Annotated in this window: 157 protein-coding genes, 1 rRNA gene and 5 pseudogenes; 102 read left to right on the top strand and 61 right to left on the bottom strand. The window is 69.1% G+C overall.

Going from position 1 to position 173497, the window contains the following annotated elements; all coding sequences use genetic code 11:
• Both BLQ75_RS23270 and BLQ75_RS24045 read left to right on the top strand, forming a co-directional pair.
• Positions 1 to 333 (top strand): hypothetical protein (locus BLQ75_RS23270; protein WP_170837257.1); only part of this gene is annotated, 333 nt, incomplete at its 5' end.
• Positions 334 to 644: 311 nt separating this feature from the next.
• The gene (locus BLQ75_RS24045) at positions 645 to 842 is read left to right on the top strand and encodes a hypothetical protein (RefSeq protein WP_244515134.1); all 198 of its coding nucleotides are present in this window, start codon (positions 645 to 647) and stop codon (positions 840 to 842) included.
• A 279-nt stretch (positions 843 to 1121) separates the two neighbouring features.
• Here BLQ75_RS24045 and BLQ75_RS00775 read toward each other — a convergent pair whose 3' ends face one another.
• Positions 1122 to 3155, bottom strand: coding sequence for a neutral/alkaline ceramidase (locus BLQ75_RS00775; protein ID WP_092596203.1), 2034 nt, complete (start codon positions 3153 to 3155; stop codon positions 1122 to 1124).
• A gap of 210 nt (positions 3156 to 3365) precedes the next feature.
• Between BLQ75_RS00775 and lat the strand changes: the two genes are divergently transcribed.
• Positions 3366 to 4736, top strand: a complete 1371-nt coding sequence (lat, locus tag BLQ75_RS00770; RefSeq protein WP_092596196.1) for an L-lysine 6-transaminase — start codon at positions 3366 to 3368, stop codon at positions 4734 to 4736.
• A 119-nt stretch (positions 4737 to 4855) separates the two neighbouring features.
• Here the strand turns inward: lat and BLQ75_RS00765 are convergent, their stop codons facing one another.
• A complete protein-coding gene (locus BLQ75_RS00765; protein WP_092596194.1) occupies positions 4856 to 6433 on the bottom strand; it encodes a dolichyl-phosphate-mannose--protein mannosyltransferase in 1578 nt (525 codons plus the stop codon).
• An 11-nt stretch (positions 6434 to 6444) separates the two neighbouring features.
• Between BLQ75_RS00765 and rsmI the strand changes: the two genes are divergently transcribed.
• Entirely contained in the window at positions 6445 to 7305 is an 861-nt protein-coding gene (gene rsmI / locus BLQ75_RS00760) for a 16S rRNA (cytidine(1402)-2'-O)-methyltransferase (RefSeq protein ID WP_170837256.1), read from the top strand.
• A 190-nt stretch (positions 7306 to 7495) separates the two neighbouring features.
• Here the strand turns inward: rsmI and upp are convergent, their stop codons facing one another.
• Positions 7496 to 8119, bottom strand: coding sequence for a uracil phosphoribosyltransferase (gene upp, locus BLQ75_RS00750; RefSeq protein WP_092596191.1), 624 nt, complete (start codon positions 8117 to 8119; stop codon positions 7496 to 7498).
• A 326-nt stretch (positions 8120 to 8445) separates the two neighbouring features.
• Here upp and BLQ75_RS00745 point away from each other — a divergent pair, with 326 nt between their 5' ends.
• Entirely contained in the window at positions 8446 to 9828 is a 1383-nt protein-coding gene (locus BLQ75_RS00745; RefSeq protein ID WP_139182870.1) for a glycoside hydrolase family 18 protein, read from the top strand.
• Positions 9829 to 9850: 22 nt separating this feature from the next.
• Here BLQ75_RS00745 and BLQ75_RS23265 read toward each other — a convergent pair whose 3' ends face one another.
• Positions 9851 to 10015, bottom strand: a complete 165-nt coding sequence (locus BLQ75_RS23265) for a hypothetical protein (protein WP_170837255.1) — start codon at positions 10013 to 10015, stop codon at positions 9851 to 9853.
• Positions 10016 to 10358: 343 nt separating this feature from the next.
• Here BLQ75_RS23265 and BLQ75_RS00740 point away from each other — a divergent pair, with 343 nt between their 5' ends.
• The 4 genes from BLQ75_RS00740 to BLQ75_RS00725 all read left to right on the top strand — a co-directional run bounded on the left by BLQ75_RS00740 (position 10359) and on the right by BLQ75_RS00725 (position 15891).
• Positions 10359 to 11540, top strand: a complete 1182-nt coding sequence (locus BLQ75_RS00740; RefSeq protein WP_244515132.1) for a glycosyltransferase family 2 protein — start codon at positions 10359 to 10361, stop codon at positions 11538 to 11540.
• Positions 11541 to 12147: 607 nt separating this feature from the next.
• Positions 12148 to 13983, top strand: coding sequence for a RiPP maturation radical SAM C-methyltransferase (locus BLQ75_RS00735; protein WP_092597155.1), 1836 nt, complete (start codon positions 12148 to 12150; stop codon positions 13981 to 13983).
• A gap of 24 nt (positions 13984 to 14007) precedes the next feature.
• Positions 14008 to 14610 carry a DUF5825 family protein gene (locus BLQ75_RS00730; RefSeq protein ID WP_092596189.1) on the top strand — a complete coding sequence of 201 codons (603 nt, stop codon included), beginning with the start codon at positions 14008 to 14010 and terminating at the stop codon, positions 14608 to 14610.
• Positions 14611 to 14694: 84 nt separating this feature from the next.
• A complete protein-coding gene (locus tag BLQ75_RS00725; RefSeq protein ID WP_170837254.1) occupies positions 14695 to 15891 on the top strand; it encodes an MFS transporter in 1197 nt (398 codons plus the stop codon).
• An 11-nt stretch (positions 15892 to 15902) separates the two neighbouring features.
• On the opposite strand, the gene BLQ75_RS00720 is transcribed toward BLQ75_RS00725, so the two are convergent.
• Positions 15903 to 16355: a flavodoxin family protein gene (locus BLQ75_RS00720; protein WP_092596186.1), complete on the bottom strand. Its 453-nt coding sequence runs from the start codon at positions 16353 to 16355 to the stop codon at positions 15903 to 15905.
• A 651-nt stretch (positions 16356 to 17006) separates the two neighbouring features.
• On the opposite strand from BLQ75_RS00720, the gene BLQ75_RS00715 reads away from it, so the two are divergent.
• A complete protein-coding gene (locus BLQ75_RS00715; RefSeq protein ID WP_170837253.1) occupies positions 17007 to 17681 on the top strand; it encodes an FkbM family methyltransferase in 675 nt (224 codons plus the stop codon).
• Between the two features lie 159 nt (positions 17682 to 17840).
• On the opposite strand, the gene BLQ75_RS00710 is transcribed toward BLQ75_RS00715, so the two are convergent.
• Complete coding sequence (locus tag BLQ75_RS00710; protein WP_092596184.1) at positions 17841 to 18158, bottom strand: hypothetical protein; 318 nt, start codon at positions 18156 to 18158, stop codon at positions 17841 to 17843.
• Between the two features lie 256 nt (positions 18159 to 18414).
• On the opposite strand from BLQ75_RS00710, the gene BLQ75_RS00705 reads away from it, so the two are divergent.
• Positions 18415 to 19341 (top strand): pentapeptide repeat-containing protein, encoded by a 927-nt coding sequence (locus tag BLQ75_RS00705; RefSeq protein WP_092596183.1) that lies wholly within the window; start codon positions 18415 to 18417, stop codon positions 19339 to 19341.
• Positions 19342 to 19927: 586 nt separating this feature from the next.
• Here BLQ75_RS00705 and BLQ75_RS00700 read toward each other — a convergent pair.
• From BLQ75_RS00700 to BLQ75_RS00690, 3 genes are all read right to left on the bottom strand, one after another.
• Complete coding sequence (locus BLQ75_RS00700; protein WP_092596182.1) at positions 19928 to 21610, bottom strand: phospho-sugar mutase; 1683 nt, start codon at positions 21608 to 21610, stop codon at positions 19928 to 19930.
• A 46-nt stretch (positions 21611 to 21656) separates the two neighbouring features.
• Positions 21657 to 22475: a purine-nucleoside phosphorylase gene (locus tag BLQ75_RS00695; protein ID WP_244515128.1), complete on the bottom strand. Its 819-nt coding sequence runs from the start codon at positions 22473 to 22475 to the stop codon at positions 21657 to 21659.
• Between the two features lie 103 nt (positions 22476 to 22578).
• Positions 22579 to 24444 carry a serine/threonine-protein kinase gene (locus BLQ75_RS00690; protein WP_244515127.1) on the bottom strand — a complete coding sequence of 622 codons (1866 nt, stop codon included), beginning with the start codon at positions 24442 to 24444 and terminating at the stop codon, positions 22579 to 22581.
• A gap of 483 nt (positions 24445 to 24927) precedes the next feature.
• On the opposite strand from BLQ75_RS00690, the gene mbhE reads away from it, so the two are divergent.
• From mbhE to BLQ75_RS00635, 11 genes are all read left to right on the top strand, one after another.
• The gene (gene mbhE / locus BLQ75_RS00685) at positions 24928 to 27297 is read left to right on the top strand and encodes a hydrogen gas-evolving membrane-bound hydrogenase subunit E (RefSeq protein WP_092596179.1); all 2370 of its coding nucleotides are present in this window, start codon (positions 24928 to 24930) and stop codon (positions 27295 to 27297) included.
• Positions 27294 to 27860, top strand: coding sequence for an MnhB domain-containing protein (locus BLQ75_RS00680; protein ID WP_092596178.1), 567 nt, complete (start codon positions 27294 to 27296; stop codon positions 27858 to 27860). The genes mbhE and BLQ75_RS00680 overlap by 4 nt, the downstream gene beginning before the upstream one ends.
• Positions 27857 to 28279, top strand: a complete 423-nt coding sequence (locus BLQ75_RS00675) for a Na(+)/H(+) antiporter subunit C (RefSeq protein WP_092596177.1) — start codon at positions 27857 to 27859, stop codon at positions 28277 to 28279. The genes BLQ75_RS00680 and BLQ75_RS00675 overlap by 4 nt, the downstream gene beginning before the upstream one ends.
• Positions 28276 to 29811, top strand: coding sequence for a Na+/H+ antiporter subunit D (locus BLQ75_RS00670; protein WP_092596176.1), 1536 nt, complete (start codon positions 28276 to 28278; stop codon positions 29809 to 29811). The genes BLQ75_RS00675 and BLQ75_RS00670 overlap by 4 nt, the downstream gene beginning before the upstream one ends.
• A complete protein-coding gene (locus tag BLQ75_RS00665; protein ID WP_170837252.1) occupies positions 29804 to 30421 on the top strand; it encodes a Na+/H+ antiporter subunit E in 618 nt (205 codons plus the stop codon). Before BLQ75_RS00670 ends, BLQ75_RS00665 begins: the two co-directional genes overlap by 8 nt.
• Complete coding sequence (locus tag BLQ75_RS00660; protein WP_092597145.1) at positions 30421 to 30687, top strand: monovalent cation/H+ antiporter complex subunit F; 267 nt, start codon at positions 30421 to 30423, stop codon at positions 30685 to 30687. Before BLQ75_RS00665 ends, BLQ75_RS00660 begins: the two co-directional genes overlap by 1 nt.
• On the top strand, positions 30684 to 31034 hold the full coding sequence (mnhG, locus tag BLQ75_RS00655) for a monovalent cation/H(+) antiporter subunit G (RefSeq protein ID WP_092596175.1): 351 nt from the start codon (positions 30684 to 30686) through the stop codon (positions 31032 to 31034). The genes BLQ75_RS00660 and mnhG overlap by 4 nt, the downstream gene beginning before the upstream one ends.
• 207 nt (positions 31035 to 31241) lie before the next feature.
• Positions 31242 to 32897, top strand: coding sequence for a BCCT family transporter (locus BLQ75_RS00650; RefSeq protein ID WP_092596174.1), 1656 nt, complete (start codon positions 31242 to 31244; stop codon positions 32895 to 32897).
• Positions 32898 to 33209: 312 nt separating this feature from the next.
• Positions 33210 to 33617 (top strand): hypothetical protein, encoded by a 408-nt coding sequence (locus BLQ75_RS00645; protein WP_139182868.1) that lies wholly within the window; start codon positions 33210 to 33212, stop codon positions 33615 to 33617.
• Between the two features lie 403 nt (positions 33618 to 34020).
• Positions 34021 to 35340 carry a M20 family metallopeptidase gene (locus BLQ75_RS00640; RefSeq protein ID WP_092596172.1) on the top strand — a complete coding sequence of 440 codons (1320 nt, stop codon included), beginning with the start codon at positions 34021 to 34023 and terminating at the stop codon, positions 35338 to 35340.
• Positions 35337 to 36749 (top strand): M20 family metallopeptidase, encoded by a 1413-nt coding sequence (locus BLQ75_RS00635; protein ID WP_211481085.1) that lies wholly within the window; start codon positions 35337 to 35339, stop codon positions 36747 to 36749. Before BLQ75_RS00640 ends, BLQ75_RS00635 begins: the two co-directional genes overlap by 4 nt.
• 219 nt (positions 36750 to 36968) lie before the next feature.
• Here BLQ75_RS00635 and BLQ75_RS24610 read toward each other — a convergent pair.
• From BLQ75_RS24610 to BLQ75_RS24605, 3 genes and pseudogenes are all read right to left on the bottom strand, one after another.
• Positions 36969 to 37160 (bottom strand): annotated as a pseudogene (locus tag BLQ75_RS24610) (DUF397 domain-containing protein); the annotation flags it as partial.
• A 232-nt stretch (positions 37161 to 37392) separates the two neighbouring features.
• On the bottom strand, positions 37393 to 37728 hold the full coding sequence (locus BLQ75_RS24040; protein ID WP_244515126.1) for a DUF5753 domain-containing protein: 336 nt from the start codon (positions 37726 to 37728) through the stop codon (positions 37393 to 37395).
• A 164-nt stretch (positions 37729 to 37892) separates the two neighbouring features.
• Positions 37893 to 38024, bottom strand: a pseudogene (locus BLQ75_RS24605) (helix-turn-helix domain-containing protein); the annotation flags it as partial.
• A 793-nt stretch (positions 38025 to 38817) separates the two neighbouring features.
• Between BLQ75_RS24605 and hisS the strand changes: the two are divergent.
• The 3 genes from hisS to BLQ75_RS00610 all read left to right on the top strand — a co-directional run bounded on the left by hisS (position 38818) and on the right by BLQ75_RS00610 (position 41810).
• The gene (hisS, locus tag BLQ75_RS00620) at positions 38818 to 40113 is read left to right on the top strand and encodes a histidine--tRNA ligase (RefSeq protein ID WP_092596170.1); all 1296 of its coding nucleotides are present in this window, start codon (positions 38818 to 38820) and stop codon (positions 40111 to 40113) included.
• A gap of 426 nt (positions 40114 to 40539) precedes the next feature.
• Positions 40540 to 40770, top strand: coding sequence for a hypothetical protein (locus tag BLQ75_RS00615; protein ID WP_170837251.1), 231 nt, complete (start codon positions 40540 to 40542; stop codon positions 40768 to 40770).
• 335 nt (positions 40771 to 41105) lie between these two features.
• A complete protein-coding gene (locus tag BLQ75_RS00610; protein WP_092596168.1) occupies positions 41106 to 41810 on the top strand; it encodes a hypothetical protein in 705 nt (234 codons plus the stop codon).
• Here the strand turns inward: BLQ75_RS00610 and BLQ75_RS00605 are convergent.
• Positions 41756 to 42214 carry a gamma-glutamylcyclotransferase family protein gene (locus BLQ75_RS00605; protein WP_092596158.1) on the bottom strand — a complete coding sequence of 153 codons (459 nt, stop codon included), beginning with the start codon at positions 42212 to 42214 and terminating at the stop codon, positions 41756 to 41758. The two genes, BLQ75_RS00610 and BLQ75_RS00605, sit on opposite strands and share 55 nt — an antisense overlap.
• 491 nt (positions 42215 to 42705) lie before the next feature.
• On the opposite strand from BLQ75_RS00605, the gene BLQ75_RS00600 reads away from it, so the two are divergent.
• From BLQ75_RS00600 to BLQ75_RS00585, 4 genes are all read left to right on the top strand, one after another.
• The gene (locus tag BLQ75_RS00600) at positions 42706 to 44109 is read left to right on the top strand and encodes an NAD(P)H-quinone dehydrogenase (RefSeq protein WP_092596157.1); all 1404 of its coding nucleotides are present in this window, start codon (positions 42706 to 42708) and stop codon (positions 44107 to 44109) included.
• A 318-nt stretch (positions 44110 to 44427) separates the two neighbouring features.
• Positions 44428 to 44814 (top strand): thiol-disulfide oxidoreductase DCC family protein, encoded by a 387-nt coding sequence (locus tag BLQ75_RS00595; protein ID WP_092597140.1) that lies wholly within the window; start codon positions 44428 to 44430, stop codon positions 44812 to 44814.
• A 337-nt stretch (positions 44815 to 45151) separates the two neighbouring features.
• Positions 45152 to 46063, top strand: a complete 912-nt coding sequence (locus tag BLQ75_RS00590) for a neutral zinc metallopeptidase (RefSeq protein WP_092596156.1) — start codon at positions 45152 to 45154, stop codon at positions 46061 to 46063.
• Positions 46064 to 46286: 223 nt separating this feature from the next.
• On the top strand, positions 46287 to 47174 hold the full coding sequence (locus BLQ75_RS00585; RefSeq protein WP_092596155.1) for an MIP/aquaporin family protein: 888 nt from the start codon (positions 46287 to 46289) through the stop codon (positions 47172 to 47174).
• Between the two features lie 98 nt (positions 47175 to 47272).
• Here BLQ75_RS00585 and BLQ75_RS00580 read toward each other — a convergent pair whose 3' ends face one another.
• Positions 47273 to 48580, bottom strand: coding sequence for an aminodeoxychorismate synthase component I (locus BLQ75_RS00580; protein ID WP_092596152.1), 1308 nt, complete (start codon positions 48578 to 48580; stop codon positions 47273 to 47275).
• 82 nt (positions 48581 to 48662) lie between these two features.
• Here BLQ75_RS00580 and BLQ75_RS00575 point away from each other — a divergent pair, with 82 nt between their 5' ends.
• The 9 genes from BLQ75_RS00575 to BLQ75_RS00540 all read left to right on the top strand — a co-directional run bounded on the left by BLQ75_RS00575 (position 48663) and on the right by BLQ75_RS00540 (position 56569).
• Positions 48663 to 49334, top strand: coding sequence for a Maf family protein (locus BLQ75_RS00575; RefSeq protein WP_092596149.1), 672 nt, complete (start codon positions 48663 to 48665; stop codon positions 49332 to 49334).
• 156 nt (positions 49335 to 49490) lie between these two features.
• The gene (locus BLQ75_RS24600) at positions 49491 to 49586 is read left to right on the top strand and encodes a putative leader peptide (RefSeq protein WP_425286429.1); all 96 of its coding nucleotides are present in this window, start codon (positions 49491 to 49493) and stop codon (positions 49584 to 49586) included.
• 156 nt (positions 49587 to 49742) lie between these two features.
• A complete protein-coding gene (locus BLQ75_RS00570; protein WP_092596145.1) occupies positions 49743 to 51140 on the top strand; it encodes a dicarboxylate/amino acid:cation symporter in 1398 nt (465 codons plus the stop codon).
• A gap of 166 nt (positions 51141 to 51306) precedes the next feature.
• Positions 51307 to 53097 (top strand): acetyl/propionyl/methylcrotonyl-CoA carboxylase subunit alpha, encoded by a 1791-nt coding sequence (locus tag BLQ75_RS00565; RefSeq protein ID WP_092596144.1) that lies wholly within the window; start codon positions 51307 to 51309, stop codon positions 53095 to 53097.
• 6 nt (positions 53098 to 53103) lie between these two features.
• Positions 53104 to 53499: a DUF1707 SHOCT-like domain-containing protein gene (locus BLQ75_RS00560; protein WP_092596143.1), complete on the top strand. Its 396-nt coding sequence runs from the start codon at positions 53104 to 53106 to the stop codon at positions 53497 to 53499.
• Complete coding sequence (locus BLQ75_RS00555) at positions 53496 to 54185, top strand: DUF3558 domain-containing protein (RefSeq protein WP_244515123.1); 690 nt, start codon at positions 53496 to 53498, stop codon at positions 54183 to 54185. The genes BLQ75_RS00560 and BLQ75_RS00555 overlap by 4 nt, the downstream gene beginning before the upstream one ends.
• 301 nt (positions 54186 to 54486) lie before the next feature.
• A complete protein-coding gene (locus BLQ75_RS00550) occupies positions 54487 to 54861 on the top strand; it encodes a hypothetical protein (RefSeq protein ID WP_170837250.1) in 375 nt (124 codons plus the stop codon).
• Positions 54862 to 54890: 29 nt separating this feature from the next.
• On the top strand, positions 54891 to 55769 hold the full coding sequence (locus BLQ75_RS00545) for a PPE domain-containing protein (RefSeq protein ID WP_092596139.1): 879 nt from the start codon (positions 54891 to 54893) through the stop codon (positions 55767 to 55769).
• A complete protein-coding gene (locus tag BLQ75_RS00540) occupies positions 55766 to 56569 on the top strand; it encodes an ESX secretion-associated protein EspG (RefSeq protein WP_092596137.1) in 804 nt (267 codons plus the stop codon). The genes BLQ75_RS00545 and BLQ75_RS00540 overlap by 4 nt, the downstream gene beginning before the upstream one ends.
• Before the next feature lie 107 nt (positions 56570 to 56676).
• Here the strand turns inward: BLQ75_RS00540 and glpD are convergent, their stop codons facing one another.
• Positions 56677 to 58419: a glycerol-3-phosphate dehydrogenase gene (glpD, locus tag BLQ75_RS00535; RefSeq protein ID WP_092596134.1), complete on the bottom strand. Its 1743-nt coding sequence runs from the start codon at positions 58417 to 58419 to the stop codon at positions 56677 to 56679.
• Positions 58420 to 58571: 152 nt separating this feature from the next.
• Positions 58572 to 59366, bottom strand: a complete 795-nt coding sequence (locus tag BLQ75_RS00530) for a DeoR/GlpR family DNA-binding transcription regulator (protein ID WP_092596132.1) — start codon at positions 59364 to 59366, stop codon at positions 58572 to 58574.
• Positions 59367 to 59696: 330 nt separating this feature from the next.
• Here BLQ75_RS00530 and BLQ75_RS00525 point away from each other — a divergent pair, with 330 nt between their 5' ends.
• The 4 genes from BLQ75_RS00525 (at position 59697) to BLQ75_RS00510 (ending at position 63602) form a co-directional block, all read left to right on the top strand.
• Positions 59697 to 60440 (top strand): MIP/aquaporin family protein, encoded by a 744-nt coding sequence (locus BLQ75_RS00525; protein WP_092596129.1) that lies wholly within the window; start codon positions 59697 to 59699, stop codon positions 60438 to 60440.
• Between the two features lie 102 nt (positions 60441 to 60542).
• Positions 60543 to 62051, top strand: a complete 1509-nt coding sequence (gene glpK / locus BLQ75_RS00520) for a glycerol kinase GlpK (protein ID WP_092596124.1) — start codon at positions 60543 to 60545, stop codon at positions 62049 to 62051.
• A gap of 346 nt (positions 62052 to 62397) precedes the next feature.
• On the top strand, positions 62398 to 63192 hold the full coding sequence (locus BLQ75_RS00515; protein ID WP_092596123.1) for a putative protein N(5)-glutamine methyltransferase: 795 nt from the start codon (positions 62398 to 62400) through the stop codon (positions 63190 to 63192).
• A gap of 203 nt (positions 63193 to 63395) precedes the next feature.
• On the top strand, positions 63396 to 63602 hold the full coding sequence (locus BLQ75_RS00510; protein WP_043576372.1) for a hypothetical protein: 207 nt from the start codon (positions 63396 to 63398) through the stop codon (positions 63600 to 63602).
• 556 nt (positions 63603 to 64158) lie between these two features.
• On the opposite strand, the gene BLQ75_RS00505 is transcribed toward BLQ75_RS00510, so the two are convergent.
• Both BLQ75_RS00505 and BLQ75_RS00500 read right to left on the bottom strand, forming a co-directional pair.
• On the bottom strand, positions 64159 to 64449 hold the full coding sequence (locus BLQ75_RS00505; protein ID WP_092596122.1) for an acyl-CoA carboxylase epsilon subunit: 291 nt from the start codon (positions 64447 to 64449) through the stop codon (positions 64159 to 64161).
• A 124-nt stretch (positions 64450 to 64573) separates the two neighbouring features.
• Entirely contained in the window at positions 64574 to 66211 is a 1638-nt protein-coding gene (locus BLQ75_RS00500; RefSeq protein WP_092596121.1) for an acyl-CoA carboxylase subunit beta, read from the bottom strand.
• Positions 66212 to 66402: 191 nt separating this feature from the next.
• Between BLQ75_RS00500 and BLQ75_RS00495 the strand changes: the two genes are divergently transcribed.
• The 8 genes and pseudogenes from BLQ75_RS00495 to BLQ75_RS24595 form a co-directional block, all read left to right on the top strand.
• Positions 66403 to 67236, top strand: a complete 834-nt coding sequence (locus BLQ75_RS00495; RefSeq protein WP_092596120.1) for a biotin--[acetyl-CoA-carboxylase] ligase — start codon at positions 66403 to 66405, stop codon at positions 67234 to 67236.
• Positions 67237 to 67349: 113 nt separating this feature from the next.
• The gene (locus BLQ75_RS00490) at positions 67350 to 67859 is read left to right on the top strand and encodes a PH domain-containing protein (RefSeq protein WP_092596119.1); all 510 of its coding nucleotides are present in this window, start codon (positions 67350 to 67352) and stop codon (positions 67857 to 67859) included.
• A gap of 100 nt (positions 67860 to 67959) precedes the next feature.
• Entirely contained in the window at positions 67960 to 68910 is a 951-nt protein-coding gene (locus BLQ75_RS00485; protein ID WP_092596116.1) for a hydroxymethylglutaryl-CoA lyase, read from the top strand.
• Positions 68907 to 69575 (top strand): adenosylcobinamide amidohydrolase, encoded by a 669-nt coding sequence (locus BLQ75_RS00480; protein ID WP_092596109.1) that lies wholly within the window; start codon positions 68907 to 68909, stop codon positions 69573 to 69575. Before BLQ75_RS00485 ends, BLQ75_RS00480 begins: the two co-directional genes overlap by 4 nt.
• 179 nt (positions 69576 to 69754) lie before the next feature.
• The gene (locus BLQ75_RS00475; RefSeq protein ID WP_092596107.1) at positions 69755 to 70246 is read left to right on the top strand and encodes a YbaB/EbfC family nucleoid-associated protein; all 492 of its coding nucleotides are present in this window, start codon (positions 69755 to 69757) and stop codon (positions 70244 to 70246) included.
• Positions 70246 to 70575: a WXG100 family type VII secretion target gene (locus tag BLQ75_RS00470; RefSeq protein ID WP_092596105.1), complete on the top strand. Its 330-nt coding sequence runs from the start codon at positions 70246 to 70248 to the stop codon at positions 70573 to 70575. The genes BLQ75_RS00475 and BLQ75_RS00470 overlap by 1 nt, the downstream gene beginning before the upstream one ends.
• Before the next feature lie 5 nt (positions 70576 to 70580).
• Positions 70581 to 73034 (top strand): glycohydrolase toxin TNT-related protein, encoded by a 2454-nt coding sequence (locus BLQ75_RS00465; RefSeq protein WP_139182866.1) that lies wholly within the window; start codon positions 70581 to 70583, stop codon positions 73032 to 73034.
• A gap of 260 nt (positions 73035 to 73294) precedes the next feature.
• Positions 73295 to 73552: pseudogene (locus BLQ75_RS24595) on the top strand (hypothetical protein); the annotation flags it as partial.
• A gap of 422 nt (positions 73553 to 73974) precedes the next feature.
• Here the strand turns inward: BLQ75_RS24595 and BLQ75_RS00455 are convergent.
• The 7 genes from BLQ75_RS00455 to BLQ75_RS00425 form a co-directional block, all read right to left on the bottom strand.
• Positions 73975 to 74328: a hypothetical protein gene (locus BLQ75_RS00455; RefSeq protein WP_244515119.1), complete on the bottom strand. Its 354-nt coding sequence runs from the start codon at positions 74326 to 74328 to the stop codon at positions 73975 to 73977.
• Between the two features lie 112 nt (positions 74329 to 74440).
• Complete coding sequence (locus BLQ75_RS00450) at positions 74441 to 74926, bottom strand: hypothetical protein (protein WP_092596099.1); 486 nt, start codon at positions 74924 to 74926, stop codon at positions 74441 to 74443.
• Positions 74923 to 76272, bottom strand: coding sequence for an RAMP superfamily CRISPR-associated protein (locus BLQ75_RS00445; RefSeq protein WP_092596098.1), 1350 nt, complete (start codon positions 76270 to 76272; stop codon positions 74923 to 74925). The genes BLQ75_RS00450 and BLQ75_RS00445 overlap by 4 nt, the downstream gene beginning before the upstream one ends.
• Positions 76269 to 77492 carry a type III-B CRISPR module-associated Cmr3 family protein gene (locus tag BLQ75_RS00440; protein WP_092596097.1) on the bottom strand — a complete coding sequence of 408 codons (1224 nt, stop codon included), beginning with the start codon at positions 77490 to 77492 and terminating at the stop codon, positions 76269 to 76271. Before BLQ75_RS00440 ends, BLQ75_RS00445 begins: the two co-directional genes overlap by 4 nt.
• Positions 77489 to 78046 carry an RAMP superfamily CRISPR-associated protein gene (locus BLQ75_RS00435; protein WP_092596096.1) on the bottom strand — a complete coding sequence of 186 codons (558 nt, stop codon included), beginning with the start codon at positions 78044 to 78046 and terminating at the stop codon, positions 77489 to 77491. The genes BLQ75_RS00440 and BLQ75_RS00435 overlap by 4 nt, the downstream gene beginning before the upstream one ends.
• Entirely contained in the window at positions 78043 to 79437 is a 1395-nt protein-coding gene (locus BLQ75_RS00430) for a Cas10/Cmr2 second palm domain-containing protein (RefSeq protein WP_092596095.1), read from the bottom strand. Before BLQ75_RS00430 ends, BLQ75_RS00435 begins: the two co-directional genes overlap by 4 nt.
• Positions 79434 to 81506 (bottom strand): TIGR03986 family type III CRISPR-associated RAMP protein, encoded by a 2073-nt coding sequence (locus BLQ75_RS00425; RefSeq protein ID WP_170837249.1) that lies wholly within the window; start codon positions 81504 to 81506, stop codon positions 79434 to 79436. Before BLQ75_RS00425 ends, BLQ75_RS00430 begins: the two co-directional genes overlap by 4 nt.
• Positions 81507 to 81610: 104 nt before the next feature.
• On the opposite strand from BLQ75_RS00425, the gene BLQ75_RS00420 reads away from it, so the two are divergent.
• The gene (locus BLQ75_RS00420; protein ID WP_092596079.1) at positions 81611 to 82783 is read left to right on the top strand and encodes a hypothetical protein; all 1173 of its coding nucleotides are present in this window, start codon (positions 81611 to 81613) and stop codon (positions 82781 to 82783) included.
• Between the two features lie 795 nt (positions 82784 to 83578).
• Here the strand turns inward: BLQ75_RS00420 and BLQ75_RS23260 are convergent.
• From BLQ75_RS23260 to BLQ75_RS22875, 3 genes are all read right to left on the bottom strand, one after another.
• On the bottom strand, positions 83579 to 83836 hold the full coding sequence (locus tag BLQ75_RS23260) for a hypothetical protein (RefSeq protein WP_170837248.1): 258 nt from the start codon (positions 83834 to 83836) through the stop codon (positions 83579 to 83581).
• 587 nt (positions 83837 to 84423) lie between these two features.
• The gene (locus BLQ75_RS22880) at positions 84424 to 84861 is read right to left on the bottom strand and encodes a hypothetical protein (protein WP_139182865.1); all 438 of its coding nucleotides are present in this window, start codon (positions 84859 to 84861) and stop codon (positions 84424 to 84426) included.
• 76 nt (positions 84862 to 84937) lie between these two features.
• On the bottom strand, positions 84938 to 85633 hold the full coding sequence (locus BLQ75_RS22875; protein WP_139182864.1) for a hypothetical protein: 696 nt from the start codon (positions 85631 to 85633) through the stop codon (positions 84938 to 84940).
• 1579 nt (positions 85634 to 87212) lie between these two features.
• Between BLQ75_RS22875 and BLQ75_RS00415 the strand changes: the two genes are divergently transcribed.
• Positions 87213 to 87488, top strand: coding sequence for an Imm1 family immunity protein (locus BLQ75_RS00415; protein ID WP_092596077.1), 276 nt, complete (start codon positions 87213 to 87215; stop codon positions 87486 to 87488).
• Between the two features lie 132 nt (positions 87489 to 87620).
• Here BLQ75_RS00415 and BLQ75_RS00410 read toward each other — a convergent pair whose 3' ends face one another.
• The 3 genes and pseudogenes from BLQ75_RS00410 to hisN all read right to left on the bottom strand — a co-directional run bounded on the left by BLQ75_RS00410 (position 87621) and on the right by hisN (position 89075).
• Positions 87621 to 87812 carry a DUF397 domain-containing protein gene (locus BLQ75_RS00410; protein ID WP_092596075.1) on the bottom strand — a complete coding sequence of 64 codons (192 nt, stop codon included), beginning with the start codon at positions 87810 to 87812 and terminating at the stop codon, positions 87621 to 87623.
• Positions 87809 to 88051: pseudogene (locus BLQ75_RS24025) on the bottom strand (Scr1 family TA system antitoxin-like transcriptional regulator); the annotation flags it as partial. The gene BLQ75_RS00410 and the pseudogene BLQ75_RS24025, both read right to left, overlap by 4 nt.
• A gap of 241 nt (positions 88052 to 88292) precedes the next feature.
• Positions 88293 to 89075: a histidinol-phosphatase gene (gene hisN, locus BLQ75_RS00400; protein ID WP_092596073.1), complete on the bottom strand. Its 783-nt coding sequence runs from the start codon at positions 89073 to 89075 to the stop codon at positions 88293 to 88295.
• A gap of 287 nt (positions 89076 to 89362) precedes the next feature.
• On the opposite strand from hisN, the gene BLQ75_RS00395 reads away from it, so the two are divergent.
• From BLQ75_RS00395 to BLQ75_RS00365, 7 genes are all read left to right on the top strand, one after another.
• Positions 89363 to 90037 (top strand): response regulator transcription factor, encoded by a 675-nt coding sequence (locus BLQ75_RS00395; protein WP_092596070.1) that lies wholly within the window; start codon positions 89363 to 89365, stop codon positions 90035 to 90037.
• Between the two features lie 117 nt (positions 90038 to 90154).
• The gene (locus tag BLQ75_RS00390; RefSeq protein ID WP_092596069.1) at positions 90155 to 91423 is read left to right on the top strand and encodes an ATP-binding protein; all 1269 of its coding nucleotides are present in this window, start codon (positions 90155 to 90157) and stop codon (positions 91421 to 91423) included.
• A 223-nt stretch (positions 91424 to 91646) separates the two neighbouring features.
• Positions 91647 to 92648 (top strand): ABC transporter permease family protein, encoded by a 1002-nt coding sequence (locus tag BLQ75_RS00385; protein WP_092596068.1) that lies wholly within the window; start codon positions 91647 to 91649, stop codon positions 92646 to 92648.
• Positions 92638 to 93717, top strand: a complete 1080-nt coding sequence (locus BLQ75_RS00380) for a hypothetical protein (protein ID WP_170837247.1) — start codon at positions 92638 to 92640, stop codon at positions 93715 to 93717. The genes BLQ75_RS00385 and BLQ75_RS00380 overlap by 11 nt, the downstream gene beginning before the upstream one ends.
• A gap of 7 nt (positions 93718 to 93724) precedes the next feature.
• The gene (locus BLQ75_RS00375) at positions 93725 to 94486 is read left to right on the top strand and encodes an ABC transporter ATP-binding protein (RefSeq protein WP_092596066.1); all 762 of its coding nucleotides are present in this window, start codon (positions 93725 to 93727) and stop codon (positions 94484 to 94486) included.
• Positions 94487 to 94826: 340 nt separating this feature from the next.
• Positions 94827 to 97370 (top strand): alpha-L-arabinofuranosidase C-terminal domain-containing protein, encoded by a 2544-nt coding sequence (locus tag BLQ75_RS00370; protein WP_092596063.1) that lies wholly within the window; start codon positions 94827 to 94829, stop codon positions 97368 to 97370.
• A 296-nt stretch (positions 97371 to 97666) separates the two neighbouring features.
• Positions 97667 to 99169: a family 43 glycosylhydrolase gene (locus BLQ75_RS00365; RefSeq protein ID WP_092596061.1), complete on the top strand. Its 1503-nt coding sequence runs from the start codon at positions 97667 to 97669 to the stop codon at positions 99167 to 99169.
• 137 nt (positions 99170 to 99306) lie between these two features.
• Here BLQ75_RS00365 and BLQ75_RS00360 read toward each other — a convergent pair whose 3' ends face one another.
• Both BLQ75_RS00360 and BLQ75_RS00355 read right to left on the bottom strand, forming a co-directional pair.
• The gene (locus tag BLQ75_RS00360; RefSeq protein WP_092596059.1) at positions 99307 to 99954 is read right to left on the bottom strand and encodes a GtrA family protein; all 648 of its coding nucleotides are present in this window, start codon (positions 99952 to 99954) and stop codon (positions 99307 to 99309) included.
• Positions 99955 to 100138: 184 nt separating this feature from the next.
• Complete coding sequence (locus BLQ75_RS00355) at positions 100139 to 102661, bottom strand: sigma-70 family RNA polymerase sigma factor (RefSeq protein ID WP_092596056.1); 2523 nt, start codon at positions 102659 to 102661, stop codon at positions 100139 to 100141.
• Between the two features lie 199 nt (positions 102662 to 102860).
• Between BLQ75_RS00355 and BLQ75_RS00350 the strand changes: the two genes are divergently transcribed.
• The 3 genes from BLQ75_RS00350 (at position 102861) to BLQ75_RS00340 (ending at position 105579) form a co-directional block, all read left to right on the top strand.
• Complete coding sequence (locus BLQ75_RS00350) at positions 102861 to 103820, top strand: hypothetical protein (RefSeq protein ID WP_211481084.1); 960 nt, start codon at positions 102861 to 102863, stop codon at positions 103818 to 103820.
• A 173-nt stretch (positions 103821 to 103993) separates the two neighbouring features.
• Complete coding sequence (locus tag BLQ75_RS00345) at positions 103994 to 105178, top strand: 5-(carboxyamino)imidazole ribonucleotide synthase (RefSeq protein ID WP_092596048.1); 1185 nt, start codon at positions 103994 to 103996, stop codon at positions 105176 to 105178.
• Between the two features lie 203 nt (positions 105179 to 105381).
• Positions 105382 to 105579 (top strand): DUF397 domain-containing protein, encoded by a 198-nt coding sequence (locus tag BLQ75_RS00340; RefSeq protein ID WP_092596047.1) that lies wholly within the window; start codon positions 105382 to 105384, stop codon positions 105577 to 105579.
• Positions 105580 to 105803: 224 nt separating this feature from the next.
• On the opposite strand, the gene BLQ75_RS00335 is transcribed toward BLQ75_RS00340, so the two are convergent.
• Positions 105804 to 106004: a hypothetical protein gene (locus tag BLQ75_RS00335; protein WP_092596046.1), complete on the bottom strand. Its 201-nt coding sequence runs from the start codon at positions 106002 to 106004 to the stop codon at positions 105804 to 105806.
• Positions 106005 to 106177: 173 nt separating this feature from the next.
• Between BLQ75_RS00335 and BLQ75_RS00330 the strand changes: the two genes are divergently transcribed.
• From BLQ75_RS00330 to BLQ75_RS00320, 3 genes are all read left to right on the top strand, one after another.
• Entirely contained in the window at positions 106178 to 107065 is an 888-nt protein-coding gene (locus BLQ75_RS00330; RefSeq protein WP_092596045.1) for a helix-turn-helix domain-containing protein, read from the top strand.
• Positions 107052 to 107252 (top strand): DUF397 domain-containing protein, encoded by a 201-nt coding sequence (locus BLQ75_RS00325; protein ID WP_092596044.1) that lies wholly within the window; start codon positions 107052 to 107054, stop codon positions 107250 to 107252. Before BLQ75_RS00330 ends, BLQ75_RS00325 begins: the two co-directional genes overlap by 14 nt.
• Positions 107253 to 107563: 311 nt before the next feature.
• Positions 107564 to 108025 (top strand): DUF2599 domain-containing protein, encoded by a 462-nt coding sequence (locus tag BLQ75_RS00320; protein ID WP_092596041.1) that lies wholly within the window; start codon positions 107564 to 107566, stop codon positions 108023 to 108025.
• Positions 108026 to 108209: 184 nt separating this feature from the next.
• On the opposite strand, the gene BLQ75_RS00315 is transcribed toward BLQ75_RS00320, so the two are convergent.
• Entirely contained in the window at positions 108210 to 109124 is a 915-nt protein-coding gene (locus tag BLQ75_RS00315) for a DMT family transporter (protein ID WP_211481083.1), read from the bottom strand.
• Positions 109125 to 109198: 74 nt separating this feature from the next.
• Between BLQ75_RS00315 and BLQ75_RS00310 the strand changes: the two genes are divergently transcribed.
• Both BLQ75_RS00310 and purE read left to right on the top strand, forming a co-directional pair.
• Positions 109199 to 110122, top strand: a complete 924-nt coding sequence (locus BLQ75_RS00310) for a LysR family transcriptional regulator (RefSeq protein ID WP_092596039.1) — start codon at positions 109199 to 109201, stop codon at positions 110120 to 110122.
• Positions 110123 to 110347: 225 nt separating this feature from the next.
• Positions 110348 to 110839, top strand: a complete 492-nt coding sequence (gene purE, locus BLQ75_RS00305; protein WP_092597123.1) for a 5-(carboxyamino)imidazole ribonucleotide mutase — start codon at positions 110348 to 110350, stop codon at positions 110837 to 110839.
• 43 nt (positions 110840 to 110882) lie between these two features.
• Here the strand turns inward: purE and BLQ75_RS00300 are convergent, their stop codons facing one another.
• Together BLQ75_RS00300 and BLQ75_RS00295 are read right to left on the bottom strand one after the other, a co-directional pair.
• Entirely contained in the window at positions 110883 to 111668 is a 786-nt protein-coding gene (locus tag BLQ75_RS00300) for a thioesterase family protein (protein WP_092596038.1), read from the bottom strand.
• 144 nt (positions 111669 to 111812) lie between these two features.
• A complete protein-coding gene (locus BLQ75_RS00295) occupies positions 111813 to 112544 on the bottom strand; it encodes a TIGR03089 family protein (RefSeq protein ID WP_092596037.1) in 732 nt (243 codons plus the stop codon).
• A gap of 254 nt (positions 112545 to 112798) precedes the next feature.
• On the opposite strand from BLQ75_RS00295, the gene BLQ75_RS00290 reads away from it, so the two are divergent.
• Complete coding sequence (locus BLQ75_RS00290) at positions 112799 to 113533, top strand: hypothetical protein (RefSeq protein ID WP_092596036.1); 735 nt, start codon at positions 112799 to 112801, stop codon at positions 113531 to 113533.
• A gap of 102 nt (positions 113534 to 113635) precedes the next feature.
• Here the strand turns inward: BLQ75_RS00290 and BLQ75_RS00285 are convergent, their stop codons facing one another.
• A complete protein-coding gene (locus tag BLQ75_RS00285; protein WP_092596034.1) occupies positions 113636 to 115069 on the bottom strand; it encodes an LCP family protein in 1434 nt (477 codons plus the stop codon).
• Between the two features lie 245 nt (positions 115070 to 115314).
• Positions 115315 to 116808 carry an LCP family protein gene (locus BLQ75_RS00280; RefSeq protein ID WP_211481082.1) on the bottom strand — a complete coding sequence of 498 codons (1494 nt, stop codon included), beginning with the start codon at positions 116806 to 116808 and terminating at the stop codon, positions 115315 to 115317.
• 505 nt (positions 116809 to 117313) lie between these two features.
• On the opposite strand from BLQ75_RS00280, the gene rfbB reads away from it, so the two are divergent.
• Both rfbB and rfbD read left to right on the top strand, forming a co-directional pair.
• A complete protein-coding gene (gene rfbB, locus BLQ75_RS00275; RefSeq protein WP_092596032.1) occupies positions 117314 to 118288 on the top strand; it encodes a dTDP-glucose 4,6-dehydratase in 975 nt (324 codons plus the stop codon).
• A 92-nt stretch (positions 118289 to 118380) separates the two neighbouring features.
• Entirely contained in the window at positions 118381 to 119292 is a 912-nt protein-coding gene (gene rfbD / locus BLQ75_RS00270) for a dTDP-4-dehydrorhamnose reductase (protein ID WP_092596029.1), read from the top strand.
• Between the two features lie 110 nt (positions 119293 to 119402).
• On the opposite strand, the gene BLQ75_RS00265 is transcribed toward rfbD, so the two are convergent.
• The 3 genes from BLQ75_RS00265 to BLQ75_RS00255 all read right to left on the bottom strand — a co-directional run bounded on the left by BLQ75_RS00265 (position 119403) and on the right by BLQ75_RS00255 (position 123896).
• On the bottom strand, positions 119403 to 119891 hold the full coding sequence (locus BLQ75_RS00265) for a VTT domain-containing protein (protein ID WP_092596026.1): 489 nt from the start codon (positions 119889 to 119891) through the stop codon (positions 119403 to 119405).
• A gap of 395 nt (positions 119892 to 120286) precedes the next feature.
• Positions 120287 to 121360 carry a glycosyltransferase family 4 protein gene (locus BLQ75_RS00260; protein WP_425286428.1) on the bottom strand — a complete coding sequence of 358 codons (1074 nt, stop codon included), beginning with the start codon at positions 121358 to 121360 and terminating at the stop codon, positions 120287 to 120289.
• A 1-nt stretch (position 121361) separates the two neighbouring features.
• Positions 121362 to 123896 carry a glycosyltransferase gene (locus tag BLQ75_RS00255; RefSeq protein ID WP_092597118.1) on the bottom strand — a complete coding sequence of 845 codons (2535 nt, stop codon included), beginning with the start codon at positions 123894 to 123896 and terminating at the stop codon, positions 121362 to 121364.
• A 189-nt stretch (positions 123897 to 124085) separates the two neighbouring features.
• On the opposite strand from BLQ75_RS00255, the gene BLQ75_RS00250 reads away from it, so the two are divergent.
• From BLQ75_RS00250 to BLQ75_RS00230, 5 genes are all read left to right on the top strand, one after another.
• Entirely contained in the window at positions 124086 to 124544 is a 459-nt protein-coding gene (locus BLQ75_RS00250; protein WP_092596020.1) for a YbaB/EbfC family nucleoid-associated protein, read from the top strand.
• Positions 124545 to 124547: 3 nt separating this feature from the next.
• Positions 124548 to 124880: a type VII secretion target gene (locus tag BLQ75_RS00245; protein WP_092596011.1), complete on the top strand. Its 333-nt coding sequence runs from the start codon at positions 124548 to 124550 to the stop codon at positions 124878 to 124880.
• Position 124881: 1 nt separating this feature from the next.
• On the top strand, positions 124882 to 125823 hold the full coding sequence (locus BLQ75_RS00240) for a WXG100 family type VII secretion target (protein ID WP_092596009.1): 942 nt from the start codon (positions 124882 to 124884) through the stop codon (positions 125821 to 125823).
• 86 nt (positions 125824 to 125909) lie between these two features.
• Positions 125910 to 126404, top strand: coding sequence for a DUF6346 domain-containing protein (locus tag BLQ75_RS00235; RefSeq protein WP_244515192.1), 495 nt, complete (start codon positions 125910 to 125912; stop codon positions 126402 to 126404).
• Positions 126405 to 126450: 46 nt separating this feature from the next.
• Positions 126451 to 126969 carry a DUF6346 domain-containing protein gene (locus tag BLQ75_RS00230; RefSeq protein ID WP_092595981.1) on the top strand — a complete coding sequence of 173 codons (519 nt, stop codon included), beginning with the start codon at positions 126451 to 126453 and terminating at the stop codon, positions 126967 to 126969.
• 32 nt (positions 126970 to 127001) lie between these two features.
• On the opposite strand, the gene BLQ75_RS00225 is transcribed toward BLQ75_RS00230, so the two are convergent.
• Positions 127002 to 127931 (bottom strand): glycosyltransferase family 2 protein, encoded by a 930-nt coding sequence (locus BLQ75_RS00225; protein ID WP_092595978.1) that lies wholly within the window; start codon positions 127929 to 127931, stop codon positions 127002 to 127004.
• Positions 127932 to 128021: 90 nt separating this feature from the next.
• Here BLQ75_RS00225 and BLQ75_RS00220 point away from each other — a divergent pair, with 90 nt between their 5' ends.
• The 3 genes from BLQ75_RS00220 to BLQ75_RS00210 all read left to right on the top strand — a co-directional run bounded on the left by BLQ75_RS00220 (position 128022) and on the right by BLQ75_RS00210 (position 131417).
• Positions 128022 to 129194 (top strand): glycosyltransferase family 4 protein, encoded by a 1173-nt coding sequence (locus tag BLQ75_RS00220; RefSeq protein WP_092597115.1) that lies wholly within the window; start codon positions 128022 to 128024, stop codon positions 129192 to 129194.
• A 65-nt stretch (positions 129195 to 129259) separates the two neighbouring features.
• Positions 129260 to 130411: a glycosyltransferase family 4 protein gene (locus BLQ75_RS00215; protein WP_092595976.1), complete on the top strand. Its 1152-nt coding sequence runs from the start codon at positions 129260 to 129262 to the stop codon at positions 130409 to 130411.
• Positions 130412 to 130535: 124 nt separating this feature from the next.
• Positions 130536 to 131417: a glycosyltransferase family 2 protein gene (locus tag BLQ75_RS00210; RefSeq protein WP_092595974.1), complete on the top strand. Its 882-nt coding sequence runs from the start codon at positions 130536 to 130538 to the stop codon at positions 131415 to 131417.
• 39 nt (positions 131418 to 131456) lie between these two features.
• Here the strand turns inward: BLQ75_RS00210 and BLQ75_RS00205 are convergent, their stop codons facing one another.
• The gene (locus tag BLQ75_RS00205) at positions 131457 to 131828 is read right to left on the bottom strand and encodes a hypothetical protein (protein ID WP_092595972.1); all 372 of its coding nucleotides are present in this window, start codon (positions 131826 to 131828) and stop codon (positions 131457 to 131459) included.
• A gap of 345 nt (positions 131829 to 132173) precedes the next feature.
• Here BLQ75_RS00205 and manB point away from each other — a divergent pair, with 345 nt between their 5' ends.
• The 4 genes from manB (at position 132174) to BLQ75_RS00185 (ending at position 134826) form a co-directional block, all read left to right on the top strand.
• Positions 132174 to 133271: a mannose-1-phosphate guanylyltransferase gene (gene manB, locus BLQ75_RS24375; protein ID WP_092595970.1), complete on the top strand. Its 1098-nt coding sequence runs from the start codon at positions 132174 to 132176 to the stop codon at positions 133269 to 133271.
• A 143-nt stretch (positions 133272 to 133414) separates the two neighbouring features.
• Complete coding sequence (locus tag BLQ75_RS00195; RefSeq protein WP_092595968.1) at positions 133415 to 133651, top strand: hypothetical protein; 237 nt, start codon at positions 133415 to 133417, stop codon at positions 133649 to 133651.
• 79 nt (positions 133652 to 133730) lie between these two features.
• Positions 133731 to 134066 carry a type II toxin-antitoxin system VapC family toxin gene (locus BLQ75_RS24015; protein ID WP_244515114.1) on the top strand — a complete coding sequence of 112 codons (336 nt, stop codon included), beginning with the start codon at positions 133731 to 133733 and terminating at the stop codon, positions 134064 to 134066.
• A gap of 241 nt (positions 134067 to 134307) precedes the next feature.
• A complete protein-coding gene (locus tag BLQ75_RS00185; protein ID WP_092595967.1) occupies positions 134308 to 134826 on the top strand; it encodes a hypothetical protein in 519 nt (172 codons plus the stop codon).
• 37 nt (positions 134827 to 134863) lie between these two features.
• Here BLQ75_RS00185 and BLQ75_RS00180 read toward each other — a convergent pair whose 3' ends face one another.
• From BLQ75_RS00180 to BLQ75_RS00155, 7 genes are all read right to left on the bottom strand, one after another.
• Positions 134864 to 135049, bottom strand: a complete 186-nt coding sequence (locus BLQ75_RS00180) for a DUF397 domain-containing protein (RefSeq protein WP_092595966.1) — start codon at positions 135047 to 135049, stop codon at positions 134864 to 134866.
• A gap of 63 nt (positions 135050 to 135112) precedes the next feature.
• Positions 135113 to 135478 carry a hypothetical protein gene (locus BLQ75_RS00175; protein ID WP_244515113.1) on the bottom strand — a complete coding sequence of 122 codons (366 nt, stop codon included), beginning with the start codon at positions 135476 to 135478 and terminating at the stop codon, positions 135113 to 135115.
• A 275-nt stretch (positions 135479 to 135753) separates the two neighbouring features.
• Positions 135754 to 137103, bottom strand: coding sequence for a putative T7SS-secreted protein (locus BLQ75_RS00170; protein ID WP_425286427.1), 1350 nt, complete (start codon positions 137101 to 137103; stop codon positions 135754 to 135756).
• The gene (locus tag BLQ75_RS00165; protein ID WP_092595964.1) at positions 137021 to 137299 is read right to left on the bottom strand and encodes a hypothetical protein; all 279 of its coding nucleotides are present in this window, start codon (positions 137297 to 137299) and stop codon (positions 137021 to 137023) included. The genes BLQ75_RS00170 and BLQ75_RS00165 overlap by 83 nt, the downstream gene beginning before the upstream one ends.
• Positions 137296 to 137667, bottom strand: a complete 372-nt coding sequence (locus BLQ75_RS00160) for an SAV_915 family protein (RefSeq protein ID WP_092595963.1) — start codon at positions 137665 to 137667, stop codon at positions 137296 to 137298. Before BLQ75_RS00160 ends, BLQ75_RS00165 begins: the two co-directional genes overlap by 4 nt.
• Positions 137668 to 137833: 166 nt before the next feature.
• The gene (locus BLQ75_RS23255; protein ID WP_170837246.1) at positions 137834 to 137986 is read right to left on the bottom strand and encodes a hypothetical protein; all 153 of its coding nucleotides are present in this window, start codon (positions 137984 to 137986) and stop codon (positions 137834 to 137836) included.
• Positions 137983 to 138276 carry an HC3 family zinc finger protein gene (locus BLQ75_RS00155; RefSeq protein ID WP_092595961.1) on the bottom strand — a complete coding sequence of 98 codons (294 nt, stop codon included), beginning with the start codon at positions 138274 to 138276 and terminating at the stop codon, positions 137983 to 137985. Before BLQ75_RS00155 ends, BLQ75_RS23255 begins: the two co-directional genes overlap by 4 nt.
• A gap of 206 nt (positions 138277 to 138482) precedes the next feature.
• Between BLQ75_RS00155 and BLQ75_RS00150 the strand changes: the two genes are divergently transcribed.
• Complete coding sequence (locus BLQ75_RS00150) at positions 138483 to 139334, top strand: helix-turn-helix domain-containing protein (RefSeq protein ID WP_092597106.1); 852 nt, start codon at positions 138483 to 138485, stop codon at positions 139332 to 139334.
• Positions 139335 to 139352: 18 nt separating this feature from the next.
• The gene (locus tag BLQ75_RS00145; protein ID WP_092595958.1) at positions 139353 to 139541 is read left to right on the top strand and encodes a DUF397 domain-containing protein; all 189 of its coding nucleotides are present in this window, start codon (positions 139353 to 139355) and stop codon (positions 139539 to 139541) included.
• Between the two features lie 120 nt (positions 139542 to 139661).
• Here BLQ75_RS00145 and BLQ75_RS00140 read toward each other — a convergent pair whose 3' ends face one another.
• Together BLQ75_RS00140 and BLQ75_RS00135 are read right to left on the bottom strand one after the other, a co-directional pair.
• Positions 139662 to 139847: a DUF397 domain-containing protein gene (locus BLQ75_RS00140; protein ID WP_092595955.1), complete on the bottom strand. Its 186-nt coding sequence runs from the start codon at positions 139845 to 139847 to the stop codon at positions 139662 to 139664.
• 12 nt (positions 139848 to 139859) lie between these two features.
• A complete protein-coding gene (locus BLQ75_RS00135; protein ID WP_211481081.1) occupies positions 139860 to 140696 on the bottom strand; it encodes a helix-turn-helix domain-containing protein in 837 nt (278 codons plus the stop codon).
• Between the two features lie 155 nt (positions 140697 to 140851).
• Here BLQ75_RS00135 and BLQ75_RS00130 point away from each other — a divergent pair, with 155 nt between their 5' ends.
• Entirely contained in the window at positions 140852 to 141181 is a 330-nt protein-coding gene (locus tag BLQ75_RS00130; RefSeq protein ID WP_211481080.1) for a hypothetical protein, read from the top strand.
• Positions 141182 to 141293: 112 nt separating this feature from the next.
• Here the strand turns inward: BLQ75_RS00130 and BLQ75_RS00125 are convergent, their stop codons facing one another.
• The 5 genes from BLQ75_RS00125 to BLQ75_RS00105 form a co-directional block, all read right to left on the bottom strand.
• Complete coding sequence (locus BLQ75_RS00125) at positions 141294 to 141872, bottom strand: NUDIX hydrolase (protein WP_043575509.1); 579 nt, start codon at positions 141870 to 141872, stop codon at positions 141294 to 141296.
• Positions 141869 to 143212 (bottom strand): coenzyme F420-0:L-glutamate ligase, encoded by a 1344-nt coding sequence (locus BLQ75_RS00120; RefSeq protein WP_092595949.1) that lies wholly within the window; start codon positions 143210 to 143212, stop codon positions 141869 to 141871. Before BLQ75_RS00120 ends, BLQ75_RS00125 begins: the two co-directional genes overlap by 4 nt.
• Positions 143209 to 144219, bottom strand: a complete 1011-nt coding sequence (cofD, locus tag BLQ75_RS00115; protein ID WP_092595946.1) for a 2-phospho-L-lactate transferase — start codon at positions 144217 to 144219, stop codon at positions 143209 to 143211. The genes BLQ75_RS00120 and cofD overlap by 4 nt, the downstream gene beginning before the upstream one ends.
• Positions 144220 to 144409: 190 nt before the next feature.
• On the bottom strand, positions 144410 to 145117 hold the full coding sequence (locus BLQ75_RS00110) for an SDR family NAD(P)-dependent oxidoreductase (protein WP_092597100.1): 708 nt from the start codon (positions 145115 to 145117) through the stop codon (positions 144410 to 144412).
• 140 nt (positions 145118 to 145257) lie between these two features.
• The gene (locus BLQ75_RS00105) at positions 145258 to 146007 is read right to left on the bottom strand and encodes a site-2 protease family protein (protein WP_092595943.1); all 750 of its coding nucleotides are present in this window, start codon (positions 146005 to 146007) and stop codon (positions 145258 to 145260) included.
• A 448-nt stretch (positions 146008 to 146455) separates the two neighbouring features.
• On the opposite strand from BLQ75_RS00105, the gene BLQ75_RS00100 reads away from it, so the two are divergent.
• Entirely contained in the window at positions 146456 to 146767 is a 312-nt protein-coding gene (locus tag BLQ75_RS00100) for a WhiB family transcriptional regulator (RefSeq protein ID WP_092595940.1), read from the top strand.
• A gap of 351 nt (positions 146768 to 147118) precedes the next feature.
• A complete protein-coding gene (locus tag BLQ75_RS00095; RefSeq protein WP_092595937.1) occupies positions 147119 to 150538 on the top strand; it encodes a glycosyltransferase family 2 protein in 3420 nt (1139 codons plus the stop codon).
• A 242-nt stretch (positions 150539 to 150780) separates the two neighbouring features.
• On the opposite strand, the gene BLQ75_RS00090 is transcribed toward BLQ75_RS00095, so the two are convergent.
• On the bottom strand, positions 150781 to 151254 hold the full coding sequence (locus tag BLQ75_RS00090) for a metallopeptidase family protein (protein WP_244515112.1): 474 nt from the start codon (positions 151252 to 151254) through the stop codon (positions 150781 to 150783).
• 264 nt (positions 151255 to 151518) lie between these two features.
• Here BLQ75_RS00090 and BLQ75_RS00085 point away from each other — a divergent pair, with 264 nt between their 5' ends.
• The 6 genes from BLQ75_RS00085 to BLQ75_RS00060 all read left to right on the top strand — a co-directional run bounded on the left by BLQ75_RS00085 (position 151519) and on the right by BLQ75_RS00060 (position 158157).
• The gene (locus BLQ75_RS00085) at positions 151519 to 151875 is read left to right on the top strand and encodes a DUF3499 domain-containing protein (protein WP_092597097.1); all 357 of its coding nucleotides are present in this window, start codon (positions 151519 to 151521) and stop codon (positions 151873 to 151875) included.
• A 360-nt stretch (positions 151876 to 152235) separates the two neighbouring features.
• Positions 152236 to 153585 (top strand): phosphomannomutase/phosphoglucomutase, encoded by a 1350-nt coding sequence (locus tag BLQ75_RS00080; RefSeq protein WP_092595931.1) that lies wholly within the window; start codon positions 152236 to 152238, stop codon positions 153583 to 153585.
• Between the two features lie 107 nt (positions 153586 to 153692).
• The gene (locus BLQ75_RS00075) at positions 153693 to 153920 is read left to right on the top strand and encodes a Trm112 family protein (RefSeq protein WP_092595928.1); all 228 of its coding nucleotides are present in this window, start codon (positions 153693 to 153695) and stop codon (positions 153918 to 153920) included.
• 5 nt (positions 153921 to 153925) lie between these two features.
• Positions 153926 to 154999, top strand: coding sequence for an SIS domain-containing protein (locus BLQ75_RS00070; protein WP_170837281.1), 1074 nt, complete (start codon positions 153926 to 153928; stop codon positions 154997 to 154999).
• 163 nt (positions 155000 to 155162) lie between these two features.
• The gene (gene manA, locus BLQ75_RS00065; protein WP_092595923.1) at positions 155163 to 156446 is read left to right on the top strand and encodes a mannose-6-phosphate isomerase, class I; all 1284 of its coding nucleotides are present in this window, start codon (positions 155163 to 155165) and stop codon (positions 156444 to 156446) included.
• Positions 156447 to 156651: 205 nt separating this feature from the next.
• A complete protein-coding gene (locus BLQ75_RS00060) occupies positions 156652 to 158157 on the top strand; it encodes an amino acid permease (protein ID WP_092595920.1) in 1506 nt (501 codons plus the stop codon).
• 300 nt (positions 158158 to 158457) lie between these two features.
• Here the strand turns inward: BLQ75_RS00060 and BLQ75_RS00055 are convergent, their stop codons facing one another.
• Positions 158458 to 161124 carry a hypothetical protein gene (locus BLQ75_RS00055; RefSeq protein ID WP_092595917.1) on the bottom strand — a complete coding sequence of 889 codons (2667 nt, stop codon included), beginning with the start codon at positions 161122 to 161124 and terminating at the stop codon, positions 158458 to 158460.
• A gap of 336 nt (positions 161125 to 161460) precedes the next feature.
• Here BLQ75_RS00055 and BLQ75_RS00050 point away from each other — a divergent pair, with 336 nt between their 5' ends.
• The 7 genes and pseudogenes from BLQ75_RS00050 to secA all read left to right on the top strand — a co-directional run.
• Positions 161461 to 162102, top strand: a complete 642-nt coding sequence (locus tag BLQ75_RS00050; RefSeq protein ID WP_092595914.1) for a dTMP kinase — start codon at positions 161461 to 161463, stop codon at positions 162100 to 162102.
• 127 nt (positions 162103 to 162229) lie between these two features.
• Complete coding sequence (mtrA, locus tag BLQ75_RS00045) at positions 162230 to 162907, top strand: MtrAB system response regulator MtrA (protein ID WP_043576314.1); 678 nt, start codon at positions 162230 to 162232, stop codon at positions 162905 to 162907.
• A 151-nt stretch (positions 162908 to 163058) separates the two neighbouring features.
• A complete protein-coding gene (mtrB, locus tag BLQ75_RS00040; protein WP_092597094.1) occupies positions 163059 to 164705 on the top strand; it encodes an MtrAB system histidine kinase MtrB in 1647 nt (548 codons plus the stop codon).
• Positions 164702 to 166441 carry an LpqB family beta-propeller domain-containing protein gene (locus tag BLQ75_RS00035; protein WP_092595911.1) on the top strand — a complete coding sequence of 580 codons (1740 nt, stop codon included), beginning with the start codon at positions 164702 to 164704 and terminating at the stop codon, positions 166439 to 166441. The genes mtrB and BLQ75_RS00035 overlap by 4 nt, the downstream gene beginning before the upstream one ends.
• 126 nt (positions 166442 to 166567) lie before the next feature.
• Positions 166568 to 167263 carry a ComF family protein gene (locus BLQ75_RS00030; RefSeq protein ID WP_092595908.1) on the top strand — a complete coding sequence of 232 codons (696 nt, stop codon included), beginning with the start codon at positions 166568 to 166570 and terminating at the stop codon, positions 167261 to 167263.
• 478 nt (positions 167264 to 167741) lie between these two features.
• Entirely contained in the window at positions 167742 to 168497 is a 756-nt protein-coding gene (hpf, locus tag BLQ75_RS00025) for a ribosome hibernation-promoting factor, HPF/YfiA family (protein WP_092595905.1), read from the top strand.
• A 340-nt stretch (positions 168498 to 168837) separates the two neighbouring features.
• Positions 168838 to 171382 (top strand): annotated as a pseudogene (gene secA, locus BLQ75_RS00020) (preprotein translocase subunit SecA); the annotation flags it as partial.
• A 457-nt stretch (positions 171383 to 171839) separates the two neighbouring features.
• On the opposite strand, the gene BLQ75_RS00015 reads toward secA, so the two are convergent.
• A complete protein-coding gene (locus BLQ75_RS00015) occupies positions 171840 to 172205 on the bottom strand; it encodes an Rv3235 family protein (RefSeq protein WP_211481077.1) in 366 nt (121 codons plus the stop codon).
• Positions 172206 to 172357: 152 nt separating this feature from the next.
• On the opposite strand from BLQ75_RS00015, the gene BLQ75_RS00010 reads away from it, so the two are divergent.
• The gene (locus BLQ75_RS00010) at positions 172358 to 172792 is read left to right on the top strand and encodes an HAD-IA family hydrolase (protein WP_092595899.1); all 435 of its coding nucleotides are present in this window, start codon (positions 172358 to 172360) and stop codon (positions 172790 to 172792) included.
• Positions 172793 to 173338: 546 nt separating this feature from the next.
• Positions 173339 to 173497: ribosomal RNA gene (locus BLQ75_RS00005) — 16S ribosomal RNA — on the top strand; the annotation flags it as partial.

Here is a 173497-nt window from a genome sequence, read left to right as displayed (position 1 = left end):
CCCACCAACACCGAAGCCCGACACTCCGGACTGCGGGCACTGTGCGGACACCTGTCCCGACACGGCCCCTACCAAGGCCGAGCCAACCCCACACCACCCGAACACGACGGAGACGGCCGGTCGGTCTGCGCCCCCTGCCTGCACACCATCGGACACCTCCCACCCAGCCCACCACGACTGTCCCAGCGGCCTCCCGCGTGGATCACCAACGGCAACACCGGACAAGACCGGCCCACCCGCGACCCCGACGAGCCCGAGACACCCGCCGGGAAACTCCCCCGTAGTCCTCACCCAACCGAGACCGGTCACCACGACCTGCCCACCGTGGCCTGACCCTCCACTCCAGACCCGGGCGCGTGCCGTGAAAACCCCCGACACCTCCGGCACGCGCCCGCCCGGCCCCGCACACCGCCGTGCGGGGCCACCCACACCGTCACCGCCCCACGACATCACCACCCCAGCCACACCCATCTCCCGCGAAAACAGCACCACCCCCAGAACCACCCCCGAACCCGGTGCCGCGCCGGAAATCCTCCCCTCCCCACCCCGGCGCGACACCCCACCCCGGCCGGGGCGACACCGGTTCTCCACCGCCCCGGCCGGGGGCAAACACCGCACCATCGAACCGAGCAGGACCCGTCGTCATGCCCAGAATCTCCCCGGCCACCACCATCCTGCTGCGCGAATGCGCCGGAACCGGACTGGCCACAGCCACCTTCACCTACAGCGGATGGATCACCCTCGTCCTGAACCTGTCCCTGGTCACCACGATCACCCACCCCAGCGATCCAGGCATCGAACTCCACGCGTTCTTCGACGCACTGGCCTGCCTGCTGTGGTGAACAGGCGTGGGCGGACTACGCCTCGCCGGATGGCCATCGACCTGCCCCCAACCACCGGCCTGACACTCACCGCCATCCACACGACCGAACTCGCCGTGGGGGTGGTAGGTCACTACGCATGAGCCGTCAAATCCGGTAGGGCGTCACTGGCCGATCCGATGGGTCCGTATCGCTGGTACAGGGCACGTTGGACACAGTCTGTATTCACATCACGCAGTCCTGTCCAGCCGGAATACAACGGCTGGGCTGAACGAGCGGTCAGTCAGCTCCCGGACCGACTCACCCCACCCGGAACGTCCGCGAGGTCCCGGAGAAGGGGGTGATCTCCCCGCCCACAGCCTTGGCGTCGCCGTGGTGCACGATGCGGTACTCGCCCTCGGTCGCGTCCGCCGGGATCGTCCACGTGACGGTCGCGGTCGAGGCCGCGACTCCCCGGCGGTCCCAGTGGTAGGCGGTGGACCAGTCACCGTCGTCGGCCACGGTCACCCAGCCGTGCGCCGAACGGCGTTGCACCAGCAGGTAGCTGCCGTCCCGGTGCGGGTCGTTGTTGGGGTGCGCCGAGGCGAACACCACGCGCGCCGTCCCGCCGCGCGGGTAGTGCCCCTCGGGCTGTTCCAGCACCTCGCCGAACTCCCGTCCCAGTGGTGGGGAGTCGAACACCACGCCGGGTTGCAGCCGGACCCGACCGCCGCGCGGGTTCCCGGCGGGGGAAGGTCCCCGTGCGGTCTCCCCGCCGGAGGCCATGTCGGCCGCGATCCTGGCCGACTCCTGCTGGTAGGCGGGCAGCGACCACCTCCCGAACATGGTGTGCCCGCCCTCGTAGGCCTGCTGGTCGTACTCCTCCGGGGTGGTCAGGTAACCGGCGTAGTCGTTCGCGTAGCCCGCCACCACGACGTCGGTGGGAGCCGCCCCGAGCTCGGCGGCGACGGTGCGGCGCAGCCGCAGTCCGCCGACGATGCTTACCTCCTGCGGAATGCCGAGCAGGTACAGTGAGCCCAGGCGGACCAGCTGGATCGGCAGGATCCTGGGCACCCAGCCCATCGCGCCCACCGGCAACAGGATCTCTTTCGGTGCCTGGCGCTCCCGCAGTCGTGGGGATGCCTGGTACAGCGCCCCACTGATCGTGCCGAAGAACGGGTTGTTGCCCGCACCCTCCTCGAAGATCGAGGGACCTGGGCCGTCCTCGGCCCCGGCCGCGAACGAGGCGCCCAGGGCCGCCGCGCAGGTCCGGTGTGGACTCCCGTCGCCGGTGAGCTCCGGGGTCACGGTCGTGCTCGACATGTCCACGTAGGAGATCCGGCAGTCGATGCCTCCGCGCACCGCCGTGGTGTTTCCCGCCAGCAGCCGGGCGGCGGCGGTGTACTGGCGGTCGCCGATGATCCGTGTGTTGGCGAACTCGTCCTCGGTGGGCCCGGTGCCGGGGCGCAGTTCGAGGTTCGGCGACATGTCGGCGGCGTTGGACTGCGCGAACGCGGCCACGAAGCCGGGATCGCCCGCGCGGTAGTCGACTCCCGCGACCTCGCGTTCCCACCGGTAGGCGGCGTAGCCCTTGTTGTCGCCGCTGATGAGCGTGTTGTCCGGGCTGAGGCTGGTGCCGTGGGTGGCGAACCAGTTGATCACACCCACCGGGTGCCCGCCGCGTTCGAAGCTCAGCAGCACCGTGGTGGGGTCCACGGCGCTGGGGAAGTGCCGCTTGTCTGCTGCCGGGTTGCGCTCGAAGGCGGCGCGGGAGCGGTTCACGCTGGCGTCGGTGAGCTCGCCGCGCCCGACGCGGAGGTGGCCGGGGGCGAGGTCGGCCTCGGCGCGTTCGATCGATTCGGTGATGCCCGCGACCAGCGCCTCGAAGGTCGCGGGCTGGAACCCCAGCGTGGTGACGTTGTAGAGGGTGTGGCAGGAGAAGCCGCCCGGGACCGCGTGGGTGTGCGTGGCGGTCAGCAGCACGTTGTGCTCGCCGTAGCGGTTCCCGTGGCGTCGTGCGAGCCGTTCCAGCACGGCGCGCCGCACGGCTCCGAAGATCATTCCGGTGTCCACCGTCACCACGGCCACCCTTCGCTCGGGCGCGTCGTGCTCGGCCACGAGGAAGGCGCGTGCGCGCTGCCGCTGGTGGATTCCCGTGGTGCGCTGCGCCAGGCGGGCGTAGCCCATCATGCCGTTCTCGGCGGGTTGTCCCGTCACGTCGCCGATGCCGCGTCCCAGCAGGTAGTGCTCCCGTTCGGACTCGGCCCGGGCGGCAGTCCGGGACGACGCCGCCAGCAGCGCGGCGAGGCCGCCCCGGAGCACGGGGCGTCTGCCGACTGCGCTTCCGCTGCCCATTCGTCTACCTCCGCACCTGGGGTGGTGCGCGTCACGGTAGCTCAGCGATCACCAAAAATGAATCGTTCTCAGCTAACGTCCCCCATTGGAAGGACTATTAGAAAATCTTTCTCTTAGTTGGCGTGTATAGAGGAAAATATTGCTTTATATGAGGATTTGGAGGTATTAATTCCTTTAGGCGAGGTAGTCGCGGCCCACAGGAGGCTGAACATGACCGCACAGCGACTGGCACCGGTCGAACACGGCGCCGCCCCCGGCGCGGAACCCCCCGGTCAGGACGTCGTCGATGAACTCCGCTCCCGGGTGACCGGTGATCTGCTCGACGTGGTCGTCGATCTCGACTCCGGCGAGGGGTGCCGCTTGAGCGACCTGCGGGACGGCACCCGCTATCTCGACATGACGATGTACTTCAGCTCCGCGCCCCTCGGGCACGGTCACCCCGGCCTGCGCACCCCCGAGTTCGAGGCCGCGCTGGTGCGGGCGGGCAGGACCAAACCGGCCAACCCCGACTTCGCGACCGTGGAGCAGGCCCGGTTCGCCGAGACACTGCGGCGCGTGTTCGGCGACCCCGAACTGCCGTGGCTGTTCTTCATCGAGGGCGGCGGCCCCGCCGTGGAGAACGCGCTCAAGGTGGCCTTCGACTGGAAGACCAAGCACAACGCGCGGCGCGGCGTGCCCATGCGCGGCTGCCGCGCGATGCACCTGCGGTGGGCGTTCCACGGGCGGACCGGTTACACGATGTCGTTGACCAACACCGATCCCCGGAAGGTGCGTGACTACCCGGCCTTCGACTGGCCGAGGATTCCGAGCCCGGCGGTGGACCCCGGTCCGGACTGGGACGAGCCCGAGCTGCTGCCGGTCGAGCGGGACGCGCTCGACGCCGCCGAGGCGGCGTTGACCCGCTACGGCGACGAGATCGCCTGTTTCGTCTACGAACCGATCCAGGGTGAGGGCGGAGACCGGCACCTGCGCCCGGCCTTCCTGCGCGAGATGCAGCGGTTGTGTGGGCGGCACCACGTGCTCACCGTCGCCGACGAGGTCCAGAGCGGTGGGGGCATCACCGGTTTCCCCTGGGCTTACCAGGCTCTGGGGCTCGAACCGGACCTCGTGGCCTTCGGCAAGCGGCTGCAGGTGTGCGGGGTCATGGGCGGCAGGCGCGTCAACGACATCGAGGACAATGCCTTCCGCGAACCCAGCAGGATCAGCTCCACCTGGGGCGGTTCCCTCGTCGACATGGTGCGCGCCACCAGGATCCTCGAAGTGATCGAGTCGGAGGGGCTTCTGGACCACGCGGCGCGGATGGGGGAGCTGCTGCTGTCCGAGCTTCGCGGGCTGGCCGCGGAGTACCCGGAACTGGTGCGCGCCCCGCGCGGACGTGGCCTGATGGCGGCGTTGGACTTCCCCGACGGCACGCTGCGGGACAGGGCGACGGCGCTGGCCAGGCAACACCACCACACCGTCTTCCTGCCCTCCGGGCCGCGTTCGCTGCGGTGGCGCCCCGCGCTGTCGGTGCGCCCCGACGAGATCACCGACGCGGTGGTCGCGCTGCGCGCGACACTGCGGGAACTGTCCTCGGTGTAGTCCATGACGGAACCCGCGCGGGATCGGCTGTCCGGCCGTGTCCCGCGTGGTTGGTCGACCGGTTCCCGGTGGTCATCCAACTACCGGGAACCGGGCTCCCTCCCGGGGCGGCCGGGCCCTCACCGCCACGACGGGAGCCAGAGTTCGGCCGCCCAGCGCGCCTCGGTGATCGGAAAACCGTTCAGTATCGGCCACAGCCACACGAAGTTGGCCACCACCAGCCCGACGTAGAGCGCGAGCACCAGCAGGCCCGTCTTGCGCCGTTCGGCACTCGCGGCCGCCCTGCCCAGTACCTCGCCGAGCACCAGCACGATCCCCAGTACCAGGAACGGGGCCAGCGGCGTGGCGTAGAAGTAGTACATCTGCCTGTCGAGGTTGACGAACCAGGGCAGGTAGCCCGCGCAGTAGCCGACCAGCACCGCGGCGTAGCGCCAGTCCATTCGCGCGGCGGCGCGCCACACCGCCCACCCGGCGACGGGTAGGGCCAGCCACCACAGCGCCGGGGTCCCCAGCAGCATCGTGGCCTGCACACAGTCCCCCTGCCCGCAACCGGGCATGCCCGACTCGTAGTAGTACAGCATCGGCCGCATGCCCATCGGCCACGCCCAGGGTTTCGACTCCCAGGGGTGGGGATCGTCGCCCGTGACCAGGTGGGTGTGGAACTCCAGCACGTTGAAGTGGTAGTACAGCAGCGACCGCACCATGTCGGGCAGGAAACCGAAACCGACGTCCTCGGCGACGGCCGCCGCGTGCCGGTCGGTGGCGGTCTCACTGGCGTACCAGGCCGCCCAGCTCGCGAAGTAGACTGCCAGCGGCAGCACGAACAGCGAGGCGAACGTGGGCAGGGCGTCCCGCACCAGCGCACCGCGCCACGGCCGAGCGACTCCGGCGGTTCGGCGGGCCAGCGCGTCCCAGACCACGCTGAGCAGGGCGAACGCCAGCACGTAGTAGATGCCGCTCCACTTCACCCCGCAGGCCAGCCCCAGCAGCACTCCGGCTCCGAAGCGCCACCAGCGGAATCCCATCCTGGGGCCGAGCGCCGAGTCGCCAGTTCGGTGCTCGGTGACCACCAGGGCCAACCTGGCTCGCATCCGGTCGCGGTCCACCAGCAGGCAGGCGAAGGCGGCGAGCACGAACATCGCGTGGAAGATGTCCAGCATCCCCACCCGGGACTGCACGTGGCTGAGCCCGTCGCAGATCAGCAGTACCCCCGCCAGCGCGCCCAGCAGCGTGGAGCGCGTCATGCGGCGCGCGATGCGGATGAGCAGCAGCACCATCAGCGTGCCCGCCAGCGCGGCGCTGAACCGCCACCCCAACGGGGTGTAGCCGAACAGCCATTCGCCGACGGCTATCAGGTGCTTGCCCACCGGGGGGTGGGCCACCAGCTCGTAGCCGGGGTTGTCCTCGAAGCCGCCGTTGCGCAGCATCTGCCACGCCTGCGGGACGTAGTGCTTCTCGTCGAAGACGGGGGTGCCCTGGTCGGTGGCCTGGCCGAGCCGCCAGAAGCGGACCACCCCGGCGATCAGCGTGAGCACCAGGGTCACGACCCAGCCGCGCAGGCGGTCCGTCGGTTCTCGCGGTAACAGCGATTTCGCCCGGTCGTGTTCGCCGGGATACCGAACCGGAGGTATCTCGCCGTCGCGAACGGCTTCGTCGCGGGCGTTGCTGCCACCGGAGCTCGGCACGAGGACGTTCACGCCTAAATCGTATGGTGGTTGCTGTGACTGACGAATCCGGACCGGGCACGTTGCTGCTGGCCGCCACCCCGCTCGGTGACGCGCGGGACGCTTCCCCCAGGCTGAGCGAGGCGTTGGCCACGGCCGACGTCGTCGCGGCCGAGGACACCAGGAGGGTCCGCGCCCTGGCGGGTTCGTTGGGGGTGGCCCCCGCCGGTCGGGTGCTCAGCTACTACGACGCGGTGGAGGAGAACAGGCAACCCGTGCTGCTGGAGGCGCTGCACGGTGGGGCCACGGTGCTGTTGGTCACCGACGCGGGAATGCCCAGTGTCTCCGATCCGGGCTACCGGTTGGTCTCGGCGTGCGCGGAGGCCGGGGTGCCCGTGACCTGCCTGCCCGGCCCCAGCGCGGTGACCACGGCGTTGGCGCTGTCGGGGCTGCCCAGCGACCGGTTCTGCTTCGAGGGCTTCCCGCCCCGCAAGTCGGGCCCGCGGCGGCGGTGGCTGGCCGGACTGGTGTCCGAGCGGCGCACCTCGGTGTTCTTCGAGGCACCGCACCGCATAGCCGACACGCTCCACGACGCGGTGCGCGTGCTCGGGCCGGAGCGGCGGGCGGCGGTCTGCCGCGAGCTGACCAAGACCTACGAGCAGGTCCGCCGCGGCGGGCTGGGCGAACTCGCGGAATGGGCCGAGGCGGGGGTGCGCGGTGAGATCACGGTGGTGCTCGCCGGGGCCGAGCCCGAGGCTCCCGAGGACCCCGCCGAGCTCGTGGCCCAGGTCGAACGGCGCGCGGCGACCGGCATGCGACTCAAGGACGCGGTCGCCGAGATCGCCGAGATGGGCGGGGTGCGCAAGAAGGACCTCTACGACGCGGTGCTCGCCGCGCGTGACTGATCGCGGGTTCCCGGTGCGTTCCGCGACCCGGTGGGAGCCGACCCGGCCACGGGTTCGGTGACCTCCGGCTGGAGACGCGAGCGGTGCTCGTCGGGGGAGGGGAGTCCGCGTCGCCCTTCGGTGTCGGCCCGGCTCCCGGCGCGGGACGGTGAGCGGTTCCGCCGCGCGACCGGTGGAGTGAACGACGTCACTAGCGGGGGCCGTACTCCCTGTCCCCGGCGTCCCCGAGCCCGGGGACGATGAACCCCGACTCGTTGAGGCGCTCGTCCACGCTCGCCGTGACCACTCGGACCGGTAGCTCCGATTCGGACAGTCGTTCGATCCCCTCCGGCGCGGCCAGCGTGCAGATCGCGGTGACGTCGCGGGCACCGCGCTCGTGCAGCAGCCCGATCGTGTGGACCATCGAGCCGCCGGTGGCCAGCATCGGGTCGAGCACGATCACCGGACGTTCCGAGAGGTCGTCCGGCAGCGACTCCATGTAGGGCGTCGGCCGCAGTGTCTCCTCGTCCCTGGCGAGACCGACGAACCCCATCTGTGCCTCCGGGATCAGGCGGTGGGCCTGGTCGGCCATTCCCAGCCCGGCGCGCAGCACCGGAACCAGCAGTGGCGGGTTGGCGAGCCGGTACCCCTTGGTGCGCGCCACCGGAGTGTGGATGGACTCTTCGGTCAACTCGGCGTCCCTGATGGCCTCGTAGAGCAGCATCAGGGTGAGCTCCTGCAGCGCGGCCCGGAACGCGGCGTTGTCGGTCCGCGCGTCGCGCATGGTGGAAAGTCTCGCCTGCGTAAGGGGGTGGTCGATGACCCGCACATCCATGGGCACCACGGTATCGGCAAGTTCTCCGGAGTCCCGCGTTCGCCCTCGGCGGGGTCGCCGGTGGACGCCGGTTCGTGCCTCCGGTGCGAAGCCCCGCCGCCACCCTCGTTAGGGCGATCTGACCGCTTAGGGCGCAGAACCGCGAGTTTCGCTTCCGGTGTGGATCGATTTCGCTCGTTCTCCCTGGTGAGTGCGGCTGAACCCTCGGAGGTTCCACTCGGGCCGTATGCCTCCGAACGGGTGAAAGATTGGTTCATACCTTGACCAGTCGTGGTCTAGACCACACGGTGTTGGGCATCCCGTACCGACCCCCTCGGGAGTGATCGATGTCTCTGAGCAAACGTTCGGCGTGGCGATTATCAGCACTGGCCACCGGGGCCGCGCTGTTCACCGGCCTGCTGGCCACCCCGGCCACCGCCACCGGCGGTGACAGCTCCGGGCAGGACAGTGCCGCCCCCGCCCAGGCCGAGGCCACCGCCCAAAGTGGATCGCGAAAGGTCGGCTACTTCACGCAGTGGTCGATCTACGACCGGCAGTTCTACGTCAAGGACCTGGTCACCTCGGGAACCGCCTCGAAACTGACCCACATCAACTACGCGTTCGGCAACCTCGACGCCTCCGGGCAGTGCTTCACCGGCAACCAGGCCGGGGAGGCCGACGCGTGGGCCGACTACCAGAAGCGGTTCTCCGCGGCCAACTCCGTCGACGGGGTGGCCGACACCTGGGACCAGCCGCTGGCGGGCAACCTCCACCAGCTGGCCGAACTCAAGGAGATGTACCCCCACCTCAAGGTCTACATCTCGCTGGGCGGCTGGTCGTGGTCGGAGAACTTCCACACGGCCGCCGCGACCCAGCGGTCCCGCGCGCAGCACGTGAAGTCCTGCATCGACATGTGGTTGCGGGGCAACCTGCCCAAGCTCGGCGGCTCGCCCCAGGGCGGCGAAGGTGTGGCCGCCGGCATCTTCGACGGTGTCGACATCGACTGGGAGTGGCCCGCCTCCGAGGGCGGACCCGGCAACGTCGTGGACCCCGCCGACAAGCAGAACTACACCGCACTGCTGCGGGAGTGGCGCTCCCAGCTCGACGATCTGGAAGCCGAGACCGGCGAGACCTACGACCTGACCGCCTTCCTGCCCGCCTCTCCCGAGAAGATCGACGCGGGCTTCGAGGTGAACAAGATCTTCGACTCGCTGGACTTCGCCACCGTGCAGGGCTACGACCTGCACGGCGCCTACGAGGAGACCACCAACCACCAGTCCGCGCTGTACAGCCCGGCCGGTGATCCCTCGCCCGAGCGGTTCAGCGTCGATAAGGCGATCGACACCTACCTGGCCCGAGGAGCTCCGGCGGATGAGCTGGTGCTCGGCGTCCCGTTCTACGGACGAGGATGGACCGGTGTGCCGAACCGCGACAACGGTCTGTTCCAGACCTCCACGGGCCCTGCCCCCGCCACCTACGAAGCGGGGTACGAGGACTACAAGGTGCTCAAGGACAAGGTCGGACAGTACACGGTGCACCGCGACGAACAGGCGGGATTCGCCTGGCTGTTCGACGGCAACACCTTCTGGACGTTCGACGACCCCACGGAGATCGCCAGGAAGATGGACTACGTCAACAGCAATTCCCTGGGCGGCGCCATGATCTGGTCGCTGGACGGCGACACCGCCGACGGTGAGCTGATGACGGCCATCGACGAGAACCTGAACTGATCCCGCGAGCCACAGGCACGGGCTACGTGGCGGGCCCGTGGTTCGCCCCGGCGACGACTCCGGTCTCGCCGGGGCGGACTTCTGCCGCCGGAACCGTGCTGGCCAGGTTTTCGTAGCCGCTCTCGTCGCGGAACCTCTCGCGGGCTCTCGCCGCGGCGAGGCTCGACATCGGGTAGTCACTGCACAACGTCGGGCCTTCCTCGCGAGAGCACCACGAGAGAACCCGCGGCGGTGCCGACCGCGAGGGTGATCGGAGTTCGGCCCGTGTCGAAGCTGGGCGGCGATTTCGTGGGTGTGTTCCAAGGCCGTGTGCATGGGATCCGGAGCTGGTGCGCCGAGAAACACCCGCGTACCGTTCGGCCGACTCCCGGACGCCGCCCCGCAGCGGACAGCGATGGTTCCCGAGAGTGACGAATCCCGCCGCCCCGAGGCTCCCACCACTGCCGCTAACCCCGCGTACGCACGTTGTTGACGTGCGGTTCTCGTTGCCGGTGGGGCTCGCTCCCTGGCAGGCATGGCAAGCTGTGCGTGTGGTATCACGACATAACGTTGTCCGAGGTGCTCTGCTGGCCGCCGCGGTGGGCGGAACCGTGTATCGCAGCCTGCGCACCCTTCGGAAAGCGCGCGCCATTCTGCCGTTGGAACAGGAACCGGCGAGCAGCGTCCTCCCTCCCACCGTGACCGTGGTGGTGCCCGCCCGCAACGAGGAGGGCGTGCTGGACAACTGCCTGCGTGGCATCCGTGCCCAGACCTACGGTTCCGCACGCGGCCCGGACGAAGCCGATCCCGCCCTCCGCGTGGTCGTCGTCGACGACGGATCCACCGACGGCACCGGTGAGATCGCGGGCAGGCACGCCGCCGAGGACCCGAGGGTGCGGGTGGTGCGCAGTGAGGGACCGCCACCCGGGTGGAGCGGCAAGGTGCACGCGATGCACGTCGGCGTCGAGGCCGCGGGCGAACCCGAAGCGGGCGAGTGGCTGATGTTCGTCGACGCCGACACCGTGCTGGAGCCGGAGCTGCTGGCCAAACTGCTGGGTACCGCCGAACGCGCGGACGCCGACCTGGTCTCCACCCCCGGCGGGCCGCCCTCCCGGCACTCCGCCAGCTGGCCGGTGCTGATGCCCGCGGGGTTGCAGATGATCGGGGAGAACGCCGATCCCCGAGGCAAGGGCAGCAAGGCGTTCGCCATCGGCCACTGCATCCTGATGCGCCGTTCGCACTACGAGAAGATCGGCGGCTGGGCCGCCCTCTCGGGGCGCCGCAACGAGGACATCGCCATCGCCACCACCGTGCGCGACCACGGTGGGGTCACCAGGGTCGTCGAGGGGCTGTCCTACGCGACCACCAGCGGCATGGACCCCTTTCGTCAGGGCTGGGACTCCTTCCGCAAGAGCTTCGTCGCGGGCACGAACGGTTCGCTGCCCCTGCTGCTCGGCATCGGCCTCGGTCAGGTCTCGCTGTCGCTGGCCTCGCCCGCGGTGCTCGCCGCGGGCATACGCGGCCGCAGTCCCACGATGATCGCGCTCGGCTCGGTAGGTTGGGTCGCCCAGAGCGTGACGCACGCCCGCACCGCGCGGGTGATGCACGCGGGGGCCTGGCTGGCCCCGGTCGCGCCGTTCACCAACGCGGTGTTCGGCGGTGTCATGCTGCACGGCGCCGTCGAGGTGGCCCGTGGCGCGACGAGCTGGAAGGGGCGCGCCGCTCGGTTCTGAAACCGTGGTGTCCTCGGTGGCCCGGCCCCGCTACCGGGCGCGATCGTCGAGTCGGTCACGCCAGGGGCGCACGGCGGAGCACATCGAGATCACGGTCTCTTCGGCGAGCGCGTGTGGCCGACGCGAACCGCGGTGAGCACGATATGAATTTTTGATACCACGATTCGTGTTCATCGTGTGTTTCCTCCTCGCCGGGTCGTTCCCGTGCGGTCGAGGAACGACCCGGCGAGTCTCGTCGTTCTCTGCCGCCACGTCCGTGTGCGGTCCTCCGGAATACCTCGAACGGGCCAGTGAAGTCCGCCGAAATTTCCTGCTATCGGATCAGAACCCGCCCCGCCCCCCTTGGTTAGTGTCCGGTGTGGAACGTTGTTCCTTCCCAAGGAGAGCCAGAAATTTTCCGGCCGGGTGGCCCCGACCGGGAGTTCTGGTTCTCGTGGTTCTCGCGAGTGCTCGGGAGGGAGGTGTATCCCGTGGAACAGAAAACCGTGCACAACAATCCGAACGCCTCCGGAGTGAGCGGTCCCGTAGGTGTGCGGATCTCGCTGAAATGACCGGCTCGGGTGGGGCGAACTTCGCCCCATCCGTCCACCTCCTCGAGGAGGCGACAGTGGAAATCACGTTGGTCAACATGCCGTGGGCTTCCGTGGACTACCCCTCGCTGGCCTGTGGAATTCTCAAATCGGCCGTGGAGTCCGCCTCGGGGGGAAACAACTCGGTGGGAGTGCTGAACGCGAATCTGGACTTCTTCGACTGGTTGAACGGCCGAATGGGAACGGAAACGGAGGACTACGACTTCTTCTCGATGGAGTCCTATTTCCAGGGGTGCGGCGACTGGGTTTTCGCCGCGGCGCTGTACGGGCGGACGCGGTGGCGCGTGGCCGAGTTCCGCGAGCGTCGTGCCCGAGAGCTGTCGGCCGAACGGCTGGAGCTCTGCGAACTCCTCCAGCCCCGTGCGGCCGAGTGGATCGGGGAGTACGCCGCCGAGCTGGCCGGCTCCTGCGGGGAGGTCGTCGGATTCACCACCACCTTCCAGCAGAACACGGCCTCGCTGGCGCTCGCGGCGGAGCTGAGGCGGCTCAGGCCGGACGTGCGGATCGTGCTGGGCGGGGCGAACTGCGACGGCGCCCAGGGAGCCGCCTGGCACCGGAACTTCCCGTGCGTCGACTACGTGGTGCGCGGTGAGGGAGAGGTGGTCTTCCCCCGCCTGCTCGAGCGGCTCGACGACGGAGGGGAGGTCTCCGACCTGCCCGGCCTGTGCTGGCGGGACAGCTCGGGAGAGCCGGTGGTCAACCCCATGACCGCCACCCCGCTGGACGCCACCGGCATCGTCGCCCCCGACTTCGACGGCTACCCGGAACGGTTCGACCGCAGCCCAGCCTCGAACCGGGTGGAACCGAAACTCGTGTTGGAGGGGTCGCGGGGTTGCTGGTGGGGCGAGAAGCACCACTGCACCTTCTGCGGCCTGAACGGTTCGTTCCTGAAGTTCCGCGGCAAGACACCGGAACGCTTCTACGAGGAGCTGGTCGAGCTGACCGGGCGGCACCGCCTGCTGGACGTGTACCTGGTGGACAACATCCTGGACATGGACTACCTGCGTACGCTGTTGCCCTGGATAGCCGAGGCGGGCTACGACCTCAGGATCCAGTGCGAGATCAAGTCGAACCTGCGCTACGACCAGCTCCGGGAGCTCGTGCGCGCCGGTGTGGTGCAGGTCCAGCCCGGCATCGAGAACCTGAGCTCGCGGGTGCTGGACATCATGAAGAAGGGCGTGAGCGGTTGCCAGAACGTGCGGATGCTGCGCGACGCCCGGTCGCTGGGGATGACGGTGATGTGGAACCTGCTGTACGGCTTCCCCGGCGAGTCGGAGGAGGACTACCTCCCGCTGCTCGACCAGTTCCCCGCACTGACCCACCTCCCGCCCATGGACGGCGCGAGCCGGATAGCCCTGGAGAGGTTCAGCCCGTACTTCGACTTCCCGGAACTGGGGTTCCCGGAACGCAGGCCCGACGACCAGTACTTCGTGACCTACGACCTCCCAGAGGAGGAACTGGCGGAACTCGCCTACCTGTTCGAGGCCCCGCCCGCCGGGATAGGCGAAAAGCCGGAACGGCGGTTGCTGGACGCCGTGGCGGAGTGGTCGGCGGCCCACTCCCGCAGCTGGCTCAAGCACGTGGACGCGGGCAGCGAGATCGTGGTCCTCGGTGACAGGCCCGCCTTTCCCCGGACCGAGCTGGTGCTCACCGGCACCTTCGAAACGGAGCTCTTCCGCGCCCTCGACCGCCCGCGTTCGACGCGGTACCTGAAACGCCGTTTCGGCGACGACGCGAAACTGGCCACCAAGCTCGACGAGTGGATCGCGTCCGGACTCGTCTTCACCGAGGGCGACGAGTACGTGCACGTGGTCACCGAGGACAACAACCAGGAGCTGCTCCAGCTGCGCTGATCCCGTCCACCCCGGAGGGTTTACGTGAGAGTTCTGCTGCACGAGTCCGCCGTCCCCTCGGTGGCCGAGCGTTCCACCACCGCCGTGCTGGGAACGGATCCGGTCACCGAGGCCGCGGAGCTGTTCGGGAAGGGAGTGCGCGCCGTGGTGCTGCGGGAACCCGTTCGTCTCGGTGGGAGAGCGGAGACCGCGGTGGCCCTGACGCTGCTCCGCGAGCTCGGGGCGTGGGGAGTGTCCTGTCGCTGGGAGCTGCGCATCGACGATCCTGGTCTCGACTGGACGGCGCTGTCCCACCTCCCACCCCCGCGACGGGTGTTCGGTAGGTCCGCTGTGGACACTTCCGCTTGGTCCGCGGCCTGGTTCCCGTGCAAGTGCGTCCAACGGGAGGGGCCCGGATTCCTCCAGATACGAGACAGGCGGGCAGGGGCCATGGAATGCTACACGGTCAGTGATCCGGAGCTCGTCCACGCGGCGCGGCGACTGGCGAACGGGGCGGCACCCGCGGGGATCCCGGACGAGGCGCGGGAACGCTTCGCGAACACCGGCCTCCTCGTGCGGGTGGGCTCCCTGGAGTGGTGGGCCCCCGCCAGGGTCCGCCGCTGGCCGGTTCCGGCCATGGCGGTGTGAGCCGCTGCCGGACGCGAGCGGTGAGAAAGGCGTGGAACGGTGAGTGGAGCCTCGGAGAAGCTCGCGAAGCGATCCGTTCGCGGTGTGGGGGGTGAACCGTTCCGGCGGCTGCTGACGACCTGGACCGCCACCTCGGTGGCCGACGGCGTACGTGCCACCGCGCTGCCGCTGTACACGGCTGTCAGCACCCGCGATCCGATTTCCGTCTCGGCGGTGGCGGTGGCCGAGGTGTTGCCCTGGCTGCTGATCGCGCTGCCCGCCGGAGCGTTGGTGGACCGGCTTCCCTGCCGCCCCACCCTGGTCGTCGCCCACTCCTTCCGCGCCCTGCTGACCCTGCTGCTGGTGTGGTTCGTCCACACCGGTCAAGCGGGGATGTTCGTGCTGCTCGGCTGCGCTTTCCTGCTCAGTGGTGCTGAGACGTTCGCCGATTCGGCTACGCAGTCGTTGCTGGTCTCGGCCGCCGGTGAGGAGGACCTGGAGCGGGCCAACGGGCGCTTCGTCGGCGCGGAGACCGTCGGGGTGGAGATCGCGGGGCCGTTGGCGGCGGCCGGACTGTTCGCCTGGCGTCCCTCGCTGTGTTTCGCGTTGACGGCGCTGGCCTTCGGGTTCGCCGCGCTGTGGATACCCCGGGTCTCCGCCGAGGTCGAACCGGTACGTGCCGGAGGAGAGCGTTCGATGCTCGGGGAGATCCGGCAGGGAACCGCTTTCGTGCTGCGCAGTCCGGGACTGCGTGTCGTGGTCGGGACGGTGGGCGCGGTGACACTGCTGACCGGTGCCGTGAACACGATCGCGGTGCTCTTCGCACTGGAGTCGCTCGGGCTCGCTCCGTCGACGGTGCCCGTCCTGTTCGTCTGCGCCGCGGCCGGGACGTTGGTGGCTTCGCGGGTGACCTCGTGGCTGTCGGCGCGTTTCGGCGGGGCGAACGTGATGATCGCGGCGCTGTTCGTACTGGCCGGGGGGATGGCCATCCTGGAGCTGGTGCGTGTTCCCGTCGCGGCGTGGTCCTCCTACTTCGTCATGGGATTCGGGGCCGGGGCGTGGAACGTGCTGTCCTCGGCCAACCGACAGCGGCTGACGCCGGAGTCCATGATGGGACGGGTCACCAGCGCCTATCGCGTGTTCGCCTGGGGGCTGATGCCGCTGGGAGCCGGGTTGGCCGGGCCGCTGGCCGAGGTCACCTCACCGGCCGCGGTGATCTCGGTGTCCGCGTCGCTGGTCGCGGTGGTCGCCGTGCTCTGCGCCCCGCTGTTGCGGAGACTGGACACCGCCGCGCGCGAGTGAGGTGGTCAGACTCACTCCATGAGGTTCGCCGCCACGGTCGCGCCGAGTTCCCAGCAGGCGTCCAGTCCCGTGGCGTCCGGTTGGCCGGTGAGGTCCACCGGTTCGGCGACCTGCTGCCATCCCAGGCCGGTGGTGATCGAACGGATAGCGCGGAGTGCCCCCTCGGTCCCCTCGTTGCCGTGGACGTAGGTTCCGAACGGCCTGCCGCCGGTGGAGTCCAGGCAGGGATAGTAGATCTGGTCGAGGAAGTGCTTGAGCGCGCCGGACATGTAACCGAGGTTGGCGGGCGTGCCGAGCAGGTAGCCGTCGGCCTCCAGCACGTCGGCGGCCGTGGCGGACAGTGCGGCCCTGCGCACCACCTCGACGCCCTCGATCTCGTCGGTGCTCGCCCCTTCCACGACCTTCTCGAACATCGCCTGCATCCCCGGCGAAGGGGTGTGGTGCACGATCAGCAGTCGGGCCATGGCCGCCAGTCTAGGAGCCGCGCGTCCCCCGTCGTACCACGGCGGGCACGCGGTGGTGTCCACCGCCGCGATGACACGCCTTCGAAGAAGAGTCCGATTCGTTCCGAAGGAACTTTTCGACCGTTATCCGCCCCTTTTTCGGGGAAGTGCGATATCTCTCCGCTCGCTTCGTGGTGATCGCGGCACGAGTGGTGCGGGTCTCCGGCCGGTGCCGCTGATCCCCGCATCGGTTACCGGCTGAATGTCCCATCGCGTACTGCTCCCATTCCCGCAGTCGATCGGTCCTGTCCGGATGGTCGGACTCCCGGTCTCGTGGGGGACGCGTCGCGGGGTTTTCCGGTTGTCCGTTCCGTGGTGGTGTGATCGCCTGCTTTTCTGGTACACGTGTGATGATCAAGATCATTCCGTCGGAGAGGTTGTGTTTCGCACTGATACGGGTTCGTCCTCGTAGTGGCGACGGCGGACGCGTTCGTCGGTTTGTGCTTTTCAGGGGCGGATTGTGCGGTAAACGCGCCGGGCGCGGCTGATTTTGTGATTCTTTTTCGGGGGTGAACTGGTGAATTGGGGGTTGTCGTGCCGAGTGCTGATTTGTCCGACATGTTTTTGAAGGCCGTGTCCTTCGGGCTCCACCGGTCCGCTGGGCTGCGTCTGGTGGAGCCGGAGATCCAGGGTCTGAAACAGGTGGTCGGCCCGGGTGACGTTTGTTTCGACATCGGTGCCGCCTACGGGATGTACAGTTTTCCCCTGGCGGAACTGGTCGGGAAGTGGGGGGCTGTTTACTCCTTCGAGCCCCAGAAGAAACCGCACTGGATCTTTTCCTCGCTGGCCCGTGCGATGCGGAATCGGAACTTGAGTATAACCCGAGGCGCGGTAGGGGAGAATTCGATCAGGAAGACGGTGGCCGTTCCCGTGCGATTCGGTTTCCCGATCCACGGGCATGCCCATGTGGTCGATTCCGAACACCCCGGTTCGGGGAGCACCGCGGCGGGGCGTGTTCGCACGGTCGGTGTGGACACGTTCTCCGTGGACGAGATGCGCGAGAGGATGGGGATACGGCGGGTGGACTTCATGAAGATCGACGTCGAGGGGTACGAGCCGTCGGTACTCGCAGGAGCGGAAGAAACCTTGAATCGGTTCATGCCGTCACTTCTCATGGAAATAGAGAAGAGGCATCTCGACAGGTACGGGGTGGAGCCCGAGAAATTCGTTCGCAGGCTCCTGGATCGGGGATACGGGATGTACTTCTGGGGCGGCGGGAGTTGGCGGGAGACCGCGTTCATGGTCGACGGCGTGCGGAACTACCTCTTCGTGCACAGGAGGAGATGAGGACGTCGGGATCTCCGGCTGAACGGGAGCTCCGCGGGACGTGATGCGGCCGTGTCCCACCGACGTCTCCGTGGGCACGCTGCGCGAACGGGTCCGTGCGCTCGACGTCGGAGCGGGTCACGCGCCGTTCACCGCCCGGTTCGGTGCGCACGATCCACCTCAGCGGCGCTCGTCCCACCAGTTCCCCGTCCTCCGTGCGGGTTCCGGCAGGGTTTTGGCCGAATACAGCTCGTCCAACGGCGTCACGCGGGAGCGCAGTTCCCTGGCCAGGTGCCTCGGCAGGACTCGGAGCGCACGTTCCAACTCCCGCCTGGCGAACGGACCGACGAACTCGTTGAGGTCGTTGTTCTCGCCCCGAAGCCTCGCGGGAGGGGCGTGACACACCGAGGTCCATTCCGTCAGCGCCGTCGCCACGCTCGCCGCGTCCAGGTCCTTCCCACCCAGTCGGTCCAGGGCGTACGCCACGCGGCGGGACACGCCGGGAATCTCGCTCGTCGGGCTCGTCCGTGGTGCGCGTCGGAGGCGCGCGGGCCGGTTACGCGGCATCTCCTGTTCGGAGGGAGCTCATCGCGGTGGTCATGTCCCGATCGTAGCGCGGTTCCCGGCACCACCGGTGAGTTCGCCCCACGGATGCCTTCCACCGTGCTTCGCCGGTTTCGCACCCACGGCACCGCTGGATTTGCCATGATCGACGACCGTGGGTGACTCCGCACGACCCCCGGAAGTTCCCCGGGTGCTCAGCAACAGGGCGATCACGATCGGTGCGATCGCCGTGGTAGGGATCACGCTGCTGTCGACGGCGGTGCTGGTCGTCGTACTCCGGGACGCGCCGCCCAAGGTTGTCCTCGAAGCCGTGCGCACCTCCGCCAGCATCGGTGTGGGGACGGGAGGTGCCGCCGCCCTCTGGTTGGCCGCACGCCGCCAGCGCAGCACCGAGGTCAGCATTCTGCGGCGGGACCACGACGCCACCGAGACCCGGGTCACCGAACTCTACGGCAGGGCGGCCGAGCAGCTCAGCGCCGACAAGGCGCCCGTGCGACTGGCCGGGATATTCGCGCTCGAACGGCTGGGACAGACGTATCCGACGCACCGGCAGACGATAGTCGACCTCATCTGCGCCTACCTGCGGATGCCGCCGGAGGCCACGGAGGAGCGGGAGCGCTCCGAACACGGTGGTCCCCAGGAGTTCGAGGTGCGGCAGGCGGCACAGCAGGTGCTGGTGACCCACCTGCGCCTGGCGGAGGAACCGGACGACGACTCGCGGTTCTGGCCGGACATCGCGCTGAACCTCTCCGGTGCCGTGCTGCACACCTTCACGTTCTCCCGCTGTCGCGTGCGTTCGGCCAACTTCGCCGACGCCAGTTTCCACGGTCCCGCCGTGTTCCGGGGAACGCTGTTCGAGCAACACGCCGACTTCCGGGGGGTGCGCTTCAGGGGGCTCGGAGACTTCCGCCGCGTCGGTTTCGAGGGCGAGGGGGTGACCTTCCGCGGTGCCTCCTTCGAGGGCGAAGTGGACTTCGGTACGAACACCACGGCCGTGCTCAACGGCGCGATGACCCGGATCGACAACGACGTGCGGCGGAAGTGGCCCGAGGACTGGACCGAACGCCCCTCGGCCGAGTACGCGGGCTGGGCCGAACTCGTGGCCAGGCGGGGCTGACGATACCCAACCGGGAGGTCCCGCCGTTCTCGCGAACCGGTCCCGCCGAGAACCACCATTCCGGACGAAAGGCCGATTCGTCCGTGCGTGGAACCGAACAGCTCTCCGGTGCGTCCCATCGGTGATGCCCCGCGGGGTGGGGCATCGGTTCGACACCGCTCGAACCGAAGAGAGTGAATCGACAGGAGAGTGAACGGACATGTCCTGTCCGGAACGAAACGAAGGGCGACCGGGCTCCACGGCATGTGCCCCGGGGAGAGCGACGTGCCGATGTCCCGACGTCGTCGCGGTCGAACGGTCGGAACACGTGGCTTGGTGGTCACGTCGCGCGGCTTGGTGGTCGCGTGGTGCCGTCGCGGCGGCTCGGGGCGAGCACGTCGAGCACGGCAGTCGCACGGAACCGCTCGTTCGTGTGCGTCGCGACCGGTACGTGAGCCTTCCGGCGAAGACCACCGCACGGCTTGGGGGTCGCGCGGCACCGCCGTAGGTGATCCGCTTCCGGTCCGCGCACACGAGCCGACGGGTTCCCGGCGCCTCCCGCCGAGGAGAACGGCCCAGGACCCGGCACAGGCTCGTCCTCCGCCCGTCATGATTCGAGCAGTGAACTAACTTCCGAGGTGAGCGTGGCCAGCAGTTCCCGCGCTTGGCTCCGCGCGGCTGTCAGCCCGTCCCTCTCGTCCGCCCCCACCACCGGGGCGATGGTCTGCAAGTAGCACTTGAGCTTGGGTTCCGTCCCGGAAGGACGGATCACGACCCGCCTGCCCGCTCCCTCGTCCGCCGAGTCGCGCAGGATCAGCACGTCCGCCTCGGGCAGCAGGTCACGAGTCTCCACCCTGGCTCCCGCCAGTTCCTCGGGGGGCTGTTCCCGCAACCGTCGCATCGTCGCCGCGATCGCGGAGGGGTCCGTCATGCGCACCGACAGTTGTCCGGTCTCGTGCACCCCGTGCCTGATCTCAAGCTCGGCCAGCCGCTCCAGCAGCGTCCCGCCGTCACGCGCCAGCGTGGCCTCCAGGTCGCAGGCCAGCACCGCCGCGGCGATGCCGTCCTTGTCCCGCACGTGGTCCGGATCCACGCAGTGGCCCAGCGCTTCCTCGTAGGCGTAGACCAGTCCGGCGGCCCTGCCGTCCGTCCCCGCGCGCATCAACCACTTGAACCCGGTGAGCGTCTCGTCGTAGCGCGCCCCGTGCTCGCGCGCCACGGACCGCAGCATGGCCGAGGAGACGATCGTGGTCGCCACCAGCGGATCGGGGTGGTGCTCGAAGTCGAGTGTGCCCAGCACGTGCTCGCCGAGCAGCACGCCGGTCTCGTCCCCGCGCAGCATCCGCCAACCCCCGTCCGGGGCACGGACCCCGAGCGCGCACCGATCCGCGTCCGGGTCGAGCGCCACGGCGAGGTCGGCATCGACCTCGCGGGCGAGTTCCAGCACGGCGTCGGTGGCGCCCTCCTCCTCCGGGTTGGGGAACTCCACAGTGGGGAAGTCGGGGTCGGGCTCCCGCTGCGAGGCGACGAAGTGCGTGTCGGTGAAACCGACCCGCCGCAGCGCCTCCCGCAGCGGTTCGGCGCCCACTCCGTGCAGCGCCGTCGCCGCCACCCGCAGTTTCCGGGCATCGCCGCGGGGCAGCGCGGCCACCCGGTCGAGGTACTCGGGCAGTGCTCGCTCGTGGTGGTGCCAACCGCGTTCGCGTGGTACCGCGTCGGCGCCTCCCACTCCCGAGATCGCCCGCTCGATCTCGGTGTCGTAAGGGGTCACCAGCGGGTCGCCACCCGCCAGGTAGACCTTGTAGCCGTTGTCGGCGGGCGGATTGTGCGAGGCGGTCAGCTGTACCCCCGCCACGGCCCCCAGCGCGCGTGTCGCGCGGGCCAACACCGGTGTCGGCAGCGGTTCGGGCAGCACCCGCACGTCGAATCCGGCCGCGCACAGCACGTCGGCCGCGTCCTCGGCGAAACGGCGGGAACCGTGCCTGGCGTCGTGGCCGACGACCACGGTGCCTCCCGCGCCGTGCTCGGCGAGCCAGGCGGCCAGCCCGGCGGTCGTGCGGATCACCACCGCGCGGTTCATCCCGTTCGGACCCGCTCGGATCGGCGCGCGCATCCCGGCCGTGCCGAAAGCGGGGGAGCCGGAGACCCGCTCGGCGAGCTCGGCCCGGGCCGCCTCGTCCCCGGACTCAGCCGCCCGGCACAACTCGGCCAGCTCCCGCCTGTCGGACTGGTCGACCTCGCCGGCCATCCACTCCCGCGCGGCCTCCTGGGCGCGCTGTTGCCAGGACATCGCGATCACCTCCGGCGACGCGCGCCGACCGGGTACGCGGACACCGTCAGGCCCGCTCGGCCAGCGAACGCAGCAGCTTGCCCATCCTGCTCGCGGAGGCCCGGCCCGCCTCCAGCACTTCCTGGTGGTTCAGCGGTTCCCCGGTCATACCGGCCGCCAGGTTGGTCACCAGCGAGAGTCCGAACACCTCGGCGCCACCGGCACGAGCCGCGATCGCCTCCTGCACGGTGGACATCCCGACCAGCTCGGCCCCGAGGGTGCGCAGCATCCGGATCTCCGCCGGGGTTTCGAAGTGCGGTCCCGGCATGCACGCGTACACCCCCTCCGAGAGGGAGGGGTCGATCGAGGTCGCGATCTCGCGCAGCCTCGCCGCGTAGAGGTCGGTGAGATCGACGAACCTGGCCCCCACCAGCGGCGAACGGGCGGTCATGTTCAGGTGGTCGCTGATGAGCACCGGCTGTCCGACGCTCATGTCCTCACGCAGGCCGCCCGCGGCGTTGGTGAGCACCACCGTGCGGCAACCCGCCGCCACGGCGGTCCGCACCCCGTGCACGACCTTGTCCACGCCGCGCCCCTCGTAGAGGTGGGTTCTGCCCAGCAGCACCAGTACCCGTTTGTCGCCGATCCGCACCGAGCGGACCTTTCCGGTGTGGCCCACCGCCCCCGGCGCGGTGAAGCCGGGCAGTTCGGACATGTCGAGTTCGCCGTCCGGCGAGCCCAGCTCCTCGGCGGCGGGCTGCCATCCCGAGCCGAGCACCACCGCGAGGTCGTGCCCGGCCACTCCGGTCAGTTCGGCCAGGGTGGCCGCCGCGCTACTCGCCACGGCCGCCGGATCGGGTTGCTCCGGTGTGGTGGAAGACGTCACGGTCGGTCAGCCTAACGAACGATTCCGTCACCGGCCCGCCGCCCGTGCCTGTGGGGTGGCGGGATTCCACCGCCGCGGCGTTCGAGGATCGAGCGGGCGACGCTCAGTCCGGGGTCTGGAACCGTCCCGCGGTTCGCCCCATGAGCCGTTGTGCCTGTCGCAGGTCGGACTCCGTGGTCACCCGCACGATCCACAGGTCGCCGTCGCGGCGTATGAGCCGGGCCGCCACGTGCTGAGTCAGTGGTCCATCCGCACCGTTCGTCCCGTCGAGCGGCCTGGTGACCACGTTGTACAGCAGCTCCAGGTCGTGCGGTCCGCCTGACCGCGTGGAGTCGAGGATCGTTCTGCTCCGCATCTCGACCCTGTTGTTCGAGCTGCGCTGTTTCTCCTTGAGGGCCGCTATGTAGCCTTCGGTGGTGTAGCCGCGCTCGTAATAGCCACCGAACCGCTGCACCGCCAGCTCGGTCGTGCCCGGCGGGGAGACGAACCGCACCGTCATGCCGCGGGTCGGTGCCTCCTTGCTGTATTCCTGGTACCGCGTCCACCCCTTGGGGACCGGCATCGTGTAGTAACCGCTGCCCCTACCGTCGCCCCGGTGCTCGATGGTCCCGCTGTGCACCCGCAGTTCGACGAGTTCCCGCCGCGGAAGCGTATCGGGTCCCGGGTCCGCGTAGGAGGGAATCACCGGTTCGCCCGCCAGCATCCGGGTTGCGACGAACGAGGCCCCTGCCGCCGGGAAGAACACCAGCACGGTGGCCAGCGCCAGCAGCAGCACGCGGACCGGTGAGCGGCGGCGTCGCGGTGGTGGCTCGCTGGGGGTGAACGGCAGCGGTCCTGGGTCGGCCGCCAGTGGGGCCGATCCCGGTTCGCCCGGTTCCTCCGCCCGCGCGGGTCCGAGGACACTCGGTACGTCTCCGTCCCACCGAGATTCGCCGCGAGTCCCCGGATTGTCGCTGTGGGGCCGACTGCCCGGGGGGTCTGCCACGTCCGAACCGGACCGCGAACCGGGCTCCGCCGGCCACGACTGTCCGGACGATTGAACTCGTTCCGCGTCGGAGGCGTCCGGCAGCGGAGTGCGTACCGTGGCCGTCTCCTCGGGCAGCAGAGCGGCGAACGGTTCGACGCCCGGCTCCGGCAGCAGTGGCTGCACGTGCCTGCGCACCTCGCGCAGCGGCATGCGCCGCTGCGGGTCCTTGACCAGCAGGCCGGTGATGACCTCGCCGACGGGCCCCTCCCTGCCCGTCCGGGGGACGGGCCCGTTGACCACCGAGTTGATGGTGGCCACCGGGTTGTCGTCGGTGTCGTACGGTGGAACGCCCTCCGAGGCCGCGTACAGGGCCGCCCCCAGGCCCCAGAGGTCCGCGGCGGCGGTGACGGTTTCACCGGCCGCCACCTCCGGGGCGATGAACGCCGGTGTTCCCAGCATGATCCCGCTGCGGGTGAGCGTGGGTTCGGCCACGTTGCGGGAGATGCCGAAGTCGCTGAGCTTGATCCGCCCGTCCGCGGCCAGCAGGATGTTGCCCGGCTTCACGTCCCGGTGCACCACACCGGCCTGGTGCGCCGTCTCCAGCGCCGAGGAGACCGCTTCGATCGCGACGGCGAGCTGGCGGTCGTCCAGCGGACCGTGGTCGGCGATGATGCTCGCGAGGCTGTGTGAGGGCACCAGCTCCATGACCACGAACGGTTCATCGCCCTCGCGGGCGACGTCGTAGAGCGTGACCACGTTGGGGTGGGTGACGACCGCCGTGGCACGCGCCTCCCGCAGCGTGCGCTCGCGGATCTCCGCGGCCTCGGACTCCGGGATGCCCGGCGGGAGTCGCACCGCCTTGATGGCGACCGGCCTGCGCAGCAGTTCGTCCATACCGGACCAAACCGAACCCATGGCGCCGCCGCCGATCCTGCTGCGCATTCGGTACCGGTCGGCTATCAGCCGGCCGGCGCTGCTCTCGTCCGGTTCCGCCTCGGGCACGCCCTCATTGTCCATCACACAGTGGCGGGCATTCGAGAAGGTCTCCGCGTCGCCGGCGCCCCGTTCGAGGTCACGGCACCGGCGGTGCGCACCGGTCGGGGAGTCGGGACCGCTACCGCCGTCGAGTGGCGGCGAGCCCCGCCGTCCATGTGAGCGGCGTGTTACGCCCGGTGAACTTTCCCACCGGCGTGTCTCCGTCGGTTTCCCGTGAGCGCGGAGAGGAAAATCCGAACCCAGCGAAAACGAGACGACAGGTCGGGCAGTCCCGGGGTCCGTGATCCGGAACGACCGGGTGTTCCGGTCGATCGTGGGCTAAGTTTGACGGTGATCGGGCCATCGTGGCTGGCCCGAACAGCACAGACGCGGTATCGCCCGGGATTCGTAAGCGGCCCGTAACCGGGCCGGGCGGCGGCGAGGAACGCACCCCCGCAGGACCGTGTCGCGGCGCTGCTGACCCGAGACGCCACGACAGGGGAGGGACTCGTGCTCGCGCTGGTGGTCTCGCACCTGCTGGTGGCGCTCGTGCTGTCGCTGGTGTCGATGCGCCACAGCCGTGCGATCTACCCGGTGGCGGCACTGCCGCCGACCGCCGCGCTGTGCTGGGCACTGGCGCACGCCGACTCGGTGCTGGCCGGATCGCCGCCGGTCACCCGGATGAACTGGTCGGCGACGCTGGGGCTGGAGTTCGCGTTCCGGTTGGACACCCTGGCGTTGGTCATGACTCTGCTGGTGTCGGGTATCGGAGTGCTGGTGCTGCTGTACTGCAGGTGGTACTTCGGCACCCCGAGCGGGGACGCGAAGCGCTCCGCGTCCCTGCTGCTGGCCTTCGCGGGTGTCATGTTCGGGTTGGTGCTGGCCGACGACCTGCTCACCCTCTACGTCTTCTGGGAACTGACCACGATCTGCTCGTTCCTGCTCGTCGGTCAGTCCGGTGTCAGCCGGGAGTCCCGCCGCGCATCGCTGCAGGCACTGCTGGTCACCACCCTCGGCGGGCTGGTGATGCTGCTCGGCTTCATCGTGCTCGGCGAGTCGAGCGGTACCTACCGGATCTCCGAGCTGGCCGCGGACCCGCCCGACGGGGCGGCGGTCGCCGTGGCCACCGGCCTGATCCTGGTGGGGGCGTTCACCAAGTCCGCGCAGGTGCCGTTCCACAACTGGTTGCCCGCCGCGATGGTGGCCCCCACGCCGATCAGTGCCTACCTGCACGCGGCCTCCATGGTCAAGGCGGGGGTCTTCCTGGTCGCCAGGCTCACCCCGGTGCTGTCCGAAGTGTCCTACCTGCCCGTGGTCACGGCGGTGTTCGGGCTGGTCACCATGTTCCTCGGCGGTTGGCGCGCGCTGCGCGAGCACGACCTCAAACTGCTGCTCGCCTACGGCACGGTCAGCCAGCTGGGGTTCCTGATGGTGCTGGCCGGTTCCGGCAGCTACACCGGAGAACTTGCGCTGGCCGGCATGCTGCTGGCGCACGGCGCGTTCAAGGCCACCCTGTTCCTGGTCATCGGCATCGTCGATCACCAGACCGGCACCAGAGACATCCGTGAGCTGTCCGGTCTCGGCCGTCGGATGCCCTGGGTGACCTCGGTGGCGGTGCTCGCGGCGATGTCCATGGCAGGGGTGCCGCCGACGATCGGTTTCGTGGCGAAGGAGGCCGCGTTCGAGACCTACCTCGGCACCGGGGCGGTCGCCGCGGTCGAGGCCGGGATCGTGGCGGGGTCCGTGCTGACCGTGGCCTACACGGCCCGGCTGCTGTTCGGCTGCTTCGCGTCGAAACGAGGCGCGGTGCCCACCGAGGCCCACCCCGTGCCCGCCGGGATGCTGCTGCCTCCCGCCGTCACCGCCCTGGCGTGCCTGGTGCTCGGCGTGGCCTACCCGTTGACCGACGAGCTCGCCGCCACTTACGCCGAACGCGCAGCGGGGAGCTCCGGGGAGTACCACCTGGGGCTGTGGCACGGCTTCAACCAGCCGCTGGTGTTCTCGGCGGTCACGCTGTTCGCCGGTCTGACACTGGCCGCCCACAACGCCAGGTTGAACCTGCTGCGCTCACGGCTGCCGAGACCGTTGGACGCCCAGCGCGGTTACGAGCGGATCATGGGCTCGTTGGAGCGGCTGGCCGTCGGGGTGACCGGTCGGGTGCAGGTCGGTTCGCTGCCCACCTATCTCGGGATCATCCTGCTCGCGGTGCTCGTGGTGCCCGGCTCGGTGCTGCTGATGCGGGTGACCCCCATCGAACAGCTGCGCTGGTGGGACAACGTGCTGCAGCTGCCGCTGGCCCTGGTGATCCTGGTCGCGGCGGCCGGCGTGGTCCGCGCGACGCGACGCATCACCGCGGTGCTGCTGGTGGGGGTGATCGGCTACGGCATCGGTGGGATGTTCATCGTCGGGGGCGGGCCGGACCTCGCCCTGACCCAGTTCCTCGTGGAGACGCTGACGCTGATCGCGTTCGTGCTGGTGCTGCGCCGACTGCCCGCCCGGTTCACCGAGACCCCGTCCGCCCGGCGCGTCCGACTACCGAAGGTGCTGGTCTCGCTGGCGGGCGGTGTGTTCGTCGGTTTCGCCGCGCTGATCTTCAGCTCGGCGCGCGACACTCCCTCGCGGGTGAGCGCGGAGTACCTGGAACACGCCGAGGAGGGCACCTCCGCCACCAACGTGGTCAACGCGATCATCGTCGACTTCCGCGCCTTCGACACCGTGGGCGAACTGTCGGTGCTGGCCGTGACGGCCACCGGTGTGGCGAGCCTGGTGCTCAGCTCCCGGTCCGCGCGCCGCAGGAAACACGCCAGGTCCGACTGGCGGCAGCTGTCCGCCACTGCCCGGCCGACCGCCGGGGAACACGGTGAGAGGGGGAGTGCATGACCGGGGCCGAACCGCCCGAGGGATGGCCGAACACCGGTGAGCGAACCTGGTTCCGCTCGGACGCTCCGGCCGAGCGCTGGCTGCTCTCCGGCTACAGCAGGGACTCCAGGGAACGGACCATCCTGCTGGAACTGATAGCCCGCGTGGTGTTCCCGACGGTGCTCGTCTTCTCGCTGTACCTGCTGTTCGCCGGTCACTACCGTTCGGGAGGCGGTTTCAGCGGCGGCCTGGTGGCGGGACAGGCCTTCGTGCTGCGCTACCTGGCGGGCGGCAGGCTGGACGACAGCTCGACGGTGTCGATGCGCCCGCCCGTCCTGATCGGAACGGGACTGACGATCGCGGTGATCACCGGGCTGGTGCCGGTGCCGTTCGGCGGGGTGGTGCTGGAGAGCGCGAGCTTCACCTTCGCCGTGCCGGTGTTGGGCGAGATCAAGATCGTCAGCAGCCTGTTCCTCGACGTCGGCGTCTACCTACTGATCATCGGAGTGGTGCTCGACCTGCTGCGGACGCTGGGATCGGGAATCGAGGCCGATATCGCCGAGCGGGAAGGGGGACGGCGATGAACACCGTGAACCTGACGATGGCCGTCGTGCTCGGCGGGCTCTACGCGACGGGCTTCTACCTGCTGTTGCAGCGCTCGCTGATGCGCGTGCTGCTGGGCATCGTGATCCTGGGGCACGGCGCCAACCTGTTGCTGCAACTCGCGGGCGGCAGTCAGGCCGGCCGACCACCGATGCTGGGCGACGTCCCGATCGGACAGATGGCCGACCCGCTTCCCCAGGCCATGGCGCTGACCGCCATCGTCATCACCTTCGCGCTGACCACCTTCCTGCTCGCGCTGGCCTATCGGGCCTGGCAGCTGCTGGGGCACGACGAGGTGCAGGACGACGTCGAGGACCGCAGGATCAGGCGGTTGGAGGCCGAACTGGCTCACGCGGACGAGGAGACCGAGCAGGAGCTGGATTCGGAGGCCACCCGGTGAGCGAACTGGTAGCCGTCCCGGTGCTGCTCCCCCTCGGCGCCGCCGGGCTGTCCATGGCGTTCGGACGTTTCGCGGACGTGCAGCGCTGGCTCGGGCTGCTGGTGCTCGGCGTCATCGTCGTGGACGCCGCGGTGCTGCTCTACTTCGCCGACGTGCACGGCCCGCTGGTGCTGCACCTCGGCGGTTGGGCCGCTCCAGTGGGGATCGCCCTCGTCGCCGACCGGCTCGCCGCGCTGCTGCTGCTGATCAGCGTGATCGTGATGTTCGCGGTGCTGCTCTACTCGATCGGCCAGCGCATCACCGACTACGGACGCGGGACGGCGAGCACCACCTTCCACCCCATCTACCTGGTGCTGTGCTCCGGGGTGTCGCTGGCCTACCTCACCGGTGACCTGTTCAACCTGTTCGTGGCGTTCGAGATCATGCTGGCCTCCTCCTACGTGCTGATCACGCGGCGCACCACCGCGAACCGGGTGCGCGCGGGGATGACCTACACGATCGTCAGCCTGTCCTCCTCGGTGCTGTTCCTGACCATGATCGGTCTGGTCTACGCGGCCACCGGAACGGTCAACCTGGCCGATCTCGCGCTGGAGATGGGCGAACTGCCGCCCGCGCCGGTGCGGGCCCTGGCGCTGCTGATGGTCATCGTGTTCGGCGTGAAGTCGGCCATGGTCCCGCTGCATTTCTGGCTGCCGGACAGCTACCCAAACGCACCCGCCCCCATCACCGCCATCTTCGCCGCGTTGCTGACCAAGGTCGGCATCTACGCGATGATCCGTACCCAGATCCTGGTCTTCGAGCGCGAGCCGAGCTGGCCGCTGATGCTCACGCTGGCCATGGCGACCATGATCGTCGGAGCGCTCGGCGCCCTCGCCCAGAACGACCTCAACCGGATGCTGTCCTTCCTGCTGGTCAGCCACATCGGGTTCATGCTGTTCGGGCTCGGGGTCTACGACATCGCGGGTCTGACGGGGGTGATCCTCTACATCGTCCACCACATCACGGTGCAGGCCACGCTGTTCCTGGTGAGCGGTCTGATCACCCGCTACACCGGGACGGTCGCACTGAGCAGGATGGGCGGGCTGGCCAAGATATCGCCACTGGTGGCGGTGCTGTTCGCCGTCCCCGCGCTGAGCCTGGCGGGGGTGCCGCCGTTCTCCGGTTTCGTGGCGAAGCTGGCGCTGCTGCGGGCCGGTGTCGGCGTGGGCACGGTTTGGGCCCAGGTGGCCACCGCTGTCGTGGTGCTGACCAGCCTGCTCACGCTCTACGCGGTGGCCCGCGTGTGGAGCAGGGCCTTCTGGGGCCAGGTGCGCGAGCCGGAGGGCGACCCCGACCCCAGCGACGAGCTCGTCGTCGGGACCGGCGACACCTCGCGCGGGATGGTGCACGCCACCGGGGTGCTGGTGCTGTCCACGGTGCTCGTGGCCGTGCTCGCCGGCCCGCTGGCCGAGGTCAGCCAGCGTGCCGCCACGGACCTGATCACCGGGGAGGCCTACCGCGCGGCCGTGTTGGGGGGTGGTTCCGGTGGGTGACTCGGAGCCGCGCCATCGGCTCGCCCGTTCCCGGCGCGGGGGCGAGCACGTGGTGAGCAGGCGGCACCCCTTCGGCCGCGCGGTGCGCAGGTTGCCGCTGCTGGGGTGGCTCCTGCTGGTCTGGCTGCTGCTGTGGGGAACCTACGACGCGGGGACGGTCTTCTTCGGGCTCCTGGTGGGGGTGCTGGTCATCGGGTTCTTCCCGGCACCCCCGATAGCCACCGACATCAGACTGCGTCCGTTCCGGGCCGGCCAGCTCCTGCTCTTCCTGGCGTGGGACCTGGTGGTCTCCACGGTCCGGGTGGCCTGGCAGGCCGTTGTCCGAGGCCCCCGCGCGCGGGCGTCGATCGTGGCCGTGACCCTGCTCACCGATTCGGACCACCTGATGGCGATGGTGGCCAACGCGGTCTCGCTCGCGCCGGGCAACTTCGTGCTGCAGATCGACCGAGCCAACCGGATCTGCTACGTGTACGCGCTCGGGGCGGGGGAGCACGCCACCGAACGCGTACGGCGCGAGGTGCTCGGCTGGGAACGCCGCGTGGTCCGTGCGGTGGGAACCGCCGAGCAGGTGCGGATGGTCGATCGGAATCACCGTTCGGAGGTCGGATGATGGGCGTGGTGTTCGCGATCACATTCGGTTTGTTGTGCCTCGCGGGATTGCTCTCCCTGGTGCGTTTGCTCCTCGGCGGGGGAACCCTGGACCGCATAGTGGCGCTGGATGTGTTCATCACGTTGATCGTCGCCGCCACGTGTGTGGGGATGGGGCTGAACGAGGACGGGTCGAATGTGGCGTTGGTCGCGGCATTCGCCTTGTTGGCGTTTATCGGTTCGGTCAGCGCCGCACGCCTCGTGGAGAAGAAGGAGTCGCACCGATGAGCTGGCTGGATCTGTTCTCGGCGGTATGCCTGATAGCCGGTGCGATGTCCTGTCTGTTCGGTGCGATAGGATTACTGACTTTTCCCGATGTCGCCGCCAGGCTCCAGGCCGCGACCAAACCACAAACCCTGGGGCTGGTGCTGATACTGCTCGGCAGCGCGGTGCACCTGGAACTCCGCTACGCCTCCGGGCTCATTCTGGTCGGGCTGTTCCAGGCACTCACCGCGCCGGTGTTGGCCCAGCTCGTGGGGCGTGCCGCCTATCGCGCGGGCAGTGTCCGGCACGAGACCCTCGACACCGACCACCTGGCGAGGCGGATCGAGCGCGAACGCGGCGGGAGTTTGTGAGCTCCGACATTTTTCGTGTTTCAACTGCATATCGTTTGGCCGGGGCGTTTCACATTCGGCGGAACAGTCTTTACCGTGGTTCGCTGTGATATGCGGTCCGCGCTGGGGAAGCCACCACAGTGGCCGAACGCGTCCGTTTCGATCTTTGGTTGCTTACGGCGCAGTCGGCAATTGCGTCGATATGCGCTGGAAAGGTGACGTACGGTAATGAAACAGCATCTGAAAGAGCACACCAATCCCCCGGTGTTCATCACATCGGGGATCGTGGTGATCGCTTTCGTGCTTTGGGGCGTGCTCGCGCCGTCGAATCTGAACAACGTCGCGAGCGAAGTCAACAGCTTCATCACGACCAACTTCGAGTGGCTCTACATCCTCTCGGCCACGTTCTTCGTGGTCTTCGTGCTGGCGGTCATGGTCAGCCGATTCGGCACGATCCGGATCGGCCCGCCGGACTCCAAGCCCGAGTACAGCAATCTCGCGTGGTTCGCGATGCTGTTCACCGCCGGTATGGGCATCGGGCTGGTCTTCTACGCCGTGGCCGAGCCGGTCTGGCACTTCCAGAACCCGCCGGTCGGTGAGCCGGGGACCCAGGCCGCAGCGCAACGCGCGATGAACTTCACGTTCTTCCACTGGGGCCTGCATCCGTGGGCGATCTACATCGTGCTCGGCCTCGCGCTGGGCTACTTCGCCTTCCGCAAGGGCCTGCCGCTGCGTCCGGCCGCCGCCTTCTACCCGCTGATCGGCAACTGGATCTACCGCTGGCCCGGCCACATCGTCGACGTGCTCGCGGTCTTCGGCACGCTGTTCGGGCTGGCCACCTCCCTCGGGCTGGGCGGCAACCAGGTCGGTGCGGGCCTCAACGCGGTGTTCGGCATCGAGAACACCACGATGCTGCAGGTCATCATCATCCTGGCCATCACGGCGGTGGCCGTGGTCTCGGTGATGTTCGGCATCGACAAGGGCATCCGCAACCTCTCGCTGGTCAACCTGTGGTTGGCGTTCGCCCTGATGCTGTTCGTGTTCTTCTTCGGTCCCACGCTGGACCTGCTGAACATGCTGGCCAGCAACGTCGGTTACTACTTCCAGCACCTGCCGGAGCTGAGCTTCCAGACCTTCCCGAACAACGGCAACGGCACCGCCCAGGAGTGGCAGGGCGGCTGGACGCTGTTCTACTGGGGCTGGTGGATCGCCTGGTCGCCGTTCGTGGGCATGTTCATCGCCCGGATCTCCTACGGGCGCACCATCCGCAACTTCATCGGCGGCGCCATGTTCGCCCCGGTGGGTGCCTCCTTCGTGTGGCTGAGCATTTTCGGCAACTCCGGTCTGCGCAAGGTGCTCTCCGGCGGCGAGGATGGTCAGGCACTCGCCGACGCCGGGTTCAACAAGGCGATGTTCGTGCTGCTGGACCAGCTGCCGGTGGCCGACATCGTCTCGATCCTCGCCTCGGTGCTCGCGGTCGTGGTCGTCGTGCTGTTCTTCGCCACGTCCTCGGACTCCGGCTCGCTGGTGGTCGACATCCTCACCAACGGCGGCGACCCGAACCCGAAGTGGCAGCAGCGACTGTTCTGGGCGATCTCCGAAGGTGTCATCGCCTGCGTGCTGCTGGCCGCGGGTGCGGCCAGCGGGGCCGACGCGCTCAGCGCGTTGCAGACGGCCTCGATCGTCACCGGACTGCCGTTCTGCATCGTGCTGTTGCTGATGTGCGTCGGTATCGCGAAGGCGCTCAGCCAGGAACGCCCTAACCTGGCCGTGCAGCGTGAGCCCAGCCCGCTGCCGGGTATGCGCAGCAGTGCGGCCCGGACGCGTGCCGGGGCCACCGCTGACAGCGGCTCCGGTTCCGGCGAGAGGGACTCCGAGTCCTGACGCTCCGGTTCACCAGGACCGACGGGGTCTTCCGGCTCACTGCCGGGAGGCCCCGTTTTGTCGTAGCGGGGCTTTCGGCCTGCTACGGGTGAGGTGGGGTTCCGTTGGCCGTGGGCGGACGTGGGGCAGCTCACCCGGAGTCTCGTCTCCCGCTCTTCTGTCCGGTGCTGTTTCCGTTTTGTTTGACACATCCGTGTGACTGCTGGTAGCTGCTTTAGTCCGATCTGGGGATTTTATTTACGAAAAGTCACTCATGGTGTGCAGTGTGGTCCAATGGGCCACACTTAAGAGTGATGTCGGTTGGAGGTTCGGTTGTCCGTTTCCGGTGATCCCCGAAGACGACCAGGCGGAGTCGACCCGCGTGCGGGCGAGGACGTGCGGCACCGCGCCGAGCCCGTGCGGACGGCCGCGGCACTGGTCGTCTGCTGCGCCGTGTTGCTGATGGGGCAGTTCGGCCTCGCCTCGGCGAGTGAGGGGCCGCTCCGCGCGGGGAAGGGCGGAGCCGAGGTCGTTCGTGCGGCTTCGGCGAACTCCTCGACGTGGAGCGCCACCCGCGGACTGGCTCAGTCGGACGATCAGGCCCCCTCGGAGGAGGAAGCCGGGCAGGACCGCAGGTACGTGATCGGCGCGCTCGGCATCGGGCTGGTCGCGGGCATACTGCTGCTCCGCCGCAAACGCGGCAAGCAGTCGTTCGTGCTGCAGTGGCGCAAGCGCAGCTGAACCCCCACTTAACGGAACTCACGGTCTGTTTTGCGTGAATTTTCCGTCACTTGGACTAGACCTGAAGGAAATCTTGTGGGAGTTTCACAGTCGACGGATCGTGTGGCGAACCGACGGCACCGTGACGTCGTCAGGTGAATCGCCTCTCGACTTCGGGCACTAGCCCGGAGATGTGGGTCGGCACCGGGAAGCCCCCCGACCGGTGCCGATCCACCCGACTCCCCGCGTCCGTCCCGGCCAGCGGCACGCGGTGGGCCTCCCGTCGGTGGGCGTGTTCCGGTCCGCCCCGTCTTCGGTCGCCCTGAACTCTCGTACCCGTTCGGCGCGCGGAACCGACCGGTGAGCTACCCGAGGTGCGTCAGCGGAGCTCCCGCGCATCCGAATCCTGCACTATGGGTGCCAAATGAGTACCGAATCCCCGCACCCAGCCCGCTCGGGCCGAGACCGTCCGGCCGCCACGCCCCCCGGCTCCCCTTCCTCGGAACGAGCCACCGGTGAGCCCGGCGCCGTGACGGCCTGGCGTGCGGCGGTGGACGAGTACCGCTCCGAGCTCCTGGAACTGTCACACGGCCTGCACGCCGACCCGGAGACCAGCTTCGCCGAGTACCGTGCCGCCGACCGCGTCGCCGGACTGCTCGACGCACGCGGCTTCCGCGTCCGAAAGCCGGTGGCAGGGCTGGACACCGCGTTCACCGCCGACTACGGGTCCGGGGAGTTCGTGGTCGGCCTGTGTGCCGAGTACGACGCCCTTCCCGAAGTCGGTCACGCCTGCGGGCACAACATCATCGCCGCCGCCGGTGTCGGGGCGGCGCTGGCACTGGCCGAGGTAGCGGACCGGCTGGGGATCACCGTGCGGGTGCTCGGAACGCCGGCGGAGGAGATCGGCGGCGGCAAGATCACGATGCTCGACGCCGGGTTGTTCGACCCGCTGGCTGTGGCCCTGATGATCCACCCCGGCCCCTCCGAGGTGTGCGCTCCGCGCTCCCTGGCGATCACCGATCTGCGGGTCGAATACACCGGTCGGGCGGCACACGCGGCCGCTGCTCCGGAACTGGGGATCAACGCCGCGGACGCGCTCACGGTGGCCCAGGTGGCGGTCGGCCTGCTGCGCCAACACCTGGAAGCCGGGCAGATGGTGCACGGAATCGTGAGTTCGGGAGGAGCGGCTCCCAACATCGTGCCCGAACGGACCACGGCCGACTACAATCTGAGAGCGACCGACCCGGAGTCGTTGGCCCGGCTGGAGAGCCGGATACGCGCCTGCTTCGAGGCGGGGGCCACCGCCACCGGTTGCGCCGTGGAAGTGGTTCGCCTCTCTCCGGTATACACCGAACTGTCCACCGATGAGTGGCTCACCGAGGCCTACCGCGCCGCCGTGGTCGGTCTCGGGCGTGAGCCGCTCACCCGCGAGGTGGAGCGGGACGACGTGATCGGCAGCACCGACATGGGCAACGTCAGCCACCGGGTGCCGTCCGTGCATCCGATGGTCGCCCTGGAGTGCGGGGATGCGGTCAATCACCAGGCCGAGTTCGCGGCGGCGTGTGCCTCGCCCTCGGCAGACCGGGCGGTCCTCGACGGTGCCGCGGCGCTCGCGCGCACCGCGGCCGAGGCCGCCCTCGACGGGGACCAGCGGGAACGCCTGCTGGCCGCCGTCCGCAATCGAACCGCATCCGGGTTTCGACGGTTGTCGAACCGATTCTTCGCGTCGGGAGGCGTGACGTGACCGCGTTGGATTCTCTGGGGCCGAACAGCCACGGCGGCAGTTCCGTGATGGGCTCGTCAGCCGTCCCCCTCGGCGGGAAGGAGGTGGCCGAACGGACGGCCGCCTCCTCCGACGGCCAGGCTCTCCGAACGAGCCCCGCGAGCGGAGCGCGGCCCGTTTCCACCGAGCCAGAACACGCCAGGAGCGAGACCATCGAACCCGTGCGCTCCGGGGTGACGGATCCGGGGGAAGGGCGTGGCCCCGCCTGGCTGGACGAGTGGATGGCGGCCAACTCGGACCTCGTCGTGGCCTGGCGCAGGGAGCTGCACTCCCGTCCCGAGCTCTCGCGCGGTGAGTACCGCACGACGAGGCTGCTGGCCGAACAGCTCGAATCCATCGGTCTGCGGCCGCGCAGGCTCCCGGTGGGGACCGGGCTGATATGCGACATCGGGCAGGAGACGCACCCCGCGCGCACGATCGCGCTGCGGGCCGACATCGACGCGCTTCCGCTCAGCGAGTCCACCGGGCTGCCGTTCGCCTCAGCCACCGAGGGGGTGGCGCACTGCTGCGGGCACGACGCGCACACCGCCGTGCTGCTGGGGGTCGCGATGGCGCTGGCTTCGGGACCCGCGCTGCCGGGCCGGGTGCGGCTGATCTTCCAACCCGCCGAGGAGGTCATGCCCGGGGGCGCGCTGGACGTGCTCGCCGCGGGCGGACTCGACGGGGTGGACCGGATCTTCGGGCTGCACTGCGATCCGCGGCTGCCCGTGGGCACCGTAGGAACCAGGATCGGGGCCCTCACCTCGGCGAGCGATCCCCTGGAAGTGCGGCTCACGTCCCCGGGCGGTCACACTTCCAGGCCGCACCTGACCGCCGACCTGGTGCACGCGCTGGGAACGCTGATCACCGGACTGCCCACCCTGTTGTCCCGCCGGGTGGACCCGCGTACCGGAACCGTGCTGGCCTGGGGCGCGGTGCGTTCCGGGGAGGCACCCAACGCGATCCCGCAGGAGGGCACGCTGCGCGGTACCCTGCGCACCGCCGACCGCGACACCTGGGCCGAACTCGGTCCGCTGGTGCAGGAGCTGGTCCAGGGGCTGCTGGCCCCGCTGGGGGTCGGCTACGACCTGCAGCACCGGCGCGGTGTGCCGCCGGTGGTCAACGATGCCGAGAGCACCCGGCTGATGCGGACGGCCATCGGGGAGGCGCTGGGTGAGCAGGCCCAGAGTGGTACGCCGCAGTCCTCGGGTGGTGAGGACTTCGGCTGGTACCTGGAGCACGTGCCGGGCTCCTTCGCCCGCCTCGGAGTGGCGGGGGAGGGGACGGGCGCCGCCGATCTGCACCGGCCGAACTTCGTGCTCGACGAACGCGCCCTGTTGGTCGGTGTCCGCACGATGGTCCACACCGTGCTGACGGCGTTGCGGGAGTGAGGAAGACCCGCTTACCGTCGCCTCCCGCGAGGGTGGGACTTCGTCCCCGGCTTTCTGCCCTGGAGTCCCGTTCCCCTGCTTCCTTCGACGAGCTCTTCCTGGGCAGAACGGCCCGCTTCCGGCATGCCCACGGGTAAACCGGAGGCGGGTAAGCCGGAAACGAGCCGTTTCCACGCGAGGGGGTCGGGTGGGCCCGTTGTCCCCTCTCTTGATCGAATCCGGGAACGATGCCCATTGGCCGCTGTCGAACACGAGTGTGCCGCCGTCGCGGTTCTTCGTGTCGCGGACACCGGCGAAGCCGGGCACGAGTGCTGCTTGCACACAGGCATCCTGTGTCCGGCTGCGACTGCTCTTGAACCAGTGAGCGCCCCGTAGGTCAGGCCTGTGCACGGTGTGGGACCTTTCGCTCATGTCCCGGGGGAATACGACTGTTCGGCCACCGATCGGATCAGTTCCAATGATTCCCCGTGCCCACCGCGGCGGTTTGCAGTCGGTTCCGCGAACGAACGTGGGCGTTCACGGCTTCCTTGCCGTCCAGTTACCTCACATCGTCGAACGATTCGACGTAGACGACGTCCAGAGCGGGCGTGTTACCAGGTGAGGGGATCGTCAGGATCGTGAAGTCGTAGCTGATCGCCCCCGCCTACGTCTGGGCATCGAAAGGTATGACCTGCATGTGGATGTTGTCCTCCAGAGCCGGGTCGTACGGATGATCGAGCTGCCGTCGCATCACTCCGGGACCGCCGATCCGCCGTCGTAGACACGACTCGGAGAGTACGAAGGATGCCGAAGGTGGGATCGAGCGGGTGAGGATCGACTGTCGCTCCGGTCCGGCGGATACCGCCGCGTCCGCGTCGCTGTCATCGGCTCGTGGCGAGGACGTCTCCAACGCTCGGATGTATGCCTCTGTCCGCAGGAGGCCCGGCATGATTTCGCCGCGAACCCGACGTATGTCACTGGCGTCGGTCTCCAGGTCCACGTACTGCCGGAACCATTCGGGGAAGACCGACCGGTAACCACCCCAACTGCCGCGTGCGCTCCGGGTACGTGCCGGTTCGAGCGACCGTCCTCGTGTTCCTGAGTGTCGCCGTACTCATCGAGCAGCAACAGCAGATCGCCCTTGGTGATACCGGACTGGCCCAGCTCCAAGCGGCTGATCTTCGTGGTCGCTCGGTCGAGGATGCGTGCGGCATCCGCCTGTTCGAGGCCCGACTCCTGACGGACGTGGCGTAGTTCGTTGCCGAGCCGCAACCGCCTGACCGTAGGTGTGGCCATTCGTGGCCTCCAGGACTGTCGAGTTTCTGCCGGGCAGATTATCGATCACCGCACTCGCTGTTTGAGGACCGGTTTTTAGTGTTATCCCTAAAATAGGATTACATTTTTGTGGCTGCATTATCAGAGCGATGCGACCGGGGACGCTTTGTCAAGGATGCGCTTCGATGCTTCTGCTGGGCCGAGGTCGATCGGCTACCTGGTGTTGCTTCTGATCGCACTCGTGTACCGGCGCGGCTGGTCATCGACCTCGGGTACGACACAAGAGGCCGGTGAGTGCCGTGTGGATCGTGATGTTCGGAGTCATCATCTTTTCCGCGCTCCTGCCTTGGGCCGTTGTGATCTACGACCTTGAGCTCGTGCGCCCGGCGGGGTGTTCGCCGTTGTCGGTCGTGCCTGCTCGATGCGCCGCGTGTGCGCGCCTCACGTGCTTGTCCGGCTCGTGACGTCTACACGAACCAGATCGACCGGACTCCGGCCCGCCGTCGCTGCTCCTGCCTCTCAGCGGCGGCCGGTTCCATTTCGAGGACGACTCGTGCCCGAACCTCGCGGCCGCATGCTGGCTGTGCGTGGTGACCCGATCCCGGACCTTCCGACCCGTGACCGTTTCCGCCCGGTCGGGGACGTGGTCGGGCCGCGGAGCAGTGGGTGGTCGTCCCAGTGGCTCCGCCGGTGCCCGAGTTGCCGCGAGAGGCTCTGGACGGGTTGAGCAAGCTCACCTGACGCACCGTGTTGCCGGAGGTGACCGTTACGCTTAGTACGGTTCCGTAGTCGTCGAGTCGCACGAAGGATCACCGTGAGCGAGTACCTGTCCACCGAGCCCTACCGCGGAACCCGCGACTTCCTGCCCGACGAGATGTCGGTGCGCACCCAGGTGTTCCATCGGCTCTACGAGGTACTCGAACGTTACGGCTACCAGCGCTACGACGGTCCACAGTTGGAGCCGGTCGAGATTTACGAGTCCAAGTCCAGTCAGGAGATCGTCAACCAGCAGCTCTACACGCTGACCGATCACGGTGGGCGGCGGCTCGCGCTGCGCCCGGAGATGACTCCTTCGGTGGCGCGCATGATCGCGGGCAACGCGGGCTCGTTGACCTTCCCGGTGCGTTGGTTCAGTCACCCGAACTGTCACCGCTACGAGCGTCCCCAGCGCGGGCGCGTGCGTGAGCACTGGCAGGTCAACGTTGACTTGTTCGGCTCGTCCTCCACGGGAGTGGAGGTGGAGTTTTTCGAGCTGATTCACGACATGATGGCCGGCCTGGGCGCGAGCACCGACATGTGGCGGTTGCGGGTCAGCGACCGGGTGCTGCTGGACGCGCTGCTGACCCACATCGTCGGTGTTCCGCACGACAAGGTGCGCGAGACCGCGAACCTGCTGGACCGCTGGGAAAAGGTAAGCGCCGACACGCTGGCCGAAAGTGCCGCCGAGATCGGTCTGTCGGAGGAACAGTTCGTCCGGCTGGGCGAGGTCGTCAAGGACGGTAACGCCGCGATCGAGGATCTTCCCGCAGAGGCGCGTGACCAGTCCCGCCTCATGCAGGTGCTCGACACGAGCGCGGCCGAGCTGATCGAGTTCGATCCGCTGATCGTGCGCGGGTTCGACTACTACACCTCCACGGTGTTCGAGGTGTTCGACACCGACCCGAGTAACCGCCGTTCCCTGTTCGGTGGCGGTCGCTACGACAATCTGGTGGGCCTGTTCAGCAACAGGGAAATCCCCGGCTTCGGCTTCGGAATGGGTGACGTCACGATCATCGACTTCCTGAGCACCCATGGCCTGTTGCCGCAACCGCGCACCGATGTGGACGTGGTGGTCATCCCCACCGAGGAACAGTTGTTCGATCCGGCGCGACGCGCTGCTCGGGTGCTGCGGGACGCGGGCCTGCGGGTGACCACACCGCTGGAGACGCGCAAGCTCGGCAAGGAGATCCAGCGTGCCGACAAGGCCGGGGCGCGAGCGGTGGTCATCGTCGGCCCGGACGACTGGGCCTCCGAGTTGGTCACCGTACGGGACCTGACCAGTGGGGAGCAGCGGCAGACGACGCTGCACGCGCTGGACTCGTCCGTGCGGACGATCATCCCGTCCGAGTGACACCCGGTTGTGAGCGTATGACCCATGATCGGAGTCCGGGCTGGAAATTAGGTTCCTACTTGAGCTATCGCGGTATCAGGATTGCCGAAAAGTGGAGGCAGGTTCCCATCCCGCTGAGCGGCACCCGGTTCCTCGACGGCATCGCCGAGCACGAACATCCCCGCGACGTGGGACGAGTTCGGCACATACATGTCGCAGGACGGCGCCCTCGTGACCCGTCTCGTCGCGGCGGTGTGAGAAGTCCACAACACGGGCAGCGAACAGGCGCGGGACGCCGCACTGCGCCTCTTCGATGAGAAGCGGGACAACCTGGCCGCCGCTCGCCGACCGCTTGCCGACCGGCTCGCGGCGTATCGCGAATCCGGTCGGTGGGCGAAGCTGGATGCGGTGGTGCGGTCGGCCGATGTGGATCAACTCATCGACAGCATGCGTGTCCATTTCGGGGGACACCCGTTCCCGATAGCGCTGGAGTCGGTGCGGTTCGACTTCGAGTACGTGCGCCAGCATGGCTTCGAGGCGTTCTGTCGGATGGCCGATGAGTACCTGTCCGAGGTCGAACACCTTACCGGCGAGGCACGGACAGCGTTCGAGATCGAACCACTTGGCGATGGTTTCCCACAGTTCTGGCTCTACGAACTCGACATGGCGAGTACGTAGGTGCGGTCGCATCGCCACGTTCGCCAGAACCTGATCACGTTCGCCGAACGTTCGCTGGATGATGACCGCGGTGGTTCTTTCACGTAGAGCTCGTTGAGCGAGGATTCTTTCTCGCCGCGATCAGCTGGATCCATCGACGCGGAGTAGCCACTCTCCGCTCCGTCGACCGGGCCGGAATCCCCCTAAGCACGAGTTCTCCCTAGCACGAAACCCCTGTTGTGCAGTTCCTTAGCGCAGTTTCCTCGCGAAGTCCTCATCATGCCGGCCGCCGGGAGGGGTCATGGTCTCACTCTTTCGGGGTGTATCACCGCGAGCCGCTCGCGCCTCTTGTCGGTATGAGCGGAAGAACGGAACGAATCCTGCCGCGGCATCGTTGCGATCCCGAGCTGCTCCGGGCCGTGCGCGCCGCCGGGGCACTGCCCCGGAAGTCGATACGCGCCCGGTTCGGGCAGCGGAGGCTGAGCGCCGCACTGGCCGGGGGAGAGCTGGCGGCGCCGTGGCCGGGGGTGCTGGTGCCGGGCGAATCGCTGCATCAACCGCGCGCCCGCGCGTTGGCGGCACTGGTCTGGGGTGCCCCCGGCGCGGTGCTGTCGGGGCCGACCGCGCTCGCGGTGCACGGTTGCGCCCCGGTACCGCCCGAGACGCACATAACCGTGTTCCACGACAGGCGGCCCCCTCGCGGGTCACGCCTCGTGGTGCGGCAGAGCAGGGTCAGAGAGTCCGAGGTGGTGGAGCTGGACGGGCTGCGTACCCAGGTACTCGACGTCGCGCTGGCGGAGGTGCTGTGCACGGCGGGCGACGCCACGTTCGCCTCGGCCTGCCTGCGGCGCGCGCTGTCGGCGGTCACCCCGGTGGCGGCGGAACAGCTCGGGGAACTGGTGCGGGGGCGTGTCGCGACGAGAGCGGATCGGCGCGGCACACGACGTGCGCTCGCGTTGCTGCGGAGTGACCACCGGGTCGGAACCGCTCTCGGCTGTGGGGCCGATCAGCGCCACGGGCCGAGGCTGGTGCAGGGACGGGTACGCAGCTTCTCGACGTAGTCGTCCGGTGCCCCGGCGCGTTCCGCGGCATCGGCGATCAGTCCCAGATAGCGCGCCGAGGGAAGTCCGCCCTCGTAGGCGTCGAGCACGTACAGCCAGGCGAGGGTGGGGCCGTCCAGCGTCTGGATCCGCAGCCGTAGTTTCTTGTGCAGCCCCAGGTCCGAGCCCTCCCAGCGGTCGAGCTCCTGCTCGTCCTCGGGGGTGACGTCGTAGAGCACGGTGAAGACCTGCGCGCCCGGTTCCTCGACGATCGTCGCGAGCGCCCCCTCCCAGCCGACGTCCTCACCACCGAAGGTGAGCCGCCAGTCCATCAGCCACCCCGTTCCCGTCATGGGCGAGTGAGGGGCGCGCTCGAGCATCTGGGCCGGATCCATGTTGGAGCCGTAAGCGGCGTATAGCGGCACGGGTCACAGGATAACCACGCCGCGTCCGGTTGTCCGTCCCCGCTTTTTCGTGTCCGGAAGCGCTGCTGGCGGTGCCCGCCCGCGCTTCGCGGCGTTGTCGCCCCCCCGGGCCTCTTCACGCGACCGGGCGCTTGATTTCGCGGTGAGGGCGGGGACGCCGCTTTTCGCCTCCGTCCGGTCGGCCGAATCCCCCGGTACCGGTGAGCCGTGCGGGGGAGGTGGCGGCGTACCGTTGGGCCGGTGGGTGCGCGAGCCCGGGTGCCGAAGGGTGCGAAAATGGTCTCTACCAATTCCGGGCAAGAGCGGTTCCTCCGCAGGAACTCCGGAACCGCCGACGACGGCTCCGACCGATCCGTGCCACCGGAGGAGGATGCCGGGCGCGAGCCGCGCGGTACCGAGAACACGGGGCTGCGATCCGCCCCTGACCGGCGGCGGTTCCACTGCCACCACCGCAGCGAACTTCCCGGACGGACCCTAGGAGGTAGAGCGAAGTGTCCCGCATCGTAATCATGGGAGGCGGGCCCGCGGGCTACGAGGCCGCTCTCGTGGCCGCTCAGAACGGGGCGGACGTCACGCTGGTCGAGGCCGAGGGGCTGGGCGGGTCCTGCGTGCTCTACGACTGCGTGCCGTCGAAGACCTTCATAGCCTCCGGGGGTGCTCGCTCCTCCGTTCGGGACGTGCAGGAACTCGGTATCAGGGTCAAGGAGGGCGCGGCCGATGTGGACACGGCCGTGGTGCACGGCAGGGTCAAGGGGCTCGCGCTGGCGCAGTCGGCCGACATACGTTCACGGGTGCATCGCGAAGGGGTGCGGATCCTGGGTGGTCGCGCCCGGTTCGTCGATGAGACCCCCGGCCTGGCGCAGCACCGTGTCCGGGTCGATCTCAGCGACGGCGGTCAGGAGGAGCTCGTCGCCGACGCAGTGCTGATCTCCACCGGCGCGACCCCGCGCGTGCTTCCGGGGGCGCAACCGGACGGTGAGCGCATCCTGACCTGGCGACAGCTCTACGACCTGCCCGAGCTCCCGGAACACCTCGCCGTGGTCGGCTCCGGGGTCACCGGCGTGGAGTTCGCCTCCGCCTACGCGGAGATGGGCGTCAAGGTCACCCTGGTCTCCAGCCGAGACCGCGTGCTGCCGCACGAGGACGCCGACGCCGCGGCCGTGCTGGAGGAGGTCTTCTCCGAGCGGGGAGCCAGCGTGGTCAAACACGCGCGCGCCGACCGCATCGACCGCACCGACTCCGGCGTGCTCATCCACCTCAACGACGGCCGCAGGATCGAGGCCAGCCACGCGTTGATGACGGTGGGCTCGGTGCCCAACACCACCGACATCGGACTGGAGCGTATCGGCATCGAGCCGGACCGCTCGGGCTACATCCCGGTGGACCGGGTCTCCCGGACCAGCGCGACCGGCGTGTACGCGGCCGGGGACTGCACCGGCGTGCTGCTGTTGGCCTCGGTGGCCGCCATGCAGGGGCGGATCGCCATGTGGCACGCCCTGGGCGAGGGAGTCACCCCGATCAAGCTCAAGACCGTCGCCGCCAACGTCTTCACCCACCCCGAGATCGCGACCGTGGGGATCAGCCAGCAGTCGATCGAGTCCGGCGAGGTCCCCGCGCGCAGCGTCGTGCTGCCGCTGTCCGGCAACCCCCGCGCCAAGATGGAGGGGGTACGCCGCGGCTTCCTCAAGGTCTTCTGCCGTCCGGCCACCGGCGTGGTCGTGGGTGGTGTGGTGGTCGCCCCCAACGCCAGCGAACTGATCCTGCCGCTGGCCCTGTCGGTGCAGAACCAGGTCACGGTGGAGGACCTCGCCAACACCTTCTCGGTCTACCCCGCGCTCTCCGGGTCGTTGACCGAGGCGGGCAGGCAGCTCATGCGCCACGACGACCTCGATTGACGAGTGAGTGGGTTGGGCCGCGTTGATGGTGCTGTGGCGGAACCTCACGAGCCGTCTCGCTGCGGGAGCCTCGACATCGGGTAGTTACACACAACGTCGAGGCTGTCCTCGCGAGACGACCCGTGAGAACCCGCGGCGGTGCGAGCTGCTCGGGAGGTTCGTGGCGGGCCGAGCTGCGTTGGTGGCCGTTCGGCGCTGCGCGCCGTGACGGAGTTGTGGTGTCGGATTCGGGCCGGGAACGCCGATGTTGGTTTTCGGTCATCGAGGTTTCCGTGCCTCGGTATGCGGTGTGGGGGCGGGTTGCGGGACAGTGGTGTCGTGAGTGAGCTTCCCGTGCTGATCTACGACGGCGACTGCGGGTTCTGCACCCGCAGTGTGCGCCTCGCCGACGGACTGCCGGTGCGCGTCCGCTCCGTGCCCTGGCAGGAAGCCGAGCTCGAACGGTTGGGAGTTCCCGAGCAGCGGGCGCGGCGCGAGGTCGTTCTCGTCGACGAGTCCCACCGGCTCCACGGCGGGGCCGCGGCGGTGGCCGCGTTGCTGCGGCACTGTCGGGGTCCGTGGCGGTTCGCCGGGGCGATACTGGCCGCTCCCGTGGTTCGCACGCTCGCGGAGGGTGTGTACCGGCTGGTCGCCGACAACCGGCACCGATTGCCGGGGGAGACCCCGGCCTGCCGGCTACCGCCCGAACGCCGCCCGGGCCACTGAGCCCGGTTCACCGCTTCCTTTCGACGGACTCTCGCGCCTGCCGAGCCTCCCGATCTGTTCCGGCCTCGATCCGCCCGCTCGGTGGGGCGCGTGGAACCCTCCCTCGGCGGGGCTCGGAATCCACCCGGTGTGTCGCCGGTAACGGTTCCACATCCCTTCCGGGCACGCGGTGCGAGCGTGCTCGTTCCCTCACGCTCTTTCTTTCCCGCCCGTGCCCGCGAACGATCCCGTTCCCGTCCCGGAGAACCACGAGGTCGATGTCACCCGATCGTGGATAATCATGCGGGATCGTCACTTCCGAGGGGTCCCGCCGCGAGGCGGGTAGGAGAGAGCGAAGGTGTTTCGAAGAAGACGGGGCGGTGCGGTCCCCGATCCGTGGGAGGACGACCGTGCGACGGGAAACTCGCCGTGGGCGATCCTCGGCGTGCTCGGTGTCGTGTTCCTGGTCGTGCTGTTGGCCGTGGTGGCGGAACCGGGCAAGCTGCTGGCGGGCGGTGACGACGGTTCGGAGGCGACCGCGGTACCCGAGATGCACGACGGCCTCCCCGAACCCGGTTTCGAACCCACGGCGCTGCTGGAGCACAACCCGCTCAACTCCGAAAACGCGTCGCTGGGCGGCGCCGACTGCGAACTGCCGGGACTGGCCGAATCCGCCGACCGGATGCGGGACTACTACGAAGCGGGCGTGCGCTGTCTCGATGATCTCTGGCGTCCCGTGGTCGTACGGGCCGACATGAAGTGGGCCCCGCCCGAGGTGAGTCTGTCGGCGCGCGCGGACAGCTGCCGCGATTCGGAGGAACGGACCCGCCCCACCGCCTTCTACTGCGACGGAACCATCCACCTGCCCAGGGAATGGGTGCTGTCCGACCTCGGTACCCAGGAGCCCGCCCACCTTATGCTGCTGGCGCACGAGTACGGCCACCATGTGCAGCAACGGGCCGGGATGCTGCGCGCCTCCACCGTCCGGCAGGACGAGTACGAGACCCGGAGCCCGGAGTGGCTCCGGATCTCGCGCCGCCTCGAACTGCAGGCCGACTGCTACTCCGGAATGTTCATGGCCGCGGCCGCCGAAGGCGGAACCCTGCGGGACCGCGTCGCTCGGCGGTACGCCTCGGCCACGGGCAGCACCGAGCTCGCCGACACCCACGGTTCACCGCGCAACCAGCGGGACTGGAAGCTGACCGGATTCCGGGAGCGGAACGCGGCCGCCTGCGACACGTGGAGCGCGCCCGCCGAGCAGGTGCGCTGAGCGCTCCCTCGACCGGCACCGCTCCGATGACTCCGCCTCGGCCGTCGGTTCCCGCTTCCGTTCCCGTGCCGGAGAGCGTGCTTCGGCTGTCCGGCATCCCGCTCGGACTTCGGTTACGCTTTGCCCGTCCGTTCGCACGGAGCGTGTGGTTCCCGCCCCGGTGGGCGGCGGACTGGGGGATCTCCGGACCGACAGCACGCGGCCCTCCGACCGAGGAGGATCGATGGCCGAAACCGCGGCACCCGAACGATCGCACTGGCGCTACAAGCGGGGACTCGGCGGCGAGATGCTCGCCGAGGTGCTGGGCACCTTCATCCTGCTGCTGCTCGGCTGCGGTTCCGTCGCGGTGGCCCTGGCGGCGTTGCCCGAGTCGGGGCGGCAGGTGACCGACTTCGGCCCGGCCAACTGGCTGATCATCATCTGGGGCTGGGGCTTCGGCGTGGTGTTCGGCGTCTACGCGGCGGGCGGGGTCAGCGGCGCGCACATCAACCCCGCCGTGACCCTGGCGTTCGCCGTCCGCAGGGCGTTCCCCTGGTACAAGGTGGTGCCCTACTGGTTCGCCCAGGTGGTGGGGGCCTTTCTCGCGGCGGCACTGGTCTACGCGGTCTACGCGCCCGCGATCGACTCCTACAACGCCTCCGAGGGGCTGGCCAGAGCCGAGTCGCTGGACACCTTCTCCATCTTCGCCACCTTTCCGGCCGAGTACTTCGGCGGTGGGTGGTGGGGGCCGATGCTCGACCAGATCGTCGGTACCGGGATCCTGGTGTGCCTGATCTGCGCGCTGATCGACACCCGCAACATGGCCCCGGCCTCCAACATGGGGCCGTTCCTGATCGGGATGGTCGTCACCGTGGTCGGGCTGACCTTCGGGCCGAACGCGGGCTACGCCATCAATCCGGCGCGTGACTTCGGCCCCCGGTTGTGGACCTACGTCGCCGGCTGGGACGAGATCGCCTTCCCGGGCAGTTACGAGTGGTTCTCGTGGTACTTCTGGATTCCGATAGTGGGGCCGCTGGTCGGCGGTGTGATCGGCGCTGTCGTCTACGACCTGTTCGTCGGCCACGTGCTGACGGAGCGCAGCAGGCCCGAGGTCGGCCGTGTGCCCGAATGAGCGTCGCGATACCGCCCGCGCCGCGCCTCCGCGCGTGCCGCGGTACCGGGATCCGACGGGTTCGCGTACCGGTCCGCCGGGAAGGCCGGTCGGCCGCCCTACTGCCCGGCCCGTTCCAGCAGTGACAACAGCGGTGCCGCCTTGGTCAGGCACTCCTGCCACTCCGCCTCGGCGTCCGAGTCGGCGGTGATGCCACCGCCGACCCCGAAGGCGACCTCGCCCGCCGCGTACTCCAGCGTGCGGATGGCCACGTTCAACTCGGTGCCGCGCACCGGGGAGGACATGCCCACCGCGCCGCAGTAGACCTCGCGGGGGTCGGACTCCAGCTCGGAGATGATCTCCAGTGCCCGCACCTTCGGGGCTCCGGTGACCGAGGCGGGCGGGAAGGTGGCCCGCAGCAGCTCGGCGTCGCCGATCTCCGGGGGCAACTCCGCCCGAACCTCGGAAACCAGGTGCCACACCCCCGGGTGCGGTTCCACCCGCAGCAGCTTCGGAGTGGTCACCGTGCCGGTCCGGGCCACTCGCCCCAGATCGTTGCGGGCCATGTCCACGATCATCACGTTCTCGGCGATGTCCTTGCGCGAACCGCGCAGCACGTCGGCGTTGTGGTCGTCCTGAGGACCGCGTCGCGGCGTGGTTCCCTTGATGGGGCTGCTGCGCACCACCTCGCCGTGGCGGGCGAGGAACAGTTCCGGGGACAGCGAGGCAACCGCCCCCCAGGCACCGGCCACGTAGGCGGCCCTGGCCGGGTCGAAGCGCGCGCTGCCGGTCGCGAACAGCTCCAGCGGGCTTCCGGCGAACGGAACGGCGAAGCGGCTGCACACGTTGGCCTGGAATATCTCGCCCGCCGCGATCTCCTCCACGCACCGCCGGACCGACTTGCGGTGCCGCTCGGCATCGGGCGCGACCACCCCACCCGGTCCGGGGCCGCTCTCCGCGTGGTGACCGGCTGCCTCCGCGACCAGCGTGCCGAGCTCGGTGACCAGGGCACCCGGTTCGTGCTCGGCGATCGCCTCGAACCACCACTGCCCGCGTGGGTCGCGCCGCAGCACGTGATCGGTCCACCCCCAGGCAGCCGCAGGCAACCGCCGCCTCCCGGGATGACGCGCTCCGGCGGGATCGGTCAGCTCGTAGCCCAGGTAGCCGACCCACCCGCCGCCGACCGCTCCTTCCGGGGCCGCCGGCTCGGGGGTCACCTCGGGTCGGCGGTCCAGCACGTCGAACGCCTCCCCCGGTTCGACCGGGTGGACGCGGACGGAGGGAACCAGCACGGTGCTCCCGCCGAACCAGTCGCCCGTCAACGCGGCGGGGGGAGGGAGCCCCCGGCTCCGGGCACGTCGTTCGAGAGCACGCAGCACGTCGGTGGCGGTGGGGTCGCCTTCGACGGGCCGGACGAATAGTCGCACACCGCCAGTATGCAACCGTGCCGACAGCTCTTACCGGCCTCACCCGAATCGGGTAATTTCGGTCACCGCTACAGTTCGTGGTGTGCGTTTGGTACTGGCTTCCGCTTCGCCCGCCCGCCTGTCCGTGCTCCGGGGAGCGGGTGTCGAACCGGTGGTGCGCGTCTCCGGGGTCGACGAGCGCGCGGTGACCGCCTCGCTGCCGGATCCCTCGCCCGCCGAGGTCGTCACCACGCTGGCCCGCGCGAAGGCCGAGGCGGTGGTGGACCAGGTGGCGGCCGAGTTTCCCGAGGCCGTGGTCGTGGGCTGCGACTCGATGCTCTGGGCCCCCGGGGAACAGGGGGACGAGCTCGTGGGCAAGCCCGAGACGCCGGAACTGGCGGCCGAGCGCTGGGAACGCATGGCGGGCGGAACCGGGCAGCTGCTGACCGGCCACGCGGTGCTGCGGCTGCGGGACGGCGCGATGATCGCCGGTCACAGCGACCACCTCGCCACCACCGTCCGATTCGGCCGTCCGTCCAGGGCTGAACTGGACAGCTACATCGCCACCGGGGAACCGATGAAGGTGGCGGGCGGATTCACTCTGGACGGGTTCGGCGGCTGGTTCATCACCGGAGTGGATGGTGACCCCGCCAGCGTGCTCGGCATCAGCCTCTCGTTGACCAGGTCGCTGCTGTCCGAGGTCGGTGTCAGCGTGGTTTCGCTGTGGAACCATCCCGACGCCGTGCACGACCGGGCGGGCGGCCGGAGCCGCTGAGCGCGGTTCGCCGGACACCCCCGCCCGCGGCGGTTCGCGCGGCACCGGCCGGTTGTCGGTCTCCGGAACGGCGGGATCCCGGCGGGAGTGAGCGCGCTTACACCTCGCCCGTTCCGGGAACAAACCGCAATCACGGTGCTGTTGACCTTCATCGCGATGACACCTCGACGTCGCCGGAGCCCGGCGCGATACCTGACACAACGCCTGCACGTCGATCTGCGACGGCAGGCCAGCTGCATTTGTCGCCCTTGATTCCCCCGGACGGGCGCCTTTCCCGCCAACGGCGGTGATCGCTGCCTCCGAACGCGCGATCCCGCGGGAGCCCTCCGAAGCCGATTCCGTTCTCGTGTCCGCTTCTTGACCGCCCCACCCGCGGCGGTCGAATCCGTGAATCGTCGGGAGACAACCGTGTCAGAGACACAAGCCGAACCGTCGCGACCGACCCGCTTCCGGTTACGCTTCGATCCGAAGCTGTTCGCCCTGGCAGTGCTCGCCTCGCTGGTGCTGGGGGCGCTGCTCGGATGGGTGGCCGACTCCACCGGGGCGGGCTGGCTCATCACGACGCTGGACACCATCGGGTCCACGTTCACCAAGCTGCTGACCTTCACGGTGCTGCCGCTGATCTTCACCGCCATCGTGCTCGGCATCACCAGCCTGCGTTCCGTCGGTGGCGGGCGGACAGCCGCCCGCCTCGGCGGCAAGACCGCCATGTGGTTCGCGATCACCTCGTTGGTCGCGGTGCTGATCGGCATCGGGGTGGCGAATCTGCTGCGCCCCGGGCAGGGTCTGAACATCTCGCCCGACCAGCAGCGCGTCGACGAGGTCAGCGACATGGCGGGCGGTTCGTGGCTCGACCTCGTCCAGGGACTCGTGCCCGAGCACCTGGTGGGGGCGTTCGCCGACGGGGAGACGCTGCAGGTCGTGTTCGTCTCGCTGCTCGTGGGTGCGGCGGCCTACAGCCTGGGTGAGAAGGCCCAGCCGTTCGTGGAGTTCAACCGGGCCGTGTTCGAGATCATCCAGCGCGTGCTGGGCTGGATCATCAGGCTCGCGCCGCTCGGCACGCTCGGGCTGATCGGCAACGCGGTGGCCAGCTACGGAAACGAGTTCTTCGTCCCGCTGCTCAAACTCACCGGGGCCACCTACATCGGCTGCGCGCTGGTGCTGTTCGCGGTGTACCCGCTGCTGCTGTGGTTCGTGGCCCGGGTCAGCCCCGCGAAGTTCTTCGGCAAGGCATGGACCGTGCTGCAGTTCGCGTTCGTGTCCCGCTCCTCCGGGGCGAGCCTCCCGCTCAGCAGGCAGACGGCGGTCAACCTCGGGGTGGACCGCTCCTACGCGAGCTTCGCGGTGCCGCTCGCGACCACCACCAAGATGGACGGTTGCGCGGCGGTGTACCCGGCGGTGGGGTCGATCTTCATCGCGAACCTGTTCGGATTCCACATGGGGCCCGTGCAGTACCTGACCATCGTCGCCGTGGCGGTGTTCGGTGCGATCGCCACCGCCGGTGTGACCGGTTGGTTCACCATGCTGACGCTGACCGTGGGAGCGCTGGACTTCCCGCCCGCGATGATCGCCACCGGCATCGCCATCGCCTACGCCGTGGATCCGATCATGGACATGATGCGGACCATGACCAACGTGGCGGGGCAGATCACCGTGCCCACGGTGGTGGCTCGCACCGAGGGGATGCTCGACGACGAGGTGCTGCACACCCCCAGTGCTCCTCCGCTGCTCAACGGCCCGGAGGAGACCGCCTCCGACGAGTCGGCCGGTTCGCGGGAACGCGGCCCGGCCCTGTCCGGGGTCTGAGGGGAGTCGTCCGCTTCCCCGAGGGGCGGAGGGCCGGCCGGGTCCTCCGCCCCGTCATCGGCTCGGACGGTGACGTCCGCCGGTGCTTCGGCGACCACCTACCCAGGTGAGGTGCTTAGCTCTTAGACTCTTCAGCGATCCACGCTGTCGTGACAGGAGGTACGAGGTGCCCGAGCAGGACTCGATCCCCCGTGATCGGATACGCAAGGTGCTGGTCGCGAATCGGGGTGAGATCGCGGTTCGCGTGGTGCGGGCGTGCGCGGATGCGGGCATCGGCAGCGTGGCCGTCTACGCGGAGCCGGACTCCGAGGCCCCGTTCGTGCGGCTGGCGGACGAGGCGTTCGCGCTGGGCGGTACCACCGCGGCCGAGAGCTACCTCGACATCCCCAAGGTGATCGAGGCCGCCCGGCGCAGTGGTGCCGACGCGGTGCACCCCGGCTACGGCTTCCTGTCCGAGAACGCCGACTTCGCGCAGGCGGTGCTGGACGCGGGGCTGATCTGGATCGGCCCCTCGCCACGGGCGATCCGCGACCTGGGGGACAAGGTCACCGCCCGGCACATCGCGACCAAGGCGGGGGCGCCGCTGGTCCCCGGTACGCAGGACCCGGTTTCCGGGGCCGAGGAGGTCGTGGAGTTCGCCAAGGAGAACGGCTTGCCGGTCGCGGTGAAGGCCGCCTTCGGCGGCGGTGGGCGCGGGTTGAAGGTGGCCCGCACCTTCGAGGAGATCCCCGAGCTCTACGACTCGGCCGTGCGGGAGGCCGAGGGCGCCTTCGGCCGGGGTGAGTGCTTCGTGGAGCGCTACCTCGACCGGCCTCGGCACGTGGAGGCGCAGGTGCTGGCCGACCAGCACGGCAACGTGATCGTGGTCGGGACCAGGGACTGCTCGCTGCAGCGCAGGCACCAGAAGCTGGTGGAGGAGGCGCCCGCCCCGTTCCTGACCGACCAGCAGCGGGAGCGCATCCACGCCGCGGCCAAGGCGATCTGCTCGGAGGCGGGCTATCACGGTGCGGGAACCGTGGAGTTCCTGGTCGGTGAGGACGGGACCATCTCGTTCCTCGAGGTCAACACCAGGTTGCAGGTCGAGCACCCCGTCTCGGAGGAGACCACCGGAATCGACCTGGTGCGGCAGCAGTTCCTGATCGCCGAGGGCGAGCCGCTGGAGATCACCCAGGACCCCCCTGCGCGGGGGCACTCCATCGAGTTCCGCATCAACGGTGAGGACGCCGGGAGGAACTTCCTGCCCACTCCGGGCACGGTCAGTCGTTTCGTTCCGCCGGCCGGGCCCGGTGTCCGGGTGGACGCCGGGGTCGAGAGCGACAGCGTCATCGGTGGCCAGTTCGACTCGCTGCTGGCCAAGGTGATCGTCACCGGTGCCGACCGGGAGGAGGCGCTGCAGCGTTCCCGCCGCGCGCTGGACGAGATGGTCGTGGAGGGGATCGCCACGGTGCTGCCGTTCCACCGGGTGGTGCTGCGCGACCCCGCGTTCACGGGTAGCGACGGGTTCACGGTGCACACCCGCTGGATCGAGACCGAGTTCGACAACACCATCGAGCCGCACACGGGCGGCACCGAGGCCGCTGAGAGCGAACAGCGCCAGCGCATCACCGTCGAGGTCGGCGGCAGGCGCCTGGAGGTCTCGTTGCCCGCCGGCCTGGCCGCGGTGGGCGGTGGTTCCGAGCCCGCCGCGCCCGCCGGCAAGCCCCGCAAGCGCCGTTCCGCCTCGGCGGGTGCCGCCCCCTCCGGCGATGCCGTGACCGCACCGATGCAGGGCACGGTGGTCACCGTGGCCGTCGAGGACGGGCAGCGGGTCGAGGCGGGCGATAAGCTGTTGGTGCTGGAGGCCATGAAGATGGAGAATCCGGTCACCGCGCACAAGAGCGGGACGGTCACCGGTCTCAAGGCGCAGCCCGGTGACTCGGTCAGCCAGGAGACGACGCTCTGCGAGATCAAGGACTGATCACCGTTGGCCGAGCGGGGCGATGAGGTTCGGATCGGCGATCACGATCGTGACCGGGTGATCGCCCTGCTCGGCGAGCACTTTTCCGCCGGGAGGCTGGAGGTCGACGAGTTCGACGAGCGGTGCCGGCGGGCGGCTGGGGCGCGGTTTCGCTCCGACGTGGCCGCGTTGTTCGCGGACCTGCCCTCTCCGCACCCGGAGGTTCTGGCCACCGGGCGTGCCGCACCGGCGGCCGAGCCGGAGCGGCACGCCTCCGACGGAGCGCCGAGTCCGCGGCGCGGTGCCGCGCTCGGCATCGCCGTGGTGCTGGCGATGATCGGCCTGCTGGTGGTGACCAGGCAGATCTGGGTGCTCCTCCCGCTGGTGGGCTTCGCCTTCGTCTGGTTCGGGACGCGTCGGTGAGCGCGAGTCGTCTTTCGTCCGTGGCCGCTGGGTTGCGCATGGCCACCATGCGCGGCCGGATGACCGCACGGTGCCTGCTCGCCGGGCTGAGTGGGGTGCTGTGCCTGCTCGGCGGGTGTGCGGTGCTGCCGACTCGTGAGGCCGCGGACAAGGGGCCGATTCCTCCCGAACCGGTTCCTCTGCCCGAACGGGAGGCGGGGATGTTGCCGCCGCGTCCCACCGAGCTCTCGCTGCGGGGGTTGCGGCCCTGCGGGCTGCTGACCGAACGGCAGCGTGCCGGGCTCGGTTTCGACCGCGACCCCCTGCCCGGGGTGGAGGAGGGGTTCGACAACGCCGTCACCTGCAGCTACCGGAACAGCAGGGCGAAAGTGGGGGCCCGGCTGGCCCTGGTCACGACCGAGGGCATGAGCGTCTGGACCAGTGATACCGCGCAGGTCAGGGCCACACCCGTGGAGCTCGGCGGGTTCCCCGCCCTCGTGATCCGCACTCCCGGGCTGCGGCTGGCCTGCAACGTCGCCGTGGACACGGCGGAGGGGCAGCACCTCGACGTGCTGTACCGCGACGACGGCGCCGACCGTCCGGCCACACTGGACCAGTTGTGTTCCGGGGCGCGTCGGGTGGCCGGGGCGGCGGTGCGAACGTTGCGCGAGTCGGGCGGTATCCGGTCGCCCGACTCGGGGAACTGAGCGGTTCCCGCGTCCAAGTGGTTACCGCGCGACGTTTTCGGCCGGTACCGGGGTCGCGCGCCGCATCGCTGCGGTCCACGTGAACGGCCGCATCGGACGGCGGACCACCGCGGAACACGACGGGTGGCACGGCCGCTCGCGACCACGCTGACCGTCGGCACCGCCGCGCGATCCCACGTGACCCGAGAGGACGGCCTCTCGGCAACGCTTCGTGTTCGAATCATTCCGCTATCGGACTACTGCCCACGCCACGGATGAGCCATTAGAGTGTGCTGTCAGGTTCCCGAGAGTGGAGGCGATCGTGCCGAATGGTTCCGAACGGGACGGTGTGACGGGTTCGCCCTCCGCGCCCGACGCGGCAGGAGCCGTGCGGGTGGAGGCCTCGGCCGTCCCGAACCTGATCAGGTCGTTGCAGTCCTCGTTGGACGAGGTCGGTGTGCAGATCGAGCACGCCATCACCGAGCTGCGGATCCGTCCCTGGGCGGGGGATCCCGTCAGCACCGGCGCGGCGGCGAGGTTCAACGAGTACTCGGTCAGCGGGGACCGGGCGGCGCTGACCGCGCTGTACGGCTACCGCGACCGGCTGCAGGCCGCCTCCGACGCGTTGCGAGCGGTGGAGAACCGTTACCGCGAGACCGAGGACGCCAACGCGTCCCGGATGCGTACGGGTTGCTGACACGGTGAGACGTCCGCGGGAGGCCGTCGTTGAATGACCACCGCTGGCAGGGCTACACCCATGCCGAACTCTACGAGCTGCTCCACCAGGGACCGGGTCCCTCCGCCTCGGGGGATCCCTCGCGCAGGTGGCGCGAACTCGAACGAACGTTCCGGGAGATCGACGACGGCATGGCCGCGGCGCTCAACGCCGTGGCGGCCGACTGGCAGGGTGAGGCGGCGGAGAGCGTGCGACAGGGGCTGCGACCGCTCCGGGAGTGGGTCGAGGACGTGAGCGGGGCGGCGGGCCGGATGCGGCAGTGCTCCGAACAGCAGGCCGATTTCGTCGCGAGGGCCCGGGCCGAGATGCCGCCGCCCGTGCGGGTGACGGCAGAGGAGCCGAACGGGGTCACCTCCGCGCTGGTTCACCTGTTCGGCGGGCAGACGGACTACGAGGTGCAGGAGCGGCGGCAGCACGAGGCCGAACAGCGTGCCTTCGACGTCATGCGCCGGTACCAGGAGTCCTCCGAGGCCAACGCGACCGCGCTGGCCTCGTTCGAGGCCCCTCCTCAGGTGGTGGTCGACGCTCCCTCCCGTGCCGTCGCGGGAGGATCCGGTGGGGACGTGACGATCTCCTGGCACCGCCCCCCGGCGGACGGCGCCACGACCGGCGGAAGCAGGGGAGCGGCGTCGAATCCGGGGCGCGGCAGCGGGGGTTCGAGCCCGGCCGCTCCGGGACGTGCCGGGACCGGGCGGAGCACCGCCCCGAGCCCGACACCCCGTACGGCGGTCCCTCGGCGGGTGCCGCGGACCGAGCCGGAGGAGGAACGGGAGGTCGCCGTCGAGGCCACCGAGACCGAGGGTGGTGAGGGCCTCTTCGACGAGTACCGCGTTTCCGCCCGTCCGGTCATCGGCGGTGACCCGTCGTGAGCGATGCCGCCGAAGCGGCCCCCACCACCGGGCCGGTTTCGCTGTCCGCCCTGGAGTTCGACGTGCTGCTCGAACACCTGGGGATCGATCCGCCGCTGGTGCTCAGAGTTGCCTCGCCGGGCAAAACCCACTCGCACCGAAGGGAGCTGGCCGACGCGGCCTGGTGGGCGCTGGCCGAGCGTGGACTGTGCGGCCGGGACGGCCTCGCCGAGTCGCTGCGGCGGATGCTGTCGGTGCTCGACAGCCCCTCCCGCGAGGTGGACGGCCGCTGCTGGCTGGGTCGTGGCGTCCGGGTGCTGGCGGCTGCCCCCGGCGAGTCCGATGAGGCCGTGCTGGTGGTCAAGGAGGAGGAGCGGTTGTGGTTGCGTCCGGCCGCGGGCAGTGGCCTGGTGCGCGAGGCGCTGTCGGTGCTGCCCGAGGTGCCGGCCGGGAGCGGACGTTCGGTCAGCCTGCCGAGTGCGGACCTCGACGCCGCCGCCTCGGAGTCGGGTGACGACCTGTCGGTGCTGCGCCGGGCGTTGTCCTCGCGTGGGGTGCGCACCGACGACGCGGCCGTGCTGGCGGGGATGCTGGAGGGGGTTCACGCCAGTGGCCAGTTCGGCGCCGCCGTCAGAGGGGTGAGCACCGGGCGGCGTCGCGCCGAGCACGTCGTCGGGTTCTTCGACTCCGGACAGGGACGTCACGTCCAGCTGCGCCGCGCCACTTCCTCGGGGGAGGCATGGAGCACCATCGCCCCCGCTGATCGGCGTGGCCTGGTCGAGCGAGTGGCGGAGCTCCTCGGCGACCCGCTGACGGGCTGATCGGGGACCTCATTCGGAGGCCGGGTTCGGGGTGGAGCTGGAACGGCCCGCCGGGCCGGGTACCGGCGGTGTCGCGCGGTACCCGGCCGTGGCGGGAATTCCGGCCCTCAGCCCACCGGTTCCACGATCCCCTCGCGGGCCTCCGGAGCCGCCACGCGGGTGGCGTCGGCAGCCTGGTCGTCGGGCTGGTTCTGCGACTCGCGCTCGGCCTCGACGCGTGCCGAGTACCGCTCGACCTCGCTGTTGACGCGCTGTTCGTCCCAGCCCAGCTCCGCTCCGATCAGCCGCGCCACCTGCTCGGCGCAGTCCACGCCGCGGTGCGGGTACTCGAACGAGATCCGGGTGCGCCTGGTGAGCACGTCCTCCAGGTGGAGCGCCCCCTCGTAGCGCACCGCGTAGACCACCTCGGCCCGGAGGTAGTTGGGGGCCTCGTCGATCGGTTTCAGCAGCTCGGGCCTGCTGTCACCCAGCGCGAGCACCTCGTGGATCATCGAGCCGTAGCGGTCCAGCAGGTGCCGCACGCGGTAGGGGTGGAGTCCGTGCGCGGCCGCGATCTGGTCGGCCTGGTTGACCAGAGCGTGGTAGCCGTCGGCGCCCAGCAGCGGCACCCTGTCGGTGATCGAGGAGGCCATCCGGCCGGAGACGTCGTTGCTGACCGCGTCCACGGCGTCCTTGGCCATCACCCGGTAGGTGGTGTACTTGCCGCCCGCGATCGCGACCAGGCCGGGAGCCACCCTGGATACCTCGTGCTCGCGGGAGAGCTTCGAGGTGTCGTCGCTCTCACCGGCCAGCAGGGGGCGCAGCCCGGCGTAGACCCCTTCGATGTCCGAGTGGGTCAGCGGGGTGGCGAGCACGCCGTTGACGTGCTCCAGGATGTAGTCGATGTCGCGCTTGGTGGCGGCCGGGTGCGCCAGGTCCAGGTTCCAGTCCGTGTCGGTGGTCCCGATGATCCAGTGGTTGCCCCACGGGATCACGAACAGCACGGACTTCTCGGTGCGCAGGATCAGCCCGCTGTCCGAGACGATCTTGTCGCGCGGCACGACCACGTGCACGCCCTTGCTCGCGCGTACCCGGAAGCGCCCGCGTCCGCCGGACAGCCGCTGCAGTTCGTCGGTCCACACACCGGTGGCGTTGATGACCGCCTGGGCGCGGACCTCGGTCTCCCTGCCGTCCTCGACGTCGCGCAGCCGCGCGCCCGCGATCCTGTCGGCCTCGTGCAGGAACTCGACCACCTGGGTGGAGGTGCGCACCACCGCGCCGTACCGCGCGGCGGTGCGGGCCACGGTCATGGTGTGCCTGGCGTCGTCGGCCTGCGCGTCGTAGTAGCGGATGCCGCCGATCATGGCGTCCCGCTTCAGGGCCGGGACCATCCGCTGCGCCCCGGCGCGCGTCAGGTGCTTCTGGCCCGGGACGGAGCGGGCGCCGCCCATGCGGTCGTAGAGCAGCAGCCCGGCGGCCGTGTAGGGACGCTCCCAGATCCGGTGGGTGAGCGGGTAGAGGAAGCTGACCGGTTTGACCAGGTGCGGGGCGAGGCGGTTGAGCATCAGCTCCCGTTCGTGCAGCGCCTCGCGCACCAGGGAGAACTCGAGCTGCTCCAGGTACCGCAGTCCGCCGTGGAACAGCTTGCTGGAGCGGCTGGAGGTCCCCGCCGCCAGGTCGCGAGCCTCCACCAGGGCCACGCGCAGTCCCCGGGTGGCCGCGTCGAGGGCGACTCCGGCTCCGGTGATGCCACCACCGATGACGACGACGTCGAACTCCTCGTCGCCGAGGCGCCGCCAGTTCTCCTCGTGTTCGTCGGGGCCGAGCTTGCCCTGTGGCTGCCCGGTGACTTCCGGTTTGTCGCTGGACACTAGCGTCCTCCTCGCTCGTTTCGCAGCCCACCGCCCCTGGGCGGAACGCCTCACCGCGAGTACATCCGACAGTGCTCATGATGCCGGATCGACACGCCCCGCGCGTGGTGTGTCACCCGCGGTGTCCGGATCGGGAGCGGTCGGGACGCGGATCATCCGGCCCGCCGCACCGTCGCGCCCCGTTCGCGCAGGACCTCGACCTCCGCCTGCGGGGTTTTCGAGTCGACGATCACGGTGTCGAAGTACTCGGCCGGTGAGACCGCGTGCAGTGCGCGCCTGCTGAACTTGGTGTGGTCTACGTAGAGCACGCGGCGGCTCGCCGAGGCGAGCATGGCTTTTTTGAGCTGCACCATTTCCTGTTGCGGATAGAAACAGACACCGTCGGTGACGGCGGAGACGGACATGATCGCGAGGTCCACTCGCATTCCGCGGAGCGCATCCAGCGCCATGCCCCCTACGAAGGCGTCCGCCCAGGGCAGGAAGTCGCCTCCGACGCAGATCAGATGGATTCCCTGTTGTCCGGCGAGCTCGTCGAACACGCCCCGGTGGTTGGTCACCACGGTCAGCGGTGCACGTTCCGGCAGCAGCCGGGCCAGGTAGACGCCGGTGGTCGAGTCGTCGAGCATCAGCGCCTGTCCGGGTTCGACCAGCTCGATCGCGGCCTTGGCCAGTTCGGTCTTCTCCGCCTCGTTCTGCTGCAGCCGGTACTCGGAGGCGGCCTCGTAGAGCAGCGAGGACGCGGCGGAGACGTAGCCCCGGTTGCGGTGCACCAGCCCCTGGGACTCCAGCTCGGCCAGGTCCCGGTAGACGGTCATCGCACTGGCGTCGACCGTCGCGATCAGGTCGTCGATGCGCAGGGTTCCTTCCGCCATGACCAGATCGGTGATCTTGCGTCTGCGGTCCTGCTGTCGTCCGGACGGTCGCCTGCCCTGCGTGGCCATCGTCATTCCTCTCGCACCACTCCTGTTTCACGGACAGGTGCCATCCTCCACCGCCGCCGAAAGCCCGTCCGTGATCCGGACGGTGTCGCGATGACGGGGATTCGCCCCCGGACGTCACAAGTAAACCATCTGAACCGATAAAAACATCAAGCTGAGGTTATTGCAATGTTTCTTTTCACAGGTCTAGTGTGACCCAATCTTCCACAGTGAGAAACCCGGGCTTCAGCCGGAGGTAGTAACCGACATGCGGTGGTACAGGACACACGAAACTTCGACCCTCGGCCGGGCGGGTAGCGCTCCCGCCGGTCGGATGCGGAACAGAGCGGGAGGCACGAGATGAGCGCGGGCGCGATCTTCGTCTTCGAACTGCTGGGCACCGCCACGCTGACCCTGCTCGGGTGCGGCGTGGTCGCCAACGTGACCCTGCGCGACACCCTGGGAAACAGCGGGGGCTGGCTGCTGGTCAACTTCGGCTGGGGCTTCGCCGTGTTCGCGGGCGCGAGCATCGCCGCCCCCGCCGGGGCGCACATCAACCCCGCGGTGACCTTCGGGCTCGCCGTCAACGGGCAGCTCGACTGGTCGCTGGTACCGGTCTACCTGGTGGCGCAGCTCGTCGGCGGCGCGCTGGGTGCCGCGGTCTGCTGGGCGGCCTACAAGCTGCAGTTCGACACCCACGACGACCCGGCCAACACCCTGGGGATCTTCGCGACCGGCCCCACCGTGCGCAACAAGCCCTGGAACCTGGTCACCGAGATCATCGGCACCTTCGTGCTGGTGTTCTGGATCCTGCTCAGCCCCGGTGCCGCTTCCGGTCCGGACGGGATTCCCGAGTTCGGCAACGCCGCGCTCGGCTACGCGGCCGTGGCCTTCATCGTCATCGGCATCGGCAGCTCGCTCGGCGGTCCGACCGGCTACGCGATCAACCCCGCCCGCGACCTGGGCCCCCGCATCGCCTACGCCCTGCTGCCGATCAGGGGCAAGGGCGGCGCCGACTGGGCCTACTCCTGGGTGCCGATCCTCGGCCCGATCATCGGAGGTTCCGCCGCCGGGGCGCTCGCGCTCGCCCTGCCCGCGGTCTGATCACGCCTCGGCCCGGAGGACCTGCCCGCCGTTCGCACAGGGGGCATTCTCGGAGCCGACACCGTCATCGCCAACCACACGCGCCGATCGGAAGGTAGCGACATGGCCTCCTATATCGCAGCCATCGACCAGGGAACCACCTCCACCAGGTGCATAATCTTCGACCACTCCGGTCAGGTGGTCTCCGTGGACCAGGTGGAACACCGGCAGATCCTGCCCAGGGCGGGATGGGTCGAGCACGACCCGATGGAAGTCTGGACCAACACGCGGCAGGTGTGCGCCGGTGCGCTGGCCAAGGCCGACCTGGTGCTGTCCGAGATAGCCGCCGTCGGCATCACCAACCAGCGCGAGACCACCGTGGTCTGGGACCGGCACACCGGTGAGCCCGTCTACAACGCGATCGTCTGGCAGGACACCCGCACCGACGCCATCGTCAACGAGCTGGCGCGGGGCGAGGGCGGCAAGAGCAGGTACCAGTCCCGGACCGGCCTGCCGCTGGCCACCTACTTCGCCGGTACCAAGATCCGCTGGATCCTGGACAATGTGGACGGCGCGCGGGAACGGGCCGAACGCGGCGAGCTGATGTTCGGCACGATGGACACCTGGGTGCTCTGGAACTCCACCGGAGGAACCGAGGGCGGGCTGCACGTCACCGACCCCACCAACGCCTCCCGCACCATGCTCATGGACCTGCGGACGCTGAGCTGGGACCCCGACATCTGCGCCGAGTTCGGCATCCCCATGTCCATGCTGCCGGAGATCCGTTCCTCCTCCGAGGTCTACGGATACTTCCGGAAGCGCGGCGTGCTCGGCGGGCTGCCGATCTCGGGGATACTCGGTGACCAGCAGGCGGCCACCTTCGGTCAGGCCTGCCTGACCCCCGGCGAGGCCAAGAACACCTACGGCACCGGGAACTTCCTGCTGCTCAACACCGGAACCGAGCCCGTGCTCAGCGAGAACGGGCTGATCACCACGGTCGGATACAAGATCGACGAGCAGCCCACGGTGTACTGCCTGGAGGGCTCGATCGCCGTTACCGGCTCGTTGGTGCAGTGGATGCGCGACAACCTCGGCATGATCGGCAGCGCTCCCGAGATCGAGCAGGTCGCCGCCTCGGTGGACGACAACGGCGGCGCGTACTTCGTGCCCGCCTTCTCCGGGCTGTTCGCGCCCCACTGGCGTTCGGACGCGCGCGGCGTGATCGCCGGTCTGACCAGGTTCGTCAACCGAGGCCATCTGGCGCGTGCGGTGCTGGAGGCCACCGCGTTCCAGACCCGTGAGGTCGCCGAGGCCATGAACGCGGACTCCGGGGTCGAGCTCAAGTCCCTCAAGGTGGACGGCGGCATGGTCAACAACGAGCTGCTGATGCAGTTCCAGGCCGACATCCTCAACGTCCCCGTCATCCGCCCGAAGGTCAACGAGACCACGGCGCTCGGCGCGGCCTACGCGGCCGGGTTGGCCGTCGGGTTCTGGTCCGGGGAGAAGGACATCCGCGCCAACTGGGCCAAGGACAAGGAGTGGGATCCGAAGATGTCCGAGCAGGCCCGGGAGCAGCAGTACGGCGAGTGGCAGAAGGCCGTCACCAAGACCTTCGGCTGGGTCGAGGAGTGACCCGGTCGCCCGCCCGGTTCGCCGACGTGCTCGTGCGGCGGGACCTCCCGTCGACTCCCGGCCCCGGGAGCGGAAGGAACCGGGTGGGCGACTCGCGGCTTCTCCGGCTCCTCGCGGGAGCGCGGGGAGGGAACGCCCGTGGCCGGTCGGGCCGCGGGAGTGCTCGCTTCGGCGTCGAAACGCCGAAAGCACCGTTCCCGCGGCAACGCGGGACGGGTGTTCTCGCCGGGCCGCCTCGGCGCCCACTGGAGGCGGCCCGGCGGGGCGGTTCGTGCTCGTGGGCCACCGCCGTCGGCCGACCCCGGACTCCGATCGGGCGGATCGAGCGGGGTAGCGTGTCCACCTCGTGACCTCCCAGGGTGATTCCCGATCGCTGACCGACACCGTCGCCGAGCTGCGCACGGCTGGCTGCGTCTTCGCCGAGCGCGAGGCGGAACTGCTGTTGGCCGCCGCCCCCACGGATGCCGAGCTGCGCGAGATGACACGACGCCGGGTGGACGGGACGCCGCTGGAGGTCGTGCTCGGCTGGGCGGAGTTCCTCGGCGCCCGCTACGTGGTGGAACCCGGGGTGTTCGTGCCCCGGCGACGCAGCGAGTTCCTGGCTCGCCAGGCGCTCTCGCTGGTACGCCCCGGGGACGTGGTGGTCGAGCTGTGCTGCGGTTCCGCCGCGATCGCCGCGGCAGTGGCGGGAGCGGCGGAGCGGATCGAGCCGCACGCCTGCGACATCGACCCCGACTGCGTGCGCTGTGCGCGCCGCAATCTCGCCGAACTCGGCGGCACGGTTCACCGAGGGGATCTCTACGAGGCGCTGCCCGAGGCGCTGCGCGGGCGAGTGGAACTGCTGGTGGCCAACGCGCCCTACGTTCCCACCGGAGCGATCGCCTCGATGCCGCCGGAGGCGCGGGAGCACGAACCACGGGTGGCGTTGGACGGCGGCGCCGACGGGCTCGACGTCCAGCGCAGGATCGCCGCCGGGGCCCTCCGGTGGCTGTCGCCGGGAGGGCACCTGCTGCTGGAGACCGGTGAGCGGCAGGCCGACCGCTCGGTGGCCGTCTGTGCCGAGCACGGGCTGCGCGCCCGCGTGGTCCGCTCCGAGGAGGACGACGCCACGGTGGTGGTCGCCACCCCGGCGGGGGCCTGACCCCGGAGCGTTCCGTGGTTTCGTGGGAACACCGCGCTGCCGGTGTCGCGCGGTGTTCGCGAGAGGGGTGGATTCCGGGAGGGCTCGGTTCTCGGGAGGAGCGGCCACGGCGGTCCAGCGGGTTCCACCGATGGCAGCATGGACGGAGCCGGTCCGTGCCAACCCAGCGGTCATCCCAGTGAGCTATTCCAGTGAGGCGGGGCATGAACGAGCAGTACTCACCGAACTTCGAACACGGCCCCAACACGGTGTGCCCGAACTGCGGCGGCTTCCAGAAGGTCAGCGAACCCCGGCTCTACATGATCCGGGCCACGGAGGACACCCACGCCGGTATGACGCTCGGGGAGTGGCGCACCTGCCCCCAGTGCCAGGGGGACGGACACATGCGCGGTCTGCGCCCTCCTGTGTGAGAGTGGACCGGTTGCCTCGCTCGGGTGCTCGGTTGGCGGAACCTCTCGTGCGGCTCTCGCTGCGGATCCGGAGACATCGGGTAGGTACTACACAACGTCTCCGGCGTCCTCGCGAGAGCCGCACGGGAGAACCCGCGGTTGGCTGGACTGCGTGCGTGGTCGTTTCGGCGCCGGGAGCGCCGAAAAGAGGGGCGTTGGGCCGGCTCTTGAGTAGCGACCTACGCGGCGAGCGGCCCGGCCTTGCAATGCATCCGACTCACGCACCGGGACACGAACGCTGCTCACACCGCATGATGTGGATTCCACAGCTTGGTGGTCCCAGCCGCGCGGGAGAACCCGCGGTTGGCTGGACTGCGTGCGTGGTCGTTTCGGCGCCGGGAGCGCCGAAGAACCGCGAGACAGCGCCTCGCCGCGTTACGGGGTGCTTCGAGTGGCGACCTACGCCACGTGCCTCAACGCCTCACGACGCATCCGACTCCCATGCCCCTCGGCACACCGCCCGGCTTCGTCCGCAGCGGCGGTGGTTTCGTGGGAGATCGACGCCGAACGGACGGACTCACAGCGGCAGCGCGGAGGCCCGCCAGGCGTTCGGGCCCGGTCGCAGCGGCCGCCTCCCACCGGGGTAGCGCAGCGCGGCGGCACGGTCCCCCCACAAGGACATGCGCGCGGGCCGCTCGGTGGCTCCGCCGTCGGAGCTCGCCGCCGCCAGCCCGGTCAGCGCCGCGGCCAACGCGGCCACCTCGACGTCGTCGGGCCTGCCACGCTCGACACGCAGTACGGGCCGCTGGGGCTCGCCCGTCTCCGGGCGGGCGGATTCGCCGGAATCGGCAACCGGATCGTCGCTCAAGGCGCACCTTCCATACACGGGTGTGCGTGGGTGGGAGTCAGCATAACGGTCCCGGGCAGCGGCGGAACAGCGCTCGCGGCGAGTGCTCCACGCGCCGCGAGCGCCACCGGAGGACCGCCACGGCTCACAGCGGGATGTTGCCGTGCTTCTTGGCCGGGAGCGTGTCCTTCTTGCCGCGCAGCATCCGCAGCGACCTCGCCAGGTAGCCACGGGTGTGGGAGGGCGGGATCACCGAGTCCACGTAACCGCGCTCGGCGGCCTCGTACGGGTTGCACAGCGTGTCCTCGTACTCCTGCTGCAACCGCGCCCGCACCTCCTCGACGTCGTCGCCGCGCTCGGCGGCCTCGGACAGCTGCCTGCGGTAGAGGATGTTGGTCGCCCCCTGCGCACCCATCACCGCGATCTCGGCGGTGGGCCAGGCCAGGTTGATGTCGGCGCCCAGGTGCTTGGAGCCCATCACGTCGTAGGCCCCGCCGTAGGCCTTGCGGGTGATGACGGTGGCCAGCGGGACGGTGGCCTCGGCGTAGGCGTAGAGCAGCTTGGCGCCGCGCCGGATGATGCCGTTCCACTCCTGGTCCGTGCCCGGCAGGAATCCCGGCACGTCCACGAAGGTGACCACCGGGATGTTGAACGCGTCGCAGGTGCGGACGAACCGGGCCGCCTTCTCACTGGCCTCGATGTCCAGCGTGCCGGCCAGCTGCGTGGGCTGGTTGGCCACCACTCCGACGCTGTGCCCCTCGACGCGCCCGTACCCGGTCACGATGTTCGGTGCGAACAGCTTGGAGACCTCGCAGAAGTCGCCGTCGTCGAGCACCCGGGTGAGCACCTCGTGGATGTCGTAGGGCTGGTTCGGCGAGTCGGGGACCAGCGTGTCCAGTTCCCGGTCGGCCTCGGTGAGGTTCTCGACGATCTTGCCGGTCTCTGTCGGCGCGTCGAGCACCGGCGGCTCGGCGAGGTTGTTGGACGGCATGTAGGACAGCAGTTCCTGGACGTAGGAGATCGCGTCCTCCTCGTCGGAGGCCATGTAGTGGGCGTTGCCCGACTTCGAGTTGTGCGAGTGCGCCCCGCCGAGCTCCTCGAAGGTCACGTCCTCGCCGGTGACGGTTTTGATCACGTCGGGGCCGGTGATGAACATGTGCGAGGTCTCGTTGACCATCACGGTGAAGTCGGTGATCGCCGGGGAGTACACCGCGCCCCCGGCGCACGGCCCCATGATCAGCGAGATCTGCGGGATCACCCCCGAGGCGTGGGTGTTGCGCTTGAAGATCTCGGCGTAGAGCCCGAGCGCGGCCACGCCCTCCTGGATGCGGGCGCCGCCGGAGTCGTTGATGCCGATCAGCGGACATCCGGTCTTGAGGGCCAGGTCCATCACCTTGACGATCTTCTCGCCGAACACCTCGCCCAGCGAGCCACCGAACACGGTGAAGTCCTGCGAGAACACGCACACCTGGCGACCGTCCACCGTGCCGTAACCGGTCACCACGCCGTCGCCGTACGGGCGGGACTGCTCCATCCCGAAGTTCGTCGATCGATGTCGGGCGTGCTCGTCCAGCTCGACGAACGATCCCTCGTCCAGCAGCAAGTCGATCCGTTCGCGCGCGGTGTACTTGCCCTTGGCGTGCTGTTTCTCCACCGCTCGCTCGGAGCCGGCGTGCACCGCCTCGTGGTTGCGCCGATACAGATCGGCCAACTTCCCGGCCGTGGTGTGGATGTCCGGCTCACCGACAGACGGCTCACCAATCGGTTCGGTCGCACTGCTCATGCCCGGCAGCCTAGCCAGACGTGGTCGTCTTCCACGAAGAGGTCTCCGGTGACGAGCGTCACTCCCGCGTGCGGCGGAATCGGCCGTCCGGTTGGCCGGGGCGGGAGCCCGCCGCCCGTGGCGGAGGGGCTGGCGACGGGAGCACCGGGTGACCGTCTCCGACCGGGACGTCTTCGGCATAGCCTGGTCCCATGACCACCCCGCCCCCGCTGGACGCCGAGGCGCTGCGCGCCCGCCTGCTCGACGGCGGTGCGTACCGCGCGCTCGACGTGGTGACCGTTACCGGATCGACCAACACCGACCTGGTGGCGGCGGCCAACGCCGGTTCCGCCGACCGCACCGTGCTCGTCGCGGAGGAACAGCGGGCGGGGCGGGGCAGGATGCGGCGTTCCTGGGTGTCGCCGCGCTACTACGGGTTGCACGTGAGCGTGCTGCTGCGCCCCGTGGTGGCCGCGCGTACCGCGCTGTCCTGGCTGCCGCTGCTGGCGGGCACCGCGCTGGCCGAGACGGTGCGGGAGACCACCGGGCTGGCGGCCGAGCTGAAGTGGCCGAACGACCTGCTGCTCGGCGGCGACCGCAAGGCGGCGGGGATCCTCGCCGAGGCGGTGACCACTCTGGACGGTATGGCCGTGGTGCTGGGGATCGGGGTCAACGTGCACCACGACGCCGCGAGCCTGCCCGAGAGCGCCGGCGGGCTGCCGGCGACCTCCGTCGCGGCGGAGGGAGCGGAGGTGGATCGCACCGAGCTGCTGGCCCGGTTGCTGGAGCGGTTGTCCGAGATCGAGCTGCGCTGGCGCGAGGGAGTCTCCGAGGAGGCCGTGGACGGCGGCATGCTGGAGCGCTACCGGCCGCTGTGCGGCACGATCGGCCGTTGGGTGCGTGTCGAGCTCGGCGGTGGTCGCGTGCTGGAGGGCGAGGCCCGCGACGTGGACACCGAGGGCAGGCTCGTCGTCCGGGACCGGGACGGGACGCGTACCCCGGTCTCGGCCGGTGACGTCGTGCACCTGCGTCCGGCGCGGCGGTGACCGGTGCCGCCCCGGGCCGCGTCGCGCGGGTTCCCGTGGGCAGGGGAGGGGAGACCACCGGCCCGGCCGGTACGGTGAGCACGGCTCGCTGCTGATCCGAAGGGGGACCACCGGTGGCTTATCCCGATGACCAGCTCGGCGAGGGGGAGCACGTGCTGCTGCACCGCCACCCCCACTGGAAACTGCTGGTGGGGCCGTTGTTCGTGCTGGTGGTGGTGCTGGCCGGTGCGGGCTTCCTCGCGGTGCTGACCGAATCGCTGGCCTGGCGGACCCCGGCCCGCGCGGCGCTCGCGGTGATCGGCGGTGTGCTGCTGCTGTGGCTGGTGCTGAGTCCGCTGCTGCGCTGGCGCACCACCCACTTCGTGGTGACCAGCCACCGCCTGATGATCCGTGAAGGGGTGTTCACCCGTTCCGGGGTGCACATTCCGCTCGGGCGGATCAACAGCGTCCGCTCCCGCCGTGGGCTGCTCGACCGGTTGCTCGGCAGCGGAACGCTGATCGTCGAGTCCGCCTCGGACGAGCCGCTGGAGTTCGACGACATCCCGGAGGTGGATCGGGTGCAGTCCTTGCTGTACGGCGCGGTCGAGGAGGAGCCCGACGACCGGTATCCGGACGGTCGGTGACTCCCGCCGTCGTCCGTGCCCCGCCGCGAGTCGCCGGTTCGCTCGCCGGTCGACCGACCACACGGGCCAGTCCCGTTATGGATTCCAGGAGGAGATTTCGATGGGCGTACGTGCGCTGGGCCTGCCGGAGGCCACGCGTTCCCCGGAGAGCCCGGAGCTGCCGGAGCGGGTGACGATCTGGGAAGTGGGACTCCGGGACGGTCTGCAGAACGAGAGCGGTGTGATCCCCTCCGGCGTCAAGCTGGAGTTCCTAAACCGGCTCAACGCAGCGGGACTGCCGGTGATCGAGACGACCAGCTTCGTCCACCCCGACTGGGTTCCCCAGCTGGCCGATGCCGCCGAGGTCGTCAACGGGCTCTCGCCCAAACCCGGTGTGCGCTATCCCGTGCTGGTGCCCAACCAGCGCGGACTGGACCGGGCCAGGGAGGCGGGCGTGGCCGACATCGCGATCTTCGCCTCGGCCACCGAGAGCTTCGCCCAGCGCAACCTCAACCGGAGCTTCGAGAACCAGTTCGAGATGTTCCGCCCGGTCGTGCGCGGCGCCCTCGCCTCCGGAATGCGGGTGCGGGGCTACCTCTCCATGGTCTTCGGCGATCCCTGGCAGGGCGCCGTTCCGGTCGAGCAGGTGGTCAGCGCGGGCAAGCGGCTGCTGGAGATGGGCTGTGACCAGCTCTCCCTCGGTGACACCATCGGTGTGGCCACCCCCGGCCAGGTGGAGGGCGTGCTGCGCGGGTTCCGCGCGGCGGACGTGCCCACCGACCGGCTCGCGGTGCACTTCCACGACACCTACGGCCAGGCGCTGGCCAACACCTACGCGGCGCTGCGCCTGGGTGTGAGCACCGTCGACGCCTCGGCGGGCGGTCTGGGCGGCTGCCCCTACGCCGGGTCGGCCACCGGCAACCTGGCCACCGAGGATCTCGTGTGGATGCTGTCGGGACTGGGAATCGAGCACGGTGTCGATCTGGAGATGCTGGTGGACACCAGCACCTGGATGGCCGAGCGGCTCGGCAAGCCCAGCCCGTCGCCGGTGGTCAAGGCGCTGGCGCGGTGACGGCGGCGGAGGCCGCGCGCTTCCCGGCCACGAGCCCGCGCACGCTGCGGGGACAACCGCTGCTGGTCTGGGAGTGCCCCGGCGAGTGGTTGGCCGTCTCCTCGGGTTCGTACGGTGGTGGGCTCGGAACGCGTCGCTGGGTGCTCAACGCCACCGTCCCCAGTGGATACGACCGCCCTGATCCGGCCGCGCACGTCGCCGAGATGGCGGGCGAGCTCGGCCTCGAAGGGGCGGGTACGGGGTTGTTGACCGCCGTGGACGTGCGCCACGAGGTGACCGCCGCCGAAGCCGGGGTGCGGGCGAGCGTGACCACCGGAGTGGGTTATCCGATCTGGGCCGCGCACGACGCCGCCGACACCTCCCACCTGGTGCGCGGCTACACGCCGGGCACCATCAACGCGGTGTGCTTCCTGCCGGTGCGGTTGAGCGAGTCCGCGCTGGTCAACCTGGTCGCCACCGTCGCCGAGGCCAAGGCGCAGGCGTTGCTGGAGGCCGGTGTGGCCGGTACCGGGACGTGCACCGACGCGACCGTGGTGCTGTGCCCGCCCGACGGCGAGCCCGAACCCTACGGCGGGCCGCGCTCCGTGATCGGTGCGCCGCTGGCCCGTGTGGTGCACCGGGCGGTGACCGAGGGACTGCGCGTGACGAACCCGCGTCACGGATGAGCGATCCTCCGCCGGGTCTCGTCCGGCGGCTCGCCGGTTTTCCCGTTCGGTGGCGGGTGGCGGAGTATCGGCGCGAGGATCGTTCCGGCGTTCCGGTCCGGGTGGAACCGCCGCGTGTCCCGGCGCGTCCCAGCGGCGGCCACCCGGCGGCAGGGGCGGACGGCAGTGGAGGAAGGTGAGTGGCGTTGATCGACCACCGCGCGCAGGTCGATGAGATGATCGCCGACTATCGGCGCAGCAGACAGCGGCTCTCCGAGGTCGGTGACGAGCTCGCCGCGATCGAGGAGACCGTCGGCGACGAGCGGGGGACCGTCTCGGTCACCGTGGGCTCGGGGGGAGCGCTGCGGCGGTTGTGGCTGTCCGAACAGGCCTACCGCACGCACCGGCCCGAGGAGCTCGGTCGGCTGATCGTCCGGCTGTCCGGTACGGCCACCGAACGGGTCGCCGAGCGCACCGACGCCGTGCTCGCGACGGTGCTGCCCTCCGGAAGCGACCCCGCCGCTTTCCGCGCGGAGGTCGCCCCGCCGCCCGTCACCGGGGTGTCGGTGCCGCGTGGCTCCGGGCGTGCGGACAATGATCCGGAGACCTCACCAGCGGAGCCCGAACAGGAGGAGTCGCCCGAACCGCGGAGTTGGTTGCGGGACGTCGGAGCGGCGGAACGGAGCCGGTGATGACAGGTTTCCACAGCGACCCCCGGAAACTCACCGAGCACGCCGGGGAGTTCCCCGAGCACGCCGAGCGCGCCAGGCGGATCAGCGACGAGCTGCGCACCGCGCTGGACGCGACAGCGGGTTGCTGGGGGGCCGACGAGGCGGGCAGCAGGTTCGCCGAGCTTCACCTGCCCGGGACCGAGCGCGCGCTGAGCGAATTGGAACACCTGCCGGACGGGTTGGAGGAGATGGGCAAGAACCTGGCGGAGATGGCCGAGACCTACCGCCTCGCCGACGAGTCCGCCGCCGAGCGACTCGACGGGACCGACACCGAGCCGGGCCGGGGGTGATCGGATTGGGGATCGAACTTCCCGGGGAGCTGCGTGGCGTGGCCGAACGTACCGGCACGCACTGGCCCGAGGCGGACGAGGACGCCATGCGCGAGGCCGCTTCGGCCTGGCGCCGTGCCGCCGACTCGTTGGACGGGCTGGCCGCCTCCTCCGACAACTCCGCCAACGGTGCGCTCGCCGCCGTCGAGGGGGAGGCGGGCCGCGCCGCGAACAGGCAGTGGCGGGGGTTCGTCGAACCGGACACCGGAAAGCTGCCGGGCTGTGCGCGGGAGTGCAGGGCGGCGGCGGAGCGGTTGGATCACGCGGCGGAGCAAGTGGGGGCGGCCAAGGTTCGGATCGTGCGTGAGCTGGTCGCGCTCGCGAAACAGACCGACGCGGCCGAGCGGGCCGCCGGTGCGGGCAATCCCACCGCCGCCGTGCGGGCCGAGTCGGCGGTCAGCGGAACCGCCACCAACATCGCCGAGCTCAACCGTGCTCTGGTGAGTGCGGTGGACAGTTCCGGTGGGGTGGGCATCGACTCCGGTGCTCCTCCGGGGGCTGGGCCGTTGGTCGGTTCCGGCGGGGCGCCCGGTGCGGTGATGGCCCTCGGGGACAGCGGCGACGTTGTCGATCCCGCGCGGGTCGTGGATTCACCGATGGATTCACCGGCCAGTGTTCCTCCGGGCGCTACGGAACGTGTCGCCGATCCGCCCGACCCCGCCGAGCTCGCGGGAGCGGCGGACGATGCCGGGCGGATCGGGCGGTTCGCCGGAGAGCCCACGGCCTCGGCCGCGGACCTTCCGGGCGAAGTACCGGAAGCCCCGGGAGCCCAGGAAGCCCAGGGACTCCAGGGAGTCCAGGGAGTCCAGGGGGACCGCTCTCCCGGTGGCAGGATCTCGGAACTGCTGGACCCCGCCACGGCGGGAGCCGAGGACCGGGGGCCGACCGCCGCGCCGGAGGAAGCCGGGAACCCGCCCGGGGGGCTTCCGAGCGGTGGTGCTCCCGACCGGGAACTGACCGGCCCCGTGTCCCCGGAGACGCTGCGGCGTGCCGGGGCCGCACCGGACACCGGAGCCGAGGCGGGCACCGGGCCGATCCCCGCCGTGGACCCGGTCGCGCCTCCGGTTGCCGAGTCCGCTGTCCGGGAGGCAGGCGTCGGCGGGCAGCGGGTCGAGGCGGAGCACGATCCGAGCACCGCACCGCACTCCGTCCAGCGAGCCTGGGCCGCTCCCGGAGCCGCTTCGGCACCTCCGCCGCCGCAGGCTCCGCCGGGAGCACCCGTGCCGGGCCAGGCGGGGGCGGCACCGCCGAACCCGGCACCGCCACCGGGGCAGTTCGGTTCGCAGGGACAACCCGGTTCGCCGGGGCAGCCGCAGCGGCCGGTGCCGGGCGCCGCGCCGCCGCCCGCTCCTCCGGGCGGCGGTCGGCCGATCGGGCAGCCGGGCCAGGAGGCCGGTGCTGCCCGCCCGGGCGTTCCGCCACGGGCGGGGCACCAGTTCACCGGAGCGGCCCATCCGGGGGCGGTTCCCCAGGCGGGGCGGGCTCCGTTGACGCCGGGCGGGGGCATGTCGCAGCAGCCGCAGCAGCCCGCGCAGCAGCCCGCCGAGGGGCGGCGTCCGGCGCGGGAGAACCAGCGTGACCCCGCTGTCGTGGCGTTCGTGCTGCACCAGTTCCCGCTGGGGCACATGCCGGTGGCCGAGACGCGGCCCAGCAGGCAGTGGTCGCCTTCCGGACAGCCGTCCGAACGGGACACCTTCACGGTTCCGCCGCAGTCGCACCCGCGAGCGGACCTCGTCGAGGAGCTGGACGGGCCGGGATTCGCATGCCAGCCCGCACCCGGCACCGCGCTGTGCTCGGTGGCGGAACCCGACCGCGCGATTCCGGGGGAACTGTTGGTCGGTTACGAACCGCTCGGTCCGGAGGCCGATGTCGGCGAGTTCGAGTGGGAGCGGCGCTACCTGCTTCCCGGGCCGGGGGAGAACGGGACGCACGCCTACGACTGGCCGGTGCGGCACGGCTTCCCGGACAACGGGGCCGAGGAGCCGCGTCCCGAGATTATGCCGCCGGACACCCTGCTCGACCGGCTGGGCGATGAGTGGGGGCTCGTGCTGGCCCCGGCGGGAACGTGCTTCGCGAACCGCTCGCTTCCCCCGGAGTTCCGGGAGCGCCCCTACCGTCGGTACCGCGTGGTGCGGCCGTTGCCGGTGTGGCACACGCGGGCCGTCGCCTGGTTCGAACAGCCCGGGACGGGACTGCGCTACCGCACGACGCACCCGATCACCGAGCTGGTGGCGCTGGGAGTGCTGGTCGATCCGGACACCGAATCCGAACAGGACACCGACTCGGAAAACGTGACCGAGTCCGAACCGGACTCCGCACCCTCGGACCTCGTGGCGGAGCCCGACGAGACGGAACAGACCGTGCGAATCCGGAGCAACGACATGAGTTCGGCGGATGATCCCGCCGGAGCGATGCGCTGATGTCTTTTTGTTCTCTTGGTGCTGGGACAGTTCTGCTGTGGCTCCCCGCATGGGACTCCCACCACTTCCGCGGGTCGAACTCCGACCGCCCTCGCAGTCGGCACCGCCGCGGGTTCTCCCGTGCGGCTCTCGCGAGGACGGCTCCGACGTTGTGTGTCGCTACCCAAAGTCGGGGCACCCGCAGCGAGAGCCGTGCGCGAGATTCCGCCAAGTGACTCTCCACGCAAATCGAGGTAACAGAGTCCTGCTTAGGAGGCGTGATGAATTCCGAATCCGTGCCGGGGTGGCTCGAGACGATGGGCGTGCCGTCGCGGGTGGTCTCCGTCGGAGCGGAGACCGACGACGCCTGGTGCCTGCTGCGGGAAGACTCCGAGGGGCAGCCGGTCTGGGACGTGTTCTGGCGCGAGCAGGGCAACCGCTACGACTGGGCGAGGTTCTCGGACGAGCGGGTGGCCTGCTTCTACCTGTTCGGGCGGTTGACCTGGACCCAGGCGCTGCGGGGCGCGGTCGGGCCGCTCGACTCCGGCAGCACGCCACCCAGGGGAGTTCCGATCCCCGGTGGCTCGGCCGATCCCGGCAGCGGTTCACCCGGTGCGGGCAGCGGTCCGGTGACCCCCGCCACCGGCAACACCCCGGCCACTCCCGGCGCGGCGGCTCCTGGAACCGGGAATCCCGCGACAGGCAACCCCGCCGCTGCTACCGCTGCCGGGCATCCCCCGGAGCGAGATCACGGCGATACCCCGGAGCCCACCGCCGAATCCGACGCCGTGGCCTCCACCCGGGAAACCTCCGGAACCGAGCAGGGCACCGCCAGGCCGGGGCGGGAGCCCTCGGGCGGCTGAGTGCTCCCCATCCGCACGGTGATTTCGCGAGAAATCGCGACGCTCGCCCGGCCCCGTCCCGGAGCTCGGCAGCCGGACTCAGGGCGGCCACGGAGTGTTCAGCCGCTTCGCTTCGACGCGGAACCGGTGCGGGATTCGTCGTCCCTCTTCGGGAACCTGCTCCCGCCGTTGTGCTCGGCTTCGAGCCGTTCGACCTCGCCGCGCAGTGCGTGCTCCGTGAACTCGTAGAGGCTCGCGGTGTGTGCCACGCTCCCGTCGAGCGCGCCCACGGCGTTCTTGGCCCGAGCGAGGGTGTCAGGGGATACGAACGAGTCCGTCTTCAGGCTCTCGACGCTCCGTGCCATCACCTCGCGCCCGACCTCGGCCGCGAGCGATACCACGGTCAGCACGCCGATCGTCCACAGTATCCATTTCTCGACACCGAAAAACAGCAGTAACAGGAACATCGCCACCGCGAACACGGTGGCGATTCCTCTCGGGATCGTCCGTTTCGCTGTGTCCCGACCTCCACGTCGTCATCGCCCGCTCGCATGTCCGGTCGACAACCTAACGGTGAACCCACCGCTACTCGCGCAGCGATCGCGGCAGTGAATCCCTGCCGCCGATGAAGGTCGCGGTGGTCGGTCGGGAACGCAGCGGTATCAGCCGGACGATCTCGTGTTCGAGCAGTCGCTCCTTCGGGCTCCGGAGCTGCTGGATGCGCTTGTCGTTGCCGTTCCAGTGCAGTACGCGGTCGATTCGCGGCCGTTCCACCTCATCGGTGGTCCACGGCTCCTCGACGAGATCGTCGCCGTCGTCCTGCTCGGCTCCGCAGCACAGCAGCGCCGCCCACCAGTGGGGTGGATCCAGCCGAACCCGCAACCACTTCCCGGGGGTCCAGGCCCACAACTGCGTGCTCACCGGCGCCCGCTCGGGCATGGTCTCCAGGTGGAAGCCGTTGTTGTCCGACCACGCCGCCGTCCAGTCCTCGGTCATCCGATGCAGTTCCGCCCAGCCGTCGTCATCCAGACGACGACGTCCGCTGCCGTGCAGCGTCCACGAAGTGCTCATACGTGCTCCTCACGCAGCCGTTCGGCCAGCTCCGTCATCTCGGCGGGACGCTGCCAGTCGGGATCGCTCACCCTGACGGTGCCGCATCCGGCCGTGGTCCGACCGCCGATGCCGACCAGCCCGTCGTGGATGTCGGTCAGCGCCGTTTCCAGCAGCAACCGGTTCGTACCGATACGGGGGGTCGTATCCGCAGCTGAGTCCGACGCCCCGGCCGGTTCCGGCTCGTCGAGCGGTTCGAGCTCGTCGATGCGCAGCCGGAACCGACCCGCCGTCACCACCTCGTCGGTGTAGAGCAGCTTCTCCCGCGCACCGCCGGTGAACCTGTCGATGGCCACGTGCTGCCGCAACTCCTTGACGGGTTCGGTCACGATGCTGTCGTGCACCGCGATCCTGGCGCGGCGGGTGTGCGCTTCCTTGCCGCTGAACCCGAAGATCCGGCACGGTCTGCAGTGCCCGCAATTCCCGCGCTCTTCGTGATCCTCGCGATCCTCACGATTCCTGCCCGTGCATGTCGGAGCGCCTACCACGCGGCAGATGTACTCCACGCGGGAGCGCAACACTCCCTTGAGGCTGGTACCCGGCACCAGGAACTCGCCGTCACGCTTGAGTGCCGGGCTTCTCTCCCGTCCGGTTTCCGAATCCGTCTCGGTCTCTCCCGTACCGATGTGCAGGCCGTCCACGATGCGCAGTTCCACGTCGATCAGCCGGTCGTCCGCGGCGTCGGCCGTGCACGGCTGCGCGGTCGGGTAGTCCTCCGGTGAGGTGAGTCCGATCCAGTCCAGCAGGTCCTTGCTGTCGGCGAGGTCGTAGACGCGGTGTCCGAGTCCGACCACCTGACACTTTCCGGCTCCGTGAGTGGTACCGCGTCCGATGCTCGGCCGCCACTCCCGCAACGCCCGCAGGAGTGTATCGAGGCGCTCGTCGGGGCGGTCCCAGCGAAGCACCACGTCGAACTCGGTCCCGGCGGCCAGCAGCTCGGTGTGGTGCAACTTGGTGTTGGCCGCCGCCCCGCGTTCCCGATCGATCGAGGTGCGCTTGGCAGACGAGGTTTCCTTCTCGGAGCGCAGCAGTGTGCCCAGCACCCCGACCGGTGAAGCGGCGCGCCGCTCATTCGCTTCCGGGGCCGGGCCGAACAACTCGGGCAGTCTCTCGGTGGGGGCGAGCTCGGTGTAACGAGCGCAGTGCTCCCGCAGGCTGCCCGCCACGGTCGAGCCGGGGAGATGAACGTCGTTGTTGTGGTCCCGGCGCAGTGGCACTGTGTCCTGCGGTGCGTAGAGTGCTTCAGGCGCGGTCACGCCACCTGGCGTGAGCATGCGCAGCCGGACGCTGAACAGCGCGCTTTTCATCGGTTCTGCTCCATGTACCTCAAGATCTGTTCGTAGATTTCCGCGTCCTTGACCGTGAGCACCGCTTGGATGGCCTGGTGGATTCGCTCGTCGTACTCGGTGGACCGGAGCGCATCGTCGAACCTGGAATCGTCGGCGTTATCCAGCCGGATCTCTTCGAGCCGTGCCCGGAACCGTGAGACCAGCTCCGGATGAGCTCGCAACGCGGCTGCGTGCCCGGTAAAGGCGCTGATTCCCCACGGCGGTTCGCACCGGTAGAGCGCCCCGAAGCCCTCGCGGCGGCGCAGGCCGATTCCGCGTGCCATCAGTCGGCGTCGGGCGGTTTCGGTGGGAGGTTCCGCGCACTTCACCCGGTAGGTCGAACCGGCCGCGACCACCCGCTCGACGGGTTTGGGCAGCCCGCTGGCCGCGTGCCACCCACCGGCCTCCTCCCAGCGGGTCCAGGAGTCGATGATCTCCACCTCGGACACATCAAGCTGTTCGGACAGCTCCTCCGGATCCGGCGTCGCACTGGGCATACCGAACTCGTCCACGAACGCGCCGGGCGAGGTGAGCCGCAGTACGAGGTCGTCGCCGTAGAGCTCCACCGGTTCGGGGATCGCTTCGGTGTCCACCTCCACCGTGGCTTCACCGCGCAGGCTGCGTCGTGACCCCAGCAGCAGCGAGTCGACGGCCGTGCCCTCGGGATACAGCGCCCGCACGGCGTCGCCGTGAACCCAGCCGCGCAACAGCAGGCCGTCCTGTACCGCCCGCTGGCTGTAGAGGCTGCCGTCCAGCGCCACGCCGTCGGTGGACAGCGCGACCATGGTGCGGTCGACGCTCGGAACCTTGCCGTACGGTTGTCCCTTGCTCTCCTCCAGCGGACTGGCGCATTTTTGGACGGGGCAGTGGCTCTCCTTCTCGTCACGAGCCCGGTCCCACCACAACTGCTTGCAGCTGAAGGTGGGTTCGTACTTGTGCGTCAGCATCGACAGCGGAACGGGTTTGCTCGACGCGTAGTGCAGCGGCCCGAAGGAGCCTTCTCCCTCGAAGATCCGCTCGAACTCCGGGGAAGTGTTGATCGCGGTGCCGTGCTCCCGCAGCCACACCGCCGCCAGCGCCCCGCGCAGCACCGAGCCGGGGACGTGGTCGTGACTGTCCTGCCTGGAGTCGGCGCGCGGGTTCTTGCCCGCCACCATCGGTTCTTTGAGACGCACTGTCACCAATGCGTGTTCGGTCATGCCTGCTTCAACTCCAGGAATTCCGCCACGGATCGTTCGTCCAGTTCGACGTTGGTGCAGCTGATGCCGACCCAGCCCAGGCCGCGACGGGTCTCCGCGCCCAGCGAGTGGATGGCCTGCCCGGTCACGGCCAGCACCAGTTGGTGTCTGCGCAGTGTTTCCTCGCTCAGGTGGCCGCGCGATTGGACGCTGAACCTCGCGCGTTCGGCCCAGGTCTGTTCGCTGACCGCCAGCATGTTCTCGCTCGTGCTGTGGGTGTTCGGGTCGATCCGCACCCGCGCCGCGGGCTGTGGAGCGGGCCAGTTGGAGGTTTCAGGCTTCGCGCTTTTCCAGCGCCACGGGGACTCGTGGCGGTAGGAGCCGAACACCTCGCCGACGATCGCCGCTTCCTCACCGAGCAGCCGCTTGGCGGTGGCGCGCATGACGCCCTTCAGACTGGTGTTGGGCAGTCGCTCGGTATCGGGGACGGAAGAGTCCACTCCCGAGCGGGCGTGCCCGGTCGATACCCGGAACGGTCCGTGGAAGATTATCTCGAATTCCACCGTGGATTTCATGACCACTCCTTCCACCAGCGCACCATTCCCACCGCGTCCGCGAGCGGGATGGTTTCGGAGTCGAACTTCGCCACGAGTTCCTCGCGGCCCAGCCGTTCGGCCTGTTGGTGGAGCCGCTGTTGATCGTTCGATCGGGCGAGTTTGGCCAGGTTGGCGAGTGCGGATCCGCCGAGCCTCGACAGTTTCGTCAAGTCGCCCCAGCAGCGCTCCAGCGTTTCCGGAGTGATGCCGCCGCGGCCGACCGGGTGCGGCCCGTCGTGGGTGATGTCCTGCCAGGCCAGCGAGGCCCTGCTGCTCCGGTGGTCGCGCTTGGTCTCCTTCAACAACTCCTCGGCCAGGTCCGAGGCCGTGGCCAACGGACTCGAGTGGTGGTGGAACACCATGCCCACCGACTGCGTGGGTGCCGTGATGGTCCCCAGACCGGCGGTTTTGAGCGATTCCCGCAGCGACTCGTGGAACTTCCGCTGCATCCGCAGGGCGAACAGCCACGCGCGGTGCGCGGGCAGGCTGACCAGCACGTCGTCGCCACCGACGAGGTGCGCCACGAGCGGCAGCGTCTCGGTGTCGGAGTCCTTGACCGCCTCGATTCCTTTCAACAGGGCGGTCCAGGTCGCCTCGTCGATGGCCTTGGCCATGTCGAACTCGCCGCCACGACCGCGAGACCGCTGCTTGTGCAGCTCCTTGCCGAACCGGCTGATGGCGTCGCCGTCGGCGTACACGGTCGCCAGGTGCGTGTGGTCGCCGCGCTCGCCGAACTCCTCGACCAGGTCGGGGAACTTGTGTGGAACCCTCGCGGCGGTGTTGTACTGCTGCTCCCAGCGTTCCAGCAGTTCCCGCTCGGTCCCGGGAGCGGGCTCTTTCTGATCACCGCGTGGTTTTCCGTGGTCGTACCGGAGCAGGCAGTCCGGACACAGCTCCTCCCGCTTGGGATTTTCCTGTGCGCCGGTCCAGCGGTGGCCGTTCGCGGGCCACGTCTGGCACCAGTCGCACTCCTTGCCCAGCGGCCACTCGGAGACGGCGGCGGGCCAGTCCCGCTCCCAGCACGCTGGGGCGCCGTCGTGGGCTGCCAGCCAGTCCTCGCCCCGCCGCAGCGTGCTGCGCAGCGAAGCTCCCGGTAACCACTCGCGCAGGTGCCCCACCACGAGCCGCTCCACCCGACGCTGTGTCTCCTCGTCCTCGGCGTGCAGCAGCAGCGGCACCACGCCGTCCACGTGGCCCGCCTCGGTGCACCGCTCCGCGTGGTCCTGCCAACCCGTCAACAGCGAGTCGATCGCTACGGGTTCGGTGGCCCGCCTGATCATGGCGGAGGCCCCCCGTCGTCCGCGCAGATCCGGGACCCGGCTCAACCACGACTGGATGCGCACCACCGCCACATCCAGATAGTCACTCATCTCCGCTTGCCTTTCCGGTTGTTCTTCCGGTTCGCGTTGTCCCGTGCGCCGCTTCGCTGGTTACTCGGAGGCCACGCCTGGTTCGGCAGCTTTTCGGCCTTCTCCTCGTCGCTGCCCTGGGCATTGGGAATGATCGGCAGTTCCTGGTGCTGCTCGTCGATGTCCGGCAGTGCCAGCAACGGGTAACCTGTTCGGGGACCGTCGGTATTGGGCTTCAGCTCTGTACCGCTGGTCCGCTTCCAGAACTCGTAGCCCCGGTCGAAGTCCTCGGAATCCTTCTGGTCCCAGTACGCGCCCGGCGGGTACCAAACCGAGTTCGGATTCACGCTGTTCGGGGACAGCGCCTTACCCAGCTTCGGCCAGAGTTCGTGCGCGGCTGGGGCGTGTCGGCGCATCCAGCTCTGGAACTCCGTCAAGAACCGCTCCGGTGTCGGAGCCACCGGTTCGTGCGCCGCGCCGTAGCGTGCGCCGGAACGCCGGATCTCACTGGCGTCCTCGTCGAGTTCGAACGTGCAGGAGCCGAGGCCGAGCGGGCGACCGCCGCCGACGTGCTGCCAGAGTTCTCCGCCCAGCACCGAGCTCGGGGACAGGCAGGCCAGCAGACCACCGAGCTGGACCTCGTCGATATCGGTGAAAGCGATGGTGACTTCGAAGCGGGTTCCGGTCGGAAACAGCTTCGCCTCACTGGTCATGTTGCTCTTGAGCTGGTGTTTCCGCGCCTCGGCTCGACTCGGCTTTTCTCCGTTCTCGGTCGGGGTGTGCCAGTAGTGCTTGCGGCCTCGAAGACCACGTGGCTGATCACCGTGGTCGGCGGCCGAGCCCCATTCCCGCAGTGGCGGGTCCACCGCAGCGTTGCCCCGAACCTTGGCGTCGTTGACCAGGTAGAACTGCCCAGCCCCGGGGCGTGGAATGCCCATCGGCGGCAGCGTCACGGACCGCGGCGTCACCTCGTTGATCGCCACCGCGTCGCCGACGCGGACGTGGCCCCGGTAGGAGCGCTGCTGTGCTTCCTCGCTGTCCTTGCCCGCCGTGTCGGCGGAACCGAACAACCGGCAGCTCGGGCAGAGATCGTCGTCGTAGCGGCAGGGCCGCAGTTCGGGCTCCATGCGCTCTCCGGCGGTGTACTTACCGGCGTGACGTCCGAGCATGCCCAGCCGCAGGCTGTCGATCTCGCCGTTGGACTTCGTGGTCACCCACACCGGCTGGCCCGGCCGTAGTCGTTTCGAGACCAGGTGTCGTCTGCCGAGCTCGTACCTGGTGCCCTGCTCGGGCTTCCGGCCCTTCGGCACGTGGGTGAAGGTCACCTCGGTGAAGGGGTTCTGCTCGTCCCGTTTGTTCTGTTGTGCGGTGCGCAGCTCGTCGGCGTTCTCGACGGCGCTGCGGAAGTCGTCCCAAACCTCCTGTTGGAGCTGCTGCTCGGGGGATTCGCCAGTGAATCTGCGGATGTGGGCGTAGTAGGGCTGGTGCTGCTTGCGTGCGCTCGCGTCGCTGAGCAACACCACCCACTTGCCTTCGGAATGATGGCGGGCTCGTACTGGTCTTCCGCTTTCGTCATCGAAATCCACCTCCAGCCGGTCACCGGAGGTCAGCGGCCCTTCCTCGCGGTGGATTCGTGCGAGTTCCTCCTGGCGCAGCCGAGCTTCGCGCGATTTCTTGTCGCACAGCCGCAGCACCGGCGGGGTCTCCTCGCTGTGGTGCCGCTCCACGATCGCCATGTGCCGCTTGCCGGATCTCTCCGTGGAGGCGGGATCGCGGTAGCCGGGCACGAATTCCTCGTCGAACACTCGCAGGCAGCTGCCGGTGAGGGTCTCGTGCAGCGAGCGCAGGGCTCCCTTCAGCGAGGAGCCGGGGATGATCGGGGTGCCGTCGGGTCTGCGCGGCAGGTCGGGTTCCGCTTTCTCCGTCTCGTTCATCTCGCGGATCAGCAGCGGGGTTCGCGCGTGGAGCGTGAGCTCCAGCTTTCCCGAGAGCAGCTCGCCCTGTCCGTGGTGGCCGTGTGGTTCACAGCGGTGCGGGGCAGCTTTCGGGAGCGGAACGAAGGTGTAGGGGTTCACGAAGGTGTCGTTCAAGCACTGCCTCCCCAGGCTGCGCGAGTCGAATGCGCGTTCGGCGGAACACCAGTGGTGATCACTGCGGTAGGTTACCGAACGATCATCGATCGTGAGGGGGATTCATGGTCAAGTTCTGGCGTCGTCCGTTCCGGCAGAGCGGTGAGACCAAGATCTTCGTCGCGAACGCGCTGGTCGTGGTGGCCGCCTCGCTGATCACCGCCTCGCTGGCGCTGGTGCTGGAGGACCTGTTCCCGAGAGATCCGAGCGACGGCTACGTCGTGCTGACGCGCTGGGGTGTGGGTATCGCGGCGTTGGGCGTACTGCTGTTCGGGCTGGCCTGGCGCGCCCGGTTGCATCGGAGGCTGGGCACGCTGTTCTACGTCCACCTGCTCGACGAGTCGATGCCGAACTGGCACGAGCACTCGCTGGACGCCGCGCGCAACCGCCGGATGTCGATGCGCTCGGTGGTTCGCTGGGTGGATCTCAAACAGCGCACCAGCGGCGGTGTGATCGACGTCGTGGAACCGTGTCACGAGATCAGTACCGCTGTGGAGGAGGCCATCAACAGTGATCGCGACGACACCGGCTACACCGTGGCGCCGAACATGCTCTGGCCGATGGCGCTGACGGTCGGTGCCTACCTGCCTCACCCCGACAGCCTGCGGCTGCTCGAACTGCAGCCGAAGAGTACGGAGGAGGAGTTCGCCCTGGCAGGACGGCCCCGTGTACGCAGCAGTTCGGTGGTGCGGCGGCTCGACGGGCAGTCCCCGCCAGGACGGGTGGGGGTGTGGTTGGCTTGTACACCCGCCGCATGGAGATTCAACGAGAAGAGCTCTCAGCGGTTCCGCGAGTTCGGGGTCAACCACGTACACACCATCACCCATCCGGACGCGAGGTTGGCGCGGAACTATTTCCCGGAACTGTCCGGTACCGACATGGGGCATCTGGGAGAGGAGATCGCCGCGCAGCTGGTGCGTATCAAGCACGAAGCAGGGGAGCGGGAACTCGTCCTCGTCGCGATGGCCCCGAAGGCGGTGATGCTCGCCGTCGGGTGGCACCTCTCGCAGCACGAGTGCCGGTTCTTCCACGGCACGCACTTGATGTACTACGACCGCGACGACGACAGTTTCATCCCCGTACGGGTGCGGGAATCGCAGCCCACGACGCCGCCGTTTCCTTCCGAAGTGGAGGATTCCGTCCGGAGCGAGGAATCCGACCGGAAGCCCGAGCGGCCGAGCGAGGAGCTTGAAGCACTCCCCGCCGAGCCGGAGGCCGAAACGGTTCGCGACGGTTGACCGAGGCCGCTTCCCCGTTGGTCCGAGCCGTCCGGCGCGGCGATTTCGTGGGAAATCTACGCCTCGCCGAAGGGAGTAAGGAGTGCCGAATCAGCCGATGCCGCCGCACCGAGTGGTTCTCAACGGGCACTCGTGCTGCTAACATCCCAGCGCAGTGAGTGTAGGCCCCGCACGCGCGGGGATGGACCGGCGGGAAACGCCTCAGCGGGGAACACCGGCAGTAGGCCGCGCGCACGCGGGGATAGACCGTCTGGCCACTGTGGTGGTTGGTGTCGGCTGCCGCAGGCCCCCCGCGCGGGGCGAACCAGCGCTGCGTCACCACCACGTTGGCGGCGGCGTTTTCTCGGCGAAATCCAGAGCTGTGAGCTGGCGTCTTACGCAGTGTTCGGTCGCGGTTGCCGAACTCGTGGTCCGAACACCATGAGCTCCCAGGCGACTGTGTTCCTCAGTCACCTGGCCTTGCTACGCTTCCCCGATCCTGTGCCTCCTGAGTGCCGACCACCCTCGATCAACCGGGCAACAGGCGCCTTACGTCGCGAACCGCGTAGTCACTCCGTGAGGAGGCATTCGAGTGCATCGCGGGGCCTTTCTTGATATGGCCGGACCACTGGATAAGGCCCGAGGTTTAGAAAGAACCGGGAGAAGTGGAACGCGAGCGTGTACAGCTGCTGGTCACAGCATCGGGGACGAGTATGTACTCGGTACCTGGAGCTGGCTGAGCAGCAATCTGATCAGCTGTGACGTTCGAAGTTTCCCGGCTCTCCCGTAAACCCCTGCTGCATCCGAATCACCGACTCACGACACTAGACCGGTCGACATGGCACGCGGAGTTTTTTCGGCGAGGGGTCCCCGATATTCCGCAGCTCCGCTGTTGTGCCGTGTGAACACCAGCGTGAGAGCTCCTGTCGTGAGTGCGCCCAGCGGTATGAGCGGCAACAGTAGGATGCACAACATACTCGACGGAACACCACCGAGCAGCATCGATGCTGCCAGGATGATCGTCCCTGTCAGCAGTGCGGCACCGAGGAAAATTTTCTCACGCATCCGATTCATCTCGAACACCCTAAGAAAACAAAACAATTCCTGATGATGTTAACGCAGTCAAAGCCGACACGCAAGCTAGCACAACGATAGCCTTGCTGTTACCGTTTTTGTCTCGTAAATAAAATAAGATTATGGCAACGAGGCACAAAAGGTTGACGAGGAGCAGCGTGGACACGGCGGGCACGACGATCAGTGGCCTCCCGGAGGAGTGGTTCCGCGTTCAGGATACTGTACAGATTTAGCAGACGTTCCGAGTGGCGAACGCGTAGATCGCCGAAGCAACCTCCCAGGTACACGTTGCGGCTGGTATCTGTCCAGTCGGTTTGATATAAATATTTCCTTGCATGTCTTTTTCGGTGATAAACGGTTGACCGTTCCGACATAAGATATGAAATATCTGTGAAAAAATTGATCGACCATTGAAGGTTATGCACAGAATCGCTGACCAGGGGGTTTGCCACAGAGAAGGAGACAGGAAACTCCTCCCCGGAGAAGGCTTCCCCGCTGGGAACAACTCCGGTCGGGACTCTGGAGAAATGAAGTCTCCCCCTTTTAATCACGCACCTGCATAACCTTCATTAAATATTACTCATATTTCAGAGTTTGGTTCGAGCGTCTATCACCAAGTTTCCTTCATTGTCTTCTCCTCTTACTGTTTCCTCGTTCGCTCCTCCTGTTGAAACAAATTCGTGTATCTCCAGGCTGGGCATTTCTAGGTTGTGTGCTCTTCCGTCCGGGAAAGTTAGAGAGTACAGGATGGCTATAGGCTGCTTTTTTCGAGTCAAAAACCGGGCAAGCATATTTGGTGTTTCATGGAAAAAAAGTATTATCTTCGCTGTGTTTTCTTCTATCCTTTGGATATCATGAAGGAAAAATCTTTCAGTTAGTTCCTCGTTTCTGTTTTCTGCGGATTTAAGATCTAGAGAGGCAGCCTCGAGATCCTTCTTTAGAAGCAAGAAAGATTCATCGGCGGGCGATGATCGCTTTGGGTTTTTCGGATTTGAATTATCCGAATTAAAATATTTACCTGTCATGATAGCCTTCCTTAAAATACGGAGTCAGCTACGCTCGAAGCGTAGCTGACCCTAATGAATCATCAACTTGGCCGAATTATATCCTATTCACTTCACTCGGGCAAAGTTTCTTTCCTTCACAGTATGCCGTAATGACACCCACTCGGAGGCCGTCAGGGCTATTGCTCTGCATGCAGTAGGAGTATGTGTCTCTGTTTGAACCAACTATGATTTTTTCATCAATATAGACACCGTTAGGCGCTTCTCCTACAATGTGACCAATAAAGCGAGGACCGCGTGGGTGACTATGGTAGTGCGGGGTACCACGTCTGACTGTTTTAGCGACCAGATCGACACTATTTATATTATGCTTCACTGAGTACTTAGCATACCCAAAACCGCCATCGCAGTTAGGTCCATTTCCCTTCCAGCCATAGCGAATTGGGTTAGTATGACCATTTCTATCACTTGGACTGTCCATGATGTTCCATGGATCAGTGGCTTTAGCAGAATTCCCTGAAGAGTTATTCGTCTCCTCAGATGATCCTAATTCATATTCGGATATAACCGCGCTGGATGCCTCTTTCTTGGGGAGCCCGATATTGATTTTGCTTTCCATTTTGTCTTTGTATAGCTCGTACTGTTCCTCTGATAGTAATTTTAGCTCGCCAGTGCTTCCTGCTCCTTGCTTACCCTTGGTTTGCTCTTCTGCTAGTGCTGTTCCTGTTGGGGCCGCGAAAGAAGTTACTAGCAGCAACCCTACGGCGATCGATGTGCGCTTAAGTTTAATCAATATTATTCAACTTCTCTTTGCGGGTGATTTTATACCGTATCTTTAATAGAAAAATAAGCGAGACTAGACAAGAGGAAGTGATCTACACTGGATTTCTCATTTTGGGTGGGGCCCCTTAAAGTGAAGACCAATTGTGCTGCGTTGTCGGGCTAGTCGGTGACCAAATTCGCCATTATCTGAGGAACTGGATGTCGATATTTACGACACTGGTGGTGTTCCCGGAGTATTACCGGATCCATCTGACACAGAAGCAACTTGCCGCATTGCGAGGTACGAGTCAGTTCAATGATCTCGCGCATGCTGGAACGGATCGAGCCAGTCCTGGACGAGGTCGCCGAGTGTTTCTGTCCGGATCCTCACGACAGCGAACGAGCCCCGCCTTCCTCGACGAGTTTCTCATCTCTATGGAAAACCGATGTGATCAGCACGGACTTTACTCCGGCACACATCGTTGTTCCGGGATACGAACCTACACTGTCGCTTATCTCGACGGGACTGTCCTGGCCACCACCGAGATATATCCCGGTGCTACCCCACGACCTGACAACATTTCGGAGTTCCTCGCGGCACTGGCACCCGAATCATCCCAACACGATTGGGTACCTCGGATATCTGGGCAGCGCCATCACGCATCCCATCAAAACACCAGGGGCGCGACTTCGGTCGTGACCGAGAAAATTCAACACTCGTTTGGCTTTTTTGCTATCCCGTGGAACGTTGCGTCACCCACCTGAAAACTGGAAAGTACTAGAAACACGGTACCTACGTCCTCTTGTTCGCCTTCAACTCCACCTGCAATCGTCTTCGGACTCGGACATCTAATAACCACCTGGTGTAAAATTTAGTGCATAATCTTCATTGAACTCTGCTGAGCTCTTTTTGTTGCAAGATCAATAATTGCAGCGCTCATGCGGCCAGGACAATATGATGTGATGATCAACACGATGGTTCACTTTCGTTTGACAGTATCCAAGCTAGAGCAAGATTTGCTCAAATCCGTAGAAACGGACTTCGAGTGGAGTAATTGCGATCCGCTATTTGTGCGAACAAGTTGATATATTCCTCTGAAAGAGTGAGTTGCACGTCACCAATCAGTTTCCTCGCTTCTTAGGAAAGTCTTTCTGCTCATGTGCAAGCACACGAGGAACCTGCACTGACCCCCTTGCCGTCGTCTCATGCCAGGGAAAACGAACTGTGAGGGCGATGAGCGGACACCGTGGCGGTCCGGCTCATCTGGAACCTGCCCCTTCATCAGAGATAGTCACGGACGGTGCGAAGCACCGGCCTTCGCTCCGAGGTTCCTCGTGTCCGAAGAGGGCTAACACGAGGGGAGTAGCTTCAGGTGCTCCTGTGCATCTGAACTTTTGGGAGCCAGGCTCTGCTGAGCCGACGACTATACGAGGAGTAGCAGATTCATGATCCTCAATGCCGCTGTCGCCAACGAAGAGTTCAAGAGTGCGGAGCAAGGGGAGCTGGTTCAGGAACTCGTTGAGCGGCTTCTCACTACTGACTACTCCTCGTGGGAGTCGTGGCTGTACGCGAGAGAGACCTTCATTAATCCTGCTGAGGTGGACGAGGATTGGCTGACCCTCACGAAGCGACCCTCGCCGTCGATCCCGAAGCGGGTTACGCAGCGATCCGTTGGTTCGGTATGGATCCTCCGGAAGGGCTGTACGTTACCCACAACTCGGAGGTTGAGCCTCAGGTGGATCTTCTCACCGATGGCGGTACTCCGAACTACTTCCCGCGTTCCGCTGCTCTGTCACTGGGCGATATCAGGAAGGCTCTTCTCGAGTTCGTCTCCACCGGCAAGCGTCCTGCGGGAGTCAACTGGGAGTGGTTCGACAGGCTGTAAGGAACCGACGAGTACTACCGGGGGCGCATGTTCGGTGCGGCTGGTGAGGTAGGCTCCGCGCGCGGCAGCGGGGACAGTAAAGCGCCTCCGGAGTGCTGAAGTGGTCCGGAGGCGCTGTATTGCTGGTGGGGTTCAGTTGAAGCGGTCGGTCTTCACCGTGTCGATGAACGCAGCCCACTGTCGGCCGGTGGTGGTGAAGTACCCGGCCGAGCGGTCCTTGGCGTCGCGCACTGCCGCGCCGTCGTTGACGCGGCCGACTTCGACGCAGGCGGACTGCTGTCCGGAGTAGCTCGATTTGCGCCAGCCTTCGGGAAGTAATGTCACTGCCGTGCCTCCATTTTGTCGGCGTATCGGCCGATGACGTCCAGGGATTCCGCGGGATTCATCGCTGTCTGCCGGAGGGCATCGGCTGCGTGTACGTAGTCTCGGATGTCGTCCTCGTCGTAGAGGAACGCTGATGATCGGAAGTGTTCCAGGTTGATGATGGGGGCTGCTTTGGGGAACTCGAACAGGATTAAGGCTCCTTCGAGGGTGAGGTGCCATTCACTGTGGTCGCTGGGTACGACCTGAACGGTTTGAAATTACGTGGCCATCGGCGCGCGGGTAGTGCTCGTCCCCGGGAACAGCGAGCGCTACCCGGTGGCGCCTCGCCGCTCCGGCAGTCCGCATGCCGTGCACCACGTGTGCCCAACGCACCGCGCTCCCCGGAGCAACCAGCGCTCCCGACAGAGCACAGCGCGGCACCGCCGATCAGCGGCCCCCACACCACCCCGGCAACCGGTCGGCCAGCCCCCAGTCAGCCCCTCAACCGTCCAGCGCCCGCAGCGCGGCCCGGTGCAGCGCGCCGTTGGAGCTCAGCGCGTTGCCGCCGTCGAAGCGCGGTTCCCCGGCCAGGTCGGTGAACCCGCCCCCGGCCTCCTCGACGATCACCTGCGCCGCCGCGAGGTCCCAGGGGTTGCCCAGCGGCTCGGCCGCCAGGTCGATCACGCCCTCGGCCACCAGGCAGTGGTGCCAGAAGTCCCCGAACGCGCGGCTCTCCCAGCAGCTGTCCACCAGTCGCAGGTAGTCCTCGCGCCGCCCCAGCTCGGTCCAGCTTCCCAGGTTGGTGGTGGAGACGTAGGCGTCGCCGAGCTCCGCCACCCCGGACACCGAGATCCGCTCCGCGTCCTCCTCGGTACCGACCCGCCGGAAAGCACCCTGACCGGCGGCGGCCCACCAGCGCCGCCCCATCGCGGGCGCGCTGATCACACCGACCACCGGCGTCCCGTTCTCGACCAGCGCCAGCAGCGTCGCCCACGCGGGCACCCCGCGCAGGAAGTTCTTGGTCCCGTCGATCGGGTCGATGATCCAGCTGCGCCCGGTGGTGGCGCTGCCACCGCGCTCCTCGCCCACGACGACGTCGTCCGGGCGGTGCTCGGCCAGTTCCGCGCGCACCGCGTCCTCCACGGCCACGTCGGCATCGGTCACCGGGGTGCGGTCGGGCTTGCTCGTCGTCCGCAGGTCGGCCGCCTGGAACCGGGCGGTGGTGATCTCGTCGGCACGGTCGGCCAGGCGCTGCGCCAGCTCGTGGTCGGTAACTGCGCTCACAGCCGCAGCCTATAGACCACCGCCGCCACACTCGTCCGGCGGTGCCTACCGGGGGGCTCCGCGGTCGCCGGACTCTCGCAGCTCCTGCGACCCCGACCAGGCAACCGGGCACCCGGCCGGGCGGCGACTTCCCGCGAAATCGCCGTCCCAGTGCGGCTGTGTGGGCTCCGAGCTCCGTCGATCTCCCACGAGATCGCCGCGCCCGAGGGGGAGATCACCCTCCGCGCTCGGTGCTCGCTCGGCGACACACCGCCTCGGGGACTCCGAGTGCAACTAGGCTGGGAGCCGTGAGCGTAGTGCTGCTGGCCGAGGATGATCCAGCCATCGCGATGCCACTGTCCAGGGCGCTGCAGCGGGAAGGCTACTCGGTGCGGGTGCTGGAGGACGGCAACGCGACGTTGCGTGAGACCTGCGCGGGAGGTGTCGACCTGCTGGTACTCGATCTCGGTCTTCCCGGGATGGACGGACTCGAGGTGTGTCGTCGTCTCCGCGCCCGAGGCAGAGGGACGCCGGTACTGATGCTCACCGCGCGCACCGACGAGGTGGACTTCGTGGTCGGGCTGGACGCGGGCGCCGACGACTACGTGGCCAAGCCGTTCCGGCTGGCCGAGCTGATGGCGCGCATCCGCGCGCTGCTGCGGCGGAACTCGCCCGAGACGCTGGAGGCGGGCGGGGTCCGGCTGGAGCTGACGGCCCGGCGGGTGTTGGTCGACGACGAGGAGGTACAGCTGGCCAACAAGGAGTTCGAGCTGTTACGTGTGCTCATGTGGCACGCGGGCGAAGTGGTCACGCGCGAGGAGATCCTGGAGCAGGTCTGGCCCGAACCCAGCCGCAAGGGCAGTAAGACACTGGACATGCACATCTCCTGGCTGCGCCGCAAGCTGGGCGACGGGCACTACCGGACGGCCGAGCAGCGGATCGCCACGGTGCGCGGTGTCGGTTTCCGCTTCAACACCGACTGATCCCGCTCCCGGACAATCGGGGAGCGGGCGACCGGACCACCCGCGCCACCAACCCAGCGCCTCCGGGTGGTCGCGGCGCGGAACCATCCCGACAACCCGATCGGAAAAGCCCAACCAATGCGTAAACGACTGCTGCAGGCGACCCTGCTCGCCGTCGCGGTCACCGCGTTCGTGCTCGGCATCCCGCTGGTGATCAGTGCCCTGAAACTGGTCGAGGACATCACGCGCGGGGACCTGTCGGGCAGGGCGCAGCAGATCGCCACCCGCCTGGACGAGCAGGTCGCGGCCGGTGAACCGATCGAACTGTCCAACGTTCGGCTGGTGGTGCCCGACGACGCCCGGCTGACCGTGCGAATCCGCGACCGTACCTACACCTACGGCACCGATCCGGGGGCGAATCCGCTGGTGGAGACGGTGTCCATGGTGCAGAGCGGTACCGTTCGGCTGGCCGTGCCCAGCGGCCCGGTACGCACCCAGCAGTTGCAGGTCGCCGGAGGGATCTCGCTGCTGGCGGTACTGTCGGCGGGTACCGGCGGTTTCGTGGCGATCGTCACCGCCCGCAGGCTCGCCGACCCGCTGCGCCACGTGGCCGACCGGGCCAGCCGGCTCGGCGCGGGCGACTTCCGGCCGGACCCGAAGCGGCACGGCGTGCCCGAGCTCGACCGGGTCGCCGACGCGCTCGACGCCTCCGGGGCGGCGCTGTCGCAGCTCATGCAGCGGGAGCGCGAGCTGGTCGGCGACGTCTCCCACCAGCTGCGCAGCAGGCTCACCGCGCTGCAACTGCGGCTGGAGGCGCTGGCCGAGACCGACGACGAGGAGACCTCGGAGGAGGCGGGCGCCGCGCTGGAGCAGGCCGAGCGGCTGTCCGGGGTGCTGGACGACCTGCTCGCCGCCGCCACGGCCGCCCGGGCACGCGACGCCGAACCCCTCGACGTGTCGGCGGAGTTGTCGGGGGTAGCCGAGGATTGGCGGGAGCAGTTCCGTGCCCAGGGGCGTACCCTGCGGCTGCGGATCGAGAAGGGACTGCTGGCCAGGGCTACGCCCGCGCGGCTGCGCGAGGCGATGGGGGTGCTGCTGGACAACGCGTTGCGGCACGGGGAGGGCACGGTCTCGTTGACCGCCAAGTACGGCAGCGGCACCGTGCTGGTGCAGGTGGCCGACAGCGGCAGCGGGGTTCCCGAGGAACTGGTGCCGCACGTGTTCACCCGAGGTTTCTCCGGCGGTGGCTCGACCGGGGTGGGGTTGGCGCTGGCCCGAGCCCTCATCGAGGCCGACAGCGGTCGGCTGGAGCTGAGCCGTCCGGCCACCTTCGAGATCTACCTGCCGGTGGCCAGGGCCGACGACGTACTCGGGGTCCCGTGGCGAACCGACTCCACCCCGCGTTGATCCCGGTGAACCGTGCCGACCCCGGTGGGGCGCTCTCGGTGAACCGCGTCGTCTCCGGTGGTTCGTCCGCCCGGAAGGCCCGTTCGGGTGCTCGTCGAGCCGGTCCGCAACGATGTGACGATCGTCATCGGTCTCTCGTTCCGGCCTGAGCCGCGGGCAGCGGTTGTTACCGTCGTGATGATCTTTCTCGCGGAGGTGCCCCGGTGACGATGCGGAACCGCGCATGCGGGTGAAGCTGGTCGTCAGCGGTCTGCTGCTGGGGGTGCTGAGCGCGTTCGCCGCGTGGGCGGTGCACTGGTCGTTCGAGGATCACCAGGAGGCCACCTACGAGCTGCCGGGCGCGGTGACCAAGCTGTCGCTCGGTCACGGGCCGCAGGAGGCCACCCGGGCGGACAGCATCGAGGCGGCGGTCGAGTTGCGCGAGTTCCTCGCCGAGCGCTCGCTGGCAGTAGTCATCGCTCCCGCCGGTGACGGCCCGCCCCGATTGGTGGTGGCCGATCCCGGGGATGCGCTGCCCTGGTACACCCCGCCGAACCCCATGAATAAGCACGAGCCGGGACGGGCGCGGCGGGGCTACGTGTTCGAGGGCACCTACTCGCAACGGCAGTGGCGGCGGGGGAGCTCCCCCGCGCTGGTGCCCGAGGAGGTCGAGATCGTCGGCACGGTCTCCCCGCCCGAGGATGCCGGGGACCTGCAGTACGTGCGTCCGCTCGGCGACTACCCGTTGCCACCCGGCCAGTACCTCGTCAACACCGACGACCCCGGGAAGCTGGCCGAGATCCGGGACATCGCGTATCGCGCCGGTTTCGCGGACTTTTCGACGGAGCGCGTGCCGTTGTGGCGGCACCTCCGCGATGACCCGTTGGTGGGAACCACCGGCGTGCTGCTGGGCGCCGGGTACCTGGCGGCGGTGCTGTGCTGGACGCCGGGGCTGCGTGACCGGGCCGGTGAGTTCGCGATCCGGACCCGTCACGGCGCCACTCGTGCCCGGTTGGTGCGGCAGGTGTGGCCGCGCGGTCTGCCGTTCCAGTTGTTGGGGATCGCGCTCGGGGTGGCGATCACGGGAGTGCTGGTGTCGCTGGTCGGTCTCCGGCCACCGGATCGGATCGACTGGCTGGTCATGGCCGCTGCGATCACGGGAGGGCTGCTGGTGGCGGCGCCGACGTGGCTGCTGGCCGCCGTGCTCGGAACCCGAGTGCGAAGCGGGGTGGGGCGTGCCGAGTGAATTCCGGGGCGGTGTCCGGATGGCCCTGCGGCGCCGGCCCACCATGCTGTCGCTGGCCGCCATGATCGGGTTGGCCTGCGTGGTGCTGGCCGTGCTGCTGGCCGACGTGCTCGTCCAGTTCAAGGCGCTGCGCGGCGGCCACGAGCTGCGCGAGCGCGGTGCCGTGGTCTTTACCCCCTACTACGGCAGCAACGGTCCTACGGCCGTATCTGAGCGAGAAGTCACCGACCTCGTCAACATGATCCGTGCGGAACGCGCCTACACCGCCGTCATCAAGAATGTGCGCGTTAATAATCCCCAGTTCGCAGGCGGAACCCCGACCGTGCTCTTCATCGGCTCGGAACTCGAGGAGACCGTGCCCGACCTGGAGCTCTGCGAGCCGGCTCCCTGTGCCATGCGCGGTGCCGAGGTTGCCCAACCGGCCGAGCCGGTCGAGATCGCGGGCCACACCTTCACCACCTTCGAACGACTGTCGCGTTCCGCCGCCCACTTCGAGACCCATCTCGGCGCCGTACCGCTGGACGAGCGGGTGGTGCTGAACCTGCCGCCGGAGAGCCTGCCCCGGCTCGACCGGTACGAACGCGAGGAGGCGATGTCGCGGGCGGTGCTGCTGGACGTGGGTGACTCCGAACTCGACAGCTACCTGGCGGGCAACGCGGCGGGCGAGCTCTACCTCGTCCCGCACCGCGTCGCGGTCGACCAGCCGAAGCGGCTCTCCGGGATCATGGTCATGTCCACGATGTATGTCGCCGGGCTGGCGGCCTTCCTCGCGCTGGTGCTGCTCGCGTTCGCCGTCACCGCGCGGCGGACGCTGCACCGGGAGCGGGCGGTCTTCGCGATCCGGCGCACCCACGGTGCGAGCGGCGGACACCTCGCCGTCCGGCTCGCCGGGTTCGTCGGCGTCGTGGTCCTCCTCCCGCCGCTGCCGCCGCTGGTCGGGCTCCTGCTGGTCGGTGGTCCGCTCGCCTCGGCGGCGGGGTGGATGGCGGTGCTGGTCGTGGTGATTTTCCTGGGGCTGTGGGGCTGGACCGTGAAGCACCAGCGCGGACACGAGCTGAAAGGCCGGTGAACCGATCATGGCACTGCTGGAGGCATCCGGGCTGTCCAAGACCTACGGGCAGGGGCGGTCGCGTGTCGAGGCGCTGCACGGGGTGTCGCTGTCGGTCTGGGCGGGCGAGGCGGTGGCCATGATGGGGCCTTCCGGCTGCGGCAAGTCCACGCTGCTGAACCTGATCGGGCTCACCCTGCCGGTCACCAGCGGCCAACTCCTCGTGCGTGGTGAGCCCGCACCCACCCGGGAACGGGATCGGGCACGGCTGCGCAACGAGTTCTTCGGTTACCTCCACCAGGAGTTCGCCATCGTCGAGTCCGACACCGTCGCGGCCAACGTCACCATCCCGCTGGAGTACGCCCGACCGCGCGTCGGCAGGCGGCAGCGGCTCGAACGCGCTCGCCGGGCTGTGGAAAGCGTCGGGCTCGGCTGGGCACTGCGCCGCAGGGCCGCCGAGCTCTCCGGCGGCGAGCGGCAGCGGGTCGCCATCGCGCGGGCACTGGTCAACGAACCCCACCTGGTGATCGCCGACGAGCCCACCGCCGCCCTCGACCTCGCCACCGCCCGGGAGATCGTGACGCTGCTGCTGTCGGTGCGGCAGCGGGGCGCCTCGGTCCTGGTGGCCACGCACGATCCCCGCGTGGCCGAGCGGTGCGACCGCGTCGTCGCGATGTCGGACGGCAGGCTCGCCGACGACGACTCCGAGGTGCTCGCTGCCGGTACACCCGTCGATGCCACACCGACCGATCCCGCGCCCACCGTGTCCGGGAACCACGGCAGCGAGTAGCGCGGTATCGCGGGGAGTGGCCCGTCCGGGAAGTGATCTTCCGGGAGCGCGGTTCGGTGGGGGAATACTGTCCGGTCGGGAACGTCGTCCATCGGGAAGCGCTGCCCGCGGGCTGCAAGCCCGCTTCGGGGCGGTCCCGCCGTCTGGTCCGAGACCGGACCCGCCCCCCGGTGTCGCCGCGCGCCGATAATCCCAGTTCGGCGGCGGTCCGGGCGCGATCACGCTGTCACATGCTGTTGACCATGACTGTGAGGGCGATTACTTTTTCGGAATATCGGACTTGGTCCGGTATTCCAAACAAAAAGGATCTCGGTCATCCGAAGCAGGACTTGGAGCCCGCATGTCCCGATTACACTCGGCGGTCGGCCTGGCCACGGCCGTACTGCTGGGCGGCGCGCTGCTGCCGTCGGCTCTGGCGGAGCCAGCGGAAAGCTCACCGATCGACTACTCCCTGCGAGTGAACGCGGGGGGAGAGACCACGTCGATCCCCGACACCATGCACGGAGTCTTCTTCGAGGACATCAACGACGCCGCCGACGGCGGCATCTACGCGGAGCTGGTGCGTAACCGCTCCTTCGAGTACGACACCGTGGACAACCCCTCCTACACCCCGATGACCGGCTGGAGCACCACCTCGGTCGGCGGCGCCGAGGGTTCCGCCGAGGTGATCGACGACGCCCAGCGGCTCAACGAGAACAACCGCCGCTACCTGCGGTTGCGGCCGAACGCCCACGGTCGCGCCGCCTACGGGGTGACCAACGCCGGATACCACTCCGGGATGTCGCTGGAGCGCGGTGAGAAGTACGACTTCTCGATCTGGGCCCGCAGCGACCAGCCCGGCGGCACCCCGCTGACCGTGACCGCCACCGACGGCTCAGGCTCACCGGTCGGCCGCACCATGCGGATCAGAGTCCGGGGTGACCAGTGGACCGAGTACACCAAGACCTTCGTGGCGCACAGCGACACCGACACCGGTGGGCTGCGCGTGCTCGGACACGGTTCGGGAACCCTGCGGCTGGACATGGTCTCGCTCTTCCCACGCGACACGTTCAAGGGCGAGCCCAACGGGCTGCGCGAGGATCTGGCCCGCAAGATCGAGGCGCTCAACCCCGGATTCCTGCGGTTCCCGGGCGGATGCCTGGTCAACACCGGCAGCCACGAGTCCTACCAGGCCCCCGACTGGGAACGCCGCCGCTCCTACCAGTGGAAGGACACCGTCGGACCGGTCGAACAACGCCCCACCAACGCCAACTTCTGGGGCTACAACCAGTCCTACGGCCTCGGGTTCTACGAGTACTTCCGGTTCGCCGAGAACATCGGCGCCATGCCGCTGCCGGTGGTGCCCGCGCTGGTCACCGGCTGCGGTGAGAACGAGGCCACTCACGATCCCCAGCTGCTGCGGCGCCACATCCAGGACACCCTCGACCTGATCCAGTTCGCCAACGGCTCGGTCGACACCGAGTGGGGCGCCAAGCGCGCCGCCATGGGCCACCCCGAGCCCTTCGGGCTCACACACCTGGCCGTGGGCAACGAGGAGAACCTCCCCGAGGACTTCTACGAGCACTTCGAGAAGTTCCGCGACGCCATCGAGCAGCGCTACCCCGGGATCACCGTGGTCGCCAACTCGGGGCCCGACGACAGCGGAGCCGTCTTCGACCGCGCCTGGGAACTCGCGCGCGAGCAGGACGCGGAGATGGTCGACGAGCACTACTACAACAATCCCCAGTGGTTCCTGGAGAACAACCGGCGCTACGACTCCTACGACCGCTCGGGGCCGAAGGTCTCGCTGACCGAGTACGCCTCCGAGGGAAACAGGTTCTACAACGCGCTGGTCGAGGCGTCCTTCATGACCGGGCTGGAACGCAACGCCGACGTGGTGCGGATGAGCTCCTACGCCCCACTGCTGGCCCACGAGGACGATCCGCAGTGGACCCCGGACATGATCTGGTTCGACAACCACCGGTCGTGGGGCTCGGCCTCCTACGAGGTCCAGAAGCTGTTCGGCAACAACGTCGGTGACGAGGTGGTGCCCAGCGAGGCCTCCTCGACCCCGGTGGAGGAGAAACCGATCAGCGGTGCGGTGGGACTGTCCACCTGGAACACCAGCGCCGCTTACGACGACGTGCGGGTGACCTCCGCCGACGGCGAGACGCTGCTGGCCGACGACTTCTCCGGCGACGCCTCGAAGTGGAGTGGGCTCACCGGCACCGGCGACTGGTCGATCCAGGACGGGGCCTACGTGCAGTCGGACGCGAGCGTCCAGAACACCATGGTCACGGCGGGCGACAAGAGCTGGAGCGACTACGACCTGCACCTGACCGCCACCAAGCGCGCGGGCAGCGAAGGGTTCCTCGTCGCCTTCGGCGTCGAGGGCACCGACGACTACTACTGGTGGAACCTGGGCGGCTGGAACAACACCCGCTCCGCGGTGCAGAAAACCACCGCGGGCAGCTCGCAGACCGTGCTGTCCAAGGACACCACCATCGAGACCGGCCGGGAGTACGACATCAGGGTCGAGGTCCGGGGCCGGAAGGTGACACTGTTCCTCGACGGCGAGAAGTGGGGCAGCTTCACCGACGAGCAGAACGCCGAACCGTTCCGCCAGGTGGTCACCAGGGACGAGAAGACCGGTGAGCTGATCGTCAAGGTCGTCAACGCCCAGGACAACCGTGCGCGTACCCGGCTGGACATCGACGGCGCCCCGCGGCTGGCGAACACGGCCCGACTGACCACGCTCCAGGGCGACCCCCAGGCGGTCAACACCGCCGAGTCGCGGCCGATCAAACCCGAGAAGTCGGTGATCCGGGGCGTGGACGAGAACTTCAGCCACACCTTCCCGGCCAACTCGATCACCGTGATGCGGATCAGGACGCAAGGCAACTGACCGAGGGTTTCCGCTCGGCTCGTCCGTGAGCTCGGGTGGCGGGACCTCCCGGGCGGCTCTCGCTCCGCCGAGGCCCGACATCGGGTAGGTACTACACCACGTCGGGCCTTCCTCGCGAGAGCCGCCCAGGAGAACCCACGGCGGTGCCGACCGCGGGAGTGGTTGGAGTGCGGCCTACGGCAGTGGTGGGAGTTCGGCACCGCCGAGCCGAAGCATCACTCTCGCCAGTCACAACACGGAAAACCCCGCACAACTCGAAAAGCCTCCACGTCACTTTCTCCGAACAGGAGTACGACATGACGCAGAACAACCTGAATCGCCGCTCGCTGCTGCGCGGCGGCGGAGCGGCCGCGGCGGGAGCGGCGGCGGTTCCGCTGCTCGGCACCTCGGCGAGCGCGGCGACACAGCGGCCCGGCAGGGGACACGGGCAGGAGCCCGCCCGGGACACCGGCGTGCTGACCACCCGCGACCCGCTGATCGAGCGGCGCGCCGATCCGCTCATCACCTACCCCCACCGCGGCATGTACTACATGACCGGCTCGGTGCCCGAGTACGACCGCATCGTGGTGCGCGGCGCTCCCACCATCGAGGGACTGGCCCACACCGGTGAACGCACCGTCTGGCGCCGCCCGAAGTCCGGGCGGATGGGCGGCCACATCTGGGCACCGGAACTGCACCGCATCGACGGTCGCTGGTACATCTACTTCGCGGCCGGTGACTCCGACGACGTGTTCCGCATCCGGATGTACGTGCTCGAATCCCGCGCCGAGGACCCCCGCGAGGACGCCTGGGAGCTGCGCGGGCAGATCACCACGGCCTGGGACACCTTCGCGCTCGACGCGACCACCTTCGAGCACGCGGGTACCAGGTACTACGTGTGGGCGCAGGCGGAACCCGGCATCGACACCAACAGCAACCTCTACATCGCCGAGATGGCCTCCCCGGTGGCGATCAAGGGGGACCCGGTGCGGATCGCGGTGCCCACCGCGGACTGGGAGACCCGGGGTTTCAAGGTCAACGAGGGGGCCTACGTGCTGGTCCGCAACGGGCGGGTCTTCATGACCTTCTCGGCCAGCGCCACCGACGCCAACTACTGCGTGGGGCTGCTGACCGCCGACGCCCGGGCGAACCTGCTCGATCCGGCCTCCTGGACCAAGTCGCCCCAGCCGTTGATGGAGACCAACGAGGCCAACAGCCGGTTCGGACCGGGACACAACTCCTTCACGGTCGCCGAGGACGGCGAAACCGACGTCCTCGTCTACCACGCGCGGTCCTACCGCGAGATCGACGGCGACCCGCTGTACGACCCGAACCGCCACACCAGGGTGCAGAAGTTGAACTGGCACCCGGACGGGACGCCCGAGCTCGGGATACCGATCGCCGGGGGCGAGTCGGTGGTTCGGCTCTCACCGCTGGACAGCCCGGAGTCCTTCGTGCGGCACGGACGGGACGGCCGGTTGGTGGTCGACAGGGTCGCCGACCGCGTCGAGCGGAGCCAGTTCCGAATCGTGCCCGGATTTCTGGACCCCGGCAGGGTGGCGCTGCGCTGCGTCGACCTTCCCGACCACCACGTTCGGGTGAGTGACGGTTCCCCCGTGGTCGCGCCCTACGCCGACAGCGACGAGTACGGCCGGGCCAGCGGATTCATCCGGGACGAGGGGCTGGCCGGTCGAGACGGCGTGTCCTTCCGGCTGTCGGAGGACCCGCACAGCTACCTCGCGCACCGCGAGGGCAGGCTCGTGGTCGAGCGCCCCCGGAGTTGGGCGGACCGGCAGCGGGCGACCTTCCGACTGCGGTGAGCCGCCCGCCACGGCGCCGAGAGCTCTCGTCCGGCGCCGTGGTCGGGTTCCACGCGGTCCGCGCACGAAAGACGCCCCCCCGCGTGCGTGGACTTCCGGGTGGGGTCCGCCGGTCCCCACCCGGCTCCGGGGCGTGCTCACCCCGCGGCGGGACGCGAGACGTCCCGCTTCTCGTCCGGCCCGTTGCCAGTGTCGTTCGGGTCGTCACCGCGATCCCCGGCGGCCGCTCGTCCGGCAGCGGCTCGTCCGACGGGGAAGGGGGCGACGTTGCGACGTGCGTCGGAGTGCTCGGTGCTCTCCGGCTCCTGGGCGGGGAAGACCCAGCGGCGGAACGCCCACCAGCGGAAGGCCATACCCAGCAGCACGCCGAGCACCTGGCCCGAGGCGAAGTCGGCGATCTCCTCCACAAGCGGGGTGGTGTGGGGCGTCTGCAGGTGCAGCAGGTACCGGGAGATCCACAGCGGCGCGGCGTAGAGCCCGATCGCGATGCCGCTGAACAGGAAGTACAGGCTGGCCTCGTGGTGACGTTCCTTACCGCCGCGCTCCCGGAAGGCCCACTCCCGGTTGAGGACGTAGGAGACGATCGTGGCCACCAGCACGGCGATGACCTTGGCCGTGACCGGCTTGGGGGCCAGTACCGTCCACTTGAGCACGAAGAAGATCACCGTGTCGATGAGGAAGGTGCTCGCGCCCACCATCGCGAACTTCAGCAGTTCGCGGGAGCGCGGCGCCAGCTTCCGGAGCGGCTGGGGGAGTTGGGTGAGCACCTCGTCGTCTACCGACACCCGACGAGTGTACGGAGGGAGTCGACCACACCCCTTCCCACGAGGGACTCCTCCCCCAGCTCGGGTGGCACGACTCATAACCACCTCCGCGTTCGCGGCGGCGAGGACGCCCCGGGAACGTGCGTTTCCCGTGAGATCGCCGTGCCCGGGGCGAGGGTGCATCCGGTTCGCCACCACTTCCCGGTCAGCCGGACAGCAGCCGCCGGAGGAAGTCGCCGAGGTCACCCGCCCCGGAGGACTCGGACTCCTCCGGGGTGGGCCGCTCGGACCGCTCCGGCGGTCGGGACGGGGCTGGTGTCGGCTCCTCGGGAGCATCCGAGGAGGCGGGGGCGCTCCCGGTCTTCCGTTCGGAAGCGGCCGGTGGGGAGGTGTCCTTCCCCGATTCCCGCGGGCCGTTCCCACCGGTCGAGGGCTCCTGCTCGGACGGGACCTCGCCGGTGGGCTCGGAGCGACCGCCGGTCGTTCCCGTGGGGGCGGTGCCGTTCTCCCGTTCCGGTTCCCCGGTGGGGTGCGATCTCGGCTCCGGCTTCCGGGACGACTCCGGCGGCGGTAGCATCTCGCCGCGGTCCCGCGTACCGGGACGCCAGGAACCGGGGTCCGTCCACTGCGCCGTGCCGGACCAGCTGTCGGGAAACTTCCAGTGGTCGGGCAGTCGGGACCACCACGGCCGCAGGGTGATCCGAGCGCTGTCGGTCGCCTTGCCGAGTTCGGCCCTGACCGGGATGCTCGTCGGCCGCAGCCAGTCGGCGGGCGATTCGGACGCCAGCTCCTCCTCCGAGAGCGGGTGGAACGTCAGCCATCGCGAGTCGCACAGCCACACCGCGAAGTCGGCCGTCCGCCCGGGGCGCAGCTCCTCCGAACAGCGGAGGTTCGATCCCGTCCGCTCGCAGTGCTCGGGAACGCCCACCGCGCGGAGGCCCTCCGGCAGCTCGAACACGACACTCGCGCGCCCGGTGGTGTCGCCGGTGTTGCGGGCGTGCGCGTGCACCCGGGAGCCGCTCCAGGGGAACACCCCGCTCCAGCTGCTCGTCTCCAGCGCTATGCCGGGTTCGGTGCGTGGTTTCACCCGGACGCGCACCTCGGCCAGCGAGAGCGAGAGTCCTCCCGCGCTGGTGATGTCCACCGCGACCTCGCCGCTGCGGGCGGTGTGGTCCGCACGTACCCGGAAACCCAGCCGCAGCTCCTCGTCGGGACGCAACCCCCGCGCGCTGACGCAGGTCAGCGAGTCCCCCGTCGAGGTGCACCCGACCCGGGGGGGCGTCCCGTCGGTGGGGGAGGAAGCCTCCTCGCGGGGCGCCGGGCTCGCGATGCTCGCCGCCCGCGCCGAACGCGCCGTCACCCAGGCGGGGCCGGTGCCTGCGGCTTCATCCTCCGACCCCGGTGCGTTCGTGGCCCCGGGCAGCCGGGCGCCGATGCCTTCCGGCAGCGAGAGCCTGGCCGTTATCGGTTCGGAGAGCCCCTCGCCGTTGTTGCGGATCGTGATGGGCAGGTCGGCGGGATCGCCGCCCGCGACCAGGTGCACCGGCTGCCCCGGCCCCGAGGCCACGAGATTCGGTTCACCGGGCGTGGGAGCTCGAGGGGGAGCCTGTTCGGGACTCGGCTCGGGCGGTGGTTCCGGGACGGGTGGTCGTTCGGGCGACGGTTGTGGTGCGGGCGGTTCGGGACGTGGTGTGGGCTCCTCGGGGACGGGACGTTCGGGTGGGGGAGGGGATGCCGCCGCCGGGTTCGGCGGCTGTCCGCCCGCCGCCAGCCCCAGGGCGACCGCAACGACCATCGCGGCGGTGGAGGCGGTGGTGCCGAGGACCTGACGGGGCAGCGAGGTGGCCGCGCCCGCCGCCCCCGCCGCGCCCGCGGTGCCTCCCGCGGCGGTGACCCCGGTAGCGGCGGCCGTGCCCGATCCCCCAGCCAGATAACCCGCCGCGCTGCTGCCCAGCACGAACGGCGCGACCACCAGCCGCAGCCCACCGTTGATGTCCCCCAGCTCGGCGGCCAGCGCGCGACAGCGCGTGCAGGAGTCCAGGTGCGTGTCCACCTGCGCCGACTCCCGCTTGGACAATCCCCCGCGCGTCCAGGCGCCCAGGCGCTGCGCGGTGGCCCGGCAATGCTCCGCGTCCTCCTCGGTGGTTTCCAACTGTCCGAGGTGGACCTGCAGGTATGCCTGCCGCAACCCCTCGCGCGCCCGGTAGGCCAGCGCGGAGACACCGTTGGCGGTCAGTCCCAGGACGGGGGCCACCTCCGCGGGGGACTCCCCTTCGATCTCCAGGTGCCACAGCACCGTCTGCCAGCGTTCGGGCAGCCTGGCGAACGCCTGCGCGGCCAGTGACCTCTCCAAGCCCGCCACCGCCGGATCGGTGAACGGGACACTCACGTCGGCGCCCTCCTCGGCACCGACGTCGGCCGAGTACCGCAGTTTGCGGTCCTTGCGGGTGCGGTCGTAGGCCGTGCGGCGGACCGCCGTGAGCAGGTAGGCCCGGAAGGCCGTGTTGGGCCCCTGCCCCGAACGCAGGCCGGTGAGCACTTTCGCGAATGCCTCGGAGACGAGGTCGTCGGCCTCCGAGGAATCGTTGGCCACCTGGCGAGCCATGCTGTGGGCCGCGAAGCTGTGGCGTTCGTAGAGCACGCCGTACGCTGCCGTGGAACCCGAGCGGACGGCTTCGATCAGCTCGTTGTCGCCCGCGTCCTCGAATTCGTCAGGGACCGTCCCCAAACCCTGCGCTCCCCTCGGTGTTTGTCGATGACGAGTCGCGGCGTGGCCGCGACGAGCCGCAGTGTGTTCGCGGTGTGGTCGGCACTGTACTCAGCGATGATTGTGATCGAACTCTCCGGGTGAACGCTATTCGGGTCACCGTCACGGACTACCTCTCAGGCCGTCCCCACAGCGGGGAGTCACCAGAAGGGGAGGACGGATGGAACCACCGAGGGAACAATCACCCGAACAGCAGAGACACAGCCGCGATTCGGACGCCCCCCGGCAGTCGCGGCGGAACGCTCCGGGAGCCGGGCCGCGCCGAACGGGGGCGGTCCACCCGGGTGGCTCGACACCGGCTTCCGGCGGAGCGGAACACCGCCGCGCGCTGCGCTCCAGGTGGCGCGGCGCCACGCTCGCCTCCGGGTGGCCGTTTCCCGGCGACTGGTACTGCACCGCCATCGACCGGGTGTGCGACGCCGCCCTGCATGGGGAGGGCCTGGAGGAGGAAGTGGGCAGGCTCGCCGCGCAGCGGGCCGAATCCGGGATCGGCCTGGACGAGACGCTGCGTGATCTCACTGTGCTGCACGCGGTGCTCTCGGGAGGCAACACCGGAAGCGCCCTGGTCGGTGGTGAGTGCGAGGAGGTGCCTCCGGCGCTGCTGCGCCGAGCGGCGCTCGCATGGGCGGACGTCGTCGCCGGACGTTCGGTCGAGCGGGAGGTCACCGACGCGCTGACCGGGCTGACCACGCGTTCCTACCTGCGGATGCGGTTGTACGAGGTGTACCGCGAGACCGGGGCCGCCCGAGCGGGAGGCGAAACGGAGACCGGTCGGGACAGCTACGAGCTGCTGGTCACCAGCCTCCGGTTGCCGCACGAGGACGTCCGGTGGTCCCGGTTGATGGGAGTGGTGCTGGCCGCCGACGTGCTGCGGGAGGTCTTCGACCGAGGGGAGACCGTCTCGCTGCTGCGCGAGTCCACCCCGGTGGTGCTCACCCGCAACGATCCCCGGATCGTGGAGCGACGCCGCCGCGCCGAATCGGCGATCAACGCCCGTATGCGGGCCGATCCGGAGCTGCGGCGAGCCATGGACGAGTCGGGCCGTGCCGTGAGCATTCGCGAGCTGCGCCTGCCCGCCGAGTACTCCGGTGCCTGCGAACTGCTCGACTCGCTGAGCTGACCGGACGTCGAGCCTCCGTGGTCGTCGTGGTGGGGGGTGCTCGCCGGAACCACGCACCGGCCCACGTGCCGGTGTGTGGTGCCACGGAGCGGTTCCCGATGTTTCGGAAGGGGAGTTGCGGTGGGGATACCGGCGCTCGGCCGCTTCCCCCGAACGGGTAGGCTATCCAATCTGTGGACCACCGCACTGCAACTCCCGTCGTCGGCATGGTCGGTGGCGGCCAGCTCGCGCGCATGACGCACCAGGCGGCCATCGGCCTCGGCCAGTCGTTGAAGGTACTGGCGGGCGCCCCGGACGAATCGGCGGCGCTGGTCGCCCCGAACGTCGAGATCGGCTCGCACACCGACCTCGAGGCGCTGCGCGCGTTCGCGGCGGGCTGCGATGCCGTGACGTTCGATCACGAACACGTCCCCAACGGGCATCTGAGCGCGCTCGCCGCCGAGGGGGTTGCGGTGCACCCCGGCCCGGAGGCGCTGCGGCACGCGCAGGACAAGCTCGTGATGCGCCGCAGGCTGCGTGACCTGGAACTGCCGGTTCCGCCGTTCGCCGAGGTCGGCAGCGTCACCGATGTGCTCGAGTTCGGCGCCGCCCACGGCTGGCCCTGCGTGCTCAAGACCGCGCGCGGCGGCTACGACGGCAAGGGCGTGTGGGTGCTGAACACCCCGGACGGCGCGCGGCGCACCGTCGGCGAGCTGCTCGACGCGGGAGCCCCGCTGATGGTGGAGCAGCGAGTGGCGCTGCGCAGGGAACTCGCCGTGCTCGTCGGCCGCTCGCCGTTCGGCCAGGGCGCCGCCTGGCCGGTGGTGGAGACCGTGCAGTCCGAGGGGATCTGCGTGCGGGTGCTCGCCCCCGCTCCCGACGCCTCAGCGGAGCTGCGGCAGCGGGCCCAGGACATCGCGCTCCGGATCGCCCACGAGCTGGGTGTGGTGGGGGTGCTCGCGGTCGAGATGTTCGAGACCGCGGACGGCCTGGTCATCAACGAGCTGGCGATGCGGCCGCACAACTCCGGCCACTTCAGCATCGACGGGTCGCGGACCTCGCAGTTCGAGCAGCACCTGCGGGCGGTGCTGGACTACCCGCTCGGCAGCACCGAGCTGACCGCCCCGGCCGTGGCCATGGGCAACGTGCTCGCCGCCCCCACCGAGCCGAGGATGAGCGTGGACGAGCGGGTGCATCACCTGTTCGCGCGTTTCCCCGGGGTCAAGCTGCACCTCTACGGCAAGGCCGAGCGGCCCGGACGCAAGGTCGGCCACGTCAACGTGCTCGGGGAGCGGATGGACGAGGTCAGTGAGCGGGCCCGGCTGGCCGCGCACTGGCTCGCGCACGCCGAGTGGCCCGATGGTTACTCCATCCACTGAATCCGATCGACGGCGGGTCGGTTTCGCGGAAGGAGCCGTTCGGGCGGCACGGTGTCGGTGGTCGGGAGCGAGCGCTGTCGTGCTCGGCCGGGCGAGCTCGGTCGGGTGAGAACCGGCGGCGGTGGGTTCCGTCGGCCTCATCCCGCGTGGTTCGATCACGACTTCCACTCGGCTGATCCGACGAGCCGTGAAGGAGTTGTCGAATGAACGCGGGTGAGGTGCCGTGGAGCGGGGCCGCATGGCGCAAGTCCGGTCACAGTGATCCGGAGCGCGACTGCGTGGAGGTCTCCTCGGCCCCCGAGGTGGTCGGTGTGCGGGACAGCAAGCGGGGTGACGCCTCGCCGGTGCTGGTGTTCGACCGGGCGCGGTGGCGGGAGTTCGTGTCCGCCCTCGGACGGTGAGGGGGCGCGGAGACCGGGTGGTGACACTGGTGAGTGGCAGGAACTCGTTTCCCGCATGATCTTCGGCGTCTGAGTCGCGACGGTATCCGGCACGAAGCTCCGGGAAAGTCTTCCGTCGGTTCCCAGAGTGGTGCTGGGGCTGTACGACTCGGACGGTAAGGGGTGGTGCTCCCGTTCCCCGCTGGAAGAAGGAGTGGCGAGAGCACCGCACCGTACCCCGTGGGTCAGCCGTGGCGTTTCCGCCGGAGTTCGTGAAGTGCTGCGGTGCCTTCGCGCAGCAGGTTGCTCAGGCCTTCCTCGGTGGTGACGAGTTCGGCGCCCGAACCCTGCCCGCCGAGCTCCATCTCCACCACGTCGCCGCACACCGCGTAGCGGATCGGACCGTCGTCCACCTTGATCCACGTGCCCATGCTGACCCCGTTCATCACGGCTCCTCCTGAATGGGTGTACCGATCTGCTCTACTGGTGATCTGGATCATCCAGCTAGCCGTTGATGCTACTTTTGTTACCGTAACAAGACAACTGGCTACGAAGGCACGTTCGGGTGGTGATGCTTTTCTTGGCGCGCTCGACGTGCGGATAGCTCGAAGGAGAAGCGTTGACGACCTCGCCTTTTCTGAACTCCAGTCCGATCCTGTTGCGTCGATGGCTCGGTATGGGACTGTTCAACCTCAGGCGACACGCAGGCGTCGGTCAGGATGAAGCCGCAGCGCGTCTCGACGTTCGTCGTCAGACGATCGGGCACTACGAATCGGGGCGGAACTTGCCTTCAGTCGGCGATCTCGAAGTGCTGCTCGACATGTACGGAGCGAGCGACGAGATCGAGCACTATCGCGCGCTGCGTGATGGAGCTCGGCGGGGCGAGAACTGGTGGCAAAAAGTCTCACAGATCCCCTCGTGGTTCGACCACTACTTGGGGCTGGAGTCGGGCGCGGTTCGAATCGATGCCTTCGCTCCGACTTTTCTGCCGGGACTGTTGCAGACGAAGAACTATGCCCAGGCGATGTTCAGTGCTGACTCCGCGTACGCGGAGAACTCGATGAAACAGTTGATTAATCTTCGGTTGGGGCGACGTCACGTCTTCGAACGTGAGTCTCGCCCGGCACGTCTGCGCGTAGTCGTGGACGAGAGCGTTTTCTATCGGCGTCAAGGTAGTGCGGAGGACATGCGTGAGCAGCTGTTGTCCTTGCTGCGCGACATGGAACATCCCCAGATAACTTTGCGAGTACTTCCGCTGGACGTGGGGGCTTTCGAGGGACAGCTCGACTACCCGTTCAAGATCTTGTCGTTTCCCGAGGAGATGGTAGGTGATCACGGGGTGGTCTTCGTTGAGTTGCTGGGAGATGCACGTTATTACGAGGAAGAAGGCGAGATCGAACTCTACGAACAGGCCATGGAGCGTCTGCTCGATGTTTCGGCTTCTCTGGCAGACTCCAGAGAGCTGATTCAACGAGCTGTGAAGGAGTTGTCGAGTGAACGCGGGTGAGTCTCCGTGGACCGGAACCGCATGGCGCAAGTCCAGTTTCAGCAGGCCCCAGGGCGACTGCGTGGAGGTCTCCTCGGCCCCCGAGGTGGTCGGTGTGCGGGACAGCAAGCGGGGTGACGCCTCGCCGGTGCTGGTGTTCGACCCCTTACGGTGGCGCGAGTTCGTGGCGGGGCTGCGGGACGGCTGATCCCGTTGCCCGCTTTCCCCGCATTGGTGCGGTTCGGTGCTCGCCTTGCTCTTTCCGGGGTAGTCGGAACCGGTGAGTTTCTGGTTCGAACCGATCAGATGTGTCGGACGTGGTTTTCCGGGCGATTCGGACTTGTTACAACCGGCGATGGTCATCGAGCGTCGCGGGAGGAAGCCGTGGGTGAGCGCCGGAAGCCTTCGGGGCTCGCGACCGCGTCCCCGGGACCGGCCCGGCCGCTCCGGTGAGCGGTTCCCGCACTCGACCGACCTCGCCAAAGCACCGCGTCTGCCGAGAGCGGAGGAAGCGCGAATATGCTCGGATCCACCAGGACCGCCCGCGCGACGAAGCGGTTCGCACTCCTGGCGGCCACCACGCTGGCCGCCACGCTGCTGGGTGCCGGACCGGCCGCGGGTCAGGCGCAGGCCGCCCCGCTGCCGCCGGACCAGGGCTGGCGTTCCTGCGGCAGCCTCCTGATCAAGAAGGCGTCGGTGAACAACAAGGGCAACATGTTCGAGGTCAACATGGTTCCGGGGCACGCCCTGCGCGTACCCCACCCCTCGGTCGGGGTGGCCTGGGGCGACCTGCGGAACTGCGTGACCTTTCCGAACCTGGACACCCTGCGCCAGCAGTTCGACTGCCACGCTGCCTTCGCGCGCAAGGAGCAGGAGTGGAACATGGAGTCCGACCGACAGTCCAACCCCGACTGGAAGACGGACAACCCGCTGAAGCACAGGTGTAACTGGGACAGCAGTGACGGCGGCGGGTCCTCCTGACCGGAGTTCGCCGCTCACCCCTGCCGCCGTACCCACCTACCCACCCGGCGGAACCTCTCGCGGGCTCTCGCTCCGTCGAGGCCCGACGCCGGGCAGCGGTGTTTCGAGGTCTGCCTTCCACGTATCGACGCCCCGGGCTCTCGACGGCCCGGGGCCATCCGCGAACCGCCGGGCTCCCGGTGCGTCAGGAGCTCGTGCGGCGGCCGGCGAACCAGACCGTTCCCACCACCAGCACGCAGCCCAGCAGCTGCCACCACGTGGGTGCCTCACCGAGCACGACCACTCCCCACAGCACAGCCAGCACCGGTTGCAGCAGCAACAGCGTGCTGCCGACGCTGCTGGGAACTCGGGGCAGCGCCGAGCCCACCACCAGTAGGCCCGTAACCTGCGAGGACAGTGCGAGGGCCGCCAGCCAGCCCAGGGCTGGCCAGCCGACCAGCAGTTCCACGCCCTGCCAGGGGGCGCCGACCAGCAGCGCAGTCGCCGCGGCCGATGCCGAGGCCAGGCAGGCCGGGGAGAAGCGGTGCCCGGTGTGCCGCTTGCCACCCAGTCGCAGCAGGAAGAGGTAGCCGCCGTAGGCCACCCCGGAGGCGGCGCCCAGTACCGCGCCGTAGGCGGGAGCCTCCCCGAACGCCCGGCTGTCGGCCACGCCGCCGACCAGCGCCACACCGGCGAGCATCACCGGGGTGGCCAGCAGGAATGTCGCCGACAGGCGTTCGCGGGTGATCAGCAGCGCCAGCAGCGGCGCGGCCAGCACCTGCACGTTGTTCAGCACCGTGGCGATTCCGGTGCCGATGTTGACGATGGACTCGCCCCACAGCACCAGGTCCAGTCCCAGGAAGAATCCCGCCAGCAGGTCCAACGCCGCCCAGCGGAGGCTCCGCCCGCCGAGCACGCGCCGTTCGCGCAGCGCGAGGGGGAGCAGCACCGGAAGCGCGAGCAGGCAGCGGAAGAAGGCCGCCGTTCCGGTGGTGGTGCCGGACAGCTTCATGAACAGCGCCGAGGCGGACAGGATCGTGGCCCCGAGGGTCAGGATCATTCGGGCGTCGGGGGAGGTGGGGCGTCCGGCGGTGGTCCGCTCGGTGTCGGCGGTGGTCATGAATTCGACGATGCGGGCCGAGAATATTGAGCACAAGCGAATATTTCTGCCTGGAATTCGGTAGAATCACTTGTGTGTTCAATGTGGAACGACTGCGCGCGTTGCACGCCCTCGCAGCGCACGGCTCCGTGGCCCTGGCCGCGTCCGCGCTGCACGTGACCCCCTCCGGGGTGTCCCAGCAGCTCGCCAAGCTGGAACGTGAGACGGGACACCAACTGCTGGAGCAGCACGGCCGCGGCGTACGCCTCACGGCCGCCGGTCACGTGCTGGCCAAGCACGCCTCGGAGATCCTCTCCCGGATGTCGGAGGCGCGATCCGACCTGGAGGGCCTAAGCGAGGAGATACTCGGCCCGCTGCGGATCGGCTCGATCTCCACCGTGCTGCGGGCGGTGGTTCCCGGGGCGTTGAGCGCGCTGCACCGCAGACATCCCAGGCTGGAGGTCACGCTGCGGGAAGGTGAGGCGGAGGAGACGATCCCGGCCCTGGTGCGCCGCGACCTCGACCTGGCGGTGCTGGAGAGCTGGGACAGGCGGCCCGCGCAGCTGCCCGCCGAGGTCAGCTACCGCAGGCTGTGCACCGACACCGCCGATGTCGCGCTGCCGGAGCAGCACCGGCTCGCCCATCGCAGCACGGTCGCGCTGCACGAGCTCGCCGACACCCCCTGGGTGAGCTGGGCCAGCGATACCGCCTGCCACGAGTGGTTGGTGCAGACCCTGCGCTCGCAGGGGTTCGAACCGCGCGTCACCTGCAACGTGGCCGGGTATCCCACCCAGCTCGAACTGGTCGCCGCCAACCTCGCGGGGGCGCTGGTACCCCGGCTGGCCCGCGATTCGGTACCCGCCGGGGTCGCGATCGTGCGAACCAGACCGGTGCTGCAACGGCAGGTGCTCGCGCTGTGGCGCACCGACTCCGAGCGTCCGGCGATCCGCGCCTGCGTGGACGCCCTGGCAGCCGTCACCGAACAGCAGACCCTGGTGGCCCCGCACGACCAACAGTAGTGGGACTCCTCACCCGGTTCGCGCCGTCCCACCGGGGCGGAGCCGCGTGGCCGCGCCGGCTCCGAGAGCGGAGGGCACCGTACGGGAGCCGGGCCGCGTCGGGCGCGCCACCACCCGACCGGAACCTCCTCCGGGGATCTAGGCTCGGCGGGAAAGCGACGCGACGAGCACGGGGAGGAATCGTTGGTGGACTCCGACGGGCGGACACCGCTGGTGGGCCTGGTGATGGGCAGTGACTCGGACTGGCCGGTGATGCGGGAAGCCGGGGAGGCGTTGACCGAGTTCGACGTTCCCTACGAGGTGGGGGTCTACTCGGCGCACCGCACCCCGCGGCGGATGCTGGACTACGCCGCCGGCGCGGCGGACCGAGGCGTCCGGGTCGTCATCGCCGGTGCGGGCGGTGCGGCTCACTTGCCCGGCATGGTCGCCTCGGCCACCGTCCTGCCGGTCATCGGGGTGCCGGTTCCGCTGAAGTACCTGGACGGCATGGACTCGCTGCTGTCCATCGTGCAGATGCCCGCCGGTATCCCGGTGGCGACCGTTTCCGTCGGCGGCGCGCGCAACGCCGGGCTGCTGGCCGTACGCACCCTGGCGGCCGACTCCGGCGAGCTCGGTGCCCGGCTGCGCGAGCGGATGAGCCGGTTCCAGGCCGAGCTGGAGACCAAGGTGCTGGACAAGGACTCCGCGCTGCGCGAGCGGGTGGCAGCCGGGGAGTAGGAGCGCGTCCGGAAACGTTCGGACGACGAAGCCTCGTTCGGCTTCAGCCGAGCTCGTTGACGAGCACCGCCTCGTGCGCGGTGCCGATCGGTCCGTGGGTGTCGAACAGCCTGGCTCTGGCCACTCCGATGCCGCTGGTCTCGACGTCCCGCCGGATCTCCATGCCCAGCCATTCGCCCGCGAGTTCGCGGTGCAGGTAGCAGGTGATGTCGGTGTTGATCCACGGCCCGAACAGCTCGCCGACGGGGCTGGCCGCGCTGATGCAGTCCACCAGTGTGGCGGTGTGCACCAGTGGACTCATCGGTTCCGCGGGCAGTAGTGGAACGGGCATCCGCATCCACACCCTGCTGGCGTCCGGGCTGCTCTGGTCGTCGACCCACCGCACGTCGACCACGTCGTGGACTCCCCAGCGCAGCCCGAGCTCGGGCGGGATCAGCGATCCGTCGGCGAGCCCTTCCGGGCCGGTGAACGGCGGTGGTGACGTGCGGTTCGACCCGTCCAGCTCGGTGCGCCGCAGCAGCTGTGCGGTTGCCCGGGTGAGCGTTTCCGCGCCGCTGGTCAGCTCGGCCTCGACGACGTGCAGGCGCTTGCCCGAGCGCAGGGAGCGGGTCGATACCGCCACGTGCTGCCGGGGGACCGGGCGCATCAGGTCGAAGGTCAGCCGGGCGACGAACAGTTCGGGATCGGGTACCGCGCCTTCGATGGCGCGGGCCAGCAGCCCGGCGACCGGTCCACCCCCGGTCAGCTCGCCCCACGGGTTTCCCGCCGCCTCGGTGGCGACGAACCCTTCGCCGTCGGTCTCGAACAGGGTCTGCGTCGAATCGGACACGCCCTGATGCTACTTGCGAGTAAAGCAAATTGCGAGACGTGTCAGGACCGGTTCGCCGACTCGGTGCGGCCGGGCGTCGTTGCCGAGGATCGAGCCCCGAAGGTTGGGAGACCGGAGCCGTGCCCGCGTGGGGCGGGAAACCCCTCATCCGGCGATCCCGAGCTCCACCGTGGTTTTCTCGTCGGAACGCCGCTTGTCCAGCAGCTCGGTGTTGTCGCCCTCGAAAAGTCCGGTGAGCTGAACCAACGACGCCTCTCCCGCCAGCACCGCCAGCAGGCCGTCCAGCACTCCCTCCGGCATCGTCCACTCCAGTGCGGACAGCACGCGGTCCCGGCCGCCGATCCCCAACGTCGTGGCGCGTCGCCGGGCAGCTCCCACCAGCTCGTCCACAGTGGATTCGAGCAGGGCGGGGGTGTCGCCGGGGACCGGCAGCAGGGGGGTGAACTCGTCGCCGCGCACGCGCACCTCGGAGGCGAAGTCCAGCACGTCGCCGTCGAGTCCCGGCACGGAACCCCCCAGCGCGTCCAGGCCCACCGCGAGCACGGTGCCGGCGCCCTCGCCCTCCGAGACCCGCTGCCCGGGAACGAACGCCGCTTCCGCACCCGAGGCCGAGTCGGTCACCCGGGCACCACACCACCAGGCACCCAGCAGGATTCCCGCGGTCTGCCAGTGGGCGGGCAGCCGGACCGCCACCGGCATCCCCGGTTCGATGTCGAGCTCCTCGGTCAGCCAGTTGGCCGTTTTCGCCGCCCAGTTGCCCACGGTGGCGCGGGAGAGTTCCACGCGACCGCCCGTGGCCTCGTCGTAGTGCGTGATCAGTGGCCGTGCCGATCCGTTGGCCAGCAACGGGGACAGCAGAGTCGCGGTGACGCTCATCGGTTCTCCAATCGGTGGATACCCCGGTGTCCGAACCGGGGAGGTGACGATCCCGAAGCGGTCGCCGGTGACCCGGGATCGGAACCACGTACGAACTCGCCGCCATGTAAGCATGGCTCGTAGACCGGCGAAGCGGACGTTCGGTCACCCACTCCCAACCCGGTAGGGACGGGACGTGGTCACGAAGACGGCTACCGGGGTAACTTCGCTCATACGTGGAGTCTTCGAACGGCGCGCCGGGGTGGTTTCGCGGGATGCGACGAGAAATCGAGCGTGAGCACGAGTCCCAGGAGGACTTCCCGAAGGTGCGGGCACATCGCTATTCGCGCGAGTTCGCCGGCAGCGCTCGCTCGTTTCGGCGGCTTCCGGGGCGGCGGATCGGCGCGGCCGTCAGCGAGATCGAAGCGATCGCCCGAGCGGGAGGCTCTCCGGAGCGTGTTCTCGGCGATCCCGCGGGGCACGCTCGTCGGCTGGCCGCCCGAGAACCCACCCTGCCGCTGCCCTCCTTCCCTCGTTGCGTCCTGGCTCTTTCCGTCGCTCTGCTCGGGGCGTTCGCCGTGCTCGGTGGGCTGCACCGGCTCACCACGGGAGGTGAGTTCCGGCTCGGCCTCTCCGGACTGGTGGTGGCGGCGCTCCTCGTGGTCATGGCCGCGCTGCTCGTCGGGGGATACCGGCGGGACCAGCGCTGCTCACCGATGATGTTGCCGGTGGTTTTCTGGTTGGCATCCCTGCCGGAGCCCGCTGAATCGCTCGGCTCCGGGCCCGCGGTGCCGCCGGGTCTGGTCCTCCCGGTCGGTGCCGTACTGCTGGTGTCCGGTGCCGTGTTGTGGTTGGCCACGCTCCCCCGGCCGGGTCGGATCGTCGATTCGGACGGAGCGGACCGGACCGAGCTCGCACGCCCGACCCCCCGCTCCGTCGTCATCTGGGGACTCATCTCGGTGGTGCCGCTGGTGTTCGCGGCAGCCAACACGTGGGGAGTGCCCTTCTGAGCCCGGCCGGTGCCGAGGTCCTTTCCGAGGGGCGAACTCCGGTGGCACGACGCGCCGCGAGTCCCGGTGGGATCCACAACGGGCGTACCGTCGGAAGTGTCGTCAGTACACGCAGGGAATCCCGTCGGGAGTGATCTCCCTGTCGTCCGAGCCCTCGGCGCGGGGTTCCGCCGACGGGGCGGCGCGCGCACCGTCCAACCGCACCGGTCGCCTTCCCGTCACGCGGTGCGTCGGCTCGGTGGAACCGCCGGGCGGCTCACCAGAGGAACCGGTCTCGGAGACCGGAGCCGAGGGACCCACGTCGTCCCCGAATCGTGCGACGAACTTCTTCACCCGTTCACCGTCGACGGTGACGACGCTGCGCCCCGCCGAGTTCCGCACCGTGGTGTCCGACACCGGAATGGTCACGAAGCCGATGTCGCCGGAAGCCAGCGACTGCATCCGCCGCACGAAGTCCATCAGTCCCCAGCTGCTGTCCAGCACCACGGACTTGCGGGCCGCGGCGACCAGGTCGTTGATCCGCCCCGTGTCGGTCAGGGTTCCGCTGGACAGCACCTTGTCGGCGACGGCGGCCATGAACACCTGCTGGCGCACGATCCGGTCCAGGTCACCGTCGGGCAGGCCGTGCCGCTGCCGGACGAAGGCCAACGCGTCCCCACCGGAGATCGTCTGTTCCCCCGCCGGGAAGTCGGCCCCGGAGTCCTTGTCGCTGGTCGGACGCTTCAGGCACACTCGTACCCCGCCGAGGGCCTTGGTGACCTCGTAGAATCCCAGCAGGTTCACCTCCGCGTAGTGGTCCACCCCGACACCGGTCAGTGACTCGACCACGTCGATCAGCGCGTGGACCCCTGCCCGCTTGGAGAGCCGTTCGACCTCCTCGGCGGTGTGCCCGCCCTCCGACCGGAGCTCCAGTGCTCTGTCGTGCTTGGTGAGCCCGTAGACGCCGTTGATCTTCTGTAACCGGCCGGAACGCCGTACCGCCGTGTCACGCGGGATGGAGACGGCGGTGGGGCTGGTTCCGTCGTCGGGCACGCGCAACAGGATGAGCGTGTCCGTGTTCAGCCCACTGGCCGATTCGGTGCGCAGCATGTCGAGCACCTCCTCCGGCAGCGGGTTGCCCTGCGCGTCGGTGCGGCTGTCGTTGCCGACCAGCAGGATGTCGGTCGCGGTGTCCCTCGGCACCTGCCGGGCCGAGTCGCCGTCCCGCAGGTCGAGCCTGTTGAGCTGGTTCTCCAGCACCCCCAGCGCGCCCCAGCCCAGCCCCGTGAAGGCGAGGACCGCCACCGAGAGGAGCGTCAGCAGGGAACGCGCGATGATCCTGGCTCCACCGCGCAGGGCACGGCCACCTCGGCGTGCGGTGGGAGCGCGCCCTCCCGCCGAAGTGGTCGCACCGGCAGCGGCCGTCTCGGAGTTCTCGGGGGGTTCGGGCTCGGTTTCCGAAGGCGGGGGCGTCGTTGCCGATTCCGCGCCGTCACGTGCCGCGTCGTCTCCTCCCGAATCCTCCGGCGGCGTCGTGCGCGTGTCGGGCTCGTCCACGCAATCCTCCTGGAAAACGGCTGTCTCGCCGCGGGCCGGTCCTTCCGGAACCGGAGCACGCCTCCTCAGGGGGCGGGACGCGTGGGGCGATTCCCGAAACGGCGTGCGGATCCGGATTTTCCAAGGCTAACGTGTGATCAACGAGCTCATGTGAGGATCGTTCGATTACCGTGCCCGATCGGTGCCGCCGTCCCACCGCGACGGTCGACCGGAAGAGCCTTACGTGGCCGGGAACCTTCGACCGGTCAGTTCACACAGCGAACACCCTCCGCCGTGATCGGTCGCTCCTCGCCGGTCGGGGTGGTGTCTGTACCTTCGGCTCGCGCCGCGCCGTCGAGGCGCACCGCGCCGGAACCGCTGAACTCGCGGGCGCCCGGCCCGGTGTAGTCGTCACCCAGGTAGACCGCCACCGAGCCCGGTTCGACCTCCTCGTCCGTTTCCACCGGGACGCCGCCCAGGTCCGACGCGACCAGTTTCGCGGCCCGTTCGGCGCCGGACGAGTAACGCACCACCGACTCCGACAGCATCCGCGCCGCGTTGGCGGCCACTCCTTCGTCGAACCCCCTGTCGGAGAGATCGGTCAGAACCCGACCCGCCAGTCCCGGGGCGCCCGAGGCGTTGTAGACGTTGACCTCGGTATCCGCGCGCAGTCGCTCGTTCCGCTCGGCGGAGCGCTGGGCCTGTTCGCGCTTCTTCCGCGAGAGCAGCAGATTGTCGACGAAGTCCTTCACCTTCCGGGGGTCGGCCTCCAGCCCGGTGCCGGGGCCGGTCATCTCTACCGGGATCGTGTAGAACTTGATGTCGCCCGCCGCGATCCCCTGCATCTGCCGCGCGAAGGACAGCACGTCCCAGTCCTTGTCCAGCGTGATCGAGTCCTGCAGCGCGCTCATCAGGTCCCCCAGCTTGCCGGGTCGCAGCATCCCGGCCGAGAGCATCTTCTCGGCCAGTCCCGACATGAAGACCTGCTGCCGCACTATTCGGTCGAGGTCTCCCTCGGGCAGGCCGTGCCGCTGCCGGACGAAGGCCAGCGCGTCGCCCTTGGAGAGGGTGTGCACCCCCGCTGAGAAGTCGGCTCCGGAGTAGGGATCGTCCACCGGGTTCTTCAGGCACACCTTCACACCGCCGACCACCTCGGTGAGCTTGTAGAAGCCGAGCAGGTTCACCTCCGCGTAGTGCTCGATCGTCACCCCGGCGAATTCCTCGATGGTGCGCATCAGGAACTCCTTGCCCGCCTTCTCGGAGAGCCGGTTCAGCTTCTTCTCGTCGGTGATCCCCTGTGCTTCGAGTTCCTCCCGCTCGGCCGCGCGCTTCCGGTTCATCGCGGAGTTGAGCTTGTTCTCGCCGAACTCGCCCATGTCGACCATGGTGTCGCGCGGAAAGGACACCGCGCGGGCGCGCTTGCCGTCGTCGGGGATGCGCACCAGGATCATCGTGTCGGTGAGGTTCCCGCCCGCCTGGCTGGCGCGGAGCTCGCGCAGCACCTCGTCCGGCAGCGGATCGCCCTGCGCGTCGGTGCGGCTGTCGTTGCCCACCAGCAGGATGTCGGTGGCGCCGTCGGGGGAGTCCCGACCTCCGGCGGTGGAGATGTCGCCCCGCAAGCCGGAGCCGAGCTGATGCAGCGTCCCCCAGCCGTACCCGGTGGTGGTCAGCACGACGAGTGAGAGCAGCAGTACCAGCAGCCTGCCGGTGAGGCGGCCGCGTCGCGGTCCACGGCCCCGTCCGCCTCGGCGTCCCCACACGTCGTCGGGTGGCGGCGGTTGTCGTGCGTCACGCGGACGGCCCTGTTGTCGTCCCGACTGACTACTGTGCGTACTTGTTGTGCCGTATCGTTGTCCTTGTCGGGAAGAGGACCGCCCCTCGTGTCCTCTCGTTCCGGGAGGTCCGCCGTCAGGTCGGCCGCCGGTGTCGTGGAGCCGGCGGGAATAGGGCCGTCCGGCGTGCCCGTACGGGTCACCCGGTCGTCGTGGCCGGTTGTTCACGCCGAGTCCTCCTTGAGCGCGTAGCGGGTGGGCACCCGGCCCCGAGGTACCGCCGCCCTTGTCCTGTGTAGGTTAACGCTGATCACGGCAGTACGTCGTTCGTAGCCGAAAATGGACGGGTTCTCCTGTTCGGGTGACGCGTCGCGTTCACGTTGGGTTGCGTAGCGGCTGGGGAGTTCCGGCCGAAGGCATGGCAGACTTCGGTCGGTTTCCGCGAGCCCGCCGGGTTGTCGCGGGAGCGACACACGGCGATGGGGAAGGTGCGATGAAGGTCCTGGTCACCGGTGGAGCCGGTTTCATCGGTTCGCATTACGTGCGTCGGCTGCTGGCGGGGGACTACCCCGCGTTCGAGGGCGCCGAGGTCGTCGTGCTGGACAAACTCACCTACGCGGGCAACACCGAGAACCTGGCCGAGGTCGCCGATGACCCCAGACTGCGGCTGGTGCGCGGTGACATCCGCGATCCGGAGCCGCTCGCGGAGCTGATGCCCGGAACCGACGTGGTGGTGCACTTCGCCGCCGAGTCCCACGTGGACCGGTCCATCACCGCGGGCGCCGATTTCGTGCTGACCAACGTCGTGGGAACCGAGAACCTGCTGCGCGCCGCCCTCTCGGCGGGGGTCACCAAGTTCGTGCACGTCTCCACCGACGAGGTCTACGGTTCGATCGACGAGGGTTCCTGGTCCGAGGATCACCCGTTGGAGCCCAACTCGCCGTACTCGGCCTCCAAGGCGGGTTCGGACCTGCTGGCCAGGGCCTACCACCGCACCCATGAGCTGCCGGTCTGCGTCACGCGGTGCTCCAACAACTACGGTCCCTATCAGCACCCCGAGAAGATGATTCCCCTGTTCGTGACCAATCTCCTGGACGGCGAGAAGGTGCCGCTCTACGGGGACGGCGGCAACATCCGTGACTGGTTGCACGTCGCGGATCACTGCCGGGGGATACAGCTGGTCGCCGAGTCGGGCGAGCCGGGCGAGGTGTACAACATCGGAGGAGGGACCGAGCTGACCAACGCCGAGCTCACCGCCGAACTGCTGGAAGCGGTGGGGGCCGACTGGTCGATGGTGCGGCCGGTCACCGACCGCAAGGGGCACGATCGCCGCTACTCGCTGCGCTACGACAAGATCAGTACCGAGCTCGGTTACCGTCCCACCGTCTCCCTGGAGGAGGGACTCGCCGAGACCGTCCGGTGGTACCGGCGGAACCGTGCCTGGTGGCAGCCGCTCAAGTACGCCTGACGAAGTCGTCGCCGCGCCTCGTGGAAGCCGATTCCCGAGGTTCTTCCCGAAAACCTTTCGTATTCGTCCGTGATTCGTCGAGGAGCGAGACCATGCCCCCGCCCGCACTGCTGATCCCCGGAGGACGTGGTCAGCTCGGCACCGATCTGGTGGGGCGGCGCGGCCCCGCCGGCCTGGTGCACGCCCCCGGTTCCTCGGAACTCGACATCACCGACTCCGGCGTGCTCACCGACGCCGTCGACTCGTTCGCCGACGCCGCGGGCGACGCGGGACTGCGCCCGGTGGTCGTCAACCTGGCCGCCTACACCGCCGTGGACGATGCCGAGTCCGACCCGGTGACCGCCGAACGGGTGAACACACGCGGTCCCGCCGCGCTCGCCGAGGTGTGCCGGAAACGGGGACTGCCGCTGTTGCACGTCTCCACCGACTACGTCTTCGGCGGGGATGCCTCCGTCCCCTACGAGCCGGACGACGAGACCGGGCCGCGCAGCGTGTACGGCAGGACCAAGCTGGCGGGGGAACGGGCGGTGCTGGCCGCCCATCCCCGTGCCTGGGTGGTGCGCACCGCCTGGCTCTACGGGGTGGGCGGGACGAACTTCGTCAGCACGATGGCCCGGTTGTGTCTCGAACGCGAAACCGTTTCGGTGGCCGAGGACCAGGTCGGCTCGCCGACCTGGACCGCCGACCTGGCCGGTGGGCTGCTGGAGCTGGCCGACTCGGTCGCGCGGCGTGACGAGCCCGCGGCGCGGGTGCTGCACTGCACCAACACGGGAAGCGCGAACCGCTGCGAGTTCGCCCGGGCGGTCTTCGAGGAAATGGGAGCCGACCCCGAGCGGGTCCGCCCGGTCGCCACGGCGGACGTCCCCCGGCCCGCTCCCAGACCGTCGTTCTCGGTGCTGTCGGATCGGAAGTGGACCGAAGGCGGCCTCACCCCGCTGCGGCCCTGGCGGGAGGCGCTGCGCGCGGCCTTCGAACGGCACGGTGCCGCCTGGGGAGTGCGCTGACCCCGGCTTTTTCGCTCCCACACCCGAGTGGTCCGCGACCGGAGCCTCCCGGCCCCGCCCCGGGGCACCCAGGAGCTCGGGCGGTACCGGGGCCGCGCCCGTAGCGGCCCTCAGGCCGGTGCACCCCCCAGCAGCGGTGCGCTGAACCGCAGCAGCTCGGGAACCGCCGCCAACAGGCAGAACCGCGCGAGGCGGCCGAGGACGGCGCTGGGCAGCCACACCACCAGCGAAGACCGCAGCATGCCCGCCGCGAGGACGACGGCGGCGAACGGTGGAACGCCGATCAGACCGCTGAGCAGCACCGTGCCCGCCCCGCTGACCGGGTGCCGCTCGCAGAGCTCGTGCAGCCGTCGCGGCCAGCGCCACCCCTCGCCCCGACGCGCCCGGTTCAGCAGCCCCGGCAGCCGGACCACACCGCGAGCGGCCAGGTAGTGCACGGTTTTGCCCAGCAACTGCCCGGCGGCGGCCACCGGTCCGAGCACCCACCACGGTGGACCGGCCTGTGCCAGCACGACCGAGACCAGGTAGACCTCGGCGCTGAACACGGGAACCACGGCGGTGCCCGCGCTCATCGCGAACACGCTCAGTCCCCAGAGCACCGTTCCTCCGCGAAGCGGACCCGCCCGTGGGCCACGTCGAACCAGGTGAGCACCCGGAGAGCTCGAACCATCACTTTCGGTGATCTTATCCGTCCCGCCGACGCGATGGGGCACGTTCCCGCGAATTCCCCGGTGCGGCTTCCCGCTCACCGGGTTCCGTCCGGATGTGACAGCCGTTCGGACAGCGGGCGGACGCTCGCCGTCGAGCGGACGTCGCCCCACCCGGCGGATGCCCGCGACGCGTCGGTCCCGGCGGCGGCCAAGTCGCGGGAGGTGTCCGGGGAACGGTCGGCCACTGGTCCGAGGACAGCCGTGCGAGCAGGGCTGACTCCGGCGGGAACCGGCGGAGTCTCCACCGGCCGAGCGGCCGCGCGCCAGCAGTGGCGACGACCTCGTCAGGAGTGCGCCATCCGGTAGGCGCGCATCGTGGCGGCGGCGCACTCCCGCCAGGTGAATCCGGCCGCGTGCCGCCGCGCCGCTTCACGGCTCCCGTGGTCCGCGGCCGACTCGACGGCCCGGTGCAGCGCCGTGCGCAGCGCCGAGGCGCGCCCGTACGGAACCAGCCGGGCGTGTCCCCCGCTCACCTCGCGCAGCGCCGCGACGTCGCCGCACACCACCGGGACACCGGCCGCCATCGCCTCCAGCACGGGCAGGCCGAACCCCTCGTCCCGCGAGGGCAGCACCAGCGCGGCGGCCCCGGCCACCACGCTGCGCAGCTCGTGGTCCGGCAGGTAGCCGATGTGCCGTTCCCGCTCGCCGGGAGGTGCGTTTTCCGTCCCGGTGCTGCTCGGCCCGACCCGCACCAGCGGCGGAAGGGTGTCGTCCAGGGCCTCCCGCAGGTTCGGCAACCCCTTGCGGGGACCGTCGTCCCCCACGAACAGCAGGTACTCCTCCGGCAAGCCGTACCGCCGTCGCAGCGACTCGTCAGGGGGCCGTGCCTCGAACCACTCCCGATCCACACCGAGCGGAGTCACCACCACGCGCCGTTCGCTGATCCCGAACCGGGCCACCACGCGTTCGGCCACCGCCGCCGTAGGGGTGCACACCACGCTCGCCCGCCGCACGGAACGCGCCACCGGCTCCGGTGCGCGCCGTGCGCGCCCTCGCGTCGTGGAGGAGTCGAGGAAGTCTAGGTCGTGAACCGTGACGACCCCCGCGGCGCGCCTCGCAGGTGGCCGCACGAAGTTCGTGCCGTGCACCACGTCGCAGCCCCCGCCCAGCAGCTCTACCGGCGGGAACTCCGAACGCGACCAGCAGGCGCGCAGCACCCGGGCGGGAAGGGGCGGGCCGCACGCCCTGGTCCCCTCCGGGGCCGCTGCGCGCAGCGCGCGCCACCCCCGCGTGGTCAGCCCCAGCAGCCGCACCCGCGTCCCGGGCAGTTCGGCCAGCGCCTCGCAGAGGCGGGCGGTGTAGCGCCCGATCCCGGTGCGCGGTCCCAGTAGCGGTGTTCCGTCCAGCACCACCCGCAATTCAGCCGGTCTCCCTTCCACCGAGTCGCCGTCCGCTCAACCGCTGCCCGGCGATCCGGCGGAGCCTGCCCGCCGCGCGCCTGGTGACCTCGCGCACCCCGCCGCGTTCCAGGTAGTCGCGCAGCAGATCGACGTCGCGGCGCAGCGCCGCGCTCCTCGACGGGCGGGGCGTCTTCGTCAGCGGAGCGCTCCCCGGCAGGCGGTCCGGGGCGGGACGCGGATCACGACAGAACTCCCGGAGCGGCTCCAGCACGGCCTCCCAGGTGAACCGCTGCCGCACCTCGGTGATGCGCTCCCGGCACCGCGCGATGAACTCTTCGTCGTAGAGCACCCGTTCCAGGGCCTCGGCGAGAGCCTCCGGATCCTCGGCGGGCACCACCACGCCGAGCTGTTCGTCCCGCACCAGGTCGGCGAACGAGTCCCCGTCGGTGGTGACCACCGGCAGCCCCGCCCACAGGTAGTCCAGCATCCTGGTCCGGAACGCGAAGGTGGTCTCGACGTGCTCGAAGTGGGTGGTGACCCCGCAGTCGGCGTCCAACAGGTGGTTCTGCCGCTTGCTGTAGGGTACCCAGGTCTCGTTGAAGAACACGTGCTTGTCGGTGAGACCGAGGTGCTCGGACAGCTCACGGGTCCGCTCCGCCATGCCCATCTCCGGCACGTCCGGGTTGGGGTGCCGCATCCCGAGGAAGAACAGCCGCAGCTCGGGATGGCGATCCGAGAGCCGGTGCACCGCGTGCAGCAGGGTCAACGGGTCGAACCAGCTGTAGACCCCACCGGCCCACAGCACCACCTTGTCGTCGGCCCCGATGCCCGACCGCTCCCCCCGGATGCCGGGGCCGGTGCGGCTCGGCGGGCTGCTGGGCAGGCCGAACGGCACCACCGAGATCATCGAGCGCATGGTGGGATCGCTGTCGTAGACCGGCGGGGTGATCCTGCCCAGCGCGGCCAGGTGGCCGAGCCAGAAGTGCCGCTGCCGCTGCGAGGCGCACAGGAAGAAGTCCCCCCTCCGCAGCTGGGTGTTGACCACCTCGGTGGTGCCGCGCAGGTCGGCCTCGCGGCGCTGCTCGTCGGTGTCCCTGCCCTGTTCCAGCAGTTCCAGGTGCATCGGGTCGTAGATGTCGCAGACCACGATCGTGCCGGAGTCCCGCCGCTTCAGCTCGGGCATCATCTCCAGCACGTGCCCCTGCGTCACCACGACGTCGGCCCAGTCCACGTGCGACGGCAGTTCCCGGGGACTCGCGCGCAGCACGGCGAATCCCCCCTCGGACGCGGTGACCTCGGCGTTGACGCTGATCAGCCGCACCTCGTGCTCGACCGAGAGCACCTCGGCGGTGTGCCAGGCCCGGATGGCCGGTCCCGCCATCCGCTCGGTGATCGCGTCCCCGGTGATCACGGCTATCCGGCGCGAGCCGCCGAAGACGTCCTCCAGCTCGAAGGCGTCCACCAGCGCCTCGTGCGCGGCGAGGTAGCGCGGCAGGGGGTAGGCGGGTTCCATCGCCCGGCGCATCAGCGGAACCAGGTCGGCGTCCGAACGCACCCGCAGGCGCTGCTCGGTCTCGCGGGCCCGTTTGAACTCCGGCAGCGACTCGACGAACCGGTCGATGGCCAGCATCCCCGCCAGGGCCTGTCGGTCGACAGTGGCCGGTGCCTCGTCCTCGCGCGGGTCGGCCGGTCTGCGGTCCAGTTCCAGTTGGTGCGGGTCCACCTCGCCACGCGCGGTCGATCTGCGCACGGTCAGCGCGAGCGCGGCGGGCAGCGCGCGGGCCAGGGTCCGCTCGGAAGCGTTCTTGTACAGCGCGGCCAGCGCGTTGCGTTCCAGCAGGTAGTGCTCGCGGGCCGATCCGACCGTGGCCATCGACTCGTGGTGCCGGTGGTAGGCGACCGAACGCGGTTCGTAGCGCACCCGCCAGCCCCGCAGGTTCAGCCGCCACCCCAGGTCCACGTCCTCGTAGAACATGAAGAACCGCTCGTCGAAGCCCGCCAGCGCTTCGAACACCTCGGCCCGCACGAACAGCGACGAGCCGGTTCCGAACAGCACGTCGCGCGCACCGTCGTGACTGCCGTCGTCGAGCTCGCCCGCGTGGCGCTTGTAGCCCATGCCGAACCAGGTCAGCCCCCCGTCGACGAAGTCGATCCGGCTGCCCTGCCAGTCCAGCACCTTGCCCGCCACCGCTCCCACGGTCGGTTCGGCGCGCAGCACCGCGACCGCCGCGCGCAGCCACCGGGCGTCCGGAACCGCGTCGTTGTTCAGGAACGCCAGCACGTCACCGCGGGCGGCCCGGGCGCCGAGGTTGCAGCCCCCGGCGAACCCCAGGTTCTCCTCCGAGGTGAGCAGCTTCACCCCGTCGAGAGCGCCGAGCCGTTCCGCGCTCTCGGCCGAGCTCTCGTTGTCCACGCAGACGAGTTCGAGCCTGTCGGGCGGGTAGTCGAGCTCGCGCAGCGCCCGCAGGCAGGTGATGGTGCTGTCGGTGCCGTGGTAGTTGACGGTGATCACCGACACCGTCGGCAGCTCGGCACTGTCCCGGGATTCAACCACGCGCACCAGACTGCCCTATCCGGAAAACCCCGCTTCGCGCAGGCACCCGGTGCCGGGCGTCCGTGGTCCGGAATGTTTCGTTCTGCCCAACTCGGCATCACTCGTCTGGTGTCATGTCACTGCGAACCGCTCCGTAGTATCCCCGCGAACGACTTCGGAGCACGACCGGGTGAAAGGACGGCGGGAACAGTGAGCACACCTTCCGATCCGGACGAGATGCTGGCCGGGTTCCGGCAGCAGATCGAGGACAAGATGCGACAGGCCCAGCGCATCCGGGAAGCGGCTTCGGCCGTCTCGGGTGAGGCGACCAGCCGGGACGGCTCGGTACGGGTGACCGTCGACCAGAACGGCAACATGTCCGATCTGCGGCTCGAACCCGGGGCGATGCGGCAGCGTCCCGAGGAGCTGTCCGAGGCGATCCTGAGCACGGCGCGCTCGGCGCGGTCCCAGCTCACCGAACGGATGCGGGAAGCGATGGAACCCGTGCTGGGGCAGGACAACGAGACGATGGATTCGGTGCTCGCCGGGATGCGCGACCGGTTTCCCGAGGAACCGGAACAGGGGGGCGCCGCGTCCACCACTGGTGGACAGGAGTCCGACGAGGAGCAGTACGACGAGTACGACTGGCTCAACCAGCGTAGGAGGTGAAACGTGGGGGAACAGCGTTTCGACGTCAACACCGACGAGATGCGCGCGCACGCCCAGCACCTGCGGGGCGTGACCGACCGGATCGGCACGGCGCAGGAAGCCGCCGGGGAGGTCTCGCTGAACGGGACGGACGCGTACGGGATTCTGTGCAGCCCCATCCTCACACCGCTGATCGGTGCGATCGAGGTGCAGGGCATGGCGGCCATCGCTACGGCCAACGCGGCGGTGGAGGCCACCGCCACCGGCGTCGAGGGAGCCGCGGAGACCTACGACGCCGTGGACCAGCACGTCTCCGAACTGCTGGAGTCCGTGCGCAACGAGTTGGGGGAGATCTGACGTGGGGCAGGACAATCCGCTGGTCGAGGAACCGAAACCCTTGGTCAGTGAGGAGGACGGCCTCGCGTTGATCGATTTCGGTCACGATGCCTACGCGGCCGCCGACCGAGGAGACTGGTGCGAGGCGGGGATCGACCTCGGTGCCGGAGCTCTGGACGCCGTCTTACTCGCCGCCGATCCGTTCAGCACGCTGTTGTCCTCGGCGTACGCCTGGATGATGGAGCACGTCTCGCCACTGCCCGAGATGCTCAACTCCATCGCGGGAAACCCCGACGTGGTGCACGCCAACGCGCATACCTGGGCGCGGATCTCCGATCATCTCCAACAGGCTTCCCAGGAGATGAGCAGTGTCGTGGAGTCGGACACCTCGGGTTGGCAGGGTGCGGCGGCCAAGACCTACCGAGCGATGGGTGCCGGGGAGGCCGCGCTGATCGAGGGAGCGGCCATTTCGGCATCGGCTGTCGGTGCGGCCGTTTCGGGAGCCGGGACGGCAGTACAGATAGTCCGCACCATCGTCCGTGATCTGATCGCTTCCGCCATGGCGGACCTCACCAGCAAACTCGCCCAGTGGGCGGCTGAATTGTGCCTGACGCTCGGTGCGGCGACTCCGGCTCTCGTCGCCGACGGTATAAGCCTCGTGGCGAAGTGGTCCACACGAGTGGCCGAGTGGCTGGACAAGATCGTCAGTTCCTTCAAGAAGCTGGCCCGGATCGTCGAACGCGTCAAACCCGCGCTGTCGAAGGTGGACGAGGCGATGCAGCCGGTCAAGAACGCCGGTAGGAAGGTGCAAGACCTCGCGCAGAAGCCGGGCCTGCACGACATGAGTTTCAAGGAGGAAGCCGTGTTCCACACCGTGCGTAACACCGCCACCATCACTCCGACCAATGACGACCAAGCGTACGCTCAGCACGTTTTCGGCAACGACGAGCACGCTGAAACGTAGGGTGCTCCGAGGTGTTGATTCCTCCGTGGTCCTTCGGCTCACCCCGTGAGGACCACGGAGAATTTTGGAGGATTGTTTTGCGTCTGGTGCTCGCGTTGTGTTCGCTGCTTCTCGGGGTGTTGTTGTTCCTGGCCGGGATATTCGTCGTGCTGCCGTACTTCGGGCTCGGCGCGGCGGGCAGTGAGGTGTCCGCTCGTGGGACCGCTGTCGCGCAGCAGTGCCGGTTCGCGGGGCCGATCGCGAAGTCACAAGCGCCGAAGCGGGAGAACGTGATCGGATTCGGCTGGATCTGCCGAGCTCGGGTCCACTGGAGCGACGGAAGCGTGCAGTGGCGTGAGGTTTCGGGATCGCAGCTCACCGACGCCGATGTCGGTGAGGAAGTGGCCGTTGTCGAGCGCCAGATCGACTACTCCCGTGGAAGTGACACGCGTCCGCAGATCTATCGCGCCGATTTCGAGCCCAACTGGTTCCTGGCCGGTGTTTCGGTGCTCGCGACCTGCCTCGTCGGGTTCTTCCTCGCCGCTCTGGGGTTTTCCGGCGTGTCCCGGAGGTTCAAAGGTAAGAGTCCTGCCGCGAGTTGAGGGAGGTTCCCCTTGGCGGGGCCGAAATTCTGGTCAGGAGTTCGGCGTGCGTGTTGTTCGTGTCGTTCGTGACGTGTTGCTGATTCCGGTCGGGGTGGCACTGCTCCTGTCGGTGATCTTCGTGGTGATCCCGTTCTTCGGCATCGGGGCTGCCGGTTCGGAGGTGACGGCCCGGGGGACGGCTGTGGCGCAGCAGTGCCGGTTCGACGGTCCGATCGCGGAGTCGAACGCTCCGGACGGGGGCAACATCGTCGGTTTCGGCTACATCTGTCAGGCGCGGGTGACCTGGCGGGACGGCACCACGGAGATGTGGGAGGTATCCGGTTCGCAGCTGAGGCCCGATGACGTGGGTGAGGAGGTCGCGGTGGTCCGGCGGGCCATCGCCGACGGCGGTGCCGGGACCACCAGCACCAGCCCGGAGATCTACCGGGCCGACTTCGAGCCGAACAGGTGGCTCGGCATACCCGCGATGCTGGTCGTGGGCATACTCGGAATCGTGGTGGCGGGGCCCGCCTGTTCCCGGCTCTACGAGACGTTCAGTGGGAAGGAGCCCGCCGAAACCTGAGTTACCGGCCGGGAAGGCGGGACTTTCGTGCCTCAATTCCCGGCCCAGCCGCGCCAGACGCGGCGACGGTTGACGGCGCGCCCCCTGGTGATCCGGCGCCGCTGCCGCAGCGTCGGGACCAGCCGCGCGGCGAGTTCGCCCAGCACCCGCAACCGCAGCGCCACCCGGAAGTTCGCCGCGCGCGGGACTTTCCGGCGCAGCAGCCGGCGCCAGGGCAGCGCGAGCGTGATCGCGCCGAACCGTGACACCTCCCGCAGCGCGATCTCCGGTGGGGCGCAGCGCAGCAGCGTCAGCAGCCGGTTGCGCTCGTTCCAGCGGTGGAACGGTTTCGAGCCGGGTTCGGAGGACGCGCCGTGCGAGTGCGCGCAGCTCGCCGTGGTGGGCACGATGTCGTAACCGGCCAGCCGCAGTCGCCAGGAGGTGTCGGTGTCCTCGTAGTAGCAGAAGTACTCGGCCGGTACGCCGCCGATCGCCGACAGCGCCGAGGTGCGCAGCAGGGCCGCCCCGCCGCAGAACCCGAACACCTCGCCCTCGGCCAGGGTGTCGGCGCCGTGCCCGGTTCCGGTCAGCCGCACCCCGTGGGAGACGGGGCCTTCCCGGCTCCACATCCGGCAGGCCGCGGCACCGGCCCCGGGAGCGCGATCCAGGGCGTCCTCCAAGGTGGCCAGCCACTCCGGGCCGGGGCGGGTGTCGTCGTTGAGCCAGCCGAAGTAGCGGGTCCGCACCCGGGGGAAGGCGGAGGCGAGACCGCCCGCGTAGCCGAGGTTGCGGGGCAGCCGGAGCACCTCGGGGGCCGAGGGGTGCCGTGCCAGCAACTCGTCGGTGCCGTCGTCGGAGGCGTTGTCCACCACCAGCAGCCGGTGGGCTCGCTGCCGTGCCAGCGCGTCCAGGCACGCTTCGACGTGCTCGGCGCCGCGCCAGGTCACCACCACGATCGTGCTGCGCGCCCGCTCTTCGGCCACTTCCGCAGCCTATCGCCTCGCCGCCGGTCGGTGTGTGGTTGTGTGGTCGGGCAGAACTGCCGAGTCGAGTGGTGCGGACGGGGTGTGGCGGTGCCGGAACTGGCGGTCGTGGCCGAGCAGCTGTTGGCACCGGTGCCGGGCGGCACCGGGCGCTACACCCGGGAGTTGCTGCGTTCGTTGGTGAGCACGGCCCCACCGGGGTGGGAGCTGCGCACGGTCGTGAGCTCGGAGGGAGATCCCTCCGCCGCCGAGATTGCGGGGGTGCGGGGACCGCACGTGCTGCCCTTGTCGCGCCGGGCGTTGACGCTGGCCTGGCAGCACGGCCGGTGGCCGCGTGTGGCGGCCGACTCGGTGCACGCCCCGACTCCCCTGTTCCCACTGGTGAAGCGGGGTGGCGGTCTGGTCGTGACCGTGCACGACACCGTGCCCTGGACCCACCCCGAGACCCTCACCGCGCGCGGGGCCGCCTGGCACCGCCGGGCCGTGCTGCGGGCCGCTCGGAAAGCCGGTTCGGTGGTGGTGCCCACCCAGGCGGTGGCCGAGGATCTGCGTCGGCGGGTCCGGGGACCCGCCCACATCGAGGTGGTCGGGGAGGGGGCCAGCGCGGCCGTGCTGCGTCCGGCCTCCGAGGAGGAGATCGCTCGTCGGCTGCGGCTGCCGCCCAGGTACCTGCTCGCCGTGGGCACGCTCGAACCCCGCAAGGGTTACGAGTGGTTGATCCGTGCGCTGGCTCGGCCGGAGGCCCCGGAGGTGCCGCTGCTGGTGGTGGGGGCGCCCGGCTGGGGCGGTGTGTCGTTGCCGGATCTCGTGGCCCCTCACGGGCTCCCCACGGATCGGGTCCGGCACCTCGGTGCCGTGCCGGACCGGGAGCTGGCCGTGCTGCTGCGGCGCTCGGCCGCGCTCGTGGCACCGAGCATGGCCGAGGGGTTCGGGTTGCCCGTGCTGGAGGCGATGGCGGCCGGGGTTCCGGTGGTGCATTCCGACGCGCCCGCCCTCGTGGAGGTCGCCGACGGAGCCGGGATCACCGTTCCCAGGGCGGATGCCGCCGCGCTGGCGGTGGCGCTGCGCGGGGTGCTCGCCGATCCGGGGCGGTCGGCCCGGATGGCCGAGGCGGGCAGGGCCCGCGCCGAGCGGTTCGACTGGCGGGAGACCGCCCGCCGAGTCTGGCGGCTGCACACCGGCACCGCCCGCGCGAGCTCGTGGCGCCGCGAGGGGGCGTGGGCGAGGGGGTCCGCCGACCCGCCGGACCCGAAATCGGGTTGACAGTTCAAGGGACGGATTTGGCCATCCCGCCACACTGATCGACGCCGAACTCCTAGGCTGCTGACGTGCACCGAGGAGATCCACACGTACTCATCGACGCCACCGCCGTCCCCGCGGACCGTGGTGGCGTCGGCAGATACGTCGATTCCCTGCTCGCGGCGCTGGACACCGCGGGGGCACCCATGAGCGTGGCCTGCCAGCCGCGTGACGCCGAGCTCTACGGCAGGATCGCGCCACGTACCCGGATAGTGCCCGCCGCCGAGGCGGTGGTCACCCGCACCGCCCGGCTCTCCTGGGAGCAGACCACGCTCCCCAGGCTGGCCAGGCGGCTGAGCGCCCGCGTGGTGCACTCCCCGCACTACACTGTGCCGCTGGCCAGCACCAGCGCTTCGGTGGTCACCCTGCACGACGCGACGTTCTTCTCCGACGCGCCGCTGCACTCGCCGGTCAAGGCGAGGTTCTTCCGCACCTGGACCCGGGCGGCGCTGCGCCGGGCCACGGTCTGCGTGGTGCCCAGCAGGGCGACTTCCAACGAGCTGGTCCGCGCGGCCGGGGCCAGCCCGGCACGGCTGCGGGTGATGTACCACGGCGTCGATCCGGAGCGGTTTCACCCACCGGCTCCGGAGGAGGTGGCCGCGGTTCGACGCGAGCTCGGTCTGGGGGAGCAGCCTTACGTCGCCTTCCTCGGAGCCCTCGAACCGCGCAAGAACGTCCCCGCCCTGATCCGGGGGTTCGCCCGGGCGGCCGCCGCTCGCGCCGATTCGCCCGCCCTGGTGCTGGCCGGGCAGCCCGGCTGGGACAGCAGGGTGGAGCGCGCGCTCGAGTCGGTGCCGCACCGAATCCGCGTGATTCGCGCGGGTTACCTCCCCTTCGAGCGGCTGGCCGGTTTCCTGGGCGGCTCGGCCGTGGTGGCCTACCCGAGCATCGGGGAGGGGTTCGGGCTCCCCGTGCTGGAGGCGATGGCCTGCGGCGCCGCCGTGCTCACCACCCGGAGGCTCAGCCTGCCCGAGGTCGGCGGGGACGCGGTGGCCTACTGCGGTGTGGAGGAGCGGCAGATCGCCCGCGGCCTCGACGAGTTGCTGGACGATCCGGTGCGGCGTTCCGAGCTGTCCAGCGCGGCCCAGCAGCGCGCCAAGGAGTTCACCTGGGCGGACTGCGCGGCCAGGCACCGTGCGGCCTACGAGCGCGCCGAGTTCCTGCACCGCCGGGCCCGCTGAACGAGCCGTCGCGGCCGGTGCCGGGACGTTCGGAGCATCCCCCGACCCGGTGGCCACCGACCCGCCTACCGGGGAACCCCGGCAGGCGGGTCGGGCATCGGGCGTTCGGACCTGATGGGTGAGAATGGCCCCCGTGCGCGACTCCCAGAGTTACGGCGAAGGGCTCGCCGTCGTCACCGTCACCTACTCGCCCGGCGAGACGCTGGACCGCTTTCTGGACACCCTGCCCAAGGCGACCGACCGGCAGCTCAGCGTGATCCTGGCCGACAACGGCTCCACGGACGGAGCGCCCGAACGCGCGGCGCGGCGATCCGGTGTCGAGCTGACCAGAATGGGGGCGAACCTGGGGTACGGTTCGGCCGCGAACCGCGGCATCGCCGAACTCGGCGACGACATCGGTTGGGTGGTGGTCTCCAACCCCGACGTGGAGTGGAGCGCTGGCAGTCTCGACGAGCTGCTGGCCGCCACCGAGCGCTGGCCGCGCGGTGGGGCGTTCGGCCCGCTGATCCGGGAACCGGACGGCGCCGTCTACCCCTCGGCCCGCTCGCTGCCCTCCCTGGGGCGCGGCGCCGGGCACGCGCTGTTGGGCGGGGTATGGCCCGACAACCCGTTCAGCCGTGCCTACCGGCGCTCCACCGACAGCTCCGCCGAGCGCACGGCCGGATGGCTGTCCGGCTCCTGCCTGCTGCTGCGGCGGGCCGCGCTGGACTCGGTGACCGGTTTCGACCCGCGTTACTTCATGTACTTCGAGGACGTCGACCTCGGGGACCGGCTGGGCCGGGCGGGCTGGCTCAACGTGTACGTGCCGAGCAGTGAGATCACCCATATCGGCGGGCACGCCACGTCCGGCTCCTCCGGGCGGATGCTGGTGGAGCACCACCGCAGCGCGTACCGCTACCTGGCCGACCGGCACCCCGGCCCTTCGCGTGCTCCGCTGCGGTTGGCGCTGCGGGCCGCGCTGGGCACCCGGGCGCGCGTGGTCTCGCGCAACGCCGAGCGGTTCTGAGCGTTCCTACCGGGCTCCGCCGGGCCGCTGAGGCGGGAGTCAGTCGAAGCGCCGCGGGCCGTGGTGGGGCTCGTGCTGGTGCCCCTGGCTCTCGATCCCGTGCGGCGCGGTGGGGAGGTCGGCGTCGTGCTCCGGCCAGTTCCGCCGCTCGACCGCGGGCTGCTCGGCGGTGGGGTGTTCTCCTCGTTCTCCCCACGCTTCCCCGGGCCGCTGGGCTCTCCGCTCCGTCGAGTCGGGCACGGGCCCCGTGGGATCGGGGTCCTCGTGCTCCGCGCCACTCACCGAGTCGCGCGGGATGCGCACGGTCTGCGCCGCGTCCATCGGCGAGGTGGCGCTGTCCGGTGTGACGACGAACGCCCCCCTTGCCCGCGCGCGAGCAAGCGTTTCGTCGGCTCGGTTGCGGGGGTCCATGGGTCCCTCTCAATACTGGCCGGTGGGTTTTCAGCCGCAGCGTGGCCCTGTCCGTCCGTGGAGTCGCCGGTGCCGGGGCGGCCGGTCTAGCGGCTTCGCTCCCGCCGTGGCAGCTCCATCGTGACAGAGTGTCCGGCTCCCGGCGGTCTCGCGTGGTGAACCGCGTGCCGCCAGGGGCGCCACCACAGGTCGGCGCTGCTACTGCCAGAGTATTCCCCATGGGTTCCTACGTCAGGGTGACGAGTTGGTCGAAACGATCAACGGAGTGTGGTTCCCCTGGCGCGGGTGACGATCAGCCGTGCGAGTCGTCGTGAACGGGCCGCCGGTCCGGGGAGGAGTGAGGCGATGCCGAGTCCGGACGACCACGCGCCGGTACGCGGCGCGGAGGCCGTGGTGCTCGTGGGGGGACGTGGCACGAGGCTGCGTCCGCTGACCCTGTCGGCCCCCAAGCCGATGCTGCCCACCGCCGGAGTGCCGTTCCTGACTCACCTGCTCTCGCGGATCCGCGCGGCAGGGATCACCAGGGTGGTGCTGAGCACCTCCTACCAGGCCGAGACCTTCACCGAGTACTTCGGCGACGGCTCCGGCATGGGGCTGGAGCTGGAGTACGTGACCGAGCACGAGCCGCTGGACACCGCCGGTGCGATCCGCAACGTCTCCGACCGGCTGCGCGAGCCCGACGTGCTCGTGTTCAACGGCGACATCCTGTCCGGGGTGGACCTGCCCGCGCTGGTGGGCGAGCACCGCGCCGCCTCGGCGGACGTCACCCTGCACCTGGTCAGGGTGGAAGATCCCAGCCGATTCGGCTGCGTGCCCACCGACGAGGACGGCAGGGTGACCGCCTTCTTGGAGAAGACCCCGAACCCTCCCGTGGACCAGGTCAACGCGGGGTGCTACGTCTTCCGGCGGGAGGTGGTCGAGAGCATTCCGGCCGGGCGGCCGGTGTCGGTGGAGCGGGAGACCTTTCCCGGCCTGCTGGAGTCGGGGGCGCGGCTGCACGGGTACGTGGACTCCAGCTACTGGCTCGACCTGGGGACACCGGCGGCCTTCGCGCGCGGCTCGGCGGATCTGGTGCGGGGGGTGGCCCCCACCGACGCGCTCGACGGCCGAGTGGGGGAGTCGCTGGTGCTGCCCGGCGCCTCGGTGGCCGAGAGCGCCTCGCTGCGAGGGGGAACCACGGTCGGTGCCGGTTGTGCCGTTGCCGAGCGGGCGCTGCTCTCGGCGGCCACGCTGTTCGAGGGGGCCCGCGTGGACGCCGACGCCGAGGTCACCGACAGCGTCGTCGGGGCTGGGGCCGTGATCGGCGAGGGCGCGGTGCTGCGGGGTGCCGTGGTCGCCGACGGTGCCGTGGTCGGCGCGGGCTGCGAGCTGCTCGAAGGAGTCCGGGTGTGGCCCGAAGTGGAGTTGCCGCCCGGCGGCGTGCGCTTCTCGCACGACTGCTGAGGCGTCGGGCCGGGGCGCGAGGCGCTTCGCACGAGGGCTCGGCCGGGCGGACCAGGATTGCTCGCCCGACGTCTTCGCGGGAGGGCCACGTCCATGCGGTTCTTGCTGTTGTCGAGGAGGTCGCACGCGGCCAAAATGCAGGCATGACTACGGTGATCGTGCGCGATGTCCCCGAAGAGGTCCGTGTTTTACTCGCCGAGGCCGCGCGACGCGGTGGTCAGTCGCTGCAGAACTACCTGTTGCGGGTGTTCGAGCGGGAGGCGCGGTTCGCGCGCAACATCGAGCTGACCGAGCTGCAACCGGTCGGGGGCGGTCCGCTCAGCATGGACGAGATCGTCGAGGCCGTGTGCGAGGCACGCGGGGAGGCGCCGGGCCCGTAGGGCCGAGCAGGGGTGGTTTGGTCGTCGTGGACCCTTCCGCCGGTGTCGCGTTCTTTCCGGGGGCGGTCGCAGTAGTCCGATGGTGCGAAAGACGTTGGGAACCGACCCGTACTGGGCGGCCCCACCCCACCAGCCGGTCGAGATGCTGAACGTGCTCCGCGGTCTGGTGCGCGGTGGCAAGATCTCCGAGCGCGACGCGAGCGCGGTTCTGGATCGCTGGTCCTGTGCCGCCGTGGAGACACTCGACTTCACGACTTCGGTGAACGGGCGGATCTGGGAACTGCGGGACAGCCTCTCCGCTTACGACGCCGCTTACGTCGCCACAGCTGAGTTGTACGAATCGGTGCTGGTCACCGGTGACACGCGGCTCGCGGGTGCTCCTCGTCCGCGCTGTGAGATCCGGCTCGTGCGGTAGACGAGCCTCCGAAGCGCGGGTTGTCGGACAATCACTCCGGCGGTCCGCGAGGCGCTTCCGGCCGCTGTCGTGGGTGACCCCCCGAGATCGGCGATTCGGCCCGGTCCGGCCGCCGTGCGATCGACGCCCGTCCATCGGTCGGCACGATCACCACTGTCGGTCCTGAGCAGCCTCACCGCCCCAGCCAGCTCCCTCACACTCAGCCCCAGAGCCCACTGTCCGCTGGGAAACGGGTGGCCCTGTGCAAACCGATGCCGTCCCCCACGGTGACACCGGCACGCCCGCTCCGGATGATGTCCACTTCGCCGATCTGATGCTCACCTGGGCACGCGGTGTCGCGCGGAATCTCGTCGACAGGGCCGGGCACGAGCCCCGGCATCGGATCGAGCGTTCGGGTGGTGTCGATGCGGCACCCGAGTTTCACGTCTTCGTGGAGTGCTGGGTGGCCGGTGATTGCGCGATCTACGTTCGCTACCGGCATTACGGAGAGGCGGTCGGCGTGCGGATCGCCGAGCTCGACCTGGACCGGATCACCGGGACACGGCTGGAGCACGCTCGACGTGACGATGCCCTGGGGTCTGCCGTGGGGTTCGCCAACAACCTCTATGACGTGGTGTTGGAATCCGGTCCCCCTCCCGCGCAGGAACGGGAGTGGACGGACTCCTCGGGGTACGAGTGGTGGGGCGATCCCGCCCCGCCACAGGGCTGGTACCGGGCGATCCACGAAACGCCCCGGGTGGAGACGGTCCCGCTCCGGTGAACGGGCGGCGATTTCGCGAGAAATCTACGGTAAGCCCTCAGCCGCGCAGGCTGTGCAGGAAGGCCCGCCACTGCCGGTGGTCGAAGGTGAGCACGGGGCCTTGGCGGTTCTTGGAGTCGCGGGTGGCGACCGCGCCGGGCAGCGCGGCGACTTCGACGCACGCGCCGTTGTTGCCGCTGTAGCTGGATACCCGCCAGTCGAGACGGTGGTCCTCGCCGGTCATCGTTCACCTCTCGGTCGGCCGTTCGGCTTTCGGCGACAGCGGATGTGTCGGGAGCCGCGTCGCTCACTCTCCCCGGAAGCGCAAGGGATTGTCGAGGTCGAGGAGGGTGCGGGCGAGCTTGTTGGTCTCGGCGCCGTTGCCGCGCACCGAGTGCAGGATGCCGTTGTAGACGAGGTCCCACAACTCGCGGTTCCGCTGCAGATCGTTGAGTTGTGCTGACAGTATCCGTTCATCCGCGTCGTTCAGCCGCAGCACTCGGGAAGCGCCTTCCGCGGTTACCTTCACCGAAGTGAGTTCGTACGTTCTGATGAAACCGTTCTTCCCGTAACGAAGCCAGTCGGCTCCCGCCGCCATGCGCGTGTTGCGTCCTGCCAGCAACGCGACGAACGGCCACGGAACTATGAACAGCCAGAGCCACCACGTTGTCATCCAGTCGATCCCGCCGTCTCTGACGAGGCCGAATGTGAGGACAACGAGGGATATCACCAGTCCGATACCGAACGACTGACCACGGGACGGGTAGAACCATTCGAGTACGGGTGATTCACCTTCCGGAGCTTGAGGAGCTTTGTTCGCTCCGCCAAGGCGTTTTTCCTCGGCTCCCTTCCACTCGGGCTCCAGCGGGGCGCGCGGTGGTCGTGGTTCTCCGGTCCGGGGGTCGGGTTTGGGCGGCAGTCCTGCTGTGTGGCTCATGGGTGCTCGTTTCAGAAGATGTCGCCGACGAAGTCGCCCACGGCGCCCGCCGCGTCGCTGAGCTTGTCGCCGGTCCAGCTCGCGGCGTCACCCACGGCGTCCACGGCGTCGTCGCCCCATTCGTCGATGGCGAAGCCGACACCGACGCTGACCACGACGCCTCCGGCCACGGCCCAGCCGACCGGGGTGCTCATGGCGAGCAGCCCGGCGGTGGCAGCGGAACCGGCCGCGTAGCCACCGAGGTTGATGGCGGCGCTCTCGCCTACGGACTTGTCCGAGGTTTGGACGTCGTAGCCGATACTGAATCCGGTTATCCCCAGTCCGACGACAGGGAGCTTGCTCGCGGTTCGGAGACTCCCCCGGAGTAACCTGTTGCCGACGTTCTCCGGGCGGACGCCGAGGTTCATGTTCAGCTGAAGGGCTTTCTTCACGCTCGGACTCAGCTTGTCGACCAGCCGCGCGGTCCGGGTAGCGGTGGCCTTGTTCTCCATCGCCGTCTTGTTCAACTGGTTGCGGACGTGGATGGCGGCGGCACGGGTCTGGTCGCGCAGGCTCAGGTTCGGGCTGTGCATCAGCTTCTCGGCCCGAGCGATCTTGCCGCTGTCGGCGATCTCGACCGCCGCTGCCCGCATCGCGCTGGTGCTTCCGGCCACCGCACCCGCCAAGCCGGTGGTGAAGTCGGTGATGGTGAAGGGGCTCTTCTCTACGAGCCCGGAGACGAACCTGTTCAGCACGCCGAGCGCGCTGTTGTGCTGCTCGCGTGCTTCGGTGACGATCTGACTGCATTCCTGGTACGCGCGGACCTTGCGCGCGTAGGCGGCTTGCGCCTGGGTGGCCGAGGCGTGGGCCTGCTGCTCCTCCGGAGTGGCCGGGCGGTCGCTCGGCAGCGGTTTCGGGGTGGCCGGTTCCGGGCCCGGCTCCATGATGCGTTGTTCGGTCACCGTCAGCCCGGCTTCTCGCGCGATCTCTCGGGCGCGGCGCATGCGCTTCTGAGCGGTGTCCAGCTCGTCGGCGAACTTGTTCAGCTCCCGGCACATCGCCGCGTGGTCCTCGGCGACTTCGTCGATCTCGGGGGCCACCTTGCTCATCACGGCGCGGAACGAGTCCCCGGCTTCGCCGGCCCAGGCGGTCTCCGAGCCGTTGCGAGCGCGAGTTAGCTGTGTTCCGGTGTCGTGAACGGCATCCGAGACAGTGCTCATCCAACGGGCGCTGTCACGGATACTCGACGGGGTTCCCCGGATCTCCAGTTCGAGTGGCATGAGTGTTGCTCCCCAGTGGTCAGCCCGGTTGCTGGTTGAACCGTTCGGCGTTGCAACGATCCGTCTTCTCGTAGAGATCGCGTCCCTCGGCGACCGCGTCACCGGCCGCGCCGAGCCCTTCGACGATTCCGGCGGTGGAACTGGTCAACAGCGCCATCGCGCCGGCGACCGCCTCGGTCGCTTCGCCCACGTCGGGTGCCGGTGGGGGTGAGGGGGTGTCGTCCAGACTCGTCGCGGCGCTGCGCAGCTTATTGGCCAGTCCGGTGAGCTCGTCCGGATCCACGTGTGTTCCGCTCACTGCCGAGTCTCCTCCTCGCCGTCGTTGCGCTGTTCGTCGGGGAGCTGAGCGTCCCAGAGCACCAGGTCCGCGCCGCTGCGCCGCTGCACTTCCTCGACCTTGTCCTCCGGCAGCGATGCCCAGGGTTGCAGTTCCCCGCAGCAGGCGACCAGCGAGTCCAGCGAGGAGTAGGCCAGCACCGCCAGCCTGCCGTCGGCCAGCCTGCGCAGCTCGAAGGTGACCTCGGTGTCCTGTTCCAGCACCCGCTTCGACGGAAGATAGGCCTGGGACGGTTCCATGCCTTCTCGTTCGGCGATGTAGTCCGCGCCGATGACCGCCGGAGCCTCCGACTCGTGCTCTCGAAACACGTGTTCGTCGCCGATCGCCAACGATCCTCCCCAGTCGAGTGAAAGTGAATCAGTCGGCAGGGTGTCACTTCGGAGTGCGAGATCGGCAGAGTGTCACTACTCAGGACGAGCGGTTTCGTGCGGAGCATCACAGCGGGGTGGCGGCACGACTCGGTTCGTGCCGCCATGCGCGGGATCATTCCTCAAATCATCGATCGCGTTCGATGCGTTCGGGTGCCGTCGCGCTCTCGGTGCTGTCCGAGATGGTTCGGTGCCCGATCCCGGTGGCTTCCGGCGAGATCCGCACACGCGCCGGAACGGGATCGCCGATGAGCCGGTGCTCCTGTCCAGGCGTGCTCATTCGTTTTCACCTGTCAGGCGACGGATCGCGGCTCGACGCCGTGCTTGCTCGTCCTGGTTCGCGCGTCGCTGCTCCATCCGGCCGCAGGCCAGCGACATGCAGGTGTCGCAGGTGGGCATCAGCCAGTCCACCTCGGTCGGGTCGATCAGCTCGACCTCCTCGCCGCACAGCGTCGTCCGGCGCTGTCCCGGTCTGGGACGCAGTTCGGGTGACAGGGCGTGACGCCAGCCTGACACCGGTTGCCACCACACCACTGGTCCCTGCCAGCGCAGCGTTTCCTCGGAGAACATCGCGATCGTTCCTTTCTCGGTCTCTGTTGGCCGAATCGGCTCGGTAACTGCTTAGGGGTGGTTCCCCACGCAGAGTTGCGGCCGATATTTGGCACATTACTAGGCACATGTGCCGGTGTAAGTGCCACAGACAGGTGAATCTGAGGACGTATGCGTGGTGCTGGGAAACTTGGTTCGGAAGCGGGTGAGCACACGGAGGTTCGTTGGTGGCCGACAGATCAGATCCGTCCGCGTTGCGCTGGTTGATAGGCAACGAGCTGCGCCTCGCACGCCTCGATGCGGGAAGGACGCAGAGCGCCGCTGCCAAAGCGCTCGGGTGTACTCACTCGAAGATCAACTATTTGGAGATCGGTCGTAACCAGCAACATCCCGAGGAAGTGACCACGCTGCTGCGGTTCTACGGAGCCGGTGAGGCGCAGATAGATCGGTTGGCTTCGCTTTCCGGTCGGGCCGATCAGGGGACCTGGTGGGCGGCGTTCTCGGATGTGGTGCCGGACTGGATGAAGACGTTCGTGGGCTTGGAAGGCCTGGCGAGTCGGGAATTCATGTATGAACCGTTGGCGCTGCCGGGACTGGTGCAGACTCCGGAGTACGCGCAGGCCCTACTGGCCGACAACCTTCGAGTGAGCGCGGTCGATGCTGAACGCGTGGTCAAGCTCCGAATGGAGCGACAACAACGACTCTTCGACGTGAGGTCGCCGCTGAGTTTCCGGACCGTAATCGAGGAGTCGGTGCTCGACCGACTTGTTGGTGGGACGGAAGTGATGGCTTCCCAACTGCGTCACCTGCTCGAACTCGCGCGTCAGGACAACGTGACCATGCACGTGATGCCGTTGTCCGTACCGGTACACGACGGACTCGACGGTGAGTTCAGCGTGCTCGACTTCGAGGAAGCGAAGTCGGTGGGCTACATCGAGTATCCGAACGGCGCGATCTACATCCAGGACGAGAACCAGGTCGCGGCTTACGGGAAGGCCGCGAACAGACTGTGCTCGACCGCGCTCACCGAAGAGGAGTCGATCGAGGAGATCGCGAAACGGGCACAGGCGTTGAGCTGATTACAGGAGGGGAATGCGATGGGCCGGTTAACCTGGCGCACATCCAGTTACACCAGCAACGGCGCGAACTGCGTCGAGGTCGGACTGGGCGGTGATGCGGTGGCCGTGCGGGACTCCAAGGCTCCCGAACACGGGGTGCTGCGCTTCAGCGAGGCGCGGTGGCGCGACTTCCTGGGAGCGCTGCGCGGTGCGGTGAACGACCGCTGAAGCGGCACCCGGCCGAGGTCTCGGCCGGGCGTCAGTTCCGCGAGAAATCGCCGCTCAGCCGGAAGGACGCCGCCGAGACCACCGGCCGGAGATCGCCGTTGTCTTGGGCCCGGTTGGTGCTTAGCCGCGCAGGCCGCGCAGGAAGGCCCGCCACTGCCGGTGGTCGAAGGTGAGCACGGGGCCTTGGCGGTTCTTGGAGTCGCGGGTGGCGACCGCGCCGGGCAGCGCGGCGACTTCGACGCAATTGGCCCCGTTGTCGCTATAGCTGGACTTACGCCACCGCGAAGTATCGTGCTTAGTCGTCACCGCAGAAACCTTTCAATCGATACGTTCTTCGATAGCTGCAACCGAGTCATCCGGAGACAGCGCTGTCGAGAGTAGTCGCTCACCCGAACGCGTGTAATCCGCTACTTGTTCTTGATTCTGGATGTAAACCGCGCCGTCCTGGAGCTCGATATAGCCGATTGATTGAGCCTGCGCGAAGTTCAGTACTGTGAAGCCTCCGCTCAACGCGGCATGCGGTCCTGCCCTGGTGGGAAGTACTCGGATGTCTACGTTGTCACGACGTGCTGTCGAAGCGAGTTGACGTAGCTGCTCGTTCATTACTTCCCGGTCGCCCACCGGGCGATCGAGGATCGATTCCTCCAGCACAGCGGTCAGTCGTAAGGAGTCTTCCGCGAGCAACCGCTGTTGTCGTGCGAGACGGAAGTTCACGAAGCGTTCGCTGTGATCGGTGCGTACTCGTACACTCGCCGAGGTCAGTGCGGCCGCGTAACCGGCGGTTTGCAGCAACCCCGGCAGTACGAGCGGCATGTAGATGAACTCGCTGCACGCTATGCCTTCCAATCCCACGAAGGTCTTGAGCCAGTCCGGGACCACGTTCGCCCAGGGAGCCCACCAGGTGTGCGAATTGGAGCTGGCGGCCAGTGAGGTCAACCGGTCGATGTCGTGCCGGGCCACTCCGTAGTGAATGAGCAGCGTGCTCATCTCGTCCGGTTGTTGCTGGTAGCGGCCCGTTTCCAGATGGGTGATCTTCGCGGCGGAACACCCGAGCGCCCGCGCTGCCGACGCGACCGTCTCACCCGCCTCGGTTCTGTAGTGTCGCAGCTCGTTGCCGATCAACCAGCGAAGTGCCGAAGGGTCGCTACGTTCCACAAGTACCTCCTGACCTCGCATCAAGTCTGACGATCTCCTAAGTCGAGCCCCAATCGGGTGTAACCCACTGCTCTCACTCGCTTGGGTAATCGACCAGCTTAACGATTAGCTTTAATGTTCTCGGTGTTGCTGATCACAATCGTCAGGAGGAGATCGTGTTCGAGACGCACGAGCTGACCGAGGAAAACGCCGTGGACGAGTCCGAGCTCGCCCCGCTCGGCACTCATGAGGAGTTCCGGGAGCTGTTGGTGGACCTGGTGCGGGCGAGCGCGCCCGAGGTGTTCGCGTTGTGCGAGGAGATCGGCGACCGTGCCGATGGCGTCGTGCGCTACTGGGGGCTGTCCCACCGGGACGGAACCGAGGTGTTCGCGCAGCACGGCGGGCTCAACGGTAGGTTCCGGAGCCCGGAGTCGGCGCTGCGCCTGCTCTCCGGCGGACGGGCGATGCACCTGGTCCGCCTCGGTTCCGAAACGAACACCTCGTGACGGTCCGGCCGGTGCGGTGAGATCCCGGAGGGAGCGGTCACATTCCGATGGCGCTCCGGTGCGGTACCGATCCCGGCGACGCCCCGCCGGGACTCACCGTCTCGGCCGGGCGTCAGTTCCGCGAGAACTCGCCGCTCAGCCGGAAGGACGCCGCCGAGACCAGCGGCCGCAGGTCACCGCCGCCGGGCAGCGAGGACAGCGGCCACCAGCGCAGGTCCACCGACTCCTCGCTGCGGGTGGGCACCGCCCCGGCCGGGGCGCGCACCACGAACCGCACGTCGAAGTGCCGCGTCGGCTTACCCAGCGAGCATGTGACCGGGTGCACGTCCAGGTGCACCGGATCGGGGTCCACCACCAACCCCTCGATACCGGACTCCTCGGCTGCCTCCCGCAGCGCCGCCGCCGCCAGCGTCTCGTCCGAGGGCTCGCAGTGCCCACCGAGCTGCAACCACCGCCCCACCCTGGGATGCAGCGTCAGCATGGTGTGCTCCCCACTGTGGTCCAGCACCAGCGCGGAGGAGGTCACGTGCCCCGGCTCGCACTCCCGCAGGCAGGCGTCCCCGCGCGCCCGCAGCAGCGCCACGAAGGCGTGCCGCAGCGCCTCCTGGCCCGGATCGACCGATCCGCCGGCCGGCGTGGGCGGCGTCCAGTCCTCCAGCGTGTGCAACGCGTCGGTGTGCGGCCCGTTCAAAGCTCCACCAAACCCTCTTCCGGATCGCGCCGCTCGCGCGGCCCCTCGTGCGGTTCGGCCGGATAACCCACTGCCACCGCCCCCAACGGCTCCCAGTGCTCGGGCAGCTCCAGCGCGTTCCGCACCACCTCGGGGCAGAACAGGGTGGAGGAGACCCAGCAGGAGCCGATCTCCTCGGCGGCCAGCGAGACCAGCAGGTTCTGCACCGCCGCACCGCCCGCGACGGTGAACATCGAGCGTTCGGCGTCGGCGCGGCGCGGGTCCGGGTAGTCGTGCGCGCCGTCCCGCAGCAGGAACGGCACCACCAGCTCCGGGGCCTCGTAGAGCAGGTCGCCCCGGCCGACCCTGCGGTGCGCCCGCTGCTCGGAGAGACCGTCCGCGCGGAGGTCCTCCAGCCACGCGGTGCGCATCGCGTCCAGCAGCTTGCCGCGCAGCGCGCGGTCCCGCAGCCACACGAACCGGACCGGCCGGGTGTGGTGCGGGGCGGGCGCGGTCAGCGCGGCCCCCACGGCCCGGCGCAGCGCCGCCGGCTCCACCGGCGTGTCGGCGAACTCGCGGGTCGAGCGGCGCAGCAGCACGGCCTCACCGCGTCCCTGCGCGATCGCCTCGGCGGTGCCCAGCCGGAACAGGTCATCCTCGACCGTGCGCACCAGCTCCCCGGCCCGGGAGCCGTCGTCCCGCTCGTCGAGCCCGCGCACCACCGCCACCGGCATCCCGCCCAGCTTGCCCTTGACCAGGTCGGCGGCCCCCGCGATCTCGTCGGCCACCGCCACCGTGGTGACCTCCAGCTCGTTGCCGAGCGAGTCGGTCGAGCCCGCGTAGCGGTGCAGCACCGACACCCCGGCCGAACCGATCGCCACGTCGGTCTGCCCGACCCGCCAGGCCCGGCCCATCGTGTCCGTGATCACCACGGCGACCCGCACCTCCGCGCGCTCGGCCAGCTCGGCGCGCAGCCGCTCCGCCGTGGCGTCGGGGTCACGGGGCAGCAGCGCGATCTGGTCGGTGGCCACGTTGGACGCGTCCACCCCGGAGGCCGCCTGCACTATGCCGAGCTTGTTCTGCGTGATCAGCGTCCTGCCCTTGCGGGCGAGCACGTGGTCCGCTTCCTCCAGCACCAGTTCCCGCCGCAGCGCGTCGCGCCGCTCGGGGTCCCGTGGGGCGTCGACGACCCGCCCCTCCACCTTGGAGACGACCTTGCTGGTGATCACGAGCACGTCGCCGTCCCGCAGCCAGGGCGCGGCCTCGATGAGCGCGCCCGCGAGATCGTCGCCCTCCGAGAACTCCGGCAGGTCCGCGACGGCGCGGAACACCAGCTCCTCGGCCGCTGCGTGGTCGTTCATCCCGCCACCTCCGGTGCCGTGACCCCACCGATGTCGAACGCCGCCCGGACCATCTCCGCGCTCGCCTCGGGGTCCGACATGAGCAGCGGAACCGAACGGGTCGCCACCCCGGGCACCTGGGCGGTGTCCGTGCTGTGCACCAGCCAGGCGTCCAGGATGCCCTCGCCGGACGTGGAGCGGGAGCCGTAGTGCTCGCCCACCGCCTGGGCGGTACTGCTCACCCCGATCGCGCGCAGGCAGGCGTCGGCCATGCCGCGCACCGCGCCGCCGCCGATGATCGGAGAGAGGCCCACCACGGCGGCGGTGGTGCCGCGCAGCGCCTCACGCACCCCGGGGACGGCCAGCATCGTCCCGATGCTGACCACCGGGTTGGACGGTGCCACCAGCACGACGTCCGCCTCGGTGATCGCCTTGGTGGCCCCTTCGTGAGCGGTAGCCTCGTCCGCCCCCACCGGGACGATCGCGTCCGCCTCGGGCTTGGCGCCGTAGCGCACCCACCACTCCTGGAAGTGCACCGCCCGCGCGCCCGAGCCCATCGGGTCGTCGATGGCCACGTGCGTCTCGACCCGGTCGTCGGTGACCGGCAGCAGCCGCACCCCCGGGCGCCACCGGTCGCACAGCGCCTCGGTGATCTCCGACAGCGGATACCCCGCCCGCAGCATCCTGGTGCGGATCAGGTGGGTGGCGATGTCGCGGTCCCCCAGCCCGAACCAGGTCGGCTCGGCCTCGTAGGCGGCCAGTTCCTCGGCGACCGACCAGGTCTCCGCCTCGCGGCCCCAGCCCTTGGCGGTGTCGATACCGCCACCCAGGGTGTACATGCAGGTGTCCAGGTCCGGGCACACCCGCAGACCGTGCATCCAGACGTCGTCGGCGACGTTGACTATCGCGGAGATCTCGTGTGGCGAGGACCGCTCGGGCTCGCCGACCGCGGGTAGCCCCAGGGCCGTTTTGACGCCGAGCAGGAACTGCGCACCACCGACTCCGCCGACCAGTACTGCGACCTTCACGAGACGAATCCTCCCACGAGTCGGGTCGCGCCCACGTCGAACCCGGAACGAGAACCGCGCCACGGCCCGACCGACTTTTCGGCGAGCCCCCACCGGAGTGCCCTGGCCGGGCCTCGTCGTCCGGCCGACGCCCCGCCCGCCGGGGTATCGACCGGTCGAGGCGAGAGCTCACCTCTTCGGTCGTGAGTGCTCACCAGGGCAGCGGGCCCACATCGTCGAAGTAGCCCCCGGTCGGCCCGTCGGGGCCGAGCAGCGCCGCGCGGACGATGATCTCGGCGCCCTGCTCGACGGTACGCGTGCCGGTGTTGCCGTTCAGGTCGGTCGCGGTGTAACCGGGGTCCACCGCGTTGATCCGCATCCCGGGCAGCGCCTTCGCGTACTGCACTGTGATCATGTTCACCGCCGCCTTCGAAGCGGGGTAGGCCACGCCCGGGTAGGAGTACGTCGGTGCTCCGGGATCGGTGACCCCGGCGAGCGAGGCCAGCCCGCTGCTGACGTTGACCACGACCGGGGAGGAGGAGCGCCGCAGCAGCGGCAGGAACGCGTGGGTGACCCGCACCACGCCGAACACGTTCGTCTCGAACAACCCGCGCATCTGCTCGGCAGTGGCCTCGGTGGCGCCGACCACCTCGTTGTCCTCGGTGCGGCCTTCGACCCCCGCGTTGTTGACCAGCACGTCCAGCCCGCCCTCGGCCGCCACGGCCCCGGCCGCGGCGGTCACGGACGCGTCGTCGGTGACGTCCAGGGCAAGCGGGTGTGCTCCCAGCCGTTCGGCGGCCAGGCGTCCGCGCTCCGGATCCCTGCTTCCCAGATGGACGGTGTGGCCCGCCTCGACGAGCCGCCGGGCGACCTCGAAACCGATCCCCTTGTTCGCCCCCGTGATCAGAGTCGTCGTCATGGGACCAGCTTCCGCGCGGAGGGTTCGGCCCGCCAGGGGGCGGTACTCCCGAACCGGTTGCTGGGGGAGCGGCCCGGTCGGAGCGAGCTCGTCGGGCCCGGCCCGGCGCGGGACCGAGGAGGAGTCCGCACCCGGCGGGATCACTCCCAGAACCTGAAGTACAGGTAGCCCTCCACGTAGAGCCGTTCGCTGCCGCCCACCGCTGTGAACAGCGCCTCGGCCCCGCTGAAGAAGACGTAGCTCGCGCCGGGGATGACGAACAGGACCAGCACGATGCCCAGCGGCGCCCACGGGCGGGCCTGCTCGCCGAAGTGCCGAGCCTTGGGCGAGAGCCAGGGCTCGATGGCACCGTAGCCGTCCAGGCCGGGGATCGGCAGGATGTTGAGCACGAAGGCGATCACCTGCAGGAAGGCCAGGTAGGACAACCCGGCTGCCAGCCCGAGCGGCATCTCGATCGTGGCGACCGAGGCGGTCAGCCCGATCCCCAGCAGCAGGTTCATCGCCGGCCCGGCCAGCGAGACCTTCGCCTCGTCCTGTTTGGAGCGCAGCGCGGCGTGGTTGATCCACACCGCCCCGCCCGGCAGCGGGATGCCGCCGATGAGCACGAACAGGATCGGCAGCAGCAGACTGAGCACCGGGTCGGTGTAGTGCCTCGGGTCGAGCGTGAGGTAGCCCTTGGCCCGTACCTCGCGGTCACCGCCGCGCAGCGCGGCGACCGCGTGCCCGAACTCGTGCAGGCACAGCGAGGTGGCCCAGCCGCCGAGCACGATCAGTACGACTCCGGTGATGACCAGCGCCCGGTTGTCCAGTGTGGCCAGCACGCCGCCGAGGACCGTGGCGCCGAGCAGGGCCAGGAACAGTGGGCTGATGCGCGTCGCGGTGTTTCTCACCCCTCCAGTCTCCCCGCCGTTCGCCGGGCGCCGTCGTCGCATCGGTGGTATTCCTAGATCCGGGATCTTGAGCAGGCCGAACGGAGTATCCCCATGAGTCTTTTCCGGTTACCTCAATGTGCTCCTTCGGTGGGCGGAACCGTCCCTCCACGGGATGGTCTCCGCTTGACCGTGGCGGGCTACACAGGTGTAATCACATTGGTGTTATTTACCGCCGGAAAGATTGATCGGTTTACTCGGTGGGATGGGGAAATCGATCACCTGAACGGTGGTGCCGGGTGACGGGAGGCCCGGTGAGCGCACGGTCGGGTGAGCCGCGACGGCGTGATCGCGTTTTTCGCCCGGCGGCCGGAGTTCCGGCCACGTCGAACCGGTGATCCGGTTCCTCACGTCCCGCGTGTCCTGGGGAGGGCCGCGGGTACGGAAAAATTTAACGGGGGAGGTTCAAATGTTGCGGACCGAGCGGGAAGGTCTGTCGGCGGGGGATGACGCTCGCGTCGGCGAGCTCGACATTCTGGCCGGATTGATCGACGCGGAAGAAGATCAGGACTGGCAGGAGCGCGCACTGTGCGCGCAGACCGATCCGGAGGCGTTCTTTCCCGAAAAGGGCGGTTCCACTCGCGAAGCGAAACGTATTTGCGCCGGATGCGAAGTACGTTCGGAATGCCTCGAATACGCCCTGGAGCACGACGAGAGGTTCGGCATCTGGGGAGGACTTTCCGAACGGGAGCGGCGCAGGCTCAAACGTCAGGCCAGTTGACCGGCCACCTCCGTCCGGATCGCCGAAGGGATCGAGCGGTTCGAGCTTCCACCGGCTCGTGAGCCGGTGCCCGACACCGAGTGGGAACCACACCCACCTCGGGGCCGTCCTCGCGGCAGCGCGCTCGGGGGAGTCCGCGGTGCCGCGGGTCCGCCGGTCGTTCGGTGCCCTCGTGCCGAGGAGCACCACCGGTCCATGAGCGGAGACCGGCATCCGGTCTCGATCCGTCGGGTGCCCCGTTCCACGGGCGGAGACAACGAACTCCTACCGGTCGGTAGCAGCGTGTCCCCGAACGCGTGCTCGTCCATTACTGTCGTGCGGTGATCGGACCACGGCACGCGGGAGGAGACGGTGGCCGGATTACGTCCCACCGCGGACACGAGCGGTGATCCCCGCGCGAGCACGGCACCGGTGCTGGCGGTGCTGGTGTGTCGCCGGGGTGCTGAGCGGTTGCCGGACGTGCTGACGGCGCTGCGGCGTCTGACGGTACGCCCCCGGCATTTCCTGGCGGTGGACGTCGGCACGACCGACGACACCGCCGAGCTGCTCGCGGCGGAGGCGGACCCCGAGCGGTCGGGAGCGCTGAACGGGGTGATCACCCTCGAGAACGACACCGGTCTCGGTGCGGCCGTGGACCGGGCGGTGCGGCACGCCGAACAGCGCTGGGGCGACCCCGGTGGCTGGTTGTGGCTGCTGTACGACGACGCGGCCCCGGAACCCGACTGCCTGGAGACACTGCTCCGGGTGGCCGAGGGGGACCCCTCGGCTGCCGCGCTCGGCCCGTTGGGGTTGGACTGGGACGATCCCCGGTTGGTCACCGACGCGGGGCTGTCCATGGACACCTCGGGCCGAGTCCGCACCGGCCCCCGCACGCCCGGCCTGGATCCGGCGCTCGGCGCCGGACGGGTCGATCCCGACTCGGCGTTGCAGGTCTCCGAAGTGCTGGCGGTCTCCTCGGCGTGCGCGCTCGTACGGCGGGAGGTGTTCGACGAGCTCGACGGTTTCGACGAGCGGCTGCCGGTTTCCTGCGCGGAAGTCGACCTCGGGTGGCGGGTCAACGCCACCGGCCGCCTCGTGCTCTGCGTTCCCGGCGCTCGCATGCGACACGCGAGCTCCTCGCGCGGTGGCGAACACGGCTCCGCCACGTCGGGTGGGCGATCCACTGTGGCGGGGGCGACCGCACGTCGTCGCGGCGAGGTGCGGACCTATCTGGCCAACGTCGGGCAGCGGGCCTACCGGCTCGGAGTGCCGCGCCTGCTGCTGTTCGCACTGCCGCGCGCCCTGCTCCTGTTCGTGACGGGCCGACCGACCGAGGCGCTCGCCGAGCTCCGGATGGGAGCCGGGCTGCTGACCGGGCGACTGGACCTCCGCACCGCCCGGAGCTCCCACGGCAGGGACCCCGCGTCGAGCAACGGGGTGCGCGGGCTGCTGACCGGGCGTCGGGACCGGATACGCGACGCCGTGCTGACCGGCTACGCCAGGGTGGTCCGCGACCGGGTGCGGCACGATGCCCTGGTCGGGCGGGAACGGCCGAGCGTGGTCCCAACCGGCGTCCCCCGAAGGGACGAGCCCGTCAGGCACGGACCGGACGCGCTGCCGGACGGGGCGCTGGGTTCGGGGAGTGGGCGCAGGCGCTCCGCGACGGGGCTGCGCAGACCCAGCGATCCGGTGGTGGTCCCGGTTCCCGAGGCCGCCGACGGCGATTCCGAGGACGAGGACCGGACAGCCCCCCGCCCCACCCCCGCGCCCCGCTCCGGTGGGACAGGGGCGCCGAGCCTTTCCGGCGAACTGGTGTTCGTGCCGGTGGACCGGCGACGGGTGCTCCGCGAGCTGCTGCTGAACCCACCCGTGGTGCTGCTGGTCGGGCTCACGCTGTTCGCGCTGCTCGCGCACGGGCTGTTCGCCGAGACCTCCCGGATGGCCACCGAGTTGCACGGCGGCAGGCTGCTGCCCACCGCCGACCTCGAACGGGTGTGGTCGAGCTACCTCGCCGCGTGGCACCCGGTCCACGGGGGGACCGGAGCACCCGCCCCAGCGACGCTGCTGGTGCTGGGGCTGGCGGGTGGGCTGCTGGCTCCGTTCGGCGGACCGCCAGCCGCGGTCGCGCTGATGCTGCTGGCACAGCTGCCCGTGGCGGGGCTGGCTGCCTACCTGGCCTGCCGCCCGATCCCGGTTTCCCGCGCCTGGCGAGCCTCGGCCGCAGCAGGCTACGCGCTGCTGCCGCTCGGCATGGCCGGAGCCGTGCACGGACGCCTCGACACGGTGGTGGCGCACGTGCTGCTCCCGCCCCTGCTGGCGGGCGCCGCCGGGTTGTTGGGGCTGGCCCCGAGCCGCGTGGTCGGGCGTCCGAACTGGCTGGGGACCGCCTGTCGTACCGCCCTCGGTGCGGCCGTGCTCGCCGCCTTCGCCCCCGGCACGTACGTGCTGCTGGTGCTGCTGGCTGTGGTGGGGTTCCTCTGCCCGCCCGCCGTCCCGGCCGGAGGGGTGCGCAGACTGGCCGGGCTGGCCTCCTTCGTGCTGTTGCCGCTCGCCTGCCTGCTGCCGTGGCCCGCTGCCGTGCTGCGGCATCCCGAGATCCTCTGGCACGCCCCGGGCGCGCCGGTTGCCGAGGAGGCCGCGGGGCTGTCCCCGCTGGCCCTGAACCCCGGAGGCTCGGCGTGGGGCTGGACCGCCGTGCTGCTGCCGCTCTGCGCGGTGGTGCTGCTCGTGCTCCGGAAGCCCGGCCGTGCCGCGTTGCCCGGAGCGGTGGTCGCCGTCGTCGGATGGGGTGCGGCCCTGGCCGTCTCGGGGACGGCTCTGCCGCCTCTGCTCGGCGGCGCCCCCAGCACCGGGTGGGCCGGGGGGCCGCTGCTGCTGACCGCCTGCGGGCTGCTCTGGGTCGTGCTGGTGAGCCTCGCCGGGCCGGGGAGGTGGTCGCTCCGCGTGCCCGCCCCGCGACGGCTGCTCGGTGGAGCCGCCCTCGTGGCGCTGCTGCCGTTGGCGCTCGGAACGTTGTTCACGGCGCGTTCCGGTCCGCTGCGCCCGGTGCCCGAGGTCCCGCCGTCCGAGGGGAACACCGGTTACTGGTTGAAGCTGCGGCCCGGCTCCGGGGCGCCGCGACTCACGCCCGAGCGGCGTGCTCACTTCGGGAGCGCCTCCCTGCCCCCGGCCCCCGGTGCTGTCGCCGCGCTGTCGGAGATCCAGGTGGACCTGCTCTCGGGGGAGTCGAGACGGGTCCGCTCCGGTGTGGCGGCAGCAGCCTCCAGGGGCGTGGGCCGCATCGCGGTTCCAGGGGCGAGCCGTTCGGCGAGGTTCGCGGCTTCGGCGGGGGAGAGCGTCGCGGTGGCCGGGGACTTCCGGGACGCGGGGAAGGTGTTTCGGGTCCTGCGCCCGCACACCCCGGTCGCACTGCTGGGGCCCGCGCTGGCCCGGAACGCGCGCGAGGACGTCTCCCCGCGCCCGAGGGCTCGGCCGATCGGGATATCGACCCGATTGCCCCACGTGACGATTCGGGTCTCCAGGGGTGGCCCCGGCAGGGTGCTGTTGCTCGCCGCCCAGCGCGAGCCCGGCTGGTGGGCACGCGTCGACGGGTCGAGCGTCGGGCTGGCCACCGGCTGGGGCGATCAGGTGGCCGTGCCGCTGCCGGAGACGGCATCACAGGTGCGGATCGGTTTCACCGCCGTCCCGCGCACGAGCCTGCTGACTCTGCAGGCGGCCGCGATCCTGTTCACGCTGATCGGTGCGTTCCCCGGTCGCGGTCGACGGCAACGGGAGAACCCCACGGAACACTGAGACGGCGTCGCCCCGCGCGGTGTCGATTTCTCGCGAGATCGCCGCGCACCCGGGGGCGCGACGGTGTCGAATCCCGACCACTCCCGCCACGGAACCGCCGCGGGGTCTCCGGTGCGGTCCCCGCGAGGAGGCCCGAGGTCGTGTTGACTCCCCGACGTCGCGGCCTCGTCGTGGGGAGAGCCGTGCCAGTGGTGCCGTCGAGGGAGTGACCCGCCGAGAGGGCGGACTGGTACCGCACCGGTTCAGTTGCCGTCGATCACGCCGGGATCGAGTCCGAGGTAGCTGGCGATCTGCTCCACCAGCACGTCGTGCAGCAGGTCCGCCAGGTCAGTGCCGTTGCGGGCGCGGGCCTCCAGCGGACGCCGGTACAGCACGATCCGCGCCCGGGTGGGTTCACCCCGGCGATCCGCGCTCGCGGGAACGAGCCGGGCCAGCGGCACGTTGGAGTCCACGACCATGTCGTCGCCCCAGACCACGGTCTCCGGTGACGTCACGTCCACCTCCGGGACCTCGTCCACGGCCACGTCGAGCTGGGTGAGCTCGGTGTGCCACCGCTGCTCGATCGGTTCGAGGGCCTCCAGTACCAGCGCGTCGAACCGTTGGGAACGACTCCGCGCGGCCGGTACCGAGGACGGATAGAGCGGGCCGCGCATACCGCGGCCACGTCGGTCCCGTCGCTTCCCGGTTCGCTGTCGAGCCTGCCGTGTGGTCACCACGCGGTGAGGATACTCCGCGGCGAGCGGACTACGGAATCGAGCCCGCACCGGCGACTACCCGACGTGTTCGCACGATACGTTCCGGACACTTCCCGATCACCGTTTCGCGGGAGTGCGCAACTTCACCAAGATGATGATCAACGCAGCGCACGGTGCCGCTTTTTCGTGGTGAGCCCTCGGTGGCAATTCCCTTATCGGGTTATTCCGGCCGTTTTTCCGCGTGCCGTCGGGTGCGGGCGTGACAAGGGCGCTATGGTGCCAGGCGTGCGGAGCGTGAGGCGTTGCTCTCGAACCGGGTGCACCGAGCCGGCGGTAGCGACGCTGACCTATGCCTATGCGGATTCGACCGCAGTGGTCGGGCCGCTGGCGACCTATGCCGAACCCCACAGTTACGACCTCTGCGAAGAGCACGCGCTGCGGTTGACCGTCCCGAAGGGGTGGCACGTCGTGCGCCACGAGGGCGAGTTCGCGGCGGACCAGCCATCCGAGGACGACCTCACCGCGCTGGCCGAGGCCGTTCGGGAAGCCGGGCGCTCCGACCCCGCTGACTCGGCGGGGCTCCACGGGGGCGGAAGCAGGCGCGGTCACCTGCGCGCGCTGCCCGATCCCGGCCAGGAGTAGCCGTCCCGGTTCCCGCGAATTCTTCGGCGCTCCCCGGCCGATCGGTCCCCGCAGCGGCGGTCGGGCGGCTGTCCCTTGGCCTCGCGGGAAACCTCGACGGCGACCGAGCCGCCCCCGCTGCCGTGTGACGCATCCGACTCGGCCACGGCGCCCCGGCTCGGCGACGAACACCCGCTCCCGGAAGGTGGGGCGGGAGGGTTCCGAGGAGGTCGCCGCCGGTGCTCGGACGCGGCGAAGAACGTCGCCGTACCCGCTCCGCGGGAACGCTCGGTGGCCATCCGGCGGACACCACGACCCGGCCGATCGCGGGTAAGCTGCGGCACGCAGGCAAGGATGCCGTCATTACGGGGAGAGTGCAGCGTGCGGGACCTGTCGGGGATCGTCAAGGCGTATGACATCCGGGGTTTGGTGGGCGACGAACTGGACGCGGAGCTGGCCCGCGAGGTCGGTGCCGCGTTCACCAGACTGGTCGGTGGCCCCGCGGTGGTGGTGGGACACGACATGCGGGATTCCTCTCCGGAACTGGCGGCCGCGTTCTCCGAGGGAGTGACCGGCCAGGGGATCGATGTGGTCCACATCGGGCTGGCCAGCACCGACATGCTCTACTTCGCCTCCGGACACCTCGACCTTCCCGGGGCGATGTTCACCGCCAGCCACAACCCGCCCCAGTACAACGGGATCAAGCTGTGCCGCGCAGGTGCGGCCCCGGTGGGACAGGACAGCGGGCTTTCCGAGATCAAGGAGCTCGTGGGGCAGGGCGTGCCCGAGTTCCTCGGGGCGCAGGGTGCGGTCACCGAGCGCGACATGCTCGGCGAGTACGCGAACTTTCTGCGCGGGTTGGTGGACCTGACCTCGACACGGCCGCTGAAGATCGTCGTCGACGCGGGCAACGGTATGGCCGGGCACACCGTGCCCAGCGTTTTCGAGGGGCTTCCCTTCGAGGTCGTCGACATGTACTTCGAACTCGACGGCACGTTCCCCAACCACGAGGCCAACCCGCTGGAGCCCGCCAACCTCGTGGACCTGCGGGCCAAGGTCCGCGAGGTGGGAGCCGACGCGGGCCTCGCCTTCGACGGCGACGCCGACCGCTGCTTCGTGGTCGACGCGGCGGGTGAGCCGGTGTCGCCCAGCGCGATCACGGCTCTGGTGGCGACCCGGGAGCTCGCCAAGGAGCCCGGGGCCTCCATCATCCACAACCTGATCACCTCGAAGGCCGTGCCCGAGATAGTCAGCGAGCACGGCGGCAAGCCCGTCCGCACCAGGGTCGGCCACTCCTTCATCAAGCAGACCATGGCGGAGACCGGAGCCATCTTCGGTGGTGAGCACTCCGCACACTACTACTTCCGCGACTTCTGGCGCGCCGACTCGGGGATGCTCGCCGCGCTGCACGTGCTGGCCGCGCTGGGCGGCCAGTCGCGGCCCCTCGGGGAGCTGATGTCCGAGTACAGCCGTTACGCGGCCTCGGGCGAGGTCAACTCGACCGTGGACGACCCCTCCGCTCGGATGCGTGCCGTCGCCGACACGTTCCGCGATCGCAACGGTGCTCGTATCGACGAACTCGACGGGCTTACCGTGGAGTTGTCGGACGGTTCGTGGTTCAATCTCCGCCCGTCCAACACCGAGCCGGTACTCCGGCTGAACGTGGAGGCAACCGATGCCGGGGCCATGGCGGCGCTGCGGGACGAGGTGCTGGCGGTGGTGCGAGAGTAGTCGTGCCCGCCCCGAACCGCTCCGCGGAGTTTCGTCCGGGGCGCTGTGGTGGCCGGTCGGCGCGGTGCCGTTCGGGCAGTGGTGCGGTGTGATCCCAGGGAGGAAGAGTGAGTGTCGCGATCGATCCCGAGCTGCGGGAGATCCTGGTGTGCCCCTGCCCGCGCAACGCGTCGCTGGAAGATGGTCTACCGGGTGATCCGGACGCCGAGTACCTGACCTGCTCCTCCTGCGGGCGGGGGTTTCCCGTGCGGGACGGGATTCCCGTCCTCCTGCTGGAGGAAGCGCTCTCGGGACCGGAAGCCGATCCCGCCCCCGACGAGTCAGGTGAGGGGTGACGACGGTGCTGGACGACAGCGTCCTGGAGGACCAACAGCGACTCTTCGAACTGGACAGCCGGGGACTGCTCCGCACGGCCGCGCTGGCGGGCGCGCAGGTCCGTTCGGCGGCCACCGCCGCCGAGGAGGCGGGCCTGGACGATCTCGCCGGGTACAAGCCACGGGCTCTGGTGCTGTTGTCCACGGCGGGAGCCGGTCCCGCCGCCTGCGAACTGCTCGCCGCCGAACTCGGACCCTCCTGCCAGGTTCCCGTGGTGGTCACCGGGGCCATGCCCTCCTGGATCGGACCGTTGGACGTGGTCTTCGCCCACGCCGCCGATGGCGGTGACACCGTGCTGGCCGAGTCGTTGGAACTGGCCACCAGGCGCGGTGCGGCCGTGGTCCTCGCCGCTCCGGACGAGGGGCCGGTGGCAGCCGCGGCCGCCGGGCGGGCGAAGCTGATCTCCCCCAGGGTCCCGGTGCCGGAGCCGTTGGGCCTCGCCCACGTCTTCACGGCGGGATCGCGGGTCCTGGCGGCGCTGGGGTTGCTCACGGTCGACACCGACGCCCTGGCCGACGCGTTGGACGAACAGGCGGAGCGCTCCCACCCCGGCCGTGAGATCTCGGAGAACCCGGCCAAGACGCTGGCCCTGCGGCTGGCCGATCGTGTTCCGCTGCTGTGGGGAGTCGACGAGGTCGCCACGGCGGTCGCGCGGCACGGTGCCTTCGTGCTGGGCTGCTACGCGGGGATGCCGTGCGACGTCACGAGCTACCGGCAGGCGGTGAACCGCGAGGCGTTGTACGGCGCCGCCACCGCGGTGGGCGGTGAGGCGGATCTGTTCGCCGACCCGGAGGAGGGCCCCGGCCTGCGGGTCGTGCTGCTGAGCACGCGCGAGGACGAACGGGGCAGGCTCGCCGAGCGCGCCGCCGTGGCCGGGCTGCCTGGGGCGGACGTGCTCGCCCCCACCGAGTCCCAGGAGGGCGGCGGTGTGCGGAGCTCGCTGTCCCTGGCGGTCGGGTTCGACATGGCGGCGGTCTACATCGGGCTGGCCTCGGACTCGTTGAACGGTCACGGCAGACCGATGCCGGTGGCGCGCTGAGACCTTCCGCGCTCGGCGCGCCCGTGGTGTCCCCGACCGACCCGCCCGGAGAGTTTCGGTGCTCCTTCCGGCGAAGCGCGGGCGGGGCACGTTCGTTGTACTCCCGCCGGGCGGTGTCGCCTCCGTCGGGGAAACGCGGTTAGACGAGGAAGCGAGAACGACTGTGGAGTTACTGCGCAACGCGGTACGCCCGTATGCGTGGGGGTCTCGGACCGCGATCGCGGAGCTGCTCGGCCGTCCCGTGCCCGCCCCACATCCCGAAGCCGAACTCTGGATGGGTGCCCATCCCGGGGACTCCTCGCGGTTGCTGTGCCAGGACGGGTCGGAGGTCTCGCTGGTGCGTCTGCTGGACGCGGAACCGACCCACCAGCTGGGCAGGGCGTGCACCGACATATGGGGAAACCGCCTGCCGTACCTGATGAAGGTGCTCGCCGCGGACGAGCCGCTGAGCCTGCAGGCCCACCCCTCCGCCGAGCAGGCGGCCGACGGGTTCGCGCGGGAGGAGGCGCTCGACGTGCCGCGTAGCGCCCCCGACCGCAACTATCCGGACCCCACCGCCAAGCCCGAGCTGATCTGCGCGTTGACCGAGTTCCACGCGCTCGCCGGTTTCCGCGCGGCCGAGGCCACCGTCCGGCTGCTGCATCAGCTCGACGTACCGAGTCTGCGGGCCCACGTGCGGCTACTGGCGGCCCAGCCCGACCGGGACGGTCTGCGTGCGTTGTTCACCACCTGGATCACCCTTCCGGAGGAGAATCTCCGGGCCCTGATACCGGACCTGCTGCGCGCCTGCGCCGAGTACGTGCGTTCGGGCGGCGAGTTCGTCGAGGAGTGCCGCACGGTGCTCGAACTGGGGGAGGCCTACCCCAACGACGCCGGGGTGCTGGCGAGCCTGCTGCTGAACCGCATCGTCCTGCGACCGGGGGAGGCCATCTACCTGTCGCCCGGCAACCTGCACGCCTACCTGCGCGGCACCGGGGTCGAGATACTGGCCAACTCGGACAACATTCTCCGTTGCGGTCTCACCCCCAAGCACGTGGACGTCGCCGAACTGCTGAAGGTGCTCGACTTCGGCAACGGGGAGATGCGGGTGCTGACCGGCGAGCGACGCGGCACCAACCTGACGGTCTACCGCACCGAGGCCGAGGAGTTCGAGCTGTCCAGAGTGGAGTGGAACTCCGGCGACCGCGCGGGGGTGCTGCTCGACTCCGCGGGACCGCAGATCCTGCTGTGCACCGAGGGGGCCGTCCGGTTGTCCCCCACCTCGGGCGGAGCGGGCTCCAACGGCAACGGCGGTCACAACGGTCACACCGGTGGCGCGCGGGAACTGGAGCTGTCCCAGGGGGACTCGGTCTGGCTCGCCGCCTCGGATCCCTGCGTGCTGGCCCAACCGCTGGGTGAGGCCCACGAGCGGGTCCAGCTGTTCCGAGCCGCTCCCGGAGCGGTCTGAACCCGTTCCAACCGTTCGATCCCGTCACCTCCGGAACCACTTCGACGGCTCGCCGACCCGGCGCGGTTCTCCGCCCGCCTCGGTGGCCCCGAGCCGGGCGGACTCCTCGGCTCGTTAGTAGATTGTGCTCTCAACCACCATCGGAAACGGCCTCGCGACCGCTATCGTGCGGTGCCATCCGTAAGCACGATCCGAGGAGGCAGGGGTGCCAGGAAGCGGAATATGGCGGACCAAAACGGTCGAGCAATCGATCCTGGACACCGATGAACCGGACACCAGGCTGCGCAAGAATCTCGGCACCTGGGATCTGATCGTTTTCGGTGTTTCGGTGGTAATCGGTGCCGGGATATTCACCCTCACCGCACAAGTGGCCGGTGACACCTCCGGCCCCGCCGTCTCACTCGCCTTCGTGCTCGCCGCGATCGCCTGCGCGTTGGCAGCGCTGTGCTACGCCGAGTTCGCGTCCACGGTTCCGGTGGCCGGAAGCGCCTACACCTACTCCTACGCCACTTTCGGGGAGTTCTTAGCCTGGATCATCGGTTGGGACCTCATCCTGGAGTTCTCCATCGCCGCCTCGGCGGTGGCCAAGAGCTGGTCCTCGTACCTGGAGCAGGTGGCCTCCGGGCTCGGGCTGGTGGTGGACACCAAGCTCCCGCTGGGGCCGTTGCAGCTCGACTGGGGAGCCATGCTGCTCGTCGCGGTGCTGATCGCCGTTCTGGTCACCGGTACGAAACTCTCGGCTCGGGTCAGCATGGTGATCACGAGCATCAAGGTGGCGGTGGTGCTGTTCATCATCCTCGCCGGGATCGCCTACATCAAACCCGACAACTACACCCCGTTCATCCCCGAGGGGGAGCCCACTTCGGAGGGCGGTCCCGCGCTGCACCAGTCGCTGCTGTCCCTGATGCTCGGTGGTGAGTCCAGCACCTTCGGCGTCTACGGGCTGCTGGCGGGCGCGTCGATCGTGTTCTTCGCCTTCATCGGGTTCGACGTGGTCGCCACCACCGCGGAGGAGACCCGTGATCCGCAGCGCAACGCGCCACGCGGCATCCTCGGGTCGGTGCTGATCACCACCGTGCTCTACGTGGGCGTCTCGCTCGTGCTCACCGGCATGGTGAACTACACCCGGCTGGCCACCGGCCCCGACGGGCAGAGCGCCACGCTCGCCACCGCCTTCGAGGTCAACGGGGTGGACTGGGCCGCCACGCTGATCGCGGTGGGAGCGTTGATCGGTCTCATCACCGTGGTCATGGTGCTGCTGCTCGGGCAGACCAGGGTGCTGTTCGCCATGGCCAGGGACGGCCTGCTGCCGCGCGGGCTGGCCAAGACCGACCCGAACCGGGGAACTCCGGTGCGTACCACCATGCTGGTCGGCACGGCCGTGTTCGTCGCCTCCGGCTTCTTCTCCTTCTCGAGCCTGGCCGAGATGGTCAACATCGGCACCCTGTTCGCGTTCATCCTGGTCTCGGTCGGGGTGATCGTGCTGCGGCGGAAACGTCCCGACCTGCCGCGCGGTTTCCGGGCGCCCATGGTCCCGCTGGTCCCGGTGTTGGCCGTGCTGGCCTGCCTTTGGCTGATGATCAACCTGACCGCCTTCACCTGGATCAGGTTTTTGATCTGGATGGTCGCGGGTGTGGTCATCTACGTGCTCTACAGCCGTACCCACTCGGTGCTCGGGCAGCGGGAGAGGACCGGCGACCTCCCCGACTGAGGCCGAGATCGTGTGCGTGCCGGCTGCTGGGCTGGTCGAGTGGCGGAACCTCACGGGCCGTCTCGCCGCGGGAGCCTCGACATCGAGTAGGTACTACCCCACGTCGAGGTCGTCCTCGCGAGACGACCCGTGAGAAACCGCGGCGGTGCGGGTTGCGGGAGTGGTCGGAGCGCGACTACTCGTCGGCACTGGTGTCCCGGCGATCTCGTGGGAAATCGAGGGAGCTGGGGCCACACCGCCGTATTGGGGTCATCGCACCGACCCCTTGAAACCAAGCGCGAAATCACCGAGCCTCTCGGCTCACTGGCTGGAGGGGCGCAGGGCGGGGCCGCGTTCCCAGGGGGGAGTCATACCCGGCAGATCGATGATCTCCGGTGGTTCGGGGGGCGTGACGGTCCCCGGCGATTCGGCGGCCCGGTGTTCGGCCGAGCCGTTCCCCGTCCCGCCCGTCTCTTGATCCGCCGGGGGGTCGGCGACCGCTGTGCCGGCCCGTTCATCCTGCTTCCTCCCGCCGCTGTCGGTGGACAACGGACGCGAGGCCACCGGCGTCTCCCCCGAGTGGCGGTTCACCGGGTCCCCGTCGGAGCTCTCACGCTGTGCCCTGCCGTTGCGCGGTGTTCCCACCGGCTCGGCCATCGTCGTGCGCAGCGGGAGGTTCGTCCCCCGGGCGGGCACCTCCAGAGCGGCCGCCATCGACACGGCCCTGTCCCACTCGGGATCGCCGCTGTACTCCGAGTGCAGCAGCAGTCCCGCCATCCAGCGCCGCTGCTCGAACGGACCGCGCTGCGGATCGGGCAGCCAGTGGTCACCGCCGAGCACCAGAGCACCGGTCGGGCCACGCGCGGCGGCGGGTAGCGGCCCCTCGCTGCCGTCGTGCCGGAACCCCACGCCGAGCAGTTTGCCGTCGTGAACCTGCCGATTCCACGTGGTCACCGCCCCGCCGATCGGATCGGTGCCACGGCACAGCGAGCGCCAGCGCCCCGCCAGCGAGCCCGCCAGCGAGCGCTGCGCCCCGTGGCCGAGGAAACCGGGAAACCCGCGGGCGTAGGCCCACTGCAGCTGGGAACCGGCCGTGACGAGACCGACCCGCTCGCGATCCTGCTCGTCCAGTTGGCCGAGCAGCCTCGCGGCCGCTACGGAGACCAGCAGGCTCCCCTGGCTGTGTCCGGAAAGCACCACCCGTGTGTTGGGGTCCGAGAGGTGTTCGCACGCCCGGTTGACCAGCTCGGGGATGACCTTCAGGGCGTAGCACGGGGGAACGACCGGGTGCGCCTCACGCGGCCAGAACAGCGTCAGATCGCACAGCAGGCTCAACCGCTGTGCCGAGTTCGGACGACGCACCGCCAGGTAGACCATCCGCAGCAGCGTCGCCGCCAGCGTGGCCAGCGCTCCGACACCCAGCAGCGTCAACCAGCGGCTCCAGGTGGGAGTCTCGGTGCTGCCCAGGCGCACCGCCAGTGCCAGGACCGCTCCACCGGCCAGGGCTCCGGCCAGCACCAGCACCAGGCGGTGACCGTGGACCCGTTGCAGCTCGGCCCATTTCCACGCCCGTTCGGCGCTGCGCTGGTCGGCGGGGCGACCGGCGTGCAGCAGCTCCACCTCGGGCGAGACGCTGTCGGTGCGCACCGCGCGCCACCAGCGAAACCAGGCCCAGGGCCCCACGAAGAGCCCCGCCAGCACGAGCGTTGCCGTCGCCGAGCCCCACAGCAACGTCACGGTGTCGTAGGAAACCGGTAGCAGCAGATCCGCGTCGAGCGCCTGCCGGGCGCTCAGTGTCACCCCTGCCCCGAATCCGGCTCCGAGCAGGCAGGCGATCAGCAGTACGGGCGCGGCGAACCAGCCACCCGCCCACGGACGCAGCCTGGTGGGGAGGCGGTGCCAGGAGTCGCGCGCCAGCAACGCCGCCGGAACCAGCACCGCTCCCACACAGCCGCAGAGCACCAGCAGCGCGAGGGTCAGCGAGTCGGTGATTCCGCCCGAACCGGGGAGCGGGCCGGACAGCGAGTTCGGGGCCACGGCGGTGGCCGTCACCAGCAGTCCGCCGAGCGTGAGTAGCACGACCCGTGGGTAATACCCCAGCAGCGGGTTCACCGCACGGGTGAGTCCGTTCTCGGAGTTCCGCGCCGCCGAACCGGTGGGGTCGTCCAGCAGGGCCGTTCCCAGCACGCACAGCGCGGTCAGCGTGGCCGCGGCCACCCATCGTGGATCCGTGCCCGCCGAGGGGCCTCCCAGCGCCAACAGCACCGTCGTGCACAGCCCCGCCACCGCGTGCAGCGTCCGCAGAGCGGGGGTGGCGGGATCGCGCACCACGCCGTTTCCGGGGAGCTTCGGCGCCTGCGTCGTCTGCCCGGTCTCCGGGCTCAGCGGGGTGCGTACGCGCCACGACATCGCGGAGAGGCGGTACATGCCGACCACGATGCCCACCACGAAGGCGAAAGCCGGGATCGAGCGCAGCTGTTCCACCGTGCGGAGCCCGTTCGGGACCGCGCCCAGGCAGCCGGCTCCCGGGCGCAGGCACTGGGCGGCCAGCAGGTCCAGGCTCAGCACCGTCAGGTGGGCGGTGAACAGCATCGTCAGCAGGAGTGCCGCCAGGCGCAGCCCCGCGCGCAGCAGCGCGCCCAGCGCGCGCGAGGATCGGCGCGCCGGATCGCTCGGCGGCAGCATCCAGTGCGCCATGTTCGCCAGCGCGAAGGGGAACAGCAGCGCCCACAGCGCCTTTCCGCCACCGGCGGTCATCCCGCCCCAGACGTATCCCTCGACCGAGCGGGGGACGGTTCGTTCTCCCGCGTTGAGGTCGGGGCCGGGAACGGGGCGCAGCAGTCGATCCGCCGGGCTGACGATCCGCCCCAGACCGTCCCCGGCCACGTCCACAGAGGCCACCGAGTCGGTCAGCTCCCGGGGCTCGGTTCCGAGGACGCCGTGTACCCGCAGCTCGACCACGCGAGTGTCCGGCCCGGGTACGTGCACTGTTCCTCCTGTGGGTCGTCGGCGCGGCGGGGGCGCCCTTTCCTCGTCGGAGTCCGATGAGTCCGTTCCCGACGGTCCCGTTTCGTTCGGGAGCGGCACCCGTCGCCTTCCGATTGTCTCTTCTCGACGGTCTCGTTGCGACCGTCTTCCCGAGATTGTCCCCATCGCGGGGAAGTTCCGGGAGATCGGTGCGGGGTCAGCACCGCCGACCGGTTCGCGGCGGCCGGGACGAGCGACCGGTGCGGTGATCGCACGGCTCGACGGGGCCTGGTCGCGGAGCCCATCGGGTGGATGCCTCGGGTCGGGGCGGTGGCGGGCTGCGTAGGGTCTGCACCCATGGGGCGGCTGATCGTGATCGAAGGACTGGACGGAGCGGGGAAGCAGACCCTGACCGGTACGTTGACCTCGGAACTGGAGTCCAGGGGGTTGTCGGTGGGCCGGGTGGCCTTTCCCCGCTACGGGGAGGACGTGCACGCTGATCTCGTGGCCGAGGCGCTCCGCGGCGCGCACGGCGACCTGGCCGACTCGGTGTACGGCATGGCCGTGCTCTACGCGCTGGACCGGCAGCGCTCCGCGGCGTGGTTGCGGGCGGAGCTCGCCGATCACGACGTGCTGCTGCTGGATCGCTACGTGGCGTCCAACGCCGCCTACGGTGCCGCGCGGCTGTGGCAGCACGCCGACGGCGAGTTCGCCTCCTGGGCCTACCAGCTGGAGGTGACTCGTTTCGGACTGCCCGCCCCGGAGCTGCAGATCCTGCTGAGCGTCCCGAGTGAGGTCGCGGCCGAGCGGGCCGAGCGGCGGGAGCGTTCCGACGCGGGGGACGGAAGGGACAGGTTCGAGTCCGACGCCGGGCTGCAGGAGCGCTGTGCCGTGGTCTACCGGGAACTCGCCGAGATGTCGTGGTGGTCGCCCTGGCACGTCGTCGAGAACGCGGTCACCACCGATCCGAGCGCGCTGGCCGATCGGGTGCTCGCCTAACCTACTCCGACGTAGTGCTCCGTTCGGCGGTATCGGGTCCACCGCGCTGGGCAGTGATCCGACGACCTGCGGTGATGATTGCCGGGTGGTGCTTGTCCTCGCGTTGCCAAGTGCAACCATGTGGGGCATGAAGTCACGCGTGCTCGTGGTGGACGACGACCCGGCTCTGGCGGAGATGCTGACCATCGTACTCCGCGGTGAGGGGTTCGATACCGCCGTGGTCAACGACGGCACCAAGGCGATGCCCGCGTTGCGTGAGCTCAAACCCGACCTGGTGCTGCTCGACCTGATGCTGCCGGGCATGAACGGCATCGACGTGTGCAAGGCCATCCGCGCGGAATCGATGGTCCCCGTTGTCATGCTCACCGCGAAGAGTGACACCGTTGACGTGGTGCTCGGACTGGAGTCCGGGGCCGACGACTACATCGTCAAACCGTTCAAGCCGAAGGAGCTGGTGGCCCGGCTGCGGGTGCGGCTGCGTCGTACCGAGGCGGAACCGGCCGAGGTGCTTTCCATCGGTGACCTGACGGTCGACGTCCCCGGGCACGAGGTCACGCGCGACGGAGTCCCGATCTCGCTCACGCCGCTGGAGTTCGACCTGCTGGTCGCGCTCGCACGTAAGCCACGTCAGGTATTCACCCGCGAGGTGTTACTCGAACAGGTGTGGGGTTACCGTCACGCCGCCGACACCCGGCTGGTCAACGTGCATGTGCAGCGGCTCCGGTCGAAGATCGAGAAGGACCCCGAGCACCCGGAGGTCGTGCTCACGGTTCGGGGGGTCGGTTACAAGGCCGGCCCGCCATGACTTCCGTACCGGCTGATCGGCTCTACTGGACAGGACGGATGGGGTGAACAGCGAGGAGCATCCCGTCGGCGCCGAGTGTTCGTTCGTGGTTCGCGTCCGCGAGGGCTTGCGCAGGCGCTGGCACCGGTTCGAAACCACCTGGCGACGTTCGATGCAGCTGCGCGTCGTCGTCAGCACCCTCGCTCTCTCCTCCGCGGTCGTCTTCGTGCTCGGCATGGTGCTGCAGACGCAGATCACGAACAGGCTGCTGGAGAACAAGAAGAGAGCCGCGATCCAGCAGGTCGAGCAGAACCTGCCGGTGCTGGAACGGCAGCTGACCGCGGTGGACCCCAATGAGGACGATGTCGGCAAGCAGCTCGAGGACGCGCTGAACCGCCTGACCACCACGGCGGCCGAGCAGACCGAGAGCGACTCGGTCGCCGGGACTTACGAACCCGTGCTGGTGGACGGCCACGCCATCGCCGAGGACGGCGCACAGCCCTCGGCGGGTCCGGTCGACAGTGTTCCGGAGTCACTGCGCAGGCTCGTCGAGCAGGACCAGCTCGCCATCCAGATCGAGACCGCCAACGACGGCGGCAGCAGGGTCACCATGCTCGTCATCGGCAGCCCGGCCGGAACCGCCACCCGTCCGTTGCAGGCCTACTTCCTGTTTCCGCTGGAGTCGGAGCGGCGCACCCTGCAGGTGGTGCAGAGCACCCTGCTGGTGGGTGGTCTCGTGCTGCTCGTGCTGCTCGGCGCGATCACCAATCTGGTCACCCGTCAGGTGGTGCGCCCGGTGCGCCAGGCCGCGCAGACCGCCGAACGGCTCGCCGCGGGCAACCTCGACGAACGGATGCGGGTGATCGGTGAGGACGACATGGCGCGGCTGGCCGACTCGTTCAACGAGATGGCCGACAGCCTCAAGCAGCAGATCCAGCAGCTGGAGGAGTTCGGCCAGCTCCAGCGGCGGTTCACCTCCGACGTCTCGCACGAGCTGCGTACCCCGCTGACCACGGTGCGGATGGCAGCCGATGTGCTGCACGCCTCCCGTGACGACCTCCCGGACGGTCTGGAACGCTCCGCCGAGCTGCTCGTCGACGAGCTGGACAGGTTCGAGTCCCTGCTCGGGGACCTGTTGGAGATCTCCCGGCTCGACGCGGGGGTGGCCGAGCTGTCCACCGAGTCGCTCGACGTGCCCGACCTGGTGCGCCGCGTCATGGAGTCGCTGCTGCCCATCGCCCGGACGGGCGGGGTCGAGCTGCGCGGCCATTTTCCGGCCGAGGAGGTCAGCATTCTCGCGGACACCCGCCGCGTCGAACGCATCGTGCGCAACCTCGTGGCCAATGCCATCGACCACGCGGAGGGGCGGCCGGTGGACATCACCTTCGGGCAGAACGAGCGTGCCGTGGCGGTCACGGTTCGCGACTACGGGGTCGGGTTGCGCCCGGGCGAGAGCGAGCTGGTGTTCACCAGATTCTGGCGCGCCGATCCCTCGCGGGACCGCCAGACCGGTGGTACCGGACTCGGGCTGTCCATCGCGGCGGAGGACGCCCGACTGCACGGTGGTTGGCTGGACGCCTGGGGTGAACCTGGGCAGGGGTCCTGCTTCCGGCTCACCCTGCCCCGTGACTCGGGGGAACAGGTCGACACGAGTCCACTGCCGCTGCCGAGCGCCCGTAGCATCGCCGCGCCCGAGGCGCTGCTCGCCGTACCGGCCGATCCGAGCGAGAACGGCTCCGTTCCGCCGGACGAGGAGCAGGATCGAAGCGGCCGGGAGCCGATCCGGTTCTCCGAGACCGACGATCAGGAGGAGCGATGAGGTTACGGGGGCGGCTCGTACGTGCGGTGGCCGTGTTGTCGGTGCTTTCCGTGCCGGTCACCGGCTGCGCCTCCATACCGGAGGAGACCGAGGCGAAGGCCATCCGCCAGGTCGAGGAGGGGCGCGAGACGAGTACCCAGCCCCAGCCACCGTCCGAGAGATCCGGTGCGCAGGATATCGTCCGCAGTTTCCTCGACGCCACCGCGCAACCGGCAAACGACTACGAAGCGGCGCGGCTGCGCCTGACCGAACGGGCGGCCGAGTCCTGGAAGGTTCCCGAGGAACTGGTCATCGTCAACAGCGTCAACATATTCCCGAAACAGGGGGAGAACGCGGACGACGACTCCGTCCAGATCCTCCAGCTGGACATGCACCAGCGTGGCAGGATCCGGCCGGATCACTCCTTCGTCTCCGACGAGAAGGACATCAGCCTGACGGTCAGGGTCGAGCGCCGCTCCGACGGGCAGTGGCGGATAACCGATCCGCCGAAGATGCTGCTGGTCCACCGTAAGGAGTTCATAAACAACTACCGCTCGGTGTCGGTGTACTTCCTGGACCAGCAGCGGGACGGCGTGATTCCGGATGTCCGCTGGGTCCGGCAGCACCCGGACAGCACGTTGCCCGCCCGCGTCATCAGCCTGCTGCTGTCGGGACCGTCGAAGAGCTTCGATTCCGCCATGAACACCGCCATCCCGGAGGGCACCACCACGGGGAGCAACGTCAGCGAGACCAAGAGCGGCGCCCTGTTGGTCGACCTGCGTGGCCTCGGTGAGTTGAGCAGCAAGAAGAAGCGGTTGATCGCCGCTCAGGTGGTGCTGACCCTGAGCGATGTCCGTACCGCCCGGGTGAAGCTGCAGCACGAGGGCGCCCCGTTGCTGCCGAGCTCCGACTCGTTGCGTCCCTCCGACGTCAGCGAGTACGAGCAGCAGAACGAGGTTCCCCGTGATGTGGAACCGCTCGCTGTCGTCGACGAGAAGTTGCGGGTGTTCAGCGAGCAGGCACCCTCCGTGCCGGGCCCGGCCGGGGACGGAAGTTACCAGATCACCAACGCGGCCCGTTCGGACGACGGTTCGAGATTGGCGGCGGTGGAGCGCGCCGATGAGGAGGGAGTCGATCTGCGCGTGGGGCCCTACGGTGGTGCGCTGCGGAAGCTGCCCATCCACGGCAGTTTCATGACCAGACCCACCTGGCGTGGCGAGTCCGAGGTCTGGACCGTGGTGGACGGTAAGCGGGTGATGCGGGCCACCCGGGACGAGAACGGTTCTTGGTCGGTCACCGAGGTCGACTCCAGTGCGTTCCCCGACGGGGGGAGCATCGACGCGTTGCGGATCGCGCGTGGTGGTACCCGGCTCGCGGCCGTGGTGAACGGCAGGATAGTCGTCGCGGGCATCGCGGGAAGCGGTTCGGAGGTGCTGCTGCACCGGCCCACCACGCTGACCGGAGGCCTCGGCGACACCGAGATCAAGGGAGTCGACTGGCTCAGCGGTGACTCGTTGGTGGCCATTACCGGCAGCGACGACGTTCCCGTGGTCAAGGTCTCGATCGACGGTTTCTTCTGGCCGACCTACCGATCCTCCAACCTCCGCGATCCCAGCAGGGTGACGGTAGGGCCCGGACAACGGGTCATCGTCTCCGACAAGGAGTACCTCTGGCAGGTCAGGGACCAGAGCGACTACTGGGAGGTACTGCAGAACATCCCGATCAAGAAAAATTCGATCCCGTTCTTCCCGGGCTGAGCGGCGCACCGCGGGGAGGTCGTGCCGGGTGTGCCGCTGCCGGCCGGGTGTGGGTGAGCCCGACACGCCGGAGGAGGAGGCGCTCGGAGTGGCCGTCGGCCCGGAGACCGGGGCAGTCTCGCGAGTGTGTCATCCGATCGACGGGCGAAGTGGAGTGCGGCGGCCGGCCTCGTGAATCTGCTGCTGCCGTTGCGTTGCGCCGGGTGCGGGCTCGCCGGGTTCGCGCTGTGCGCGGGGTGCGGCGGGAGGTTCGCGCGGTTGCGCAGGGTGCACCCGCCCGAGCTGTCCTCGGCCCCTCCCGTCCACGCGCTGGCGCGCTACTGCGGCCGTGCCAGAACGGCACTGCTGGCCTGCAAGGAAGGCGGGCGGCGTGATCTGGAAGGGCCACTCGCGGCACGTGTGGCCGTCGCGCTGCGGGAGATCCTCGACGAGCACGCGGCGCTCGTGGGTACCGGTCCGGTGCGACTGGTTCCCGCGCCCTCCAGGCCCGCGGCGGTTCGCCGTCGTGGCAGGGCTTACCTCGTTCGGCTCGCGCGGCGAGCGGAACGAGGGGTGCCGGGTGTGCGGACGGCGGACTGCCTCAGGTTGAGTCCTCTGGTGCGCGACTCGGTCGGACTGGACAGCGCGCGGCGGTTCGAGAACCTGCGTGGCGGGGTGCTGTTGCGTAGGAGCCGCGTGCCATCGCCCGGAACCCCTGTGCTGCTGTTCGACGACGTGCTCACCACGGGGGCCACGCTGCTGAACTGCCGAGAAGCACTGGCCGGGGCCGGGCTCCCCGTGGCGGGGATGCTGGTGTTGGCGAACGCGGCCAGGGAGACGTGAGCGCTCTTCCGGCACCGCCGCCGGGGGCGAGAGCGGCCGGTGCGGGGGTGAGGAGTCGACTTCCGTTCCGCCGCTTCGGGAACCACTGGTTTGTGTCACGCGTTTGCCGGGTATACGCGGATGGCCGGAGGCTCCCCGCCGATCCGGAATCACATTCGTGTACAGCTCCGAAAAGGTGAGTCCGGGGCGCGGTCTCCGGTACTGCGGTCGTGGGAAAGAGCGAGAGGTGGAACGGAGGTGCGCCATCACCCGCTCGAGGCGGAAGTGAATCACACCGGGTGGCTGATTGACTTTCACTCGACTCGGGGGGTGTCACAACTCCGTAAAGCCAGCTAACGTGCGTTCCCATCAGCCGTTTCCGGCAGCGGAATGAGGTGAGGCATTGATGACCATGACGCCGGAAACGAGCTGAGCACGCTCACTCCGGTGTCGCCGTGATCGTCATTCACGGAAGCACGCTGAGCAACGGAGGTCGTGAATGGACATCGTCGTCAAGGGCCGCAACGTCGAGGTGCCGTCTCATTATCAGCAGCACGTCGGCGAGAAGCTGAGCCGTCTCGACCGTTACGACAGGAAGGCCATGCGGGCCGACGTGGAACTGCACCACGAGCGCAATCCACGTCAGGCGAAGAACTGCCAGCGGGTCGAGATCACTCTCCGGGGACGCGGACCGGCGGTGCGCGCAGAGGCGAGCGCCCCGGACTTCTACGCCGCGCTGGACGCCGCCTCGACGAAGCTGGAGAACCGGCTACGCAAGATGCACGACCGTCGGAAGGTGCACTACGGCCGACGCAACCCCCGGTCGGTGGCGGAGGCAACCGCGGCCATGGCAGACCGCCCGGTCGCCGTCGCGGGTGCCGGAGGCACGCCACGAGGCCAATCACGCACGACACTGTTGGAGCCGCCGGCCGAGCAGCCGCGAGACGACAGGGCGAGGGGTAACAGCACCGTGAGCGACAGCGCAGTTGGAAATCAGCGAACTTCCCAGAAAACCGAATCTGTTTCGGGTGACTCCGGCGTCCCCCGGCAACGTGAGGACATCAACGGCTACGAACCCGGCAGAATCGTCCGCGAGAAGGAACATCCCGCCACCCCGATGACCGTCGATCAGGCGCTCTACGAGATGGAGCTGGTGGGACACGACTTCTACTTGTTCTTCGACGCGGATGCCGACAAACCCAGCGTGGTCTACCGCCGCAAGGGATTCGACTACGGAGTGATCCGGCTGGCCTGATCCGGCCCTATCCCGAACGAGCCGCGACAACAGTACCGATTTGGTACGGACCATAACCATCGTGGCCGTCCGCCGCGTACCGTGGTGCGCGGGGACGGCCACGTCTGTGGGTCGACGCAGCCGACGGACGGCCACACTCCCCCTGCCACCGCACGATCGGGTGTGGCGGGAACACACGTGCGTGCCGGAAACGTTCGTGGACCGTGGGCCGCTTCCGACGTTCGAGCAGTGCGCATCGGCCTGCGGTGCCTGAGCGAACCGTGCGGAGGCGGGCTTCTAATACTATGACCGTAAAGCGTCCGTGACGGGCGCGTCACGATCAGCAAGTGAGGTCGACCGGATGGTCCTGTCCCGACTGCTCCGCGCTGGCGAAGGCAAGATGCTGAAGCGTCTGCGTTCCATCGCGGCGCACATCAACGAGCTCGAAGACGACACGGTCGCGCTGTCCGATGATGAGCTGCGGGCCAAGACCGATGAGTTCAAGGAGCGCTACGCCGACGGCGAGCAGCTGGACAAGCTCCTGCCGGAAGCCTTCGCGGTCGCGCGCGAGGGCGCCAGGCGGACGCTCGGCAACCGGCACTTCGACGTCCAGCTCATGGGTGGCGCCGCGCTGCACTTCGGGCAGATAGCCGAGATGAAGACCGGTGAGGGCAAGACGCTCACCTGTGTGCTGCCCGGCTATCTCAACGCGATCACCGGCAACAGCGTCCACGTGATCACGGTCAACGACTACCTGGCCAGGCGTGACTCCGAGTGGATGGGCCGGATATACCGCTTCCTCGGCATGGAGGTCGCCGCGATCACGGCCGACATGTCCCCGGACCAGCGCAGGGAAGCCTACAACTGCGACGTCATCTACGGCACCAACAACGAGTTCGGCTTCGACTACCTGCGCGACAACATGGCCTGGAGCCTGTCCGAGTGCGTCCAGCGCGACCACAACTTCGCGATCGTCGACGAGGTCGACTCCATCCTCATCGACGAGGCCAGGACCCCGCTGATCATTTCCGGCCCCGCGGACCAGTCCTCGCGCTGGTACCAGGAGTTCGCGCGACTGGCCCCGATGCTGACGCGTGACGAGCACTACGAGGTCGACGAGCGCAAGCGCACCATCGGCGTCACCGAGGAGGGCGTCGAGATCATCGAGGACCAGCTCGGGATCGAGAATCTCTACGAGGCCGCGAACACCCCGCTGGTCGGCTACCTCAACAACGCCCTCAAGGCCAAGGAGCTCTACCACCGGGACAAGGACTACATCGTCCGCAACGGCGAGGTGGCGATCGTCGACGAGTTCACCGGGCGTGTGCTGCACGGACGTCGCTACAACGAGGGCATGCACCAGGCGATCGAGGCCAAGGAAGGCGTCGAGATCCAGGCCGAGAACCAGACGCTGGCCACGATCACACTGCAGAACTACTTCCGGCTCTACGACAAGCTCGCCGGCATGACGGGTACCGCCCAGACGGAGGCGGCCGAGTTCCAGAGCACCTACAAGCTCGGTGTCGTCACCATCCCCACCAACGAGCCGATGATTCGGCAGGACCAGCCCGACCTGATCTACAAGAGCGAGGAAGCCAAGTTCGCGGCCGTCGCCGAGGACATCGAGGAGCGGCACAGCAAGGGCCAGCCGGTGCTGGTGGGCACGACCAGTGTCGATCGTTCGGAGTACCTCGCGAAGCTGCTCACCAAGCGCGGCGTCCCCCACAGCGTGCTCAACGCCAAGCACCACGAGTCGGAGGCCGGTATCATCGCCGAGGCCGGGCGCAAGGGTGCGGTGACCGTGGCCACGAACATGGCCGGCCGTGGTACCGACATCGTGCTCGGCGGCAACGTCGACCATCTCGCGGACGCCGAGCTCCGGAAACGTGGCCTGGACCCGGTGGACAACCGGGAGGACTACGAGGCCGAGTGGCCCGCCGTCGTCGACAAGATCAAACAGCAGGTCGAGGCCGAGGCCGACGAGGTACGTGAAGTGGGGGGACTCTACGTACTCGGCACCGAGCGGCACGAGTCGCGGCGTATCGACAACCAGCTGCGCGGTCGTTCCGGCCGTCAGGGTGATCCCGGTGAGTCCCGGTTCTACCTCTCGCTCGGCGACGAGCTCATGCGTCGGTTCAACGCCAACATGGTCGAGACCGTCATGACCCGGCTGAAGGTTCCGGACGACGTCCCGATCGAGCACAAGATGGTCACCAGGGCCATTCGTAGCGCCCAGACCCAGGTCGAACAACAGAACATGGAGATCCGCAAGAACGTCCTCAAGTACGACGAGGTGCTCAACCAGCAGCGTTCGGTGATCTACACCGAACGCAGGCGTGTGCTGGAGGGGGAGGACCTGCGTGAGCAGGTCGAGCACATGATCGAGGACGTGGTCGACGCCTACGTGAAGGGTGCCACCTCGGAGGGCTACGCCGAGGACTGGGATCTGGAACAGCTGTGGTCCGCGCTGAAGACCCTCTATCCGGTCTCGATCCACTGGGAGGACATCGCCGAGGAGGACGGTGACCTCAGCAGCAACAAGCTGCGTGACGCGGTGCTGGCGGATGCCAAACGGGCTTACGACGCCCGGGAGGCCGAGATCGAGAGCATGGTCGGTGAGGGTGGCATGCGGGAGCTCGAACGCCGCGTCGTGCTCAGCGTGCTGGACCGCAAGTGGCGTGAGCACCTCTACGAGATGGATTACCTCAAGGAGGGCATCGGCCTGCGCGCGATGGCGCAGCGGGATCCGCTGCTGGAGTACCGCCGCGAGGGCTTCGACATGTTCAATGCCATGTTGGAGGCGCTCAAGGAGGAATCCGTCGGCTTCCTGTTCAACGTTCAGGTCGAGGCCGCGGAGCCGGAGGAGTCTTCCGAATCCTCGGTTCCGGTGTCGGTCAGCCAGAGCTCGGGAGCTGACGGCGTCGCGGCCGAGACGGGGCAGGGCGTTGCCCGTCCGACTTCCAAGCGCGGCAAGAACTCCCGTGCGGCGGGGCCCGCGCTGAGCCAGCTCGGTTCGGAGCAGGACGAACAGTCGCAGGTCCCGGCGGCGCTGCGTGGCAATTCCTCCGGAGCGGCGGCGAAGCAGCGGCTCAGCTACTCGGGTCCTTCGGAGGACGGTGGTGTCGAGACCAGCGGCTCCGAACCGGAGAGCGCCGGGCAGCAGCAGGGCACCCGTCGGGAGCGGCGTGCGGCTGCCCGCGCCGAGTCGAAGAAGGGCAGGAAGCGGTAGTCGAAAGTCTTTTCGCCCCGGATCGGGACGTGTCCGGTCGGTGTTCCGGTGCTGCTCCCGCGAAACACCGACCGGACACCGGTGCGTGGGCGAAGTGACCGGTGGACCGAACTCGGCTGCCCACCCTACGGAATTCAGACCAGGGTGAGCAGAGTGCACGACCAGCCCGAGTCCAGCCGTCGTTCCAGCCTGAGAGTCACGGCCCGGTGGCGCTGGGGCTCACCGATGACCACGCAGACCTCTACCGTGTTGGAACTGGTCGGGCAGGCGTGAACCGAGTTCACGCGGGTGCGGAAGTCCAGTGGTGCTCCGGAACGGGTGAGGCTGGTCAGTAGGCCCGCCACCGGCCTGCTCAGCCATCGGCGTATCTGGTGAAGTGGCCTTCTGCCGGACAGCACCTCCACCACGCTTCTGGCCGCCCCGTGGGCCAGTGCGGACGCCGAGTAGAACGGCGGGGTTCGGCTCTCGCTGGCCGCGAGTGCGGTGGGACCTTCGCGCATGGCGGTGTTCTCCTTTTCCCGGTGGTCTCACCAGACGGGGAGTGACTCGCCCCCTCGGTGCGTTCGAGTCCAGCGTCCGAACCACCCGATGTGATGACCCCCGGTGGCTTGAGCGTGTTGGAGGGCCACCGGTGAATCGATAGGTTTGCCGAATGACTCTGGCAGCGCTCGTGGTCGATTACGGCGGAGTCCTCGACGACTTCGGGGACTCGTTCCGGGGAGGGGAGACCGGGGACGGTGACGAGCGGGCTCCGTTGGTCTCGGCTCTGGAGCGGCTTCGGAACGAGGGGGTCGTCACCGCGTTGTTGTCCAATGGGGACCGGCGACCCGCCGAACTCGACTGCGGTCGGTTGTTCGATGTGGTGGCCGTCTCGGGTGAGACGGGGCTCCGGAAACCCGAGGCCGCGAGTTTCCGTGACGTGGCCGAACGGTTGGAACTTCCGCCAGGGCGGTGCGTCCTGCTCGACGACGAACCGCGCAATGTGACCGCGGCGGTCGCCGTGGGCATGGTGGGGGTGTCGCACTCCGGTGTCCGTTCGACTCTGTACGAGTTGTCCGTGCTCTTCGATCTCGACTCTCTCGGTTAATCCCCTGTTGTCCTGCTGTTTTGTTGGTTGTTGGGGGGTGGGTGTGTGGGGGTGTGTGGTGGGGGTTAGAGTGGTTGTTGTCAGCACGGCGGGGCCGGGTTGGGAATCGCTAGGGGTTGGTGCTCGGTTTTTTCGGGTGCTTTCCGGGTGGTTTCTGGTTTCGGTTCGTGGTGGTGGCTGGTTGTTTGTAGAACTGCATGTGGTGCCTTCTGGTTCGTTGGTTGGGGCTCGCTGTGGTGGTGGGTCGTGATCGGCGGGTGGCTGGGCCCCCCGGTGTGTGGGGGGTTTGGTGGGGGTGCTACGGTGAATGCGGTGAACAACGGAAAAGCATTCGGATGTCTGCTGGCTGGTTAGTTGGTGGATGTTTCCGGGTGTGGGCCTGCCGTGTGTGTGGTGGGTGTGTTCTTTGAGAATTCAACAGTGTTTGTGCACGCGTGTGTGTGTTTGCTTTCTTGTCTTTTTTTGCTTTGAGTAGTGCCCGCGCTGCGGCATCATGGTTGTGGTGTTGTGGTGTGGGTGGTGCTGGGGTTTTTTCCAATAGGTTTCTTGTTGGAGAGTTTGATCCTGGCTCAGGACGAACGCTGACGGCGCGCTTCACACATGCAAGTCGAGCGATGGCGCCGGTTTTCGGATCGGTGTGCAGAGCGGCGGACGGGTGAGTAACACGTGAGTAACCTGCCCTGGGCGTGGGGATAACCCTGGGAA

Source organism: Actinopolyspora xinjiangensis (assembly GCF_900104475.1).
Classification (GTDB): Bacteria; Actinomycetota; Actinomycetes; order Mycobacteriales; family Pseudonocardiaceae; genus Actinopolyspora; species Actinopolyspora xinjiangensis.
Note: the sequence above shows the minus strand (reverse complement) of the source record. Positions and strands in the feature narration are given on the sequence as shown.

Bases quoted from the DNA above. Each gene is read 5' to 3' on its own strand.
- BLQ75_RS23255 (WP_170837246.1), bottom strand. From the start codon at position 137,986: ATGAGCACGCCTGGACAGGAGCACCGGCTCATCGGCGATCCCGTTCCG.
- BLQ75_RS00610 (WP_092596168.1), top strand. From the start codon at position 41,106: ATGAGCGGAAGAACGGAACGAATCCTGCCGCGGCATCGTTGCGATCCC.
- BLQ75_RS00155 (WP_092595961.1), bottom strand. From the start codon at position 138,276: ATGTTCTCCGAGGAAACGCTGCGCTGGCAGGGACCAGTGGTGTGGTGG.
- BLQ75_RS00120 (WP_092595949.1), bottom strand. From the start codon at position 143,212: ATGAACGACCACGCAGCGGCCGAGGAGCTGGTGTTCCGCGCCGTCGCG.
- BLQ75_RS00650 (WP_092596174.1), top strand. From the start codon at position 31,242: ATGAAACAGCATCTGAAAGAGCACACCAATCCCCCGGTGTTCATCACA.
- mtrA (WP_043576314.1), top strand. From the start codon at position 162,230: ATGAAGTCACGCGTGCTCGTGGTGGACGACGACCCGGCTCTGGCGGAG.
- BLQ75_RS00660 (WP_092597145.1), top strand. From the start codon at position 30,421: ATGGGCGTGGTGTTCGCGATCACATTCGGTTTGTTGTGCCTCGCGGGA.
- hpf (WP_092595905.1), top strand. From the start codon at position 167,742: ATGGACATCGTCGTCAAGGGCCGCAACGTCGAGGTGCCGTCTCATTAT.
- BLQ75_RS22880 (WP_139182865.1), bottom strand. From the start codon at position 84,861: ATGACAGGTAAATATTTTAATTCGGATAATTCAAATCCGAAAAACCCA.
- BLQ75_RS23260 (WP_170837248.1), bottom strand. From the start codon at position 83,836: ATGAATCGGATGCGTGAGAAAATTTTCCTCGGTGCCGCACTGCTGACA.
- BLQ75_RS00375 (WP_092596066.1), top strand. From the start codon at position 93,725: ATGGCACTGCTGGAGGCATCCGGGCTGTCCAAGACCTACGGGCAGGGG.
- BLQ75_RS00180 (WP_092595966.1), bottom strand. From the start codon at position 135,049: ATGACCGGCGAGGACCACCGTCTCGACTGGCGGGTATCCAGCTACAGC.
- BLQ75_RS00175 (WP_244515113.1), bottom strand. From the start codon at position 135,478: ATGACAACGTGGTGGCTCTGGCTGTTCATAGTTCCGTGGCCGTTCGTC.
- BLQ75_RS00335 (WP_092596046.1), bottom strand. From the start codon at position 106,004: ATGAACGGGGTCAGCATGGGCACGTGGATCAAGGTGGACGACGGTCCG.
- glpK (WP_092596124.1), top strand. From the start codon at position 60,543: ATGGCCTCCTATATCGCAGCCATCGACCAGGGAACCACCTCCACCAGG.
- rfbD (WP_092596029.1), top strand. From the start codon at position 118,381: ATGCCCCCGCCCGCACTGCTGATCCCCGGAGGACGTGGTCAGCTCGGC.
- BLQ75_RS00525 (WP_092596129.1), top strand. From the start codon at position 59,697: ATGAGCGCGGGCGCGATCTTCGTCTTCGAACTGCTGGGCACCGCCACG.
- BLQ75_RS00585 (WP_092596155.1), top strand. From the start codon at position 46,287: ATGGCCGAAACCGCGGCACCCGAACGATCGCACTGGCGCTACAAGCGG.
- BLQ75_RS00050 (WP_092595914.1), top strand. From the start codon at position 161,461: ATGGGGCGGCTGATCGTGATCGAAGGACTGGACGGAGCGGGGAAGCAG.
- BLQ75_RS24600 (WP_425286429.1), top strand. From the start codon at position 49,491: ATGACACCTCGACGTCGCCGGAGCCCGGCGCGATACCTGACACAACGC.
- BLQ75_RS00015 (WP_211481077.1), bottom strand. From the start codon at position 172,205: ATGCGCGAAGGTCCCACCGCACTCGCGGCCAGCGAGAGCCGAACCCCG.
- manB (WP_092595970.1), top strand. From the start codon at position 132,174: ATGCCGAGTCCGGACGACCACGCGCCGGTACGCGGCGCGGAGGCCGTG.
- BLQ75_RS24045 (WP_244515134.1), top strand. From the start codon at position 645: ATGCCCAGAATCTCCCCGGCCACCACCATCCTGCTGCGCGAATGCGCC.
- BLQ75_RS00370 (WP_092596063.1), top strand. From the start codon at position 94,827: ATGTCCCGATTACACTCGGCGGTCGGCCTGGCCACGGCCGTACTGCTG.
- BLQ75_RS00035 (WP_092595911.1), top strand. From the start codon at position 164,702: ATGAGGTTACGGGGGCGGCTCGTACGTGCGGTGGCCGTGTTGTCGGTG.
- BLQ75_RS00700 (WP_092596182.1), bottom strand. From the start codon at position 21,610: ATGTCCTGGCAACAGCGCGCCCAGGAGGCCGCGCGGGAGTGGATGGCC.
- BLQ75_RS00290 (WP_092596036.1), top strand. From the start codon at position 112,799: ATGCGACGAGAAATCGAGCGTGAGCACGAGTCCCAGGAGGACTTCCCG.
- BLQ75_RS00210 (WP_092595974.1), top strand. From the start codon at position 130,536: ATGGCCCCCGTGCGCGACTCCCAGAGTTACGGCGAAGGGCTCGCCGTC.
- BLQ75_RS00440 (WP_092596097.1), bottom strand. From the start codon at position 77,492: ATGACCGAACACGCATTGGTGACAGTGCGTCTCAAAGAACCGATGGTG.
- mnhG (WP_092596175.1), top strand. From the start codon at position 30,684: ATGAGCTGGCTGGATCTGTTCTCGGCGGTATGCCTGATAGCCGGTGCG.
- BLQ75_RS00295 (WP_092596037.1), bottom strand. From the start codon at position 112,544: ATGAGCGTCACCGCGACTCTGCTGTCCCCGTTGCTGGCCAACGGATCG.
- BLQ75_RS00470 (WP_092596105.1), top strand. From the start codon at position 70,246: ATGACAGGTTTCCACAGCGACCCCCGGAAACTCACCGAGCACGCCGGG.
- BLQ75_RS00675 (WP_092596177.1), top strand. From the start codon at position 27,857: ATGAACACCGTGAACCTGACGATGGCCGTCGTGCTCGGCGGGCTCTAC.
- BLQ75_RS00205 (WP_092595972.1), bottom strand. From the start codon at position 131,828: ATGGACCCCCGCAACCGAGCCGACGAAACGCTTGCTCGCGCGCGGGCA.
- BLQ75_RS00435 (WP_092596096.1), bottom strand. From the start codon at position 78,046: ATGAAATCCACGGTGGAATTCGAGATAATCTTCCACGGACCGTTCCGG.
- BLQ75_RS00340 (WP_092596047.1), top strand. From the start codon at position 105,382: ATGAACGCGGGTGAGGTGCCGTGGAGCGGGGCCGCATGGCGCAAGTCC.
- upp (WP_092596191.1), bottom strand. From the start codon at position 8,119: ATGGATGTGCGGGTCATCGACCACCCCCTTACGCAGGCGAGACTTTCC.
- mtrB (WP_092597094.1), top strand. From the start codon at position 163,059: ATGCAGCTGCGCGTCGTCGTCAGCACCCTCGCTCTCTCCTCCGCGGTC.
- BLQ75_RS00390 (WP_092596069.1), top strand. From the start codon at position 90,155: ATGCGTAAACGACTGCTGCAGGCGACCCTGCTCGCCGTCGCGGTCACC.
- BLQ75_RS00530 (WP_092596132.1), bottom strand. From the start codon at position 59,366: ATGACGATGGCCACGCAGGGCAGGCGACCGTCCGGACGACAGCAGGAC.
- BLQ75_RS00385 (WP_092596068.1), top strand. From the start codon at position 91,647: ATGCGGGTGAAGCTGGTCGTCAGCGGTCTGCTGCTGGGGGTGCTGAGC.
- BLQ75_RS00365 (WP_092596061.1), top strand. From the start codon at position 97,667: ATGACGCAGAACAACCTGAATCGCCGCTCGCTGCTGCGCGGCGGCGGA.
- BLQ75_RS00195 (WP_092595968.1), top strand. From the start codon at position 133,415: ATGACTACGGTGATCGTGCGCGATGTCCCCGAAGAGGTCCGTGTTTTA.
- BLQ75_RS00495 (WP_092596120.1), top strand. From the start codon at position 66,403: ATGACCACCCCGCCCCCGCTGGACGCCGAGGCGCTGCGCGCCCGCCTG.
- rfbB (WP_092596032.1), top strand. From the start codon at position 117,314: ATGAAGGTCCTGGTCACCGGTGGAGCCGGTTTCATCGGTTCGCATTAC.
- BLQ75_RS00745 (WP_139182870.1), top strand. From the start codon at position 8,446: ATGTCTCTGAGCAAACGTTCGGCGTGGCGATTATCAGCACTGGCCACC.
- BLQ75_RS00775 (WP_092596203.1), bottom strand. From the start codon at position 3,155: ATGGGCAGCGGAAGCGCAGTCGGCAGACGCCCCGTGCTCCGGGGCGGC.
- lat (WP_092596196.1), top strand. From the start codon at position 3,366: ATGACCGCACAGCGACTGGCACCGGTCGAACACGGCGCCGCCCCCGGC.
- BLQ75_RS00500 (WP_092596121.1), bottom strand. From the start codon at position 66,211: ATGAGCAGTGCGACCGAACCGATTGGTGAGCCGTCTGTCGGTGAGCCG.
- BLQ75_RS00720 (WP_092596186.1), bottom strand. From the start codon at position 16,355: ATGGCCCGACTGCTGATCGTGCACCACACCCCTTCGCCGGGGATGCAG.
- BLQ75_RS00680 (WP_092596178.1), top strand. From the start codon at position 27,294: ATGACCGGGGCCGAACCGCCCGAGGGATGGCCGAACACCGGTGAGCGA.
- BLQ75_RS00445 (WP_092596098.1), bottom strand. From the start codon at position 76,272: ATGAAAAGCGCGCTGTTCAGCGTCCGGCTGCGCATGCTCACGCCAGGT.
- BLQ75_RS00110 (WP_092597100.1), bottom strand. From the start codon at position 145,117: ATGACGACGACTCTGATCACGGGGGCGAACAAGGGGATCGGTTTCGAG.
- BLQ75_RS00420 (WP_092596079.1), top strand. From the start codon at position 81,611: ATGGTCAAGTTCTGGCGTCGTCCGTTCCGGCAGAGCGGTGAGACCAAG.
- BLQ75_RS00145 (WP_092595958.1), top strand. From the start codon at position 139,353: ATGGGCCGGTTAACCTGGCGCACATCCAGTTACACCAGCAACGGCGCG.
- BLQ75_RS00640 (WP_092596172.1), top strand. From the start codon at position 34,021: ATGAGTACCGAATCCCCGCACCCAGCCCGCTCGGGCCGAGACCGTCCG.
- BLQ75_RS00320 (WP_092596041.1), top strand. From the start codon at position 107,564: ATGCTCGGATCCACCAGGACCGCCCGCGCGACGAAGCGGTTCGCACTC.
- BLQ75_RS00485 (WP_092596116.1), top strand. From the start codon at position 67,960: ATGGGCGTACGTGCGCTGGGCCTGCCGGAGGCCACGCGTTCCCCGGAG.
- BLQ75_RS00350 (WP_211481084.1), top strand. From the start codon at position 102,861: ATGGAACCACCGAGGGAACAATCACCCGAACAGCAGAGACACAGCCGC.
- BLQ75_RS24015 (WP_244515114.1), top strand. From the start codon at position 133,731: ATGGTGCGAAAGACGTTGGGAACCGACCCGTACTGGGCGGCCCCACCC.
- BLQ75_RS00450 (WP_092596099.1), bottom strand. From the start codon at position 74,926: ATGAGCACTTCGTGGACGCTGCACGGCAGCGGACGTCGTCGTCTGGAT.
- BLQ75_RS00510 (WP_043576372.1), top strand. From the start codon at position 63,396: ATGAACGAGCAGTACTCACCGAACTTCGAACACGGCCCCAACACGGTG.
- BLQ75_RS00010 (WP_092595899.1), top strand. From the start codon at position 172,358: ATGACTCTGGCAGCGCTCGTGGTCGATTACGGCGGAGTCCTCGACGAC.
- BLQ75_RS00100 (WP_092595940.1), top strand. From the start codon at position 146,456: ATGTTGCGGACCGAGCGGGAAGGTCTGTCGGCGGGGGATGACGCTCGC.
- rsmI (WP_170837256.1), top strand. From the start codon at position 6,445: ATGGTGGTTGCTGTGACTGACGAATCCGGACCGGGCACGTTGCTGCTG.
- purE (WP_092597123.1), top strand. From the start codon at position 110,348: ATGGGCAGTGACTCGGACTGGCCGGTGATGCGGGAAGCCGGGGAGGCG.
- BLQ75_RS00430 (WP_092596095.1), bottom strand. From the start codon at position 79,437: ATGAGTGACTATCTGGATGTGGCGGTGGTGCGCATCCAGTCGTGGTTG.
- BLQ75_RS00615 (WP_170837251.1), top strand. From the start codon at position 40,540: ATGCGTGTCCATTTCGGGGGACACCCGTTCCCGATAGCGCTGGAGTCG.
- BLQ75_RS00315 (WP_211481083.1), bottom strand. From the start codon at position 109,124: ATGACCACCGCCGACACCGAGCGGACCACCGCCGGACGCCCCACCTCC.